The following is a 215612-nucleotide window of genomic DNA, read 5'->3' as shown; positions in this document are numbered from 1 at the left end:
AAGAAAAGCGAAAGCGCCCATGTAGCTCTGCCGGGCATAAGACGTGGAAACATATTTTTATATTTCTATTAATTGGTTATACGTTCCGATTTAAGCATGGTAGACCAGAAAGATCCAAATACTTTCGGACTTATTGAAAAGTCGTTATACTAAATTGGCAGAAGAGGTGAAAAATAATGAGACTAACCATGTATACAGACTTCTCATTACGTGTATTGATTTATTTGGGAACTAAGGAATCGGGCAAATTAACGACTATACAAGAAATTTCCGACGCATACAATATATCGAAAAATCATTTAACAAAAGTTACATTTGAGCTGGGAAAAGCTGGTTTTATTCATACAGTAAGAGGGAGAGGCGGGGGCATTCGTCTGGCAGACCTTCCTCAAAATATCAACGTTGGGGCAGTCGTAAGACAAATGGAAGACGATTTTCATTTGGTTGAATGCTTTGATGCTGAGCGTAACAGCTGTCCGATTTCTCCAATTTGTGGTCTGCACGGTGTATTGGGGAAAGCACTTCATGCATACTTGACTGTTTTGGATGAATATACGCTCGAAGACTTGTTATTCAACAGAGAAGGACTTCGTGAAATTTTGCGAACGTAAAAAACGGCTCAAATTTTTGAGCCGTTTTTTATATTTATAATTCAAGGGATTGTGGTTCTTGCCCTTTTTTATTCATCAAACGGACGCGGTCAGGTTTGATCGCCAAAATGATCAGGTTTGGATCATCGGGGCCTTCAAACCAACCTTCTAAATGCTCGTTCCATACTTTGTCGATCAACTCGCGGTCATCATTTAAAGACATCGTACCTTCAATCTCTAAAAATGTATCGCCGACCCCTTCACCATCATAGCCTAAAAGAATATGGGCGTTCGGGTTAGCTTCCAGCTCATCAACTTTTTGTGTATTTTTGCCGGTAGCGGTGTAAAGTGTAAAGTCATCATTGAAAAAAGTCATATAGCGCGAATGGGGTTTATTTCCTTTGATTGTTGCCAATGTCCCCACATAACTTTCCTCTAAAATTTTCAAGGCCGCTTTTTTTACATCTTCCTGATTCATCCATACCACTCCTTTTATGTTTGTACTTATCTATTCCTTTTTAACTTCGAATTAAACATAAAAGGCCTGCTGAAGCAGCAGGCCATTAAATACGTTCCACTTCTTTTGGGGTTCGGTTAAAGGCACTTGGCAATACCATCCCTACAAGAATAATAATAATTCCACCAATTTGAAGAAAACTCAAAGTTTCATTTAAAATAATAACGGATGCTAAAATAGCTACCGGCAATTCCATTGCACTTAAAATGGAAGCAAGCCCCGAGCCGACATGCGGCACAGCGACCGAGAAAAAGTAGATAGGCATGATGATGCCAAAGACGCCCAGCAGTAATCCGAAAATCCATAGGCCTTCACTGAACAATTGCCCATTCCAGACAATCTCGGGCGTTTGGAAAAAGCCAACTACAATTGCTGCAAACAGCGATACGTAAAACAAGCGGGCAGAAGTATCCATGCCTTCGATTTGCTTGCCATTGACGAACATAAACGCAGAAAAACAAAAAGCTGCGCCAATTCCCCAAGCCCATCCTTGCCATGGGATGCCGCTCAAGTCGGTTCCAATAATGCCCGCGGCAAACAAGGTTCCGGCAAATAACAAGATCAAAGATACTACTTCTGTACGTTTCAGCCATCTGCGGTTGACGATGCAATCGAGGAACATGCCAATCCATGTAAATTGAAAGAGCAGCACTACCGCGAGCGAAGCGGGCAAGTAGTTCAGCGAATGGGCGTATACCATGCCGGTAACAGCTGTTGAAGTACCAGACAGCACTAAAATTTTCCATCCTTTAATACGTGGCATTTTACGTTGTGTAATAAAAAATAAAAGAGCCGCTAATGCAAACCCTATAAAGTATTGGGCAGTTACTGCTTCAGCAGCAGTAAATCCATTTTTCATGGCCACTTTGATAATGGTTGAGAGAACTCCATAAGAGCTCGCTGCTATGACAACCATAAGCGGATAAATTAAGTTTTTCATCTTCTTTCACTCCTGTTCAAACGAGAATCATAGCACAAAAAAACCGCGGAGCATAGCCTCTGCGGTCTTTTTTGAAAGCATTCATTTTTACGAAAATTCGCGCTGATTACTCTGGGAATTTTTCTTCGCTTGAAGAATTGCTCTTCGTTGCTCGTTTGTTTCCTTCTTCTTTTTTCTCTTGCTTTAAATCTTCCATTGGAATGGCATCGACCGTCATTTCCTCTTCGTGCATTTCGGAAAGACTTTTTTTATCTGTTTTAAACTGTTCTGGATTATCCATAGAAGCGCCGTCTCTTGTTTGACGGTCTTCCTGACTGAATGGTTTTTTGTCTGACATGTAAAGCACCTCTTTCGTTTTGTCTTACTTCTTATATTCCTTTAATGAATTATTTGAAACATGACTTCACACCTTGCAAAAAAACATCCTTAAATCCATAAGAAATATAAGCAATATGATAAAATGGAACTAGCAATTGAGAGGAGCTTCAACATGACTACAGAATCAGCAATAACAGTAGGCGGATTGAGTTTTGAATGGAATTTGGCTGAAGGCCGTTTTTTGTTTGAGGGACAAGAATCTGTTCTTTTTTGGACGGCATCCGCAATGAAAATGTTTTTTGATTCCCTGGAAGAGATTTCTGGAAAAGACGCAGCGAACATGGTGTTGGAATCCACAGGATATCGGCAAGGGCTGGTAGTAGGAGAATACTTTCAAAGCATGAAAGGGATATCTATCGAAGATGCCGCTCAATCAATTACTAACACGTATGCATCTGCCGGGTGGGGCTTAGCAGAAATAAAAGAACTTAATACAGAAACACGTACATTGGAAGTGCATCTGAAAAACAGCTGGGAACATATAATCAATGTGGCTCAGAAAAAAGAGCAAGGGGGCAGCTTTTTGCCTGCTCATTATGCTGGATTTTTTTCATCTTTGTTCCAGCAAAACATGTGGTACAAGGTTGTCCATCATCAATTGGACGGCCATCCGGAGAGTATTATTCAGTATTTCCCTTCAGACGAAACCATTGAAAAAAACATTCACCAATTATCACGTTTAAAAGAAGCGGAAAAAATAAATGAACTCGAACGCTTAGTGGATGAAAAAACGAGAGAATTAAATGAAATGATCAAAGAAATTTCCTCTCCGCTTATTCCGGTTTTGGAAGATATCGTTGTCGTGCCTTTACTGGGGACTTATGATGAAGCCCGGGCAGAAGAGTTGTTAGTGAAAACACTGCAAAATCTGCCCAAGCACAAAGCCAAGTATTTGATTTTGGATTTGACCGGTTTAAACCACAATTTTACTCAGCATGCAGCAATGCTGATAGAAAAGTTAGGGTCAGCCGCATCATTAATCGGAACACAAACGATATTGGTGGGCATCTCAGCAAAAATGAGCCTGACGATTACAGACTCAGGCATCAACTTATCAAAATTTCAATGTTTCCAAACGCTGCAGCACGGCATTCATTATGCCTTAGCTCAAAATGGACGATGCATCGTATAAGTTGAAAAAGAGCGTATTGGATCTGATCCAATACGCTCTTTGTTGTTTATTTACTTAGCAGATTTGACGATTTCAATAATGACTTGTGTTGCTTTTTCCATGTTCTCGGCTGAAATGAACTCGTATTTTCCGTGGTAGTTTTCTCCACCCGTGAAAATATTCGGAGTTGGAAGCCCCATATAGGATAACTGGGATCCGTCTGTTCCGCCGCGAACTGGAACAATGTTGGGTTTAATGCCGAGTGCAGTCATCGCATGTTCAGCATTGTCGACAATCTCCATAACAGGCTCAATTTTCTCACGCATATTGTAATACTGATCTTCGATTTCCAAATGGATGGCTTCTTCACCATATTGCTGCTGCAGTTTTTTAGCAACTGACTGCATATGCTGCTTTTTGGCCTCGAACTTATCTTTATCGAAATCACGGATAATATACGTCAATTCCGCGGTTTCCACATTGCCGGTAAAATTGTTCAAATGGATAAACCCTTCGTATCCTTCGGTCAATTCAGGCACTTCGCTTTTCGGCATTTCCTGCTGAAATTGAATGGCTACTGTTTGGGCATTGACCATTTTGTCTTTTGCTGAACCAGGATGAACGCTTTTTCCTTGGACCACTAGTTTGCCACTGGCGGCATTAAAGCTTTCATACTGCAATTCGCCAAGAGGGCCACCATCCATTGTGTAAGCATATTTTGCACCAAAACGTTCTACATCAAACTTGTGTGGGCCACGGCCAATTTCTTCATCCGGCGTAAATGCGACACGAATTTCTCCGTGCTCAATTTCCGGGTGGGTATGTAAATAGTCCATTGCCGTCATGATTTCAGCGATACCGGCTTTATTATCAGCGCCAAGAAGAGTTGTGCCGTCTGTTGTAATCAATGTATGCCCAACATAGTTTTGAAGGGCAGGAAAGTCGGCAACCGTCATCACAACACTCTCGTTCAACGGAATGTCCTGTCCGTCATAATCATTGATGCGTTGTGGATTAACATTTTTTCCGGTAAAGTCGGTGGCTGTATCTACATGTGCCAGGAAGCCAATCACTGGAATGTCCCGCTCTGTGTTGGCTGGCAGCGTGCCAAACAGATAACCAGCGCTATCCATTCCAACATCGGTTAGGCCAATGGAATTCATCTCCTGTTCCAACTCACGGAGCAAATCAAACTGGGTATCCGTAGAAGGCGTAGTGGTGCTGTTAAAATCAGATTGTGTATCGATTTTTGCGTAACGGACAAGCCGTTCAATTAAGTTCTCCAACATGTATAATCCCCCTCGAATAAGTTCTGTATAAATTGAACAATGGGTTCAACCTATATAGGAATAGTTTAGCATGAAGTGGGAAAGGGATGAAAATTCTGGATAAAAAAACGATGCCCCTGTGAGGAGCATCGTTTTTTTAATTTTGTAGTTTTGCTTTCACAGCATCGGCGTGAACCGCTTTAATTTGTTCTAAAAGAGCCGTCTCCGTAAGCAGGCGATAGCCGGTATTGGCCAACGCTTTTGCACCTTTAATGAGGGCGCTGTTTCCATGTTCCGATTTAGCAGCTTCACGGAACTCAGCCGTATGGGCAATCAAGCTCTCAGGTCCAATTTTAATATAACCATGTGCAGTAGGAACTTCATAACTGATATTGCCAGCGTCTGTAGAGCCAAGGCCAGAGATGCGGGAGTCGGCCACAGCCTCGCCTTGTGCTTCGAGCTCGCTTCGGACAATTGTGTCGAGAGCCGGAGTCAGGACCAAGTCACGAACTTCATTTTGGAAACGCTCGATTTTCACGGTAGCACCCGTTGCCAAAGCAGCGCCTTCGGCAATGGCACGGATTTTGCGCGCGGTATCGGATGTTTTCTTCCAGGAATCGCCGCGGATGTAAAAGCGGGCAGCCGCATATTCGGGAATAATGTTCGGTGCATCCCCTCCGTGTGTAATGATGCCATGGACACGTGCATCTGATGGCAGTTGTTGCCGCAGTGCATTAATGCTGTTAAACAGCTGCAAAACGGCATCGAGTGCATTGATGCCTTCTTCAGGAGATCCTGCCGCATGGGCAGGCTTGCCATAAAAGTGGAATTCCAATGGATCGACTGCCAGGGAAGGACCGGTGACAGCCGAATTTCCGGAAGGGTGCAGCATTAAAGCAGCATCAATGCCTTCGAGCAGGCCATGTTTCACGAAACTGCCTTTGGCACTGCCATTTGGACCGCCTTCTTCTGCAGGTGTTCCAAGCACCACAACGCGGCCGCCGGTAGTTTCCAGTGTTTCAGATAAGGCAATAGCGGCCGCAACACTGGTTGTTCCAATGATATTGTGGCCGCAGGCATGGCCGATACCCGGAAGTGCGTCGTACTCAGCCAGGTAGGCAATCGTCGGTCCAGGAAGAGAGCTTTTCTTGCTGGCGAAAAAGGCAGTATCGTGGCCTGCAACTGCTTTCTCAACGGAAAACCCTGCATCCTCAAGCAAACGAATCAGTAGCGAACTGGCATAAACCTCTTCGTTGCCAATTTCAGGTTTGGCATGGATTGCCTGGCTTGTGTCAATGTAAATGCTGCCTCGGGAATCGATTGACTGGCTAAGAGTTTGTGCTGCTTCCTTGGTAAGGGTCATTGGAATTCCTCCTGTAAAGGTTAGATTGAATGCATGATGGATTGACTATAATTGAGGCTGTACGAAAAGCCATGTTTGGTTCAATCGGAAATGCTTATTCGTAATCGACCAATTCCTCAACTGTTACAACAGTTGGAATCTGAGCGCCTTCTGTGTGTTCGATAATGAAGTCAGCAGTGTCTTCCTGCTGATAAATTTCGACGATTTTCTGGTATGCTTCGTTGTCCGCTTCTTCAGCACTTGCAGCAATCAAGTTGATGTACGGTTTAGCTGTGTCGCTTTCGCGGGCAATCGGATCTTCAGTCGGGTTTAAGCCAGCATCTACTGCAACGCCGTTGTTGATGACGGAACCGGCAACATCCGGCATAGCGCGTGGCGTGTGGCCAGAAACCATTGGCATAATTTCAATGTTTTTCGGGTTATCGATAATGTCTTCGGCAGTTCCTGTAAGCCCGGCATCCTCAGATAAGGTGATCAATCCTGCTTCATCGAGCAGCAGGAGGGCACGGCCCATGTTGGTTGCTTCGTTTGGCATTGCGATTTGCGAACCTTCAGGAATTTCATCGATTGATTCGTATTTGTCGGAGTACAAGCCCATTGGCGCAATGACAGTTGAGCCGATTGGCACGATATCGATATTGTGTTCTTCCACAAACTCATCAAAGTACGAAATGGTTTGGAAAGCATTCAAGTCAAGTTCTCCTTCAGCAAGTGCCAAGTTTGGTGCTACGTAGTCGGAAAAAGTTTGAATTTCCAAATCAATTCCTTCAGCTTCTGCTTTATCGGCAATGTAATCCCAGATGGTGGTGTCGGAACCGCTGATGCCAAGCGTAACGGTAGTGTTGCCTTCAGAACTGCTATCGTCTCCGCAAGCCCCAAGGGTTAGTGCTGCAAGTGAAAGTAATGCTGTAGCTGTAATTTTTTTCATGATTAATTCCTCCAATTTCTCTCTAATGTTTTTATTCGTTCTAAACTTTTATATCCGTCAGAGCTACACGGGCGCTTGCGCTTTTCTTTGTCTAGACTCCAGCTGCCAGATTCTCGGGTCATAAGCCACTCTGGCTGTGCGGCAACGAACGCCGCTTCGCCAGATCGTCTTATGCCTGTCGAATCTAAACGGCAGCTTCCGCTTTTCTTGTCAACTGCGTCGCACACTTCTTGACAATACATTTCCGAGTGTTTGGACGCCTTGCACGAGAACAACAAGAATCGCTACTGTAATGAACATGACAAGCGTGTCGAATCGCTGGTAGCCATAAGTGATGGCCAAATCGCCAAGGCCGCCGCCTCCGATGGCACCTGCCATCGCCGATGCACCAATCAGGCCAACTACCGCGATGGTTAATGCGAGAACCAGAGAGCTTAGAGCTTCTGGAATGAGAAAGCGGAAAATGATTTGCATCGGTGTGGCGCCCATTGCTTGAGCCGCTTCGATAACGCCTTTGTCGACTTCCAATAAGGAGTTTTCAATCAACCGGGCAATATAAGGGCCAGCGTAGAAGACCAATGGCACAATGGCAGCAGCTGTTCCGATGGACGTGCCGACGATCAGGCGGGTCAAAGGAATAATGGCCACCATCAAAATGATAAACGGAACGGAACGGAAAATATTGATGACAATGTTGAGCACTTTGGAAATCGGTTCGTTTTCCAATAAATGGCCTTTGCGTGTAACCACTAGCAAGATGCCGAGTGGAAAGCCAATCAATAACGAAAAGCCGAAGGATGCGCCGGTCATGTAAATGGTTTCCCATAAAGCTTCTAAGATTTGTTCGTAATTAACTGACATAGTTATTGACCTCCTCTATTTGAATATCACTGTCCCGAATAGAGGATAAGGCTCGCCGGATTTCACTTGGCTCTCCGGAAAATTCAACAATCAGATTGCCGTAAGGAATGCCCTGCAACTCTGTAACATTGCCGAACAGCACGTTCAAATCAACTTTGAAATCCCGCGAGACACGCGACATGAACGGTTTGCCGACCGAATTTCCAGTAAACTGGAGGCGATAAATCGCATTGTCGCTTTTGGCGTTCTGAATTTGCAAGAGCAGTGATTCCGGAAGCTCATCATTCATGACCGAGCGGACAAAACGTTTTGTCGTAGGTTGTTGCGGGTTCGAGAAAATATCGAAAACGCTGCCTTGCTCAATGACTTTTCCTGTTTCAAGCACAGCTACCTTATCGCAAATTTCCCGGATAACGCCCATCTCATGTGTAATGAGCAAAATGGTGATGTTGTATTCATTGTTGATTTTGCGCAGCAGATCCAAAATTGATTTAGTCGTTTGCGGATCGAGTGCCGAGGTCGCTTCGTCGCATAGCAGGACGGAAGGGTTGGTAGCCAGCGCACGGGCAATGCCGATTCGCTGTTTTTGTCCACCGGATAGCTGATCCGGGTACTTTTGTGCCTGATCCCCCAGACCGACAAAGTCGAGCAGGTCTTTTACTTGTTTTTCGATCTCCGCTTTTGGTGTTTTCGCCAACAAAAGCGGCATCGCAACATTATGGTAAACCGTTTTTGAATTCAGCAGATTAAAATGCTGAAAAATCATGCCGATGTCTTTTCGGATGGTGCGGATTTCCTTGCTGGATAGGGTGGATATGTCTTTTCCCAGAATCATTACACGTCCTGTGGTAGGGCGTTCGAGCAGGTTGACCGTGCGGATCAATGAACTTTTTCCGGCTCCACTAAAGCCGATAACTCCGTATATTTCTCCGGTTTCGACGGTCAGGTCAATGCCATTCAAGGCATGGATTTCCTGTTTGCCTGATTGGTAGGTCTTGGCGACGCCTTCGAATTGAATCATGGTGATGGTGCCTCCTTAGGTTGGAATGAATTGTATCAAATCGACGGTGTCTCAAATGCTGATTGAGATAATAGACAAAAAAGAGCCCTCTTTTTTCTCATCCATAAGAAAAAAGAGGGCTCCAGTTGAAACCATCTAATTCTCATCTTCCAAATGCCTTAAATGGCATTTGCAGGAGTTGGCACAGTTTTTGCGGTTAAACAAATCTGCTGCCGAAACGTCTCAGGGCCTGTCCCTCGGTTTCTCTTGATAAGAAAGTGATGTATGCTATTCGATTCGTGAGTCTTACTTTATGGTGAAATAACAAAAAAGTCAAGAAAAACTTTGAGATTTATTTCACAATCTTTAAAATGTGAGAAAAACCACTGTGAAATCTACTTTAAGATGATGTACTAGATTTCTTGCGCAAAACTGAAGATACTTTACTTTCAGTACCATCTTTTATTCGGATAATGTTTTCATTATGCTTCCATACGGCCATAGCAAATAAAGCCGAAGCAGTCAGCAAGGGCCAAGCTCCAGATGCCGGAATAAAAGCAATGACAAAATAAACGGCATAAAGAACAAATACGCCAATTACCAAGTAGTCTGTTGCAAGCGAAACGCCGATCAACAGAATCAGTCCAAGCAACCCAAGCTTCCAATCGAGGGCGAGCATAACGCCAATGACTGAAGCGGTTCCTTTCCCGCCGTCAAAGTTCATGTAAAAGGGAAAGTTGTGCCCGAAAACTACCCCGGCACCTGCCACAAACAACAAAGCCCAAGTCATTTCAGCTGAGAAGTTTCCTGTTTCCAATAATAAGCGGAGACCTGCAACTGCAGCAAATCCTTTAAAAATATCAATAAATGCAACAAGCAATCCATATTTCCAGCCCAATACGATTGCAGCATTGGAAGCACCGGAATTTTTCACACCTTCTTTTTTTACGTTAACTCCTGACAAAGCCTGTGCAGCAAGGGATCCGTGAAAACAACCAATGATATAGCCTGCAACGAATAATAGCAAAATCCAAACCAGCATACCGATTCCTCCTCTATACTAAATGTTAACGTTTGAGTGAAAGGAAGGTTTCAAAATTTTTTGACTAATACGCTTGACAAAAAGCGCTGAAGTTTTTATACTTCTCAACAAGATGAAAAACCAAATCAAATACTCTTATCAAGAGTGGCGGAGGGATAGGCCCTGTGATGCCCGGCAACCGACAGACATTTTGTCTGGAAAGGTGCTAATTCCTACAGAACTGATCGACAGGTTCTGACAGATAAGAGGAGGAAACTCCGTAATTTACGGCCCTCTTCTTAACCGAAGGGGGCTTTTTGCTGTCCCTTTCTGCATGAATAGTATCCACAAAAAATAGGGGGAATGGAAAATGACCAACTTAAAACCAGAAACATTATTGCTTCACGGCGGACAACAGCCGGATCCTACGACAGGATCAAGAGGGGTTCCCATCTACAAAACTACTTCTTACGTTTTTAAGGACACTCAGCATGCACAGGATCTTTTTGGACTGAAGGATACCGGCAATATTTATTCGCGTATTATGAATCCGACGGTCGATGTCTTTGAACAGCGGGTAGCGTTATTAGAAGGCGGAACAGCAGCTGTTGCCTTGTCTTCCGGAATGGCGGCCATTGCTTTTTCCATTATGAATATAGCAGAAGCTGGAGACGAAATTGTGGCAGACAGCAACCTGTATGGCGGAACATACAATTTATTGGCGAACACGTTGCCGCGTTATGGCATTACGACAAAATTTGTGGATGCGACAAATCCCGAAAACTTCAAAGCGGCGATTACAGATAAAACCAAAGTTCTATTCGGTGAAATTATTGGCAACCCGAGCTTGAATGTCTTTGATGTAGAAAAAGTAGCAGCCATTGCTCATGAAAATGGAATTCCACTATTGATCGATAATACCTTCGCGTCGCCATATGGCAGCAATCCCATTGAATACGGGGCAGATGTCGTCATTCATTCCGCTACAAAATGGATTGGCGGGCATGGCACGACAATTGGCGGAGTGGCTGTAGACGCGGGAACGTTCAATTGGGACAATCCTCGCTTTCCGAATTACACACAGCCGGACGAAACATACCACGGATTGCGGTATGGCATCGATGTACCGGAAGCGGCTTTTGCGACAAAGTTACGTGTTCAACTGCTTCGGGATTTTGGGCCATCCCTCAGTCCGGAAAGTGCCCATGCTTTGTTGCAAGGGTTGGAAACCTTGCACCTGCGCATTCCAAAACACAATAGCAATGCCCAACTTGTCGCCGATTATTTGAAACAACACCCGCAAATCGAGTGGGTGAATTTCCTTGGTTTTGAAGATCATCCTTCTCATCAACTGGCGAAGAAATACTTGAAAAACGACGGTTATGGATCAATTGTCAATTTTGGAATTAAAGGCGGGCGTGAAGCGGGCCGGAAAGTGATTGACAGCGTCCATCTGTGGTCTCATGTAGCCAATGTAGGGGATGCTAAATCACTGATCATTCATCCGGCTTCGACTACGCATCAACAATTGAACAACGAGGAACTACAAGCATCCGGCGTAACAGAGGAGCTAATTCGCTTGTCTGTCGGGTTGGAGAATGCAGAAGACTTGATCGCTGATTTGGAGCAAGCGATTCAGGCAGCCGTATTGGAAAATGCATAAGGAGGGATTTTCATGAAAACAGTCTCCATCGGCTCGTTAACCCTGGATTCAACGGAGGTTTTAAACGATGTAGAACTTGCATATGAACGTCTCGGAGACCGGGAATCTCCGGTTGTCCTAGTCTGCCATGCATTGACAGGCGACCAATATGCAATTGGCACAGAGGGCAATCCAGGGTGGTGGGCTGGGTTGATTGGACCAGGCAAGCCGGTGGATACGACTATTTTTCAAGTGATTACCTTTAATGTTCTTGGAGGATGCCACGGATCAACGGGTCCTTTATCGACAGATCCGGCAACGGGAAATCCCTACCATGCTGCGTTTCCAACCCTGACCATACGTGACATGGTACGCGCTGAATACTGTGCACTTAAAAAGCTTGGCATCAACCATCTCGCCGGTGTGATTGGCGGTTCGTTAGGTGGAATGAAGACCTTGGAATGGGGAAGATCTTACCCTGAATTCATCGATGCGATTTTTCCTTTAGCCGTAACCCCCTATTACAGTGATTACGGTGTTGCTTTTAATCACATCGGCATACTAGCAATAGAAAGTGACAGTGAATTTAATGGTGGAAAGTATAAAGATTCTGCTCGTTTAAAAGGTTTTGAAGTGGCACGAATGGCAGGCATGGTTACTTATCGGAGCGGCAATATGTTTAATCAGCGATTTGGACGAACCCATGACGGCAACGAATTCGATGTTCAATCTTACTTGAATTATCAAGGGAAGAAACTGGCGGGCCGATTTGATGCCAATAGTTATGTGCTGCTGTTGAAAGCAATGAATACACATGACATCCAAGATGCTGTTCTGGATATTCCAGTGTTTTCATTATCATTTACTCATGATTTGCTTTATCCAAGTGAACTAATGATTCCATGGCTTGAAAAACAAAAAGTGGCAAGCTGGGAAATTGTTGAAACGGAATTTGGCCATGATGGGTTTCTTGTAGAGTTTGAAAAATGGGGCGGGTTTATAAAGAACAAGTTAAAAAGCCTTCTAGTGCCTGAACTTACGCGCTGAGAGAGATTTACAAAAAAGCATCTGAACGGGAAGGTTCCCCGTCAGATGCTTTTTGTAGTCAATCTTCATCCTTAATATCCACATCGTCTGGGATGGGCATGGCACGCCATTCTTCAAGCGCTTGTTTTGCTTCTTCCAACTGTTGGAAATGCATACCGAACTGAGAGGTATTGATCATGTACTGTTCTCCATCATGGACTGCTCGAATACGGCCTTCCAATACGTAGCGTTGAACTTGCTCTTCAGGCATGGACAAAAAGGCGGCAGTTTCCTGGACTGTCATATACATAGGATCCCCTCCTCTTTTCTTTTATTATAATAGAAGGGGGGAGCTATCTCAATTTATTAACGGCATGGAAGAGTATGCAGAAAGGCAGAGGTGTTGATTTTGAATTACATAGCTTATTTATGGGTGTTGCTGGCTGCCGTCTTATGGGGGACGACCGGAACAGCCCAGTCTTTTTTCGTTGGTACAGCGCATCCGTTGTCGATTGGCGCATTTCGCTTAGCGATAGGTGGTTTTTCTTTAATGATCTTCGTGCTGGTAGCGAGAACGTTATCGATCCGTTCGATTCCATGGCCCGCCGCCATTTTTTCTGCCATCAGTATGGCCTTGTTTCAACCATTATTTTTTTCCTCGGTCCAGTTAACGGGAATTGCGATCGGCACGGTTGTCACGATCGGCAGTGCACCTGTACTAACGGGAATAATCGAATGGCTTGCCTTTAAGAAAAGGCCTGACAGAATTTGGGCAATCGCCACCCTGCTGGCATTGGCAGGATGTGTTTTGCTGTTTGCCAATAAAGGGCAGCAGCTGGTGGATCCATTGGGAATCGCCATGGCTCTTGGTGCAGGGTTGGCTTTTGCAATCTATGCCCTTGCCAGTAAAAATGTATTGAAGGTAATGGAGCCAGTTTCTGCTGTTGCGGTTATTTTTTCACTGAGCGCCTGCTGTCTGCTGCCATTTTTATTGTTCTTTGATTTGTCTTACGCAACAGTGTCAGGAAACGTATGGCTGCTCGTCTATTTAGGGATTGGAGCGACAAGTCTGTCCTATATTTTGTTTTCTTTTGGATTAAAACAGATTCCATCTTCTTCCGCCGTAACCTTATCGTTAGCTGAACCACTGACGGCGGCAGTCTTAGGGGTTCTGGTCGTAGGAGAAGTGTTGAGCGTTCCTTCTTGGGTTGGAGTGATGCTGCTCCTATGCGGAATTGTCGTGTTGACTATGGGCAGGAAAGGGCAGTTGTCTTCTTGAAGAGTTGGATTTGCCAGGGCAACTCACTAGTTGAGCCGTTTTTTGGTTTCGAGAGTTTATTTTAAGTAAAGAATGGGGATAGTAGATAAGATCTAAAAAACTATATAAGGAGTTGAGCGTATGAATGATGTAGGGAATTCTTTCAGAGGAGTCGGCAATACGATTATTGATTACATTCCAAACGTATTGGGAGCACTGCTATTATTACTTATTGCATGGGTTGTAGCAACGATTGTACGGGCGATTTTCACGAAAGGATTAAAAAAAGCAGGCGTTGATAAAGCAATGGTCAGAGGGCACATGGCAAAAACAAAAGAAGATGCAGACAGCAAATTGGATTCTATAGGGAAAATTCTTTATTACCTGATCTTCATTTTATTTATTCCAAGTGTTTTGCAAACGCTGAATATGGACAACGTGGCACAGCCGATTTCAAACATGATGGATAAGCTATTGGCATTCCTGCCAAATCTTCTCATGGCCATCATAATTATCGTCATTGGCTACTTTGTAGCGAAGTTTGTGAAAAACTTAGTGTTTAGCCTTTTATCAGCGATCAATATTGATAAATGGTTTAACAAAGTTACCAGCAAGACCGGTGCAACATCGACTGGGACTGCCCGTATGGATGCAAGCGACAAATCGACGCTGGCGAACGTTCTGGCCAATGTAGTCTTCGTCATCGTTCTGATTCCGATCTTGACGATTGCACTCGAGACATTGAATATCCGCTCTATTTCTGAGCCGATTGTCAATATGCTCAACCAAGTGCTGAACATGATTCCGAATATTTTTGTGGCAATTATTTTGATACTAGTCGGTGTCTTGATTGCTAAATTTGTTGGAGATCTATTGATCAGCTTATTGAACGGGACAGGCATCAACCGTTTCTCGACGTACTTGAATCCGGATAAATCAAAAACGCCAAGCTTTGATATTGCAAACATCATTGGCAAGGTAGTACAAACCATTATTATCATCTTCTTTACAGTAGAAGCAATGAACGTTTTACAGCTTGATGTATTAAATGGCATTGGTTCAGCCATCATTGCTTACATGCCGCTTCTAATCAGTTCACTGATCATTTTAGGCCTTGGATTAATTGGCGGCAGTTTGCTTGGAAACTACATCAAGCAGTCTTCTGGCAACCGTTTCCTTGGATCTGTCGTAAAATACGTTATCATCATTATTGCTGTATTTATGACTTTGGATCAGTTGAATTTTGCCACTAATATTGTGAACTTGGCATTCCTGTTCATTATTGCCGGACTCGCTGTGGCATTTGCCATTTCCTTCGGTATGGGCGGCCGCGAATTTGCGAAGCGCCAGCTTGAGAAGTTGGAAAAGAAAATGGAAAAAGAAAACGATAAACCGAATCTATAAACGCATAATTCTATTCCTCTTGAGCTGTCATTTGCTCAAGAGGATTTTTTGTTGTTGATCGTTCATGCATGTTTATCCGAAGAAGATGAGAGTTGGAAATTAATTCAACTAATTTTATGCGAATAAAAAATTTCTTAAAATACTAATGCTGATAATTTTTTTAGTTTAGTTTATCTTTAGGTTTAAAAATAGGCGTTTTTTTTAATAAAATTTAATTTGAAAGAAAATTAAATTATATAGTTATAGTTATTTAAATAATTTAAAAATTCAGTTGACTTGTTTTTATGCAAGCGGTTACAATCAAGACAGTTATCAATAGCAGGATAAAAGAGGGGAGGTTTTGCGTAAATCTGAGCGATCGCTCAGTTGGAAAGGGATAAGAACCTAGTGGAAATGGGGGATTCGATGAAAGCATACAAAAAAGAAGTGCAGTTTACCATTTGGATGACAGCCGCCTTTATTTTAGTAGGAAATGTAGGGTTAATTTTCTCAATTTTTCCGGTAGATGGTATGTTTTTTGGTTTTCCAATCATGTATATTGTACCAATCCTAATGGGCTGGTTCGGAGTATTCTTTTTAACGATTGTGGCAGGGAAAATTGGAAACCGGATCGACGATGAAATTGACAGCGAAAACGAAGCGCTCGGAGTTTCCGAAGAAGCAAAGGATGTGTAGCTAATGGAAGCGCAAAACTGGCAATTATCAAACCCAATTCTTGGGCTAGCAGTAGTAGCCGCAACGTTTGTCTTGTTTTACGTCGTTGGGTTCCTGTCCAATCGGAAAAGTGCCTCAGCTAAGGATCTTTACATAGGCGGCGGAAATGTTGGAGCTTTCACCAATGGGCTGGCGATGGCCGCAACGTATATGAGTTTGGCGACATTCCTGGGCATCACGGCGCTGATTCTTCAGCTGCAAGTACCGTTCATCATGCTATGGATCCAGCTGATTTTAGCAATCCCGTTGATCACCATTATTTACGGCACAAGCCTGCGCCGGATGGGAGCTTTCTCTCCTACTCATTTTATCCGTGACCGGTACGGTGTGACCGCCTCCATTATTGCTGCTCTCTTTATGATTTTAGTATCCATTATGTATGCTTTGGGACAAATGATTGGAATTGCCATCACTTTTGAAACTTTACTTGGCATTCCCTATTTAACTGGACTTTTTGTTTTCGGAATTATCATTGTCGGCTATATCACAATCGGAGGAATGGCGGGAGCGACCAACAATGCTGCAATCCAAATGGTCATTATCGCTTTAATGTTCATTCTTCCGTTGGGTGCCATCATGAAAGCAGTCGGAGCGACCGGATGGTATTTTCCACCGTTGTTTTATTCGGACATGGTTCCGGCTATGTTAGAATCTTTGCCGACGTTCTTCGACTATCAATTCTCGCCGAAATGGTATTTCTCCATTATTCCGGCTTTGACAATCGGAGCTTTAGGGCTTCCGCATTTGGCGATGCGTGTCTATACAGCATCTAACTTGAAAAGTGCGCGTTCTGCGATGGTTTGGTTTGCGTTCATTCTTGGGTTGGTGTTCTCAGCAACTTATGCCATGGGATTTGTTGGTGTTTATGCAACAGCTACCCAAGGACTGGTCATTTCAGAGGGAGATGCTGATAAACTGACGATTATCTTGAACCTGGTCTATAACCCGGAATGGGTCACTGCGCTTGTTATCGCGGGTGCGATTTCAGCAGGCCTTTCAACCTTGAGCGGCAATTTGCTGGCAATCGGTGCCTTGATTTCCCAAGATATCATTGCTACGTTAAAGCCGAATATTCCTGAACGCCTGAGTTTGCGAATTGGCTTTATTGCCATTTTTGCGGGCGGATTGGTCAGTATCCTATTGGCCATCGAACCGCCCGCGTTCCTAGTCGTTAGTATTCTTTGGGCATTCGGATTAGCAGGGGTCACGAACGCGCCGCTGATTATAGTCGGTGTATGGTGGAAAGAAGCCAATAAATATGGTGCCATCGCTGCTTCTGTTGTTGGGGGTGCGATTTACATTATCGTCTCGCCATTTGTTTTCCCAAGCATCGTTTTGACGGGACATGGAGTAACAGATGGAATGGGCTTATCAGGCGCAATGCTGGCTGTGCCGATTAGTTTCATTCTTTTAATTGTTGTTTCCTATATCACAAACCGTATGCCAGGCCTTCAAAACAAGCTGACTAGGCAATCGGATATTGAGCTGATTGAACGTATCCATGGTTGGAAAGATATTCAGTCATATCGGTATAACAGTACAATAGGGGCTGCAGTCACAGTAGTGGTTTCGGCTGCTGTTGCGATATGGGCATTGATGCCTTGGGGGATGTAAGGAATGAAAGAAGGGGTGAGTAAAATGGTCGGAAAAATGGTTGCTTTAAATGATTCGTCTTTTCGATCATTTTTAGAATTGCCGAAAACCCAGTTTGTAAGCAATGTGCTGTTGTTCTTTGTTGGATTAGGCTATGGCGCGATTTCAATCGCGTCAAATGCCTCATACATAAGAAGTTTTGATTCTGCAATGCTGCAAAACTTCATCGTTCCAGTAATTTTCCTCCTTTTCGGACTGTTAATGGCGGTTATCACAAAAGTAGGTTTGGCATTGTTGCTTTGGGCAGGTTCAAAAGGGCTTGGTGGAAAGGGGCGGTTGGGTGACATCAATCGAACGGTTCCGGTTGCCCTGCTGCCAGGATTGTTGGGCGCGCCCTACTTGGCGAATGCGGGGAATGGCCATCTACTGGTTTACGTGCTGCTGGCAGTTGGCCTTATATGGATGTACTTGGTTTGTGCTAAAATTATCAAAACAACTCAAAACTTTTCGACTCATAAAGCTTATTTGGGGGCTCTAGCAGCATTCGTTTTTTTAGCAAGCGTCTACTACTTGATCATTCCGCCAGCGTAAAGAAAAATAGATTGGAGGCTTATGCTATGGAATTCGAAGATTTAATTGCTCCGGAGCAGTATAATATCACTTCTGAATTAGAGGAATACAAAGAAGAAAGCGATCGTTTAGCAATTCGGTGGCTGGATAGTGCAGGCAACCGGGAAGATCTCTCTTACAAAGAACTTGTTGGAAAAATGAACCAATACGCGCAGGCTTTAGTGAAGCTGGGCATAACAAAAGGGGATCGTATGCTCATCATATTGCCTCGGATCCCAGAAGCATACATTACATATTTGGCTTGCTTGCGCGCTGGAATTGTGGCAATCCCCTGCTCAGAAATGCTTCGGAAAAAAGATTTGATTTACCGAATGCACCATTCTAGCGCTAAAGGAGTGGTTGCGCATTATAAAACCACCGCGGAAACCAACTCAATCGATGAAGAAGTAGTTGCGTTGAACAATAAATTGATTGTTGGTGGAACAGAAGAAGGCTGGCAATCTTTCGAAGAATTGGCAGAAAAAGAATCATCGAATTTTGAAGCTGTACCGACCCATCGTGAAGATACGGCTTTCTTGTCTTATACGTCTGGCACTACCGGCAATCCGAAAGGGGTTGTGCACGTTCATGGCTGGGGTTATGCGCATGTGAGAACAGCCGCAACAAAGTGGCTGGGTGTCCAAAGCGGTGACGTGGTATGGGCAACAGCTGCTCCTGGCTGGCAAAAATGGATTTGGAGTCCGTTTCTTTCGACCATTACACTTGGAGCCACGGCTTTTGTTTACAACGGACCTTTTGATGCTTTGAAATATTTGGATTTATTAAAAGACGAACAAATCAATGTCCTTTGCTGCACGCCGACAGAATATCGAATCATGGCAAAAGTGGAAAATCTCAACTCTTACAAACTGCCAGCGTTAAGGTCAGCAGTATCTGCCGGAGAACCTTTAAATCGGCAGGTGATTGAAGCATTCCAGCAAGCATTTGATATTAACGTTCGCGACGGCTATGGCCAAACAGAAAACACCTTGCTTGTTGGAACGCTTCAAGAGATGGAAGTGAAGCCAGGATCGATGGGCAAACCGACACCTGGCAATCCGGTTGATATCATCAATGATGAAGGACAACCGACAGCAGTTGGAGAAGTTGGGGATATTGCCGTTCACCGCGATTGTCCGGCACTGTTTCGGGAATATTACCGGGATTCGGAACGGACCAAAGCGGCTTTCCGTGGCGATTGGTATTTAACGGGAGACCAAGCAAAACGCGATGAAGACGGCTATTTTTGGTTTGAAGGACGCAGCGATGACATCATCATCAGTTCGGGGTATACGATAGGGCCTTTTGAAGTTGAGGATGCGCTGATGAAACATGCAGCCATCCAGGAATGCGCAGTTGTAGCCGCTCCTGATGAAATTCGCGGCAATATTGTCAAAGCGTATGTGGTGCTTCGTAATCCAGATGATTACCCGGATCCAGAAGTGTTGGTCAAACAGCTGCAGGATCACGTTAAGGAGATTACTGCACCGTATAAGTATCCAAGGGTCATCGAATTTTTGGACGAACTGCCAAAGACGGCTTCAGGCAAAATCCGCCGCGTGGAACTGCGAAAACTGAATGTCTAACGGGAAAAGCCTGACAGCAAACACTGTCAGGCTTTTCTATGGATTTATTTAGGTGGTGAGATGAGTCGGTGCTGAAAGGCATAAATGACTGCCTGTGTCCGGTCGTGAACCTCCAGTTTTGACAGGATGTTGCTGACATGGGTCTTGACTGTTTTCAAGGCGATGAATAATTGATCGGCAATTTCCTGATTGGTCAATCCAGCAGCCAACAACAGGAGAATTTCCATTTCCCGTTCGGTCAATTCATCGTGAAGGACACGCTCGTGGCGCATCTGTTTCATCATTTTGGTCATGACCTCCGGCTCAAGAACCGGCGTGCCATTCATGGTTTGACGAATGGATTCCGCAATCCGTGAAGCTTTTGATGTTTTCAATATGTAACTGACGGCTCCCGCTTGAAGAGCCGGATAGACTTTGTCATCGTCCAGGAAGCTGGTGACAATCATGATTTTTGCTTGCGGCCATTGGTCGATGATGGCTTTTGTGGCCTCCGCTCCATTCATGACCGGCATGACCATATCCATCAAAATCAAGTCAGGCCGCAGCTCTAATGCCATTTCAACAGCTTCCTGGCCATTAGCTGCTTCTCCGGCAACTTCCATATCCTTTTGGGACTGCAAATAGGCGGAGACGCCAATGCGCACCATCTCGTGGTCATCCACTAACAAGATTCGAATCATGGGTTTTCTTCCTTTCAATCGGGACTTTTACTTCCACAATCGTTCCTTCAGAAGGGACTGATACAATTTTGCTGGTCGCACCGATTTCGATGGCGCGTTCTTCAATATGTTTCAGACCGTAGGAGGTCGACTTGGATTGTTCGCTTTCAAATCCAACGCCATTGTCCTGAATACGCAGGATGGCAAAATTATCGCGTTCGACAAACAGGATATGGACTTCGGTCGCTTTGGAATGGCGCAGCGTATTGGATAAGGTTTCTTGTGCAATGCGGAACAGATGGTCTTCCGCCCCTTTTTGCAACGAGACTTCCTCCAATTTATGCTCAATCGTAAAATAGACTTTTTCCTTCAGTTCACTGACCAGTTCAAACAATCCTTGTCGAAGGCTCTTGTCATGCAGAGCTGCGGGGCGCAAATGCAGCAGCAGCGCCCGCATTTCCAGCTGTGCCTGTTGGACCATTTTCTCAGTCTGTAACAATCCGGGCTGCACATCCTCATGTTCGGTCATCGAAGACAGCAGCATCGAAGCGGCGAACAGCTGCTGGGAGACAGAGTCATGAAGCTCTCTGGCCAAACGCTGCCGTTCCATAATCAGCCGTTCCTGGATGATTTGATCCTGCGTTTCTGCCCGCTCATTGGCAATGCGGGTCAAGCTTTTGCGCTGCGTTTCCAACAGCTTTTGCAGTTTGAGAATGGAATTTGATAAATTGCCCGGCAAGGTTTTCATTTGGGCAGCTTGTACAACTGTCTTGTCTTCATTGCGCAGAAGAGCCTGAAAGATTTTTTCGATTTCCTGCACTTTGGAGCGAGAGAGGGATTCGGTCCACCAGGAGATGCCGACGGACAGTGCGAGCATCAGAACAAGCAGCCAAATGCCCAAAGGCAATCCGCCAATAAAATCATCCCATAAAACAGACCAGCTGTTAACGGCCGGCAAACCAAGCAGTGCAAAAAGAATGCTGAAGATGATCAATGCAAAAAGAGAAATGAAAAACAGGCTGCGCGGCAAGATCTGTCTCATCTGCGAATCACCTCGACATCTCCCATCCATGTAGTTACAGAAACGACGAGTTCGACTTTGCTGCCTTCATCTGTCGGGTAGCCATCTTCCACGTGGATCGTGCCACTCAAAATGCGCTGGTTGTCTCCATTGAAAAACCGGGCTTCTCCCAGCAGCGTCGAATAGTAGACACGCACAGGAACCTCATACGGGACCACCACTTGAACTTTTCCAAAACCTTGACGAATGGAAATGAGCGAAGTCTTTTTTGGCAAAACCGTATGGGTCGTATCTACGAGAATATCTCCGATAAATCCTTGTACATGAATGTCTTTCCACTCGTAAGACTCGATGGGAGTGCTTTGTGCGGCCATGACTTTGTTTTGAATCAATCCCCTATCTGTCGAGCCGTATAAAGGCGCTGTCTGCAGCCATTCTTCGCCTTTCCATAAACGAATCAACAGATAAATGGCCAGGCCGAAAACCATCAATCTTAGACTCCACATGGATAAAATGGAAACACCGATAAGAAACGTGCCTATCCAAAAATAAGAGCGACGGTACTTTACTTTATTTCTCAGAGCATAGTAAATCGTTCCGATACCAAGAAGGATCAAAAACACGCTGCCGTTTCCTAAAAAGGCAGCTTCCACGAATATGAGTAATAAAGCGCTGAGCAGGAAAAACGCCTGTCTGTTTGTTGAAAAATGCTGCATGGCTTTTGCCTCCTTCTTTGTATCAGAAAAAATGAGAAGAAGAAAACTTCCTCTCATTTCAGTTTAAACAATTTCCTTTTGGTTTGCGCTATTTTTTTCTAATGTTTCCAATCGGCGTTCCATTGCTGAGCGCTCATGGCGTTCTTCGACTTTCGCACCAAGTGTGGTGATATAAGAAGCCATGTCATCGAATGAGCCAATGCGTTCCGCAACAAGTTCCGGGCTCAATACTTTATCCATCTGGTGATGGGCACGCGTTGCATTTTCCTTGCCCATCAATTGGAGCTGCTTTACTTTCATGTCTTTCACTTTGTGCTTCATTTCTTCGTAGCGGTGTTCCAGTCCAGTCAGTTCAGCAATGTTTTCATCTAAGTTATTCTGCAGCATGGCAACGCGTGCTGCATAAGCTTGAACTTCCATAGAAGCAAAGTCAGCCAGGTCGCGTTCACCCGAAGTTTCTGCCAGTTCCAATTGCGCCTGGCGCTTGTCGAACATGGCGGATGCTTCCGCTAATTCTTTTTCCAGCTTACCATTTAGCTGGGCTTGGCGCTCTACCCATTTTCCGGTAGCTGTTGTCTGATTTTCAGCTTCTGTAATGTAGCGGTTTAGCAAAGCGAGTGGATTTTTTTCCTCTTTCTTTGCGACGACGGCATCCAAATCGGTTGCGACGGCAAATTTGAAACGGTCCCATAAAGTAGTCATTGTTGTTTCCTCCTTATTTGTTTAGTTTGTTCCATTGTTGTTCAAAATTTGTAAATGGATCACTTTCCTTTACAGCTGTGACCGATACGCTTTGGCCGTTCCATTGGCGGTAAATCATCCACAAAGCAACAAGAGCAGCGACGCCAATCAAAGCCGGTACGTTCGAGATAGCTGAGATGACACCGACGATGGCGACAAATGCCCACCATACTTTGGCCAAGGTCGAGGTGCTTCTTAAGTAGTAATGTACCCCTGCGTATACGATTAGCAAGGATACGGCCAATCCAATGATGGGTCCCAGATTGGAAAGGGCGATGATTCCGGCAATGATGCCGAGTGTAACCAACCAAAATTTGTTCATCTTGTTTTCCTCCTCTCAATTTCTAACCTAATCATACTAAGCAGTCGCATTTTCCAATACGGTCTCTGACTGCATCTTTCACTAGGTCCTGAGGCGTAGAAGCATCTACAGCCATCCAAGTAAGAACTAAAGATTCTCAGGAGTTCCGTTGCAGGAGATCGGCAGCTGGAATGCTATAATATTTTTTACCACATTGAAAATAAGAAATCTTTCATATATGGTCCATCTTAAAGAAGAAAGAGGCGTTTTTTTATGAAAATAGTTGCAGGCATCGGCAGCGCATTATTTATTTATACCGCGCTTATTGCGTATCTTGGATGGGCAGTGTACGCCTGGATAAACAGTTTTTCAGACATTATCCATCCATGGTTCTTTACGGCTTTTTGGTTAATTATCGCTTATAGCTATGTTATCGGTCGCATTGGCCATAAATGGCTTGGCTTTACGATTCTCGGGTCGTACTGGTTTGCTTTTTTGCAGTATGCAATTTTGTTGATTCCCGTGGCAAATATCATGGTGCTGGTTGTAGATTTTCAGGATGACCTGTTCCTGATTGGTTGTGCGGCGGCCGCTATTTTGTTGGTGCTGTTTCTTGTGGGCACTTATTTGGCTTACAGCCCGGTGGTCCGCACGTTGGAAGTGACCGTCGATGCGGAAGAGGCAGAGCCGCTTCATATGGTCATCGGTTCGGATTTTCACTTAGGTGTTTTATCAGGCAAAAGCCATTTAAAGCGTTTTGTGGAAAAGACCAATGCACTGGATCCGGATATTGTTTTTCTAGCGGGAGATCTAGTTGATGATGATCCGATTTGGTATGCACGCTATGGCATGGGCGAGGTTATGGAGCAGCTGAAGCCTAACTTAGGCGTATACGGCGTTTTAGGCAATCATGAATATTACGGAAAGAAAATTTCCTTGCTGGTTCGGGTGATGGAAAAATCAGGTGTAAAGATTTTAAGAGATGAAACTATTCTGGTGGGAAATCGTTTTTATTTGTCAGGACGCGAAGACCGGACCAATGGCAACCGGCAATCGCTTCTGGATTTAAAGCCGGAAAAAGGCAGGTTGCCTTGGATTGTGATGGACCACACGCCATCTGATTTAAAAACGCCTGCAGAATTGGGCGCGGACTTTCATATGTCTGGCCATACTCATAAAGGGCAGATGTGGCCTAATCATTTATTGACCAAACGAATATTTGAGTTGGATTACGGCTATCGGTTGATCAAGAAAACACATTTTGTTGTGTCTTCAGGTTTTGGTTTTTGGGGACCGCCGCTGCGCATTGGAAGCCGTTCTGAATTATGGTCAGTAACTATGAATTTCCGGCCGACTTCTTAAAAAGGAGAGTTTACATGGAAGATTGGATTGTTTCGGTGATGTCGGAGTATGGCTATTTCGGCATATTCCTGCTCATCATGCTGGAAAATGTATTTCCGCCGATTCCTTCAGAAGTCATTTTGACGGTTGGCGGATTTATGACGACAACGACCACAATGACCATACCGGGAGTGATCTTGGCATCTACCGCCGGTTCAGTTGTTGGAGCGGTGATTTTGTACGGAGTCGGCTTGCAGCTGGATGTTGAACGCTTGGAGAAAATTATTGATAAATACGGCAGCTGGCTGCGGGTAAAAAAGGCGGATATTCATAAAGCGGATGCCTGGTTTGACCGCTTTGGTGTTTGGACGGTATTTTTTGGCCGGTTGATTCCTTTGGTACGCAGCTTGATTTCTATTCCTGCGGGCATGTCGAACATGAAGTTTTGGTTGTTCATTAGCTTTACCACGCTCGGCACGCTGCTGTGGAATACCGTATTAGTGTTTGTCGGTGAAGCGGTGGGGGATAATAGAGAGCAGATCATGCACCAATTGGCGCTTTACTCAAATGTTGTTTATGGCTTAATTGCTTTAGGGGCAATAGCGGCAGTCTGGTATTACGTGAAAAAAATAAGAGTGCGCAACTAACAGGAAACTGCTGGCAATTGCCGGCAGTTTTTTAAGTTGTTATAATTATGGAATAATAAAGGATGGAGGATTTTTATGAAGCCGATTGTATTTATTACACAAAAACTGCCGGATCAGGCAGTCGCTGGACTGCAAGAACAATACGAAGTCCGGATGTGGCCGGAAGAAAATACTCCCGCACCGCGTGAAAAATTGCTGGAAGAAGCAAAAGAAGCGCATGCACTTTGGACCATGTTATCCGATCAGATTGATAGTGAAGTATTTGAAGCTGCACCCAATTTGAAAATTGTCACGAATCTTGCGGTGGGCCACAACAATGTCGATTTGGAAGCAGCCCGTAAACATCACGTAATGGTAACCAATACGCCTGACGTCTTGACTGAATCCACGGCAGACTTGACCTTTGCTTTATTGTTGGCGACAGCTCGCCGAATCATTGAAGCGGAGAAAACGGTCCGTTCGGGAGAATGGAAATCTTGGACGCCGATGGGCATGACCGGGCAAAATGTCGGAGGTGCGACACTCGGTATCATCGGCATGGGTCGAATCGGGGAAGCAGTAGCTCGCCGTGCGCAAGGGTTTGGCATGGATGTGCTGTATCACAACCGCACCCGGAGAAGCTTGGAAGATGTACGCTATGCTGGATTCGAGGAATTATTGAAGATTTCGGATTATGTGGTGATCTTGACACCGTTGACGCCGGAAACCAAAGGGATGATCGGAGCCGACGAATTGGCATTGATGAAAGAAACGGCTTGCCTGATCAATGTGGCAAGGGGCGGCATTGTAGACGAGAGTGCTTTATATGAAGCATTGAAAGACAAAAAAATCTGGGGAGCCGGCTTGGATGTTTTTGAACAAGAACCGGTTCCGCTTGACCATCCGCTGCTGACGCTGTCGAATGTGACGGTGTTGCCGCATATTGGCAGTGCGACAATCCAAACACGCTTAGAGATGATGGCATTGAATGCTGAAGCAATTCAAGCTTGTTTAGAGAACAAGTCGGTTAAAAATCGAGTTTGCTGAGAAAAACAGGAAGGCAGCTGCGCAAGCAGCTGTCTTTTGTGAAAGCAAAAGTTGTAGTTTGCCGTTATTTATTGTAAAATGATTGAGGTTTTTGCTGCCTTTTCTGGTGCAGAAACAAATAGAGAATTAGGAGGTATGATTCATGCAAAATCATACACACAATGTTTTACTTTACTACCTATACACACCAATCGAAGATCCAGAAGTTTTTGCAGCTGACCATTTGGCAGCATGCAAAGAGCTTGAACTGAAAGGACGCATCCTTGTTTCCGAAGAAGGCATCAATGGAACGTGTTCTGGAACCATCGAACAGACAGAAGCTTATATGGAATTGGTGAAAAACGACCCGCGCTTCTCAGACATCGTTTTCAAAATCGACGCTGCAGAAGGCCATGCGTTCAAAAAGATGCACGTCCGCGCAAAAAAAGAAATCGTTCACCTTGGGCTGGAAGAAGACATCAATCCGAATGAATTGACAGGCACTTACCTGGAGCCGGTAGAATTCTATAAACAAATGCAGGAACAGGACACCATCGTCTTGGATGCACGCAACGATTATGAATACGACCTTGGCCATTTCCGCAATTCGGTTCGTCCAGATATCGAAAACTTCCGCGACTTGCCGGAATGGATCCGTGACAATAAAGAACAATTTGAAGGCAAGAAAATTTTGACGTATTGCACAGGCGGCATCCGCTGTGAAAAATTCTCGGGCTGGCTGAAAAAAGAAGGCTTCGAGGACGTTGCCCAATTACACGGCGGCATTGTAAGCTACGGTAAAGACCCTGAAGTAAAAGGCGATTTATGGGACGGCCAACTGTACGTATTTGATGAGCGTATTGCTGTGCCAGTGAACCAATTGGAACACACCGTCGTCGGCAAAGACCACTTTACAGGTGAACCTTGCGAACGCTACGTGAACTGCGCAAACCCTGAATGCAATGCGAAAATTTTGGCTACTGAAGAAAACGAGCACAAATACATGCGTTCATGTTCAGATGAATGCCGTGAACACCCCCGCAACCGCTATGCTTTTGAGCACGGCCTAACCGGAGAACAAGTCCAGGCGCGTTTGGATGCGTTGAAAGAAACAACTGGAGTTCAATAAATGAAAAAAAGCTGCCGATAAATTCGGCAGCTTTTTTTGCGTTCACTTATTTTTCGACTTCTTCCTGGCAGTCAAAACACACCAGTTCCCCGTCTACATAAACTCCGTCAAGAAAACCATCCCGGCAATAGACGTCTTTTCCGCAATTGCTGCACGGTCCGATGAGTTCAGGCATCTTGTAACCCGTCAGCGTAGACATGCATTGCGTCTTTCAAGTATTTAGCCAAACCTTGGCCATGCTGATCGATATTAGCAGCGAAACGACTGTCTGATGCATATAAGTCGCCGAGTCCGCGGAACATCTTCGGCGAACAGTCATAGAACCGATTCAACAGAGTATAGTAAGCTTTCATCTCTTGTTGGACGGCGGCTGTCTGTGGAGGCAAATGCATCAAACTGGCGACTGTGTTGTAAATACGGTCTCCCTCGCGGTTGATTTCATCCAAATCTTCTTCTTCTTTTTCCGGTTTGGCCGGCTCGCTGATAGCTGCAGCCGGTTCTTCAGCTACAGCAGTTTCTACAGGAGCTACGGCAACCGCAACAGCTGAATCGTCGCCGAAAATATGCGCAGCCTGCGAAACTTCTGCCTGGCCAAGCATCGCTGAACTGCTGTCGGTCTTATGGTATCTCTCAATCAAATCTTCAGATTTGCTGCTAGTAAACGCAGAAAAGCGCTCTGCATCGGTCACGCTCTGTAAGCCCCGAAGTTCCCGCTGCGTGTTTTCTGCATTCTGTATCAGGTTTTCAATACGTTGTTTTTTCTGTTCCAACAACTCGACATGTTGAGACAACGCATACTCTTGATCAAAGCCATCGGCCACAAGTTCCTGTATCTTTTTTAACGAAAAGTCCAATTCTTTCAGGAATAAAATCTGCTGGAGCAACTTTAAATCTTTGCCATTGTAATAGCGGTAACGATTGGTTCCGATATTTGACGGTTTCAATAAACCGATGCTGTCGTAATGATGGAGAGTCCGTACACTGACGCCCGCTATTTTTGCTACTTCTTGTACTTTGTACAATCTAATCACCTCTCTCTTTAAAATACACTATAACGCACCGTCAGTGTCAATAGTTTATGGAAAAAGACGCTAAAATGTATTGTTTTTGTCTTATATCCGTAAGAGTGTAGGATTCTGTCATCGCTTTAGCAACTTAGGCTTGCTTAAACACAGGTTAGCTTAGTAAAGATCTTATAGCCGATGGATCTACAAATGACAATAGTGTATAAGATTTTTTATTAATAAATAAAACGGAACATTCAGAAAACAAATAGGATTTTCCGGTTCAACTATGGAATAATAGGGATAAAAGCATTAAAAATTTGGCGGAAGAAAGGGGCGGAAACCATGAAGCTGACCAACTTTGTAAATGGACAATGGCAATTAAATGAACAAGCAGAGTTCAAACCGGTTTTGAATCCTGCAAACGGAGAAGAATTGGCGCAGGTTCAGATGTCCACCGAAAAGGAAGTTGATCAGGCCGTAGAAGCGGCACAAAAAGCACAAAAAAATTGGGCAAAAGTACCAGCACCAAAGCGTGCAGACTATTTATATGAAGTTGGGCGCTTGATGAAAGAGCGAAAAGAACATTTGGCTCAAGTACTGACGAAAGAAATGGGGAAGGTCATCGAAGAAGGACGCGGTGAAGTTCAGGAAGGCATCGATATGGCTTACTACATGGCGGGGGAAGGAAGGCGTTTATTCGGTGAAACGACACCATCGGAACTGGCGGACAAGTTTGCCATGAGCGTCCGTTCGCCAATCGGTGTGGTGGGACTGATTACGCCTTGGAACTTCCCGGTAGCCATTGCGACGTGGAAGTCGTTTCCGGCCATCGTGGCAGGCAACACCTTTATTTGGAAACCTGCAACTGAAACACCAATGATGGCTTATGAAATGGCAAAAATATTTAAAGAAGCGGGTCTTCCAGATGGCGTAGCCAATATTGTTTTCGGCGCTGGTTCTCGAGTGGGAACGGCTTTGATTGAGCATCCAGGTGTCCGGGTCATTTCGTTTACCGGCTCCACTGAAACAGGCCGCAAAGTTGCAGAGGCAGGCGGCCGCAACTTGAAAAAAGTGTCACTTGAAATGGGCGGCAAAAATGCTGTAATTGTTATGGAAGATGCTGATTTGGATTTGGCTGTTGAAGGAATTCTTTGGAGTGCTTTTGGAACTGCTGGCCAGCGCTGTACTGCCTGCAGCCGGATAATTGCGCATGCCGATATTAAGCAGGAGCTGCAAAAACGCCTGCTGGTAAAGATGGAAGCATTAACCGTTGGAGACGGAATGGATGAGTCAATTAAAGTAGGCCCGGTCATCAACCGGAAAGCTCTTAACAAAATTCATTCATATATCGAAATTGGCCAACAGGAGGGTGCTAAGCTTCTGGTTGGCGGCGAAATTCTAACAGGGGGCATCTATGATTTAGGGAACTACTACGCTCCGACATTGTTTACGGATGTATTGCCGGATATGCGCATTGCACAGGAAGAAATTTTTGGACCGGTCGTATCCATTATTGAAGCAACAAGTTTTGAAAACGCAATTGAGATAAACAATGGTGTGATGTATGGTTTGTCCAGTTCGATTTATACAGCTGACATCAATCGGGCATTCAAAGCTCAGCGTGATTTGGATACTGGAATCGTTTATATAAATGCTGGGACGACCGGCGCTGAAATTCATTTGCCATTCGGTGGAACAAAAGGCACGGGCAATGGGCATCGTGATTCGGGCGTCGCGGCACTGGATGTCTTTACAGAATGGAAAAGCGTTTACGTCGACTTCAGCGGGAAGCTGCAGCGTGCTCAAATCGATACTGCAACTTAATGGCGAAAGGGGATGCAGAAGATGAAAATCGTCGTATTAGGAGCTGGATTGATGGGCAAGCAAGCGGCCCGCGACCTGGTTGGAAATGAAGACGTTGAGCAGGTCTTTTTAGCGGACCGGAATATCATTTCAACTCAGCTATTTAAGGAGCAGCTCGGCAGCAACAAGCTGGAAGTGCTGGAGCTGGATGCCAGCAATGATGCTACATTGGCAGCTGTCATTTCAAAAGGAAACATTGTCATCAACGCCCTGTTCTATACGTTCAACGAAAAAGTAGCGGCTATTGCGCTTGAGTGTGGTGTCCATACCGTGGATTTAGGTGGACATATTGGGGGAGCGACGGGAGCGGTGCTGGACATGCATGAACGAGCGCAGCAAAAAGGTGTGACACTGATACCTGACTTGGGGGTGGCACCGGGGATGATTAATATCCTGGCAGGGTATGGTGCCAGCAAACTCGACCAAGTTTCAGCTATTCGCTTATTTGTCGGAGGCATTCCCGTTCATCCTGAACCTCCCTTAGAGTACAACCATGTTTTTTCACTGGAAGGTGTATTTGATCATTATACCGATACATCACACGTGATTCGCGACGGCAAGCTGCTGGAAGTTGAGTCTCTATCCGAAATCGAACATGTGCAATTTGACGGTTTTGGTGAGCTGGAGGCTTTTCACACTGCGGGTGGAACATCGACTTTGACAGATACTTTCAGCGATGTAAATTCATTAGAGTACAAAACCTTGCGCTACAAAGGACATGCCGAAAAGTTTAAACTGCTGGTAGATCTAGGCTTTACGGATCGGACAAAGACAGTCGAAGTGGATGGGCAAACAGTCAAGCTCCGCTCTGTTCTGAAAGCGGTGCTCGAACCGATAACAGCATTGAGAGACAAACAAGATGCCGTCGTTTTACGGGTGCTGGTATCGGGTGTAAAAGCAGGAGAGGACGTTGGTTACGAATACAATATGGTAACCGTTAAAGATCCCGCAACCGGTGTCACTGCGATGGCACGTGCAACGGCGTATACCATTTCCGTTGTGGCGCAGATGATCGGCCAAGGAATCATCGACAAGCGCGGAGTTTATCCTCCGGAAATGATCGTTCCTGGAGACGAGTACATTACAGAGATGGCCAAACGCGGTGTTGATATTACAGAAACCATCCACCGGTCTGCTTTGCAAAACTAGAGCACTGTCTATCTAAAGCAAAAAGGATGGCTCCAACAGGAACCATCCTTTTTGCTGTTAAATCAATTCTTCCACTTTTTTCGGAACGAGCATTTTCAATCTGCGCGGTTCAATTTCGATATCCAAGGGAGTTTTCAAGTAAATTTCACCATCAGTATCGACATCCAGCTCTTCATCTGTTTGAATGGTGATGGATCGGCCTTGATAATGCGTAATGTGGTCCAGTTCTTCTGTTGCGACCTCGGGCTGGGAAAGCGAAAACCATTCACGCAATGCAGCGATTGAAGACGTTTGAATGATAAATAAATCTAACAGGCCGTCTGTGGGATCTATGGTTGCCAGCGGGAAGTTATGAGTACCGATTGACTTGCCGTTCATCACAAGCACCAATACCCCTTCTTCGGAATAGCTAATGCCATCGATTTTCAAATAGACCGGGAATGGAGTCGCCTGCCGCATGGATTGAAGCGCGCTCATAAAGTAACTGAGTTTCCCATATCGATCTTTTAGATGCGGATCGATATTCGACGAGGCATCGGTAATTAAGCCGATTCCCGCAAAGTTAAGAAACGAGCCGCCGTTAATTCTTCCCGTATCGATTTCTTTGATTTCTCCATTGACGAGTTCGGAAGATGCCAAATCCAAGTCCAATGGAATATTCAATGTGCGTGCAAAATCGTTGCAGGTACCACTTGGAATAATCGCGATTGGAGGAGCGTCAGGCAAACTGGATAGGGCACGCACTGCAGAATGGACAGTGCCATCGCCTCCCGCAATAAACAAAATATCCGCATATGCAGCAGCGGTCTGACAGACATTCTCAAATTCTTCGGGTGAAGCGGTTTGAATCAGTTCGAGTGATTTAGATGCTTCAGCCAAATGTGGTACAGCATTCTTTAACACAGCGTCTATCGTAGACGCTCCTGCATTGCCGTTATACAATAATACGGAACGATTAAATTTAGGCATTTGTATGGCCTCCTGTACTTCTATTTATTTCTATAATTCCACTTTTAATGATTTTACAAACAATCAGGTTCAGTAAAATCAACTGGACTATTAAAAATGAGGTGTCGACATGACAATAAAACTGTATTATCAGGATTCTGAGATTTCGGAAGCATCTGTGCAAGTAACAAGCAGTGAAACAGATGACAAGGGATTCTATGCGATTTTAGACCAAACCTGTTTTTATCCTGAAGGAGGCGGACAGCCTGCAGATACGGGAGAAATTGGGCCTGCCAAGGTAATGGACGTGCAGACAGTAGATGGCGAGATTCGCCATTACACCAACATCGAGCTGCCGCAAGAAAGCTTTTTTGCCCAAGTGGATTGGCAAAAAAGATGGGATCACATGCAGCAGCATGCGGGTCAGCATCTATTGAGTGCTTTATTGGAAGATATGTATGGATTTAAGACCCAAAGTTTTCATCTGGGACATGAACGGGTATCCATCGATTTGGATTTGGATATGGCCACAAAAGAACAGCTGAAAGATGTGGAAAAGACAGCCAATCAGCTGATCAGCCAACGCTTGCCTATTTCGACTCGCTGGGTTGCTGATACGGAAGTTGAATTTCTTAAACTGAGAAAACCACCGGCAGTCAAAGGCAATATTCGCTTAGTGGAAATCGAAGGCATCGATGTGAATGCCTGTGGAGGCACTCACCCAAAGAATACAGCAGATATCGGCATATTGAAAATCATTTCTACAGAAAAAGCAAAAGGCGGCTTGCGGGTTTATTTTTTATGCGGCACACGGGCGATAGAATACTTTAACTTTTTAATGGAAACAACCGATAACTTGGTGGCCCAATTAAATGCGCCAGTGGCAGAATTGCCGAGAGCTGCTAAAGACTTGTTGGCTGAAAAAGCCACAGCGGATAAAACGATTAAACAGCTCCAGGAACAAGTGTTAACTTTTGAAGCAGAAACGATCCTTCCCGCAAATGGCACCATAGAACGAGTTTACGAAGGAAGACCAATCAAAGAGCTGCAGCAGCTTGCCCGGCTGGTGATTGGTCAACATACCGCGGCGACACTGCTATTCATTAATGTGTCAAAAGGAGACATACGGCTTGTGTGCGCAAAAGGAGAGCAGGCAAGCGGCGATATGCGGGAGGTGCTGAAAGGGCTGCTGGCATTGACTGAAGGCAAAGGTGGAGGAAATGCACAGTTTGCTCAAGGAGGCGGAAAAACAGATAAAGCTCCAGAAACATTCCAAAGTGTTTTTCGGGAAGCTTTAAAAAGTTTTCAGTGATGGTGAAACTTTTCGGGTGATTCTCTGTCTAATGGGAAAAGAGATATCTGAAAGGGCGTGAAGCTCCGTGAAGAAGAAAAAAATTTGGGCTTTTGCTGCAGTCGCAGCTATATTGATGGGTCTCGCGTTTGTCTTTTTTAACGATAAAGTATCGGTAAGCGCTTCATCTGTTGCGTTAGCCGATCAGGGCTGGAAAGCCAACTTTTCTTCGTCCCTCAAGCAGGATGCCATCGATCAGGGCGATGTCTACATTACAAATGCACAAGGTGAGCAGGTAGAGGTTGAAATGATTCTCCATGAGAATGGGAAAACCTTGGAAATTCCTGAGATCACTAACGGCCAATACCAATTGCATATCAAAAGAGCAGCATTAAAAAACAACTTTATGAAAAGTTTGATGAATACAGAAATTTCTTTTGTCGTGCAGGAACAATTGGAACAGCTTTCGGATGCAGAAGAACTGCGAAATTATTTTGCACAGTTAATGGAAATGCGGCAGAATAATCAGCAATCCGGCGGCACTATTAGTGAAAACAGCGAAGAAACAGCCGAATCGTCCGACTCTGCATCAGGTGGCAGTGAAGGAGCTGGAGGCGATCATTCGACCACCAATAACCAAGTTGAGGGAGTGGATGAAGCCGATATGGTGAAGACCGACGGCTCGTATATCTATTCAATCAGTGAATCACGAGTGGTAATTACAGATGTCCAAAACCCCGAAGAAATGACTGTTGCGGCTGAATTGCCTTTTACGCAGGAAACCTATCCTCAGCAACTGTTCCTATCGGGAGATACACTGATTATCATAGGAAGCCGATTTTCCACTATGCCAATGGATGAGATGCCGCGCAGCCAACAGTCGTATTTGGGTCTGACTTCTGTTTATTTATACGACGTCAGCAATCCACAATCGCCTCAGCTGGTTCGTGAGTTTGGCGCGGAAGGAAATTTAAGTGGTGCCAGACTGACCGACAATGTTCTTTACTTTGTGACCAATGTTTATCCGGATTATTGGATGCTGGAAGAACAGGACGAGCCTGAACTTCGCCCACACTACTACGATTCAAAAGATGGCGGAGAAATTCAGCCCCTGCCTTATGACAATATCGCGATATTACCTGGAACTATGGAAGGCAATTACAGCATCATCACTACGATTGACTTGAATGCTCCTGAAATGAGTGAGATCTCGACTGAAGGGTTTTTGGGCGGCAGTGAGCAGCTTTACATGAATGAAGAAAATCTTTATTTGACAGCCTCCGCCTATGTTCCATTCAGCGATGAAGAAATAAGCAATAGTGACATCATCAGTTGGATGCCGCAGCAGGCCAACACGGAAGTATTTAAGTTCGGTTTAAACGGTACTGCAGTTGAGTTTTTGGCTTCTGCACAACTAACGGGTTCTTTGCTCAATCAGTTTTCGATGGATGAACACAACGGCTATTTTCGGGCAGCGACAACAGAAGGGGTTTCCTGGGATGTGGCTTCTCCTACAAAAAATCACTTGTTTATTTTGGATAGCCAAATGAATCAGGTAGGATCGGTGGAAGACTTGGCGCCTGGAGAGCGAATTTATTCTGCTCGTTTTATCGAAGATAAGGCCTATATGGTGACATTTAAAGAAACCGATCCGCTTTTCGTCATCGATGTTTCGACACCTTCTTCACCACAAGTGCTCGGAGAATTGAAAATTCCTGGTTTTTCAAATTATTTGCATCCGCTGGACGAGGATCATTTGGTCGGTTTTGGATACGACACCAAATTGGAGCCAGTAAAGGATGGGGAACCGCGCGTCGTGACAGGCGGCATGAAAATTTCCTTGTTTGATGTCAGTGACTTTGCCGCTCCAGTAGAAAAAGACACAGAAATTATTGGAGGACCGGGAACGTACTCAACTCTTCAATACGACCATAAAGCACTGTTTACACATCCGGAAAAAAATCTGTTTGGTTTTCCAGCAGCAATTTACGAAGAAGGTGCAGATGATTATTTGGAATTTCATGGTGAAGGGGCGCTGATTTATACCATTACACCTGGAGGGATTTCCCAAGCCGCAAACTTAATTGAACAAACCGACAGTCAATACGAAGATTGGAACACCGCCACTCAGCGAGTTCTTTATGTTGGGGAGGAATTGTATACAGTAGCGAATGGCGAAATCAAAAGCTATAGCTTGGATACTTTCGAGCCAATTGGGAATGTAGTATTTGATTAGCATCAGGAAGAGGCCTAAGGAACGGGTCTCTTCTTTTTTTATGTTTTTAATTAGCAAAAAAAGGGAAGTTGAAGAGTGTTCTGAAAACTAAAAACTGGAGGGATATCGATGAAAGCAGTAACGTTTCAAGGAACGAAAAATATGCAAGTGAAAAATGTCAAAGATCCTGTGCTTCAGAAAAAAGACGACATCATCGTAAAAATAACCTCAACCGCTATATGCGGAACGGATTTGCATATTTATCAAGGTGCATTGCCGACAACGAAAGACACGGTCATTGGGCACGAGCCAATGGGCATTGTAGAAGAAGTCGGACCAGATGTGACCAAAGTGAAAAAAGGGGATCGCATCGTCCTTCCTTTTAACGTTAGCTGCGGCAAGTGCTTTTATTGCAGTAATGAGATGGAAAGCCAATGCGACAATTCAAACGATAACCCCCATTTTGATACGGGTGGATATTTTGGTTTAACCGAACGCTATGGTGATTATTCAGGCGGACAAGCCGAATATTTGCGCGTGCCTTACGGAAACTTCATGCCTCTTAAAATTCCGGAGTCTTCGGAGCTGGAAGATGAATCGCTGCTGTTCTTGTCTGATGTTCTGCCAACTGCATGGTGGAGCGTGGAGAATGCGGGAGTGAAAAAAGGGGATACAGTAGTAGTTCTTGGCTGTGGACCGATTGGTTTAATGACCCAAAAATTCGCCTGGATGCAAGGTGCAAGCCGTGTTATTGCAGTGGATGAAATTCCTTACAGAATGGAACTTGCTAAAAAAATCAACAATGTCGAAATTGTTGATTTCAGCAAACACGACAATACAGGTGCATTGATTCATGAAATCACGCAAGGTGGAGCACGCGTCGTAATTGATTGTGTAGGAATGGACGGCAAGAAATCTCCTGCTGAAGCAGCCCAGCAAAAGCTGATGCTACAAGGTGGAACGCTGAGTGCCATTAACATTGCTAAAGATGCGGTCAGCAAGTTTGGAACCATTCAAATGACCGGGGTTTATGGAATGACGTACAACCAATTCCCTCTTGGCAACCTATTCGAGCGAAACGTGACGATGAAGATGGGGCAGGCACCGGTTATTCACTTGATGCCAATGTTATATGAAAAAATTGAAAACGGAGAATTCGATCCGCGGGAAATTATTTCACATATTGTGCCGTTGGAAAATGCCAGCGATGCCTATCAGATTTTTAACGATCACCAAGATAACTGTACGAAGGTCGTATTAAAGCCTTAAGTACTCATAAAGAACCTATTAAACGCCCCGCGAAGTCGGGGCGTTTAATTTTTTGTCCATGTGAGTTATGATAAGTACTGAAACTGACTGCGAGAGGGGAAAAACATGTGGCACAGGTAGGAGAGACCAGGCGCGAACTGGCATTGGATTGTTTCTTGCTGGCGGGCAGAATCATGATGGAAAGCGGAGCCGAGACTTATCGTGTAGAAGATACGATGATCCGTATGGCGGTTTCACAAAACATGGTAAACTCTCATTGTTTCGTAACACCGACAGGCATCATGTTTTCTCCTAGTGAAGAATTGGCTACACGATTTGTTCGGGTCAATAACCGGAGTACCGACTTGGAGCGGGTGGCGCTTATCAATTCCGTTTCACGAAAATTGGTGGCTGGTGAATATACATTGCAACAAGCTTATGACGAAATGCTGATAATCGACCAAACCAATTATCGATTCAATATATGGCTGCAGATTTTAGCAGCTTCAGTAGCGAGTGGTTGCTTTTTAATTCTTTTGGGCGGCAGTTGGATTGATCTTCCGTTCGCGTTTGTGTTTGGCGGAATCGGTTTTATCATTGTGGAAACCATACTTGCAGAAACACGTGTTAAGATATTTGCTGAATTTATCGGCGCTTTAGCTGTAGGAATACTGGCATCACTCGCTGTCTATAGCGGGTTTGCAAAAAATCTGGATACGCTGATCATCGGTTCCATCATGCCGCTGGTTCCGGGATTGCTGATTACCAATGCTGTACGTGACTTGATGGCTGGCTACTTTGTATCCGGGTTATCTAAAGGTGCAGAAGCTTTTTTGACAGCATTTGCTATTGGTGCCGGCATCGCAGTAGTTTTATCATTTTAAGGAGGAGTTCAGATGAACTGGCCATTGGAAGCATTTCTTAGTTTTTTGGCTGCTGGCGCATTCGGCGTCATTTTCAATACGCCGCGCAGAACCTTAGTCAGTTGTGGCCTGGTCGGTATGAGTGGCTGGCTCATTTACCGCACATTCTTCCTTATCTTCGATGATTCGGTGCAGGCTTCTTTTGCTGGGGCATTTGCTGTTTCGATCGTGGCGCATTTATTGGCCAAGAAATTCCGCATGCCGATGATCATTTTCAGCATCGCCGGAATTATTCCATTGGTGCCGGGAAGCAAGGCGTACAATGCAATGCGAAACATTGTTGAAAATAATTACTTGGAAGCTATCGCTTTTGCTTCCGAAGCATTGATGATTTCCGGAGCTGTGGCAATGGGATTGGTCTTTGCGGAAGTGCTGATGCAGCTGTTCTTTAAGCGGCAGGCAAAAAGAATACAAAGAAAAATGGGCCTGACACAAGAGTAGTTCTTGTTTGTCAGACCCATTTTTATATTTTGTGAGCGAGCAACTGCAGAAAGACCGCTTCGCCGGTCTGTCTTATGCCCGTCAAATCTATACGGGTGCTTGCGCTTTTCTTGTTGTCCAGTTTCAGTGCCCAGCTCTTTGGGTCATAAGCCAACCCAGCATCGTGGCAAAGAGCGCCACACTACTGGTCTGTCTTATGCCCGTCAGAGCTACACGGGCACTTCTACTTTTCTGTATTGTCCAGCTCCAGCACCCAGATTCTAGGGTCATAAGCCAGCCCGACTGTGCGGCAAAGAGCGCCGCTTCGCCGGTCTGGCTTATGCCCGTCAAATCTACACGGGTGCTTGCGCTTTTCTGTTTACCCCAGCCATTTTTCTAGGTCTTCTGCTGTCATTGGGTGGCCGATGATGTAGCCTTGCAGGCTGTCACAGCCCATGGCGCGCAAAAGCTCGAATTGTTCGTTGGTTTCAACACCTTCAGCTGTTACTTGAAGGTCAAGTGATTTGCCAAATTGAATCATGCCGTTGATCAATTTTTGAATTTTTTCTTGTTTGGTGATGGATTGGATAATCGTCTGATCGATTTTTAATGCAGATATTGGCAGCATTAGCATGTAACGGAACGAAGCGTAGCCCGTCCCAAAGTCATCCAATGCAAAGCTGATGCCTTCTTGGTGAAGGAGCTTCATCTGCGTCATAATAGAACGTTCGGCCTCGGCTTCAAGAGCAAATTTCTCTGTGATTTCAATCATCAAAGAGCTGGCTTTGCAATTGTTGATTTTTAGTTGCTCAAGGAGCAGTTTGCCCATATCTTTGTCTCTGAATTCACGAATCGATGAGTTGATGCTGATCTGCAAGTCGATGTCTTTAGATTGCCAATCGCTCAATTGCTTAGTGGCCGTTTCGATGACAAAGCTGCCGATTTCATTGATTAAGCCATTTTCTTCTGCAATCGGAATCAATTCGTCAGGCGTAACAATACCGATTTCTGAATCGGTCCAGCGTACGAGTGCTTCTACGCGTTCGACTTTTCCATTGTTCAAGTTAACCTGCGGTTGGTATAAAAGCTGCAGGTTTTTGCGGTCCAATGCGTAGATCAATCTTTTTTCGATTAAGGCTTTGCGGTTTAATCGCTCGTGGTCATCGGATGTCAGTGCGGAAATGGCACTGCCTCCGCGATCCTTCACTTTTTTGATGGTCGCATAAGAAGCTTTGATCAAATGCATGAAGCTCTGCTGGTCTTCAGGGTATTTTGTAATCGCCCCGCTGATCGTCATAGGTACAGCTGTCCCCTGCAGGTAGATGGGATGCTGCTTAAGGTAATGAAGAAACCCTTCAATAAACCAATTGCTGAGGGGTGTCACTAATGCAAATTCATGCAGGCCAGCGCGTGTAATAATGGAATCTGAAAAGTACATCCGCAGGCGCTTCGTAAATTCGATAAGCAATTCATTTTCAGTGTCGGTATCTGACACGTCACGCAAAGTATAAAAACGATCAATGTCGAGGAAGATGAAGGAGAAGTGGCGTCCCTCTTCTATATATTCATTGACCACTTGCTCAAGCCGATGCCGGTTTTCCAAACCCGTTACAGGATCGATAAATGCAATTTCCTCAAGATGCTGCTGGGCTTTTTTATTGGCTGTTATATCTTTTTCCAGGAAAATATAATACGTATCATCTTTGGACAGCTGCATCGGAATGGCAGTTAGGTCAACCCAGTAAATTTCGCCATCTTTTTTAACTTTTTTCGCTTCGCCGTTCCAGACATTGCCTTCTCTTAGCGTCGATAAAATGGAGTCAACAAATTGAACATCTGCCGCACCATCTCCGAACATGTGCCATACCGGCTTGCCTAAAATCCGCTTTGGTGTCCATTTGCTTAACTTCAAAAATAAGGGATTTGCATATGTAATCAAAAATTCCTGATCAAAATAAAGCAGCATAAAAGAGTCGTCCAAACCATTGCGCAAATGGTTTAATTCTTTAGGGGCGGATCCTTCCGCGTCTCCTTCATCCAACTCATAGATCGTCATAACAAACTGTTCGTTGTCTGAAGTGTAGGATTTGGCTACAACAGTAGTGTAAGCCTTTATTCCATCGCCCAATTCGATTTCCACATCTTCAAATTTAACCGGTTCCTCAGTATGTAATAATGTGTCCCATGAATGCTTGCTTAACGCTGCTTTTTCAGGATTCATATAAGGAGAAAGCTGTCCTTTGACCGCTTCGGATTCTATTTGGAAAACGCGCTCAGCATGCTGGTTGCACCAGGCAATCAAGCCGTTTTGGTCTAAAATGATGATGGGGAAAGGAATATGGTTGAAAACGAGGGTATCAGCTAGTTTTCCTTGCAATTCGCTCATTCGTTGACTCTCCTTAACCGTAGTGTACTTTCATTATAGAGAAGAAAAGGTATATCGTCATCCTTTTCAAAATAATCTCTACACGAAAGTCACTGATTTTTCACTATCCTTTCATTGACAATCGTGAGAGAATAGGCATAAATCATATGAAAATAGAGGTAAAAAAATGTTATATAAATTTTTTATTGGTTTATTCCTGATTCTAATTTTACCTTTATCGGTTCAAGCGCATACAACATTGTTGTCATCAAACCCAGCGGAAGGGGAAAACCTAACCCAAGCTTTGGAACAAGTAGAGTTGGTTTTTGGCACAAGAATTGAAGAGGGCAGTTCAATGACGCTTGTTGGCGAAAGCGGATCGGTTGAATTTGACCGCGTTACTGTAGAGGAAGATCTAATGGCAGCTGAGCTTAATGAACCTCTGCAGAGTGGCAGTTACCGGATTCTGTGGAAGATCATTGGAGAGGACGGCCATCCGATTGAAGGTGAAATTGCCTTTACTGTCTCAATGAAAACCAAAGAAGAAGCTACTTCTCCCGAGGAAGCTGAAGAGCCAGCAGAACAGTCAGTTGCAGCATCAGAGCAAGAAGCGGCATCAGCCGCAACTGAAGACGGCAGCAATGTTCTTGTCACAATATTGCTCGGGCTTGTTGTCGTTTTGGCAGTCTTCGGAATCTATAAAGTGGTGATGAAAAAGAAATGATATTTATCACTGCATTTGCCGATGTCTTGTTGTATATTGCCTTTTCTTATTTAGCGGGTTCGGTTATCCTGCAATTTGTGCCGGAAGACCGTAAACCGCAGGTCGCTACATCCAAAGTTCTGCTGCTGCTCAGCACGGCTGGAATTGTTTTGCTGTCATTTAGCCCCGTATATGAACTTGCGGTGTTTCTTCAAAGCACCCAAGGCTGGAGTGACTCTTACCTGAATGCCATTACTGGATTTCGCGTAGGCCAAGGATGGATGATCACATTGCTGTTCAGTGTTGTCCTGGCCATTGCCATCTATTTGGGTGGAAGCCGCTATATTCAGGCGCTTTATTTGTTCCTGTTAATCCTGACTGTCGGCTTCTACAGCCACGTTTCGACTCTTGACCTGTGGGCCGGATTTGTTCTCCATTCCATCCATGTTCTGTTTATGGCGATGTGGGCAGGTGTGCTTCTCCACGTGGCCTGGTTTACAAGAGAAGGAATGAATTGGCCGCGATTTGTGGCCTGGTTTACGCCGTTTGCGTTGTTCTGTGTAGCCGCTGTGATGGCCAGTGGCATTGTCATCATGTTCTTTTTTGTGGCACCGGCTGACTATGCCAATTCTTGGGCCTTGCCTTATGGGCAGTTGCTCCTGCTGAAGCACCTCAGCATTATTCCTGTACTCCTGGCAGCATTAATCAATGGTTTTCTCAACAAGAAAAAAGTATTCCAGCAAGCTTGGCTGAAAGTAGAAAGCATCCTGCTTTTGTTGGTTTTCGTGTTCACAGCATTTATGAGCAAGCAGGCACCTCCCCATGATGTTAACGATACGCTGCGGATTGAGGGCAGCGGGTGGCTGATTGAACAATTGGCTGGTCCATTATACATTCCGCTTACGGCAGGATTGGATTGGACATTAAATGGCTCGCTGTTGATGGGACTCAGTTTATTGTTGCTGGCCTTAGTGCTGGTAGGATTTTACCGTCAGCTAAATGCTTGGCTGACGTTGCTGTTTAGTATCGGATTTATTATCAGTTTCTACGTGGGGTTAATGATGAACCTGTCATTTTAACTTATTTCCAACCAATCTTTCGGGATTGGTTTTTCTGTTGAAAGGAGTGAAAGCATGGAACGTTTAAAAGGAATTTCCATGATATTGATTGGGGCCATGCTGTGGGGAGCCACAGGACCTTTAATGGAATGGACCATGGAGGTCTACAGGATTTCCGTATCATTTCTTTTGACCATCCGTTTGATTGTGGCTGGCCTTTTCCTGCTGCTGTTCCTAAAACTCAAAGGTGTACGCGTCACAGCCATATTCCGCAATAAAACATGGGTTCGTCCCTTGCTGATTTTCTCCATATTGGGAATGCTTGGCGTCCAGTACAGCTTTGTTGCGGCGATTGAAGCAAGCAATGCAGTGGTGGCAACCTTGATGCAATTTTTAGCTCCCGTCTATGTTATTCTCTTTGTTTCCATCACTCATAGAAAAATACCGCCAAGCTATCAAATTATCGGTATGGCTGGAACGCTGGCGGGCTTGTTTTTGCTGCTAACCAACGGCAGACCTGATCAGTTGATCATCAGCGGCCAAGCCTTTTTCTGGGGCATCTTGGTAGGCCTGGCTTTTACTTTTTATACACTGTACCCGGCGCGCTTGATGCAGGAATGGGGCGTGTTGCTCGTTGTCGGCTGGTCGATGCTTTTTGGCGGCATTTTTCTTGGACTGGTAAATCCAATTTTCTTATCAGAGGAATGGCCAGTCCTAACCCAACTGCCGGTCATCGGTGCAATTTTTTCCATCATCGTCATCGGAACAGCTGCTTTCGTCTTGTTCCTCAGCAGCATGCGTTACATCACCGCGGTTGAAACCAGTATCCTGTCATCAATGGAGCCGTTGACCGCGATGGTCATTTCCATGTTCTGGTTCGGGCAAGTGCTGTCTCCGGTTCAATTGGCCGGTGCTCTGGGGATGCTGGTTTTTGTCACTTGGCTGTCGCTAGCCGGCAGTCCCAAAAAGAACAAGGTAGAACTGGAGTAAGGACAGGGACATGGATGTTCTGCTCATTGTTCAAGCCAAAGAAAATAATGCATTTCATTTTTTAAACGATGTCTTCCAAAGAGGCGTCGTTTTCTGGTTTAAAATAGAAATTCCTATTCGATATCTGAAAATTATGGCATACTATTCAATACAAAGGTTCGAGTTTCGAAACGTTTAGGAGGCCTTCTCATGAAAACCGTATTTTCATACGCAAAACCATATAAATTTTATATGGCCATCGCGTTGATCTTAATGCTTCTGGAATTGACAGTGGAATTGCTTCAGCCGCTTGTCATCGCCAATATTATTGACCAAGGAATTGTAGAAAGAGATCAAGGTGTCATTATTCAATTAGGAATTTTGCTGATGGGGCTATCTGTTATCGCTTTTGCTTCAGGAATCATCAATTCGTATTTTGCTGCACATGCCTCGCAAAGTTTTTCGTTTGATCTTCGCCAAGCACTTTATGGGCGAATTCAATCTTTTTCATTGGCAATGTTCAATAAATTTCCAGCTTCTGGTTTAATTACGCGATTAACGAGTGACGTCACGATGGTTCAACAAGTACTCTATATGGGATTGCGGATCATGCTGCGTGCTCCTTTGCTCGTGGTGGGAAGTATGATTATGGCGTTTGTCGTCAATCCCAAATTAGCCTTTTATTTGATTATTGTCTTTCCTTTTTTGCTGATCTTTCTATACGTCATGGTTAAAAAAGGCGTCAGTTATTTTGGCTTTGTCCAAAAACGCCTGGATCGCGTCAACCGAATTGTCCAGGAAAATCTGCAGGCAGTGCGTCTAATCAAAGCATATCTCCGCGGGAAATATGAAGCGAACCGTTTTTCTGAAGTGGCAGGAGCATTGAAAATCGATACAGTAAAAGCCTTCAGAATCATGGAAATCATTTTGCCGATTTTATTGTTCGGCATGAATTTATCGTTGTTAGCCGTTTTGTGGTTTGGGGCATTTGAAATTCGAAGCGGGGGAGCCCAAATCGGTGAATTGGTTGCCATTGTCAATTATGCAATGCGCATGACGGGTGCTTTCACGATGTTCTCATTTATCATCATGATTTTCGCACGTGCCAAAGCTTCTTCTGAACGGATTGAAGAAGTTCTGTTAGCTGAAGATAGTCGTGAAAAGGACGAGATCGGTGAGGTTAAAGCCCTGCGGCGCGGGGAAGTCAAGTTTGATAATGTGTCGTTCACCTATCCGGAAAGTTCACAGCCGGTTCTGCAGAATGTTTCATTCCACTTGAAGGCCAATGAAAAACTGGCCATTATGGGAGCAACCGGCTCCGGGAAGTCTTCTTTGCTGCAGCTGCTGCCGCGATTTTACGATGCAACGGAAGGAACGGTATCGGTGCACGGCACAGATGTCACAGACTGGTCGCTGCGTGCGCTGCGCAAAACGATCGGCATTGTGCCGCAACAGTCGCTTCTTTTTACCGGAACGATTTCCAATAATTTGTCTTGGGGCAAAGACAAAGTCGTGCAGGAGGAATTGGCTGACGCAGCTGCCAAAGCGCAGATTCACGAAACAGTGGAACGTTTTCCGAAAGGCTACTTTACACGCGTCGGTCAAAAAGGCGTCAATTTATCCGGTGGCCAAAAACAACGTTTGTCCATCGCCCGTGCTTTGGTGCGCAAACCGTCCGTTTTAATTTTGGATGACAGCACAAGTGCGCTCGATGTCAAAACCGAAGCCGCTCTTTGGGAAGAGCTGGACCGGGAAGCAGCGACCATGCTCGTGGTGACTCAGAAAATACGGACGGCAATGAGAACCCACCGCATCCTGCTGCTGGAAGATGGCAGGATCTCCGCTTACGGAACTCACGAAGAGCTGATGAAGAGTTCGGAGCTGTATCGCCAAATTGCGATGTCCCAACAAGAAGAGGAGGTTGATGAATATGTTTAATGCCATTCGCCGCCCTTTCGGACATGAGCCAATTTTAACGAAAGAAGATTTGAAAAAAAAGAAAGAGAAAAAGTCTGAGCGCGCTGAAAACTGGAAATCCACTCTTCTGAAAGTTTGGAAGCTGGTCGATGAACAGCGCTTCTTGCTAATTATTGTGTTGGCGCTTGTATTTGTCAGTTCGGCTTTAGCGCTGCTTGGTCCTTATTTAATCGGCTACATCATTGATGAATACATTGTTCCCCAGAGTTTCGATGGGATGGGAATCGTCGTATTATGGTTGATTGTCGTGTACATTGGCCATTCCGTCTCCTTGTATTTGCAGAACTTTTGGATGGTGGGCATTGCTCAGCAAGTGATTTTTCGCTTGCGGACGCGTCTTTTCTCACATCTTCAACGATTGCCGGTCAGCTTTTTTGACAAGCGGCAGCACGGGGAATTAATGAGCCGGATGACCAATGATATTGAAAATGTTTCGGCCACCTTGAATACGTCATTTATCCAAGTGTTTTCCAGTATTTTGACCTTGACCGGTACGGCCATTGTCATGCTAACCTTGAGTCCATTATTGACATTATTGACCTTAATCATCATTCCACTCATGTACATTTCGATCCAGTGGATTACGAAACGTACAGGTCGGCTTTATAAAGAACAGCAAAAAGCGATTGGCGAGCTGAATGGCATGATCGAAGAAACGATTTCAGGCCAGAAAATCGTTAAGGCCTTTTCACAGGAACCCCGCGTCATGGAAGAATTTCGTGAAAAAAGCGAGCGGCTCCGCCATGCCGGATTTTGGGCTTGGACTTATGCCGGGTTTATTCCAAAAGTGATGAACTTCCTTAACAACGGGAGTTTTGCGATTGTAGCCGGTGTTGGAGGAATCCTGGCACTCAATGGTTCTGTGTCAATCGGCGTTATTGTGATCTTCACGGAGTACTCGCGCCAGTTTACCCGTCCATTAAATGATTTGGCCAATCAGTTTAATACTGTTTTGTCTGCAATAGCTGGAGCGGAGCGGGTTTTCTCGATTATGGACGAAACAGAAGAAAAAGACGACTTGGTCTTGAATGAGGACAAGCAATTGGAAGGCGAAGTGGTTTTCGATCAGGTTTCTTTTAAATACGAAGGAGCAGAGGAAGATTGGACCATTCGCAACGTCAGTTTTTCTGTTGGCATTGGCCAAACCACAGCACTTGTTGGGGCAACTGGTGCAGGGAAAACGACGATCATGCAATTATTGGCGCGTTTTTATGACGCCAATGAAGGTGAGATCCGTCTGGATGGCACGCCGATTGCTGCAATGCCCCGGGAAACTTTGCGCAAACAAATTGCCTTTGTGCTGCAGGACCCATTTCTGTTTGAAGCAACGGTCAGCGACAACATCCGCTACGGCAAATTGGACGCTACTGATGAAGAAGTGGTGAAAGCGGCAAAAGGTGCAAATGCCCACGACTTTATCGAAAAGCTGCCAGATGGCTACGACACAATTCTGACGGGCGACGGATCCATGATCAGCCAAGGCCAAAAGCAATTGCTGTCCATCGCTCGTGCGTTGATTGCTGATCCGGTTATTTTGTTGTTGGACGAGGCAACGAGCAGCATCGATACGGTCACCGAACTGAAGATACAAGAGGCATTGGAACGGCTCATGGCGGGCCGCACCAGCTTTGTCATCGCCCACCGGTTGAATACGGTGCGAAAAGCCGATTTGGTCTTGGTTATGGAGATGGGGAAATTGGTCGAATCGGGAACGCAGCAGCAGCTGTTAAACGCAAATGGCATTTATGCCAATATGCTGGAAGATGCGAAGCTGTAAAACCGTTCATCATATCGCAACACTAAAAGTCTGTTCCGGAAATGCGGAGCAGGCTTTTGGTGTTGGATGTATTTTTGCCCAATACCGAATTTGCCTGCGCTATGATAGGATAAAACACAGAGAAACATTGAGCAATAAATGTCGAGAGGAGGTTGCCAGATGGATTTATCATTATCAATTGTTTCATTTCCAGTAGATAACCAAACAGCCAGTGATATGGAGCAGCTGCTGACGGACTTGCCAGTTGAGCAAAGAACAGTCCTTCATCCATCCCTTTGGAGAGCAGCCGATGCAAGAGGCTTTGCTGTGATTGCTTATACAGGTAAAGAAGAGTTGATCGGTTTTGCTGCAGCTGCAGATATGGTGGGGCTGCATCATTACGAATGGTCGTTATTTGTTCACCCGGATTACCGGCGTCTATCACTTGGATCAGCATTAGCAGATGGTGTATCCCATGCCTTAAGCCAACGCCAGGCAGAAAGCGAATTGGCGGCTTTTGTCAATGATGCCGAAGTAGCTGCGTTTATGGAGAGCATTGGATACTTGCCAGATTTCAACGAAATTCTACTTTCTGCAGAGCCGTTGCCAGACGCCAATTTGTTTGAAGAGGCAACGGTTGTTCCATATGCAGGACAAGCGAAAGAACTGGCGGAATTGTTGACCGCAGCTTTTGATGACACGGTGTTGGCAATTATGGAACACAATATGGTGGACCCGGATAGGGAGATTTGGCTGCTTCAGAAAGATCAACAGCTGCTTGCTACCGCAACGCTTGTGGTCGAGGGAAATGCTTTATGGGTGACCGCATTTGCGGTCCATCCTGAGCAGCAAGGCCAAGGATATGGCAAACAATTTTTGAAATGGTGCCGGAACTTGGCGTTTCAGCGCGAACTGCAAGAAGTTTTGCTGGATGTAGAAACGAACAACGAAGCATTGCATGTTTATGAGAAATCAGGCTTTAGCAGAATCCAAACTATTTTCTATTGGAAACGTCATTTGCAATAAAAAAGCCATTCGCATAGGCGAATCGCTCTTGGCAATGAAATTAGTTGCCGTTTTGTTGATATTCTTTTTCTGTCCCGTCAGGAAATCTGATTTCGATTTCAAGTTCAGTAAATCCGTCTTCAACACCAAAAGCTTCGATGACTTGCGCAATGACATCTGCATCAGGTGTTTCAGCTGTCAGCTCAAGTTGGCTAAAACCGGGTTCGATTTCATCCATAGCAGCATTTCCGGATACGTCCGTGTCTGTCATTTTGTTTTTGTATTCAGCTTCAATTTGGTCGCGATCTTCTTCGTAGCTAATTTCAATCATGTCGTCCATATCGGGAAAGTCGACATTAAAGTCGAAATCCGTAAAACCGAATGTTTCTCCAAATTCAGAAGATGTGGTGTCTGTGTTTCCTGTTTCGGCGGGTTGTTCCTGGTTATCATTGTTTACCGGTTGAGTCACTTGTTCATCGTCGCCACAGGCGCCTAAAATTAAAGCTGAAGAAAAAAGCAAAGAAGCTAGTGCATTTTTTTTGTTGAAAATCATCTGATTCCATCCTTCCAAATAGCTTATACTTACATTAAGAATGTACTCGAATTCTTAAGATTAATCAATTTTTTACAGGATAGGCAACAACTGAGAACAGCAGAGCCAAAGCCGAGTTCGAACGGAGCAATTTTGATGAATAATTACGAAAATGGGCAAAATGTCGCTGCCGCATCTGAGAAAAACATCCGCACGGATTTCAAAGAAAGCATGACTTATGGAGACTACCTGCATTTGGATAAGTTACTGACAGCGCAGGACGGTGTCAGCGGTCATCATGATGAAACCTTGTTCATCATCATCCACCAAGTTTCGGAACTATGGATGAAGCTGATTTTGCACGAATTGAGGGCAGCCATCGACAATATTCATAAAGACGATCTGCAGCCGGCGTTCAAGCAATTGGCACGAGTGTCGCGCATTCAATCCCAGATTATCCAAGGGTGGGACGTGTTGTCAACATTGACACCTGCAGAATATATGGAGTTTCGCGATGATTTGGGCAATTCCAGCGGTTTCCAATCCTATCAGTACCGCATGATTGAGTTTGCCCTTGGCTACAAAACCCAGCATGTGCTGAAAATCTATGAAAAAGATGCACCGCTTCATGCGGAGCTTGAACAGGCGTTTAATGCTCCAGGACTTTATGATGCTGCGATTCAAAAGCTGGCGAGAAGCGGGTTCGCGATCGACGATGAAGTTCTGCAGCGCGATGTCAGTATGGTGTATGAATCCAACGAAAGCGTTCGTGCTGCTTGGAAAACAGTTTACCGTGATGTGGATACATATTGGGAACTATATCAGCTGGCAGAAAAATTGGTGGACATTGAAGACTGGCTCCAGCAATGGCGATTCCGCCATATGAAGACAGTGGAACGTGTGATAGGCTTTAAGCAGGGAACTGGTGGCTCATCCGGCGTTAATTATTTGAAAAAAGTACTGGATCAATATTTTTTCCCAGAGCTTTGGGAAATACGGACAGACATTTAGGAGGGGTTTTGTGAAGATTTATGCGCATAGAGGCTGTTCAGGCACCTATCCAGAAAATACATTAGCGGCCTTTCGTGCTGCGGCTGAATTGCCGATTACGGGCGTCGAAATTGATGTGCATTTAACGAAAGACGGGGAAATTGTCGTCATTCACGACGAAAAAGTAAACCGAACGACAAATGGCAAAGGCTATGTAAAAGACATGACCTTAAAAGAATTGAAAGAATTGGATTGTGGTTCTTGGCGTTCTGAGGAATGGAGCAGGGAAGAGATTCCGACCTTGGACGAAATATTCGATATCTTTGAAGAAACCAACCATAGGTTGAATATCGAGCTGAAGACCGATGTTTTCCCTTATGACGGCTTGGCGGATAAGGTAGTTGATTTGGCCGCAAAACGCGGATTCACCGATCGTGTGCTAATTTCTTCTTTTAATCACGAAGATATCCAGTCTGTTGTGCAAGGAAAGCAAGTGGAGAGCGCCATTCTGACATTTGAAGTGTTGGTGGATGTTTACGATTATGCACGTGTCATTGGAACAAAACGCATCCATGTATCACTGCCATCAGCTTTTAGAAGAATGACCACCGATGCTCTGCGAAAAGGGGCGATCGTCTATGTCTATACAGTCAATGACATAGCTTACGCCGAAGAATTGCAAAAAATTGGGGTCCACGGAATCTTTACGGATCATCCCGAAAAGATGCTGGCACATTTTGAAGAAAAGATATCTTACTGAGTCGAATTGATGCAAGCCCCATCTCCAAATTTTATTTGAATAAAGTTAGAAAGCTCGTCGTTTGTATCCAAAATGTAAAAAAATATAGAAAAGCCGAATTGGGATTCCCCAATTCGGCTTTTCGTATTACCATTTTGCATAATGCTCCTCGATAGAACCAAGGAGCCGTGTGATTTTCAGCTTTTTGCCATTGCCGTAGCGAACATAGCCATCATAATAGCCAAAAAGCTGGTGAACTTCCGATTTGACAAAGCGCACATCTGCTTTCGATACACGCTCGAAAAAAGGCGAGAAGGTCAGTTGGACATCATCGGAGAATTTGCTGTGGACCAGCCACGGTTTTTTGAAGTCTTCCCGATCATAATCAAACAAGACATCTTCATGGATTTTGGTCATTTTGCCATTCACAAAAAATGCGTTTTCTGTCATTCCAGTGCCGTCTGTCCACTTTCCGCCTAAATTCAAACCAATCACTTTTCCCAGAGAGCGCTGCGAGGCCATTCCCCAATTCCATAGCGATTCTCTTGGCCAAATGCCTCGTCCATAATCCAATACCGCAAAACTATCCAGTTTTTCAAATTCAAAACGTTGGCTGCCAATTTTGACCATGCCAGTTACCGGAAGTGAACTATGCTTTCCGGTAAATTGGAAGGTTTGACGATTCCAAGGAATGACCACGTTCAAGGATTCGTAATCCTCGGGGTGAGAAATAACCAGAATTGCTTCAAGATCTTCACCGTCAAATTCTTTGACGCTGACGGTTAAGTGTGTGGCGTCCTGACTGTAAACCGACTCGATGGTCATGGAATCGCTGCGGAAATGACAGGGATCCAATGCATTTTCGGACAGTTTTACATGCCGTGTATACGGAACCACAATTGTTTTCTCATAAAAACGCTGCGTTTCATAATTGAGGAAATAAACAAAACAAACAGTTGCGTAATCCAAATGCGAAATGGTTGCTGAAAACAAAATTTCGTCTCCAAACACACACCAGTAATTCCATTTTTTCTTGCGCATAAAATTGCCGCTTAAGTTGCTTTCCACCAATGGCTGTTTTGCATACCCAATAGCTTTTGGATTTAATTGGCCTCTTGCATCACAAAGTTTTACAAATTCAGTAAGTTCTCGTTCCACATGTTGCATTAAATCCACCTCACCATCATTCTTCTACTCTTATTGTAGCAGAACAAAAGCGGAATATCCGGTTAGCACCGATGTGTTCAAACAAAAAATCTGAAAATTGAACAGCTTTATCCTCCATTAGTTGCAGAAGAACTCTACAAAGCTTCTCGTCTCCACTGGAAAGCGAGTGTGCCTTCTCCAGCATGGACAGCAAGCGATGAACTCAAGTCACCTACTAAAATTTCAGCCTCGGGCATTTCTTTTAGGACTTCCTGTTTTAAACCTTCAGCTTCTTTCGTTACATGGCCATGCATGATTTGAAATCTTCGGACGCCATGCTCTTCGTAATCTTTTTTGGCATGATTAATCAAATACTGAATTGCTTTTTTGTGTGACCGTACTTTATCGGTTGGTTTCAACTCACCTTCAGGGGTTAACTGAACGATCGGTTTAATCTGCAGCAGGCTGCCTAAGTAATACTGGGCACCGCTCATTCGGCCGCCTTTGTACAACTGGGACAGGTTGCCAATTAAAATATAGTTTCGGAAATTCGCAGTTTCCTTTTCGAGCCGCTGCGCAATTTCTTCTGCTTTTATTCCTTGTTCCTGAAGTTTTAAGCCACGCTCAACCAAGCCCGATAGGCCGTATGAAAGTGCTAATGAATCAACAGCGTAAACCTTGAATTCGCTCATTTCAGCACCGGCAGTGGAGGAGGCGATGGTTCCGCTGAGTTTTGCAGAAGCATGGACAGCAATTGCACAGTCGTATTCTTCTTTTAGTTTGTCGTAGAGTTCCGAAAATTTACCGGCTGATGGCTGGGACGTTTTTGGGAAGTCAGCAGAATCTTTGATGCGCTGGTAAAGTTCATCATTCGTTAAATCCACCCCGTCATCAATAAACTCCTCAGTACCAAAATGAATATTCAATGGAACAATGTAAACGTCTGGATGCGCTTTAAATTCTTCAGTGACAAACCCCGTTGTATCCATAACCCATGCAATCGGTTTCTTCATACAAAAACTCCCCTTTTTTTAGAATTATTAGATTATAAAAACTATAACATGGATAATATTTCAGCGATAGTAATAGCTGAATAAACTGGTATTTCTACACAGAAGTTGAGCGGAACCGGCTATTGAACGATTCTTCGATATCTCCTTTGTGCTTAATTACAATAATAATTATAGCTACAATCAACGGCCAAGTAATTGGCCAAACCTGCAAAATAATGGACATCGCGATAAATCCTGCAAAGCTTGCGAGCATGGATAAAGTCGCACTTTTGAACCACGGGAAAAAGGCGAAGAACAAAATAAACATGGCCAAAAATAAATCGGGCGTTAGACAAAACGTAACACCGACAAAAGCTGCAATGCCTTTGCCGCCACAGTATTTGAGCCAGAAAGGAAACAAATGCCCCAAAATGACGGCTAAGCCTGCTACAGCGATTTGCCAAATCGAAAAATGAAACACAAAGCCGAGCCAAACCACAAGTGCGCCCTTTCCTGCATCACCCAGAAAAGTCAGCAGAAAGGCTAATTTCCCAAGTGCCGCGCCGGCGTTTCTGGCCCCTAAATTGCCGCTGCGCTGCTGCCGCAAATCGACGCCTTTCCATTTGCCAATCCACCAGGCTGTCAAAAAGTTTCCGATGACATACGAAAGCAACCAATAAAAGATCATTAGGAATCCCTCCTATTTTGAAATGAGAATAGAGTATAAAGGCCTTCCCGTTATTCAGGGAAGGCCTTTATACATATAATTAGTTTAATTTTGAGGCTTCAAAAAGGTAATCGCTGATAACGCGAAGCCCTTTATCGAAGTTCTCCAAATGGAAATGTTCATTCGGTGCGTGGAAATTTTCAGATGCAAGTCCGAAGCCCATTAAGACAACAGGCAATCCGAGAATTTCATCAAATGCGGCAACAATCGGAATCGATCCCCCCATTCGTGTAAATGCGGTTGGCACGCCGTATATTTTTTCATAAGAACGGCCAGCTGCCTGAATGGCAGGGTGATCATACGGCGTCAGGAACGGTTTTCCTTTATCAAACTCAGTAATCTCAACAGCAACACCAGTTGGCTTGTGTGATTCCACATGGGCTTTTAGTTTTGCAACGATGTCGTCAGGATCCTGGTTTGGCACCAGGCGACAAGTGATTTTAGTGCTAGCTTCTGCAGGCAGTACGGTCTTGATGCCTTCACCTGAAAAGCCTCCCGTGATGCCGTTCACTTCCAGTGTTGGGCGGATCCACGTACGTTCAACGAAAGAATAACCTTTTTCGCCAAAGTCTTCTGAGATGCCGATTTCTTTTTTCTCATGCTCCAGATCAAACTCAAGTGCTGCAAATTCTTCGCGTTCTTTTTCGGAAACATCAAGAACGTCGTCGTAAAAACCTTCTACTTGAATCAGGCCTTCCTGGTCACGGAACGACTGCAGGATTTCCACGATGGCGTGCAGCGGGTTTTGAACAGCACCGCCGTATAGCCCAGAGTGCAAATCGCCTTTTGGTCCTTTGACATCAATTTGGATACCGGCAAGTCCGCGCAAGCCGTAGCAGACCGCTGGACGGCCTGGTCCTTGCATGCCGGTATCGGAGATGACGATAACATCGGCCTTCAGCAATTCTTGATTTTCTTCGACATACTTCGGAAGGTTTGGACTGCCGATCTCTTCTTCGCCTTCAATAATTAATTTGATGTTAACCGGCAATTCGCCATCTAATTTTAATAAGGCTTCGATCGCTTTAATGTGCATGAAAACTTGGCCTTTGTCATCGCTTGCGCCACGGGCATAAAGTTTATTGTCGCGCACCTGTGGTTCAAAAGGAGCGGATTCCCAAAGGTGAAGGGGATCTACCGGCTGAACATCGTAATGGCCGTATACGAGCACAGTTGGTTTGCCCTCTGCATGGAGCCAGTCGGCATAAACAACTGGGTGTCCTTCGGTTTCGTCGATTTGGGCGTTTTCCAAACCGGCACTTTCCAATGCGTTAATCAGCCACTCTGCTCCTTTTTGCATATCTGCTTTATGTTCAGACAAAGAGCTGACGGAGGGAATGCGCAAAAATGATTTTAGTTCTTCCAGGTGAGATTCCCGGTTGTCTTTAAAGTGTTGGTCTATGGCTTGAGCATTCATCAAGATCCCTCGATTCGTTAGATTAGCGTATGAAAAAATTATAACATATCAAGTTTTGGTTTTCGACAAGTGGAAATTGGCTATGGTATAGTGTTCAATACGGAAAGAGTTCGTAAAATTAGGTGTTTATAATACTGGAGGAAATAAACTTGTTCATAGCATTAGGTATCTTTTTAATGATGTCGTTCTTCTTATCGGGAAGCGAAACGGCATTAACCGCAGTAAATAGGATGAAGGTCCAACTTCGCGCAGAGCAGGGTGATGTTAAATCGCAAAAACTGCAAAAGCTAATTGCGAAGCCGGACCGAATGATTACGACCATCTTGATCGGGAACAACATTGCCAACATCATGTTGCCAACTTTAGTGACGACCATTGCCATCACGAGAGGCTGGGAAGTCGGACTTGCGACAGCTATTTTAACAGTGGTTCTAATTATTTTTGGCGAAGTGCTGCCAAAAACAATTGCAGCTACATTTTCGGATAAAGTGGCATATATCGTACTGCCTGTTATTAGTTTTTTAGTCGTTATTTTAAAACCGTTAACTTGGTTGCTGGCACAATTTACAAATATTTTCATTCGCATCATTTCAAAAGGATCTGTGAAAGAAGCAAGTATGACAAAAGAAGAGTTGCGCACAATGGTCGATATTGCTTCTACTGAAGGAACGTTTGAGGAAGATGAATCAGACCGCATCAAAGGGGTGCTGGATTTCCCTCATAAAGACGTTTCAGATGTCATGTCTACCCATCGAACAGACACGGTTGGCATCGCCATTGACTCCACATATGAAGAAGTGCGCGACTTGATTTTGGATTCTTCCTATACACGTTATCCGGTATACGAGGAGAGCATGGACAACGTCGTTGGCTTATTTTATTCGAAAAAGCTGATTGAATGGTCCATGAACCCGAATTTAACGCTGGAAGAACTGATGGACGACAATCCACTGTTTGTGGTGCAATCGGTCAGCGTGGAAAAAGTCTTTAAATTGATGATGGCAAAGAAAAAACACATGGCTGTAATTTTGGATGAATACGGCGGAACACTCGGTATTGTTACGCATGAAGACATTATCGAGGAAATGATTGGCCAGGATATCGAAGATGAAACAGATGAAGAAGACGATGAACTGGTTTTTGAAATGACAGATACTGTGCTGTCATGCCACGGCCGTCTCGAAATTGAGGATGTTAACGACATGTTCAAAGTGGAAGTGCCGAACGACCATGACACAATCGCCGGTTTTGTGATGCAGCAACTGGGGCATGTGCCGGACGAAGGCGAACAGTTTACGTATGAAAATCTTCAAGTTGAAGTCAACGAAATGGACCGTAACCGCATTGTTCGCTTAACAATTACGAAAATCGATACTCAAGAAGAAGTGTTAGCATAGAAAATCCGCTGTCTTTGGACAGCGGATTTTTTCCTTTTATTACACCTTTGTAAGGAGAATGAAAGCAGAAGCGATAGAGTGAAAGGCTAACTTCCGTCAATATAAGGTTAAGAGAAAGCGAAAGCTGGACAAGCAGAACGGACGGGGGCACGATCATGGAAACGTTATACACAGAGTACAATCGGTATATTTATCATTTATGCTTAAAACTGACACGCAATAAAGCAGAAGCGGAAGATTTGATGCAGGAAGTGTGGCTGAAAGTTGTACGTTACGAATCTTCTATTGCGGAAGTGGATCATGTAAAAGCATGGCTGACAACTATCTGCATGAATACGTTCCGTGATCGTTACCGCAAAAATGTACGGCGCAGCAAACATATGATTCAACAGCCAGAAGGCTTAGATGTCTCGTTGCTGGATTTGATTCCTTCTGATTCAGCGGGTGCCGCTGAACTGTTGGAGAAACAGGACGTATCTGTAATGATTCGCCACAAGATTTCAGAGCTGGATTCGATTTACCGCACCACCATCCTTTACTTTTATGTTCACCAATACTCATTGATTGAAATTGCAGATGCGATGAAAGTATCAATCGGTACAGTGAAATCCCGTTTGTTCCGTGGAAAACAGCGTTTAAAAGACATGCTGATGGAAGATGCACGTACGCGTGAATATGTGGTAGCGACTTAAAACAACCGAGTTTTCGGTTGTTTTTTTATGGAAAATATTATAAGGAATTTTTTCTCTAACTGGTTATAATAAACAGGAGGGGGAAAGTTCATGAAAAAGAGAAAGTTTCAGGAATGGAGCAGAAGAAAGCGGATTGTCATGGGCACCGTTGGTATTCTGGCATTCCTATATATCGTAGTAATAGCGTGGCAAACGTTCAAGCCTTTGCCTGAAGGTGTTTCAAGCGAGGGAGACCTCCATGCGGTTGAGCAAATTGAGATGATTTATGATTTGTCTTATGCGCAAGATAAAGAAGGCACGGAAACCGAGAGCGAGCTGCGGATATTCAATGAAATTTACGACATGATTGATGAGGCAGAAGAATTTGTCGTCATCGACTTGTTTCTTTTTGATAATTACAACGATCAGGACATGGATTTTCCAGCAGTAGCGGAAACTTTGACCGATCATTTATTGGATAAGAAAGAAGAAAATCCGAATTTCCCTATCTATTTTATTACCGATCCATTGAATTATGGTTATGGATCTTATGAAAGTCAGTTTTTAGGTACATTGGAAGATGAAGGGGTAGAAGTCATCACTACAGACTTGGACAAGCTTCGTGATTCAACGCCGCTGTATTCAGGATTTTACCGCGTCATCTTTCAGTGGTTTGATGCTGGAGGCAGAGGCTGGGTGCCAAATGGAATGTCAAGCGACGCCCCTGATTTAACGGTATCTTCCTACTTGAAGATGATGAACATCAAAGCCAATCACCGAAAAGCAGTTATTACTGAAAAAGAAGCCATCATCAGTTCTGCAAATCCCCACAATGCCAGTGGCCTGCACGGCAATATGGCGTTTAAAGTCAGCGGCCCTGTGCTAAATGATATTTTGGAAGCAGAAGAGGCCGTCTCTTTATTTTCAGGTGGACCGGAATTGCCTAGAATCGAGGCGGCCGAACAACAGGGAGAGTATCAGGCGCAATATTTAACGGAGCGAAAAGTGCTGGATGCTTTGCTATCGGATATTGAGAAAACGGCAGAAGGCGATTCGATTCAATTGGCCATGTTCTATATCGCGGAAACCAGTGTCGTTAATGCATTAACAGATGCTGCCAACCGTGGCGTTAACGTTCGGCTGATTCTGGATGCCAATGAGAATGCATTTGGCAATGAAAAAACGGGTTTGCCTAACCGTCCAGTAGTCCACGAAATGCTATCAGAATCAGAAGACCATCTGGAGGTCCGCTGGTATAATGCTGTGGTCGGACAGTTCCACACAAAATCCATCATGATCCAAACTTCGGATGAAACGATCATTTCGGGGGGATCCACCAACTATACGGAGCGTGCGTTTAACGATTACAACCTGGAAAGCAATATCCGGATTGTGGCAACGAACGACAGCGAACTGACTGGAGATATGGAAACTTATTTCGACCGTCTGTGGGATAATGAAGATGCCCTTTACACACTGGAGACAGAAGAATATCAAGATGATTTTACGTTTTGGCAGCGCGGAATTTACGGCTTCCAAAAACTGTTCAAACTGACGACTTATTAAAAAATGCCTCTTCTGGAAAACCAGAAGAGGCATTTTTTATATGTTATTGCACCGTTTTGCCGGCTGAAATCCATTCTTCAACGTCCCAGACTTTAGTGGCCAGGCCTTCGTAAAATTCAGGTTCGTGGCTTACGAGAACGATGGTGCCTTTGTAAGCTTGCATCGCGCGTTTCAATTCAGCTTTTGCATCGATGTCCAAGTGATTGGTTGGCTCATCGAAAATCAGCCAGTTGCTTTCTTCCATCATCAATTTGCATAGGCGGACTTTGGCTTGTTCGCCACCGCTTAGCTGCGTCATGGGACGGGAGATGTGCTCGTTCTTTAACCCTGTCCGGGCGAGTGCACCACGGACCTGGCCTTGGTCCATGCTTGGATAAGCAGCCCAAATTTCATCGAGTGGTGTGTGGGTCGGTGCTTTGACTTCCTGTTCAAAATAGCTTGGCGTCAAATACTCACCGCGCAGAACATCTCCATCAAGCGGTTTGATTTTGCCGAGCATTGTTTTCAGTAAGGTCGATTTCCCGACGCCGTTCATGCCGACAAGTGCAATTTTTTCGCCGCGTTCAATCATGAACGTTAGCGGCGGCAACAGCGGTTTTTCGTAGCCGATGGAAAGAGCTTCGGCTTCCACCACGTAACGGCTTGGGCTGCGTGTTTCTTTAAAAGCAAATTGCGGTTTTGCAGCAACTTCCGGCTTGTCGATGCGATCCATGCGATCCAGCTGTTTCTGTCGGGACTTGGCGCGGCCGGTTGTAGAAGCACGTGCTTTGTTTTTTGCAATGAAGGTCTCAGTTTTCTTGATCATGTCTTCCTGTCTTTCATAGGCATCCAAATGCTGTTGCTTGCTCAATTCGGCAAGTTCGATGAATTTTTCGTATGTCGCTGTGTAGCGCGTCAAACGTGAAAATTCCAAGTGGAAAATGACACTGGTGACACTGCTCATGAATTCCGTATCATGCGAAATCAATAAGAACGCATGCGGATAGTTTTTCAAATAATTGACGAGCCACTGAATGTGCTCTTCGTCAAGATAGTTGGTCGGCTCATCCAGCAGCAAAACTTTCGGTTTTTCAAGCAATAGCTTGGCAAGCAACAGCTTCGTACGTTGTCCGCCGGATAAAGCTTCTACATTGCGGTCAAGGCCGATTGCATCAAGGCCCAGGCCGCGAGCGATTTCTTCGACTTTACCATCCAGGGTGTAAAAATCTCCAGCATCCAAAGCGTCCTGTGCTTCCGCCATCTGCTCAAGCAGCTCTTCAAGGCGTTCAGGGTCTGCATCGCCCATTTGCATGGCAATATCGTTCAACTCCGCTTCTTTCTGATATAGAGGCAGGAATGCATCTTGAAGTGTTTCGCGGATCGTGCGGCCAGGCTGCAGTTGTGTATGCTGATCCAGGTAACCGTAATGCGTCCGTGGCTGCCATTCAACGCGCCCATCATCGTGGATGATCTTGCCCGTTAAAATATTCATCATTGTCGATTTCCCGACGCCATTAGCTCCAACCAATCCAACATGTTCACCTTCGACTAATCGGAACGATACATCGTTAAAAAGGGTCCGGTCACCGAATGTGTGGCTTAATTTTTCTACTGTTAATAAACTCATTTAATAAATTCCTCCAATATCATAAAAAAAATCGCGGTTACAGATCCGCGAGTTTTTGGTTTAATTCCGCAAGTTGTAGTTCCATTTTTTCCAAACGCAATTCTGCTTTCTCCACCATGCCGGCGTGTCCAGTCGTTTCGAGCTTTTCGATATCACCTTGGTGGCGAACATAATCCATCTTAAGCTCAGCAATTGCGTATTCCAATTCCTGTCTGTTCACAAAATCACCCTTATTTTTCTACCATTGTAACACAAAATCATAAAAGTTGAATCTTTTACGATTTTCCTTCACTATATAAAACCTGTATAATTCCAAAAAAGAACATAAGGAAGTGACAAGCCATTGATACTTTATTATTCGACTTAATGCTCATTATTTTTCTGGGAGTGCTCTCTCAATGGATCGCATGGCGTCTTCGGCTTCCTGCAATCGTCCTGATGTCCATTGCCGGACTGCTGGTTGGTCCGATTTTCGGCATCATTGATCCCGCTGAAAGTTTTGGTGAGTTGTTCAACCCATTTATTTCATTGGCAGTCGCCATTATCCTTTTTGAAGGCAGCTTGAATTTGAACTTTAAAGAAATTCGTACTTTTGGCAAACCGATTTTGCGAATTGTGACGCTTGGTGCGTTTATCGCCTGGATAGTCGGATCTTTGGCAGCCCATTACATCGCAGGGCTATCGTGGGCAGTGGCATTTGTCATCGGGGGGCTCTTTATCGTGACCGGGCCAACCGTGATCTTGCCGCTGCTTCGGCAAGCAAAGTTAAAAACACGTCCAGCCGCGATTTTGAAATGGGAAGGCATTGTAGTGGATCCATTTGGTGCGCTGCTTGCTTTGTTTGCATTCCAGTTTGTGCTGTTTGCCATCGGTGATGAAACAGCTTCAGCGTTTGGCTTGTTTTTCCTGGCGTCTTTATTTGCAGTGGCGCTTGGTGCCGGGGCTGGCGGTTTGATGGGAATGATGTTTGAAAAAGGGCAAGTGCCCGAATTTCTAAAAGCACCAATGGTTTTTGGGGTGGTCCTGCTGACTTTTGTAGTGTCGGATATGGTCATGCACGAAACCGGCCTGCTGGCAGTCACAGCCATGGGGATGATCATGGCCAATATGAACATCGCCTCAATCAACGACATGCGGCATTTCAAAGAAAATATTTCAGTTCTTTTGATCTCCGGTATTTTTGTGATGCTGACCGCTTCTTTAAGCCTCGACGTATTAATTGAAATCTTCAATTGGCAAATCATTTCATTTGTCTTGGCAACGCTGTTTATTGTCCGGCCGCTATCAATTTGGCTGTCGACAATCGGCACCGACCTGACAAATCAGGAAAAAACGCTGGTTGGCTGGATTGCGCCGCGCGGCATTGTGGCACTGACAGTCTCTGGTTATTTCTCCGGAGTGCTGCTCGATGCCGGCTTTCCTGACGCGGAACTGCTGACGGCTCTAACTTTTGCGCTGGTCTTTTCTACGGTTGTTGCCCACGGCTTCACGATTGGCTGGCTGGGCAGGAAGCTGGGCCTTGCGACTGCAGAAGAGCCGGGCATTATTATTGTGGGAGCCAGCCGGTTTGCAACCAAGCTGGGTGAAGTATTGGCCGACCTTAATAAAAATGTGATGATTGTCGATCCTTCCTGGGGCAGTTTGCAAGGGGCACGCCAAGTAGGTTTAACGACTTACGCTGGAGAAATTTTGTCTGAACATACCGATTATGAGGTAGAAATGACGGCATACGAAACGATGATTGTTGCGACTGAAACGGATTCTTATAACGCATTAGTCGTCAATAATTTTGTTCCGGAAATGGGACGTTCGAATCTTTACCAGACAGCGATCCACGATGGTGACCCAGCAGATTTCCATTCTTCGTTAAGCGGCCGCACCTTGTTCGGCGATAAATGGAATATCCATGAGCTGGAGATGAAAGCAGAACAAGGCTACACAATGCGCAAAACACAATTGACAGAGCAGTTTAGCTATGAAGATTTTCTGGAAAAATGGACGGATGACACCATTCCGCTCTTTGTTCAACGGCCACAAGGCAAGATTGAATTCTTCGCTGACAGCAATAAACTCGAACCGAAGCCGGGAGACTCGATTGTCAGCTTCACGTCACCCGTCCGCCAGTCGGATCGAGCTCAAGAACGCCTGGAAAACAACCGCGTCAAAATCGCTACTCAGACTAAAGAATGAAATCTTCTGCCTCTAAGCTATTTCGGTGCGTATTATGAAACAGGGTTTGTTATGATGAAACCAAACGCATTGTCTGCAATGATGCGGATTTGCACATAATTAACCAACTGATATTCCACGCATTTTGAGGAGGACATAGGATTATGAAGATTTTATTAGTAGACGGAACGATTCTGGGGCGCAAGACTGGTGCCATACTGGAACAGGTACAAACGTATATCCAGGAATTCGCTCCCGATATGGAACTAACGATGTTAAAGCTGGCCGATTATGACCATCAGTTTGTTGATGGCCGTCCGCTCGGCGAATACAATGACAGCATGCAAGAAATCGTTCGCCGCTTTGAAGAAGCAGACGGCTACATCATTGCATCGCCAATCTTCCAAGGATCGATTCCGGGTGTCTTGAAAAATACATTTGATATGCTGCACCCGCGCACGATGCGCTACAAGCCGGTATCGATCGTAGCAAACGGCGGCACGTATCAGCATCATTTAGTCATCGAAAACCAGCTCAAGCCGATTCTCGATTACTTCCGCTGCCTGGTGACGCCAAATTATGTCTACACACACACCAGCCATTTCGACGACACCAACACCATCGTCAACGAAGACGTCCACAACCGCCTCCGCGAACTGGCGCGTGTTTTCGTGCAGTACGCTGAGATGAGTACGCATTTGTCGAAAGAAACGCTGGATAATCCATAATTGATTGAGAAACCTCCCTTTATGGGAGGTTTTTTTTGGTTTATGATCCGTTGTGGTTAAAATATGTTCCGCTAGCCTGGAAATACGATCCGTTGCAGCGCATTTACGATCCATTGAGTCATAAATATGATTCCATTGCCTATTTGGTTTTATTCCGCAAGTCCATTTCTGGAATCAAATATCTGAGGCTTCTATGAGTGCCAATGGTTTTGAAACCGCAGCGCTTTAAGATTTTCACAGCGTTAGATCGTGATTCCATCTCCGTAAATCTTCGGAATTCCTGATTGGATATCGTGCTTCCTACCAACAGACGATAATCCTGCAATGCCAATAAATGGGCATCCTGTTGCTTGTTGCTGCAATTCAGGCAACGCCAAAAATCGCGGGAATAAACCATTTTTGAAAAAGAACAGACAGAACAAAAAACACCAGTTTGTAAAGGATAGTTTGCAGGTTCGTGCTGATAGGGCGTGGGAGGACATTGATGAGACAGTAGAAGATCACATAGTTGAGGAACATCAAATGAAGGATAAGTACTGTACTGTTCAATCAGTTGATCTAATACAAATGGTAATCCGGAGAGGTGGATAACTCGTCGTTCTACAGCTTTGAGTTTAAGGATGCTGGAGGGATTGGTAAATACAACGATGCCAATAACAGGTATTTTATAATTTGTCAGTTGCCGAATCTTTTTTTCATGGCGGTACAGCTGATCGTCCGGATTTCTCATGCCTATGGATTCAGCGTGCAATGTACGGGTAAATTGACGGGTCGTTCCGTCCAGTTCAATGACGCCGCCGATATTTTTAATTTCAATGATGGCAATAAATTTGGAGAAGACGCAGATGGCATCCATTTGATGAGAGTGAGTGACATAATCAGGAATCACGTTGAAAATTTCATTGTTCGTATAGTCAAGCCACATTCGGTCAAACCAAACTTCTCCTGCATACCCAGCAGTCCAAGTCCGGACTTTTTCTTTAATATCCGAATAGGCTGGATGATAGGAAGGGGTACGGGCAAGCAGTGCTTCCAGGTAGATGAGAATACTGGGACGTCGGCGTTCAATCAATTGCAAAAACATCATTCCTTTCGAGAGAGTTGAAATTAATATAGCCTTGTCGGTGAATGAAATCAAGAATATTTTAATTTGAATTTGGAGAAGATGATTTTATGATCCATTGGGAATGAAATACGTTCCATTAGCTCTGAAATACGATCCATAGGTGCGCAAATGCATTCCATTGAGCAACAAATACGATTCTGACGCATCTTTTTCTTTTAAAATCAGAAAATGTTACAATAACCACATCAGAAATGAGGGTGAATCCGAATGAAATCAATCGTTTTAGCAGAAAAGCCATCCGTGGCGCGTGATATTGCGCGCGTTCTTGGATGCGAACAAAAAGGCAACGGGTATTTAGAAGGCAAGCAGTATATCGTCACGTGGGCGCTTGGCCACTTGGTGACGCATGCGCAGCCGGAGCAGTACGACAACGACTTCAAGGAATGGAAAATGGATACGCTGCCGATCATTCCAAAGCCGTTCAAGCTCGTGCCAATCAAGCAATCAATGAAACAATTTAATGCCGTCAAGTCGCTGTTGCAGCGCGGCGATGTCAACGAAGTGATCATCGCGACAGACGCCGGGCGCGAAGGCGAACTGGTGGCGCGCTGGATCCTGGAAAAAACGAATACGCGCAAGCCAGTGAAGCGGCTGTGGATCTCTTCCGTTACTGACAAAGCCATCAAAGACGGCTTCCATAACCTGAAGGACGGCCGCGCGTATGAGAACCTCTACGCAGCAGCTGTCGCACGTGCGGAAGCGGATTGGGTTGTCGGCATCAATGCGACTCGTGCGCTAACCGTCAAATACAATGCGCAATTGTCGACGGGCCGCGTGCAGACGCCGACACTGGCAATGATTGCCGAACGCGAACAACAAATCCGCAATTTCCAGCCGAAGCCGTACTACGGCATGCAGGCAATTACAGACAAAGCTGCTTTCACTTGGACAGACGGCAATTCGACGCAATCCTTCGACAAGGAAAAAGTCGACAACCTTTTTACCAAACTCCAAAATACGCATGAAGGTACGGTAACGGACATCAAAATTACGCCGAAACGGCAGCCGGCACCGCCTTTATTCGACTTGACCGAACTGCAAAAAGAAGCCTACAAGCGTTATAGCTGGTCGGCGAAAGAAACGCTCAACACACTGCAGAACTTGTACGAACGCTATAAAATTGTGACGTATCCGCGTACCGATTCGAAGCATTTGACGAGCGACATGCGCGATACCTTGAAAGACCGCGTCAAAGCTGTCCAGATGGGACCTTACCGCAGCCTGGCCGCGATGATTCTGAAAAATCCCGTGGCACCGCAAAAAGGCGTGATCGATGACGCCAAAGTTTCCGATCACCACGCCATCATTCCGACGGAAGAAACGCCGCCGCTGCACGACTTGTCTGACAAAGAAATCAAATTGTACGATATGATCGTCAGGCGGTTTCTTGCGGTATTTTATCCGCAGTATGAATACGACCAGACGACTGTCAAATTGACAGCCGGCGGGGAAACATTCCAGGCAAAAGGCAATACAATCCGCAACGAAGGCTGGAAACGGATTTACAAAGATGACGACGACGACAACGATACGACGCTGGCGCCGTTTGAAAATGGGCAAAAGTTAACGATCAAAGGCATCGCGCTGACGGATGGCAAAACCAAGCCGCCTGCTTTTTTCAACGAAGGAACGCTGCTGGGTGCCATGGAAAATCCGGCGCAGTTCATGAGCGGCGAATCCAAAGAACTGATCCAGACACTCGGTGAGACGGGCGGGCTCGGAACTGTTGCGACCCGTGCGGACGTTATCGACAAATTGTTCAATACGTTCCTGATAGAGAAAAAAGGCAAGGACTTGACGATTACCTCAAAAGGCCGCCAGCTGCTGGAGCTTGTTCCAGAAGACTTGAAGTCGCCGAAGCTGACAGCTGACTGGGAACAGCAATTAACCAAAATTGCCAAAGGTCAATTGAAAAAAGAAGAATTCATAAAAGAAATGATCGCCTTCGCCGAAAAATCGGTGTCGGACATCAAAAAGAGTGACAAGAAATTCAAGCATGATAACATTACTGGCAAAATGTGCCCGGATTGCGGCAAACCGCTTCTTGAAGTCAACGGCAAACGCGGCAAGATGAACGTCTGTCAGGACCGCGACTGCGGTTACAAAAAGCAGGTGGCGATGCAGACCAACGCACGCTGTCCGAACTGCCACAAAAAGCTGGAGATGCAAGGCGAGGGAGACGGCAAGATTTTCGTCTGCAAATGCGGACATCGTGAAAAGCTGTCGGCCTTTGAAAAACGCAAAAAATCCGGCCAGTCAAAAGCTAACAAAAAAGACGTCAATAAATACTTGAATCAGCAAGACGAAGCGCCGCAAAATACCGCAATGGCTGATGCACTGAAAAAGTTATTGGGCCAAAGCGAATAGGGTGGTATGCTGTGGGGAAAGAACTTCGAAGCAAGGAGAATTCGCCATGGCTAAGAAAATTGCAAAGACCAATGCAGCACGCATGCTCGACAAAGAGAACGTTCCTTATGAACTGCTCCATTACAGCACAGAAGACGGCAAAGTGGATGGCGTTTCCGTTGCAGCGAAAATTGGATTTTCTGCCGAACTTGTCTACAAAACACTAGTGGCAATCGGTGCGTCGAAGCAAGCTTATGTTTTCGTCATTCCGGTGGCAGAAGAGTTGGATCTAAAAAAAGCAGCGAAAGCGGCAGGCGAAAAGAAAATCGAAATGGCGCCGGTCAAGGATATTTTATCATTGACCGGATACATCCGAGGAGGCTGTTCGCCTGTCGGAATGAAAAAACCGTTTCCGACTTTTGTTTCGGCTGAAGCGGAGCAATTGCCTGAACTGATTGTTTCTGCCGGCAAAATCGGCATGCAGCTGAAACTGGCTCCAGATAAGCTGGCCGCTGTAACAAATGGCCAATTTGCTGAATTGACGGCACCGAGTCAATAAGGCTTCCATCCATTCACATTGAATGGATGGATTTTTCATATCACAATAGAAGAAAGAAGGATTTGGATGAAGCGTTCGTTGTTTTATCGCTGGTTATTTTTTATTGTCGGATTGGTTGTGCTGGCTCTCGGGTTTACGATGACTATCAAAGGGAGCAAACTCGGCATTGGTCCATGGGATGTGCTGCATGTCGGACTGTATTTGAACTTCGGTTTGACGATCGGTACTTGGTCTGTCATTGCCGGGTTTGCGCTGATTGCGATCACTGCTATCTTCACCCGTAAAGTACCACAGGTCGGCACCTTTTTGAATATGCTGCTGGTCGGCATCTTTATAGATATTTTTAATTTCCTTATACCAGATATTCAAACGCTGGTTGGACAAATCTTGATTTTATCGGCTGGTATTGTGGTTTCGGGCTATGGCGTAGGGCTTTATGTGTCGCCCAAAATTGGCGCGGGGCCGCGGGATAGCCTGATGATGCTGCTCGTCAACAAAACAGGGCTCAGCATCAGTGTCGTCCGCGCAAGCATCGAAGTGGGCGTGGCTTTGCTCGGCTGGCTGCTCGGAGGACCTGTTGGCGTCGGAACCATCGCTGTTGCTTTGTTGACTGGCAGAATTGTGCAAGTTTCCTTGCCGCAATTTGAAAACTTGCTGGTGACGCTGATCGGCAAAAAAGAAGAAGTTCCACCGATTCTCAAAATTTAATAGCTCAGCTTCAATTGGAAATTGTTTTTCTATTATCTAGTTGAAGCGATCGCTTAAAGCCTGAAGTGTGTGGATTCACAACTCAATCGCTTATAGTTGAAACCTCGATTCTGATATGATATAAATAAAGCCGAGTAACTCTATTGGTTTTATTGAATATGAATGAAAAGGGGATTTTTTATGGGACGAGAGTTCGTAGAAATATTTGATGAATGGGTTCATACGTATGACGATTCAGTCAGTGGAAAAGACGCGGAATACAGAGATGTATTCGTAAAATATGATGAGATTCTTCAGGCAGTGGCCGATGAAGCAATTGAACCGGTTGTGGAGTTTGGTGTGGGAACCGGCAATTTGACCGAAAAACTTTTGGCTAGAGACCTTGAAGTGGTTGGCGTTGAGCCAAATGAAGCCATGCGGAAAGTAACGGCAGAAAAGATAGCGGACTTGACGCTCGTTGACGGTGATTTTTTGGAATTTCAAGCGGACATCCAACCGAAAAGCTTTGTCAGCTCATACGCATTCCATCACTTGACGGACGCGGAAAAAGCACAAGCTTTCCAAATATACGCAGAGCAATTGCCGGCAGGCGGCAAAGTGGTTTTTGCAGATACTTTATTTGCTTCAGAAAGTGCTAAAAAGGAAATCATTGCATTTGAGCAAACAAGAGGTCATGCTAATCTAGTAGAGGACTTGAATCGTGAATATTACACAACGGTTCCTGTCATGGAAAAGCTGGCCATGGATGCAGGATTTGCGATAGAATTGTCGAAGATGAACAATTACGTATTTCTGATCAACGCAACTAAAAAATGAGGAGCGATTTGGATGAAAAAAATGAATGTTGAAAGCTTTAACTTGGATCACACAAAAGTAGTGGCACCGTATGTGCGTTTAGCAGGGGAAAAAACCGGAGCTAAAGGCGATACGATCCGCAAATACGATATTCGTTTCAAGCAGCCCAACAAAGAACATATGGATATGCCAGGGCTTCATTCGCTTGAGCACATGATGGCCGAGCATAGCCGCAACCACTCAGAGGACATTGTCGACATTGGACCGATGGGCTGTCAAACAGGCTTCTACTTGTCTGTCATCAACCACGACGATTATGAGGACGTTCTTCGCATTTTGGAAAACACATTGGAAGACGTCATCGAAGCAGACGAAGTACCAGCTTGCAACGAAGTACAATGTGGTTGGGCTGCTAGCCATAGCCTAGAAGGCGCAAAAGAATTAGCGCGTGAAATGCTGGCGAAAAAAGACCAATGGCGCCAAGTCTTCGCAGATGAAGCGATCTAAGGAGAATATCGATGAAGTATGCTACTGAAATTCAGCAGTTGATCGGCAATACGCCGCTGTTGGAATTAACGCACAGCGAAATTCCAAACGGCTGCCGTATTTTTGCCAAGCTTGAGTATTTTAATCCGGGCGGCAGCGTTAAAGACCGTTTAGGCGTTTCACTGATAGAAGATGCAGAACAGCGCGGGTTGCTCCAACCGGGCGGGACGATGATTGAGCCGACAGCCGGCAATACCGGCATCGGGCTTGCCATCGCCGCAATCGGCAAAGGCTACCACGTGAAATTTGTCGTGCCAGAAAAATTCAGCCAGGAAAAACAAGGGTTGATGCGTGCACTGGGAGCGGAAGTTATCAATACGCCGACCGAAAAAGGCATCAAAGGCGCCATTGCCAAAGCCAAAGAAATGGTGGAAGCAGAAGGGGCATTTTCTCCTTCTCAATTTTCCAATCCCGCTAATCCGGAGACTTACGTCCGCACATTGGGGCCGGAAGTTTGGGAAGCGCTGGAAGGCAATATTGATGTCTTTATTGCAGGAGCCGGATCTGGCGGCACTTTCATGGGCACCTCACGTTACTTAAAATCCCGTAATGAAGCCATTAAAACAGTCATCGTGGAACCGGAAGGATCAATTTTAAACGGTGGGCCATCAGGGCCGCATTTGACAGAAGGCATCGGCATGGAGTTTTTGCCAGATTATATGGAAGAACGTTATTTTGAAGCCATTCATACCATTCTGGATAAAGAAGCATTTATGGCGGTTCGCGAGTTGGCAAAAAACGAAGGTTTATTAGTCGGAAGTTCTTCTGGCGCGGCTTTTGTGGCGGCTCTGCGGGAAGCACAAGTTGCAAAACCGGGCAGCCATATCGTCACTGTATTCGCTGATTCCAGCGAACGTTATATGAGCCAAAATATTTATGGCAGAAGTTTTGAGGAGGATCAGCAATGAAACCGAAAACAAGATTAATCCACGGCGGCATCGTTGGAGATGAAGCAACAGGCGCCGTATCCACACCAATTTATCAGGTCAGTACGTACAAGCAGGAAGCGGTCGGCAAGTTTAAAGGCTATGAATATTCACGGACGGGCAATCCAACCCGCCACGCACTCGAGGAATTGATTGCGGATGTAGAATTCGGCCATGCCGGCTTTGCATTTGGATCAGGAATGGCTGCCATTTCATCAGTGATGATGATGTTTTCAGCGGGAGACCATGTGGTTCTGACAGATGATGTCTACGGAGGAACTTACCGTGTGATCAACAAAGTGTTGAACCGTTTTGGTTTGGAATTCACATTTGTCGATACTGGGAATTTAGCGGAAGTGGAAGCGGCAGTCAAAGAAAACACGAAAGCCATTTTCATTGAAACGCCAACTAACCCACTATTGAAAGTAACGGATATCGAAGCAGTCGCAGCCTTTGCGAAATCGAAAGGCTTGCTGACAATTGTCGATAACACGTTTATGACACCTTATTTGCAGAACCCGATTGCGTTGGGTGCTGATATTGTGCTGCACAGTGCGACAAAATACATCGGCGGACACAGTGATGTTGTCGCTGGACTGGTCGTTGTGAATTCAGCAGAATTAGCCGAACAAGTCCATTTTGTTCAAAATTCAATCGGTGCTATTTTGGGGCCGCAAGATTCATGGCTATTGATTCGCGGGCTGAAAACTTTAGGGTTGCGCATGGAAGAAGCCAACTCCAATGCACAGAAAATTGCTGAGTTTCTGGAAGCGCATCAAGCGGTTGGCAAGGTGATTTATCCGGGACTAGCAAGCCATCCGGGACGTGAATTAATGCGGAAGCAGGCAACTGGCTTTGGCGGCATGATTTCATTTGATGTAGGCAGCAAGGAAAAAGCTGGCGAACTATTGGCCAAGCTGAAATACTTCACGTTAGCTGAGAGCTTGGGTGCTGTTGAAAGTCTGATTTCCGTGCCGGCACAAATGACACACGCCTCGATTCCAATCGAACGCCGCGGCGAGCTTGGCATTGTCGAAGGGCTTGTCCGGATATCTGTCGGAATCGAAGATGTTGAAGATTTGATCGAAGATCTGGAAAATGCGTTAAAATAAGTGACTAACCGCCTATTCTAGGCGGTTTTTTCTTTTTCTCCATTCCTTTCCCAAACCTTTTTGACTATGAGTCAGCCGGAAATATACCGCTTACCGCCTGTAATTTCGTGACTCGAAATATATCTTCTTCCCTATTCTTCAGACTATTCAGTCATGGTAAGATTTCCAAAGAAACAATATTCTGACAGTTCGGAAGGGGATGCAATATGAAGAACAGCAAATGGGTGTCGATTTTATCGGCTAGTGCGTTAACTTTGTCTTTACTCGCACCAGCAGCAGCAGCGGCACCAATCGAGGCAACGCCAACAGCGAATGACTGGAACAGTGAACGATACGGGGATCGGATCGATATCGATCAAAGCTTAAATGATTTGACGCAAGATCCAAACTTCCAAAAAGAAGCGGATAAAAAGATTAAAGCGCAAGCTGATGAAGTGGCTAACGGAACGACTGATGCACAAGCCGACGATCCATTTACATACGATGGCGGCACTAAAATGTTCTTGGACCGCAATTTAGCTTTTAAAGAATTTACACTGCGCAGTGTCGGAGAGAATGTCGAAATCTGGGTAGCCAAAGACTTGGCATATGGGCCGGATAATCCGAAACCAGCTGATGTGGTGACACAGGCGCAAGTAGACAAATTAAAGGCTGAATTCGATAGCAATATTTATCCAGTTGCGACGGATTTCTTTGGAACACCAGACGTATTGGATGGCACCGGTTCGCCGCTTCCTGAAATGGTCGGCCTTCCTGAAGGCTATTACGAAGGATCCGATAAAGTTATCATGCTAGTCGATAATGTGCAGGATGAAGGTTGGAACAACCCAAGCTATCCGTTCTTTGTAGCTGGCTTTTTCTGGCAGACACTTGAAAATTACACAGACCGCAACATCATCACAATTGATACAAATACATGGGAAACACGTCTTGAAGACACGTTTTTTGCCACGACAATCCATGAATTGCAGCATTTGATCCAAGCCGATAACGACGGTTCTGAAGAAACCTGGTTGAATGAAGGGATGTCCACATTCTCTGAATACCTGGGTGGTTATGGCCATGGTGAAGGATCCATCAACTTCTATTTGGATCATCCGGAAAACTCTCTTGTCAACTGGGATGAGCATGGAACTGCAGCAACGGGACCTGAAACAATTGCGGACTATGGCCAGGTCTACTTGTTCACTTTGTATATGTATGACAAGTTTGGACAGGAATTTATCCGTGAGCTAGCGACAGATGGCGACACTCAAGGGATGGCGAGCGTCAACAAAGTGTTGCAGGACTACGGAACCAATAAAACGTTCACGGAAGTTTATCAAAACTTCATGACGGCTTTGACTCTGGATAACTCAAAAGTCAGCAGCGATTACAATATCGACAGCATCGACCTGCGCAGCCTGCCAGTTGGCACTGCCGGCGAAGTAAGAGGCAAAACAGTAGACTTTGAAAAGGCGAAGACTTTTGAAAAAGAAGGCGTTCCAGCATGGGGTGGAGACTTTAAAGAGTTTAACTTTGGAAAAGATGTTCGCGGTTTGGAATTTGACGGCGTTGATTTCCTTCCACTGCAATGGGAGACTGCTGCAAATCCATTGGATGCTTCTGAACAAGTATTGCACGCAAACAACGGAGACGAAGCAGACCAGGCATTAATCTTTGGAGCAACGGTTCCAACGGATAACCCAGTGCTTGCGTTTGACCATTATTACGATATCGAAGAAGGCTGGGATTATGCTGTAGTTCAGGTTTCTACTGACAATGGCGAAACATGGACTTCTCTCGAAAATGAAAACACGCGCAATGATGTTGTTGAAGAAGGTCACCCAACAATCAAAGAAAACGTACCAGGTTTCACAGGCCATAAACTGGATTGGACTACTGAAACATTCGATCTTTCAGCGTATGCTGGGCAGGATGTATTGGTATCATTCCGGAACTTGACCGACTGGGGCTATAACGATACAGGATGGTTCATCAAGAACGTTCAATTGGGTGATTTCTCAGCCGCTGGAACATCAACGGATGGTTTCCAGTCATTGGGCCAATTGAAAGGCGACTATGTCAACTTCACCACAACCTTTATCCAAACGATGAAAAATGGCAAGGAACGGGTCTTCCACGTGGATCCATATAATGTAACGGAAAAACAGGCCTTGGACCTTAAGCAAGTTCTTCGTGAGGGCAATGTTAAGATGATCACTTCTTATGCTGCAGAAGAAGGACAAAAAGAAGCGAAAGAATTTACGTACGAAGTGATTTACAAGAAAGACAAGCCGAGCAAAGAAAAAGGCAATAACAAAGGCAAAGGCAAAGGTAAAAAATAAACCAAAAGCGGACCTCGGTCCGCTTTTTCTTTTGGAAAAAATGGCTGTATGTTAAGATGATTAGAGAATTTCGTTTTGAAAGGAAGAGGACATTGTCAAAAAAACTAGATGCATTTTTAGATGAGAACTTAACAGAACTAAAAGAACAAGGTCTTTACAATGAAATTGATCCAGTTGAAGGACCAAATGGCCCAATCATTAAAGTTCGCGGCAAAGAGTTGATTAATTTATCTTCAAACAACTACTTGGGTCTAGCAACCAATGAAGATTTAAAGCAAGTGGCAAAAGATGCCATCGATAAATATGGAGTTGGTGCAGGTGCGGTCCGGACAATCAACGGTACGCTTGATTTGCACGTGAAGTTGGAAGAAAAATTGGCGGAGTTTAAAGGCACAGAAGCAGCGATTTCATACCAATCCGGATTCAACTGTAACATGGCGGCCATTTCAGCTGTCATGGACAAGAACGATGCGATTTTATCCGATCAATTAAACCACGCATCCATCATTGATGGCTGCCGCTTATCAAAAGCGAAAATTATCGCCTTTAAACATTCCGATATGGAAGACTTGCGCCTGAAAGCAAAAGAAGCGACAGAATCAGGCCTTTACAAGAAAGTCATGGTCATCACAGACGGTGTCTTTTCGATGGATGGCGATATTGCCAAGCTTCCAGAAATCGTAGAAATTGCCAAAGAGTTCGACTTGATTACGTATGTGGATGATGCACACGGATCAGGTGTTACTGGAAAAGGGAAAGGCACCGTGAAGCATTTCGGCCTTGAAAAAGAGATCGACATGCAAATGGGAACTTTGTCTAAAGCAGTCGGTGTTGTCGGCGGTTATGTAGCCGGCAAGAAAAATCTTATCGATTGGCTGAAAGTTCGTTCGCGTCCTTTCTTATTCTCAACAGCGGTAACTCCGGGAGATGTTGCAGCCATCACAGCAGCGGTTCAAATGATCATCGATTCTACAGAACTCCACGATAAGCTGTGGGACAACGGCGATTACTTGAAAAAAGGCTTGGATGCATTAGGCTTCGATATCGGCCATTCAGAAACGCCAATCACGCCTTGCATCATCGGCGACGAAAAGCTGACGCAGGAATTTTCGAAGCGCTTGTTCGAAGAAGGCGTCTATGCCAAATCAATCGTCTTCCCAACTGTTCCAAAAGGCACTGGACGCGTCCGCAACATGCCAACAGCTGCCCACACGAAAGAAATGCTCGATGAAGCCATTGCGACGTACGAAAAAGTCGGCAAAGAATTAGGCGTCATCAATTAATAGACAAAAAACACGCCAGGCGCATATGCCCGGCGTGTTTTTATTTCCAAATATAACCTATACATGCCGATTTGGGCAATATACTTTCCAAACAAGGAAGAATACTTTCCAAACTCCGTCAAATACTGTCCAAAACGACAGGAATACTTTCCACAGCCATTCCTTGCGCTTCAAAGTAAATCGCAGCGAACATTTTCGCCGTCACCAGCATCGCGGTTTCATTAAAATCGAAGTTTTCATGATGATGTGGATAAACGTCACCACTGTTTTCCATTTTCGCGCCGACAAAAAAGTAAGCACCGGGTTTTGCCTGTGTAAAATAAGTGAAATCCTCAACCGGCATGACCGGATCGATCTCCACAACATCTTCTTCACCCAGCAAGCCGCGTCCTGCACTGCGGATCAGATTTGCTTCAGCCGGATGGTTCCAGAGCGCATCATAGCCATTTTCAATAAATACTTCAGCCGTGGCGCCCATCGCGATGGCGACATTCTCCACAATCGTCCGCAGGCGCTGGCTGGCAAGTTTGCGAAGTTCGGGATCAAACACGCGGATCGTGCCTTCAAGGACAGCCTTTCCGGGAATAACGTTGTCGGCGTCGCCCGCATGGAACTTGCCGATTGAGACGACCAATTCTTTTAACGGATCGGCATTGCGGCTGACAATCGATTGCAGCGCGATCATGATATGGGAGGCGGCCAAAATCGGATCGACGCCGTTATGCGGCTCTGCGCCGTGAGCTCCGGAGCCGTGAACGACAATTTTAACGGTATCTTCGGAAGCTTGCAAAAAACCATCACGCAAATAAATGCGGCCGCTGTCCAATTTGCTTTGCAGATGCGCACCGTACACAGCATCGACACCATCCAGGCAACCGTCCTCAATCATGGCACGCGCACCGCCGGGAGACACTTCTTCCCCGAATTGATGGATGAGCACAACAGTGCCTGGCAATTCGTCCTGAATAGCCATCATGGCTTTCGCAAAGCCCAGCAACGCAGCAGTATGGCCATCATGTCCACAAGCGTGCATAACACCAGCAACAGTGGATTTATAAGGGACATCTTTTTGATCATGAATTGGCAGAGCATCAAAATCCGCACGGAACGCGATTGTCTTGCCGGGCTTGCCGCCGCGGATCGTCCCGACGATACCGCGTCCGCCAACTCCTCGTCGAACGTCCACGCCCATTTCTTCCAGTCGATCTGCAATAAATGCCGGAGTGGCCACTTCTTGATGCGATAGCTCGGGATGTCTATGCAAATGCCTTCTTGTGTTCACCATTTCCTCGTATAGCGATTCAATGTGCTGGGTTATTGTCATCTCTTAAAACTCCTTTGGCTATAAAATATAATATCAATCAGTCCCAAATTTCACTATAGTAGAAGTATACAGGAAGTTAAATCCATTGGAGGCTGTCAAATGAAAATCACAAAAGCGTCATTGCATGCAGTCAGGTTCCCTCTTAAAGAGCCATTCATTATATCTTATGCAACTTACCCGGATATGCCGGCATTAATTGTTGTGCTGGAAACGGATTCGGGCTTAATCGGCTACGGGGAAGCGGTACCGGATGAACATGTGACAGGAGAATATTTTGCATCAGCATTTGAAATACTGAAGGAATTGTTCTTGCCCGCCGTGATTGGAATGAGTCCCTTTGACATTGAAGCCATCCATTCAAACATGCAGGGCTTGATGTCAGGCAACTCAGCTGCTAAAGCCGCTGTGGATATCGCTTGCTACGACTTGATGGGCAAAGCGGTGGGCCAGCCAGTCTACAATTTAATTGGAGGGCAGGCAACAGCGGACTTGGATTATCCACGGGTTCTCAGCATCGAAGCGCCTGAAATTATGGCAGCGAAAGCAAAAAGTGCTGTAGAACTGGGCTATGCTTCCTTAAAGCTGAAAGTAGGGAAAGGGCAAGCGCAGGAAGATGTGGACCGGATTTTAGCGGTTCGCAAAGCAGTTGGCAGAGACATGCCGATACGTGTGGATGTCAATCAAGGATGGAAAACGCCGGGCATTGCCGTAGCTGCGATCAAACAGCTGGAAGGGGCTAATATTGCCTGGATTGAACAGCCAATTCGCATGGGAGATATCCGTGGACTGGCGGAGGTCCGTGCAAAAACAGCTGTTCCCATAATGGCTGATGAAAGCATCCAATCGATGGACGACTTGCTGGAAATCATCCGGCTGCAGGCGGCCGATGTTATTAACATTAAGCTAATGAAATGCGCCGGTATTTTCCACGCCACACAAATGGCCAAAGCTGCTGAGGCAGCAGGCATTCAGTGCCAAGTCGGCTCCATGGTGGAATCATCCATCGGTTCAGCTGCAGGCTACCACGTAGCGATGTCACGCATCAATATCGAAAGCACAGAATTAACCGGTCCGCTGCTTTTCAGCGAAGAAATTGGTGACTTAAACTATCAACATCCTTATGTATTGTTGTCTGGCAAACCGGGCCTTGGTGTAGAAGTGGATCAAGCGCAACTGGAAAAGTTGACCGTTCAACAGTGGAGCAGTCAACTATAATAATAAAAAACTCGCAGACCCCATGGGCCGCGAGTTTTTTATATGATATCTGTTTCCTGAATCAAATTCAAGAAACGTTGTGTTCGTTCTTCTTTCGGGTGATTGAAAATGTCTTCCGGTTTGCCGCGTTCGATAATGCGTCCTTCGTCCATAAACAGCACTTCGTCTGCCACGCCTTTGGCAAAACGCATTTCATGGGTCACCACAACCATCGTCATGCCTTCGGCAGCCAAGTCTTTCATAACCTGCAGCACTTCGCCAACCAACTCAGGATCGAGCGCAGACGTCGGTTCATCGAACAGCATAACTTTCGGTTCCAGTGCCAGCGCACGGGCAATGCCAACGCGCTGCTGCTGGCCGCCGCTCAGCTGAAATGGGTACTCATTGATTTTTTCGCCGAGTCCGACTTTCGTCAGCAACTGCTCAGCTTTTTTTCTGGCCAGCTTTTTATCTTGTTTTTGGACTGTGATGGGACCTTCCATGACGTTTTCAAGCGCCGTCATGTGAGGAAACAAGTTGTAATGTTGAAAAACCATTGCCGACTGTTTACGAAAAGCCATAATCTGTTTTTTCGACAACGATTTAGAAAAGTCGACCGTTTGTTCATCAATCGTCACGGATCCGGAAGTTGGTGTTTCCAGTGTATTGAGGCAGCGCAAGAATGTCGTCTTGCCAGAACCGGAGGGTCCGATCACGACAATAGCCTGACCTTTTTGGACGTCTGCATCAATGCCTTTCAACACTTCAAGATCTCCGAACTTCTTATGCAAATTTTTGATTGAAATCATATTGGACTCCTTACTGCAATCAGTGAACTGCTTTTATTATCTGGAAACATAGCGGTCAAAACGATTTTCGAGTCTTCCTTGCACGAGTGACAAGGCAAAGCAGATGATCCAGTAAAGCAAGGCCGCTTGTCCGTATAACAGCAGGAACTCATAGTTGGTCGCGGCGATTTGCTGGGCGACTCTAAACATCTCCGTCACTAGGATAAGAGAAGCGAGTGATGTATCTTTGATCAAGCTAATAAATGTATTCGAAAGAGGGGGCAAGGAAACACGCGATGCCTGGGGCAAAATAACGCGCCGCAGCGATTGCGTGTAAGACATTCCGATTGTATCTGCAGCTTCCCATTGTCCTTTTGGAATCGACAGAATGGCTGCTCGAATTACCTCAGAAGCATAGGCACCGACATTTAGTGAAAAGCCGATAACTGCCGCCGGAAATGGATCGATTGTAATGCCGAGCGTCGGTAATCCATAAAATAGGATGAACAATTGAACCAGTAACGGTGTGCCCCGGATAATAGAAACGTAAATCCGAGCAATGATTTGGAAAATTTTCACGGTTGAAATTCGCGCCAAAGCTGTTAGGACTGCTAAGATCAACCCAAAAATAAAGGAAATGATCGAAAGAGGCAACGTAAATTGAATCGTTGCCTCGATTAATGGAAGAAATGAGGATTGCGCAATATCCACAAGCCGTTCCATTCTGACCGGATCCGAAAAAATGCTATTCAAGTACATTTTCACCAAACCATTTATCTGAAATTTCATCGTATGTGCCGTCTTCAATCATGTCAGCCAAAGCTTGGTTGACTTCATCTACGATTGCACCGCTGTCTTGTCTGAACAACAATCCGCTTTGTGCAGCATCTTCAGACTCATCAACAACTTTTACTTGCGCATCCGGACGCTGATTCAAGAAATCCAAAACGGTTAAATTATCGTTTACTGTTGCATCAACGCGTCCAGAATTTAATAATTCAATGGCCTGGTTAAATCCTTCAACGCCTTCAAGTTCTGCACCAAATGATGTTGCTGTTTCAGCGTAGTTGCTTGTCAAAGATTGTGCAGATAGTTTGCCTTCCAAGTCGTCAAAGCTTTGAATTTCAGTGTCGTCTTCTGCAACTACTAATACGGCAGTAGAAGTGATGTATGGATCTGAAAACTCATAGCTTTCTTCGCGCTCCGGGTTGATCCCAACCTGGTTGGCTACCATATCAAAACGGGAAGCATCCAAACCTGCAAACATTGCGTCCCATTGTGTTTCAAGAAATTCAGCTTCCACGCCCAAGCGATCTGCTACTTCACGTGCGATTTCAACATCAAACCCAGTTAGTTCACCGGTCTCATCGTGGAACGTGAAAGGAGGGTAAGTTCCTTCTGTACCAATCACCAATGTTCCTTCTTCTTGAACTTTAGCAAGTAGATCGTCTGCCGCTTCGCCGTTTTCCGCTGCATCATCCGTCGTTGGATCTTCTTCAGTGGATCCGCCGCCGCAAGCCGCCAATACCAACATTGCCATCAATAATAAAAATGCCAAACTAAATTTCTTCATAAAAATTTCTCCTCTATTCTTTTATAATTTGAGTTCCGTGATTCCGTGATGAATGTTTATAATCCTTTAAGTTCCTTCCATCCATAATGAATGCAAAAAGTAAAACCAGTTTGACCAACTGGAATAGTAGGTTTAAGAATAAAAAAAGGAATGTTTATATTCAAACTAACAGAATCCTGAAGCTGATTTATTATAGCATGCCTTTACAGCAGTCTCAAATGAAGTGAACGCAAAAAAAAATCCACTTTATTGACGGGTCTTCAAAACGTCATTCCGCCGGCACTTAAAGCTTTTGGAGATATGGACTGCCAAGCTTTAGTGTTCTTAATCCCAAAAAAATGTTTGTGTTTTTAAAGAGAACATCTTATAATAACTTAATAATAAAGCTTAAAATAACAAGGTTTATAAGGAATATTTTGTGTTTTTAAGCAGGACAATCGTTTTATCGAAAAGGAGTGTTGAAAATGGAGCGAATTATGATTACAGGTGCTTTGGGACAAATCGGGTCGGAGCTTGTCGGAAAAATGCGCAGCATTTATGGACATGACAATGTACTGGCGACAGATATCCGCCAGACTGCCGATCAATCAGGTCCTTTTGAAATTTTGGATGTCACAGATGCACAGAGAATGCACGATTTGGCAAAGTATTTTGGAGCGGATACAATGGTCCATATGGCAGCTTTATTGTCTGCGACTGCTGAAGAAAAACCGCTGCTTGCCTGGAACCTGAATATGGGCGGCCTTGTAAATGCGCTCGAAGCATCTCGTGAGCTTGGCATGCAATTTTTCACACCCAGTTCCATTGGCGCATTCGGTCCATCAACACCTAAAAACAATACACCGCAAGATACGCTGCAGCGTCCAACTACGATGTACGGTGTCAACAAAGTTGCCGGTGAATTATTGTGTGATTATTACCATACAAGGTTTGGCGTCGATACACGCGGCGTCCGTTTTCCAGGGTTAGTTTCAAACGTGGCACAGCCTGGCGGCGGGACAACTGATTACGCAGTGGATATCTATTACAAAGCAATCGAGCAAGGCAGTTACACGTCCTACATTGCTGAAGGCACCTATATGGACATGATGTATATGCCAGATGCACTGCAAGCCATCGTCGACTTGATGGAAGCAGATCCTGCCAAATTGATTCATCGAAATGCATTTAATGTAACGGCGATGAGCTTTGAACCGGAGCAGATCGCGGCATCGATCCGCAAGTACATTCCTGATTTCAAGCTGTCTTATGCAGTTGATCCAATCCGCCAGGAAATTGCAGACAGCTGGCCGGATAGTATTGATGCATCTGCGGCCAAATCCGAATGGGGCTTTAAAGCTTCTTACGATTTGGATGCGATGACTTTCGATATGCTGGAAAAACTAAAAAAAAAGCTTCAGCTCGTTTAAGTGAATCTCGTTGAATTGATGAAAATTATAAAAACGCCATCCGCAGCATGCGGATGGCGTTTTTAGGTTTGATTAGAATAACAAATGCGCGACACCGACGATAATCGGCAAAGCGATTACTGTACGAAGCAGGAAGATGATGATCAGGTCAAAGATGTTGACGGGTATCTTAGAGCCGAGCAACAATCCACCGACTTCAGACATGTAAATTAATTGCGTTACTGACATAGTAGCGACAACAAAACGCGTCATCTCGGACTCAATGCTTGCTCCCAAAATAGCAGGCAAGAACATATCAGCGAATCCAACAACCATTAATTGCGCGGCTTCAGCTGCTTCTGGAACACCAAGCAATCTCAAATACGGTTCGAATGGCAATCCGAGTACTGTAAATACGGACGTGTACTCAGCCAAGATTAAAGCAACTGTACCGAACGCCATAACGACGGGTGCAACACCGATCCACATATCCAGCACATTTTTAAAGCCGTCTTTAAAAAACTTGCTGACGGAGCGGTTATCTTCTGCCTTCGTTAACGCATTTTCGATGCCGTGAGAAGCGACACTGTAACCTTCTGGAACATCTTCTGTCTGAGATTCCTGTGGAGAACCATCCATGAAAGTGGTTGGTTTTTTTGACAGGGGATAAATGCGCGGCATGATGAGCGCAAGAATAATACCTGCAAGGATTACAGTTCCATAGTAAGGCAAGAAGTAGTTGCCAAGACCGATTTCCTGAATGACAACAATAGCGAAAGTAATCGAAACTACTGAGAAAGTGGTTCCAATGATAGCTGCTTCACGCTGTGTGTATTTGTTTGCTTCGTATTGTTTGCTTGTCAATAAAACGCCAATTGTGCCATCTCCAACCCATGATGCCAAAGCGTCGATCGACGAGCGGCCAGGTAAACGGAAAAGCGGACGCATGATTTTCACCATCATCGTACCAAAAAATTCCAATAAACCGAAATTCATCAAAAGTGGAAGGAAAAGTCCGGCAAACAAGAAGATAGTAAAAAGGAAAGACAGCAAGCCATCTCCTGCAAGCAGAAGGCCACCCGTGTTTTCGTTCCAAACGGGTTCAGGTCCAACTTGGAACAGGACCATAACTGCAAAAACTGCGCCAAGAATCCGAACGATCGTCCAGAAAAGATTGACGTTGAAAAGCTTGTCGATAAACGAAACATCTTCTGTTTCATTAACTTTTTTCGTAATAAAGAGCAATGAACCCAAAGCGGCTACAATCAAGATGCCCATCATAATCCACGGTACGATGGATTCAATGGATCCAGCCATGAAGTTGGCAAGAACTGCTATGGTTACCATCCAGCCATCTTCAGTTGGAATTGGCACCAGGAAAAGCAGGATTCCGAGTAAAGAAGGAATCAGAAACAGTAGCCAGGTTGAAGCAGAAAACTTTTTCACAAATAACTCCCCCTTTTTCTAAGTGCATAAATACGCATGTTAATGACTGTTTATGTATTCGTTTCTTTATGAAAACGCTTTACAGCCAATGTTTATATTATCTGAAAACGTTCATAAAAAATACCCCCAACTGAGAAAAAGTTGAGGGATCGCTCATTTAAAAGGATTTTTCGAAATCTTCATCCCATCGATAATTATAAAATCGTTCTTTTGTCAGCCAGTTTTCTGTCTCGGGATCGCCTTGCTCGAGCTTGTGTTCCATTTCTTCAAGCATCCAGGCAGTTTGAGAGATGTGGGCTTTCATGGAATTCATTTTTTGATCGCGGACTTCACGGATATCGTAGACGACATCAGGTTGTCCGAGCACTTCCATAGTATTGTTCGCAAAAGCAACGCAATGCAGTGTTGGGCGATCTTTCATTCGGCGAACCGCACGGACAACCGCTCTGGCAGTTGCTTCATGGTCCGGATGGACAGCAAAGTCTGGATAGAAAGTGATGATTTTCGAAGGATTCAGCTCTTCAATTAAATCAGTCATCAATCCGACCATTTTCTCGTCGTCTTCAAATTCAATGGTTTTATCACGCAGCCCCATCATCCGAAGATCGGTCAGTCCCATTGCATCTGCAGAAGCCTGAAGCTCTTTTTTGCGGATGACCGGAAGTGATTCTCTCGTCGCAAACGGAGGATTGCCCAAGTTACGGCCCATTTCGCCGAGTGTCAAGCAGGCGTATGTAACCGGAGTGCCTTGGTTGATATGTGTCGTAATCGTTCCTGAAACTCCGAACGCTTCATCATCCGGGTGTGGGAAGACGACCAGCACATGGCGTTCTTCTGAAATTGTCATTGTGAGTGCCTCCCTTAATAACTGAACGGTGTTTCGCTGATTTGCAGCGCTACCGCCAATTTTCCAGAGCCATCGTGTCCTGCCAAAAGCAAGCGGCCCTGATCATCCAATTCGTAATGGGTTATGCCTTGCGCATAGACCCAGCCATGCGGCAATTTCAGTCCAACGCGATGCGGGCTGTCGCCGACTACTTTACCAAGTTCATAATTAATGACAACGTTGCGGATAAATGCACCGGCGTTGAAAAAGCCTTCGTTAAAATGCGTCGCATACGAGCCGTTTGTCGTTTCCAAATGAAGGTAGACATCTCTGCCTGCGAATGCATCCAACTCAACCTGCAGTTTTTTTACTTCAACTAGTTCCATGATGTGCCTCCTATACAATCGGTATTCTAACAGTATAGGGAATTACGGCAGATAATGCGATTAGGATGCTTAACGGGCAAGTATTATGCTGGAATTTCTTCCGACCGCCCCTCAAAAGCTGTTAAGCGCACCTCATGTTGCAATAACCGCACCTCACAGGCCCAAAACCGCACCATATTCGCCAATGGCCGCACCTCACGACACAAAAACCGCACCTCAATCCGACAGCAATAAAATCTGGTCGCAAAAAAACTGTCGCTGAAAGTCATTTTCATGACTTTCAGCGACAGCCTGTTCGAATCCATTTTATAATTCAGTTACTTCAACTTCGGATTTTGTAAATTTCGATGCAGCACCGTGCATAACGGGGCCGACATATTCATTCAGCTTCCAGCCGTGCTGGATGGCTGTTGCGACAAAAACTTTGGCATTCAAGACTGCGTCTTTGACCGATTGGCCATTTGCCAAGTTGGCCGTGATTGCTGCTGCGAATGTGCAGCCAGCACCGTGGTTGTAAGTAGTGTCTGTTTTTTCAGATGTCAGCAGATAATGTGTTTTGCCATCAAACAGTAAATCGGCCGCTTTTTCATGTTTTAACTGCTTGCCGCCTTTGATGACTACATACTCAGCGCCGTGCGCGTAGATTTTTTCAGCTGCTCTTTGCATATCTTCCACAGTCTGCAAAGTACCTTGTCCTGATAATTGACCTGCTTCTACCAAGTTTGGTGTCACAACTTTGGCGTTTGGCAATAAATACTGGATCATGGCATCCACGTTTTCAGGGAATAGGACTTCGTCTTCACCTTTGCACGCCATAACCGGATCAATGACAACATCTTTGATGCCAGATTCGGCAATGGCTTTGCCGGCCATTTCGATAATATCGACAGTTGGCAGCATGCCCGTTTTCAACGCATCAACACCGGTAGAAAACGCTGTGGTTAATTGAGCATCCAGCGTATCGAGTGCGATGGGGTGAATTCCATGGCTCCAGCCATTTTCAGGATCCATAGTGACAATAACGGTCAATGCATTCATGCCGTATGTGCCGTGTTCCTGGAATGTTTTAAGGTCTGCCTGTATGCCTGCTCCGCCGGAAGTGTCAGAACCAGCGATTGTTAAGGTTTTTTTGAGTGTCATTCGAATATCTCCTTTAAGTGGATTATGTCATTGCCCCCATTTTAACAAAAATTCGAGCATTTACAACGGATTGCGCTTATTTGGCGCAAGCAGCAAAACAGTTGTGGCAATGCAGATTAGCAGGAAGATGGTGGTGAAAATGCCCATCAATAGAAAGCCGCTTTTAAAAAGACCAATCGCAATAAGTAATGTTAGAATGGAAACAACTGCTACAAGTAGGCCAAGACAGCCCAATGCGGCGCGCTTTGCGCCTTCTGGTGCACTTGTGCCTTTAGTTTTTGAAACACTGGTGATTTTTTCTCGCCAATCGGCCATCCTGATCGCTCCTTTAAGCAATCGTACCATGAAGCCAGGATGAATAGAACATAGGAAAGTAGGGGTTTTCTTGGCGAAAGATCCAAAATTGACAGAAATCGAACGTTTATTGGCAGAAATGAAAGAGCAAGGGAATACGAAAGAATCCGGCTTTTGGAAAAGCACGAAATTGATGATGAGTGTATGGCGCAATTCGTTTCTGGTGCTAATCGCGGTTTTATTGCTATTAGCCGTGGCTTTGCCGCTCGGTGCATTTTGGATGATCCAAGGCAGCACCTTTACTGAAAGCAAAGGCGCTTTTTTAGAACGTGTGCAGGACTTGAATGAATTGTCGACAGCGGAAGCTTTTTCAAAAGTCATTATTGAACGCGAAGACAATGCGGTATTTGGCCAGGAAATCGGGCTTGATCTGCCGGGCACGAGACGGCAATTGCTTGTCGTGATTCCTGGATCGGTCCGCGCTGGCATCGATTTTTCCAAAGTGGGCGAGGACGACATCGTTCTTGATGAAGAAGCCCAAACAGCCACATTAACCTTGCCGCCAGCAGAATTTCTTGGAGGCCCGGAGCTTTTTATGGACCAAGTAGAAGTGTATTCATATGAAGGGCTATTCCGCAGTGGGGCTGACATTTCTGAAGCTTACGAACTGGCAGAAGAGGCGAAAAACCTGATGCTCGAAGAAACGGAGGGCCAAGGTGTGCTGCAAACTGCAGAAGACAATGCGGCTCGTTCGGTTCAAGAAATGTTCAATTTGGTAGACTATGATGTAACGGTAGAGTTTGAGGAGTGAGAGGTATGAAAAAACAAATTTTTCACAATGACTGGCAGGATGTTGTGGGTGCAGAGTTCGAGAAGCCATATTATTTAGAACTGCGTGAGTTTTTGAAAGAAGAGTATGCAGCAAAAACCATTTACCCTGCCATGGAAAACATTTGGTCGGCTTTTGAACATACCGCGTATCAAGATGTCAAAGTGGTAATTCTGGGACAGGATCCTTACCACGGACCGAACCAAGCACATGGCTTAAGCTTTTCGGTCCAATCGGGAGTGCCGCATCCACCGAGCCTGCGTAATATGCTCAAAGAATTGAAGGAAGACATTGGCTGCGGGAAACCACAGGACGGCACCTTGACGAAATGGACTGACCAAGGCGTGCTGATGATGAACACCGTCCTCACGGTAAGAGCCGGTGAAGCGAATTCACATCGCAATAAAGGATGGGAAACGTTTACGGATCAAGTGATCAGTAAATTGTCTGAGCGTGAAGAGCCGGTTATTTTTGTGTTGTGGGGAAAACCTGCCCAAACGAAAAAACGGCTCATCGACCTCGATAAGCACGACGTTCTCGAAGCACCGCATCCGAGCCCGCTGAGCGCGAGCCGTGGATTTTTTGGCAGCCGTCCGTATTCAAAAGTGAACAGTCTGTTACAAAGCCGCGGCCAAGCGCCGATCGATTTCTGTTTAGACTGACCTGTGATAGAATGCCGTGGTAAACTGGAGTTAATTCGAAACGGAGAGGGGGCTGTACCATGGCCATCGATACAATGCGTATTTTAACTGAAATCGACAAGCACACAATGCGTGCCCGAACCAGCGATCCTGCAAAAGTGCGTGACTCTGTTGCGGCGATCCGCGCGTTATGTGATTTGCTGCTGGAGGATGATCAACCGATGATCGAGAAGCAAGCACCGCGTGCTATGCCGCTTGCTTCCCCTCAGCCGCAGGCGGTTTCTGCCGTCAACAAGCTGAAAGAAGAAGACGCAAACGGCGATTCGCTGTTTGAATTTTAAATGGAAAGAGGAAGTTGAATATGAAGTTTTTCTTGATTGCCGGAGCGGTTAACGCTCTTCTGTCTGTCGCATTTGGCGCGTTTGGTGCCCATTTGCTGGAAGGGCGCGTTGCGGACAAGTATTTGGAAACATGGCAAACTGCTGTGCAATATCAAATGTTTCATGCGGTTGGCTTAATGGTCATTGCCATCCTAATGAGCTCTTCTCTTCTTGGTTCTCTTAGCTCATTGAACTGGGCAGGCTACTTAATGCTTGCTGGAATTGTCATTTTTTCAGGAAGCCTCTATGTCTTAAGCTTAACTGGAATCAGCATTCTCGGTGCCATCACGCCAATCGGCGGCGTTGCTTTTATCGCCGCTTGGGTAATGGTTATCATTGCTGCAGTAAAAGCATTGTAATAGTGGAAGAGGGCAATTCGCTTGTGCGGATTGCCCTCTTTTTGGGTTGTGGAAAGTAAACTGGCTGATTTGGAAAGTAATTCCCTTTGTTTGGAAAGTATTTTTGCAGAAATAGAAAGTAATTTACTTGAGACAGAAAGTATATCCAAATAACTGGTAAATACCAACTGGAAATCAGCGCCAATTTTGCAGGGAGGTGCGGTTTGAGACGTTTGAGGTGCGGAAATGGGTCTGCGAGGTGCGCTTTCATTCGTTTGGGGTGCGGAAATCATCTCACGAGGTGCGGTCTCATACAAATCAAACAAAAAAGCCGCCCAAAAAGGCGGCTTTCAGCATGCATTGATTAAACGTCTAAAAATTTAACGGTTCTTTCGGCATCTAGTCTTGTACCGACATAGAATGAACCGAATTCGGCGTAGCGCGCGCTGACTTCGTCAAAGCGCATTTCATAGATTAGTTTTTTGAACTGGAGAACGTCGTCTGCGAACAAGGTCACGCCCCATTCGTAGTCGTCAAAGCCGACAGATCCAGAAATAATCTGTTTAACTTTGCCAGCATAGCTGCGGCCAATTTTGCCGTGGGACAGCATCAATTCTTTACGCGTGTCCATCGGCAGCATGTACCAGTTGTCATCGCCGTCGCGGCGTTTGTCCATCGGGTAGAAGCAGATGTACTGCGAACGCTGAAGCTCTGGATACAGGCGCGCACGAATATGCGGGTTTTGGTAAGGATCTTCATCGGATTTTCCAGCCAAATAGTTGGACAGCTCAACAACGGAAACGTATGAATACGTTGGAACTGTATAAGCGATCAATGTCAGTTTGTTGTATTCCGTTTCAAGCTCATTTAATTCATCCATTGTTTCGCGCAACATCATCAGCATCAAGTCGGCTTTTTGGCCAACAATTGAATACAAAGCGTGTGCGCCGGTTTTATTTTCATCGGCTTGGTTTACTTTTTCCATAAATGCCTGGAATTCGTCGATCGCGAATTGGCGTTCTTCGTCCTCAAGCATTTTCCATGATACCCAGTCCATTGACCGGAAATCGTGCAGGACGTACCAGCCGTCTAATGTAATCGCTGCTTCATTCATTGCTCAAACACTCCTTTTAATGTAAATCTCTCACCAACCAGTTTATCACAACGTCTCTTTGACTGCCTTGTTAACTAATGGCTGTCACCAATTTGACATGACGCACTCGGGTTTTCAGCGGGTCCCGAAAAGGGTAAACTGAAGACAAGGAATTGCAGGAAGAGGAGACATGGCCATGCCGTTATTTTTTGAAGAAACATCCTGGCGCTTCTGGGATCAGTCCTTGAGCGCCAAAAACCGTTCTGCGCTGGAGTCGTTTGCAGCGGACGATACACTTTGTGAATTGGTGGGATCGGGAAAAAGCGCCCCTACCGTCCGTACGTGGGTGCATGATGATACCGTGGTCCTTGGAATTCAAGATCACCGGCTGCCGCATATTGAGGAAGGCATGGATACACTGAAAGCGCATGGTTTTACACCGATTGTCCGGAACTCAGGCGGACTGGCGGTGGTGCTGGACGCCGGCGTCTTGAACATTTCGCTCGTGCTGTCGGAAAAGGACAACGCGATCGACATATCAGCTGGCTATGAACTAATGCTCGATTTGGTTCAGGAACTGTTTCCAGAAGCTGATATTGAGGCTTATGAAATTACCGGCTCGTATTGCCCGGGATCCTATGACCTGAGCATTGGTGGCCGTAAATTCGCGGGTATCTCACAGCGGAGAATCCGCCGCGGCATTGCGGTGCAAGTGTATTTGTGCATCGAAGGCAGCGGCTCAGAGCGCGCAAAAGTTATCCGCGAATTCTATGAGACTGGATTGCAAGGCGAAGAAACAAAGTTTGCCTACCCGGAAATAAAACCCGAAACAATGGCTTCGCTCAGTGAGCTGCTGGGCAGACAGATTACAGTTCAGGAAGTGGTGCTGGATCTCCATGCTTTGATGGGAGCGCCGGGACCGATGCCGCTGCAGCCAAGTGAGACGGAATTGTATGGATTTTATTTGGAGCGGGTCGTCGAACGGAACCGCAAAATGCTGGAACGCCCTCTTGAATAGAAGAGAGGCGCTAGTGTAGAATAGCTGGTACATGAAAAATCTGGAGGTGCGCGAGTGAGCTACGCAACGCAAAAGTTAGCTGAGGAAAAAGTTTTCAAAGATCCGGTTCACCGGTATATCCATGTGCGCGACCAAGTGATTTGGGATCTGATCAACTCGCGGGAAGTTCAGCGTTTGCGCCGAATCAAGCAATTGGGCACCTCGTATTTAGTTTTCCACGGCGCGGAACACAGCCGTTTTAACCACTCGCTTGGCGTTTATGAAATCGTCCGAAGAATTTCGGATGATATTTTTCATGGCCGTCCGGAATGGGATGAAAGCGAACGCCTCGTTGTTTTGTGCGCTGCGCTCCTCCACGATCTGGGCCACGGACCGTTTTCGCATTCATTTGAAAAAGTTTTTGCTGTTGACCACGAGGAGTTTACGCGGGAAATTTTGTTGGGAGATACCGAAGTCAATGAAATCCTGTTGAAGGTATCGAAAGACTTTCCAAAGAAAGTGGCGGAAGTTATTGCCAAAACCTATTCAAATAAACAAGTCGTGTCGCTGATTTCCAGCCAGATCGATGCAGATCGCATGGATTATCTTCAGCGTGATGCTTATTATACTGGTGTTTCTTACGGCCATTTTGACATGGAACGGATTCTTCGGGTTATGCGTCCGCTGGATGATCAGGTAGTTATTAAGTCGAGCGGCATGCACGCCGTCGAAGATTACATCATGAGCCGCTACCAAATGTACTGGCAAGTGTATTTCCACCCGGTTGCCCGCAGCGCAGAAGTGATTTTGCGGAAAATTCTGCAGCGTGCAAAAGAATTGAGCGAGAGCGGCTATAAATTTTCTCAGCCGCCGACCCACTTTCTGGCGTTTTTTGACCGCAGCTTTACGTTAAAAGAATATTTGGCGCTGGATGAAGGCGTATTGATGACGTATTTCCAATTGTGGATGAACGAACGCGATCCGATTTTGTCAGATCTTTGTGACCGTTTCGTTAACCGCAGATTGTTTCAATATGTCGATTTTGATCCCGGCAAGGACTATAAAAAATTAGGTGAACTTGCTAAACTGTTCCATTCTGCCGGCATCGATCCGGAGTATTATTTGATTGATGACTCGACATCCGATCTGCCCTACGATTTTTACCGTCCGGGCGAGGAAGAAGAGCGGCTGCCGATCCATTTGCTGATGCCAAACGGCGACATCAAGGAATTGTCCCGTTTGTCCCAGATTGTCGACGCCATTTCCGGCAAACGCAGAACTGATTATAAATTGTACTTTCCAGCGGAACTGTTGATCGATGGCAAGAAAAAAGCCATCAAGCAGCAGATTTTGGAAATGCTTCGAGAAGGAGGGCTCTAGTTGCTCCAGGAACACGCAAAAATTGTGGACTTTATTGCCACAGCGGAAGGTGTCACCGGCCGCAAGAAATTGCAGAAAATGATTTACATCATGAAAAAAATGGACATGCCGTTTCAGGAAAAGTACGAGTTCCATATTTACGGGCCGTATTCAGAAGAACTGACTGCTCGTGTACATGAATTATGCGATATGGGGTTCTTGTCCGAGGCATTAGAAGACAAAGGCTCTTACGTTCAATATAGATATAGCGTCACGGAAGAAGGCCAGGAGTTCCGTAAAGTATTGGGGAAATCGGTTTTGAATAACCCGCTGACGGCAGAAAAACTGAATGCCAAAAGCGGTCGTTTTTTGGAATTGACCGCAACGCTACTGTATTTTGATAATTTAAATCGTCAGGAACAAATCGATAAACTGCATGTTGTCAAAGGAAAGCTGAACTTTACGGCTGAGGAAATCGATGAAGCTTTTGCTTTTATAGAGGAGCTTCGTTCGTAAATAGAGGGGAAACGAAAAAACTCCCGCTACGGGAGTTTTGAATGCTTTCTTACTGATCTGAAAACAATTTGCCTTTTGTGCCGTAATCGGTTTTCTTCATGTCTTCGATAAAGACGGTGACGTTTTCGATAGGTGCGCCCGTTGTTTCAGAAACAGCTTCGGATACCTTCTCGACAAGTGCGCGTTTTTGATCTTCTGTGCGGCCTTCGAGCATTTTTACAGTTACGTATGGCATAATGGGTACAGCTCCTTTTCTTGAGAATACTATCATCATAGCAGAACGGAGGAATCAGACAATGGCGAACGAAGAAAAACCAAAACAAAAAGTAGGCTTTACCATTATAAAAAACGATCCGACAGCCGGCCATAAAGGCTATGGCATCGGTTCTTTATCCTTGGAAAACGTCTCACCGCTGTTTATTGACGTGCAGGAGCAGGAAGCGTTTATTGACATCGGCGCGATGCACGCCCGCAGTGAAGTAGAGCGCGGCATTAAGTTTACAACAAACCGTGAAGATTCTGCCGGCGGCAAAGATTACTGGCTTGTGTGGATCACCATCGACTTCAATCCGGAAGGCCCGTACTACGCAGGCGTTGCATCGTGTGAAATGGTCGTCAACCGGGAAAAGCGGCGCGGCTATAAAATTCTAGCCGATCACGTCAACCGTATGGACAAATCGATGAAGCGCAAAATTCTTGTTGACCACATGGATGAACCGTCAAAACGGGTGCTGGCCGAATACTTGGAAACCCATAATCCGGAAATGTGGCAACGCAGTGCCGAACAGCTTCACCATGACCTTGGCCGCAAGTAAACAACTTTTCTAGAGTCAATAAAGTACGTACATGAAAAAACGAAATATCTACTAAAAATGCAGTTTTTTGAACAGAATGTGACATTTCAATTTGCTTCCATTGGATGGTTGAAGTTGTCTATAAAAGGCAGTACACTAGAGCTACAGCTTTTCAATAGAAAGCTAGGACACCTGATAGCGAGCAAGTGCCGTGAGCCATTGCGATAAAACCCAAGCCCAATGCCTCATGTCTCTTTCTCCGCACCATCAGGCTTTAAAAAGGTTTTCTGTGAAGGGAAAAAATTCCCTGTACAGAAAACCTTTTTATTTGGAGTGTAGCGGCACTGTAGGCGGGTAAAGAAGAAGAGGAAAAAAATATTGCACTTTTATGGAAAACACTTATACTTTTTTAAGTGGATTCGATTCAGATTGAAAAGGAGTTTGATTATAGATGGCAGGATTTTGGTATACAGAAAAGCAAACAGAGAATTTCGGAATTACAATGAAAATAAACAAAACGCTTCATACAGAACAAACGGATTTTCAATATTTGGAAATGGCGGAAACGGCTGAATGGGGCAACATGCTGTTTTTGGACGGCATGGTCATGACTTCTGAAAAAGACGAGTTCGTCTATCATGAAATGGTGGCGCACGTACCATTGTTCACGCACCCGAACCCAGAGAATGTTTTGGTCGTTGGCGGCGGAGACGGCGGCGTCATCCGTGAAATTCTGAAACACCCATCTGTCAAAAAAGCGACGCTTGTCGACATTGACGGCAAAGTAATCGAGTACTCGAAAAAATTCTTGCCAAGCATCGCATCAGGCTTGGAAGATTCACGCGTAGAAGTAATCGTTGGAGACGGCTTTATGCACATTGCGGAATCTGACAACGAATTTGACGTCATCATGGTGGATTCAACTGAACCGGTCGGACCGGCAGTCAATTTGTTCTCAAAAGGCTTCTACGCAGGCATTTCGAAAGCCTTGAAAGAAGATGGCATTTTTGTGGCGCAATCAGACAACCCATGGTTCACTCCGGACTTGATCAAACAAGTCCAAAGCGATGTCCGTGAGATTTTCCCGATCACGAAGCTATACCTCGCGAACATCCCGACTTACCCGAGCGGTTTGTGGTCGTTCACGATCGGTTCGAAAAAATACAACCCACTGGAAGTGCCGGCTGAGCGTTTCCATGAAATCGATACGAAGTACTATACACCTGAGCTGCATAACGCTGCTTTCGTCTTGCCGAAATTCGTGAAAGATTTAACAGGCGAATAAGCGATGAGATTTGACGAGACATACTCAGGAAAAGTATTCATCAAAAGCCATCCGAATTACGAAGAATCAAAAGCCGTTCTTTACGGCATGCCGATGGATTGGACAGTCAGCTACCGTCCCGGATCCCGTTTTGGCCCGAACAAAATCCGTGAAGTGTCGATCGGATTGGAAGAATACAGCCCGTATCTTGACCGCGAGCTGGGCGACGTTAAGTTTTTTGATGCAGGCGATATTCCGTTGCCGTTCGGCAATCCGGAAAAAAGCCTGATAGAAATCGAAACTTACGTCCACACGCTTTTGGCAGACAATAAAATCCCAATGGGCATGGGCGGTGAGCATTTGGTGTCATTGCCGGTCATGAAAGCAGTCGCCAGCAAATACGACGATTTGGCCATCATCCATTTTGATGCACATACGGACCTTCGTGAAAACTACGAAGGCGAGGAATATTCCCATTCGACGCCGATCCGCAAAATTGCGGACCACATCGGACCGAAAAATGTCTATTCATTCGGCATCCGCTCAGGCATGAAAGAAGAATTTGAGTGGGCAAAAGAGCAAGGCATGCACATTTCAAAGTTTGAAGTGCTTGAGCCGTTGAAAGAAATACTGCCAACATTGGAAGGCCGCAATGTCTACGTAACCATTGATATGGACGTGTTGGACCCGGCGCATGCACCAGGCACGGGCACAGTCGACGCAGGCGGCATCACATCCCGCGAACTGCTCGCTTCGATTCACGCAATCGCAGCTTCAGGCGTCAACGTGGTCGGCTTCGACCTTGTCGAGCTTGCACCCGTCTACGACCATTCCGACCAAACCGCCAACACAGCCAGCAAGCTGATGCGCGAAATGATTTTGGGTTGGATAAAATAGGAGAAAGATGAAGAATCTATATTGGAAAGGACTCCCGCAAGAAGCCAGGAAACTTTCTGTCTTGCCAGCAAGTCGTGACGTCAACGGCTAAGGTTTTGATCTGAACTACTTCTGGCTTGGCGGCTATCTAAATTTCTCAATGTAGTTATGCAGCTCCATAGGGGTCTCCACTGGTTTGCTTCATATCATACTGATTAGTTTACCGCTATGTTAGCTGCAATTCTTTTAGAAGAAATAGTGGAGGGCGGCGACTCCTGGGGGATCAGTACGAGCTGAAGACCCTGGACTGAGCATAGCGAAGGAAGCGGCTGAGGCCGTACCCCCCGGAAAGCGTCCGCCTGGAGCGATTTCTTCATACCTTCTCTTCTTAAATGGCTTAAAACATGAAAATTCTTAATTATATCGAATAGTTTATCCGTTAAAACCGGTCTGAAAATCTTCAGATCGGTTTTTGCATTTCATAGAGATTGCTCTGAATAGATTCTTCCGATTAAAAGCAGTAAGATGGAATGGACGAACTAGTGGAAGAGGTGTTGACAATAGAATTGTATAAATGGACTGGCCACCGCGATCAGGCTGTAATGCTGATGGCAAACTTGGCAAATGCACGATTGATTTACCTGGTAAATGACGATGAAGCTGTGCTGCTTTATGAAGCGGAAGGCGGCCCCGGCATTCAGGGAGCGGAAGCCTATGAAGTGCTGAATGCTGTAGGCGATATCAATGACGGCTACTATGCCGTGTTCAACAACATTCCGGTAACAGAAGAAGGCCGTGAATTGTTTGAATCGCGCTTCCAAAACCGTGCAGGAATGGTTGAAAAAGAACCTGGCTTTGCGGCAATCCGCGTTCTGCGTCCGAAAGACTCGGATACATACGCCATCTTGACAATCTGGAAAGATGAGCAATCGTTTAAAGATTGGCAGGAATCGCAGGCTTACGGCCATGCACACGCCAAGCGCGGCACCGCAGAAGGCATCGATAAGCGCCCGAACATTTTTCCGCGGCCTTCTTTTGTCACAACCTATACAAGATAAACGAATTCTCCTTATAAAAAGAGCAAATTTTTTAGATCACATGGATTTGGCCGCGGCCAAAACGTGTGGTCTTTTGTTTATTCTGCAGTTCCTGCGAATCCTTCATTGAAAAAAACCGGCCAGTCAAGCTATAATATAAAGGTTATCAATGGACGGGGAGGCGGAGAGCCATGCACAAGACAGTGACGATCAAACTGACAACGACAATCCGCCAGCCGGATATGGAAGAGCAAGTGATGGTGCTGGAATCTCACGGAACGTTGACGGAAAAAAACAAGCTGCGCTATCTGCAATACGCAGAACAGCAGGACGATCTTGAAATCCGGACGACGGTCAAACTTCAAGAAGATGAAGCGGTGATTATGAGAAGCGGCGGCCTGCAGATGCGGCTCCCTTTTTTATTACATAAAGAACAAACCGGCAATCTGACCAATGAACAAGGGTCATTCATGCTGACGACCAAAGCGCACGAGCTGTCGGTCAGCGATACGCGCTTTATGGTCCGTTATGATCTGGCACTCGGCTTGGATCATGTCGGCGAATACGAAATGGAAATACAGTTTATGGAGGCTAAAGGATGAACGCAGTAGAAAAAGTGCAACACGCAATCAAAACAGCATTTGCAGAAGCAATCGAAAAAGCAGAATTGACGACCGAACCGGTTGAAGTCCAACTGGAGTCCCCAAGAGACAAGACGAATGGCGACTATGCCACGAACGTTGCGATGCAATTGACGCGTCTGGCGAAAAAGCCGCCACGTGCAATAGCCGAAGCAATTGTCGAAAACCTGGATAAAGAGGCCGCGAACATCCAGACAGTTGAAATCGCTGGACCTGGATTTATCAATATTACGATTAAAAAAGATTATTTGCTGGATGTGATCACAACCGTGCTGGAGCAGAACACCGAATACGGCCGTTCAACAGCGGGCGGCGGCGAACGCGTCCAAGTGGAATTTGTCTCAGCCAACCCGACAGGCGATCTGCATTTGGGCCATGCCCGTGGATCTTCTGTCGGCGATTCGCTGTGCAATGTGCTGGACCTGGCAGGATACGAAGTGTCACGCGAATATTACATCAACGATGCCGGCAATCAAATCAACAACTTGGCATTGTCGATCGAAGCCCGTTATTTTGAAGCGCTTGGCAAAGGCGATAGCATGCCGGAAGATGGCTACCGCGGACAAGACATCAAAGATATTGCAAATGACCTAGTCAAAGAACATGGCGACAAATTCGTCAGCTTGACTCACGAAGAACGTTTTGAAACATTCCGCCAGCACGGTTTGAAAGTCGAATTGGCCAAACTGCAGCAGGACCTTGCAGATTTCCGTGTGGAATTTGACGTTTGGTACCCGGAATCGTCCCTATACAAAAACGGCAAAATTGACGATGCCTTGGCTAAACTGCGTGCAAATGGCCATGTTTTTGAAGAAGAAGGCGCAACATGGTTTCGCTCCACAACGTTTGGAGACGACAAAGACCGTGTACTGATCAAAAATGATGGCACGTACACTTACTTAATGCCCGATATCGCTTATCACGAAGATAAGTTGCAGCGCGGATTCGGCAAGCTGATCAATGTGTGGGGAGCTGATCACCATGGCTATATTCCGCGCATGAAAGCAGCGATCCAAGCACTTGGCTATGATTGCGAGACGCTGGAAGTCAGCATCATTCAAATGGTGCAATTGTACAAAGACGGCGAAAAAATGAAGATGAGCAAACGGACCGGCAAAGCGGTAACGATGCGCGAGCTGGTTGAATTGGTTGGCTTGGATGCGGTGCGTTACTTCTTCGCAATGCGTTCTGGCGATTCCCATATGGACTTCGATTTGGATTTGGCTGTTTCGCAGTCCAATGAAAATCCAGTCTACTATTCGCAATACGCCCACGCGCGCATTTCGTCCATTTTGCGCCAGGCGGAAGAACAAGGCTTGACTGCTTCGCAGGATCATTTGGCTTTATTGACATCTGAGAAAGAAATTGATGTATTGAAGAAAATTGGGGATTTCCCTCAGGTGATTGCCGATGCAGCCAAGCAGCGTGCACCTCACCGCATCACGACGTATATTCATGAACTGGCTTCTCATTTCCATAGTTTCTATAACGCCAATAAAGTATTGGACGCATCCAATGTAGAACTGACAAGTGCGCGCCTTGCTTTAATTACAGCCGTGAAAACGACCTTGGCCAATTCACTGAAAACTGTGGGTGTGGCAGCTCCAGAAAAAATGTAAGAGACAGACTGCCAATTACGTGTATAATGAAGACAACAAATCGAATATACGAACAATTCATAAAGGTGCTTATGTCTAAGAACATGAGTTAAAAGGGAAGCCGGTTCAACTCCGGCGCGGTCCCGCCACTGTATGTGAGAGGAATCTGCAAAATGCCACTGAAGCAATGCTTCGGGAAGGTGCAGAAACCAACGACCACAAGCCAGGAGACCTGCCTTTATGAAAACACACCCAAACGCCTGCGAGGAAAGGCTGGATGCGCATGTTTTTTTTATGTCGTCCTTTCCATCCTCCGCAGAATGCTGCGGGGGATTTTTTGTTTAAAGAAGTGCCTTATCTTAGCGGCTAACTTAAAAGCTAAAAACATCAAGGGGGATTTATTCATGAAGAAGATTTGGAAATTTGGTGCAACCGCAGGATTGGCTGCGGTTTTGATGGCCGGCTGCAGTGAAACGGCAACGCCTGAAGAAGAACAGGACGTGGAGACACCAGCAGAGCCGCCAACAGAAGTGGCAGAAGTTGAATACCCAGTGACTTTGACAGATGCTGTCGGGGATGAAATCGTCATCGAAGAAGAGCCGCAAGCCATCGTGTCGATGGTGCCCTCAAATACAGAAATTGCTTATGAATTAGGACTTGGCGACAAAATGGTTGGCGTTTCTGATTTTGACAACTACCCGGAAGAAGCTGCAGAAGTAGAGAAAATCGGCGGCCAGGAATTCAATGTGGAAAAAATCATCAGCCTTCAGCCGGATCTCGTGCTGGCACATGAATCGGGACTGGGTGTCGGAGATGCTGGCTTGCAGCAATTACGTGATGCCGGTGTCGAAGTATTTGTTGTCAACAACGCAGTCAGCTTTGAAGAAGTATACGATTCCATCACTGTAATCGCGCAAGCGACAGGCACGATGGAAGAGGCAGAAAGCATTGTTTCAGAAATGGAAGTGCAAGTGGCCGAAATCGAAGAAATAGCCAGTACAATTGAAGAGCCCAAAACGGTCTTTTTAGAAGTCGGCAGCCAGCCTGATATTTTTACGACAGGAAGCGGAACATTCATGGATGAAATGCTGACGCTCATCAACGCTGAAAATGTTGCCGGTGATTTGGAAGGCTGGGTCAGCATGGACCCAGAGGCTATTGTTGCTGCTAATCCCGATGTCATCGTAACAACAGAAGGCGCTTATGTAGAAGGCGCAGTTGATTTGATCAAATCAAGAAGCGGCTTTGCCGAAGTAACAGCTGTTCAAGAAGATGCGGTCTACAACCTGGATTCGGATATGCTCACCCGTTCAGGCCCACGTTTATCGGAAGGCCTGCTGGAAATGGCGCAAGCCGTTTATCCTGATGTGTTCAATGAATAAAAACGTTCTGGCATACTGCGTCTCGCTGCTGATACTAGCAGGGGCCGTGTTGCTTGGGGTAACGGTTGGAACGGTGTCGATATCACCGGTCGTGCTGTGGAATCCCTCATCGGATGAGGCAGCTGCCAATATTTTATGGAATATCCGTATGCCCCGCGTCGTCTTAGCCGGGCTTGTCGGTGCGGCATTGGCCATTGCCGGTGCTGCGTTCCAAGGGCTTTTGAAAAATCCATTGGCCGATCCTTACACCCTGGGAGTGTCTTCCGGTGCCTCCGTCGGCGCTGTGATGACGCTCTTTTTTGGTATCAGCATTCCATTTTTGGGACCCTTTACTTTGCCGGTCATGAGCATGATCGGTGCTTTGCTGACGATGTTTGCAGTGATGAGCTTTGCAAAGATGGTAGATCGTTCGATGAAAATGGAAACGGTCATATTGACCGGGATTATTTTCAGTTCGTTTCTTGGGTCCATCATTTCCTTGATGATTGCATTAACCGGGGAAGAACTGCGCCAAATCATTGGGTGGCTGTTGGGCAGCGTGTCGATGCGCGGCTGGCCCTATGTTCGGATGGCACTGCCATTCGTATTAATCGGTTCGTTCGTATTGTGGCTGAAGAGACGTGAGTTGAATGCCATGCTTTTCGGGGAAGAGCGGGCACAGCATTTGGGTGTGGATGTCAAAAAGAGCAAAATGGCCATCTTGATTGGTGGTTCGGTGTTGACCGGAGCAGCTGTTTCGGTTTCCGGCACCATCGGATTTGTTGGTTTGGTAGTTCCACATATGACCCGCTTGCTTTGGGGATCTGACCATCGGCATGTTTTGCCGCTGTCGTTCATTAATGGAGCGGCTTTGTTAATCGTTTGCGACTTGGTGTCACGGACGATTATTTCACCAACTGAATTGCCGATAGGCGTCATTACTGCATTTATCGGGGCGCCGGTATTTGCCTTCATCTTTTTCCGACAACGCAAAGGAGGAGCATGAGCATGCTTGAAATAACTGGATTGACAGGCGGGTATGACGATAAAAATATCGTTAAAGACGTGTCATTTACCGTCAATAAAGGCTCGATTCTCGGTATTTTGGGACCAAATGGCAGCGGCAAATCCACGTTGATGAAACTGATCAGCGGCGTATTGCCGGCAACGAGTGGAGAAGTTCGGATCGATGGCAAATCAATCGTAGATTTCCCTGCCAAAGAGTTGGCGAGAAAAATGGCGGTATTGCCCCAATTGCATGCACATGCCTTTGCCCATACCGTCCGGGAAACAGTGTCACTCGGCAGGTATCCGCATCAAGGCGGCTGGTTTTCTTCCTGGTCGGAAGAAGATGAGCAGGCTGTTGTGCAAGCGATGCGTTTGATGGATATCAGCCATTACGAAAAAACGCAAATTGATCGGATGTCGGGCGGTGAACAGCAGCGTGTTTTTGTGGCGCAAGCATTGGCACAGGATGCAGGCATACTGCTATTGGATGAGCCAACCAATCACCTGGACATTAACCACCAGAAAGAGTTGCTCGATACTATTAAAAAGCAGGCCATTGAAAAAGATTTGACGATTGTCTCTATTTTTCACGACATCAATCTGGCATCTATGTACTGTGACCAGTTGCTGCTGCTGGACGAGGGAAGTGTGGTCCGCATTGGTGAACCACATGAAGTGGTACGGGAGCAGGATATCGAGACCGTTTACAACACGCGAGTCAGCAATCACCCACACCCTGAACTGCCAAAACCACAGATTACCTTATTGCCGGGAGTTGAACGTGAATCAGCAAACGTTTGCATACGTGCCGAAAATTTTCAAGTTTCTGAGGAAATGGTGCTTTATCAAAGTCCCATTCCGTTAAAAACCGTGTCATCTGCTGTTGTGAATGCGGGTTCCGGATGGTTCCGCAATTTTATGAACCGGCACGTGGACGCTTTTTACAATGTTAACGATAGCGTTCAAGAAATGTCTGAGTTTATTGAACAAAGTGGTTTGAAGGCGACCGACACGGTGGGAATGATGACCGCGGTCCAGACCCAGGACGCCATCGTCAAAGAATACGAAGGTCCTTTCGGGTCCGTTGTTATTGCTGTAACCGCAGGTGTCGGCAACGGTGTGGATGTTTCAAAAGCAGTTGAACGTACGCTTCGCGTGGGCACCATCAACACTTGGATTTTAGTCAATGGTATTTTGTCGGAAGAAGCTTTTATTCAAGCGATGATCACCGCGACCGAAGCCAAAACAAAAGCGCTTCAGCAGGAGCAAGTCAAAGATCCATTGACCGGGACGATTGCAACAGGAACGTCCACCGACAGTTGTTTGGTGGCAGCTACGCAGCAGGGCGAACCTCTGCCGTACGCGGGTCCAATTACTGAGCTTGGGAAATTGGTTGGTGTAGGCGTATTCGAGTGTACGGTCGAAGCGCTCAAACTGTATCAAACGGCGAAAGCAAGCAGCCTATGATTTCGCATTTTACAGCCATCGCTCTAGGTTTAGTCATCGACCGAATTGTTGGGGATCCGCCGAATTGGCCGCATCCGGTTCGCTGGATCGGACATGCAATTCGCAAGCTAACCAGCCGCTGGAACCAAGGACCCATTGCTTTTCAAAATGGGTTCCTGTTGCTTGGAACCATAGCAATTTCGGTGTTTTTAATGGTTTACTCGATTGTTGCGTTTGCCTATGCTGTAAATGTTTTTGCAGGAATCGCCGTAGAAGCCTTGCTGATTGCTTCCGGGCTTGCCCAAAAAAGCTTGAAAGATGCTGCGTTGGATGTGTACAAGCCGCTTACAAATAAAAACATGGCATTGGCACGTGAAAAACTGTCGTGGATTGTTGGCAGAGATACAAATGGATTGGATGAAGGCGAAGTCACGCGGGGGGTCGTGGAAACGGTTTCGGAAAACACCAGTGACGGTGTAACTGCGCCATTGTTTTGGGCTTTCCTGCTTGGTGCACCGGGGTTGTGGCTGTATAAAGCGGTCAATACACTCGATTCCATGGTTGGCTATCGGAATGAAGAATTTGAGAAATTCGGCTTTGCATCTGCAAAAGCAGACGACGTGCTAAATTTTATACCGAGCCGCTTGACCGGATGTTTGATTTTGGCCATGACCCAAAACAAACGGTCACTCACCATGCGTCAGCGTTTTGTGGAGTGGCTGCGGGATGCACCCAAGCATCCGAGCCCCAATAGCGGCTGGCTGGAAGCAGCGACTGCCGTGCAATTAGGGGTAGAGCTCGGCGGATTAAATCGCTATAAGGGAGTCGAGTCGCATCGTGCGCGCATGGGGACACCGGTTTATCCGCTGGAAGCCGAACACATTACCGAGGCAATCAGACATATGCAGACGGTCACCATCGGCTTTTTTATTTTATTTGCGATAGGAGGAATTTTGTGTGGAATTGCCTAATCATGGAGCCAATCCACTGCGCCTTTACAAACAGGCCGGTATCAATCCACCTGAACAAATCTTGGATTTTAGTGAAAACGTCCATCCGTTCGGAGCTCCTGAATTTCTCGCGGAACGCTGGCCGCAGCTGCTGGAGTTGGTAGGGTCTTATCCAGATCCGGACGGCGAGCCTTTTCGAACAGCAGCAGCTGCGTTTCATCAGGTTGGAGCCAGTCAAGTCGCCGCAGCAAATGGTGCCGCTGAAGTATTTACTTGGCTCGCCAAAAGATACCGGTGCAAGAAAGTCGTACTGGTGGAACCGGCGTTTTCGGAATACCGCCAAACCTTGGAAGCGGAACATATTGAGATCGGTATGATTCAGCTGGAACCCGAAAACCATTGGCAATTGATGGTTCAAGATGTTCGAGCAACGGTCCCTGGCTGTGCGGCGCTGTACATATGCAACCCGCATAACCCTACAGGAGTTTTGCTGAATCTTGATACGCTACTAGAAATAGCGCGAATTTGTCAGGAACATGATTGTGAACTCATAATCGACGAAGCGTTTATCGATTTTGTTGGAGAAACGGCCTCCTTTATGCCATTTTTAGCGGAATTTTCAACTGTTATTGTTGTTCGTTCGATGACCAAAATGTATGCCATTCCTGGGCTGCGTCTTGGGTATGTCGTTGCCAAAGCCGAAACAATTAAGCAATTGAAAGATGGATCTGCACACTGGAACGTCAATTCCTTATCCGCTGCGATCGGCGCAGACCTTTTTAAAGAATCAGCTTACCGCAACAAGATCATCAAAGCCGCCTCGGAAGAGCGATTGATCATGCAGCAGTTTTTCGCAGCACACCATTGCCGGACAAGCAATTCTGCCGTTAATTTCCTGTCGTTTCAACTTCCGGATCCACACCAATCCGCCAAGTTTTTCACAGATTTTCTGACAAAAGGAATCGTCTTGCGCCATACCGAATCGTTTCTGGGAATGGACGGCAAATGGTTCCGTATTGGTATGAAGTCTGCAAAAAGCATGGAAAAACTTCGGGAGGCGATCACCGAATGGCTCGAGGCCAACTAGTTTTTATTAGCGGTGGTGTCCGCAGCGGCAAGAGTGCCTATGCCGAATCGATTGTATGTGCTTCTGGCAGCGGCCGGAAAGTGTATGTGGCGAGTGGCCAGGCACATGATGAAGAAATGAAAGAGCGGATCGAACGCCACCGGCAAGATCGGCAGGAAGGTGGCTGGCATACAATAGAGCAAGCTTATCGTATGGACAGTGTTTTGGGAGAGCTGCAGCCGAACGATTTGGTCCTGTGGGATTGCGTGACAACCTGGCTCGCTAATGAACTTTATGAAGGTTGGGAAAAAGGCAGCGTGTGCGCTGAACTGCCAGGCTGCATGGAAGCAAAATGGAGCAGCCTGAAAAAAACCATTCTTGATATGCTGGATACGGTCGATGTCTTGACGGTCGTCTCGAACGAAGTGCTGGACGACTTCGTGCGCGACGAACTTTACCAACGCTGGCTCGGGCGCATCCATATTTGGCTCGTGCAGCAAGCCGACCAGGCCATCGAGATGGAAAACGGTCTGGCATTCAGAAGGAAGTGAAAAAATGCGTGGAATAATGATTCAAGGAACTGCTTCAGATGTTGGGAAAAGCATGATTTGCACAGCTTTTTGCCGCATTTTTTCCGATCAAGGACTAAAAGTGGCGCCTTTCAAATCCCAGAACATGTCGAACAATTCTTATGTAACCGTATGGGGTGAAGAAATTGGCCGCGCGCAAGGTGTTCAGGCAGAAGCTGCCCGGACCTTGGCAACTGTGAACATGAACCCGATTTTGTTAAAGCCTGAAAGTGATAGGAAGTCGCAAGTGGTCTTGTTCGGCAAAAAGCAGGAAACAATGGATGGAATGGATTACCGTGCGCAGTTTTACGAAAAAGGACTGACTGCCATTGATCAGGCACTGGCAAACTTGGCTCAAGACTTTACTCATGTCGTTATCGAAGGAGCCGGCAGCCCAGCCGAAGTCAATTTGAACGACCGGGAGCTGGTCAATATGGCAGTTGCCAAGCGTGCAGATGTGCCGGTCATTCTCGTCGCTGACATTGAACGGGGCGGTGTGTTCGCGTCGATTGTAGGGACGCTCGCCTTGATGCCGGAGCCGGACCGGGTAAAGGGCCTGATTATCAATAAATTCCGCGGTGACGTCCGTCTTTTTGAAGACGGCATTCATTTTCTGGAATCTTATACCGGGATCCCTGTGCTCGGCGTCATTCCCTATATGGCAAGCCATGAAATCGAACAGGAAGATTCGCTTGGCGTTCAGGCAGTACAGCGGGTATCTGGAGTTGAAAATGCGATTGAACTCGTTATTTGCCGTCATCCTTATATTTCAAACTTCACAGATGTTGAACCATTCGTGAACGAGCGGGACGTTACCGTACGTTGGGCAGAAACAGTCGAAGACATTGGGTATCCGGATATTCTTTTGCTGCCGGGAACAAAAAGCACCATTGCAGACCTACGTTATTGGAAAGAGCAGGGTCTTGAAAATAAACTTCAGACCTTGCAGAAAGACACATGGATCGTCGGACTATGCGGCGGTTATCAAATGTTTGCTGAAACTTTATCGGATCCAGATGGCCATGACGGCACCAAAACCGAAACTGAAACTGGATTTGCTTTAGTGCCAGATATGCACGTTCATTTTGAAAAACAGAAAGTTGTCCAACGAACGACTGGTATAGCCAAGTTTCCAAATGTGGACGTGCGGGTGGCAGGGTATGAAATCCATCACGGCGTCGTCACAGAATCCGGTTATCCACTCATAGAAAACGCAGATTTTACAGAAGGCTATTTCCATCAGGGGCTCCTAGGCACGCATTTGCACGGGCTTTTCCGTGATCCTCATTGCCGTACTGCATTTCTGGCACCAATCCGGAAGCGAAAGAACTTGCCTGAGCCATTGCCTGAAACCGTAACGGATCCTTTTGACCGCTGGGCCAAGCATGTGAAAGAGCATTTGGACTGGCAAAAAGTCAATCAGTTCATGGGGGCGGACCAATGAACCGGCAGTGGAGAACCGGATGTTTATTGGCGCTTCAATTTTTCTCAGTGATTCCAGTAAAAAAACAATTGCCGATGGAAAAATCCCATATTACCGCCATGTATAGCATGTTGCCGGTACTGGGTCTGGTGTTCGGCAGTGTGCTGGCAGCATCGGTATGGCTGTTGCGGGAAACAACTGACGTTAGTTCGCTGTTGATCAGCTTTGTAGTTGTAGCGCTTGGCATAATGCTAAGCGGCGGTTTGCATCTTGACGGACTCGCTGATACGGCAGATGCTTATTTTTCTTACCAGGATCGGGAAAAGCGTTTAGACATTATGGGCGATCCGCGAATTGGCGCTTTCGGAACCATGGTTTTGGTGCTGGCGATTGTAGGGAAAATTAGTGTTGTCGCTGAATCGATAGACACGGTTTCGCTATTTTTAGTAGCAGCGATTCCGATACTATCGAGAATCGGCTTATTGGCTTTGTTCAGTTCTACGTCTCCTGCAAAGCCAAGTGGGTTGGCCGCATTTTTTCAGCAACGGTCAGACCAGCGGACACTGCGGCTAACTGCGATGGTCTTTATGGGCATCCTTTTGGCTGGAGTGGTTTGGGCTGCCAGCATTTGGCTGGCATGCGTGTTGCTGGTTCTGCTGCTCGCTTCACTTGTGCTGTACCGTGCTTGGTGTTTGAAGAATTTTGGCGGCGTGACAGGTGATTTGTTTGGGGCTTATGTGGAAGGAGTGGAGATTTTATTATGGATGAGTCTTTTGTTCTTCGTTTAATTCGCCATGCGCCCACAAGGGGAAATGAGCAAAAACGTTACGTTGGCTGGACCGACGAAGCGATTCTGCCGTTTGATGCAGTGCCCAATTTGCAGTTGGAAACTGTCATGGGAAGTGATTTGAAACGTTGCCGGCAAACGGCGGCTGTATTGTTCCCAAACGCGATTTACCGGGCTAACCGTGAGTTGCGGGAATGCCATTTTGGCCAATGGGAAATGAAAACCTATGAAGAGCTGAAAGGCATTGAGTTGTATCGAAGTTGGATAGACGATCCTTGGCACATCAAACCGCCTGGAGGTGAAAGCCTCGCGAATATGGCGGAGCGTGTCGAACGCGGCATTCGAAAACTCCCAAGCGATCGGGAAGTTACACTGGTTCTCCACGGCGGACCGATTCGCTATTTAATTGCGGAGGCAATGGGCGAAAGGTTTCAAGATCAAACTGCGCTGCACGGTGGCTGCCACATATTAACATGGACGAGCCGTCAAGCGTTTGAGGAGCGGGCATTATGCACATCGTTTTCGGTGGAGCCTTTAACGGCAAACGGCAATATGTGAAAAATCAATTGAAAGACCAAGAAGTCGACTGGAATGAAGGCCGGCTGCCTGATCAGAAAGCTGCAGAAAGAGTTGTCGTCATCGCAGGGTTGGAGCATTGGGTGAAACGGCAGCTTGAACAAGGTTTTTCAGAATTCCAATTGATGGAACAAGTAAAAAGCATTCTAAGCGAGAAACAGGCACAGCAAACTTGGATTTTAACAGATTTGAATCGCGGCATCGTGCCCATCGAACGCATCGAGCGTGAAATGCGCGATGTTCTCGGCCGGCTGTATCAATTCCTATTCGCAGAAGCCGAAAGCATTACACGAATTTGGTACGGCATTCCGCAAAAGATCAAGTGAAAGTGGAATACATACAACTAACAAACATTTATTGGGAGGATATCTACGATTAAATGAGTGAAGAAAACAAAGCTTGCTATAGTATGTAACGATATTAGCGCCGGCGCGTCCACGGGCGAGGCGAAGTAAGGAGACAGGTGCTTTCCCTGGCTTCTTGCGGAAGCCATGCCCAAAGCGGCCGAAGTGGTTTAAAACATGATGATTTTAAATTCAACTTTTAAAATTGGTTTATGCAAACTTTGAGAGACAGCAAATTTCCTATTAGCCAAAACACGAAAAAGGGGCGGACCAAAATGAAGATTTACACAAAAACCGGAGACAAAGGCCAGACAAGTTTGATCGGAGCGCGCACGGACAAAGATGCACCACGCGTCGAAGCCTATGGCACCATTGACGAAGTGAATTCATTTATCGGCAAGGCAATGACCGAATTGGCGCCAGACAAGTACGCTGATTTGCTGGAAGATTTAGAAGCCATCCAAAATGAATTATTCGACTGCGGCGGCGATTTGGCTGATGTCCGCAAAGAACCCAACTACAAAATGACAGAAGGACCTGTCGAAGTATTGGAACAGCGCATTGATCAATTGATGGAAGAACCGCCATTGCTCGAACGGTTTATTTTGCCAGGTGGATCTCCGGCCGCTGCGACCTTGCACATCGCGCGTACTATTACACGCCGGGCTGAACGCCAAACGGTGACTTTGATGAGATCCGGAGAAGATTTCCCGTTGGTCGTCCAGCGCTATTTGAACCGTCTGTCTGATTATTTGTTCGCTGCATCACGCGTCGTCAACTCGCGTGCAGGTGTGCCAGACAACGAATATGTGCGCAGCGCCAAAGTGTTCAAAAACGGCGGCCGCAGCAAAAAGTCGGTGGAATAAGATGACAACCCAAAAACTGGCGCTCGCGGCATTGTTCATCAGCTTGTCCGCCATCGGGGGCATGATCAAAATTCCGCTTGGCATCGCATCCATCGCACTCGATTCGATGCCGGCACTGGTTGCCGTGCTATTTTTTTCAGCGCCAATTGCCGGAACCATTGCGGCATTCGGCCATTTGATTTCGGCATTGTTCGGAGGCATGCCGCTCGGTCCGTTTCATCTCATCATCGCCGTCGAGATGTGGGCAGTGGTATGGCTGTTTGCGAAACTGCATCAAGCCGGGACATACTGGCTGAAATGGCCGGCGTTCATTATCGGCAATGGAGTGATTGCAGCCGTGCCGTTTTATTTTCTGTTGTCGCCGGCATTTTTCTATGCCTCGGTTCCAGGTTTAGTGATTGCGGCTTCGATTAATGCTGGAGCAGCAGCTCTCTTAATGCCCTATGTACTGAAAGTCCGCGGAGGGTCATTGCATGCGTCATGAATTATTGATAGACGGCATGGTCATTACTTCAGATAATTCAGCGGCTATCGGTGAAAAAAAGCAGGATGCGGTGTACGCTCCTGATACGGTAACGGCTAAGTTTGCGGCACGGGTCGCAGTGCTCGAACAATGGGCAGCAGGCAGCGAACCGCAGGCAGTGCTGCTCCATAATTTCAGCGGAGCCGAGCAGTGGAATGTTTACAAAACGGGTATTGCCGATCTTTTCGCTGAAGCAGAGACAACGCTGCCGCCGATTTCTGGGAGTACGGAAACCAATATGCCGACGCTGCAATCGGGCATCGCAGTAACGATAATCGGCAAGCAACAGCGGACGCTTGCACCGGCTGAATCTCTATGCTGGTTTGCTTACGGCGTACCGCTTGTCGGAGAAGAAGTGCTGGCCAAGGCGGACCAAATGGCCGATCTCGGACTCATTAAGAAAGCCTATGACTCAGCCTTAGTCGAACGCATATGGCCGGTTGGATCAAAAGGAATTGCGCAGGAAATGTCCTTATTGATGGACAAGAACGTTGAAGTTTCTGTGGCTCTTGACGTGACTTGCTCGGGTGGTCCGGCAACTTGTGTTCTGCTCGGGGTAAAGCCTGCAAACAGGGAGCGTGCACAACAGTTTTTTGAACAAAATCTTTTTTCAATGGAATTTGACTAAAAGAAGAACATCATCCATTCGTTGGCTGATGTTTTTTTTGTCAAAAAAAATCAAACCCTTGTTCCAGAAGCTTCTTTCAGCAATTGCTCAAACATTCAGCCCTTCCAGCTACAGGATAGGCACGTTTATTTTTGAATACTCATGAAATATAGGTTGACTGAATGCTCATTCATATTTTAAACTAGAACATAGTATCGACAAGCTGTTGCTGTTCACGTAAACTTTGGGTAAGTAATTTTCTAGAATCTACACACATAAGGGGGATATCGCGATGGAGCCATTGCTGATTGCAAACTGGGTTTTATTCATAGCTGTAACCGCTTACGCCATTTATCTCTTCCTCTATTTATTGAAGTCGAGATACGATTTCATCCAGCTCGGCAAAAAAGTCGAGTTTGAAGAAAATTTCAATGAGCGTCTGCGTAAGGTCATGGTCAATGTTTTTGGACAAAAGAAATTAATGAAAGACAAGAAGAGCGGTACCATTCACGTGATGTTCTTCTACGGCTTCCTGCTGGTTCAGGCAAGCGCCATTGATTTTATTATCAAAGGCTTATCGCCAGACTCACATTTGCCGCTTGGTCCGCTTTATCCAGCCTTTACATTCTTCCAGGAAATCGTGACATTGACGATTTTGGTTGCCGTGATTTGGGCATTTTATAGACGCTATATTGAAAAGCTTGTCCGTTTGAAGCGTGGTTGGAAAGCAGGGCTTGTCCTTATTTTCATCGGCGGATTGATGGTGACAGTGCTAGTCGGAAACGGCATGAACATGATCTGGCACGGACATGAGGGTACTTGGACAGAGCCGGTTGCTTCACTTGTTGCAGGTGCTTTTGCCTGGATGCCTGAAGCTGCAGTCGTGACGATTTTCTACGTCATGTGGTGGGCGCATCTGTTGTTCCTTCTAACATTCCTGGTTTACGTTCCACAGTCCAAGCACGCTCATTTGATCTTTGGACCAGTCAACACTTGGTTCCACAGAGTTGATCACGTTGGCCGCCTGAAGCCGATCAACTTTGAAGAAATGGAAGACGAAGAAGATCCGGATGCTGTTCCATCATTTGGCGTCGGGAAAATCACCGATTTCACTCAAGGGCAGATGATCGATTTTTATGCTTGTGTAGAATGCGGACGCTGCACCAATATGTGTCCGGCTACCGGAACAGGGAAAATGCTGTCACCGATGGATCTGATTACAAAACTTCGTGACAACTTGACCAATACGGGTGCGGTCATGACACAGAAAAAACCGTGGGTGCCGGCAATGGCATTCAACAATACGCAAGGAAACCAATTGGCAATGGCTGCCGGTGCTGAAGGAATCAGCATCGACGAATTGTACAGCCCAAGCTTAATCGGAGACGTCATCACAGAAGAAGAAATTTGGGCATGTACAACGTGCCGGAACTGTGAAGACCAATGCCCGGTTATGAACGAACACGTAGACAAAATCATCGACCTTCGCCGTTACTTGGTAATGACTGAAGGGAAGATGGACAAAGATGCTCAGCGCGCGATGACCAACATCGAAAAGCAGGGCAATCCATGGGGCCTTAACCGTAAAGAAAAAGAAAGCTGGAGAGATGCACGTCCGGATATCTCTATTCCAACAGTAAAAGAAATGAACAAAGCAGGAGAAGAGTTCGAGTTTCTTTTCTGGGTAGGTTCAATGGGTTCATTCGACAGCCGATCACAGAAAATTGCTTTGTCGTTTGCGCGCCTGATGAATGAAGCTGGTGTGAAATTCGCCATTCTCGGCAATAAAGAAAAGAACTCGGGAGACACGCCGCGCCGACTCGGAAATGAATTCCTATTCCAGGAGCTGGCAACAGGCAACATCAAAGAGTTCGAAAAAGCGGAAATCAAGAAAATTGTAACGATTGATCCGCACGCTTACAACATCTTTAAAAACGAATACCCGGATTTCGGGTTTGAAGCGGAAGTTTACCACCATACAGAAATGCTGTTCGAATTGGTACAAGAGGGCCGATTGAAACCGCAGTTCCCGGTAAACGAACGAATCACATTCCACGATTCCTGCTACCTTGGCCGCTATAACGATGTTTACGACGCACCGCGCGAAATATTGAAAGCGATCGAAGGGGTGGAATTGGTTGAAATGGTCCGGAACCGACAGGACGGCATGTGTTGTGGAGCCGGTGGCGGATTGATGTGGATGGAAGAAGATGCAGGCCATCGCGTCAACGTTGCCCGTACCGAACAGGCACTCGAAGTCAATCCGACGATGATTTCATCCGGCTGTCCGTACTGCTTGACGATGTTGTCAGATGGAACGAAAGCCAAAGAAGTTGAAGAGCAAGTTGGAACTTACGATGTAGCTGAACTATTGGAAATGGCCGTTCTAGGCAATGAAACACCAATGCCAGAAGAAGTGGTCCAATAAAGCTCTAACAATAAATAATTGCTTAGTAACAGAAAATTGAGTAGAATAATAGCATAAGAAGAAAAAAGAAAGGGAGTAAAGTGCTCCCTTTTCTTTTGCATTAAAACCGAGCGAGCGTTCAGTCAATTTTTTCAGTAGAGCAAGAAACACACAAAACTTACTAATTATATTTTTTTCGAAGTAATTGAAACCGTTTACAAAAGAGCGAAGGGGAGAGATATTATCATGGCAAAAACAGTCATCATTGATGGAGCACGTACAGCATTCGGAAAATTTGGAGGAAGTTTGAGCACCTTGACGGCAAGTGAACTGGGAGCGGAAGCGATCAAAGCAGCAATGAACCGCGCAGCAATCCAACCGCAAGATGTGCAGGAAGTGATTATGGGCAACGTTCTTCAGGCAGGGCAAGGGCAAATTCCTTCCCGCCAAGCAGCGTCAAAAGCGGGCATTCCGTATAGCGTCAAATCCGAAACCATCAATAAAGTCTGTGCATCCGGCATGCGCAGCGTTACTTTAGCAGACCAGATCATCCGCTTAGGGGATGAAGAAGTGATTATAGCAGGCGGCATGGAATCCATGTCTAACGCGCCTTACTACTTGCCAAAAGCACGTTGGGGATTGCGCATGGGAGATGCTCAAGTCGTGGACGGCATGGTGTATGACGGATTGTCCTGTTCGTTTCATCCAGACAAGGTTCATATGGGGACTTACGGAAACTCGACAGCTGAAGATTTTAACCTGACGCGCGAAGTGCAGGATGAGTGGTCGGCCCGTTCACATGAACGTGCTATCCAAGCAAAAGATTTGTTCGCAGAAGAAATCGTCGCGATCGACATTCCCCAGCGCAAAGGAGATCCAATTACAGTTGATGTGGACGAAGCGCCGCGTGCAAACTCCACAATCGAAGCACTGGCGAAACTCAAGCCGGCTTTCGGCAAAGACGGCACAATTACCGCCGGCAACGCACCGGGCATCAATGATGGGGCTGCGGCACTTGTATTGATGAGCGAAGAGCGCGCGCAAAGCGAAGGGAAAAATGTGCTAGCTCATATCCTGTCTCATACAGAAGTGGCCATCGAGCCACATCGATTCCCGGAAACGCCTGGGATCGTCATCAATGCGCTATTGAAAAAAACCGGCAAATCGTTGGATGACATCGACTTGTTTGAAATCAACGAAGCGTTTGCAGCAGTCGCACTCGCAAGCTCGAAAATCGCCAACTTAGACCCTGAAAAAGTCAATGTCAACGGCGGCTCTGTGGCACTTGGACACCCAATCGGGGCGAGCGGCGCACGCATCATCCTAACATTGGCCTACGAATTAAAACGCCGCGGCGGCGGCATTGGCATCGCAGCCATTTGCTCAGGCGGGGGACAAGGCGACGCCATCATGATTGAAGTTCCTAAGGAGGCAAAATAGGCATGTCGATTCAAACGGTAATGGTCATTGGCGCCGGACAAATGGGTTCCGGCATCGCACAAGTTTGTGCACAGGCAGGATTGAATGTGAAATTAAATGATATGAAACAAGAAGCGTATGAACGCGGAATTGAGACCATCACCAAAAACCTATCGCGCAATGTCGAAAAAGGACGTATGACAGAAGAAGAAAAGACAGCGGTTCTTGGCCGCATCACGCCATCGCTTGATTTAAAAGATGCACACGACGTGGACATCGTCATCGAAGCGGCTGTTGAAAACATGGCGATTAAACACAGCATCTTCAAAACCTTGGACGAAGTGGCACCAAAGCATACCATTCTGGCAACCAATACTTCTTCTTTGCCAATCACAGAAATTGCGGCAGTCACAAACCGTCCGGAACAGGTAATCGGGATGCACTTTATGAATCCGGTACCCGTCATGAAGCTGGTAGAGATTATTCGCGGCTTGGCAACGTCGGATGACGTATATAAAAAAGTGGAAGAAATGACTTTGCAGCTGTCGAAAACACCGGTAGAAGTAAACGACTTTCCAGGATTTGTGGCAAACCGCATCCTGATGCCAATGATCAACGAAGCGATTTTCACACTCCAAGAAGGTGTCGCCACTAAAGAAGCAATTGACGCCATCATGAAACTTGGCATGAACCATCCAATGGGCCCACTCGAATTGGCTGACTTTATCGGCCTCGATACGTGCCTGTACATCATGGAAGTGCTGCACGAAGGATTTGGCGACAGTAAATACCGCCCAAGCCCGTTGTTGCGCCAATACGTGAAAGCTGGATGGCTCGGCAAAAAAACCGGACGCGGTTTCTACGAATACACATAATATTAGGGGGAAACCGCAATGGATTTGCACTTTACAGATGAACAACTTATGATGCGCAACATGGTGCGAGACTTCGCAAAAGAAGAAATTACACCCTTTATTGAAAATATGGAAAACGGTGAATTTCCAACAGCCATCATCAAGAAAATGGGTGAACTTGGATTGATGGGAATTACCGCACCTGAAAAATACGGCGGTTCGGAAATGGATTTTACTTCGTATATTACGGCGATCCACGAGCTATCGAAAGCCAGCGGAGTTGTGGGAGTAATCTTGTCCGTCCACACATCTGTCGGCACCAACCCGATCCTCAATTTTGGGTCCCAGCAGCAAATTGAGAAATACGTACCCAAATTGGCTAGTGGCGAATATTTGGGAGCATTCTGTTTAACGGAACCCGCAGCCGGTTCTGACGCAGCCAGCCTAAAAACAAAAGCAATTCTGGATGGCGATGACTATGTGCTGAACGGTTCAAAAGTCTTTATCACCAACGGTGGGGAAGCGGATACTTATATCGTGTTTGCTTCAACAAAACCGTCTGCAGGCTCCCGTGGGATTTCGGCTTTTATTGTTGAAAAAGACACGCCGGGCTTGATCATCGGCAAAAATGAAAAGAAAATGGGCCTCTACGGTTCGAAAACGGTTCAATTAACGTTCGAAAACATGCGGGTACCTGCTGAAAACCTGTTAGGAACAGAAAATAAAGGATTTAGCATCGCAATGGCGAATTTGAATGTGGGACGGATCGGCATCGCGGCACAAGCGCTTGGCATCGCTGAAGCGGCGTACGAATACGCAGTGGCATATGCCAAAGAGCGTGAGCAATTCGGCAAACCGATCGCGCAGCAGCAAGGCATCGGCTTTAAGCTGGCGGATATGGCGACGCAAGTGGAAGCGGCAAAACTCTTGGTCTATAACGCGGCGGACCTGTATTCAAAAGGCAAAGACTGCAACAAGCAAGCATCGATGGCCAAGCTTTTCGCATCAAAAGCGGCAATGGACGTCACCATCGAAGCCATTCAAGTATTCGGTGGCTATGGCTATACAAAAGACTATCCGGTTGAGCGCCTATTCCGTGACGCGAAAGTGACCGAAATTTACGAAGGCACCAGTGAAATTCAACGAATTGTTATCAGTAAACAACTAATCAAGTAATTGGAGGAATAGAAAATGAATTTTCAACTGTCTGAAGAACACGAAATGATCCGTAAAATGGTAAGAGATTTCGCCAATAAAGAAGTGGCGCCAACAGCGGAAGAGCGCGACGAAGAAGAGCGTTTTGACCGTGAAATTTTCGACAAGATGGCGGAACTGGGCCTTACCGGCATACCATGGCCAGAAGAATACGGCGGCATCGGCTCGGATTATTTGGCGTATTGCATCGCAGTGGAAGAATTGTCACGCGTCTGCGCATCAACGGGCGTTACCTTGTCGGCTCATACGTCACTTGCCGGATGGCCGGTTTATACATTCGGTACAGAAGAGCAAAAGCAAAAATACCTTCGCCCAATGGCTGAGGGCACAAAAATTGGTGCTTATGGATTGACCGAACCCTCTGCAGGATCGGATGCTGGCTCAATGCGCACTTCGGCAAAAGAAGACGGCGATCATTATATCCTGAATGGCTCGAAAATTTTCATCACCAACGGCGGCATTGCGGACATCTATGTGGTATTCGCGGTAACAGATCCGGAATCCAAACATAAAGGCACAACCGCTTTCATTATTGAAAAAGACTTTGAAGGCTTCTCAGTCGGTAAAAAAGAGCGCAAGCTGGGCATTCGTTCAAGCCCGACAACTGAAATTATTTTCGACAACTGCCGCGTGCCGAAAGAAAACGTCCTGGGTGAACTTGGCCAAGGGTTCAAAATCGCTATGCAGACGCTTGACGGCGGACGCAACGGCATTGCGGCACAAGCTGTCGGCATTGCACAAGGAGCGCTTGACGCATCGATTGACTACGCGAAAGAGCGTGAGCAATTCGGCAAGCCAATCATGGCCAACCAAGGGATTTCATTCAAATTGGCGGACATGGCGACTTCGATCGAAGCATCCCGTTTGTTGACGTACCAAGCGGCTTGGCTCGAATCAAACAAATTATCTTACAGCAAGGAGTCGGCAATGGCGAAATTGATGGCCGGCGATACAGCGATGAAAGTAACCGTTGAAGCGGTTCAGGTCTTTGGCGGCTATGGCTATACGAAAGATTATCCGGTCGAACGCTTTATGCGCGATGCGAAAATTACGCAAATTTATGAAGGCACACAGGAAGTTCAACGTCTTGTTATTTCCCGGATGGTGACGAAATAAGCGGAGGGTTGCCTTATGAACAAAAAGCGTGAAATTGAGTCTTCCGTAAAAGACGAAAGCCTGATCGAAAAGCGCCGCGAACAAATGATTCGCGGTGCGGTCACGCTTTTTAAAGAAAAAGGCTTTCATCGGACGACGACGCGGGAAATTGCCAAAGCAGCCGGTTTCAGCATTGGTACCTTGTACGAATACATTCGGACCAAAGAAGACGTGCTGTATCTTGTCTGTGATTCCATCTACGACGAAGTGCACACGCGCTTAGATCGGCTGGACATCGAGCAAGGTTCCATTAGTGTTTTGGCGATGGCAATCGAACATTATTACACCTTGATCGACGATATGCAGGATGAGTTCGTGGTCATGTACCAGGAATCCAAATCATTGCCGAAAGATGCTCTTGGCTACGTGCTGGACAAAGAACTTGAAATGGTCGCGATCTTCGAAAGGCTCTTAATGCAATGCGTCGATAATAACGAAATCAAGATGTCACCGAAAGAAGTGGCTATGGCTTCCCACCATATTTTTGTGCAGGGGCAGATGTGGGCATTCAGACGGTGGGCATTGACCGATTACACCATTCAGGAATTTATCGACATGCAAACCAAATTTCTTTTGCAGGGGATGGCAGGAGAAAATATTTCAATACAGGGGGCTTAATCATTATGGCTACAATTCAAGAAACGAAAACCTATCAGCCGAAAAATCATATCCGCTTTGTTACAGCTTCCAGTTTATTTGACGGCCATGACGCGTCCATCAACATCATGCGCCGGATTCTGCAGTCGAGCGGCGCCGAAGTGATTCACTTGGGCCATAACCGTTCGGTTGAAGAAGTGGTCAATGCCGCAATCCAGGAAGATGTCCAAGGCATCTGTATTTCGTCTTATCAGGGCGGCCATATGGAATACTTTAAATATATGCATGATTTATTGCAGGAAAAAGGCGCAACGCATATCCGCATTTACGGCGGAGGCGGAGGCGTTATTTTGCCGCGGGAAATCAAAGAGCTGGAAGCATACGGCATTGCCGGCATTTTTTCGCCGGAAGATGGCCGTAAAAAAGGATTGCAGGGAATGATTACGGAAATCGTCGAGGAATGTGATTTCTCAACGGTGAAAAGGGATCAGCCGATCGCAAACTTATCTACTGATGAACCGGTAGTGCTGGCAAACGTTATCACAGCAGCGGAAGAAGCCCACACACGGGATACCGATACCGATGAGTTGTTGAGAGCGGTACGGGAACAGTCGAAAAACACACCAATTCTGGGCATCACCGGAACAGGTGGAGCGGGAAAAAGCTCATTGACCGACGAATTGATTCGCCGCTTCTTGTCTGAACTGCCGGACAAGAAAATTGCGATTTTGTCGATCGACCCGACCAAACAGAAGACAGGCGGGGCGCTACTAGGCGACCGGATCCGGATGAACGCCATCTTCAACAAACGCGTCTTTATGAGAAGCTTGGCAACACGCGGTTCGCGTTCGGAACTGTCGGGTGCAATTGGGGACGTATTGGATGTCGTCAAGGCAGCCGACTTTGATTTGATTGTGGTCGAAACGAGCGGGATTGGCCAAGGGGATGCGGAAATTGCCAACTTCTCGGACATTTCTATGTACGTCATGACCAGCGAATTTGGTGCGCCATCGCAATTGGAGAAAATCGACATGATCGATTACGCCGATTTGATTGTCATCAATAAATTCGAACGCAGCGGCTCGCAGGATGCACTCCGCCAAGTGCAGAAGCAGTACCAGCGCAGCCATTTGCTGTGGGAAAAAGACTTGGACGATATGCCGGTCTACGGCACCATCGCCAGCCAATTCAACGATAAAGGGACCAACTCCCTGTTTGCGGCATTGGTCGCGACGGTCAATGAAAAATGCGGAACCGACTGGGAGACGGATTACGATAAATTTGTCAAAACCCAAAAAGAGAACTTGATCATTCCTAATGATCGCCGTTATTATTTGCGTGAGCTGACGGATACGATCCGCGGCTACCATGCCAAAGCGAAAGAACAATCCGCCTTTGCACGCCGCTTGTTCCAATTGGAAGGCGCCATCGAAGCAGTAAAAGAAAAAGCGCCGGATGATGCATTGGTCGCGTCACTTGAATCATTGGCTGATGGTGTCCGCGATGAACTGACGACAGAATCCAAACGCATTTTAGCGAATTGGAACGCCTTGAAAGAAATGTACGCCGGAGACGAATTCGTCACGTCAGTGCGCGACAAGGAAATCCGCACAATCCTGCGGACAGAAAGCCTGTCAGGCATTAAAGTGCCACGTGTCGTATTGCCGAAATTCGTCGATTACGGTGAAATTTTATCATGGGTTTATGCCGAGAACGTTCCGGGTTCATTCCCTTATACAGCTGGGGTATTCCCGTTCAAACGTGCCGGAGAAGATCCAAAACGCCAATTTGCCGGCGAAGGAACGCCTGAACGCACCAACCGCCGCTTCCATTATTTATCGAAGGACGATGATGCCAAACGCTTGTCCACTGCATTTGACTCGGTAACACTGTACGGAGAAGATCCGGACCACCGTCCAGACATTTACGGGAAAGTCGGGGAGTCGGGCGTCTCGATCTGTACATTGGATGATATGAAGAAACTTTACGAAGGCTTTGATTTGTGTGCGCCGTCGACTTCGGTTTCGATGACCATCAATGGACCGGCGCCAATCATTCTGGCGATGTTCATGAACACGGCCATTGATCAGCAGGTCAAATTAAATGAAGAAAAACTGGGGCGCACATTGACGGTCGAGGAATTTACAGAAGTTCGTGAAGGTACGCTGCAGGTCGTTCGGGGCACGGTGCAAGCGGACATCCTGAAAGAAGACCAGGGCCAGAACACATGCATCTTCTCGACGGAATTTGCGCTGCGCATGATGGGCGATATCCAGCAATACTTTATCGACCACAAAGTGCGCAACTATTACTCGGTATCCATTTCGGGCTATCACATTGCTGAAGCGGGCGCGAACCCGATCTCCCAATTGGCGTTCACGCTGTCTAACGGTTTCACATACGTTGAATATTATTTGAGCCGCGGCATGAACATCGATGACTTTGCGCCAAACCTGTCGTTCTTCTTCTCGAACGGCCTGGATCCGGAATATACCGTGATTGGTCGTGTGGCACGCCGCATTTGGGCAGTCGTTATGCGCGACAAATACGGCGCCAACGAACGCAGCCAAAAGCTGAAATACCATGTTCAAACTTCCGGGCGCAGCTTGCATGCGCAGGAAATCGACTTTAACGATATCCGCACCACGCTGCAAGCCTTGATGGCGCTGCAGGACAACTGCAACTCGCTGCACACCAATGCGTACGACGAAGCCATCACAACGCCGACCGAAGAATCGGTTCGCCGCGCAATGGCGATTCAAATGATCATCACTAAAGAGCACGGTTTGTCGAAAAACGAGAACCCGCTGCAAGGCGCATTCATTATCGAAGAAATGACGCAATTGGTGGAAGAAGCGGTTCTGACGGAATTCGACCGCATCAACGACCGTGGAGGCGTCCTGGGCGCGATGGAAACACAATACCAGCGCGGCAAAATCCAGGAAGAATCCATGCACTACGAAATGAAAAAACACACAGGCGAATTGCCGATCATCGGAGTCAACACCTACTTGAACCCAAATCCGCAATCGGACGATGACATCAACGCGATGGAAATCGCCCGCGCCACAGTGGAAGAAAAAGAAACGCAAATCAACAACTTGCGGGCCTTCCAGGAACGCAACGATTCAGCCGAAGCACTCGAGCGCCTCAAACAGGCAGCCAAGACCGGCGGCAACATCTTCGAAGAGTTGATGGAAACCGTAAAAGTCGCAAGCCTCGGCCAAATCACTACCGCTTTGTATGAAGTCGGCGGGCAGTATCGCCGGAATATGTAGTGGGAAAAGCGGAAGCAGCCGTTTTGCTCCGAAAGGCGTAAGAGGGTTTGGCGAAGCGGCGTTCTTTGCCGCACAGCCAAAGCAGCTTACGACCGAGGAGCAGGCTGGTGGAGCTGGACAAGGAAAAGCGGATCCGCCCGTGAAAGCCCCGACAGGCTTAAGGCGACTTGGCGAAGCGGCGTGTTTTCAGCCGCATAGCCGAGTTGACTTAAGACCCCGAGGGGCTGGGCGGAGGAGCTGGGCAAGGAAAAGCAGATCCGCCCATGAAAGCTGATTTTGGCAAGGAATAGCTGAATAAAACATGCTAAAAGACGCGAAATCCGTTGAAAGATGGATTTTGCGTCTTTTTTTGAGAAGAAGGGAAGAGTTGATTGCCATATTGACGGAGTTTTTCATTATTTTGAAAAGCGGTATGCACGTTCAGCAGGAAATATGCACGTTCAGAAAAAAATATGCACGCTCAACAGAAAATATGCACGTTCAGAAGAAAATACGCACATTCAGCGAGACAAACGCGAATTTAATTAAATTACTTCCAATAATATATTTTCTTAAGAAAAATTTTCCCATCAGTCACAAAACAGTCTCTACAAAGCACATTCAAAGATATGCCAAGTCGATATCCCGCTGCTTTTTCTGTATACTAGAAGAATAGGCACCACAGAAACCAAGAAGGATGGATCCCATGCGTAAAGCTGTCCACTACATAATCATCATAATCTGTGTCATACTGATTTTCTTCCTGTACAATAAAGCTTTGGGATCGATTCCGTTTATGATTCTGGCGCTCTATTTGTTTTATTTCGGATGGAAACAAATAGATCCGAGAAAAAAGAAAACACGGTAGCGGAGACTAGGTTGTTTGTATATAATGAATTAAGTTAAGAAAGAAGAAGGGACGTGCACGGAATGAGAATTCGTGAATTATCTAAAGAAGAACTTATAGAAGAGTCGTTTGTTGACTTGACATATGCAATGTTGGAAGAAACGCATGAAACAAAAACATATGCTGAACTGGTTGCAGAAATCGAAAAGTTGCTGAACTTGTCTAAAGAGGATATGAAGGACCGTTTGGTTCAATTCTATACAGACTTGAATATTGATGGCCGCTTTTTGATTTTAGGCGAAAACCGCTGGGGTCTTCGCGAGTGGTATCCGGTTGAACAAATTGAAGAAGAATCCGCACCGACGGTTAAAGCACGCAAGAAGAAAGCCAAAGTGGCGGACGATGAAGGCTTTGACGATTTGGATGAGTTGGCATTGGAAGACGAGTTGGAGTTTGAAGACTTCGGTGAAGACGATGATGACGAAGATGACGATGACGATCCAGTAATTAAAGCACCGGTTGAAGTGGAAGTTCTTGATTTTGACGCAGACGATGACGACGAAGAAGACGTTGATGTATTGGTCGAAGACTTGGATGGCAACATTATCGACGATGAAGATGACGACGATGAGGACGAAGATGAAGATGATTTGAAGTAAACTGAACATTTTTTCACCTTGACTTATGAGGCCAGACTGGATAAGATTTTACTGGGCTCCTTAAAATAGGAGAGATGATTCGTACAGTTTACGCGCTCCCCCTGCATACGCAGCAGGTGGAGCGCTTTTTATTTTTACCATTCGAGGAGGAACAGGCATGACGAAGTATATTTTTGTAACCGGTGGTGTTGTATCATCACTCGGAAAAGGGATTGTAGCGGCATCATTGGGCCGTTTATTGAAAAACAGAGGGTTGAATGTAACGATTCAAAAATTCGATCCATACATCAATATTGACCCGGGAACCATGAGTCCATACCAGCACGGTGAAGTTTTTGTGACGGATGATGGCGCAGAAACGGATTTGGATCTTGGCCACTATGAGCGTTTCATCGATATCAACTTAAACAAATACTCAAACGTAACAACAGGGAAAGTTTACTCGACCGTTATCCAAAAAGAACGCCGCGGCGATTATTTGGGTGGAACGGTTCAAGTTATTCCACATATCACCAACGAAATCAAAGACCGTTTGCTGCGTGCTGCCAAAACAGCAAAAGCAGACGTAGTCATTACAGAAATCGGCGGAACCGTCGGCGATATCGAATCATTGCCATTCCTCGAAGCCATCCGCCAAATGCGTTCAGATCTTGGGCGCGACGAAGTGATGTACGTTCACTGTACCTTGATTCCATATCTTGGGGCAGCAAAAGAAATGAAAACTAAACCGACGCAGCATAGTGTGAAAGAGCTTCGCAGCCTTGGCATTCAACCGAATCTGATCGTTGTGCGTACTGAACACCCAGTGCCGCAAGACATGAAGGATAAAATTGCGTTGTTCTGCGACATCAAGCCGGAAGAAGTAATCGAATCACGCGATGTTGACGTGATTTATGAAATGCCGATTCGCCTTAAAGAGCAGCATATGGATCAGATTGTCCTTGATCATTTTGGCATCGAAGCACCAGAAGCAGACATGACAGAGTGGACTGAACTGGTTGAAAAAGTAAAATCACTTAAAGACAGCGTGCGCATTGGACTAGTAGGGAAGTATGTAGAATTGCAAGATGCCTACATTTCTGTCGTAGAATCGTTGAAACATGCAGGTTTTGCATTCGATTCTGAGATCGAAGTGGAATGGATCAACGCAGAACACATCAACGCAGACAATGTAGCCGAAAAGTTGAAAAACTGCGACGGCATTCTTGTTCCAGGTGGCTTCGGAGACCGTGGCGTTGAAGGAAAGATTGCTGCAACACAATTTGCGCGCGAAAACAATGTACCGTTCTTTGGCATTTGCCTAGGCATGCAATTGGCTTCTGTTGAATTTGCACGCAGCATCATGAACCTGGAAGGGGCACATTCTTCTGAATTAAACGCCAAAACGCCTTTCCCAGTCATCGATTTATTGCCTGAGCAAAAAGACATCGAAGATTTAGGTGGAACGCTTCGCCTTGGTTTGTACCCTGCGAAACTGACAAAAGGGTCAAAAGCGCACGAAGCTTATGGAGAAGAATTGGTGTACGAAAGACATCGCCATCGTTATGAGTTCAACAATGAATACCGCGAAGCATTCGAAAATGCCGGATTCCAATTCACTGGCACCAGCCCGGATGGCCGCCTGGTGGAAATTATTGAAGTGGCTGACCACCCGTGGTTCGTTGCTTGCCAATTCCACCCGGAGTTTATTTCACGTCCGAATCGTCCACAGCCACTATTCCGTGAGTTTGTGAAAGCATCGATTGCCAATAAATAAAGACATAGCAAAAGCCTTCCCTTTTTCGAAGGGAAGGCTTTTGCTATGGATCGGTTATCCAGCAATCATCTCATCAATGCTCAACTTAACCGCATGATAGATATACAGCGAAGCGATAGCGTACGGAACCAATATGGGGCCGCCATCGTCCTGCATCACGATGCCGCTCAAAGACAAAAAGGCATCAGCCAGCTCGCTTTCGTCCGACTGGGAGGAAACATGTGCGAACAGGATGCCAGCATCTGCCAACCTGCCAGCCAGTTCATCGCCTTCAGTAGTTGGTGCCAGGATCCAAACCCGATCCGTAGGGGTGACAATGCTGGCCGGTGACCACTCGGCAGCGGTCTTCAAGAGGTCTTCTCCGTGGAGCGCCGCCGCCACCACAGTTTTCATTTCACCGAAGGCAGCGATGAAAATGGTGCCTTCTGCAACGGCCGCTTGAGCTAACACGCCAGCAATGCTGTCGATGGCAGTTTGCTGCTGCGACAGACGGTCAAATAAGCGGTTCAATTGTATTGTTAATGGGTTCATGATTTTCACCTCGTAAAAAAAGTATAGCAGATAAAGGAGAGGCTCTTCTTGAAAACCATTTTGATTGTAGACGATCAACCAGGCATCCGGCTGTTATTAAAAGAAGTATTCAGCAAAGAAGGCTATGAAGCGATCGCTGCCGGAAGCGGAAAAGAAGCGCTGGAAAAAGTACAGGAATCTTGTCCGGATATGGTGTTGTTGGATATGAAAATTCCAGGGATGGACGGGATTGAAATCTTAAAGCGTTTAAAGAAAAGCCACCCAGACGTACAAGTCATCATGATGACTGCCTATGGCGAACTAGATCTTATTAAAGAATCGATGAATTGGGGAGCAGAGCGTTACTTTACGAAGCCGTTTGATGTCTTTGAAGTACGCGATGCAGTTAAGGAATTGTTAGAAGAGTAAACAGCGATGAGTAGCGTAAGTACAGGGTTTTTGATATAGTATAAAAGATATTCGCTTTATACATTACCGAGGAGGAATACTACATGCCATTAGTTTCAATGAAAGAAATGATGATAAAAGGAAAACAAGAAGGATATGCAATCGGCCAATTCAATTTAAACAACCTGGAGTTCACTCAAGGGATCCTGCAAGCAGCTCAAGAAGAAAACTCTCCAGTGATCTGCGGAGTTTCAGAAGGCGCAGCCCGTTACATGGGTGGATTCACGACAGTTGTGAATATTGTCAAGGGCTTGATGCATGACTACAAAATCACGGTTCCAGTGGCAATTCATTTGGACCATGGTTCAAGCTTCGAAAAATGTAAAGAGGCGATTGATGCTGGATTCACATCCGTTATGATCGACGCATCGCATCATCCGTTCGAAGAAAACATTGAAATCACTAAACAAGTTGTCGAATATGCACGCAAACATAATGTTTCTGTAGAAGCAGAATTAGGAACTGTTGGCGGACAAGAAGATGATATCATTGCAGATGGCGTCATCTACGCTGATCCACAGGAATGCAAGAAAATGGTCGATGAAACAGGAATCGATTGCCTGGCACCAGCACTTGGTTCAGTTCACGGTCCTTACAAAGGCGAACCAAACCTAGGCTTTGCAGAAATGGAAGAAATTTCACAGCTATGTGACGTGCCGCTTGTCTTGCACGGTGGAACAGGAATTCCATTGAAAGACATTCAGCGCTCTGTTGCTCTTGGTACATCAAAAATCAACGTTAACACTGAAAGCCAAATCACATCTGCTCAAGCAGTCCGTGACAAATTGAACAGTGATGCAGACGTATACGATCCACGCAAATACTTGGGACCAGCTCGCGATGCAGTTAAAAAGACTGTAATCGGTAAAATGCGTGAGTTTGGAAGTTCAGGAAAAGCATAATAACGCAATAAAAAAAGATGGGAGAGAAGTGTCCAACTGGTACCTTCTCTTTTTCCCGTCATACCGGAGGAGAAAAACTATGAAATTTTTCATTGATACAGCGAACTTTGACGAAATCAAAGAAGCACATGCTTGGGGAATTCTATCAGGTGTTACAACCAATCCATCATTGGTAGCAAAAGAGAAAAATGTTTCATTTCACGACCGCTTGAAAGAAATTGCTGCACTTGTAGACGGTTCAATTAGCGGAGAAGTTATCGCACTTGATGCAGAAGGCATGATCAAAGAAGGCCGCGAATTGGCTGACCTTGCTCCAAACATCACCGTGAAATTGCCAATGACGCCAGACGGCTTAAAAGCTTGTGCGGTCTTAGCTTCAGAAGGCAAAAAAGTTAATGTTACGTTGATCTTCAGCGCGAACCAGGCTTTGCTTGCAGCACGTGCAGGAGCGGCATACGTTTCGCCATTCCTTGGACGCCTTGATGACATCGGACATAACGGCATGGACTTGATTGCAACCATTGCTGAAATTTTTGAGATTCATGACATTTCTTCAGAAATTATCGCTGCTTCAATCCGCCACCCACAGCACGTTACGGATGCTGCTTTGAACGGCGCGCATATCGCGACAATGCCGATCAAAGTGATGCACCAAATGTTTAAACACCCCTTAACTGACCAAGGAATCGAAGCGTTTCTTGCTGACTGGGAAAAACGTTCTGTAGAAGACGGCGTAAAATAAAAACATTACCGTGCAGTATTTCCAATCTCAAAACGGGAAATTCTGTTCGCTAAAGTGGATGAACTGAAGTAAAAACCGGCAGCCAGCCTGGAAGCCAAACCAATGGAACTTTTTTAGGCCAAACAAGCTGCCGGAAAAGTGGAAAAAGGAGAAATTTAATGGATGTTTATAAAATAAAGGGCGGTAACCGCCTTTCCGGAACAATCAAAGTTAATGGCGCAAAAAACAGTGCGGTTGCTTTGATTCCTGCATCGATTTTGGCGAATTCGCCTGTATCGATTGAAGGATTACCGGGAATTTCCGACGTATGGACACTGAAAAGCATTTTGGAAGAAATCGGCGGGGAAGTATCGTTTGAAGATGGGACGATGAACATCGATCCATCCAAAATGATTGATATGCCTTTGCCAAATGGCAATGTGAAAAAATTGCGTGCTTCTTATTATATGATGGGCGCAATGCTCGGTCGCTTTAAGCATGCAGCAATCGGTTTGCCGGGTGGCTGTTTCTTAGGGCCACGCCCAATCGACCAGCACATCAAGGGCTTTGAAGCACTTGGTGCAAAAGTGACGAACGAACACGGTGCTATTTATTTACGTGCCGACGAACTCCGCGGCGCTAAAATTTACTTGGACGTTGTTAGTGTGGGCGCAACCATCAACATCATGTTGGCGGCTGTTCTTGCAAAAGGCCAAACGACCATTGAAAATGCCGCAAAAGAGCCGGAAATTATTGATGTCGCAACCTTGTTGACCAACATGGGCGCGAAAATTAAAGGAGCCGGAACAAACGTTATCCGAATTGATGGCGTAGAAGAATTACACGGCACCAACCACACGATCATCCCTGACCGAATTGAAGCCGGAACGTTCATGATTATGGCTGCAGCAGCAGGAGATGGCATCACCATCGATAACGTGATTCCTTTCCATATGGAAGCATTGACTGCCAAGTTGCGTGAGATGGGCGTTGATGTACAAGAAGGCGAAGAATCTATCTATATTCCCAAGTCAGAAAACTTGCATGCTATAGATGTAAAAACCTTGGTTTATCCGGGATTTGCGACAGATCTTCAGCAGCCATTCTCCGTGCTGATGACGCAGGCTCAAGGATCTTCTATGATCACTGATACAATCTATTCGGCGCGATTTAAGCATATTGATGAACTTCGCCGGATGAATGCAAGCGGCCGTGTTGAAGGAAGAGCGGCCATCATTACTGGCCCGACTCCATTAACTTCAGCAACGGTCGTTGCATCCGATCTGCGTGCTGGAGCAGCACTTGTTATTGCAGGTCTGTTGGCAGAAGGCGAAACTGAAATTCGTGAAATTTATCACATTGAACGCGGCTATTCGTCGATTATTGAAAAGCTGCAAGGCCTTGGCGCTGACATCCGGAGAGAGACAATTGACCCGGTAACAAGTGGGAAGTCTGACTTTAGCCAGGATGCAAACTGACGCACATTTAGCCTAAAAATATGTGCTACAATAATAGTGGCCTAGAGTCATATAGAACTGGAATACTAGTATGGAACAAAGTCTTGATGGCGGATAACTTCGCCAAAGACAATCATGCCATTTTGCTGATGCACAGGCGTCACAAGCCTGTTGGCAAAAGCTAAACCTTGTAATGAACGATTAACGATCCTACTTCATAAAATGAGTCCGGCTAATTGCCGGACTTCTTCTTTAAGATCTTCTCAATCATTCACTACTGATCCTCAAATCATATAAGTTGAATCGATAAACCCATTTTTCATAAATCGTTTTGGTCTCTTTGAGCAGAGCAAAGACGATTGTTTCTACGCTAGGTAAGCCTAAAAGATGTTAAGCGGTATGGAAAATTTAATGGGTTCAACTTATCTACAAAAAATAATACGAATAAGAGTGGTGTCCGATATATGGCAACGATTACAATCTCCGCATTGGAGAACATGACATTAAAAGAACTATACAATTTAGCGAAAGAATACAAGCTAACCAACTACAGCAAGCTGACAAAAAAAGAATTGATTTTTGCGATTTTGAAAACGCGTGCAGAACAGGAAGGCTTCTTCTTTATGGAAGGCGTTTTGGAAATTATCCAATCAGAAGGCTTCGGTTTCTTGCGTCCGATCAATTATTCGCCGAGTTCTCAGGATATTTACATCTCCGCTTCTCAAATCCGCCGTTTTGATTTGCGAAATGGTGATAAGGTTTCCGGCAAAGTGCGTCCGCCAAAAGAAAATGAACGCTATTTTGGTTTGCTTCAAGTAGAAGCGGTAAACGGTGAAGATCCAGAAGTGGCCAAAGAACGCGTCCACTTCCCAGGCCTCACGCCGCTTTATCCCGATCGCCACATTCGTTTGGAAACGACGCCGGCTCACTTGTCGACCCGCATCATGGACTTGGTTGCGCCTGTCGGATTTGGCCAACGCGGTTTGATTGTAGCACCGCCAAAAGCGGGTAAGACCATGCTGCTGAAAGAAATCGCCAATTCAATCACAACTAATCATCCAGAAGCGGAGTTAATTGTTTTACTGATTGACGAGCGTCCTGAAGAAGTAACGGATATTGAGCGATCGGTGGATGCCGATGTCGTCTCTTCAACTTTTGATGAAGTGCCTGAAAACCATGTCAAGGTTGCAGAACTTGTTCTTGAACGTGCGATGCGTCTCGTTGAGCACAAACGCGACGTGGTCATTTTGATGGATTCCATCACACGGTTGGCTCGAGCATATAATTTGGTTATTCCACCAAGCGGGCGTACACTATCAGGAGGGATTGACCCAGCAGCCTTTCATCGGCCAAAGCGCTTTTTTGGAGCAGCACGCAATATTGAAGAAGGCGGCAGCTTGACGATTTTGGCTACAGCTTTAGTGGAAACCGGATCACGGATGGATGAAGTGATTTACGAGGAATTTAAAGGAACGGGCAACATGGAATTGCATCTTGACCGCTCTTTGGCAGAACGCCGCATCTTCCCAGCACTGGATATTCGCCGTTCCGGAACGCGCAAAGAAGAGTTGTTGATCGAACCGAAGCAGCTCGAAAAGCTTTGGTCCATTCGAAAAACTTTCTCAGACTCGCATGATTTTGGTGAACGTTTCCTGAGAAAAATGAGCCAAACGGATACAAACGAAGAATTCTTTGAGCAATTGGCAACTGAAATGAAGACCCACCGAAGCAACAAGAAGATGATTTAATTGCTTGCAAATAGTGTGGGAATTTGATATGATTATGAAAGTGAATCAAAGCAAAGCTATTGCATATACGGTCTAATGAACCGTGTAAGGCAATAGTAAAAATAGATTAAACTCTGTTCCAGATGGTTCAGGGCGAGAGGAGAAAAAATTATGAAAACAGGTATTCATCCAGATTACAAACAAGCTACAGTAACTTGCTCATGTGGGAACTCTTTCACAACTGGTTCTGTAAAAGAAAACATCAGCGTTGAGCTTTGCTCTGAATGTCATCCATTCTACACTGGACGTCAGAAATTCGCTTCAGCAGATGGCCGCGTAGATCGTTTCAACAAAAAATACGGCCTCAAAGAAGAAATCAACGAGTAAAATAAAAATATACCTGCCTAGCGCGCAAACGCCTGGCGGGTATTTTTTTTCGTCTACTATCATAAAAAACACCTTACATATTCCAAAAAACAACAAGCAATTCCATTATTTTTGGTATGATAAAGAGAAACTTTATTTATAAAAGTGTAAGTTTTCTATAGTAATTAGCAGAGAGCATCATACACCATTAGCTTAGCTCGATACAAAACAACAAAGTGTTTGAAAGGGGTCTCACCTATGTACGTCATGAAACAAACAGGATGGGTTGAATTGATCTGTGGCAGCATGTTTTCCGGAAAATCAGAAGAGCTGATCCGCCGTGTCCGCCGTTCCCAGTTCGCCAAACAAAAGATTGCTGTTTTTAAACCGAAAATTGATGACCGTTACAGCAAAGAAGCGGTTGTTTCGCATAATGGAGCTACCGTCATTGCGCTGCCAATATCCCGCTCTAACGAAATGTGGGAGTATATTACTGATGAATTCGATGTCATCGCAATCGATGAAGCTCAATTTTTTGATGAAGACATTATCGAAAATGTCCAAAAACTGGCCAATCATGGGTTCCGGGTTATCGTGGCGGGGCTTGATCAGGATTTCAGAGGCCGCCCATTCGGACCGATGCCAGCACTGCTAGCCATTGCCGAGCAAGTAACCAAACTTCAAGCCGTCTGCACCGTCTGTGGTTCCCCGGCAAGCCGCACCCAGCGTCTAATTGATGGGAAACCAGCAGGCTCGGACGACCCGACAATTTTAGTAGGCGCATCAGAAGCTTACGAACCACGCTGCCGCCATCACCACGAAGTGCCGACTGGCGTTACTGTTAAGTGAATTCTCGTCTTCTAGATGGAATCTGTAAAAACATTTAGAAGCTTAACTTTTCTAGTAAATTAACCGAAAAATAGAAGAAAGAGTGAAAGGCCTCCGCCTTGAATGATTTCTTCATTACGAATAAAAACAAAAAAATAGAACTCGAGGTGACACCCATGTTTGATCGATTACAATCAGTAGAAGACAGGTATGACCGTTTAAACGAATTATTGAGCGACCCGGATATCGTCAGCGATACCAATAAGCTGCGCGAGTATTCCAAAGAACAATCCGACTTGCAGGATACGGTTGAAACCTATCGTGAATATAAAGATTTGACGGCCCAATTGGCAGAAGCGAAAGCCATGTTCGATGATAAAATGGATGCCGACATGCGCGAAATGGTCAAAGAAGAAGTTAACGAATTGGAAGGGCAAATTACCGTCGTTGAAGAGCGTCTTCACAAACTGTTGATTCCTAAAGATCCGAACGACGACAAAAACGTCATTATGGAGATCCGTGGAGCGGCTGGTGGAGATGAAGCGGCTTTGTTCGCCGGTGATCTTTATCGCATGTATACGCGGTTTGCCGAATCCAATGGCTGGAAAGTACAAGTGATGGATTCGAATCCGACTGGACTTGGCGGCTTTAAAGAAATTGTCTTCATGATTACCGGGAAAGGCGCTTATTCAAAAATGAAATACGAAAACGGCGCTCACCGGGTACAGCGGGTTCCAGAAACCGAATCCGGCGGCAGAATCCATACTTCGACAGCGACGGTAGCTTGTTTGCCGGAAGTCGAAGAAGTCGAAATTGAGATTCACGACAATGACATTCGAACAGATACGTACGCGTCTTCGGGTGCTGGTGGACAATCGGTTAACACGACAATGTCGGCCGTCCGTTTGACGCACATTCCAACGAACACGGTCGTAACGTGTCAGGATGAGAAATCACAGATCAAAAACAAAGCCAGCGCAATGAAAGTACTGCGTGCCCGTGTCTATGAGAAATTCCAGCAGGAAGCTCAAGCTGAATACGATGCAGTCCGCAAATCAGCAGTAGGAACAGGCGACCGTTCTGAACGAATCCGGACGTATAACTTCCCGCAAAATCGTGTAACAGATCATCGGATTGGTTTAACGATCCAAAAGCTGGACCAGATTTTGCAAGGAAAAATGGATGAAATCATCGATGCGTTGATTGTAGAAGAACAATCGGCCCGCATGGAAAGCCTGAACAATGACCAAGCTTAAGTATGTGTATGAGGCCCTCAAGAGGGCTTCTTCTTATTTAGAGGCAAACGGACGGGAAGAAGGGGCAGCCCGCATTCTTCTCCAGCATGAGTTGGGTCTTACGTATTCCGGTTTGATTGCAGCCATGCGTGACGAAATACCAGAACTGCAGGCTGAAAAGTTTTGGGCGAATGTTGAACAGCATGCCAAAGGAATTCCTGTCCAGCATTTGACCGGCAATGAGGAATTTTACGGAAGAAACTTTCTTGTGAATTCGGATGTTTTGATACCGAGGCCGGAAACAGAAGAGTTAATAGAAGAAACATTTGAACTGATCAATCGCTATATGAAGAAAAAAGAGCTGGCCATTGCCGATATTGGGACAGGCAGTGGGATTATCGCCATTACCATGAAATGTGAGTTGCCAGCTGCGCAAGTTACTGCAACGGATATTTCGCAGCCCGCCTTGGAAATGGCTGCAAAAAATGCGAAGCTTTTGAATGCCGAAGTCGATTTTCGCTTAGGTGACTTAACTGAACCAATTGGAGACCAGAAATGGGACGTTATTATATCCAATCCGCCGTATATTGCGCATGCCGAAGCGCCTGGACTATCAGACAGCGTCAGAGACTTTGAACCGCATAGTGCATTGTTTGCAGACAAGGAAGGCTTGGCTCTCTATGAGAAGATGGCCAAACAACTTCCACAGCTGCTCAATAAACCCGGAATTATCGGATTTGAAATAGGTTATCAACAGGGACCAGCAGTCGAAAAGATGTTGAAAGACGCTTTTCCGGACGCTTTGGTCTATAGTAAAAAAGATATCAACAAAAATGATCGAATGGTTTTTGCGCTAATAGAGTAGGTTGCGCACAGTTTACCCACAATTAAGTGATAGTTATCCACTCATTGTGGGTAAATCGGTGAAAACCCTCAAAAATAGGAGTTGTTCATGTGAAAACAGATGTTATTTCTGTGGATAAAAATGTGGATGAAGTAAAAAGTTATGCACAAGCTGTGGAAATCTTGCGTGCCGGTGATGTAGTTGCGTTTCCGACTGAAACGGTTTACGGATTAGGAGCAGATGCTACTAATTCCGAAGCGGTCAGTAAAATTTTTGATGCAAAAGGGCGGCCAACGGACAATCCGCTCATCGTTCATGTGGATTCTAAAGAAACAGCTTTGACTCATGTACAAGAAGTATCGGCGAAAGCGCTGCAGTGTATGGACGCGTTCTGGCCAGGAGCCCTGACATTAATTATGCAGGCGAAGCCAGGAACTTTTGCGAGCAATGTCACGGCAAACCTGGATACTGTCGGCATCCGTGTCCCTAATCATCCGGTAGCACTTAAGCTATTGCAGGAACTGCAGCTCCCTTTGGCTGCACCCAGTGCCAATACCAGCGGCAAGCCCAGCCCGACTTTAGCTGAGCATGTCTATCATGATATGGACGGTCGGATTCCGTTAATTTTAGATGGCGGTGCTACAAAAATTGGCATTGAATCTACGGTTCTTGACACAACTTGCGAGCCGCCGGTCATATTGCGTCCCGGAAAAATTTCGAAAGAAGAAATTGAACAAGTCATTGGAACGGTTCGATCAGCATCGCAAAACAAGACAAACGTGCCCAAGTCGCCAGGAATGAAATATCCGCATTATGCGCCTGCAGCTCCTTTGTATTTAATTGAAAATGAAAAGCGTTTGATTGAAAAAGCGATCGAATACGTTCAGAAAAAAGGGAAAAGAGTGGCTGTTATCAGCGATACCGAATATGCAACTGCTGACTATAATTTTCCGCTTTCTACAGAAAGCTTGTATGCCAGTTTACGAAAATGTGATGCCATCGATGCCGACCTGATTTTGGCTACGGTTGAAAGTGGTTCGCAGCAAAACGAAGCCCTGATGAACCGACTTGAAAAAGCGGCAGACCATAAATGGTTCAGCTGATTTAGTGAAGGAGGGACCCCTGTGAAAATTCTTTTTGTTTGTACAGGCAATACATGTCGAAGCCCGATGGCCGAAGCAATCTTGTCAGCCCGAAACCTGCCGGGCGTCGAAGCGCGATCTGCCGGTATATTTGCTGGAACTGCACCTCTTTCTAAAAACGCGCAAGCGGTATTGGACAAACAGAGAATCTCATTTGCACACACATCAAAGCCGATCGATACGCGAGATATGAAGTGGGCGGAGTTGATTTTAACAATGACTCATTCACATAAAATGGCACTTTTGCAAGCATACCCTGAAGCGGCAACAAAACTGTATACATTGCAAGAATTTGCTAACGGATCAACAGCAGATGTTAGTGATCCATATGGAGGGCCGTTAGAGCTTTATGAGCAGACATTTCAAGAGCTGCAGGTTTTGATTGATAAATTAATCATAAAAATGACATAAGTCAAAAAGACAGGCGAACCTCTCGAGGCTTAGTCTGTCTTTTTTACGTAAAAATGTTAGAATTGATTACAAGCGTAAAGAGTATTCGGCATAATTCGACAACCGCGCTTTTGCTGATCCATAAATTTGATTTTAAGAAAAGAGGCTAAATCATGAAAGTGGCAATTTCATCCGATCACGGCGGCAATAACCTGCGTAAAGAAATCGTTAACCTAATGAACGAAATTGGCATTGAATACCAGGATTTTGGTCCACATACAGACGATTCGGTCGATTATCCAGATTATGCAAAACCGGTTGCTGACCGCGTTGCAAGCGGTGAATTTGACCGCGGCATTTTAATATGCGGCACTGGTATCGGCATGTCTATCTCAGCCAATAAAGTCAAAGGCATCCGTTGTGCACTTGTGCACGATGTGTTTAGCGCAAAAGCGACACGAGAGCATAACGATTCCAATGTTTTGGCCATGGGTGAGCGTGTTATCGGGCCAGGACTTGCACGCGAAATCGCTCAAACTTGGCTGACGGAAGAATTTGAAGGCGGCAGACACGAAAAACGCATACAAAAAATCACAGACCTCGAAAAATAAGGAGGAGTCGGCATGCAAACATTGTGGCAATTGCAACTGGAAGAGGTTTTAAGCGAATTGGAGCAGCAGATCGAATTCAGGAAAGGCCAAGTGTTTGTAGTCGGCTGTTCAACATCAGAAGTGGCAGGAAAACGAATCGGCACAGGCGGCGGGCTTGATATTGCAGAAGGCTTATTTGAACCTTTGGAAAAATTTGCAGCTCGCCACCACATTTTTTTAGCTTTTCAAGGCTGTGAACATATTAATCGAGCATTGACGGTAGAGCGGCGTGCGGCTGAGAAATACGGCTGGGAGCCTGTATCGGTTGTCCCGGTTCCAAAAGCTGGAGGTTCGATGAGTGCTTATGCTTTCAGCAACATGGCCGATCCGGTTGTGGTGGAAGAAATCCAGGCGCATGCGGGGATTGATATCGGCCAAACGATGATTGGCATGCATTTGAAAAGAGTTGCCGTTCCGTTGCGAACATCTGTTAAACTAATAGGTGAAGCGATTGTGGCAGCTGCCACGACAAGGCCGAAATTGATCGGCGGCGAACGGGCGAGCTATAATCGTGAGCTTGTTCAATCACGGGAGGGATATACGGATGGAATTGATTAAGACGCAAGACCCAGCAGTATATGAAGCGATGAACGCAGAAAAGGACAGACAGGAAGCGAATATCGAATTGATCGCCTCTGAAAACTTTGTCTCACAAGCCGTTATGGATGCACAAGGATCGGTGTTGACCAACAAATACGCAGAAGGTTATCCAGGCAAACGCTATTACGGAGGCTGTGAATTTGTTGATGTTGTTGAAAATATTGCCCGTGACCGCCTGAAAGAAATTTTTGGTGCGGAGCATGCAAATGTTCAGCCGCATTCCGGATCACAAGCCAACATGGCTGTCTATACAGCAGTATTGCAAAAAGGCGATACTATTCTTGGGATGAACCTTAACCATGGCGGGCATTTGACGCATGGCAGCAAAGTGAACTTCAGCGGCATGCAATACAACTTTGTGGAATATGGGGTCACAGAAGAAGAGCAATTGATCGATTACGAAGCGGTTCGTCAAGCAGCTTTGGAACACAAACCAAAAATGATCGTTGCTGGGGCAAGTGCTTATTCGCGCCAATTGGATTTTGCTAAATTCCGTGAAATTGCTGATGAAGTCGGCGCATACCTAATGGTTGACATGGCTCATATTGCCGGTCTTGTGGCAACAGGTGCCCATGCCAATCCTGTCCCTCACGCCCATTTCGTGACATCGACTACGCATAAAACACTTCGCGGCCCACGCGGCGGATTGATTCTCTGCAATGAGGAATTTGCGAAAAAAATCGATAAAACCATCTTCCCAGGAATTCAAGGCGGTCCGCTTATGCACGTTATTGCAGCAAAAGCTGTTGCATTTGGCGAAGCACTGCAGCCAGAATTCAAAACGTATATTGAACAAGTCGTGAAAAACGCCCATGCGCTTGCCGAAGGCCTAATTGCTGAAGGCGTCAATATCGTTTCGGGCGGCACAGACAATCATTTACTGTTGCTCGACCTTCGCTCGTTGAACTTGACCGGGAAAGTCGCAGAACATGTATTGGACGAAGTCGGTATTACAACAAACAAAAATACCATTCCGTTTGATCCGGAAAGCCCATTCGTGACATCGGGTATCCGTTTAGGAACTGCAGCTGTAACATCTCGTGGCTTTAAAGAAGCGGAAATGAAGGAAATTGCTTCCATCATGGCTATGCTTTTGAAAAATCCCGAAGACGACTCAGTGAAAAGCGATGCTGCAGAACGCACAGCGAAACTAACAGCTGCGCATCCGTTATATAAATAAGTCCATACAGCTGCCGGGTAAAAATGCTTGGCAGCTGTATTTTTAGACTATATTTAAGCTAAACTGAAGCACTAGCACTGCAGCTCGAATAACTAAAGCGATGTAGAGAAACATGTTTCAACTCATTTGACTTATACATAGAACACATTGGAGGGACGCGTCGTATGCACACGCATGAACTAAAGAGAGATAAGAAAGCAATCATGGAGTGGCTGCGCCGTCTTGGTGTTGAATTCCATACATCGTTTTTGGTCATCAATTCGGAAATGGAAAAACAACCCATTGTTTACGCCAACAAAGCTTTTTACAAAATGATTGGTTACAGCGAAGCGGAAACACTTGGACGAAACGGCTGCTTTTTGCATGGTGAAAAAACAGCTGAAAAAGCAGCGAAAACCGTACGTGCTTGTGTAGATGCCGGAAAAAGCGGAATCGTTGAAATTGTTAACTACCGAAAAAACGGTACCCCTTTTTGGAATGAAATAACGATTCAACCTTTGGCATTTCCAGAGAAAAATTTAAAATTTACGTTGATGCTGCAACATGACATTACCGATCGCAAACGCGCAGAAGCGCTGATCAAGCTTCAGAAAGAAACCTATACGGGAATTGAAAAAGGCCATATGTTGAGCGTGTTGTTGCAGAACGTCTGCAACACCGCTGAATCGTTTTTTATTGACGGCGCAAAATGTACCGTTTTATTGGTCGACGAAGCATCGCGTTACAAAGTAGGGGCTGCGAATTCCATGCCTAAAGGCTTTCTTGATGCTGTTAATGGCAGCGAGGTTCAGGAAGATGCCGGCAGCTGTGGAGCAGCGTTTTATCAGCAAAAGCCGGTAGTGGTAGAGGATATCAGTACAAGTTATTTATGGCGAAATCATCAGCATTTGGTGGACGACTACAAACTGGTATCAAGCTGGTCCATTCCAATCATGAGTGTAGAAGGAACCGCTTTCGGCTCTTTCGGCATTTATTTTCCAGCAACATCAGTACCCCATGAAAAAGATTTGGCGTTTATGGAGGAAGTAACATCGATTGCTTCGTTGGCCATCAAGTATTCACAGCAACAGGAAGAAATTTTGCGGTTAGCCTATATAGACGAAAATACGGATCTGCCAAACAGAAATTATTTCAAAAATGAAATCGTGGAATTATTGGAAGAGAGAAAAGAGGGGTTCGTCGCTTTTCTTTCAACAGATGAGTATGTCAAAATGGTCGATCAATATGGCCATCAGGCGGGAGATACCATTTTGCATGAAATTGGCAAACGATTGATGATGTCCAAGAATTCTTCAAGTGGATTAATTGCCCGCTTTTCGGATTCTACATTGGCCATGTATAGTATGACGCCTTTTACGAGAATTCCGGAATATTTGGAGCATCTATTGCAAAGCTTGGTCGAACCGATTACGGTTGGAGATATGGAGTTGTTTCTCACTTTGAAAGTGGGTGTGGCAATTGTGACGCCGCATCAGCAGGATTCCGAAGAATTGATTCGCTGTGCGGACAGTGCGTTGTCACAGGCCAAGCTTCGGACAGGGGAAGCCATTTGTTATTTTGAAAGTGAATATGATGAGTTCATGATGAAAGATTTGCGTGTAGCCAATGAATTAACGGCCGCACTCCGGCGCAATGAAGTCGGCGTCTACCTGCAGCCGAAAGTTGACTTGGCAAGCGGTGACATCTTAAGTTTTGAAGCGTTGGCCAGATGGACATCACCGGAATTGGGCATTATTCCTCCGGATGTCTTTATCCCGGCAGCAGAAAAAAACGGCAAAATACGTTTCCTAGAGCAAAATGTTCTGGAGCTCGTATTGAAATGGCAGAAAAAAAGAGCGGATCAAGGCTTAAAACTTCGGCAAGTGGCCATCAATATCTCTGCAGATCATTTTTTCCATCATTCTTTTGTGCCGAATTTAATGGACATGACTGCAAAGTACGGCATTGATCCACAATGGATTCAGTTGGAAATTACCGAGCGAATCGGATTTGTGGATATCGAGACAGCCAATAAAGTATTCAAGCACTTGAAACATTCCGGTTTTACAACATCAATTGATGATTTTGGAACAGGCTACTCATCGCTTAGCTACTTGCAGAAACTGCCTGTAGAAGAATTAAAAATTGATCGTTCGTTTATATCGAATATGAGTGAGCCAGGAACCTTGGCCATCATTCGAACCATTATTCAGCTTGCCGAAAATTTGAACATGCAGGCAGTGGCTGAAGGCATTGAGGAAGAGGGGGATCGCCAGACATTGTTAGCGCTAGGCTGCAAAGTCGGGCAAGGCTACCTGTTTTACAAACCAATGCCATTGAACGAAGCATTTTTTTTGTAAGGGTAGTGAAAGCACAGCAACACTCTAGCAAAGAATGAAAAGAGAAATATTTCTTGAAGTTCTTTGCACTAAAACAAAGCCGGGGAAAATACTTCCCGGTTTTTTTCTTTGGAGAAATAAACTATAGGCGGAAATAACTGAATAGTACCAAAGCGGGTTCTGACAACTTGAAGCACTGATTTTCTGTTATACTATTTAAGATAATGTTTGAAAAGGAGAGATAGGCCATGGGAAAAGTATACGTTTTTGATCACCCGCTGATTCAGCACAAACTGACGTACATCCGTGATAAGTCTACAGGTACGAAAGAGTTCCGCGAGTTGGTCGATGAAATTGCAACATTGATGGCGTTTGAAATCACCCGCGACTTGCCTTTAGAGGAAATCGAAGTGGAGACGCCAGTTCAAATGGCGAAGTCAAAAGTTCTTGCCGGGAAAAAGTTGGGTGTTGTGCCAATTTTGCGCGCTGGCATCGGCATGGTTGATGGAATCTTAAAGCTGATTCCAGCCGCTAAAGTGGGACATATCGGTTTGTACCGTGATCCTGTAACACTGCAGCCGGTTGAGTACTATTTGAAATTGCCATCCGACGTTCAAGAACGCGACTTTATCGTTGTCGACCCGATGCTTGCTACAGGCGGATCAGCAATTGAAGCGGTCAACTCCATGAAAAAACGAGGGGCTACGAAAATTCGTTTTATGTGCATCATTGCTGCTCCTGAAGGGGTAGAAGCACTTCAAAAAGCACATCCCGACGTGGATATTTACATTGCGGCATTGGATGAGAAATTAAATGAAAAAGGATATATTGTTCCAGGTCTTGGAGATGCTGGAGACCGATTGTTCGGAACAAAATAAGAGAGCGAGGTATATCAGCTTGACGAAAAAATGGAAAGTAATGACGATATTTGGCACGCGTCCAGAAGCCATTAAAATGGCGCCGCTTGTTCTGGAGCTTCAGAAATATCCTGAAACCATCGAACCTTTGGTAACGGTAACGGCACAGCACCGCGAAATGCTGGACCAGGTGCTGGAAACGTTCAAAATCACGCCGGATTTCGATCTGAACATCATGAAAGATCGCCAAACATTGACGGATGTAACCATGCGGGCAATGCAAGGTCTTGATGTGATTATGAAAGAAGCGAAACCGGATATTGTGCTGGTACATGGCGATACAACAACGACGTTTGCTGCCAGCCTTGCCGCTTTTTACAATCAGGTTGCGGTAGGACATGTGGAAGCTGGATTGCGTACGCACAATAAATATTCGCCCTACCCTGAAGAAATGAACCGTCAGTTGACGGGAGTCATGGCAGATATTCATTTTTCACCAACTGAAAAATCAGCTCAAAACCTGCTCGATGAAAACAAAAAGGCAGAAACCATCTACATTACTGGGAATACGGCCATTGATGCGCTTCAGACAACAGTGCGTGAAACGTATACACATCCCATCTTGGAGAAAATCGGCACTGACCGCATGATCTTGTTGACAGCACATCGCCGTGAAAATCTGGGGCAACCCATGCGCAATATGTTCCGTGCCATCAAACGTCTGATTGAAGAACATGATGACATTCAAGTGGTATACCCGGTTCATATGAATCCGGCTGTGCGTGAAGTGGCAGATGAAGTATTGGGCCGTGATCCGCGAATTCATTTGATCGAACCACTGGAAGTGTTGGACTTCCATAACTTCGCAGCACGCTCGTTCTTTATTTTGACCGATTCAGGTGGAATTCAGGAAGAAGCGCCTTCACTCGGCAAGCCGGTTTTGGTGCTTCGCGATACGACAGAGCGTCCTGAAGGCATCGCTGCCGGAACCTTGAAGCTTGCGGGAACAGATGAAGAAACAATTTACGGGATGGCCAAGGAATTGCTGACAGATGAGGCAGCTTACAAGTCGATGTCTCAAGCATCCAATCCATACGGAGACGGCAAAGCATCTATCCGAATTGTCGAAGCGCTTCATGCTTATTTTTCTAAACTGTAAAATAAAAAATAGCCCATTGGACATTTTTCTCAAAGTTTGTCAACAATATGTCAGAGGAAAATCGCTTGTGAAGTTTTTCACTTCTACTAATTGACATGATTTTACCCCTAATGTATGCTTACAAAGGGTATGCATGAGAAGGTTTTCTTACATAGATTATGTGGTTTTGGAAGCCTGATGCGACTGCTCTTTTTGAGGGTTTAATGTCAAATCAACGAAGTTCGAGGGGGTTATCATGCGCCCAACAAAAAGCCCCTTACAAGCGATGGCAATTTACAGTGCCATCCTCTCACAACTTGTCGGGTCCGTTCTCATCGGGATATTTGCAGGCATGTGGCTCGATGAGAGGCTCGGAACCGCCCCGTTTTTCATGATCATCTGCCTATTCATAGGCATCACTGCCGGTGTTTGGGCAATGCTTCAGACTGTCCGCAAATTCGAATCAGGAGACAAGTAAAATGGATGGACTTAGGGAGATATATACCAGGCTGAAAAAGATGATCTTGTTCATCTTGGCGTTCTACGTTATTGGTTGGGGGTTTACCCCTTATCAAGAAGTGTTCGCGGGCCTCATAATCGGAACTTTGTTCGGCATTTACAACATGTGGATTTTGGTTCGACGGATGGAGAAATTCGACCGAGCGGTGGCTGAAGGCTCGAAAGTTCGTTCGCTTGGAACGGCATTACGGTTTGCATCAGGTGTTGCAGCTGTGGCGATTGCTATTTTATTCGCAGAGCACATTCACTTGGTCAGTACAGTAATTGGGTTGATGGTCCCTTACGCTCTATTGTTAACAGAGCGGATTGTGTATCACGTGAAACACCATTAACAATGTGGAAAGAGAGGTGAAACTATCGTGGATCATGGCGCTCCTATGCTCGAGGTGTTCGGGATCTGGTTTAACCTATCCAACGTTATGATGCTACTTGTAGCCGCTCTTATCGTCTTCCTTATTGCTTTTATCGCTACACGGAATTTGCAGCTCAAACCAACGGGCATGCAGAACTTCATGGAATGGATCATGGATTTCGTGAAAGGGATTATCAACAGCAATATGGATTGGAGAGATGGTGGCCGATTCCATGTTCTTGGAATCACTCTGATCATGTTCATTTTTGTTTCGAATATGTTAGGGCTTCCATTTGCAATAGTCGTCAACGGAGATCTTTGGTGGAAATCACCAACAGCTGATCCGACAGTAGCGATGACATTAGCCGCAATGGTACTCATCTTGAGCCATTATTATGGTATCAAGTTGAAGGGACTAAAAGAATATTCAGCGGGCTACATCAAGCCGATGCCATTCTTATTCCCGTTGAAAGTCATTGAGGAATTCGCAAATACGCTGACACTCGGTCTGCGTCTTTACGGTAACATCTATGCGGGGGAAATCTTGCTGACTTTGTTGGCAGGCCTCGCATCAGCAAGTATTTTTGGATTTGCAGCAGGCATCTTGCCAATGATGTTATGGCAAGGGTTCTCGATCTTTATCGGGGCAATCCAAGCGTTTATTTTCGTTATGTTGACAATGGTTTATTTATCGCATAAAGTTGCCGACGACCATTGAGTATAAACTGCTCATCGAGCAAACAAAAAAACAACTATCCTGAGGAGGACACATTACAATGACAGGTTCATTAGGTTTATTAGCAGCAGCAATCGCAGTAGGTTTAGCAGCACTAGGTGCAGGTATCGGTAACGGACTTATCGTTTCAAAAACAGTTGAAGGTATCGCACGCCAGCCAGAAGCTCGCGGCGTTCTACAAACAACAATGTTCATCGGTGTTGCATTGGTTGAGGCATTGCCAATCATCGCTGTAGTTATCGCGTTCATCGTTATGAACCAATAGTATTTTTATACAAAAAGTTAAATGGTGGGGATGCTTCGATATGGTTTTCGCCATTTAAACTTGTATGAACCCATTTTCATTTGAAAATTCATCTTACAACAGATAAAGATCTTACTATAGAAGAAATTGTATTTTAGGCTCTTGAAGGGAGTGAAACAATCGTGTTTTTTGATCACCTAGTACTCGGTGCAACCGGGGAGTTTTTGAACACTGGAGACATTCTCGCTACACTTGTTATCTTCATATTGCTAATGTTGCTTTTGAAGAAGTTCGCATGGGGCCCTTTGATGGGCGTAATGCAGCAGCGCGAAGATTTGATCAAGAGTGAAATCGAAACTGCTGAAAACAGCCGTCTGGAATCACATAAATTGCTTGAAGAGCAGCGCAGCCTTCTTAAAGATGCGCGTACGCAAGCACAAGAAATCGTCGAAAATGCTAAAAAGCAAGGCGAAGTTTCGCGTGAAGAAATCATTACAACAGCGCGTGCCGAGTCTGGCCGCATGAAAGATGCTGCGGTACAGGAAATTGCCAACGAAAGAGATAAAGCTATTTCAGCTGTTCGTGAAGAAGTTGTGGCGTTGTCATTGCTTGCTGCTACGAAAGTGCTTGAAAAAGAAATCTCTGAGGAAGACAACCGTCAGTTGATTAACGAAACGATTGCGAAGGCAGGCGAAGTTCAGTGAGTCAAGTTGCAGAACGCTACGCTCTAGCATTGTTCCAAGTCGCTCAAAAGCATGGAACGTCTTTGGAAGTCGAACAAGATCTTCGTGAAGTGAAAAAAGTCTTTAAAATGACTCCGGAACTTTACAACTTGATTGTTTCTCCAAAACTTTCAGCCGATAAGAGAACAAATCTAATCAATGAAGTATTCGTTGGGGCAAATCCGTTTGTCTTAAACACACTTCAATTGATGGCAGAACGCAAACGTATGGACGAAGTCGGCTCACTGGCTGACGAGTTTATTGCTTTATCCAACAATGCACAGGGAATCGAAGATGCAAAAGTTTATTCAACACGTCCTTTGACTGAAGAAGAACGCGTATCCATTTCTACTGTGTTTGCAAACAAAATTGGCAAACAATCGTTACGAATTGAAAACATTATCGATCCATCGTTAATCGGCGGATTGCGTCTTCAAATCGGAAACCGCATTTACGACAGCAGCGTGAGCACAAAGTTGGCACGACTGCAGCGTCAATTAATCGGTTAATTTATGAAATTATGAGAGGGTGACATACATGAGCATCAAAGCTGAAGAAATCAGCGGTCTGATCAAACAACAGATTGAAAATTATCAATCAGAGATGAAAGTTGACGACGTTGGTACAGTAATCACCATTGGTGATGGTATCGCGCGCGCTCATGGCCTCGACAACATCATGGCTGGAGAACTTGTAGAGTTCTCAAATGGTGTCCTTGGTATGGCGCAAAACTTGGAAGCCAACAATGTTGGTATCATTATCCTTGGCCCTTACACAGACATTAAAGAAGGCGATGAAGTACGTCGAACTGGCCGCATTATGGAAGTACCGGTAGGACATGAACTTATCGGACGCGTAGTAAATCCACTTGGACAGCCTGTTGACGGTCTTGGACCAATCAACACGACAAAATCACGTCCAATTGAAAGCCCTGCACAAGGGGTTATGGCCCGTAAATCGGTTCATGAACCACTTCAAACAGGTATCAAAGCGATTGATGCACTTGTGCCAATCGGCCGTGGACAGCGTGAATTGATCATCGGTGACCGCCAGACAGGTAAAACTTCTGTAGCAATCGATACGATCTTGAACCAATCTGACCAAGACATGATCTGTATCTATGTTGCAATCGGACAAAAAGAATCTACTGTTCGTAACGTAGTAGAAACTTTCCGTAAAAACGGAGCACTTGATTACACAATCGTTGTAACTGCTTCGGCTTCACAGCCAGCTCCATTGTTGTTCCTTGCTCCTTATGCAGGTATCACAATGGCTGAGGAATTCATGTTTGAAGGCAAGCACGTGTTGATCGTCTATGATGATTTAACAAAACAAGCATCTGCTTACCGCGAACTTTCACTATTGCTTCGTCGTCCACCAGGCCGTGAAGCTTATCCAGGGGATGTCTTCTACTTGCACTCACGGTTGCTTGAACGTGCTGCGAAGTTGAACGAAACTCTTGGAGCAGGATCAATCACAGCATTGCCGTTCGTTGAAACGCAGGCTGGCGATATCTCTGCATATATTCCAACAAACGTTATCTCGATCACGGATGGCCAGATCTTCCTTCAATCGGATCTATTCTTCTCCGGTGTACGCCCAGCGATCAACGCGGGTCTTTCTGTATCACGTGTTGGTGGTTCAGCTCAGATCAAAGCAATGAAAAAAGTTGCGGGTACATTGCGTCTTGACTTGGCTTCTTTCCGTGAACTTGAATCATTCTCTCAGTTCGGCTCAGATCTTGATGCTGCAACTGCTGCGAAAATCGAGCGTGGGAAACGTACGGTTGAAGTCTTGAAACAGGACTTGAACAACCCGATCAAAGTTGAAAAACAAGTTGTTATTTTCTATGCGTTGACTCGTGGATTCCTTGACGACATCGCTCTTAACGACATTTCTCGCTTTGAAGCTGAATTGACAAGCTGGTTGGATAATAACCACACAGAAATTTTGGATACTATTCGTACAACTCAAGGTTTACCTGCTGATGACGCATTTGGTGCAGCGATCAACGAATTCAAACGCACATTCGCAAAATCAGAGTAAAGAGAAACTGGATTCAGTAGGAGTTTTAATCCGCTGAATGCTAGTTGATCCAATCGGACTTTAACGGTCAGTCCATCTCCTGCATGTCAATGCGGGAGACATACTGTCCGTTAAAGCAAGGTAATACCGGGTTCGAATATGAAGAAAAAATAATAAGGTGGTGAAATACCAGTGGCATCTTTACGCGATATAAAAACACGAATTACGTCGACTAAGAAAACGAGCCAGATTACACGAGCCATGCAAATGGTTTCTGCATCTAAATTAAGCCGTGCGGAAGTGAATGCGAAAGCGTTCGTTCCCTACATGGACAAAATCCAGGATGTAGTAGCATCCATCGCAGCTGGGTCTTCGGACACCAGCAATCCGATGATGATTGCGCGCCCTGTGAAGAAAACCGCTTATTTAGTGATTACATCGGATCGTGGCCTTGTAGGTGGATATAACAGTAATATTCTTCGTACTGTCATGAGCAAAATCCGTGAACGACATACGTCCAATGACGACTTTGTTATCCTGAGTGTCGGCCGGAAAGGGAAGGAATTCTTTACAAAACAGGGAATGACCATTCTTGAAAGTGCAATTGCGCTTCCGGACCATCCGACGTTTTCGGATATCAAAGAAATAACGCGCAAAGCTGTTGGTATGTTCTCAGATGGTACGTATGACGAAGTTTATATGTATTACAATCACTTTGTTTCAGCTATTCAACAAGAAGTCACAGAGACAAAAGTCTTGCCGCTGACGGATATTCAACCGACAGGGTCTACTGCATCTTACGAGTTTGACCCTTCAGCAGAAGCGATTTTGGAAGTTCTTCTTCCACAATACGCAGAAAGCTTGATCTTTGGGGCCCTTCTTGACGGCAAAGCGAGTGAACATGCTGCATCTATGACAGCAATGAAGAGCGCGACCGACAATGCGTCTGATTTAATTGGCGGATTGACACTTCAGTACAACCGTGCCCGCCAAGCGGCAATCACTCAGGAAATCTCTGAGATTGTCGGCGGAGCAGCTGCGTTAGAATAAAAAATGGAAGTGCCCATGCAGATGGGCACTAAAGTTTGCTAATCTATAAATTTCAAACATCCCTGATAGGGAGTTTTAAAAAAGTAAGACAGGAGGGAACAGCATGAACACAGGACACGTTCTTCAAGTTATGGGACCGGTTGTAGATATCAAGTTCGCTAATGGCCAACTTCCAGCTATCTACAACGCCCTAACTGTAAATATTGATCGTCCCGGACAAGCTCAAGTCGTTTTGACGCTTGAAGTGGCTCTTCACCTTGGTGATGATTCAGTCCGTACAATCGCGATGGAATCCACTGATGGATTGCAGCGTGGGTCGGTTGTAACCGATTTGGGCAGCGCTATTACTGTTCCAGTTGGAGAAGCAACATTGGGCCGCGTATTCAACGTACTTGGTGAAATTATCGATTTAGGGGAAGAGATTCCTGCTACAGAGCGCCGTGATCCGATTCACCGCTTAGCACCTACATTCGAACATCTTTCCACAGAAGTTGAAATTCTTGAAACAGGTATCAAAGTTGTTGACTTGCTTGCCCCTTACATCAAAGGTGGTAAAATCGGTCTCTTCGGTGGTGCCGGTGTAGGTAAAACAGTTCTTATCCAAGAATTGATCAACAACATTGCTCAAGAGCACGGCGGTCTTTCAGTATTCGCCGGTGTTGGTGAGCGTACACGTGAAGGAAATGACTTATTCCACGAGATGAGCGATTCTGGCGTTATTAAGAAAACGGCGATGGTCTTCGGCCAAATGAACGAGCCGCCGGGCGCACGTATGCGTGTTGCTTTGTCTGCTTTGACAATGGCTGAATATTTCCGTGACGAACAAGGCGCGGATGTACTCCTGTTCATCGATAATATTTATCGTTACACGCAAGCAGGTTCTGAGGTATCGGCACTTCTTGGCCGTATGCCATCTGCCGTTGGTTACCAGCCAACACTTGCGACTGAAATGGGCCAATTGCAGGAACGTATTACAACAACAAGCACGGGTTCTGTAACGTCAATCCAGGCGATTTATGTGCCAGCCGATGACTATACGGATCCGGCTCCGGCTACAACGTTCGCTCACTTGGATGCAACAACTAACCTTGAACGTAAACTTTCTGAGATGGGTATCTACCCAGCGGTAGATCCTCTGGCTTCAACTTCACGTGCATTGTCACCTGAAATTGTTGGCCTGGAGCATTACAACATCTCACGTGAAGTTCAAGAAACGCTTCAGCGCTACAAGGAATTACAGGACATCATTGCAATCCTTGGTATGGACGAGTTAAGTGACGAAGACAAGCTGACGGTTAACCGTGCACGCCGTGTCCAAAACTTCCTTTCTCAGAACTTCCACGTTGCTGAACAGTTCACTGGCCAAAAAGGTTCTTATGTTCCTGTTCAAGAAACGATCAAAGGGTTCAGAGAAATTCTTGATGGAAAATATGACCACTTGCCAGAAGATGCTTTCCGTTTGGTCGGACGCATTGAAGATGTTATTGCAAAAGCAAAAGGCATGGGCGTAGAAGTCTAAAACCAGGGACCAGGAGGGAAAAAAATGAAGACCATTACAGTCAATATTGTCACTCCCGACGGCCCGGTATACGATTCAGAAGTATCTATGGTTATTGCAGTTACAGCAACAGGCGAAATGGGTGTTATGCCCGGCCACATTCCGACAGTCGCTCCTCTTGGAATCGGTGCAGTCCGATTGAAAAAAGAGAACTCGACAGAATTGGTTGCTGTAAACGGTGGATTTCTTGAAATCCGCCCTGAAAAAGTGACCATTCTTGCACAATCGGCTGAACGCGCAACAGACATCGATCTGGCACGTGCTCAGGAGTCCGCTAAACGTGCAGAATCACTTTTGCAGGCAAATAAAAATGAAATCGACTTTAAACGCGCAGAATTGGCGTTAAAGCGTGCGATGAATCGTATCAACGTTTATGAGGGTAACATTTAAAGAAAAGCGTAAGTACCCGTGTAGATTCGACGGGCATAAGATGCACTGGCGAAGCGGCGTTCTTTGCCGCACAGCTAGTGGAGCTTATGACCCTAGAATCTGGGCGCTGAAACTAATAATAACAAAAGTAAAAGCGGACAGAAGGGCAATTGACTTTTGTCCGCTTTTTCCATTTTGTGAAAGGATGGATCTTATGGAAACCATGATTGGACAAACAGCTTTGATTTCGATTTTCAGCCATATTTTCTTTAGTGGTGTTGCTTTTTACGCAATGCGTGCAGTAATGTTTGAAAAATGGATCCACAAGCACCATGTGCTGCAGGCGCAAATTCTTTACATTTTTTTGAGTATAGCAATCGGGACCATGGTATCTACTTTTTTCCTAAATATTTCATCTTGGTCAAGGCAATTGCCTTATTTATTTTAAGGTTGCCGTTTTGCCACGCCCTTGAAGCTAGCTCATAGCCGTGGCAAAACGGCAACGTTTGTATTTCCTGGGAAATAAAATTCTTTTCCATGTTTAAGCGATGTTTAGAGGGGAAAAGGTCTAGAAGGATAATTTTAAAATGTGACTTTTTTCACTCTGACGGACACAAAGACAATGTTTTTTACGAATATTATTCTGTCTGGCGAAGTTTTTAGCGCAAAATGAGAGTATAGTTGCTTGTTTTTTACTAAAAAACAGGTTAGTATGAGAAAGGTTTTGTTTCTAATAAATGACATTGAAATTTTAAACGTATATGGGATACATATAGATGACTATTAAACACATGGAGGGCATATCAGTGGATCAAATCATTGTAAAAGGCGGAAAGAAATTAACAGGTAAGGTGCGGGTTGAGGGTGCTAAAAATGCAGTTCTTCCAGTATTGGCAGGAGCGTTATTAGCTTCAAAAGGAAAAAGTGTCATAAAAGAAGTACCAAATTTGGCAGATGTCTATACGATTCAAGAAGTCTTGAAAAGCTTGAATGTTTCTGTAGATTATTTCCCTGAGAAAAACGAAATGGTAATCGATTCTTCAGCTACATTATCAAGCGAAGCACAATTCGAGTATGTGCGTAAGATGCGGGCTTCAATTTTGGTGATGGGTCCAGTTCTTGCGCGTAACGGATTTGCTCGTGTAGCATTGCCAGGTGGCTGTGCCATTGGTTCGCGTCCAATTGATCAGCACTTAAAAGGATTTGAAGCAATGGGTGCAAGCATTACTTTTGGAAACGGATTTGTTGAAGCAAGAACAGATGGCCGTTTACGTGGAGCGAAAATCTACTTGGATTTTCCGAGTGTTGGCGCAACTGAAAACATTATGATGGCTGCTGCATTGGCAGACGGCACAACACTTATTGAAAATGCTGCTAAAGAACCCGAAATCGTCGATGTAGCGAATTACATCAATGAAATGGGTGGACGTGTAGTTGGAGCAGGTACCGATACAATGCGTATTGAAGGCGTCGAAGAATTGCATGGTGCTGAGCATTACATTATCCCGGACCGTGTTGAAGCCGGAACGTTCATGGTAGCTGCTGCTATCACTGAAGGTGATGTCATCATCGAGAACGCTGTCCCAGAACATATGGCTGCCTTAATTTCCAAAATGGGTGAAATGGGTGTAGATATTCAGGAAACGGATCAAGGGCTACGTGTTCGCGCAAGCCGTCCGCTTCGTTCAATTGATATCAAAACAATGCCGCATCCGGGATTCCCTACAGACATGCAGTCCCAAATGATGTCGTTAATGTTGACTGCTACAGGTAGCGGCATTCTGACAGAGACCGTTTTTGAAAATCGTTTCATGCACGTGGAAGAATTCCGCCGGATGAACGCTTCAGTTAAAATCGAAGGCCGCTCAGTGATTATGGAAGGCCCATCCCTTCTTCAAGGCGCTGAAGTCGCAGCGACAGATTTGCGTGCAGCAGCGGCGTTGATTTTGGCAGGACTTGCTGCTGATGGCATCACACGTGTGAATGAACTGTATCATTTAGATCGTGGTTACGTTAACTTCCATTCGAAATTGGCTGCTTTGGGCGCTGATATTGAACGTGTTTCTGTTGAAGAAATAGAAGTGAAAGTTGAACAATTGGTCTAATTCATTTTTCGTGGGCTTGCAGTGCTGATTACCAGCTCTGCAAGCTTTTTTTGTAACTGCCTGATTTCAGGAATTTTTGTAAATGCGATCCGTACTATGATAAAATATTCAGTTAAGAGAGTATTTTTCAAAATACATAGGATGCCGTAGATACCTCACTCAGCAAGCTATATTTTGCTGAACAAGTAGGAGAATGGTTAAAAGGAGTGCGGGCTTGATGTTTTCTAAAGACATTGGAATTGATCTGGGAACAGCTAATGTATTGATATACGTTAAAGGCAAGGGAATCATCTTGAACGAACCTTCTGTAGTAGCCATGGATCTGAAAAGCAATGAAGTCTTAGCTGTCGGAAAAGAAGCACGCAAAATGATGGGCAGAACGCCAAAGCATATTGTGACAGTCCGTCCATTAAAAGATGGCGTGATCCACGACTTTGATGTTACCGAAGCGATGCTTAAGCATTTTATGCACATCTTGAAACTTAAAGGCTTTATGACCAAGCCGCGCATTCTAATATGTTGCCCGACCAACGTCACAAGCATTGAACAAAATGCAATCCGTGAAGTAGCAGAAAAAGCGGGGGGCAAAAAAGTCTATGTGGAAGTCGAGCCGAAAGTCGCTGCTATCGGAGCAGGACTTGATATTTATCAACCCAGTGCCAGCATGGTCATTGATATTGGTGGTGGCACGACGGATGTTGCTGTGCTATCGATGGGAGACATCGTCACCAGTGAAACCATTAAAATAGCGGGGGATCGGTTTGATCAGCAGATTATTCGCTACATCAAACAACATCATAAGCTGTTAATCGGTGAAAAAACCGCTGAAAAAATTAAACTGGAAATAGGGACAGCGTTAAAGCATACTGAAGAAAAAGAAATGGATATACGCGGACGAGATATATTGACCGGTTATCCCAAAACACTGACTATCACGTCACTGGAAATTGAAAAAGCTCTACGAGAGTCTGTTCAATTAATTGTCGAGGCCGCCCGTATGGTGTTGGAAAAAACACCGCCGGAATTGGCTTCAGATATTATTGAGAGCGGTGCGATTTTGACGGGTGGCGGTGCGTTGCTGTATGGATTGGATGGATTCCTGGCTGAGAAGTTGGAAATTCCAGTTTCTATCGCGGAAAATCCAATGGAATGTGTAGTAATGGGCACAGGCATAATGTTGGAAGCAAAAGAAAATATCTTTCGCCAGAAAAAACAGAGCCGATTAGCAGATGGAAAAAAAGGTGTGTTTTGATATAGTGGTGACAGGTTATAAAAATGCGTTTACGTAAGATTGTTAAATTTAGTAGATAGAAAGGTTGACGGAGTGAATGGCTGAGCTGAAAAAAAACTTTTCTCTTCGGAAAAAAGCGAAAACAGAAGAACCAGAAAAAACAGAGCCTAAAAAGACGTGGTGGGTTCAAATTCGCCTGTTTCCAATTTGGCTTCGTATTATTCTTGTCATCGCCTTGATTGTTTTAGCGGCAGTTCTAGGCGCGATGGTGGGCTTTGGGGTTATTGGAGACGGTAAACCTGCCGATGCTCTCAAATGGGAAACATGGCAGCATATACTTGATATTATGAGTGGAAATTAGAAGGAGTGGAATCAATTGTTGACAACAGAACAAATTCAAGCAATTTTACCGCATCGCTACCCATTTTTAATGGTTGATCGGATATTAGAAATTGAAGCAGGCAAAAAAGCAGTCGGTTTAAAAAATGTATCTGCAAATGAAGAATTTTTTAATGGACATTTCCCTGGTTATCCAGTGATGCCGGGTGTTTTAATTGTGGAAGCGTTAGCACAGGTAGGGGCAGCCGCTGTTCTTCAACTGGATGCTAATAAAGGCCGTTTGGCTTTCTTTACAGGCATCGACAACTGCCGCTTTAAACGACAAGTTGTGCCAGGCGATCAATTGCGCTTGGAGGTTGAATTGACAAAGCTTCGTGGTTCGATGGGCAAAGGCCATGCCATTGCAACTGTAGATGGAGAAATTGCATGTGAATGTGATATCCTGTTTGCTTTAGGACCAGTAGCGGAAGTTAAATAATTTTTATAGAAAAATGCTTGAAATCAACTGAGAATTTTCATTTTAGGAATGGAGGCTAGCTACATGTATAAATCATTGCCACCTGGCGTGAAAAGCAGTATCACAAAGTCTATATCTAAAGTTTTTGAAAAATATATGGCCCAGATTGAGTGGGAAGAGGATAAGTTTCAATTAGAAGAGTTCATGAATACCTGGAAAATTTATATAGAGAAAGAAGCAAAGTGGTATAAGCAAGTACCTATGGAAATTAAGGTCGCTCCGGAATTTCATGAAACTGTTGCCGAAAAAATCAATCAAACGATTGATAGAATATTAAATGAACCGCCTTCAGAAGAACAAGTTGCTCGCATCGAAATTCGCCAGGAGCTTTTACATACTTCCTATGATTATGCTTGCAGAGCAGAAGCAGATTTTATAGAAAATAAACTCAACTTGCTAAAATAAAAACATAAAACAAAAAAGCCATCAAAATGATGGCTTTTTTTTTATTTCCCCCCCAAAAAAATTTACTGATAGAAAGTTTTTTGGGGGGTTCGTATTTTATTTTTATGGCCTAGACTCGTCTTTACGTAAACCAGGACGGGTACGCATATCGGTTTCAAAACGTTCCAGCAGTTCTTGTCCTTCAAACCCATCTTCTAGCAGTTCTGAAAGCAGGGTTTCGGCATACTTGCGGCGTGCCCGCTTTAAAGTACCTTTCATCAGTATAGAAACATGGTCACCCATTGCTTTTACTGCATGGACAACTACTTCGAAAGGAGCCGGTTCATTGCCTGGATAGGAAATAACAACCTGCACTGCAATAACTTCTCCTGTTTGTTGGAAGGTTTCAAAAGTTTCCTGATGAGGTAGAGCAACCAGCATTTCAAGAATCCACGAGCGTTCATTATTCTCCTGATTGATGATGATGCCATCATGCACCGGATAATCGGTCACCTGGTCATCCTGTTCAACGCCCAACGATAGCATTTTAAATGTTTTCATGCGGGTACGCCTCCAATACTAACTTTATTTTAGTATAGCACACAGGCGATCCAAAAAAATTGTGCAATATATGCAGAGTTCTTCCAAAAAACACATTTGAATGTAACAGAAAGTGGACTAAGATACAGCAAATTCAATCGATCGTGACGAAAAAAAATTATCGCTTGTTTGAAAAAATGAAATTTAACAGCGGAAAAACCATCAAAAATAGTTTTCTCAGTTTTGCAAAGAATTCAAACTTCTTAGTATGCTCTATGTAAGCGAAAGGAGGTGAGAAAATGAACCAAGTTGGAATTGTAGGACGTTTAACAAAAGATCCAACCATGAGGGTCCTAACTGAAGGGCGAGTACATACATCCTTCGTTGTTGCGGTCTCGCGAAACTATAAAAACCAAAAAGGAGAAACGGAAACAGATTACGTTCTTTGCTCGACCTGGGGCAAACCTGCCCACAACGTCTCGAAATACTGTATCAAAGGATCCTTAGTCGCTGTCACTGGACGCCTGCAATCACGGTCCTATGACAAAGAAGACGGCACGCGCATCTATGTAACCGAAGTGCTTGGAGACCAGATTCGCTTCCTTGACAGAAGAAAGCCGCAAGAAGAAACCGTCCCACGGCAGGAGGAACCGCAGTCTGATGCAGACTTCGATTTCCAGCCGCCGGGGACGGAACAGGTCAACGTATAAAGAGTAAACAAAGGAGGCACTTAGCAATGCCAAAAGATGTACAGCTGCAACTGGAAGTGCATATGGAGCAATTGATTAAACTAACGGCTTTGCTCCATCAGCGACTGGCAGAGGCGGAGCGGGAACTAAGTGAACTGAAATCGATCTTCCGTTCCGCTCAAAAAGGGTGAACTTTCACGTCTAAAAGGGGAATCCGGCCAAGTGGGGACTTGGCCGGATTTATTTAAAATGAATTAAAGTGAATAAGTGAATAGTTCCTTCAAGTCGCTATCCGAAAGATCGGTCATCCATTGGCTGGACTGAATAAACTCTTCAGACATTGACTGTTTTTGAACCAGCAAGGAGTCAATTTTTTCCTCAATAGTCCCAATGGTCACAAATTTATGGACATGGACGAATTGCGTCTGTCCAATGCGGTAAGCACGGTCAGTCGCCTGATTTTCGACGGCAGGGTTCCACCATCTGTCGGCATGAAGAACATGTGTCGCAGCCGTTAAGTTAAGGCCAGTGCCACCCGCTTTTAAAGACAAGATGAAAATTGGGAACTTTCCAGCCTGGAAAGAAGCAACCAGGGAATCACGCTGCTGTTTTGGCATGCTGCCGGTCAAGAATGGCACTTCGTGGCCATACAATTCGTTAATTGCTTGTTGTAACAAATGCCCCATCCCAATGTATTGGGTAAAGATCAAACATTGTTCCCCGCGTTCCGCAATTTCCCCGGCTAAGGTCACAATGCGCTCCAGTTTTTGAGAGCGGGGCAGAATTTCAGCTGCGCTCGTATATGGCTCTTTTAAATACAGAGACGGATGATTGCACAGCTGTTTTAATTTGCTTAGCATTTTCAATACCAGCCCTTTTTTCTCAAAACCTGTGAGCGTCTCCATTTTCTGCACCGTATCCTGTACAAGTCCTTCATATAGTGCAGCTTGTTCAGGCGTGAGTGGGCAATATTCCAGCTGTTCCTGCTTTTCAGGCAGATTCAACTGCAAATCCGGGTCTTTCTTTGTCCGGCGTAGCAGGAATGGCTGAATTCGTTGCCGCAACTTCTCTTTATGATCTTCAGAGTTATCGCGCTCGATCGGAATCATGAAATTTTCCTGGAACTGCTTGATGCGGTACAAGTAGCCTTTGTTAATGAAGTCAAAAATTGACCACAATTCAGACAAGCGGTTTTCAATGGGTGTTCCGGTCAAGGCAATGTGGTGGTCGCCTTTGAACTTCCGAATGGTCCGCGATTGTTTTGTGTACATATTTTTGATGTTTTGTGCTTCATCCAAGGTAATGCTTGACCAGTGGAGGCTCTGCATTTCCTCTCCGTCAGAAGAAACGATGCCGTATGTTGATAAGACCACATCCGGTTTTTCGTCTGCTAAAAAGGCATTGAATTCTTCACCTTTTGGACGAATGCCGCCGTAGTGAGTAGCAACTTTCAAATCAGGTGCGAAACGCTCTAATTCTTTTTGCCAGTTGCCGAGTACGGAAGTCGGACACACAATCAGCGATGGCTGGTCCGGATTTTTCCCGTGGACATGCAGCAAATACGTAATCAGCTGAACGGTTTTTCCGAGCCCCATATCATCTGCCAAACAGAGGCCAAAGCCTTCTTCACGCATAAACACCAAATAATCAAAGCCGATTTTCTGATAAGGACGCAGCTCTGTCAATAAATTTTGAGGAAGCGGCGTTTCAGGCAAATCGCGTTTGTCCAATAGCTTATCAAGCAGCGTTTTCAGGGAGCGGTTCAAGTGGAATTCTACCAACGGATCGTCTTCGTCCGCTGTTTCTTCCAGCATAATTTCCGGTACATTTTGGAACAGCATATCTTTAATGGTCCAATCCGCATCTTCAGCTTCTTCGATCATCTTGCGCAATTGCATCAGTAAGTTTGAATCCACCCGCACCCATTCATTGCCGATGCGGATAAATTCTTTGTTTTCCGAAACAAGGCGCTGGAAGTCCTGCATGCTCAGCTCATGCCCATTAAGCGAAAACTGCCAGTCAAAGTTGACGATTTGATCAAGTCCAACAACAGACGCTTTCTTAATCGGTGAGTTCACATTGGCTTTGACACGAATTTTTGATTCCTGGACTGCTTTTAGCCAAGAAGGAATCGAAACTTCGATGCCGAATGCCTGCAAAATTTCAGCATCGTTGCGCAAGAACTCGAGAATCTCTGCATCGGTCCATTCCGTGTGATAAAGCCGGTCTTCGTCAAATCGTTCAACAGAAGGGCATAAGCTTAATAACAATGCTTGGCGGTGTTGAATATCTTCTGCAAATGCACGCCATTTCTCAGGTAGTGCCTTGTCGATGGGTTCGTCTGCACGGCGTTTGGAAGGGGACCAGTAGACACTGCCACGCTTCGAACGCATAACAACTTTAAAAGACCAGAACTCATCAGCATCCGGTTCGCTCAATTGAACAGCGACCACATAGTCTTCTGCATCCGGTAAACCTTCCCAGCCAGCTTGTTGGATAAAGCCTTGGATGTATGGAAGCTGAGCCACAGCCAATCCTTTTTGGCGCAACTGGTGGTGAATGGTATCGCTAAGGAAAGCGCGGATTTCTTCGTCGCCATATTGTTTGTCAATAATGATGTCTCCGTCTTCAACCGTCACATGATCCCATAAATCTGGATCGCTTAAGGAATCAGCGACTTTTCCGGCAAGTTTCAGCCAAGCTTCATCTTCAGCACGTTGTCCGGCAAACATCACATAATGGTGCGGTTCGCGCTGGAAAAGACGAACAAAATCAGCGGGTGTCAATACCAAATCTAAGCCATCTGTCTGTGCAGTCAAGCCGAAAAAGCTGTCTTTGTCGAGAAAATACAAATAAGGTTTCCAGATTTCCGGTGGAATCCGGTTGCCTGCTTCATTGGTCGCCTGAATACGGAAAAGTTCACCGCGGCTGATTGTTAAGTAATAAAGGCGGCTTCCTTCAGTTTGGAATTGATTCATATCAGATTTCCTTTCTCGATCTCTTCCTGGAGTGCACGCAGTCGTTTGTTCTGTGTGCGGATTTCATTGATGTACGCAGTCCAGAACTCCATTTGACCGCTTTTCTTGCAGGCAGCTTTCATTTTTTTCCAGACGCGTACGGCTTGTTTGTAACTTGGCCGATTGCGCTCCTCCAAATGAGCCAGCGCATACCGGTGGAACAATGGCAGTACATAATCTGGCGCCTTGCTTTGAACTTCTTTAAGTCCGCATTCTTCCGCGAAATACAGCGGAGAATTGTGAAGATGGTGGAGTTCTGCCCATTGTTTGTATAATTGCTTTTCAATCAGATAAGCAGAATAAGCGGGAAGGCCGTAATGGCCAAATTGCTTGAATAAATCTTCCCAGTCCAACTCGCTCAATTCGATTTGCGAAAATAAACGGCTGAGCGTCCGCACATATTGGTGCCGGTATTGCGTATATAATCCTTCAAACAGGAACGTTTTTACGTGTGGTTTGATTGCCAACAAAATACTAGCCAAAGCTTGTGGGTGTTCTTCGTTTTCTGCAAGAACCGCAAGTTCTACCCAGTCATGCGTTTCATTGGGCGAAATCTTCCGCACATCCAAATCTTTCTTCAATATAATAGAGAAAAAAGCTTTCAACCGTTCATCGGGATTTTTAAGTGCGGCAAGTTCTTCTTCACGCAGCCTGTTCGTAGTGAACAAATTTGTCCAAAACAATTGATAAAGCGAAAAACGCTGCGAAAACGAGGCATCTTTCACTTCCATAAATTCACGAATTAAGGTTTTCAGGTGTTCAAAAAAAGCATCTGCTTCAAATGTCCGGTGCTGAACACGCAGTTGGCCTAGCAAATCGCGCAATTCATGCAATTCGTCGTCAAACCACGTCTTAAAGAAGGAATGGTGGACTTCGTGTGTCCCGGAGATAAACGTTGACCATACTTCAGTAAGTGAAATGAAGTGGGCATACGTGCGGTAAAGAACCTTCCATTCGCGTTCCAAAGGGACATACGACAAAGCATTTTTCAAACGGCCATCGAACATTTGTTCAAAATAAAAATAGTTGCGGGTTGTATAATCTGGAATGGCTTCACGCCATACGCTGCGGATCAGTTTTGTCCATTGCTCAGGAGAACGCTTTTCGGACAATAAAGTCATTTGCTTGTTTTCAGGTTCACGCCAAGCAGCTACCCATTCTGAAAGTGAGCCGATCTTTTGGTACAGCGCAAAAATGACCGCCAGTCGATGGCGGCACATCGGTTCCTGTGGACAAGCGCAAATTGCTGTAAGCTTATCAAAGTTGAGAATAATCTTAACGGCATGTGCATCTTTGACAATTGCTTCAAGGAGCAGCCGTTCTTCATTGAACGACTGAATCTGTACGCCATCGTGGCGCACTAAAAAGACTGCTTTTCGAACCATTTCTTCATCCAACGCACGAGTCGGTAGAAGCGATTTGTCGATAGCAGCCATATAATTGTGAATCGTATCTTCGAATTTTTTCGCCAGGGATTGAACCGTAGCCATATGCATCGCCCCAAAATAAAACTTTCCTTCTATTATACGACTTTCTGACTGCTCCGTAAACGGGAAAGAATGAGTTGTCCCCTTAGGAGGCTTCAAGATCAGTTTGTTATTTTTAAAAATCCTTGTTTTATGTAAAATAAATGGTATTATAAAAGTATTAAATACCTAAGTAATATACGGATAGGAGAATGATAGTTGTTCAATTCATTTGTTTTGGAAATCCCCGATTTGCGATCTGTTTTGCATCCGAAGGACGTCGTGGCTTGGGAAGTAGTGTATGCAAAGGCCGATTTGGTGTTTGGTAAAATCAAATGGCAAATCTCATCAGATGGTGAGTGTTACAGTATCCATGACCCTCGACTTTTTCCGGAATACTTGGAACAGGTGCAGGTCGATTTCAAAATGAATCAAATCATTTTTCATAAGCGGCAATTGTCCGATGAAGAATTCCACAGTCTGGTAATTTACATAATAAAAAAAGTATCAATTTACATTAATCCAAACGAAATGCATTTTATGGTCACTAAACAGCGTCGCCGCCACCAGCATGTAAGAAGCAAAAAATAGAACCTATAGTTTTTCAGAGCCTGCCGGCAAATCACCGGTGGGCTTTTAGGATAGAGAAAAATATTTGCTTATATTTTCCCCGTCATAAAGAAACGCAAAGAAAGAACGAAAAGGTTGGCTTCAAATAGCATATCCTTTCCAAGGCCCTATCTGATTTTTAAACTAAATTTTATTCGACAAATTTGTGACTTTTATAATAAAAAATGTGACAAAATTAAGTTGTGAAACGTCTGTTATATAAGGAGGTTCTTATGCAATACTGTATTCGAAAAGAGGGTTTCGTGATATAATGTATGTAATCAGAATATTAGAAATATGGGAGGTGAGTCAGATGTTGCATGTGAAACTTATGAAGCCTTTTTATACAAAGAAAGAAGGGCATTTGGTGAAGTTTGTTTTTGCTTATCAATACTTTTCCATTATGAAAGACGATGAGCTGTTCCATTTTATTCCGGTGGAAGGCAAAGAAATTATCGTCAATCTCAATACGTTCCAAGTAGAAAACCTTTCGGAAGTCTTTGTATTCCAAAAAGGCAATCGATTTATCCGCTTACCTCTCTACCAATTGTTGCTCGTTTCGGATATTCACAGGCATCTTCAAGCAATCCTGCAAGAAGAAAGAGCCGAGTTGGTTGAAGTGAACGACCAGTCCAAAAAAGAAGCGGCCGATGCCATTTATTTTTTGGAGCAGGAAAATTACAGCCGAATGATCGATGAGGCATTAAGTGCAGGAGACCGAATGATGTTCGACGAGTTAATAGCCCAACAACGGCAATCAAAACAATTACATGGAGGTTTGTAAAGTGAAACTAGCAGCCTATGGATAAAGAACGTCTTTCCGGATCAATGGGGAGGCGTTTTTGAATACAATAAAGTCATATGAAAAGCTCTTTTCCGTTTGTATTGGAAAAGAGCTTTTATAATGCTGCGTAATTCATAAGCCACCTCTTACATCAAAGTATAAAAATGGATAAACAGCATAATTGCTGTAGAGCCCGCCATTCCGAGTGCAAGATCTTCCCATTCGAGTTCAAGTACTTTATCAAAATTCATTGTGATCCGCTCCTTTTCGATTGGGTTTGTCAGTGGAAGATCTTACAAGTAAGTTAACATGTTGGCTAACTTGTTTTTAGTATAAATAAATGATTAATGATAAACATCATACAAATTAACTAAAAATTCTAAAATATAAATAAAATGAATATATTTATATGTCTTCACATGAGCATAAATGGGCTGAATTGAACTATCCGTTAGGTATTGATACATTGGGTCGTAGAGTCCAAATGGATATTGAATACCTATATCAGGGTATAATAGGGAAAGTAGAAGAAATACAAAGGAGTAGATTACATTGAGAACGTTGCCGAAACGATTGAAAAAAGGAGATACAGTGGGTGTCATTGCGCCTTCTAGTTCACCGGATCAAGAAAACTTGAAAAAAGCCTTGCCGTTTCTAGAAAACCTCGGATTGACGATAAAGCTTGGAAAATCAATTGATGCATCCCGCGGCTACTTGGCAGGAACTGATGAACAACGGTTGGCCGACTTGCATGCCATGTTTGAAGATCCGGAAGTGTCTGGAATCATCTGTGCTGGGGGCGGGTTTGGCTCAGCGCGGTATGCAGACCGGATTGACTATGCCATGATCATGGAAAATCCGAAAGTGTTTTGGGGATATTCGGATATTACATTTTTGCATACAGCCATTGGAGAGTATGCAAAACTCGTGACTTTCCACGGACCGATGCTTGCGTCCGATGTCGCCAAACCGGAGTTTCATGAACGCAGCGGGCGCATGTTTGGCCAGTTGTTCGAACCTTTTGAACTGCATTACACAGAGGAAGTAGCACCACTCGTAACGCTGGTTGGTGGAATCGCGCAAGGTGAGTTGGTTGGCGGCAATTTGTCGCTGATTCGCAGCGCAATCGGAACGAAGTTTGACCTGGATGTCAAAGGCAAGATTTTATTGATCGAGGCTATTAACCAACAGCCTTATCAAGTGGACGAGATGCTCAATCAATTGCGCTTGGCCCGTAAATTTGATGAAGCAGCAGGCATTGTAATTGGAGATTTCAAAAATGCAGTTTCTCCAGTGGACACGCCTTCCCTGAAATTGGATCAAGTGTTTGACGATTATTTTAGTGAATTGAAAATTCCAGTTGTTAAAGGCTTTAAAATTGGCCATTGTGAACCGCATTTTTCCGTGCCGCTTGGTGCACTTGCGCGACTCGATGGGAATGCCAAAACCTTAACGATTCTTCCGGGCGTGGAATAAAAGTCCAGTAAGTGAAAAATGTCGAAGATGACAAGCTCCATCCAACATCTCGATTTACTAATGCAGATCATTAGGCCAAAAGAGGAGCTTTCCTTTCTTTATTTTCCAAAAGCTTGCTAGCAATAGCTTTAGGCGTACATCGTTTTGCAATACGACTTGTTAAAAGATGAAATTAGTGACGAATTGTGATACAATAATTAGATATTGCTTTACTAAAGAGAGGCGTGGTAATGATGGCATTCCAACCCCATGAAAAAGAAGTATCAGAATTCGTAGCAGCCCGCTACATTGGCGAATGGATTTCTTTCACTCGCAACGGCGTCGATGTCAACGGCACCATCTTTAAAATTATGGATAACTCAGTGATTGTTGAAATTTCACCAGAAGATGCAAAAGAAATTGGTGCAGCATCCAACATGACCGTAATCTCTCATAAGAAATATCGCATCATTGAAGCATAGTAAACTGACCCAAAAAGGTTGTTCACCAAGAACAGCCTTTTTTTATTTGGATAAAAACGGCACAGGAAGAAAGTTGCCATATAGAGCCATTTTTCTATCCATGTTCAAGTTTCCAATAAACAATTAACCGTACTCCTATGCCTTTTGGCTCAAACACTGCAAATATTGAAAAATGTACCAGCTAATACGTTCCAAAGAGGATGCTTTTTTGGTAAAGTAAAGTGAAGCAGAACGTCAATTGCCTTGAAAGGAACTATACGAATGATATCAGACTTCAGATTTTGGCATTTTTTCCCTCGACAAGGGCAACTTATACATAATATTCAACATACCGAAATGCGCAACGTCAACAAGCGCATAGCCTGCATTATTGCGATTGGCTTACTGGTTTTTGCAATAGGTGAAATTTGGGGCATGAATACCGATTCGCTGACACCACTTCTAGCGGCTGGAATGTGGGATGCTTATACACTTTCACGTTGGACCTCGCTTGCGGGAACACTCCTATGGGCAGGATTTTATTTAGCATTTCATCTTTATGGGGCTTCTTTTCTATTCAGTAAAATCCGTAAGATGCCATGGCGTGCTGCCATTCTTATGCAAGCTTATGTTACGGCATTACTGGTCATCGAAAAAGGCTTGATTTTACTATTGTTTGCCTTGACTGGTTTTACAATGTCGGTATCGATTTTTTCATTTGGTCCAATTGCAGCTACATTTTTGGACAATCATTTCCTGATTAGTTTTTTTAACCAGCTGACTTTATTTACATCTTTAATTATTGCAGTCCAGTATCGTTTTATCCGCAGCTTTACAAAAATCAATCCTAAACTCGTTTTGTTTGGCTTGATCATGCTTCATATTGTTGTCGCCTTGATAGTTGCAACATTTAGCCTGATTCCAGTGGACGATATGCTGAGCACCTTTATGGAAGGAGGGAATCTGTTTGAATAGATTCTATTTTATTGGCCTATCCATTGCCGTTATTGCCTTTTTAACGGCCAATTCCCTTTTAATGTTCGGCGAAAAAAGCATTCTATCCAAAAGTGTTTACGTTAGCGACTACGAACAGACATACACGAACGCTTACGAAACAAATCTGTTTAAAGAAGCATTGACGGCGCCACAGGGAACTGTGGAAATTTATGTACAAGAACACGAAGCGCTTCAGCAATGGCTGGTGAGTGAAGGCGACAGTGTGACAGCTGGATCTGAACTAGCTACTTTAAATGAGGCGGAAACTGAAGAGCAGCGTTCGATATGGGAAACGCAGAAAACTGCTTTAGAAGCGCAGCAGGCAGAGGTGAGGAGTTCATTGGCTACTCTTCAGCAGGCGAGAGCCGCACAAGGCGGTCCGGTGTCACAAGACGCGACCGATAATTCCGAAATCACCAACGATGAGGATGAGACCATTCAGTTTGATGTCAATGTTTCCGTTGGTGTAGCGGTTCCTCAAGACGGCTCCTACGCTGCCGGCATCGCTCAAGCCGAACAGCAATTGGCTTCTATCGATTCACAATTGGCTGTCCTCAATGCACAATTGACGCAAAATCTGTCGAATCCAGCAGTCATCAGTCCGGTAGATGGAACGGTATCCAAGATTAACCGGGATACCGAACCGTTAAGCATTGAAATTTATTCGAATGAAAAAGTTTTCGTCAGCTATGTGCTGGAAGACGAATGGCCGCTCGTAGAAGTAGCGGATGCTGTTAAAATTGAAGGTGAAGGCATTGAGGGAATAGCTACAGGAACGGTTCAGAGTATTTCCGAGATGCCGGCTGAAGAGTCCAAGTGGCTGGAAGCCTATCATCAATTGGATCCAAAAGAACAGAACAACCCGCTTGCGTACTACGAAGTCCGAATTGTGGCGGATACGCCAATCGACAATGCGATGCCGTTTGGCAGCAATGTTAACACTGCGATTACCACGGAATCGGCTGAAGACGCCGTGGCATTGCCAACGGCGTGGCTCTTCGATTATGACGGGGTTGAAGGAAAAACTCATACCTTGAACATTAACGGCCGCCCGGATACCTTGGGAGTCATCACCAATTTTGAAGAAGGCGCGAAAGCGGTCTTATCAGAAGGACCTGAATCTGGAACAGTCGTGATCAAGGAAGATAAGTTGGTAGAGTTCACATCTCCTCCAAACGTCTTCATGCCGTTCCCAGGCGATCAGCCTGATTTTGAGTACGCTAAAAACACAAATTGGCGCTCATATATAGAATATCTATTGGCACGTTAAACAAACCCCGAAAGCACTTGCTTTCGGGGTTTTTGTGTAGTGAAAATGATTTTTATGTAAATTAAATAATTCTTAAAAATCACTATGTATATTTTTGTAAAAAGTGTATGATGAGTCTAAAGATTTTTTGCGGAAGTCTAAATACCTATTTTGCGGAATGTCGAATAGCAAACTACCATGATAGGAGAGAGCGGTAAGGAGATGAAAATCCACTGCTGTCCGATTGTGAAAGCAGCTAATGAGCTTAATAACAGAGAAGGAGACCCAAAATGTTAAAAATTGACCGCTTTCCTATGCTGATCCTATCAATCAGCATCACTCTGTTTTATGGCTGGAGCTGGCTATTCGAAGAAAATAGTTGGTTAAACATACTGGGCGTTACGATACTTCAAATCATTTTCGGAACTTTTAGCTCTGTATGGTTATTTAATGCATACCGGAATGCAGCAGGCCGTAAGAAAGTTTTTTGGTTGCTGTTAAGCTTAGGCGTAATGGTTTATATCAGCTCAAACTGGATTTGGCTATACACGCAAACCATTGAAAAGTCTTTGGATCCCCACGGCTCGCTTTATATTTTATGGCCGATTTCACACGTGCTGTTCTTTTCGGCCTTAATCGTGAAGACTGTAGAAATACGCGCTAGTTATTCGGAAAAATCTTATGTTTTTAATGTGATTGTATACATGATTACTGCAGCAGCAGTCTGTATTCATTTCCTCATACAACCCGTCATGGGATTTGTAGAAGATTCCTGGTCGTCTGCGGCTGTAGTAATCGGCTATCCGCTTGCAGGGTTAAGCCTATTATTTGTGATTACGGTGCTGTATTATCTTCACCAACAAAGCGAAGAAAGAGATATACTGCTGCTGGTCATCCTTGGTTTTTTTATCCAAATCGTAGCGAATTCTTTATATGCTTACAATACAATCAATGAAATCTATCAGCCTGTAAGTTATATCAACTTATTATGGATTATTGCTTTGCTGTTTATTGGTTTTGCGGGACTGGCTTCTAAAAATCACGCAACCAAACCAATTGTGGCAATCCGCAATCCATTCGAAAAGCGGCAATTTTTATTTCCTTATTTAAGCATCCTCCTTTTGATCGCATTGGTCATCTACAGTTACCATTGGGATTTTAATGCACTGAGTTCAGGTTTGCTCATTGCATTTTTACTAGTACTCGGGCGCCAGTTTATTGTCATCAACAAAAACCACAACATCGTGGCAGAGTACAAGTATTTGGCATACCACGATCAATTGACCGGATTAAATAATCGGGTACGATTTATCGAAGATATCGAAGGGCTAGTTGCAAAACATGAGAACAGATTAGCCCTGCTGCTGATCGATTTAGACCGATTTAAACTGGTCAACGACACGATGGGCCATTATGTAGGAGATATTATTTTGCAAAGGACATCGGATCGGTTGCGCGAATCCCTGCCAGACGGTGCATTGGTTTACAGGATGGGGGGAGATGAGTTTGTTATTATTTTGCCCAAAGCTACGGAAAAGTTGTGCATCACAATTGCAGAAACAATTCTGGAGAATTTCAAAGAGCCGTTTGCCGTGTTTGAATACGAGATTAATTTGACGCCGAGTATAGGCGTCAGTATGTTTCCGGAAAATGGAATGACCAGTGAAGAACTGTTGAAAAGCGCGGATGCGGCGATGTACCTCTCGAAGGTCAACGGAAAAAACAATTTCAGTTTCTATAACACGGAACTGAACGATGCGATGATTCGCAAAATGACAATCGAAAATGAATTGAAAAGAGCGCTCGATAAAAAACAGCTATCCCTTGTTTACCAGCCGAAAGTCAATTTGAGATCCCGCCAAGTAATTGGCATGGAAGCTTTGCTTCGCTGGCATCACCCAGAACTGGGACAGGTGACTCCTACAGAATTTATTCCGATTGCAGAAGAAACCGGCCAAATTGTTTCGATAGGAGAATGGGTGTTGAAGGAAGCTTGCCGGCAAAATAAGATTTGGCAGAACAAAGGGCTCACACCATTATGCATGTCGGTAAATGTCTCTGTTTTGCAGTTTCGGCATGGCGAGTTTTTAAAAACTGTTAAAAATGCTTTAACAGAATCGGGCTTGGATGCTCAGTACCTGGAACTGGAAATCACAGAAAGCATTATGCAAAACATTAAAGAAAGCATCGATATTTTAAGTGAATTAAAAAAAATGGGCATAAAAACATCGATGGATGATTTTGGAACTGGATATTCCTCTTTAAACATTTTGGAAAGCCTGCCGATTGATACAATAAAAATCGATAAATCGTTTGTCGATAACATTAGCAATACGCAGCGCCAGTCAATGGTCAAAACCATTATTGACCTGGGCTTGAATTTAAACCTTAACGTAGTGGCGGAAGGAATTGAACACGAAGATCAAATAAACGCCTTGGTGGAAAGCAATTGTGTAATTGGACAAGGATACTTGTTCTCCAAACCGGTAAAGCCAGAAGAGTTTGAAGAAATTCTCGAAACAATGGCTTCTCAAGCCGAATCGGATACTGTGTTATTCTAAACCTACAAAACCCTGGAAGCTCTTGCTTTCAGGGTTTTCTGTGAAACGAAATAAGGGTTAAGTTACAGCAGGCAATCGGGTAAGATAGATGCAGAGCAAACAAACTGGTTTAAAGTATTGTCCACCTGTAAAAGTTTTGGCAGTTATCAAGAATGAATGGGGTGTATGTAATGGAAGAAACGGATTGGCGGTTTAAAATCGCTCATCGGGAAGCGAAAATCGGCGTCGGCTTTGCGCTGTTCAATTTTGTTTGGTGGTTTGGGTTTGCCTACGGCATGGGATCGCGGCCCGTCGAGGAGTACAGCTATGTCTTCGGCTTGCCGGATTGGTTTTTTTACAGCTGTGTTGTCGGCTTTTTGGTCATATCGGTTCTGGTCATCGTCATTGTCCACTTCTTTTTTACAGAAGTGCCGTTTGATGACGAGGAGGAAATGCCATGAATTATGCCGTATTGGTGCCAATGATCGCCTTTTTGCTGGTCATCTTTTTTATTGGCTATTGGGCAAGCCGCAAGCTGACGGCATCGTCCAACTTTATCAGCGATTATTTTCTGGGTGGCCGCGAGCTGGGCGGCTTTGTGCTCGCTATGACGATGGTTGCGACTTACGGCAGTGCGTCCAGTTTTCTTGGCGGTCCGGGTACTGCTTATACGATGGGGTTCGGCTGGGTGCTGTTGGCGATGGCCCAGGTGGTCACCGGTTATTTTGTGTTAATGATCCTTGGCAAAAAATACGCCATCATGGCACGCCGCTACAAAGCCATCACCATGATCGATTTTTTGAAATCACGGTATGACAGTTCAGCAGTGGTGCTGCTGTCGGCTTTCAGCATCATCATCTTCCTGTTTTCCGCGATGGCCGCACAGTGGATTGGCGGTGCACGGTTGGTCGAATCCCTGACAGGTTTATCGTACAATTCGGCCTTATTTTTATTTGCTGTCAGTGTGCTGGTTTATGTCACCATCGGGGGTTTTCGTGCGGTCGCTTTGACCGATGCAGTGCAAGGAGCCGTCATGCTGGTCGGGACACTGATTCTGTTGATTGCAGTTATTATCGCAGGCGGCGGTATTCCGAACATCGTCAATGACCTGCTCAATGAAAACCCGAATTTGGTTACGCCATACGGAGCAAACGGCGATTTAACCGCCGCTTACGTATCGTCGTTTTGGATTTTGGTGGGAGTCGGTGTTGTCGGCTTGCCGCAGATTGCTGTTCGCGCGATGTCTTATAAAAATTCACGTTCGATGCACCGAGCCTTAATTATTGGCACAATCGTTACCGGGTTTATTATGCTCAATATGCACTTGATCGGTGTCTTTGCGCGTCCTGTTCTGCCGGGAATCGAAATTGGCGACAAAGTTATCCCGCTCATTGCACTGGAAACCTTGCCGCCATGGGTAGCCGGTATTGTCCTGGCTGCTCCGATGGCTGCCATTATGTCGACGGTGGATTCGTTGTTGCTGCTCGTCAGCTCATCGATCGTCAAAGATGTCTATTTAAACTATGTAAAACCGGATGCCTCCATCAAAACCATCAAACGCATTTCTTTCGGCGTCACGGGCATGCTCGGCATCATCGTCTTTTTGCTGGCATTGAATCCGCCAGAACTGCTGATTTTCCTGAATTTATTTGCGTTCGGTGGTTTGGAGGCGGCTTTTATTTGGCCGATTGTTCTGGGGCTGTACTGGAAATGGGGCAATAAATACGGCGCAATTGCGTCAATGGCGACAGGGATTGTCAGCTATATCGCGTTGCATTTTTACAACTTGGAAAACGGCAACTTGTTCGGCGTCCATACTGTGACATTGCCAGTGCTGCTGTCGCTCGCCGCTTTTGTTGTGTTTAGTTTGCTTATTGGTCGGAAGGCCTATCAATACAATGTTAAGTAAAAAGCCGAACGTTTACAGAACTTGAAAACAGGCGTAAAATGAGTGCTTGTATTCAGATCAATGAAAGAAGGTCTCAGCAATTGACTCAGTGGAAAATTTACGGCATCCTGACGGCGGTAATGATTGTCTGGGGCTTTAACTTAGCCTCTGTAAAATATATGGTGGAATTTGTGGATCCTGTCACTTTGACGGCATTCCGGATTTTACTCGCGGGATTGTCGGTTATGGCAATTCTAGCAAGCTTCAAAATGCTGCGGTGGCCGGCCAAAAGCGACTGGAAATTTATCTTTCTCGGTTCGCTATTAAATGTCGTTGCGCACCATTACTTCTTGTCGAATGGCTTATCCCTTACAACCGGTTCAAATGCGGGCTTGATTCTTGGAACTGGCCCAATGCTGACAGCCGTTTTGGTGTCGCTCATTATGCGCAATTACCCATCGAAGCTGCAATGGCTCGGCGTTGTCGTCGGTTTTGCGGGAGTAGCTGCCACAGTGCTCGTAGGAAACGGTGCGGCAACAGGCTTGAACATTGGCGACGTTTTTGTCTTCATTTCCATCTTGGCACAGGTATTGAGCTATATTGTCATTGCCAAAGCCGCGCGCTCGTTGGATCCGCGCTTGCTGACAGGCTATATGTTTGTTTTAGGAGCCGTTGTGCTGTTCGTCATTTCGCTGATCCAGGAACCAGGTGGAATGGCTGCATTCGCCACTGTCCCAACCTCGTTCTGGATCGCTTTTGGGTTTTCGGCCATGCTTGGAACAGCCGTTGGGCATATGCTTTACAATTATTCCATTGGCCAAGCGGGACCAACCAAAGCCGCCATTTTCATGAACTTGAACACCTTGTTCTCCTTGGTGGGGGCAAGTGTGATACTAAATGAAAAGATCACTCCAGGACATATTTACGGACTCGTGCTAATTGTCATCGGCGTGTTGTTCGGTTCTGGAGCAGCAGAAGACCTTTTGAAAAAACGCAGAAAACGGCTCTCAAGTTGAGCCGTTTTTTGTTTGGATTTCGGCTTGGTCCAGCATGTCAGCGCTATTTTGAGCAGAGTCTTTTTATTTAACGGCAAGTTCACTATAATAGAAGGAAGTGAATAGCTTTGAACAACTAGAGGAGTGAATTGCCATGGCCACATTATGGGGGACGCCAGAGAAATTACAGGATTTATTGTGTGAACTCGTCGGGTGGAAAAGCCTGACTTTGACCGATGGGGAAGTGGAGTTTGCGTATAAGCTGAAAGACAAGCTGATGGAGCTCCCGTATTTCCAGGAACATCCGGATTATATTGGATTGGGTGAAGTAAATTGGGAACGCCAAAACGTAACGGCGCTCTACAAACATCCGGAAGCGGTCGACACCATTGTCCTGATCAGCCATTTCGACACTGTGCATACAGGGGAATATGGCGATTTGGAGCCTTTGGCATGCAGCCCCTATAAACTGGCGGAGGCTTTTAAACTGATCCGCGATGAACTGGATGCGGACACATTAAGTGACCTAGACTCGGGGGAATACCTTTTCGGACGCGGTACCATGGATATGAAAGCGGGACTTGCGCTCCACATGGCCTTGATTGAAAAAGCCTCAATTGAAGAGTGGCCGATCAACTTGCTGCTCATGACCGTGCCGGATGAGGAAGTCAATTCGGCTGGCATGCGCTACGGTGTATCCAAATTACTTGATTTGGAGCGCGAGCATGGCCTCGAATACACTTTGTTTTTAAACGGCGAACCGGTTTTTGCAATGAAGCCCGGCGACAAAGCCCATTACTTGTATACCGGATCTATCGGAAAAATCATGCCGTCCGCTTTATTTTACGGCAAGGAAACCCATGTTGGCGAACCGTTGTCAGGCATTACGTCAAGCTATATTTCAACCTACTTGACGCATCGCATGGAATGGAATCCGAATTTCAAAGAAGTCGTTTACGGTGAAACCACACCGTTGCCGGTAACTCTGACACAACGTGACTTGAAATTGGAATACTCAGCGCAAACGCCTTACCGCACGTCCGCCATGTACAACGTGTTTACAATGAAGCGCGACGCTGAAGAAGTGTTTCAGATTTTTGAAAACGTCGCAAAAGAAGCGGCAGCCCATTGCGAACGTGATTACCACGCGATGTGCGAACGCGAAAACATTCAGCCGGTTGGCCCGATTACGGTTATGCGCTACGAAAAGCTGATGGACTACGCACTCAATAAATTCGGCCACGACTACATTACCGATTTGCTGCGCGATACTTTGATGCATCCAGAATGGGACGTCCGGGAAAAATCCATGCACGTCACCGATATACTGCTCATTAACTGCCAAGAGCTGACGCCTGCGATGGTGCTGATGTACGCACCGCCGTACTATCCGCCTGTCAATTCATCCGAAAACGAGCTGGTCAAGCTATGCGTCCAGCAAGTCACAGCCAATGCAAAAGAAAAATTTGATCTCGACATCGAACAAGTTCATTACTTTAACGGGATTTCAGACTTGAGTTACGTCAATTACACCAGCCAAAGCGACGGGTGGATCACTTACGAAAACAATACACCTGTTTACGGCGATCCCTACAGCATACCGTTCCAGGCAATGAAGCAATTGAAAGCACCGGTCCTGAATGTCGGTCCTTACGGCAAAGATGCACACAAACGCACTGAGCGCTTGCACATCAAAAATACATTTGAAGAAATGCCGATCTTGCTGGAAGAAATGATCTTGTCGATTCCCGTGAAAAGCCGCCATTGAGGCGGCTTTTTTGGTTGGTAGCTTTTCGCGCGCGAAAAGCGCTATTAAGGGCTTGGCATACATAGTTTTTGAAAGGATTCAAATATCATATTTGAAAGGATTAAAGGGATCAAAAATAATATTTGGATATAAATGGTAATGTTAATTTTCTCCTGCTAAACTAATAACAAAAGGAGGAGTGTCATGATTATCAAATATCGAAAAGAACCAGCAAAGATCGTCGGGTACGAAGCTTTATTGAGAAGGCTGCCACCCATGCATCCAAAGCGTTCAGCTGTCAAAAGCAGTCTTCATACCGCGAAGGCAGGATTTGGAGGAGAAGAACGTTTGGACGAAGCGATGGAATTTTTTGATCCGCCATATGCGTATCGGATTATCCAAGATTTTTCATTGCCTGCACCGTTCAAAATCCAAGTAGATACGGTCATACTTACACAAAGCGGCCTGTATTTGCTAGAAGTCAAAAACATTAGCGGAAGACTGCAGTTCCGGCAAAATCCAAGTGCTTTGCATTCGGTACTCGCGGATGGAAAAATAAAAAGCTACAAAAGCCCGATTACCCAAATGAATGAAACCACCATAAGGATGCGGATGTTTTTAAAAACTCGCGGATGGCATTTACCTGTCACCAGCATAATTGTTATTGCCCATCCCTCGCAGATTGTGGAAGACGCACCTCACACGTCCCGCATTTTATCAGCAGCAGAAGTTAGTTTTTACTTCTCCGAGATAAAGGAAAGCCCCCTTCTTTCTATAGAAGAACTCCATCGCCTCGGACAAACATTCCTCAGCGCCCATCAAGACTATGATCCATTTCCCCTGGCACCCAAATTTCAAATCGACCGCTCGGAAATCGAGTCTGGTGTTTTTTGCCCACGCTGTCTGCTCGGAAAAATGGCCAAAACAAAAATAGCATGGGAATGTGAAACGTGCCGACTAATCAGTAGAAATGCGCATGTTCAAGCACTCAATGATTGGTTCATGCTAATCAAACCGACGATCACGACAGCCGAGTGCTGTGAGTTTATCGGACTTCAAAGTCTAGATGCCGCGAAACATTTTCTCGTTAAAAACGGTTGTCAACCAGTTGGCGGGAGGCGATATCGCCATTATGTTCGTGGGTTGCTTGAAAACACGTGAGTTTCCGGTAGAAATCGCGAACACCCGGGTACACTAAGCGAACACCCGGGTATAACTCACGACAACCATCTCCACAATTCCACTCACCTCGTGTACAATCAAACTATCAAATTGAATTTTTCATAAAAGGGGACTCTCACATGGACATCGAACAGAAAATTCTCGATTACTTTACCCATTTCCACACACATCCGGAAGTCAGTTGGAAAGAAGTCGAAACCACCAAAAAACTAGTAGAGATTATGACAGATCTCGGTATCAAACATCACACTTTTGCGGACGTTACCGGGTTGATTGCTGAAATTGGTGAAGGGACCGAAGTGATAGCGGTGCGGGCGGACATCGATGCGCTTTGGCAAGAAGTGGATGGTGTGTTGCAAGCCAATCATTCCTGTGGACATGATGCCAACATGGCGATGGTGCTTGGAGCGCTCGTGCATTTAAAAAATGTACCATTGACAAAACGAGTGCGTTTTATTTTTCAGCCGGCAGAAGAAGTCGGCAACGGCTCGCTGTCTATGATTGCGCGTGGAGCGCTCGAGGATGTGACGCATTTATATGGGGTGCATTTGCGGCCTATAGAGGAATTGCCGTTTGGCCAAGTAACGCCTGCGCTCTATCACGGATCCGGTATTTTCTTAAGAGGAAAAATTACGGGAGTGGATGCCCACGGAGCACGCCCGCATCAAGGGAAAAATGCCATTGATGTGATTGCCGCCATCCATCAATTCGTCAAATCAATATATTTCTCACCTTTCGAATCGTATTCAGCGAAACTGACGCATATCGAAACCGGTGGAGACAGCCTCAATATTATCCCGGGAACGGCAAAATTTTCAATGGATGTCCGTTCCCAGTCGAATGAACTAATGAAAGAGCTTCAGCAGAAAATTGCTGAAGGTTTACACGCCATTGCCAAGCTCCATGGCGTTGAAATCAGTTTCGAGTGGACCGATTATACGCCAGCGGCCGAAGTATCGGAAACTGCGATGCACATTGCAGATAGCGCCATTCGCCAGACGCTGGGAGATGCAGCAACTGCACCTCCTATTCATACACCAGGTGCGGACGACTTTCATTTTTATACCATCAAAAAACCCGAATTGCATGCGGCGATGATCGGCGTTGGGGCAGATTTGTCGCCGGGTCTGCATCACCCGGATATGGGCTTTAATCACAATGCACTTGAGATTGGCGCTCGAGTTTTAGCAAATATAATAAAACAAAGCTAAAAACAAAAAAATTTTGAAATAAATGATAGAAAGATATGAAAATGGGTATAGATAAAATAACAAAGAAAAAATTTGGATTGGCTAACTATAGAGAGGGGGAGAACAGATGAAAAAAATTATACTGACACTTGTAGCTTTTTTATTCTTTCTCCCTTTTACAACTGTCCAAGCCCATCACTTTCCAGACTTATCAAAATACCATTTTGCCTATTATTCAATCCACAATTTATCCAATGCGGGAATTTTGAATGGATACAGCAACGGCAAGTTTGGACCAGATGATAATGTTACCAGAGCTCAAGCAGCATTAATTTTAGCTAAAACATTGAAAATCGATACAGATACAGAGTTTAAACCGCAATTCACAGATGTCCCGATCGGTCATTACGCTTACAAAGAAATTGCTGCTTTGACCGAAAAAGGTGTGTTTGCAGATGTGAAGAAGTTCAATCCCGATAACCCGCTGCCAAGATCTCAAATGGCAAAAATTATTATAGAAGGCTTTGATATTGCGGTAGACGACAATCACGAAATCAGTTTCAAGGATGTTCCTTCGACGTATTGGGCACATTCGTATATTGTCACTATGGCTGAAGTAAATATTACCCGTGGAGTAACGACAGCTACTTTTCAACCGGAAACCTTAGTGACACGTGCTCAGCTTGCTGCTTTCATTGAACGCTCTAAACAGTTTGCCGACCGAGTAAAAACCAAAGCGGTGACTTATGACAGCTCGAACAATTCTTATTTGGGAGTAACTTCAGTAGCATATGACACTATCGCCTTAATCAATGAAAAAAGAAACACAGCTGGATTATCCAAATTGCAGGAAGATCCAATGTTATCTAAAATTGCCCAATTAAAAGCGGAAGACATGGCTCGGAATAATTACTTTGATCACACATCTCCCTCTTACGGATTGCCATGGGAAATGGCAATAGAACTGGGATATCCCACCAATCAGGTAGGAGAAAATTTGGCCAGTGGATACATTACAGCAAATGAAACAGTTCGTGCTTGGATGGAATCTCCTGGACATAAAGACAACCTTTTGTTAGAAACTTATACGGTGATAGGGGTCGGATATATGGAAGACTCCGATGGCTTTCCTTATTGGGTTCATATGTACGCTATAAGATAAAAGCGGAATGGACTTTTTAAATGCACTATTTCCCGGGAAATGTCTTAAAAAACTAACAATTCTTCAATAGTTTCAAAGCATGTTATCATTATTACGAGCCGATATCCGAGACCCTCTGTTACTAGAGGGTCTCCTTTTTATAGCCTATGGGTGAGAACGTTTTCAAAATCCAAAATAGGGTATAGTATACAGGTTTAATTAAAAAAGGGGAGGAATACGAATGGATGCTTTTTTAGATGGAATCACTTGGTTCGTCGATAACGTCAACACTCTGCTCTGGACATACATACTAATAGCACTTTTGATGGGCTTAGGCCTTTACTTTACAATTCGCACCAGATTCGTTCAAGTTCGCCTGTTCGGTGAAATGTTCCGGGTCATCACGGAAAAGAAAGATGGAGATAGCGGCGTTTCTGCTTTTCAGGCGTTCACGATCTCCACAGCATCACGCGTCGGAACAGGAAATATTACCGGTGTCGCTTTGGCAATCGCCATTGGCGGACCGGGTGCAGTCTTTTGGATGTGGATGGTTGCCGTTATCGGGATGGCTACTGCGTTTATCGAAAGCACATTGGCGCAAGTTTATAAAGTCCGTGACGGCGAACAATTCCGCGGGGGACCTGCTTACTACATGGAAAAAGCGCTAGGCAACCGCAAACTTGGTATTGTCTTCGCGATTCTGTTGACCTTGGCGTTCGGATTTATCTTCAACTCGGTCCAATCAAACACGATTGCCCAATCATTTGAGGATGTTTTCAATGTTCCGGATTGGTCTGTAGGAGTTGGACTAGTACTGTTGACAGCGGTCGTTATTTTCGGCGGCGTCAAGCGGATTGCTAGCGTTACACAAGTAGTGGTGCCAATCATGGCAACCATCTACATCTTTGTTGCATTGTTTATCGTCATTACGAATTTCACTGAAATTCCTGCAGTCTTCACATTGATTATCCAAAGCGCATTTGGTTTGGAAGAAGCAGTGGGCGGCGGTATCGGTGCGGCCATCATGCAGGGCGTACGCCGCGGCTTGTTCTCGAACGAAGCCGGTATGGGTTCTGTACCGAACGCCGCAGCATCTGCCAATGTTTCGCATCCAGCGAAACAAGGCCTTGTACAAAGTTTGGGTGTATTCTTTGACACCATCATTATTTGTTCGGCAACTGCCTTCATCATTATTTTGGCAGATTTGTATTCCAACGGAGAACAAGAAGGAATTCTGCTTACACAGGCTTCATTGAATGTGCACCTTGGAAGCTGGGCGCCTTACTTCCTGGCAATTGCCATCTTGTTCTTTGCGTTCAGTTCGATCATCGGGAATTATTATTATGGTGAAACAAACATCGAATTTATCAATGCCCACAGCGGCTGGCTGACAGCATATCGTTTTGGTGTATTGGCGATGGTCATGTTTGGTGCTTTGGCACAAGTGCAATTGGTCTGGAACATGGCCGATCTGTTCATGGGCTTCATGGCCGTACTCAACCTGGTTGTTATCGGTTTGCTTGGCAAAATTGCCTTCAAAGTGCTGGACGACTATACGGCTCAAAGAAAAGCCGGCAAAAACCCGGAGTTTTTCGCGAAAAATATTTCAGGCTTGAAAAACACAGAGTGCTGGGGTGAAAGCGAAAGCCGACACGAATAAGTAAAATCAAGAGACCTTTTTGCCAATGTGCAAAAAGGTCTTTTCATATTTTGCGGATCTGCTGAACGCAACAATGGAAAAGATGTTTTACAAAAAGATCATAAAACGTCTTTAAATGAAAATAGTAATAATAGTGTGTTTTTTTTGTAAATTATATGGCTGTACTATATTTAGTTTGGTAAAGTAAAAGAGCAATTAGAAACATAATCCTTAAGGAGGAAAGAACACATGACAAATGTCTTGCATAACAAAAAGTTTATCGCTTCGGCTATCGCTGTAACAATGGTAGCTTCAGCAGTTTCAACGGTATCGGCTGATACAAAGAAATTCGAGGATGTTGCCGATCGGTACGCCGCAGCGGTGAGTTTTTTAGTTGAAAATGGCATTACGAATGGAGTTTCTGAAACACATTACGGTACAGCTGATAATATTAAGCGGCAAGACGCGGCTGTAATGATTGCGCGTGCAATAGGATACAATTCAAGTCAGGATTTCAAAGACTCTGGGTTCACAGATGTTCCTGCCTCTGCTAAATGGGCAGTAGACGCTTTAGTTCAGGCTGGCATTGTACACGGAAAGACTGAAAAACGCTTTGGTTCAACAGATTTGTTGACACGAAATGAACTTGCCAAAATTTTAGCAAGTGCAGCAGAATATACAATAGATGATAAGGTCACGAAAACACAATTTACTGATGTAAATGCAAATTTTGCGAAATATGTATCTGCATTGTTGAAAAATGGAATTACAGTTGGTAAAACTGAAAAACAATTTGGTGCTGAGCAAAATCTTACTCGTGGAGAGATGGCTTTGTTCATTTTCCGTGCGAAAGACGATTTAAAGAATGAGTTGTTTTCTATGTCATTGATGCACACAAATGATACGCATGCACGTTTAGATTCAGCTCCTAAAAGAGTAACAGCAGTAAAAGACTTTCGTGAAGAAAATCCGGATGCTTTGTTGCTGGATGCTGGAGATGTCTTCTCGGGAACATTATACTTCAATGAATTTACAGGAGAGCCAGATCTTAAAATTATGAACTTGATGAAGTACGATGCAATGACTTTTGGTAACCATGAATTTGATTTGGGTTCTTCTGAAGAGGGACACTTGGCTTTAAAAGAATTTGTTGAAGCAGCAGAATTTCCATTTGTCTCTGCAAACGTTGATTTTTCAAAAGATCCAATTTTTGATGGTCTTTTCCAGAAGAAGATTCCAACTGAAACGGCTTCAGGGAATATATACTCTGGTATCGTAAAAGAAATTGATGGGGAAAAAGTGGGAATCTTTGGTTTAACAACTAAGGATACAGAAGCCATTTCAAGCCCTGGCGAAATCACCTTCTCAGATTATATTGAAGAAGCTGAACAAATGGTGGCTGAATTTGAACAGTTAGGAATCGATAAAGTTGTCGCTCTTACACACATCGGGTTTGATGACAATGCAGCAATAGATAACGATCAGGAATTGGCAAAAGCAGTTGAAGGAATTGATGTTATCGTTGGTGGGCATACCCATACGGAACTAAGCGATCCCGTTTTAGTAAACGAGTTTGATGCGCCGACGATTATTGTTCAAACTGGCCAATATGGCGACAACCTCGGAACTTTGAATGTAGAGTTTGATGAAAATGGGGAAGTCTATGCTTACGGCGGCGAACTAATTGAAGTTAGTGAGCAGGCTGAAGACGCAGAGGCATTGGAAATTTTAGAGCCATACATGACAAGAGTCAAAGAAATTGAAGAAGAAGAAACAACCGCTGTTGCAGCAGAAGCTCTGGTAAACCCGCGTACGGGCGATACAGGCAACACTACTGGAACCAGCGTACGGAAAAATGAGACGGCTTTAGGAAATATCATCACAGATGGCATGTTGGCGAAAGCAAGAGAGTATAGCCCAGAAACAGTCATGGCATTCCAAAATGGTGGAGGCATCCGTTCGGGTATTGATGCGGGACCAATTACAGTTGGAGAAATCATTGCTGTATTGCCGTTCGGCAACACCTTGGCCACTATGGATTTAACCGGAAGTGAAATCAAACAAGCATTTGAAATTAGTGTAGGGCAATATCCAAACGAAAATGGTGGATTCCTTCACGTGGCTGGCGCTAAAGTTGAGTTTGATGCTTCAAAAGCAACGGGATCAAGAGTTACTTCTATTGTATTTGTAGATGCTGAAGGCACTGAAACAGAATTGGTTGACAGTGAAACGTATAAAGTAGCAACAAACGCCTTTACCGCTAAAGGTGGAGACGGATACGATGTGCTGGCACAAGCATATGCAGAAGGCCGCGCAATTGATTTAGGCATATCAGATTGGATCAATTTCCAGGAAGAGTTAGAACGGATTGGTGCAATCACTCCTGAAACTGAAGGACGCATTGTAGAAATAAATACCCAGCCATAACCTCAGATTAACAAAAAAGCTTTGTCTTCTTTTAAAAAGAGGACAAAGTTTTTTTTATTTGCAAAAAACTTATGTTTACGAAATAGACAGGCGGGTATAAAGACATCTTTTTAAAATAACTGGCATAAGTTGATTTACAAAGCTTAAAATTTCAAAAAACTAAAGAAATATCCAGTTTTAACCTTATTTCTTGGAGACTAACTTATGAAGAAATTTTAATAAAATTCAAAACACTGACGTATAAGCAAAGATTAAAAATAGGTATTTGGACTGACTTTGTATAACGCTTTTAATTCGTAAATACCAAAAATAGGTTTATAGTTACATAGAATATCTCTAGTTTATGGTTTAAAGTATGGATTAAGAAATGAATATAGGGGGCAAATGAGTTTGAAAAAGTGGATAATTTTGTTATGTATAGCACTAATTGCATCGGTAATAGTTCCCATGAGTCATGTGAAAGCAAGTGTGAATTTTCAGGATGTCGGTGATAGCCACCGGGCAGCGAAAGAAATATCGTATTTAGTAAATAAGAAGATTATCAATGGGGTTTCAGACACTCGATTTGTTCCTGACAGAGAAGTGACAAGAGGAGAAGCCGCTGCCATGATCGGTAGAGCTTTAAATTTGAACGGCGCAAAGCGCAATACAACGTTTAAAGATGTGGGTCCTGGAAATATGGCTTCTGGATACATTGTTCAACTTGTGAACATGAAAGTTATTAATGGCTATGGAGATGGCACATTCCGCCCTGATGCCAAGCTAAATCGTGGAGAAATGGCCACATTAATCAACCGTGCTTTCGTGAAGGAACTTGGCGGTGCTACCTCTTCAAACGCAGCTAAAAATCTTATGGATAAAGGCATTGCACAAGGGATAAGTAGTGGGAACTTTGGAGCGAATGTAACAATTGTCCGTTCTGATTTTGCTGTATTCATGGCAAGAACGCTAAACACAGATTTCCGTATCAAAAGCGGAGATACTTCTATTTTTAAAACAACGCAGTATGTAAGCGTAGGTTCGACTGGGTTAAATGTTCGTTCAAAACCACAAATCATCAATTCACCTTCGAATGTTATTGGGAAAATTAGTCATGGTCAAGCAGTAAGTGTCGCAAGTTACACTGGAAATTGGGCATACATCAAGTCCAATAATTTAATCGGGTATGTTGATAAATCATATTTAAAATCTGCTAAACCGGCAGCGGTATTGCCATCTCCTCCACCAGCAGCTGGAAAAGACATTACAGTAGTTATTGATCCAGGCCATGGCGGGACAGATCCTGGAGCCGGCGGTTTTGGATTTTTAGAAAAAAATGTAGTCTTAAATATTAGCAATCACATGAAGTCTTACTTTTCAAAGACACCAATTCAAGTAAAAATGACGCGTACGGGTGATACTTACCCGAGCCTGACTCAACGTGCACAATTTGCCCAAAATAACGGGGGCGACGTGTTTGTTAGTATCCATGCGAATGCGTTTAACAATTCGGCAAATGGCCAAGAATCCTTTTATTATGGATCTACGTCTGCTGTGAACCCGAATGTTAATCAATCAAGAGCTTTGTCTCTCTATATGCAAGCTCGTATGCAAGAAGCTTGGCCACTGGCAAACCGTGGAGTAAAACAAGGGAACTTTGCCGTGCTTCGCCAAAACACAGTTCCTGCATCTCTTGTTGAAATAGGTTTTATTGACAGTGCAACTGATATTGAATTTATTAAATCAGAAGCTCACCGCAAAAATATGGGAAGAGCACTTTTCCTGGCAACGCTGGATTATTACTACCATTACCAAGGCCGTACAGATCTTGGTCAGTACTACAGTACAGCTGGTGCATCACCAAGTAAAAGACTTCACTAATTCCGATACATTTCCACATTGGATACTCCACCTAAATTATACTGGTGGAGTATTTTTTTAGTGAAGAAATACTTACCTGCATCTACCTGCATACAAAACTCAATAGAATAAATTTAAATACCCTTTAATTGTTATAATTAAACAAATAAAAGTAACTTGTTACGCAACTGTAATGTAAATGTAACAATATATGTTAGAATTGTCTGCTAAAATCAAAATTAGATTAAGATTACAAAATTTATGATTCAGTGCCTGATCAGCATCCTGGGTCCCCAAAAAATATAAGAGGTGACAATTTGAAAAATCGCATATTGCTAATAATGATGATGGTACTACTATTTTCAGTAATCAGTCCTTTCCTATCAACTGAAGCTAAAGCTACAGCACCAGACGACATTGCCAGTTATGCTCTAAAGTTTAAAGGCACACCTTATAAATTTGGCGGAACGACAACCGCGGGATTTGATTGTTCAGGATATATTCTTCATGTTTTCAAAAACTTTGGCATTTCATTGCCCCGTACATCGGCCGAGCAATTTGCAGTCGGTACAGCTGTTTCAAAAAACAATCTTCAAGAAGGTGATTTGGTATTTTTCGCCAACACTTACAAGCCAGGCATTTCCCATACGGGGATTTACTTGGGAGATGGCAACGTGATCTCTGCTGAAAGCAAAGGCGTAGCAATATCGAATATTAATACCAATCCTTACTGGGGTCCAAAATATGCAGGAGCTAAACGATTAAGTGGAGTTAAAAGTGTAGCTGCACCTATACAAGCTTCGTTGCCTCCTGTAACTAACGGCCAATTTAAAGATGTTGCGGCTAGCCATCCTGCATATGAAGCGATTAAAAGCTTAAATGTTTCTGGTGTCATCAATGGTTTTGAGAAACAGGATTTCCGTCCTAACGAATCCGTTACTCGTGGACAAGCAGCAGCAATGGTCAACCGTGTATTGAATTTAAAGCCATCAAGTGCAGTGAAGTTTAGTGACGTGTCAACCACTCACCGTTTTGCAAATGATATCGCAGCAATGAATCAATCCGGTATTATTTTAGGGTACACAAATGGAGCGTATGGTGTAGACGATACGCTTACGAAAACTCAATTAGCCGTTATACTTGAACGTGCTTTCAAAATGTCGGAAACAAGACAGGCTCAAGCAAAAACATCTTCTGTCAAATACCTGGATATTCCACCAAGTTTTTGGGCATATGAACATATCATTACATTAAAAGCGATTGATCAAACCACTGTATTCCAAACATCAAGATATTACGAAACTAAAAATGCCAACCGTTCTGAGTTTGCGGCAGCTTTGTATAGCTCGATGTTAGCGAAGTAATTTATATAAAATTGGACTTTCCGTATTCAGTATTGGAAAGTTCTTTTTTTATGCATTATATAGGTATTAAGTACTGAGTAAGAAGTCTAATTTTAAGTAACTGAAAATTAGTTTAGGCACAAGGAGCTTATTTTAAACTATTCCCATATTTACCTTCTTTAAAACATATTTTTACTATAAACTGTTTATAAAAGAGTATATTATTGGAAACAAATGAACTAATGGACGGATACAAGAAAGAAAATAAGCCTACACTGCTTATACTAATCAAACAGAATTTACAGGGGGCCCACATGAAAACAATTAACAAGTTCTTAGTTATCCTTTTATTAGTATCCGCATCTTTTGGCTTTGCCACAACAAGTGAAGCAACGGATATTGTTCCTGGCAGCGCATTGGAAAAAGAAATGAAAGAAATGGTGAAACGAGGAATACTTACGGGTTACACAGACGGTACATACAAGCCGACAGAAAGTGTGACACGCGAGCAGTTTGCGGCATTTATCAATCGCGCATTGAATTTGCCGGCAGGAATACACCCGTTTAAGGATGTACCAAAAAATTCAAGCCTTTCAAATGAAATTGGAGCTGTATACAGTTCGGGGTTGATGGTCGGTGTGACGGATAGCACGTTCCGCCCTGCAGCTAACATTACCCGTGAACAGATGGCTCAAACTTTAAAAAATGTTCTTGAGTATCAAGGGATGGACATAGTAGAACAGCGCGTTGAATTTTCGGATGCGAAAGATTTTGTGTCATCAGGAGGAATTCGCGCAGTATTTGCAGTTATGCATTATGATATTACTGCAGGCATTCCCAATGAAAATGGCGGATTAAACTATGCACCTAAAGACATCGCAAGCCGCGAACAGGCAGCAGCTTTCATTTACCGCTTTCTTCTCGCTCATGAAAAAGCGAGTGCACCACCGATTCTTCCAGACGTTCCAAGTGATGGATCCTTATATTACTTGGGATATGTAGAAAATGGCGTATTAGTAAAACAACAGTACGGCCACAAAGAATATTCATTGGCAGCTGAATCGTTTAAGAACGTACCAACTGCTCGAGCAATTTTTAAAGGGGATGAAATCATCCGTATTAAAAGTGGACTTGCGTTTGCAAATCGGGTTTCAGGCAGTGGCGTTAAAGAAGTAACAACTGTTTACTATGATTCTGGATTTGCCAAACAGGCGACTTATATTGAACACGGCAGAGAGCTCCGATACATTGATGCGAACGCAGAGTTTGTAAAAGTGCAAGTAGGAGGAACAATCGGATATGCCAAACACAGCGAAGTGGATTTTGTCCCTTCTGAGTTGATTGTAAACCGTGATTATTACTTGAAAAATCAATGGGGTACTTTGGAACACCATCAATACAATTATGTCAGCAAATCCCGCGCCAGCCATTCTATCGGTCCGGCACCATCTGAAATGGTGGCGGGAGTGAAATATTACAGCAAAGATGGCGTCCACTTTGCGAACGGAGCTGGGGTTACTCAATTCGTTCATTATCCATATTTCCAGTATCAGTCGGTGCGTACTAAAACCAACTATACCGCTGCGCAGCTGGATCAGTTTGTGATGAGTAAACTGAGAGAAGTTACGACCACTTCGGGGACATACAAAGATGCAGCTACTAAATCAAAACTAATTGGCAAAGGCAGATACTTTATCGAAATGCAGAACAAGTATAATGTCAATGCATTGTTTATGCTATCCGCTGCGATGCATGAAAGTGCTTATGGCATGAGCGGCAATGCACAAACGAAAAACAACTTGTTTGGAATCCGCGTTTTTGACGGATCTCCACATGAAGGCACTGTTTATTCACAGCCCGAAGGAAGTATTGATGCCTTCGCCCGTGAGTACATGAACCGCAATTACGCAAATCCGCTTGGTGGCTATGCAAATGGAGCAAGCCCAGGCAACAAGACGACAGGCTTTAATGTCAGCTACGCCTCTGATCCAACATGGGGAGCGAAAGTTGCGGGGCATATGTTCCGTGCGGATTTGGAATTAGGCAAAAAAGACATTGGCAAACATAAATTGGGCATCACCAATACAGCGTCTACGAATGTCAGAAATGCACCAAATGGCCCGACCATCTTGTATCAATTCAAACGTGCAGACCTCGGCGTCAATAACGCTTTTGGGTATCCGGTTGTTATTTTAGGCTCTCAGCAAGCAAGTGACGGCCATATCTGGTATCAGATCATTTCCGACTTGAATCCTGATGCAGATACAAACAACAGGGTAGGCTGGGTCCGCTCAGATTTAATTGATTTAATTAATTAATAGCTGCAAAAACAAGCAAAAGGCGCTTTGGATAATTCCAAAGCGCCTTTTGCTTGTTTAAACTTGTAGACAAAAGAATATTTATAAGACTCAAAGAATAAAATCTCATTTGTACAAAATCCTGCGCTCCAGACGGACGCTTTCCGCGGACGAAGCGCTGAGCCTCCTCGTCGCAAGCTCCTGCGGGGTCTCCTTCAAGTCGCTTCACTGCTCCAGCAGGAAAGACATTGGTCAAAGCTACTAGCGAGACCAATTCTTTGCGACGAAGCTAGCGCAGCGATGCAGGAGCACATGTATGCCCTTCGCCGTCTTGCGCTCCGGATTCTTGCGTGAAGTGATGAAAAAGATTGTCGGAACTAGTGTAACTTAGAAGTTGACGAGCAGGCTGCTCTCTTTAATTGTAGCCACACGCTCCAACCGGGCTGGCCGCGAAGACTCCTGTGGCCGAGCAAAAGCTAAAGACCCCGCGAAAAGTTTGAGAAAGTCACGGCTTGTTGAAAAATTCTCTTCTTTCCCAATCATAACTGTTTCAAAAATATCCTTTAACACCTAGTTCATAATACTCGTCACTTTTTCAATCAATTCGATGCCCTCGTCTTCTAAATAACTGAGTTTCGAGTCAATCATGTCATCAAAATAAGGATTTCGCTCCATTTCGAGTTCTTCCAGCAATATTTGTGTCTCTACCAAATCGAGCAAGGTCAGTTGAGGGTAATCATCTCCACTGAAGGTGCCATCAGGGCGTGCCTGGTACCAAAGGTCTCCATTTTCACGGATCCAACCGCCTTCTTCCTGGCCAAACTCTTCAATTCCGGTGGTCACTAACTCTGCGGCTTCCAAATACTCATCTTCCCCAGTATCGCCGTATGCCTGCAGCAAAATCTTTAATCCCCCCAACTCATGATTCAAAGAAGCGTGAGTCAAAGGTGTATTGTCGTCTTCATCAAAATAATCCACAATCAGCAAACCGCTGGCGGTTTCCAAGGTTTGTTCTTCTTCAATTTGGCTTAATAAATAATCAGCATACGTTTCAACTGCCATCTCGTCCTGGTCGATTTGGTCATCGTAAAGCTTGACCGTTTCATCCAAGTAAAAAGCGACATATTCGTTGTAACGCGTATCGACGTATGGAGCGGTAACTTCGTAAGCATTTTTCAGCCATGTGCTGGTGTATTCAGTCGGCCAACGGGAACCGTCAAACTCTGCTAAATAGTAAAGCAAATTGACGCGTGAATTTAAAATCATGGTTTCGTGGAACGCGGAAGGGTCTGTTTCATTCCAGCGCAATGCTTCGTCGTCTTCAAAACGGCCAATTGCACGACCGTACCCCATCTTGGTGCTTGGCTCAATAGAGAAAGGCAGCTTAGTGTAAGGGCCATCTGTGGTCAGCCAATTCAATTGAACGGTTTGATTGTGCAGGGAATGATCGATCCATTCTTCTTCAGATTCATCTGAAGAGAATAGGGGACGCTCGGACAACATGGCCCATGATTCGGCAAGATGCACGGGTCTCAGCCAAAATTCTTTGACAATGGAATCGCCTGAGAGTTCCAACTCACGCACTTCTGTGGAAAGTTCGCGCAGGTGGCTGCTTGTGCCATCTTCGTAAAAGGCATCCATTTCTTTGGAAATATACACATTGCTTTGAAGAAGCTCAAGGTTAGAGCCTTTTATGGTGCCAAATGGATTGACCGTTTCATCGACACCGAACACGTCATGGTAGTCGTGTTCGACGACGGACGGATTCCAGCTGGTAAATTCAGCATCTTCCATTCCATCTACTGTAATGGCAGTTGGAAAAAACAGCCAGCTGCTGTTTTCCAAGCGCTCAAAAAGAAACTTAGACCCATTTCCCAATGTTCGTTCGGTAATGTCAATAAAGCCAATTTCTGAACCGAATAACTCGATGTTTGCCCGGTGGCTCACATCCTGGGTGTTTTCCATCGTTCGTTCTGTTACTTCTATAGAAGAAACAGTAAATAATGCCGGCAATTCGATAGACACGGCCAATTCATCGCCCTGGTAAATTTCATTGTTCTCTTTGATGGAGATAAAAAGAATAAATAATAATAGCGCGGACAGCAAGAAGATGCCTGCTCCCCATATCACTTTCTTAAACACATCATCACCCTTTCTTTTTGCGTTTGATTAATCCCATAAAGCGCCGGAATCCGGCTGGGTGCATAAATCTGAGCAGTACGGCATAAACAACAACGCCAATAGGAACAAGGACTGCCAGCTGAAGGAGGGGTGGCCACTCAGTAGCGGAGAAGGCAATTTTGGCTCCCCAGACCGAGAGCCCCATCGCAGCAGCGGGAACAATGACGCGGACGGCCATCGATAAAAATCGTTTAAATTCCTGCATGCCCAGATCTTTGTAGACGACAATCATGGATAGCGTGAAATAATAAACCGAGACAATAGACGCGGCGAAAGCCAAAGCCAAATAGCCATAGTCATCTACCAGGAACCAGTTCAGCAAGAAGTTAAGGACGATGGTCGTGACGCTGATGCGAAAAACGATTGCGGTTTTTCCGCGGGCATACATCGATTTCGAAAGCATGAGCTGCATGCCCTGAAAAATAATGATTGGCAGATAAAACAGCAACGCCATATACGTATAATCGGCATCCTGTGCAGTAAAGGCGCCTCCTTCATAAATGAAAGAAATGATCGCATCTCCGACTACCAGCAATCCGACAGAAATCGGCACAAGCGTGACAAACGAAATCTCCATTCCCAAAAACAAGGTATCTTTGAATTTTGCTTTATCAGTTGCCTGCTCTGACATTAATGTAAAAATAATGGCTGCCAATGTAGCTGCATAAATAGCATTCGGAATGCTGATGATCAAGGAAGCGTTATTTAAATAGGAAACAGCCGCTTCGATCGTACCGGATGCAAAAGCTTTGTTGACAAATAAATTCACTTGCCCCACGACCGAATTCAGCAGGGAAGGGATGATGAGAATCACAAAGGCTTTACGGAAATCAGATTCCATTTTCAAGGTGGGCTGCCATTTGTAATTTGATTTGTGCAAATAATACAATTGGATAATCGCACCAACGATAGTGCCTGTCACAAATCCATAAGCCAACGCATAAATGCCCCAGATGTCACTGAACAACAAGGCAAAAAGCGCGGACATGAACGTGGCAAGCAATTTTGAAACGAGTGTTGGAACAAAAATGCGGCGCGATTGAAGATAAGATTCCAACAGCCCTGCCAGTGCAATAAATGTCATGAAGATAAAGAAGACTTCGGTCATTTGGATCGCAATCACTTCAGTTTCCGGCAGCATGTTGCCGTAGATGAGCGGCACCAGCCAGCTGGCCAGTGACCATCCGGCAAGCGATACGCCGATAAACAACAGCATTGTCCAGTTCAACAAGGCATTGGCATTGCCGTCACCGGAGTCCATATTGCTTTGCTTGCGTTTAATATAGAGCGGCAGGAAGACGTTATTAAATCCAGTGGCGATCATGGCTACCACTAGTGTAATAAAGGAAAAAGCCAGAAAATAGCCATCGGTTTCTGCTGAAGCCCCAAATTCCCGGGCGACAATGGATTCACGCAGCAGACCCGATAGTTTTAATAGCAGCGCCAGGCCAGTGGTCCAAATGGCCGCTTTTTTAAGACTGGACATGAATTCACTTCTTTCTCATCAAAAAGCGGCTGGCTCAACTCGTGAGCCAGCCACTTTTCTTTGGATACTCAACTTTTTGTCAGCGCGTCTTGGTAAATCTTTTCGTATTTTTCGGCAGCAGCAAAATGCGAATACTGCTCGATAATTTTTGTGCGGGCCGCTTTCGCCAGCTTTTCGCCTTCTTCAGGATTTGCCAGTAAACGAATCATGGCATCCGACAGCTGTTCCACATTTTTTTCTTCTACGAGAAGGCCGTCTTTATTGTGATCGACGATTTCCTTTAAGCCGCCTACTGCACAGGCAATCAATGGAATGCCCGATCCCATCGCCTCCAGTGCGGAAATGGAAGTGGCTTCTTCTACGCCGGCAGAGTAGATGGAAGGAACTAATGCTATATCACTCAATGCGTAATACTGGATCATGTCTTTATGGGCAACTGCTCCAAGCATGGTGACATTGTTTTCAATGCCAAGCTCTTTTGCTTTTGCTTTCATTTCGTCCATCATTTCACCAGTTCCGGCAAAAACCAGGCGGGCGTTCGGGTATTTTTCCAATACTGGCGGGAATGCCAAAATCGGATAAATAACCCCATTTTTCTTCGTTAACCTGCGGGGAATAAAGAAAATGAGCTCATCCTGTGAAATATCGTACTTTGTCCGGAATTCGGCTCGGCGCTCCAGTTCCGGTTTGAAATCTTCCACATCGATAAAGTTTTTGATCATCGAAGCTTCTACGCCCGCTTCGCGCTTAATATACTCTTTGATTCGGGTATCGACGGTAATGACAGCACGTGTTTTTTGGTACATGCTGTATTCCACATCCAATAATTTCTGTGCGTGCTTGCTGCCCTCAGCGACAGATCCTTTGGAGATGCCTTCAAACGTCAAATAGCCGTGAGTTGTCGTAACGGTTGGCAGTCCGACGTTAAGAGAAGCGCGTGTTGCGAAAACGTCCTGGCCGTTGACAATATCAAAAGATTTATATTTGTCGTCTTTCAAAATCTGTTCAAGAAATTCCTGGCGGCGATTCAAAGTCCAGACATAACCCGCTCCGAGTGAAGCTTTATTCAATAGGAAAGAAGGGCCTCTGGCAATAAAATCCCGGCGCCATTTTGGCACGTCGGAAAAAGATAAAGTTTCGACTGTATGCCCCAAGTTTTCGAGGCCGGTCTTTAAGGTTGTCATATGTGTCGATAATCCACCGAGGTGGGGGTAATCATAGGTGGTCGCCAATAATATTTTCATTTACGATTTCCTTCCTGTAACACTTATTTCACAAAATTTTCTTGCAGCAGCTCGATATTGCGCATCGCTTCAGCATGAAGCTTGGCTACGTTTGGTTCCATCACTTGTTGTGCCTGTGCTTTGTTGTCCAGTAGGTATAACGCATTGGAAAGCAGTTTGGTTTCATCTATTTCTCCCAGACGGAAAGAATAGTCCCACATGCCTGAACGTTTCAAAAAGCTTTCCACTTTTTTGTCGTAGCTGAACCCGAGATGCGGTACGTTAGACAAGGCAGAGAAGATCAAAGCGTGCAAGCGCAAGCCGACGGTCAGCTCTGCGTGGCGAATAAAATTCAAAAACTCATTCGGCGTAAAATCTGAACCCAATAAATAGGTTTTATCGGAATGCTTCATCTTCGCCATGACCTCTTTTGAGGCAGGGACATCGTATTTTCCTTCCATTGGAACGAAAACAGGAGTCACGCCGCGCTGTTCAATCAGTTGATCGAGCAAATGAGCCGTTTTTTCGATATAGTCCGGATGGCTGAACCACGGACGGATCGTGACCGCGACAATTTTCTCGTCTCCCGTTAAAGGCAGCGATTCATAAGCGCGATCTTCTTCGTCTGCTTTAAAAGCAAAAACGATATCTGCCGTCACCACTGTTTCGGGACGTGTCACACCCAGCTGTTTAAGGTAATCTTTTGAGTATTGATCGCGGACAGTGATGAAATCAGCCCGATTGGCGAACAGTTTCATCAAAATTTTGCCCCAGGTCGAGGTGACAGGACCGATGCCTTGTGAAAAGAACATCACTTTTGTGCCACAAATCTTCGCAAGCATGACGATCAACAGATAATATGGAAGGGGACCAAACAAAAACTTCGTTGGGTATGTATCCTGAAGCAAGCCGCCTCCGCCGGAAATCATCAAATCTGCATTGCGCAACGCTTTTATTTTTTCTTTGTTTTCACGTCTCCATGCCCGGTAAACGGACTTCACGCCATATTCTTTGGCGGTTTGATCAGGTGACAGAGAAAACACGGTAATCTCAGGGTCAGTTAATTCTGCTCGCAAGTTATCAATAATTGCTTTCAAGATGGCTTCATCGCCGGTATTTCCCAAGCCATAAAAACCGGATAGTACTATTTTCACACTTTTTCCTCCTCAAACTAAAGCTCGTAAGCCTTGTCCTTGCTAAATTCTATCACTTGTTAAACAGCCTATGCAACTACTGTTGAAATCTGCTATACTATTAAAATTGAAAGCTAGTGAATAGAGGGTTCTAATGATGAAAGAAAGCTATTTAGGGGTGAATGTTTCACCTTTGTCATATGAAGGCATAATAGATGATTTACGATTGCGCATCGCGAGTGGCGAGCAGTCTACGATAATTGCAGTCAATCCTGAAAAAGTCATTGCTGCTGAACGGGATCCGAAAGTAAAAGAACTGATCAACGCGTCTACGTACCAAATAGCCGATGGCATTGGCATTTTGCTTGCCGCAAAAATAAAAGGCGGCAAAATCACATCGCGTGTCACGGGCGTTGACATGATGGCCAAGCTACTGGAATTTGCCACACACGAAAAACATCCAGTTTATTTTTATGGTGCAAAAGAAGAAGTCGTCGCAAAAGCCATCAGCAACATCCGACAAACCAACCCCGGCATACTGGTAGCGGGGCATACCAATGGCTATGAAAAAAACGAAGAAGCGTTAATCGAACGCATAAATAACAGTGGTGCCAAAATCATTTTTGTGGCACTGGGCAGTCCCAAGCAGGAATTGTGGATTCAACGGAACATGGGACGCCTCAAAAACGTCCAAGTATTCCAAGGGGTAGGGGGCAGCTTTGATGTGTTTTCCGGAACTGTCAAACGGGCCCCGCTAGTTTTCCGTAAACTTGGAATTGAGTGGCTGTACCGATTGATGGCCAGCCCATCCCGCATCAAACGCCAACTAAACTTACCCATTTTTTTAATGAAAGTACTACGATCACGCTAAAGGAGCTAATATAAAAATGAAGAAGTCTATCTGTGTTGTCGGTCTGGGCTATATCGGTTTGCCGACAGCGGTTATGTTTGCCAATCATGGCCATCAAGTCCATGGTGTGGATATCAATGAAAAAACAGTTAACATGATCGGAAATAAAGAACTTCATATAGAAGAAAATGGATTACTCGAACGCTTGGAAATGGCCATCGACAACGGTGCTTTAACAGTCGACACCAAACCGGCAGAAGCAGATGTCTTCATTATTGCGGTTCCTTCGCCAATCAACGCGGATAAAACAGCGGAACTGGAATATGTTCGACAAGCAACGGCTTCAATTGTTCCATTTTTGAAAAAAGGAAATTTGGTCGTGCTTGAATCGACTGTGCCGCCAAAAACGGTAGAAAATATTATGATTCCTGAATTGATTCAGTCTGGCCTTGAAATTGGTACAGATTTATTCGTTTCCCACTCCCCGGAACGCGTAATACCGGGCAAAGTGTTTACGGAATTGGTGTCGAATGATCGCATTATCGGCGGAATCAATGAAGAGTCTGCTCGCGTTACATCCGAACTGTACAAGTCATTTGTCAAAGGCCAAATGCACGAAACCGACACGACTACTGCTGAACTGGTAAAAGTTATGGAAAATACGTATAGAGATGTCAACATCGCTTTCGCCAATGAACTGGCGATGATTGCACAAAACATCGGTGTCAACATTTGGGAAGCCATTAAATTAGCAAACTATCACCCGCGCGTGAATATCCATACACCAGGTCCTGGAGTCGGTGGACACTGCATCGCTGTGGACCCATGGTTCCTAGTTGAACTGGATCCTGAGAAATCAAAGATTATTCATTTGGCCCGCCAGACGAACGATGGCATGCCTTCGTATACCGCTCAATTGACAGCGGACATCCTAAAGGCAAAAGGAATCACCGATCCAAAAATCGCCATCTTCGGATTAGCGTTCAAAGGCAACATCGACGATATGCGCGAAAGCCCTTCAGTGGAAGTGGTGGAGCAGTTTGTCCATCGAAACTTGAACGTAACAGCGTATGACCCGCATATCAAAGTGAATAATATTGCCGAACAAACTCAAGATCCGGAACAAGCTCTTACTGATGCATCTGCGTTGATTATTTTGACCGACCATCAGGCATTCAAAGATTTGGATCCTGCAACGCTCACATCCATGAAAAACAAAGTGGTAGTGGACACGAAGAATTGTGTAGACCGCGCGAAATGGGAAGCTGCCGGTTTTGATGTATACGTGCTTGGCGATTCTAAAAACTAGGAGGCAAGCCTATGAAAAAAGTTAGGAAAGCGATTATTCCCGCTGCTGGATTAGGTACACGTTTTCTACCCGCAACAAAGGCAATGCCGAAAGAAATGCTGCCGATTCTGGACAAGCCGACCATCCAGTACATTGTCGAGGAAGCGGTAGCTTCTGGAATTGAAGACATTATCATCGTTACAGGAAAAGACAAGCGGGCAATCGAAGATCACTTTGACTCTGCCCATTTTCTGGAGTCCCGGCTCGCAGAATCCGAAAAATTCGAATTGCTCAATGCGGTTCAACTATCGAGTAAAGTAGATATCCATTATATTCGCCAAAAAGCGCCTCTTGGTCTTGGCCATGCTGTCTGGACAGCACGCAAGTTCATTGGAGATGAGCCTTTTGCCGTTTTGCTTGGTGATGATATTATTCAATCGGAAGTTCCCGGACTGCAGCAACTGATGGAACAGTACGACAAAACCCAGTCTTCCGTCATCGGGGTCATGGAAGTGCCGGAAGAAGAAACGTATCGGTATGGCATCATGGACCCGTCCTCTAAAGACGGCCGCCTCTACAAAGCCAAGAAATTTGTTGAAAAACCAAGAGCGGGTACGGCTCCTTCTAACTTGGCGATTATTGGCCGCTACGTATTCACGCCGGAAATTTTCGGTTTTTTGGACAATATGAAAGTCGGTGCCAATGGAGAAATCCAATTGACCGATGCGATTGAACAGTTGAATGCTGTGCAACATGTTTACGGCTATGCGTTCGAAGGAAAAAGGTACGATGTGGGGGAAAAACGTGGATTTGTCGAGACGACGTTGGACTTTGCTCTGGCACGCCCTGAACTTCGCGATGATTTGCTGAATTTCATGAAACAAAAACTGGAAGAATACAAGTAAAGTTCGAAAGGAAGGCCTGTCTTTGAAAATTTTGCTCGTCTCCAATATGTATCCTTCAAATGCTTTTCCCAGCTTCGGTGTCTTTGTAAAAAACACCGAAGCCATTTTAAAGAATGAGGGATTTGCAGTAGACAAAGCAGTTGTCCGAAAAACGACCAAAAAGTCGAAGAAATTATTCGCTTATATTTGGCATTATGTTACAGTTATCCGTAAGGGTTTATTTGGAAATTATGATGCAGTTTACGTGCACTATGCAGCTCACAATGCATTCCCGCTGCTACTGCTGAAAAAGCTGAAACCATCTGTTCGAATCGTGACCAACGTCCATGGCAGTGATGTAGTGCCGGAAGTAGCATCGCAAGAAAAGTTTCAACCTTACGTGAAAAGGCTGCTGCAACAATCCACTATGATTATCACTCCTTCAAATTACTACAAGCAGCTAGTCCTTGAAAAATACAAAGTGGCCACGCCCATTAGCATATTTCCTTCAGGCGGTGTGGATTCATCTGTCTTTTATCCCAACCCTCAATCGCGCGAACATCAATTGGCAGAGCTGGGCCTAGACTCAGAGTTGCGTTATTTTGGATATGTAGGGCGAATGGACGTAGGCAAAGGCTGGGATCACCTACTAAAAGGATTTTCAGCTTTTCTCGAACAGAACCCAACTGAAAAAAGCAAAACACGTTTAATCATGGTCGGTTCAGGAAAAGACGATGCCGCATTTTTTCAAATGAGGTCAGATCTTGGCTTGGATGACTATGTCCTGCATTTTCCCTTAATGAAACATCAAGATTTAGCGGCCATCTACAACATCATTGAACTTTTCATATTCCCGACCACCCGAAAAGGCGAAAGCCTTGGTTTGGTGGGACTTGAAGCAATGGCATGCGGCACGCCGATTTTGGCTAGCCGCATCGGCGGCATTTTGGACTATGTTCAAGATGGAGCCAACAGCTGGTTGTTTGAAGTCGGGGATTGGGAAGATTTGGTTAGGCAATTGGAGCTGTATAACCAATTCACAATGGAAGAAAAACAACAAATCGCTAAAGCAGCTTTTGAAACTGCACAAAATTATGATCAGCGAAAGATTCAGTCGAAGCTTTCAGCCATATTTCATGAACTTGAGCTAACTAAATGAAAGAGGATTTTACAATGGACTCTAAAAAAATTCTAATACTCTTTATAGCATTTATTGCTATTCAACCGATCATCGATGTTCTGACGACGGCTTCTATTTTTCTCGTGGACACCAGCTTAACGGTAGGCGTCTTGTTGCGGACCATGTATATGGTGCTCGCGCTGGTCTTTTTGCTGTGGTTTGCAAGAACCAGCAAAAACAGCCGTATTTTTGTGGCCTACTTAATTGGGCTTGCCGTACTGATAGGCATCAACATTATCAGCAACCTGCAGATCAAAGATCCCTATTACCTGTTTCAAGAGCTCAAGTTTTTCAATAAAGTGATTTACTTCCATATTGTGTTGTTTGGACTTTTGGCAGTCTATCGCCAGCTGAAAGATAAGGACTACAATATTGCCAGTCAAACAACAAAATACTTATGGATTTCGGGTATGTTTATCGGAATCATCTTTATCATTGCGCAGCTGACCGGAACCAGTTTGTCCAACTACTCACATACTAAAGTAGGTTTTACCGGCTGGTTTTATGCAGGCAATGAAATAGGTGCCATTATGGCGATTGTCTTGCCGATTATGGCTTTGTATGCAATTGAAAAAACCGATTCCTGGAAAAAATCATGGTCTTGGATTCCTTTTGTCCTGTTATCGATCGGTATGTTGGCATTGGGAACAAAAGTTGGGTATGGCGGGATCATCATTGTTCTGTTGTCTGTCTTTTTCGGAAGCCTGATTATGCTGCTGATGAAAAAGCGTTCCGCAACCATTAAAATCAATTTGTTGATTTCTACTTTCTTGACGGTTGTGTTGATTGCCATTACTCCAGTCACACCTGTCTTCGGCAATATGTTTGCCCACATTGATTCCCTTGGGATCAACTTTGGTGAGGCCGTTGAACGTCCAGGAGACGAAGAGCTGGTGGAAGGCGATGAAGGTTTTGAAGATCAAGAAGTAGTAGAAGAAGAAGATACCGGGATAACAGGTGCACAAGTACAAAACCTGGTATTTAGTTCACGCGAAACGTATGCGCAGTTTATGAAAGAAGATTTCCAAAACTCTCCGTTAATGCAGCAATTATTCGGGATGGGCTTTGCAGGGAATTACGAAATTCCTGAACCGGGCAAATCGCCAACCATGATTGAAATGGACTTTCACGATTGGTTCTATTCCTTTGGATGGATCACATTCATTTACATGATGGCGCCATTTGTTTGGTTTAGCGGTAAATTCTTGATCTACTTTGCAGTTAACATCAAGACCCATTTCACCTATTTCTATATTTTATACGGCGTTGCCTTCCTATTAGGAGTCGGAATCGCCTATACTGCAGGACACGTATTAACAGCACCGGCCGTTTCTATCTATGTAGCGGCGATCCTGGCCATGCTGACAGTCCATGAAGATCTGCTTAAATCGAAATAAACCCAATAATTTAGCCCCGAAAGAAAACGGATTTTCGTTTTCTTTCGGGGCTTTTTGTTTGGTGAAGGTAGAAACCACGTTGAAGTGCGTATCCGGTTGCAGCTAATCGGCAGTTTTTCTTAAATAGAAATGAGGTATAAAGACTAATGATATTTTTGAGCGATTTTGCTTTTTTACAGTTACCGGATAAAGTCGGTGAGTCATAAGGTACGAAAAATAAAATTTTGGAGGAATATAATAGCAATAAATCGATACTTTTTATAAAAAAACAGGAATGGAAATATAGAAAAATAAAATATAAGTGATAGTTTTCATAAAAGGAGTGATTTTTAGAAAAAAATACTTTTTTTATCAATATATATATAGGTAAAAAGATTTATTTAAAGTTTTTTAAATTCTGAAAACGGTATTAAACGTAATTCTTCTGAATTATTTTTGGCATTATTAGTAAAATCTTTGATATATTATTACATTAGTGGTTGATTTACCGTATTTCTTTGGTAAACTAAGTAAGAGTTTAGTTATCAGCTGAAACCTTTCATTAGACCTACAACAAGTAGAGTTAAAGTATCGTTCATTAGACATACTTAACCTACATATGGTGGGAATTGTCAGGTAGAAGAAGGTAGCTGAATTGAGTTATATGACTCAAAATATTTATAGCATCACCAACCCAAGGAGGAATTTCATTAATGGCTTACCAACCAAAGAATTACAAAAAATTCGTAGCAACTGCAGCGACAGCTACTTTAGTAGCAACAGCAATCGCTCCAGCAGCATTAGCAGACCAAGCTTCAACTTCTGCATTCACTGATGTAGGGGATCGTTACGAAGAAGCGGTTGAATACGTAGTATCAAATAACATTTCAAGCGGTCTTACTGCTACTCAATACGGTGTTGGCAATTCAATCACTCGTGGCGACGCAGCAATCATGATTGCTAAAGCTGCTGGGTTAATGAACGAAGAAGCTCCAAACTCAGGTTTCTCTGATGTTCCTGCTCGTGGTGCTGTTGCAGTTAACTCTCTTAAAGCTGCTGGTGTACTTAGCGGCGTTTCAGCTACTCAATTCGGATGGGATCAGTCAATCACTCGTGGCCAGGCAGCATACATGCTTGCACAAGCTTATGATTTAACTGGCGGCGACGCTTCTGATCTAGATTTCACTGACGTTGGCGAAGACCACCGTTTTGCGCAAGAAGTTGCAGCTTTAGTTGAAAACAACATCACTGCTGGCGAAACTGCTACTAAGTTCGGAATTGAATCTTCAATCAAACGTGGAGATTTCGCAATCTTCCTTTACAGATTGTCTCAATTGGATGATACTCCACCGGTAGTAACTCCACCAACTCCTGGAGATTTAGAAGTTGTTTCATTAATGGCGGTTAACCGTTCATCTACTTCTACTGACTCTATCGTTATTGATTTTGGAACTGAGCTTTCAGACGATTCACTTCCTTCAAGCAACGACTTTGAAGTACGAGTGAACGGAAGAGATGTAAATGTTCTTCCAAACATTGAAGTACAAGGAGACGACTTGATTTTAACGCTAAGTGGTAATGCTATCACTGACCAGGATGATGAAGTTCGCATTGACTACACGCCTGGTACTAATGTAGTAACAAGCGTTTCAGGTGACGAATTCACTGGCACTTTCGTAAACCGTTTAGTTGAATTAATGGCAGCGGTTGTTGAACCTGCTACTATGGTTGAAACTGAATTGCTTGCAGGTGCTGACGTTTTGGTTGAATGGGATCCTTCGGAATCAGAGACAGATGTTGCAGTTTCTCAATCCCTACAAGTATCTGTAAACGGTGGTAACTTCGTAACAGAAGAAACTTTCGATAACATCACTTCAGACAGCTACATTTATAGCGGTCGTGACGGACAAACTGTTGAATTCCGTGTATTAACATTTGGTGAAGATGGTCAAGTAGCTGTGTCTGGAAGATCTGAAGCTGTTACACTTGATGGTCAAGAACCAGAACTAGTAACCGGCTCAGTGAACCGTGATGAGTTAGTGCTTACATTTGACGAAAACTTTGATCTTGACACTACTGTAGTTGCTACTGATTTCAGTGTCGATACTGACTCTGGTCTTGTACTTGGATCAGAAGTAACAGTCGAAGGTAATGTTGTTACTGTAGAACTAGCTAGAGATATTTTGACTAGTGAAGAAGATCTTACAGTAAGCTACAATGGTAATGATCTTGCTGATGAAGCTGGCAACCTTGTTGATGTAGAAAATGAAGATATTGACAATGTAACACTTTCGAATGAAGAAGAGTTTGAAGCTGGAACTTCAGTAACGTTTGAAGATACTGTTTTCCAAGTATATAACTTAGAAAATCCTACTATCATCGATGATGCAGCAACAGTTCGTGTTACAAGCCCGGATGGCGATACTTCAACTTTAGCACGCGATCTTTATGATGGTACAAGCGGAACTGAAGGATTGTTATTTGATGTGACACAAGAAGAAGGCCTTTACACTTACACTGTTACAACTGGTCAAGGTGGAGGAACTCCTCAAGTATACACAGCTGTAATCGAATGGGATGGAATTGAAGCGGTTTACTCTGATAATGTAGGCGAAGATGGAGAATACTCTGTATTTGAACTTTACTTAACGGAAGAAGATGCTCTAGCTGAGGACAACTTAGACGAAATCCAAAATGTTTATTACTACGAGCGCACAAGTGGCGACTGGGTAGAAGCTGATGATGTTGTTGCATTCACTAATGAAAATGTAGGAATTGCAGAAGATCAAACTGGATCGTTTGAATTATTAATTGATTACGGTACTGGTACTTTCTACAACACTACAATTCAAATGCCTGCTGATTCATTGCCAGAAATTGAAGATGCAGAAGTAAATGAAGCTGGTACTGCGTTTACTGCAACATTCAGTGAAACAGTTGCTCCATTCGCTCTAGTTGATGGAGAAGAAAATCCATTCACTGTCAAAGTTGATGGAGAAGAAGTTGATGTATCTTCAGTAGCTAATGGTACTAATTCTGATGAGTTACTATTCACATTCAATAACGTAGACATTAAAACTGATGCGACTGTAACAGTAAGTTACGATGCTTCTACTACAGTTGGAGAAGATAACGTACTTGAAGACTTAAATGGCAACGAAGCGCTAAGCTTTGCAGACTTCGAAGTTGATAACAGTTCAGCTGCACCAGAATTGTTAACAGCTGCTACAGGTTCTACTAACACAATTGAACTTAAGTATGACGAAGCAATTCGGATTGCTAATGCAAGTGATTCAGTTGATGGTGATGACTTCCGTGTATTGGTTGCTGGAGCGCCAGTCGAAGTAACAGTATTTGATTTCGCTAATACTTTAACAACCGATACTGAAGGAAATGAAATTCTTACACCAGATACAATTAGATTGACTTTAGCTCGTGACATTCCAGTTAATGTACCAGTTTCAGTAACGTATAATGGAACTGACATCGAAGATTTCTCAGGAAACAAAATTCCTGCATTGACGAACCAAACTGTTCTAAACACGAACCAAACTATCGCCAATTAATAAAACTAAACGAAACGTTACCCGATAAGCCGAAAGGTGAAACGGGTGGAACATACAGCTCCTAGCAATAGGAGCTTTTGTTCTAACTATTTGATTGAATAGACCGGGGAAGTACCGGTCGTTGAGAACAGTTCATGGTCATCAGCCTAATCCTCCTGCGTCCGGTGCGGATCTAACAATCCAATGGGGTGAAGTCAGGTGAAGTCGTACTCATGAAGATGAGGCGGGGCTCTTTAAAAAATAACTATGGCTAGGATGACGAATCCATGTAGGCAGGGTAATGTAATCTGATATGTGAAATTAAGCTATTGGCTCATTTCAGTTCTGCTTGTCTGAAATGACAAGCTGCGTTGGGACTAATTCGAACTGTTAAACCCTTCGTTCTTACGCCTGGATAGTGGAAGCCTACGGTTATTAAACTAAGGGATCAATCGAATGGAACGTTTGAAGTCCTGCTTGAAGAGGTGTGTTAGCACCTGTGAGGCTTGTAGGATGGCAGCGGGTTTGTAGTAGTGTCGATCGCCGGCCGTTTGTACCTGATCAGTAATGATTGGGGAGGAGAAAACCGGCAGGAGCGAAGAAACCCAGTCAGTGTAAGTTATTCTACAAAAAGCTTATTTCCCCAGATGTAAGCTTGCTAAAAAATAGAAGCCAATCACACATATGAACTGCACCAAAATTGTTAGACACAACTAACAATGGAGGTGCAGTTTTTCTATGACGAAATTTACGGTTGAAACGAAGATTAAGGCTATTCGCGAATATTTAGCTGGTCATGAGTCGAAAAAAGAAATTGCCAGGCACTATGGCGTGAATCGGCAAGTGCTCCACCAATGGATTGACCTTTACCGGCACCACGGCGAAGACGGATTGCGGAAACGGTATACAAACTATACGGCCGAGTTTAAAATGGACGTACTTACCTTTATGAACGAGACTGGGGCGTCCCCTTACGAAGTCGCTGCCGTTTTCAATATTCCCACCAGAAGCACGGTGGTGAAATGGAAGGAAACGGTGGAGCGAAGTGGAATAGACGCCCTTATTCCAAAGAAAAAGGGGCGTCCATCCATGAACGAGAAACCGAAAAAACCCACACCATCCAAGCAGTCAACCGAATCACTCCAGGAAGAAGTGGAGCGACTGCGTATGGAGAATGCGTACCTAAAAAAGTTGAATGCCTTAGTGAAAGAAAATGAACGGTCACAACGCAACTCAAAGCCCAAGTAATCTATGAGCTAAGGCATGAATTTAAGGTCGTCGACCTCATCAAGGTAGCATCGATTCCGAGAAGCACCTACTATTACTGGATCAAACACCACAAGCATCCCGATAAATACAAAGAGATAAAAGAGACCATTTACGCGATCTTTCACGAGCACAAAGAACGTTATGGGCACCGGAATATCCACATCGAATTAGGAAAAAGAGGCATTCGGCTCGACCCCAAAACCGTTTTGAAGTTGATGAAAGCGATCGGTCTCACGTGTCGCGTGCGGATGAAGAAATACCGTTCTTACCGCGGCAATGTCGGAAAGACAGCTCCGAATGTGCTGGAACGGGACTTCGCGGCCGAAAAACCAAATCAAAAATGGGTGACCGATGTGACGGAGTTTGCCCTTTTTGGCCAGAAGCTCTACCTATCGCCTGTATTGGACCTGTTCAACAGAGAAATCATCGCCTACACGGTCCAAAGCCGGCCGACGTATGACCTGGTTTCTACGATGCTCGAACAGGCCTTTGAACGGCTGGATCCCGGAGTGGAACTTGTCCTCCGTTCCGATCAGGGCTGGCAGTATCAGATGAAGAAGTACCAGAAATCATTGGCCGACCGTAACATCACCCAAAGCATGTCCCGAAAGGGGAACTGCCTCGACAACGCCGTCATCGAGAACTTCTTTGGCATCCTCAAGACGGAGCTTCTGTACCTGCAGGAATTTGAAAGTGTCGAACACTTCCGCCAGGAGCTGGATGACTACATGGTCTATTACAACGAGAAACGAATGAAGACGAAATTAAAAAACATGAGTCCGATTGAATACCGGACTCATGTGCAACAAGCTGCTTAATTTTTTGTCCAACTTTTTTGGGTCAGTTCACATACGTGATTGGCTTCTATTTTTATTCTTGAATTAGTTATATAGTCAAATTATCTTATCCTATAAAGATTCTTTTTAGAATATACGAAAGGATTAAAATGGCATAAATAAATGATTATGGAACTCCATATACGTTGGAAAACGCTTGTGCGGTATGAGATGGAAATAGCGAAGTAACTGTAAATAATGTTTCGGCTTTCAATACTGTTTTGAGTAACCCTACTATTGAAGAGACTAATCCTTTTGACAGTACGTTAACAGTTGATACCCTTACTAATATTGATTTAAATAATGAAATCGTTAACTGCTAAACAGTGATCAAAAGTAACTACACATAATGCTAGCTTTATAAACAATCCAGCAGTTATTGGAACTACTAAAATTACAGATGTAGCTCATGCGACTTTTATAAACAACAGATCTCTCAAATCAGTTCTGATTACTGATACGAGTGGAACACGATTTGTAAATGATAGCGTTAACATGGGTATACTGACAATCAATACAACTACTTCTGTAAAGTTAGATGGCTCAAAAGCTATTTCTCAACTAGTTGTAGCGAAAGAAGTTACCATTACTCTAGAAGAATATAGTCGAATAAAAAATATATAATTTGACGTCCTAGTGCCTATTGAAGGTAACGGAACTGTAGAAACTACTACAAGTGATGCGGAAGTTACAACTGCTCGTAAAGTGGTTGTAACTTCTGTTTCAAAAGAAAGATTTACAGTTCCAGCAATAGCTGGCGTCTCATCCACAATTGCTGATAGTAAAGTTACGTTATCAGTGAACGCTGAAAGCCGAGAATTTGCTTCAATTACTCAAAATGATGGGAATATTGAGTTTGAAAATGCAGCGTCTTTTAACAAGGCACCAACAAAACATATACTTGCTTTGATCAAGACAAAGAAGTTATCAAGGTCGATATATTAGTTGGTGAAAGATCTTAAGTTACTGAATAAGCAGTTAAATTGGATCAATAGTCTAGTAATGAGTCATTAATCACTTGTGCAAATCAAATTAGTTTTAATAGAAATTTGTGAGACCGTGAAATGAAAACCTAGTGGAGAAAATATTGAACTGAATCAAAAATGGAAAAAAATTGAAAAAGAGATACTATTTGAAGTTTTTCTGTTTTCAGACACACACATACTGAATATATTTACTAGAAAAGGCAATTTTTTTATAAGTAGATTCATATTTAACGGTACTACAAAGATTATTGGGTATTCAAACAATTTGACCAGCAAAAATTCACGTAACTCCCAATTTCTTTTATATTTGAAATGTCGATTACCAAGTAAAAAAAGAGATGATGCATGCGCTTGAATTTTACCATGAATATTCCGAGTTTAGAAGATGTGAAAATAACGAAATTGGAACAGATGGAGGACTGCGTTGCCGGGAGAAGATTCAGCGCGTCTACGACTACAGGATCCAAATACTTGAAAGTCTGACCTCTCTTTTCAACAAGAATAGACGTTATGTCTACGAGGCGTATGGGAAGAAATTCATCGAACAGAACACGTTTGTGAAGCGCTACTAGTGATTTTCGAAGAAATAGAATCAGGCTGTCCATGTGCGCAGCGTCAAAGCGAAAACATTCAAGGAAGTGGCTAAGCAATATGGTGCTTCCGCTTCAACAATCGTTCGGCGTTTCGATAGAGTTGCGCTTCAGGAAGTTACCAAAATCACAAAATTTCTGCATATCATTGCCATCGACGAATACGAGGCGACACCCGCGAAGGAAAGTACCAGCTGAATATCGCCAATGGCGAAAGGGGAGAACAGATTGATATTATGCCCAATCGGAAAAAGAGACAATCAAACAGTATCTCCAGCAAAATGGCGCGTTGGTAGACATTGTCATCATGGACATGAGCTATTTCTTTAAAGTCGCGCTCAAAAAAGTACTCAGCAACCGGTAACCATCGCCTACTATTTTCACTTCTGCCGGTACATTTACTGAGTGATAGATGGTGTACACAGAAGTATACAGAAAAATTGGAATGACTATGATAGCAAAAAGGGCAAACGGATGCGCGATGTCTTCTACAAAAATAGAGAGAAGTTGACGGAGAAGGACCATTGTTACTTGAAGCATTATCTCGAAATGGACGATGAGCTCAAACGAGCTTATGAACTGAAGGGAACGTATTGTGTGTGGTTCGAGGCAAGTAAAAAAAGAAGTCCTGAGGAAATCCTCAAGACCAAAAGCGTTGCTGGAATTTTACCGGCTGATTGAACAAGCAGGCATTCCCGAACTTCCAAAAGCCATGGGCATCTTCTGAAACCGTCAGATGGAGCCCGAAGAAACAATAGTCAGAGAGTAAGTTAAAAAATAATAAACAAGTTATTCCCTTTTGTTAATATCTTTGCTATACTCGAGTAGGGAAATAAGCAAGAAGAACTACATTGATAGCACGCCGTATGCGATGAAAGTCGCTTGTACGGTGTAGGCTTGTTATAAAACTGAGAGATAGAGAATGTATAAGACAAGAATGGCGAACCCGAAGTGCCCGAAGTAAGTGGTGCGTTTAATGAAGAAACAAACACGTTAACATTAAATGGCTTGACTGTCACAGTTGGACAAGCAAATAACCAAAGACAATTAACAACTGCAACTTTCTTTACTACATCTAGTTATCAAACAACACCAATCACTATTGGGGGATCTGATAGCAATATATCTGTAGGTTTTATTAATGGAGAAATTAATTATGATTCCATGAACTTTACGACGCCATTAAATGGTTTGTATGCAACAGTAGTAGGAAACAATCAAATTCAATTCAGTTTAAATACTGATGGAGGAGCCTCATTCGCTCAAGACCATTTAATTGTCACTATAGAAGATGTCAACGATGAGTCTAAAACAGTAACGATTGATCTAAACATTAATACAGAGAATGCAGACAACATTGTAATAAATAATTAATTTTAGAACCTCACCTATTGGTGAGGTTCTTCTTATGGTGAAGTTGGAATATTAAGCGTCGTAACGATAAAAATCCTAGCAGTAACTCACACAATTCATACCCTATTGCAATAACGGCAAATGACTAAAGAATGTGGTCATATAATCCTTAATGGGTTAGGATTTTTCTTTTAGTCTCCATTTCGTTTCTACGAAACTTTCACCTATATATCATAATCCTGAATATAAACCTAAGAGTCTACTTCCATAAATAGTCTTCTATGTAATAGGCGTTCTTTCAGTTTATCTATCAGGATTATACGGCCTTGATTCTGACCTCAAATAAGGGTTCGAACGCATGTGGGCAAGCTTTTAAGTATGTCACACTCACTGCAGTGGTGATGTTTCAGTGTATTTGATGAAGTTTGACTGTTATAAACGCTAAATTAGTGAACGGTATGCAGTCTTAATACCTTTTAAAGTAAACTAAATAGGTAAGTAGAAAATACTGTTAGACTACGATTGGTTCAATCTTTTGATGGTTGAATATCCGGTAAGCCGGTATTTGGGAGAATTGTGTGGGAGCCTGGCACCCACACAATAATCTTTTGTAACTTTCTCCACTTTCTCCAGTCTAATCCAATAATAGGAGGTGGAAGAGGATGAAAAAACGCAGCATTCCATTTTTATTAGCAGGAATTCTTTTCATCACCACAGCTTGTAGCAGTGGTGACAACAATGAGAGCCTTGAAATTTCAGAAGATGTGGTGTTTGGCGAAGGCAGTTACGAAGAAATTATTTCCGCCAGCAATCAGTTGGGATTGGAGTTACTGGCTGAAATCGAACCTAATGAAGAAGGCAATATCTTTATTTCCCCAATGAGTTTGTAAATGTCGTTGTCAATAGCTTACAATGGCGCGGATGGAGAAACAAAAAGTGAAATGGCGGATGTTTTGCAAAAAGAAGGCATTGAGGTTGAAGAGCTGAACAAAGCGAATGCATCAATGATGATGAGGCTTCACGGGAAATCGGAAGAAGTTCAGCTGAATGTGGGAAATTCGATCTGGCTTAACGATGAATATTCTTTTCAGAAAGACTTCGCGCAAGATACTCAAGATTATTTCAATGCGGAAATTCGCGAAATTGATGTCGCAGATGAAGAATCAATAGATGCCATCAACAATTGGGTATCCAATGCAACAAATGAAAAAATAGAAAGCATTGTTGAGGAACCTCTTGACCCAAAAACGGTTGCGATCCTCGTTAATGCTATTTATTTCAAAGGGAATTGGCAGTATCCCTTCGAAGAAGACGATACAGAAAGTGATATCTTCCAATTGCGGGACGGAACGGAAGAAGATGTACAACTAATGGCTCTTACTGAAAGCTTGCCTTATATGGAAACCGATCGTTTTCAAGCGATTTCATTGCCTTATGGCGAAGGTGGATTGAGTATGAACGTCTTTCTTCCTTCGGAAAGCTCATCCCTCGACGAATTCTCCACATCGTTGACCGCAGGAAAGTTAGAAGAGTGGAGCGGGGAATTCAGCAAAGAGGAAGTTTCGCTCAAGCTTCCCGCTTTCCAATTAGAATACGAAAGTGAGTTAAAGGAATCATTGAAGACACTTGGCATGGAATCCGCATTTGATGATCGGGCAAATTTATCTAAGCTGGTTCAAGAAAACGTTCGCTTGAAAATCAGTTCGGTTCTGCAAAAAACGTTTATCGATGTAAACGAGGAAGGAACAGAAGCTGCTGCTGCAACGTCCGTGACAACTGTGGAACCTTCCGGCATAGCTGAACCAATATCCATGAGGGTCAATCGTCCATTTTTCTTCACGATTACCGAAGAAAAGTCAGGCATTGTCCTGTTTATGGGATCCATTACGCATCCGCAAAGTGGTGATTGATGTGTGGGTGCCAGGCACCCACACAATTCCACACAATTCAAAACCCCAAAACCCCAAAACCCCAAAACCCCAAAACCCCAAAACCCTCACGAACCGTATAATCGGATCGTGAGGGTTTTGGGGTTTATCATGGGTTATCACCGATCTTCAAACAACCTGTCTAAAGAATATTGATCTCCGAAGAGCAGATCGTATTGAATCAGTTCATATTGGTTTTCAGTGGCTTCGACTTCGTCAGGTGTTAGCCTGAACAATTCACCATTCGCATCGAGTTTTACTTCGTTCGTGTAGCCGGGCATTTCGGCTTTGAAGTTTTCCAGAACGGAATGGTACAAAGGCTGTTCGATTCCTGCCAAATCAAATACGACGGGTGCCAGGAAGGACGGGCTGATGGTTCCAAGTTCCGGCACTTCCGTGTCAAAGTTATTCCAAATGGCCAACGGAGTGGACCGCATTTTCAGCTGATCGTCAAGACTCCAGTTAATATCTCCCGCACCGCGTGGCACGTACTCGGCTTGTTTGTAAAACTTATAGTCGTTGCCAAGACCAGGCAGGTGGTCCCCGAAGAACACAACGATGGTGGGTTCATCAGATGTTTCGTAATAATCGATTAAACTCTTGAACGCAGCATCTGCATCCGCGATTCCTTGCGTGTAGGACCGGAGCAATAAATTAAAGACCGGATCAACCCCAGCAGGCACGCCAGTTTCCACAGTAAAGTCGTCGTACTTATCGACATTGTAGCTGGTGTGGTTTTGCATCGTAATGGCGTAAACGAATGTCGGATCTTCATTCGCTTCCGTCTGCTCGATAATGGTATCCGTGACCTGTTGGTCAGAAACGTACGGTCCTTTGTAGACCGGATCGGTGAAACCGTCTATATCGATGAAGGTGTTGAAACCGAGATGTTTATAGACCTCTTCCCGGTTCCAGAACCATTTTGGATATGGGTGAACTGCAGTGGTTTGATACCCCCGGTCAGCCAAATAATTGGGCATTGCCGGAACTTCATTTTTAATATACTGCTGGTACGGAACAGAGCCGGGCGGCAAGAACATATTGCTAAAGCCGGTCAGTGCCTCGAATTCCACATTGCTCGTTCCGCCGCCAAAAGCAGGAGCCAGAATCTGGCCTTGCTGTTGAGATCTAACCGTCGGCATCGGGTCTTCGTTATACGATGTCCCTTCGACTAAGGTAGGATCCCAAAAAGATTCACTCATGATAAAAATGATGTTTGGATCTGTTTCCGGCGCAGAGTTGGACTGTGGTTCAACTTTATTCAATCCATCGACAATATCCAAAATGTTTTCTTCGTTGTAACCGCTGGGCGGCAGCACAATCGCACTTTGCATGTTCAATAAAAACGTCAGCAGAAAGCCGTTGGATTTGTAATTTTTGCCTTGGTCAAAGGTAATATTGGTAACTCCAGCATCTTTCAAAGTAGACTCAACATCAGGAATTGAGCGGTAAAACACGAAAATGCTCAAATAGGCTGCTCCTAAACCAATAAATAACAAGCGCGCCAGAGGAGTTAGCCGAATCCAACGCTTTGGCTTTTTGATGAACAAATAGGCCGAAAAACCAACAAGGACAGCGACAATCAAACCGAAAACAACGATCACCTGTGTCAAATTGATGGTTTCATACAAATTAGGCAGCAAATTCAGGACATTATTGTAAAGCAGTAAATCCCATGGGTACAAAAACTCCCCAAGAAAACTGAACTTGTAATAGCTAAAGACGGCAAGCAGAATAACCACTGCATTTGTTATAAAAAAACTAAGAAAATAGCGGTTGAAGATTCCCAAAAACACAATAAACAAGCTGAAAACAATCATGTAGTTAAAGAAAAAGGCCTCTTTATTTTCTCCGCGCCAAGCTGCTCGTTCTTCGTAACTGTCATTTAAGTATGTTTCAATTCCATTGATCAATAAAAAGAAGTAAAATATGGTCGCTATCATAACCAAGACTGGTTTGTAGCTCCATTTGAATCGCATAAAATCACCCCAAAAAAATGTCTAGCTATTCACTTTTATAAATTTTGGTAATAAGTGAACTGTTTTTAAGTATAGGGGAATTTTTCCAAGTAAGCAAATGAAATTGTGTGCGTGCCTGGCACCGACACAATTAGGCACATAGAATTTCACAGAAAAACTAAAGGACCTAAATAATTCGAAAATAACTAACAAATAAGCTAGCTTTAGAACCATGGACTTTTGGTTGATAAACTGGAAAAATGAAGTTGATTTAATTATTTGATAATTTAGATAAGGATTTCAGAAAAGGGAGGAAGAAGTATGAAAAAGATGCTAATTTTATTAGCAATTTTACTACTTGTAACGAGAAGTCTGGGCAGTTTCGACAGTGTAAAAGTACAGGCAGCTCCGGAACCGAAGATTGAGTTGGCGCAAGCGCTGCTCAAGCCGGAATCACCGAAAGAAAGTGTGCGGGTGATTATCGAGCTGCAGGAAGAGCCGACAATTGAAGCAGCGACTTCAAGGGGCGTTCTTTATAAAGAGCTGCCGGATGCGCAGAAACAGCAGATTGAAGCAGCTGCTGCGGCAAAGCAGGAAACCGTGCAAGAGTCGATTGAGGACGTAGCGCCAGCGATTGATTATCTCCAAACCTTCACAGCTGTTTTTAACGGTTTCTCGGCACAAGTAGAGGCAGGGCAAGTAGCGGAAATCGCCAAGCTGCCGAACGTGAAAGCCGTATACGAAGCGACCGAATACAAGCGCCCAGAAGTCAAACCAACCATGAAATATTCCAAAGAGCTCGTGCAGGCGCAGCAAGCTTGGCGTGATTATGGGTTTAAAGGAGAAGGAATGATTGTCGGCGTCATCGATACAGGCATTGATCCGAACCATCAGGACATGGTGTTGACCAACAACACCACGGCTTCTCTGACGCAAACCGAAGTAGAGTCTTTTGTTTCAAACAGTGAAATAGAAGAAGGCAAGTATTTTACGCAGAAAGTGCCATTCGGTTATAACTACATGGACGCCAATACGGAAATCCGCGACATTGCGCCTGGTGCCTCGATGCACGGTATGCACGTGGCGGGAACAATCGGTGCCAATGGCAATGAAGAAACCGGCGGCATTCAAGGCGTCGCACCGGAAGCGCAGCTGCTCGCATTGAAAGTTTTCGGCAATGATGCGTATTACGCATCGACGTTCGGAGATATTTACATCAAAGCAATCGATGATTCCATCAAATTAGGAGCGGACGTCATCAATATGTCGCTCGGTGCAACAGCAGGGTTTGTCGATACATCAAGCCCGGAACAGCAGGCTGTGGAACGGGCGACGAACAATGGCATCCTCGTTGCCATTTCGGCGGGCAATGAAGATTTGCGCGGCTCAGGTTACTTGTCGCCATTTGCGGAAAACCAGGATTACGGCTTAGTAGGCACACCGGGAACCGCCATTGATTCGCTGGGCGTGGCTTCTTTCGAAAACAGTGCCCTTACTACCGACAGTTTTTTGTATCAAATTGAGGGAGCGGAAGCCGAACGCGCGCTGTATTTGCTGGCAAACAGCGCAGAGCCGGAGAGTTTGCCTGCCGATTCTTACGCCGTAGTGGACGTGGGTTTGGGTCAGCCGGCAGATTTTGAAGGAAAAGAGGTGACCGGCAAATTCGCCTTGATCGCGCGGGGGACGATTCCGTTTACGGAAAAAGCGTTTGCCGCACAAGCAGCGGGTGCAGCGGGCGTGATTATTTACAACAACACAACCGGACCGATCAATATGGAATCCGATCCATCCATCACCATTCCGTTTATGTCGACGCTTCAAGCCAATGGATTGGCGATGAAAACGGCGCTTGCTGCAGGCAAGGCAGTGACCGTGTCGTTTGACGGAGCAAAACTGGAAACGCCCAATCCGAATGCCGGGAAGATGAGCGACTTTACGTCTTGGGGGCCAACCCCGAATTTGGACTTTAAGCCGGAAGTCACAGCACCCGGCGGCAATATTTTCTCCACCTTCAACAACAATGAATACGGCCTGATGAGTGGAACTTCAATGGCCGCGCCGCACGTGGCAGGCGGAGCAGCCCTCCTGTTCCAGCGCATCGAAGAGCTGGGCCTTGACGGGCGCGACCGGGTACAATTTGCGAAAAACCTGATGATGAATACCGCCAATCCGGTGGAGTTGGTCGCAGGCCAGTTTGTGTCTCCGCGCCGGCAAGGTTCCGGCTTGATGCAATTGCACGACGCGCTGTCGACAAATGTCATGCTGACAGAAGGGAACAGCGGCGACGCCAAAGTGGCGTTAAAGGAAATCCAGGACAATCGCATGACCATGACGCTGCAGGCCGAGAATTTTTCAGACAAAGCGGCTACTTATGCAGTAGCGGTCACCGTCCAAACCGATTATGTCACGAAGCTTCCGGAACGGAACATTGACGTAACTGATCCGAACCGTTCGGGCGCTAACGTGGTAACTGATCTGGTCAACGTCACAGCACCCCAAACAGTAACCGTACCGGCAAATGGCACGGCAGAAATCGAAGTGACAATCGACGCCTCAACCTTGCAAGGGCGGCCGGAATTTGCAGGATTCACCAACGGCTACTTCATTGATGGGTTTATTACATTGACCGATGGAAATGAAGGCGTAACCGGCAACACGCCGCTTGTTGTACCGTATTTCGGATTTAATGGCGGATGGGACGACGCCCCGGTGTTCGATGACGTAGCTTGGGATCCGGGAACATTTTTTGCATCCACCTTCCTGACCGATGAATACGGCATGATCCTCAATGGCGGCAGTCACCAGCAAGGCTATGCGCCTGAGCGTTTTGCCTTTTCACCAAATGGCGACGGCAGCCGAGAGTCTGTCATTCCAGCGTTCTCGCTCTTGCGCAACGCCAAAGGGCTGGAAGTCAATGTGCTCGATGCAGATGGCAAAAAACTGCGGACCTTGCAAACCGGGAGGGATCTCGTGAAAAATTATACCCAAAACTTTTCGTATTATTACGATGCGCTCAATGAATGGAACGGGGAAGTGCTGGGCAAAACGGTGGAAGATGGCAACTACCAGATTCAAATGCGCGCCGTCATTGATTACCCGGATGCTGAATGGCAATCGTTGACCTTGCCGATTTTGGTCGACACGGTGGCGCCAGCTGCGAAAGCCACATTGAATGCAGAAACAAAAACCGTGACGGTCGCCAGTTTTGCGGATAACGCAGGGGGCGGTGGAGCGGACCGTTGGGAAGTGTTCCTCAATGATGTCGAGCTGACGGAAAAACCCGACACCTTTGAAGACGAATCCTTGGCACCTGCCACTACCCAATACGTTGTGCCGGTAGCAATTAAAGCAGGCGATAAACTAAAAGCCGTGTTCCATGACACTGCCGGCAATAAAACCGAAGTGGCGCTTACGGGTGCAGTCGCCGATACTGAAAAACCAGCTGTATCCATTATCACTCCCGGACTGTTTGAAGTATTGAGCACCAAGCGAGTGGATGTCTTCGGCAGCGTCGAAGATCAGTCGCGCATTGTGTCGGTCACAGTCAACGGTGAAAAAGCCGATCGCTTTGACGGCTGGTTCTTCCAGCATTCCGTGACCTTTGAAGACGGCCGGAACGACATCTTCGCCAAAGCCATCGACGAGGCGGGCAACGAGCTCGAAGTGCGCAGCCAAGTGTTGATTGACACCCAGCCTGCCGAACTCGAACTGCTGGACGTACCCAAAACAACCAGCGAAGACAGCGTGGAAGTGAGTTTGAATGTTAGGGACAATATGGACGCCATCAAAGTGTACTTGACTGACAGCGAAGTCTTCAGCCAAAACATGACCGAGCCGTATGGCGAAGGCGAATTCGATAAAGACATTACCGTTGAAGTGCCAGTTTCCAGCCTTGGAGAAAATAGCTATACCTTGAAAGTAGTGGATGCAGCAGGGCTTATTACAGAAGAAAAGTTTGTCATCACAAAAGAATAGGAAGAATGGCAACAAGCCGGAGCCGGGAGAAATTTCTCCCGGCTTTTTGTTTGGGTGCCTGGCACCCAAACAATTCAAAAATAAAGTTTGACCACGAAAAAGCCTGTATCCGCATGCAATGCTTGTGAAAAATCATTTTTGAGTTGTTATCCCAAGACAAAAGTTAACTATCCGTTTTTTGGAACAATTGACGAACGGTCAGCTTGTTTCTACTATATAAATAAAAGTTAAAAGGAGTGTGGGAAATTGGGAAGAAACCGACGTATATGGAACCCGGAGGTATACGAACATGTGGTGATGAGGGGGAATAACAGACAAGCAATTTTTCTGAATGATTCGGATAGATCTGCCTTTTTCAGGGTGCTGACCTATGCGCATGAAAAACATTCGTTTACGATTTTAGCCTATTGCCTGATGACCAATCATTATCATTTATTGATCCGGTCTCCTGAAGTGCCATTGGGAAAGCTCATGGCACTCATCAACAAGCGTTACAGTGATTACTACAAGAAGAAATACAAGTACAGCGGTTTTTTTTACGAAAGCCGTTATTACGCAGACAAAGCGGTAACCCCCAAAAGCATCCTCGCGGTCAGCCGCTACATTCACAGGAATCCCCTCAACACGAGCCAACCCATGGCGGAAGCGATGAAAGATTATCCTCATAGCTCATTTCACCTGTACGCAGACTCCCTCAGTTCTCCATATGAATTCCTTAATGTGACGTACTTGACCACGATTTTGCCTAGACCTTACTCTAAATGCAGGATCGGGTATTTGGCGTATTGTGAAGAACCTGATCTCCCGGATATCGGGGAGATCGAGTAAGAATTGTTCGGGTGCCAGGCACGAAATGAGATAAAAACAACATTATTTACAAAAGTTTAATAGAATTAGCAGCTTTTCCCTGTATACTTATTACGTAACCTATACTATTCCTGAGGAGTGAAGATTTTGGCGAGAAATACGTTTATGAAGATGCTATTGAGCCTTGTTTTGGTTTTGTCTGCAGTGCTGCCATATATGGCAACGACGACAAATGCTGCAGAACCGCTGACAGTTGCAGAAGCAATTGCGAACAACGCGGGGGCTGCTACAGTGAAAGGCTATATTGTTGGAACGGCAACAAGTGGAACCAACTATGACCAGGAAGCACCTTTTACAGCTGCTACAAATCTGGGTCTTGCCGATTCTCCGGACGAGACAGATCCAACAAAAATCATTCCAGTTCAATTGCCGACAGGAACTGTACGTGCAGGTTTGAACTTGGTTGACAATCCGACCAACTTTAAAGCTGAAGTTACCATCACAGGGACTTTAGGTGCTTATTTTCAAGTTCCAGGATTGCGTTCAGCATCAGCTTTCACAATTGAATCCGAAGGCGAAGCACCGCCTGAAGCAACGGTCGTGGATTCACTGGCAGAAGCCCGCACAATGATGGGTGAACTGATCCAAGTCGAAGCAACCGTCACAACGGGAACAGGATTCTGGGGCGGCAACGCATTTTACGCACAAGATGACACAGCAGGAATTTATGTCTACACTTCAAACGCAGCAGTAGCACCGGGAGATATCGTCCGTTTGACAGGTACGGTTTCTGAGTACAGCGGTGAACTTCAATTGCAGCCAAACACGGTGGAAGTGGTCTCTTCAAACAACGAAGTGCCAGCAGTCCAGACCGTTGAGCCAAGAGGTGTCAATGAAGACACTCAAGGCGAGCGCGTGGCACTGCAGAACGTCACAATTACAGATTTACAAAGTGTGAACGATTTTGGGACGTTCGAGTTTTCGGCAGTAGCTGAAAACGGCGAAGCAATCACAATTCGCAACGATAACCGCAACGGAGTAACATTTGAGCAATTTACACAACAATATAAAGAAGGCGATTTGATCCATGTAAACGGAATCGCTTCAAAATACAATGATTCGTACCAGGTGAAAACACTTGGCTTTGACAGCTTTGAACTGGTCAACAAACCGGCAGTATACGCCGATACGTTCCCAGGTGTCGTTTCAGAAGGAGCTGAAATCACGTTAGCTTCCGGCTGGGAAAATGCCGCTATTTATTACACAGTTGACGGCTCAACACCAACTGCCGCCAGCACAAAATACACAGCACCAATCGTCTTGACAAAAGACACAGCGATCAAAGCAATCGCAATTTCTGACGAAACATCGGAAGTATTTACATTTGAATACACAGTCCTGAAAACAGCGGACTTGAAAATCCGTGACATTCAGGGCGATGACCATTACTCAGCGTACGAAGGCGTAGCCGTCAATGAAATCGTTGGTGTTGTCACGCATTTGTACAACTCAGCAAACTTTGTTATCCAGGACATTAACCCGGATAATGACTTGACGACTTCAGAAGCGTTAATCGTTAACAAAGCATCAAATGGCCTTCAAGTCGGTGACCTGGTAACGGTCAACGGAACGGTGGAAGAACATTTCCAAGAAGGCTATTCAGATATGAGAGACAATGACCTGCCAATCACACGCATTCGTGCTACGGACGCAGTGAAAACAGGTACAGCTCCACTTCCTGAACCAATTGTTATCGGAGAAGATGTCCAACCGCCATCAGAGATCATCGACAACGATGGCTTAACATCTTTTGATCCAAAAGAAGACGGCATCGATTTCTGGGAGTCGCTTGAATTGATGCGTTTAGCTGTACCCAACGCACAAGTTGTTGGCCCGCAAAACTATGGCGAAGTAGTCGTTGTAGCGAAAAACTCGCCGAACACAGAATTCCACAAGCAAGGCGGAATCCTGGTCTCGGAAAATGATTTCAACCCGGAACGCATCACGGTCGATTTCGACAATGAAGACTTTGTAGCCAAAGCAGGCGACTCGTTCAACGGCGATATTGTCGGCGTTATGGGCTTCGGCTTCGGGAACTACAAGCTATGGGCAGAAGAAACGGATTTGCCGCAACTGACAGACGGCGGAACACAGCCGGAACAAACATGGATTAAAAACAAAGAAGACGAATTGACGGTATCGGCTTATAACGTTGAGAATTTCTCGGCAGACCCAAGCCATACGTCTGATGCAAAAGCACAACGCATTGCAGAATCGTTCGTTGATGACCTGAACTCACCGGACATTATCGTGATGGTAGAAGTGCAAGACACGGACGGCCCAATCGCTTCAAACAACAGCGATGCAACAGGAAGCTATGAACGTTTGATCAAAGGCATCGAAGCAGCAGGCGGCCCGACGTATGCCTGGACTGACATTGCACCTGAATACAACCAAGACGGCGGACAGCCAGGCGGGAACATCCGCGTCGGCTATCTGTACAACCCTGAACGCGTCACCCTTTCAGAAGGAACAAAAGGTACAGCAACCGAGGACAACTCATGGATAGACGGCGAACTTGCCTTGAACCCAGGCCGCGTCCAGCCAATTGCTATGCCGAACACACGCAAACCAATCGCTGCACAATTTGAATTCCAAGGAGAGCAAGTTGTTGTCATCGGCGCTCACTTGAATTCTA

196 protein-coding genes and 3 riboswitches (1 of these 199 running past the window's edge) are annotated in these 215612 nt (G+C 44.9%); of the genes, 150 read left to right on the top strand and 46 right to left on the bottom strand.

Annotated elements, in window-relative coordinates; all coding sequences use genetic code 11:
* Positions 1–176 precede the first annotated feature (176 nt).
* Complete coding sequence (locus tag AC4EG4_RS05680; protein WP_490987165.1) at positions 177–611, top strand: RrF2 family transcriptional regulator; 435 nt, start codon at positions 177–179, stop codon at positions 609–611.
* Between the two features lie 34 nt (positions 612–645).
* On the opposite strand, the gene AC4EG4_RS05675 is transcribed toward AC4EG4_RS05680, so the two are convergent.
* From AC4EG4_RS05675 to AC4EG4_RS05665, 3 genes are all read right to left on the bottom strand, one after another.
* A complete protein-coding gene (locus AC4EG4_RS05675; protein ID WP_490987164.1) occupies positions 646–1068 on the bottom strand; it encodes a pyridoxamine 5'-phosphate oxidase family protein in 423 nt (140 codons plus the stop codon).
* A gap of 85 nt (positions 1069–1153) precedes the next feature.
* Positions 1154–2047, bottom strand: coding sequence for an EamA family transporter (locus AC4EG4_RS05670; RefSeq protein ID WP_490987163.1), 894 nt, complete (start codon positions 2045–2047; stop codon positions 1154–1156).
* Positions 2048–2153: 106 nt separating this feature from the next.
* Positions 2154–2384: a YczO family protein gene (locus AC4EG4_RS05665; protein ID WP_490977273.1), complete on the bottom strand. Its 231-nt coding sequence runs from the start codon at positions 2382–2384 to the stop codon at positions 2154–2156.
* Between the two features lie 153 nt (positions 2385–2537).
* Here AC4EG4_RS05665 and AC4EG4_RS05660 point away from each other — a divergent pair, with 153 nt between their 5' ends.
* Positions 2538–3557, top strand: a complete 1020-nt coding sequence (locus tag AC4EG4_RS05660) for an STAS domain-containing protein (RefSeq protein ID WP_490987162.1) — start codon at positions 2538–2540, stop codon at positions 3555–3557.
* Positions 3558–3607: 50 nt separating this feature from the next.
* Here AC4EG4_RS05660 and pepT read toward each other — a convergent pair whose 3' ends face one another.
* From pepT to AC4EG4_RS05630, 6 genes are all read right to left on the bottom strand, one after another.
* On the bottom strand, positions 3608–4825 hold the full coding sequence (gene pepT, locus AC4EG4_RS05655) for a peptidase T (protein WP_490987161.1): 1218 nt from the start codon (positions 4823–4825) through the stop codon (positions 3608–3610).
* Positions 4826–4961: 136 nt separating this feature from the next.
* The gene (locus tag AC4EG4_RS05650) at positions 4962–6167 is read right to left on the bottom strand and encodes a M20 family metallopeptidase (RefSeq protein WP_490987160.1); all 1206 of its coding nucleotides are present in this window, start codon (positions 6165–6167) and stop codon (positions 4962–4964) included.
* A gap of 94 nt (positions 6168–6261) precedes the next feature.
* Entirely contained in the window at positions 6262–7095 is an 834-nt protein-coding gene (locus AC4EG4_RS05645; protein ID WP_490987159.1) for a MetQ/NlpA family ABC transporter substrate-binding protein, read from the bottom strand.
* A 210-nt stretch (positions 7096–7305) separates the two neighbouring features.
* Positions 7306–7956 (bottom strand): methionine ABC transporter permease, encoded by a 651-nt coding sequence (locus AC4EG4_RS05640; RefSeq protein WP_490987158.1) that lies wholly within the window; start codon positions 7954–7956, stop codon positions 7306–7308.
* Positions 7946–8977 carry a methionine ABC transporter ATP-binding protein gene (locus tag AC4EG4_RS05635; protein ID WP_490987157.1) on the bottom strand — a complete coding sequence of 344 codons (1032 nt, stop codon included), beginning with the start codon at positions 8975–8977 and terminating at the stop codon, positions 7946–7948. Before AC4EG4_RS05635 ends, AC4EG4_RS05640 begins: the two co-directional genes overlap by 11 nt.
* Before the next feature lie 139 nt (positions 8978–9116).
* Positions 9117–9233, bottom strand: a riboswitch (SAM riboswitch).
* Between the two features lie 123 nt (positions 9234–9356).
* Positions 9357–9998: a glycerol-3-phosphate acyltransferase gene (locus AC4EG4_RS05630; protein ID WP_490977279.1), complete on the bottom strand. Its 642-nt coding sequence runs from the start codon at positions 9996–9998 to the stop codon at positions 9357–9359.
* Between the two features lie 132 nt (positions 9999–10130).
* Positions 10131–10246: riboswitch (SAM riboswitch) on the top strand.
* A gap of 101 nt (positions 10247–10347) precedes the next feature.
* Between AC4EG4_RS05630 and AC4EG4_RS05625 the strand changes: the two genes are divergently transcribed.
* Positions 10348–11640, top strand: coding sequence for an O-acetylhomoserine aminocarboxypropyltransferase/cysteine synthase family protein (locus AC4EG4_RS05625; protein WP_490977280.1), 1293 nt, complete (start codon positions 10348–10350; stop codon positions 11638–11640).
* 12 nt (positions 11641–11652) lie between these two features.
* The gene (gene metX / locus AC4EG4_RS05620) at positions 11653–12666 is read left to right on the top strand and encodes a homoserine O-acetyltransferase MetX (protein WP_490987156.1); all 1014 of its coding nucleotides are present in this window, start codon (positions 11653–11655) and stop codon (positions 12664–12666) included.
* Positions 12667–12724: 58 nt separating this feature from the next.
* Here metX and AC4EG4_RS05615 read toward each other — a convergent pair whose 3' ends face one another.
* Positions 12725–12955: a helix-turn-helix domain-containing protein gene (locus tag AC4EG4_RS05615; RefSeq protein ID WP_490987155.1), complete on the bottom strand. Its 231-nt coding sequence runs from the start codon at positions 12953–12955 to the stop codon at positions 12725–12727.
* A gap of 90 nt (positions 12956–13045) precedes the next feature.
* On the opposite strand from AC4EG4_RS05615, the gene AC4EG4_RS05610 reads away from it, so the two are divergent.
* The 6 genes from AC4EG4_RS05610 (at position 13046) to mbcS (ending at position 19809) form a co-directional block, all read left to right on the top strand.
* Positions 13046–13924, top strand: coding sequence for a DMT family transporter (locus AC4EG4_RS05610; RefSeq protein WP_490987154.1), 879 nt, complete (start codon positions 13046–13048; stop codon positions 13922–13924).
* Between the two features lie 120 nt (positions 13925–14044).
* Positions 14045–15307: a mechanosensitive ion channel gene (locus AC4EG4_RS05605; RefSeq protein WP_490977284.1), complete on the top strand. Its 1263-nt coding sequence runs from the start codon at positions 14045–14047 to the stop codon at positions 15305–15307.
* 405 nt (positions 15308–15712) lie between these two features.
* Complete coding sequence (locus tag AC4EG4_RS05600; protein ID WP_490977285.1) at positions 15713–15982, top strand: hypothetical protein; 270 nt, start codon at positions 15713–15715, stop codon at positions 15980–15982.
* 3 nt (positions 15983–15985) lie between these two features.
* Positions 15986–17635: a solute symporter family protein gene (locus AC4EG4_RS05595; protein WP_490977286.1), complete on the top strand. Its 1650-nt coding sequence runs from the start codon at positions 15986–15988 to the stop codon at positions 17633–17635.
* 24 nt (positions 17636–17659) lie between these two features.
* On the top strand, positions 17660–18205 hold the full coding sequence (locus AC4EG4_RS05590; RefSeq protein WP_490987153.1) for a hypothetical protein: 546 nt from the start codon (positions 17660–17662) through the stop codon (positions 18203–18205).
* Between the two features lie 26 nt (positions 18206–18231).
* Entirely contained in the window at positions 18232–19809 is a 1578-nt protein-coding gene (mbcS, locus tag AC4EG4_RS05585) for an acyl-CoA synthetase MbcS (protein ID WP_490987152.1), read from the top strand.
* A gap of 44 nt (positions 19810–19853) precedes the next feature.
* Here the strand turns inward: mbcS and AC4EG4_RS05580 are convergent, their stop codons facing one another.
* The 5 genes from AC4EG4_RS05580 to AC4EG4_RS05560 form a co-directional block, all read right to left on the bottom strand.
* Positions 19854–20489 (bottom strand): response regulator, encoded by a 636-nt coding sequence (locus AC4EG4_RS05580; RefSeq protein ID WP_490987151.1) that lies wholly within the window; start codon positions 20487–20489, stop codon positions 19854–19856.
* Positions 20464–21510 (bottom strand): sensor histidine kinase, encoded by a 1047-nt coding sequence (locus tag AC4EG4_RS05575; RefSeq protein WP_490977290.1) that lies wholly within the window; start codon positions 21508–21510, stop codon positions 20464–20466. The genes AC4EG4_RS05580 and AC4EG4_RS05575 overlap by 26 nt, the downstream gene beginning before the upstream one ends.
* Complete coding sequence (gene liaF / locus AC4EG4_RS05570; protein WP_490987150.1) at positions 21507–22205, bottom strand: cell wall-active antibiotics response protein LiaF; 699 nt, start codon at positions 22203–22205, stop codon at positions 21507–21509. Before liaF ends, AC4EG4_RS05575 begins: the two co-directional genes overlap by 4 nt.
* A 63-nt stretch (positions 22206–22268) precedes the next feature.
* Positions 22269–22907, bottom strand: coding sequence for a PspA/IM30 family protein (locus tag AC4EG4_RS05565; protein WP_490987149.1), 639 nt, complete (start codon positions 22905–22907; stop codon positions 22269–22271).
* A 13-nt stretch (positions 22908–22920) separates the two neighbouring features.
* The gene (locus AC4EG4_RS05560) at positions 22921–23268 is read right to left on the bottom strand and encodes a lmo0954 family membrane protein (protein ID WP_490987148.1); all 348 of its coding nucleotides are present in this window, start codon (positions 23266–23268) and stop codon (positions 22921–22923) included.
* A 252-nt stretch (positions 23269–23520) separates the two neighbouring features.
* Here AC4EG4_RS05560 and AC4EG4_RS05555 point away from each other — a divergent pair, with 252 nt between their 5' ends.
* From AC4EG4_RS05555 to trhO, 4 genes are all read left to right on the top strand, one after another.
* On the top strand, positions 23521–24609 hold the full coding sequence (locus AC4EG4_RS05555; RefSeq protein WP_490987147.1) for a metallophosphoesterase: 1089 nt from the start codon (positions 23521–23523) through the stop codon (positions 24607–24609).
* A 14-nt stretch (positions 24610–24623) separates the two neighbouring features.
* The gene (locus AC4EG4_RS05550; protein ID WP_490987146.1) at positions 24624–25235 is read left to right on the top strand and encodes a DedA family protein; all 612 of its coding nucleotides are present in this window, start codon (positions 24624–24626) and stop codon (positions 25233–25235) included.
* Positions 25236–25310: 75 nt separating this feature from the next.
* A complete protein-coding gene (locus AC4EG4_RS05545; protein ID WP_490987145.1) occupies positions 25311–26261 on the top strand; it encodes a 2-hydroxyacid dehydrogenase in 951 nt (316 codons plus the stop codon).
* A gap of 142 nt (positions 26262–26403) precedes the next feature.
* Positions 26404–27369: an oxygen-dependent tRNA uridine(34) hydroxylase TrhO gene (gene trhO, locus AC4EG4_RS05540; RefSeq protein ID WP_490987144.1), complete on the top strand. Its 966-nt coding sequence runs from the start codon at positions 26404–26406 to the stop codon at positions 27367–27369.
* Between the two features lie 167 nt (positions 27370–27536).
* On the opposite strand, the gene AC4EG4_RS05535 is transcribed toward trhO, so the two are convergent.
* Entirely contained in the window at positions 27537–28400 is an 864-nt protein-coding gene (locus AC4EG4_RS05535; RefSeq protein WP_490987143.1) for a MerR family transcriptional regulator, read from the bottom strand.
* A 318-nt stretch (positions 28401–28718) separates the two neighbouring features.
* Between AC4EG4_RS05535 and AC4EG4_RS05530 the strand changes: the two genes are divergently transcribed.
* On the top strand, positions 28719–30200 hold the full coding sequence (locus tag AC4EG4_RS05530; RefSeq protein WP_490987142.1) for an aldehyde dehydrogenase family protein: 1482 nt from the start codon (positions 28719–28721) through the stop codon (positions 30198–30200).
* A 21-nt stretch (positions 30201–30221) separates the two neighbouring features.
* Complete coding sequence (locus AC4EG4_RS05525; protein WP_490987141.1) at positions 30222–31388, top strand: saccharopine dehydrogenase family protein; 1167 nt, start codon at positions 30222–30224, stop codon at positions 31386–31388.
* A gap of 57 nt (positions 31389–31445) precedes the next feature.
* On the opposite strand, the gene AC4EG4_RS05520 is transcribed toward AC4EG4_RS05525, so the two are convergent.
* Entirely contained in the window at positions 31446–32357 is a 912-nt protein-coding gene (locus tag AC4EG4_RS05520) for a diacylglycerol/lipid kinase family protein (RefSeq protein ID WP_490977301.1), read from the bottom strand.
* Between the two features lie 109 nt (positions 32358–32466).
* Here AC4EG4_RS05520 and AC4EG4_RS05515 point away from each other — a divergent pair, with 109 nt between their 5' ends.
* The 5 genes from AC4EG4_RS05515 (at position 32467) to AC4EG4_RS05495 (ending at position 38454) form a co-directional block, all read left to right on the top strand.
* Positions 32467–33648 (top strand): alanyl-tRNA editing protein, encoded by a 1182-nt coding sequence (locus tag AC4EG4_RS05515; protein WP_490987140.1) that lies wholly within the window; start codon positions 32467–32469, stop codon positions 33646–33648.
* A 67-nt stretch (positions 33649–33715) separates the two neighbouring features.
* Positions 33716–35863, top strand: a complete 2148-nt coding sequence (locus AC4EG4_RS05510; RefSeq protein ID WP_490987139.1) for a beta-propeller domain-containing protein — start codon at positions 33716–33718, stop codon at positions 35861–35863.
* A 108-nt stretch (positions 35864–35971) separates the two neighbouring features.
* Positions 35972–37111: a zinc-dependent alcohol dehydrogenase gene (locus tag AC4EG4_RS05505; RefSeq protein ID WP_490977304.1), complete on the top strand. Its 1140-nt coding sequence runs from the start codon at positions 35972–35974 to the stop codon at positions 37109–37111.
* Positions 37112–37218: 107 nt separating this feature from the next.
* Entirely contained in the window at positions 37219–37974 is a 756-nt protein-coding gene (locus AC4EG4_RS05500) for a threonine/serine exporter family protein (protein ID WP_490977305.1), read from the top strand.
* Positions 37975–37986: 12 nt separating this feature from the next.
* The gene (locus AC4EG4_RS05495) at positions 37987–38454 is read left to right on the top strand and encodes a threonine/serine exporter family protein (RefSeq protein ID WP_490977306.1); all 468 of its coding nucleotides are present in this window, start codon (positions 37987–37989) and stop codon (positions 38452–38454) included.
* A 358-nt stretch (positions 38455–38812) separates the two neighbouring features.
* On the opposite strand, the gene AC4EG4_RS05490 is transcribed toward AC4EG4_RS05495, so the two are convergent.
* On the bottom strand, positions 38813–40819 hold the full coding sequence (locus tag AC4EG4_RS05490; RefSeq protein ID WP_490977307.1) for an EAL domain-containing protein: 2007 nt from the start codon (positions 40817–40819) through the stop codon (positions 38813–38815).
* A 166-nt stretch (positions 40820–40985) separates the two neighbouring features.
* Here AC4EG4_RS05490 and AC4EG4_RS05485 point away from each other — a divergent pair, with 166 nt between their 5' ends.
* From AC4EG4_RS05485 to AC4EG4_RS05460, 6 genes are all read left to right on the top strand, one after another.
* Positions 40986–41522 (top strand): copper resistance CopC family protein, encoded by a 537-nt coding sequence (locus AC4EG4_RS05485; RefSeq protein ID WP_490987138.1) that lies wholly within the window; start codon positions 40986–40988, stop codon positions 41520–41522.
* Positions 41519–42580: a copper resistance D family protein gene (locus AC4EG4_RS05480; RefSeq protein ID WP_490987137.1), complete on the top strand. Its 1062-nt coding sequence runs from the start codon at positions 41519–41521 to the stop codon at positions 42578–42580. Before AC4EG4_RS05485 ends, AC4EG4_RS05480 begins: the two co-directional genes overlap by 4 nt.
* A 54-nt stretch (positions 42581–42634) precedes the next feature.
* Positions 42635–43549, top strand: a complete 915-nt coding sequence (locus AC4EG4_RS05475; protein WP_490977310.1) for a DMT family transporter — start codon at positions 42635–42637, stop codon at positions 43547–43549.
* A 189-nt stretch (positions 43550–43738) separates the two neighbouring features.
* Positions 43739–45466: an ABC transporter ATP-binding protein gene (locus AC4EG4_RS05470; RefSeq protein ID WP_490987136.1), complete on the top strand. Its 1728-nt coding sequence runs from the start codon at positions 43739–43741 to the stop codon at positions 45464–45466.
* Positions 45459–47282, top strand: coding sequence for an ABC transporter ATP-binding protein (locus tag AC4EG4_RS05465; protein ID WP_490987184.1), 1824 nt, complete (start codon positions 45459–45461; stop codon positions 47280–47282). Before AC4EG4_RS05470 ends, AC4EG4_RS05465 begins: the two co-directional genes overlap by 8 nt.
* A gap of 159 nt (positions 47283–47441) precedes the next feature.
* Complete coding sequence (locus AC4EG4_RS05460; protein WP_490977312.1) at positions 47442–48287, top strand: GNAT family N-acetyltransferase; 846 nt, start codon at positions 47442–47444, stop codon at positions 48285–48287.
* A 40-nt stretch (positions 48288–48327) separates the two neighbouring features.
* Here AC4EG4_RS05460 and AC4EG4_RS05455 read toward each other — a convergent pair whose 3' ends face one another.
* On the bottom strand, positions 48328–48819 hold the full coding sequence (locus AC4EG4_RS05455; RefSeq protein WP_490977313.1) for a YusW family protein: 492 nt from the start codon (positions 48817–48819) through the stop codon (positions 48328–48330).
* A gap of 135 nt (positions 48820–48954) precedes the next feature.
* Here AC4EG4_RS05455 and kynA point away from each other — a divergent pair, with 135 nt between their 5' ends.
* Entirely contained in the window at positions 48955–49809 is an 855-nt protein-coding gene (gene kynA, locus AC4EG4_RS05450; protein WP_490987135.1) for a tryptophan 2,3-dioxygenase, read from the top strand.
* 10 nt (positions 49810–49819) lie between these two features.
* A complete protein-coding gene (locus AC4EG4_RS05445) occupies positions 49820–50548 on the top strand; it encodes a glycerophosphodiester phosphodiesterase family protein (RefSeq protein WP_490977315.1) in 729 nt (242 codons plus the stop codon).
* A 126-nt stretch (positions 50549–50674) separates the two neighbouring features.
* Here the strand turns inward: AC4EG4_RS05445 and AC4EG4_RS05440 are convergent, their stop codons facing one another.
* The 4 genes from AC4EG4_RS05440 to AC4EG4_RS05425 form a co-directional block, all read right to left on the bottom strand.
* Positions 50675–51694 carry a DUF2804 domain-containing protein gene (locus AC4EG4_RS05440; RefSeq protein ID WP_490977316.1) on the bottom strand — a complete coding sequence of 340 codons (1020 nt, stop codon included), beginning with the start codon at positions 51692–51694 and terminating at the stop codon, positions 50675–50677.
* A 134-nt stretch (positions 51695–51828) separates the two neighbouring features.
* Positions 51829–52686 carry a DegV family protein gene (locus tag AC4EG4_RS05435; RefSeq protein WP_490977317.1) on the bottom strand — a complete coding sequence of 286 codons (858 nt, stop codon included), beginning with the start codon at positions 52684–52686 and terminating at the stop codon, positions 51829–51831.
* Between the two features lie 94 nt (positions 52687–52780).
* Positions 52781–53353 (bottom strand): glycerol-3-phosphate acyltransferase, encoded by a 573-nt coding sequence (locus tag AC4EG4_RS05430; RefSeq protein ID WP_490987134.1) that lies wholly within the window; start codon positions 53351–53353, stop codon positions 52781–52783.
* Between the two features lie 79 nt (positions 53354–53432).
* Positions 53433–54809 (bottom strand): dipeptidase, encoded by a 1377-nt coding sequence (locus AC4EG4_RS05425; RefSeq protein ID WP_490987133.1) that lies wholly within the window; start codon positions 54807–54809, stop codon positions 53433–53435.
* 149 nt (positions 54810–54958) lie between these two features.
* On the opposite strand from AC4EG4_RS05425, the gene AC4EG4_RS05420 reads away from it, so the two are divergent.
* The 3 genes from AC4EG4_RS05420 (at position 54959) to AC4EG4_RS05410 (ending at position 58443) form a co-directional block, all read left to right on the top strand.
* A complete protein-coding gene (locus tag AC4EG4_RS05420) occupies positions 54959–56206 on the top strand; it encodes a hemolysin family protein (RefSeq protein WP_490977320.1) in 1248 nt (415 codons plus the stop codon).
* Positions 56207–56361: 155 nt separating this feature from the next.
* Entirely contained in the window at positions 56362–56898 is a 537-nt protein-coding gene (locus AC4EG4_RS05415) for an RNA polymerase sigma factor (protein ID WP_490977321.1), read from the top strand.
* Positions 56899–56988: 90 nt separating this feature from the next.
* Positions 56989–58443 (top strand): phospholipase D-like domain-containing protein, encoded by a 1455-nt coding sequence (locus AC4EG4_RS05410; RefSeq protein ID WP_490987132.1) that lies wholly within the window; start codon positions 56989–56991, stop codon positions 58441–58443.
* Positions 58444–58486: 43 nt separating this feature from the next.
* Here the strand turns inward: AC4EG4_RS05410 and AC4EG4_RS05405 are convergent, their stop codons facing one another.
* Positions 58487–60049, bottom strand: coding sequence for an ABC-F family ATP-binding cassette domain-containing protein (locus tag AC4EG4_RS05405; protein ID WP_490977323.1), 1563 nt, complete (start codon positions 60047–60049; stop codon positions 58487–58489).
* Positions 60050–60086: 37 nt separating this feature from the next.
* Positions 60087–60269, bottom strand: coding sequence for an SE1832 family protein (locus AC4EG4_RS05400; RefSeq protein ID WP_490977324.1), 183 nt, complete (start codon positions 60267–60269; stop codon positions 60087–60089).
* A gap of 146 nt (positions 60270–60415) precedes the next feature.
* On the opposite strand from AC4EG4_RS05400, the gene AC4EG4_RS05395 reads away from it, so the two are divergent.
* Together AC4EG4_RS05395 and AC4EG4_RS05390 are read left to right on the top strand one after the other, a co-directional pair.
* On the top strand, positions 60416–62239 hold the full coding sequence (locus tag AC4EG4_RS05395; RefSeq protein WP_490987131.1) for a cation:proton antiporter: 1824 nt from the start codon (positions 60416–60418) through the stop codon (positions 62237–62239).
* 143 nt (positions 62240–62382) lie between these two features.
* Positions 62383–62946, top strand: a complete 564-nt coding sequence (locus AC4EG4_RS05390) for an NADPH-dependent FMN reductase (protein WP_490977326.1) — start codon at positions 62383–62385, stop codon at positions 62944–62946.
* Between the two features lie 139 nt (positions 62947–63085).
* On the opposite strand, the gene AC4EG4_RS05385 is transcribed toward AC4EG4_RS05390, so the two are convergent.
* On the bottom strand, positions 63086–64024 hold the full coding sequence (locus tag AC4EG4_RS05385; RefSeq protein ID WP_490987130.1) for a nuclease-related domain-containing protein: 939 nt from the start codon (positions 64022–64024) through the stop codon (positions 63086–63088).
* A 255-nt stretch (positions 64025–64279) separates the two neighbouring features.
* Between AC4EG4_RS05385 and AC4EG4_RS05380 the strand changes: the two genes are divergently transcribed.
* From AC4EG4_RS05380 to AC4EG4_RS05340, 9 genes are all read left to right on the top strand, one after another.
* Positions 64280–66439, top strand: a complete 2160-nt coding sequence (locus AC4EG4_RS05380; protein WP_490987129.1) for a DNA topoisomerase III — start codon at positions 64280–64282, stop codon at positions 66437–66439.
* 46 nt (positions 66440–66485) lie between these two features.
* On the top strand, positions 66486–66977 hold the full coding sequence (gene ybaK / locus AC4EG4_RS05375; protein WP_490977329.1) for a Cys-tRNA(Pro) deacylase: 492 nt from the start codon (positions 66486–66488) through the stop codon (positions 66975–66977).
* Between the two features lie 66 nt (positions 66978–67043).
* On the top strand, positions 67044–67685 hold the full coding sequence (locus tag AC4EG4_RS05370; RefSeq protein WP_490977330.1) for a YczE/YyaS/YitT family protein: 642 nt from the start codon (positions 67044–67046) through the stop codon (positions 67683–67685).
* A 180-nt stretch (positions 67686–67865) separates the two neighbouring features.
* Entirely contained in the window at positions 67866–68501 is a 636-nt protein-coding gene (locus tag AC4EG4_RS05365) for a class I SAM-dependent DNA methyltransferase (protein WP_490987128.1), read from the top strand.
* A 12-nt stretch (positions 68502–68513) separates the two neighbouring features.
* Positions 68514–68987: an S-ribosylhomocysteine lyase gene (locus tag AC4EG4_RS05360; RefSeq protein WP_490977332.1), complete on the top strand. Its 474-nt coding sequence runs from the start codon at positions 68514–68516 to the stop codon at positions 68985–68987.
* 11 nt (positions 68988–68998) lie between these two features.
* A complete protein-coding gene (locus AC4EG4_RS05355) occupies positions 68999–69934 on the top strand; it encodes a PLP-dependent cysteine synthase family protein (protein WP_490977333.1) in 936 nt (311 codons plus the stop codon).
* Positions 69931–71064 carry a bifunctional cystathionine gamma-lyase/homocysteine desulfhydrase gene (locus AC4EG4_RS05350; protein ID WP_490987127.1) on the top strand — a complete coding sequence of 378 codons (1134 nt, stop codon included), beginning with the start codon at positions 69931–69933 and terminating at the stop codon, positions 71062–71064. The genes AC4EG4_RS05355 and AC4EG4_RS05350 overlap by 4 nt, the downstream gene beginning before the upstream one ends.
* A 206-nt stretch (positions 71065–71270) precedes the next feature.
* Positions 71271–73391, top strand: coding sequence for a peptidase M6 (locus AC4EG4_RS05345; RefSeq protein ID WP_490987126.1), 2121 nt, complete (start codon positions 71271–71273; stop codon positions 73389–73391).
* Positions 73392–73483: 92 nt separating this feature from the next.
* Positions 73484–74674, top strand: coding sequence for a glycine C-acetyltransferase (locus AC4EG4_RS05340; RefSeq protein ID WP_490987125.1), 1191 nt, complete (start codon positions 73484–73486; stop codon positions 74672–74674).
* A 118-nt stretch (positions 74675–74792) separates the two neighbouring features.
* Here the strand turns inward: AC4EG4_RS05340 and AC4EG4_RS05335 are convergent, their stop codons facing one another.
* The gene (locus tag AC4EG4_RS05335) at positions 74793–75998 is read right to left on the bottom strand and encodes a M20 metallopeptidase family protein (RefSeq protein WP_490987124.1); all 1206 of its coding nucleotides are present in this window, start codon (positions 75996–75998) and stop codon (positions 74793–74795) included.
* 99 nt (positions 75999–76097) lie between these two features.
* On the opposite strand from AC4EG4_RS05335, the gene AC4EG4_RS05330 reads away from it, so the two are divergent.
* The gene (locus AC4EG4_RS05330) at positions 76098–77213 is read left to right on the top strand and encodes a mandelate racemase/muconate lactonizing enzyme family protein (RefSeq protein ID WP_490987123.1); all 1116 of its coding nucleotides are present in this window, start codon (positions 76098–76100) and stop codon (positions 77211–77213) included.
* 38 nt (positions 77214–77251) lie between these two features.
* On the opposite strand, the gene AC4EG4_RS05325 is transcribed toward AC4EG4_RS05330, so the two are convergent.
* Genes AC4EG4_RS05325 through AC4EG4_RS05315 form a run of 3 tightly spaced genes read right to left on the bottom strand, consistent with a single transcriptional unit; the run spans position 77252 to position 79553 of the window.
* Positions 77252–78001: an amino acid ABC transporter ATP-binding protein gene (locus tag AC4EG4_RS05325; RefSeq protein WP_490987122.1), complete on the bottom strand. Its 750-nt coding sequence runs from the start codon at positions 77999–78001 to the stop codon at positions 77252–77254.
* Between the two features lie 36 nt (positions 78002–78037).
* Positions 78038–78739, bottom strand: coding sequence for an amino acid ABC transporter permease (locus tag AC4EG4_RS05320; RefSeq protein WP_490977916.1), 702 nt, complete (start codon positions 78737–78739; stop codon positions 78038–78040).
* Entirely contained in the window at positions 78726–79553 is an 828-nt protein-coding gene (locus tag AC4EG4_RS05315) for an amino acid ABC transporter substrate-binding protein (protein ID WP_490977339.1), read from the bottom strand. Before AC4EG4_RS05315 ends, AC4EG4_RS05320 begins: the two co-directional genes overlap by 14 nt.
* A 464-nt stretch (positions 79554–80017) precedes the next feature.
* Here AC4EG4_RS05315 and AC4EG4_RS05310 point away from each other — a divergent pair, with 464 nt between their 5' ends.
* Positions 80018–80962, top strand: a complete 945-nt coding sequence (locus AC4EG4_RS05310; RefSeq protein WP_490987121.1) for an L-threonine 3-dehydrogenase — start codon at positions 80018–80020, stop codon at positions 80960–80962.
* A gap of 72 nt (positions 80963–81034) precedes the next feature.
* Here AC4EG4_RS05310 and AC4EG4_RS05305 read toward each other — a convergent pair whose 3' ends face one another.
* The 5 genes from AC4EG4_RS05305 to AC4EG4_RS05285 all read right to left on the bottom strand — a co-directional run bounded on the left by AC4EG4_RS05305 (position 81035) and on the right by AC4EG4_RS05285 (position 85054).
* On the bottom strand, positions 81035–82387 hold the full coding sequence (locus tag AC4EG4_RS05305; protein WP_490977341.1) for a YjiH family protein: 1353 nt from the start codon (positions 82385–82387) through the stop codon (positions 81035–81037).
* Between the two features lie 157 nt (positions 82388–82544).
* A complete protein-coding gene (bshB2, locus tag AC4EG4_RS05300) occupies positions 82545–83234 on the bottom strand; it encodes a bacillithiol biosynthesis deacetylase BshB2 (RefSeq protein ID WP_490987120.1) in 690 nt (229 codons plus the stop codon).
* A 14-nt stretch (positions 83235–83248) separates the two neighbouring features.
* A complete protein-coding gene (locus AC4EG4_RS05295) occupies positions 83249–83599 on the bottom strand; it encodes a YojF family protein (RefSeq protein ID WP_490977343.1) in 351 nt (116 codons plus the stop codon).
* A 306-nt stretch (positions 83600–83905) separates the two neighbouring features.
* Positions 83906–84739, bottom strand: a complete 834-nt coding sequence (gene pdxK / locus AC4EG4_RS05290; RefSeq protein ID WP_490977346.1) for a pyridoxine/pyridoxal/pyridoxamine kinase — start codon at positions 84737–84739, stop codon at positions 83906–83908.
* Between the two features lie 60 nt (positions 84740–84799).
* Positions 84800–85054: a hypothetical protein gene (locus AC4EG4_RS05285; RefSeq protein WP_490987119.1), complete on the bottom strand. Its 255-nt coding sequence runs from the start codon at positions 85052–85054 to the stop codon at positions 84800–84802.
* Between the two features lie 70 nt (positions 85055–85124).
* On the opposite strand from AC4EG4_RS05285, the gene AC4EG4_RS05280 reads away from it, so the two are divergent.
* The 4 genes from AC4EG4_RS05280 to AC4EG4_RS05265 are packed head-to-tail and all read left to right on the top strand — an operon-like array spanning position 85125 to position 87242.
* Positions 85125–85844, top strand: a complete 720-nt coding sequence (locus AC4EG4_RS05280) for a DUF4230 domain-containing protein (RefSeq protein WP_490977348.1) — start codon at positions 85125–85127, stop codon at positions 85842–85844.
* A gap of 5 nt (positions 85845–85849) precedes the next feature.
* A complete protein-coding gene (locus AC4EG4_RS05275) occupies positions 85850–86524 on the top strand; it encodes a uracil-DNA glycosylase (protein WP_490987118.1) in 675 nt (224 codons plus the stop codon).
* Positions 86525–86583: 59 nt separating this feature from the next.
* Positions 86584–86844: a YwdI family protein gene (locus AC4EG4_RS05270; RefSeq protein ID WP_490977350.1), complete on the top strand. Its 261-nt coding sequence runs from the start codon at positions 86584–86586 to the stop codon at positions 86842–86844.
* A gap of 20 nt (positions 86845–86864) precedes the next feature.
* Positions 86865–87242, top strand: coding sequence for a DUF423 domain-containing protein (locus AC4EG4_RS05265; protein ID WP_490977351.1), 378 nt, complete (start codon positions 86865–86867; stop codon positions 87240–87242).
* A gap of 343 nt (positions 87243–87585) precedes the next feature.
* On the opposite strand, the gene hemQ is transcribed toward AC4EG4_RS05265, so the two are convergent.
* Positions 87586–88335, bottom strand: coding sequence for a hydrogen peroxide-dependent heme synthase (gene hemQ, locus AC4EG4_RS05260; protein WP_490977352.1), 750 nt, complete (start codon positions 88333–88335; stop codon positions 87586–87588).
* A 175-nt stretch (positions 88336–88510) separates the two neighbouring features.
* On the opposite strand from hemQ, the gene lipL reads away from it, so the two are divergent.
* Genes lipL through AC4EG4_RS05245 form a run of 3 tightly spaced genes read left to right on the top strand, consistent with a single transcriptional unit; the run spans position 88511 to position 91186 of the window.
* Positions 88511–89332, top strand: a complete 822-nt coding sequence (lipL, locus tag AC4EG4_RS05255) for an octanoyl-[GcvH]:protein N-octanoyltransferase (protein ID WP_490987117.1) — start codon at positions 88511–88513, stop codon at positions 89330–89332.
* A 54-nt stretch (positions 89333–89386) separates the two neighbouring features.
* Positions 89387–90691 carry an HD domain-containing protein gene (locus AC4EG4_RS05250; RefSeq protein ID WP_490977354.1) on the top strand — a complete coding sequence of 435 codons (1305 nt, stop codon included), beginning with the start codon at positions 89387–89389 and terminating at the stop codon, positions 90689–90691.
* Complete coding sequence (locus tag AC4EG4_RS05245; RefSeq protein ID WP_490977355.1) at positions 90692–91186, top strand: YwgA family protein; 495 nt, start codon at positions 90692–90694, stop codon at positions 91184–91186.
* A 49-nt stretch (positions 91187–91235) separates the two neighbouring features.
* Here AC4EG4_RS05245 and thmT read toward each other — a convergent pair whose 3' ends face one another.
* A complete protein-coding gene (gene thmT / locus AC4EG4_RS05240; protein WP_038704761.1) occupies positions 91236–91421 on the bottom strand; it encodes a 2-hydroxymuconate tautomerase in 186 nt (61 codons plus the stop codon).
* A 61-nt stretch (positions 91422–91482) separates the two neighbouring features.
* On the opposite strand from thmT, the gene AC4EG4_RS05235 reads away from it, so the two are divergent.
* The 28 genes from AC4EG4_RS05235 to pyrG all read left to right on the top strand — a co-directional run bounded on the left by AC4EG4_RS05235 (position 91483) and on the right by pyrG (position 123088).
* Positions 91483–92001: a YwhD family protein gene (locus AC4EG4_RS05235; protein WP_490977356.1), complete on the top strand. Its 519-nt coding sequence runs from the start codon at positions 91483–91485 to the stop codon at positions 91999–92001.
* 430 nt (positions 92002–92431) lie between these two features.
* The gene (gene speE / locus AC4EG4_RS05230) at positions 92432–93265 is read left to right on the top strand and encodes a spermidine synthase (RefSeq protein WP_490977357.1); all 834 of its coding nucleotides are present in this window, start codon (positions 92432–92434) and stop codon (positions 93263–93265) included.
* Between the two features lie 3 nt (positions 93266–93268).
* Positions 93269–94141 carry an agmatinase gene (gene speB / locus AC4EG4_RS05225; RefSeq protein WP_394121377.1) on the top strand — a complete coding sequence of 291 codons (873 nt, stop codon included), beginning with the start codon at positions 93269–93271 and terminating at the stop codon, positions 94139–94141.
* 539 nt (positions 94142–94680) lie between these two features.
* Positions 94681–95178 carry an antibiotic biosynthesis monooxygenase family protein gene (locus AC4EG4_RS05220; RefSeq protein WP_490987183.1) on the top strand — a complete coding sequence of 166 codons (498 nt, stop codon included), beginning with the start codon at positions 94681–94683 and terminating at the stop codon, positions 95176–95178.
* A gap of 170 nt (positions 95179–95348) precedes the next feature.
* A complete protein-coding gene (locus AC4EG4_RS05215) occupies positions 95349–95759 on the top strand; it encodes a YwiB family protein (protein WP_490987116.1) in 411 nt (136 codons plus the stop codon).
* Positions 95756–97417 carry an arginine--tRNA ligase gene (gene argS / locus AC4EG4_RS05210; RefSeq protein WP_490987115.1) on the top strand — a complete coding sequence of 554 codons (1662 nt, stop codon included), beginning with the start codon at positions 95756–95758 and terminating at the stop codon, positions 97415–97417. Before AC4EG4_RS05215 ends, argS begins: the two co-directional genes overlap by 4 nt.
* 46 nt (positions 97418–97463) lie before the next feature.
* A riboswitch (cobalamin riboswitch) is annotated at positions 97464–97650 on the top strand.
* A 150-nt stretch (positions 97651–97800) separates the two neighbouring features.
* Positions 97801–98778 (top strand): ABC transporter substrate-binding protein, encoded by a 978-nt coding sequence (locus tag AC4EG4_RS05205; protein WP_490987114.1) that lies wholly within the window; start codon positions 97801–97803, stop codon positions 98776–98778.
* Positions 98771–99763 (top strand): FecCD family ABC transporter permease, encoded by a 993-nt coding sequence (locus AC4EG4_RS05200; protein WP_490977362.1) that lies wholly within the window; start codon positions 98771–98773, stop codon positions 99761–99763. The genes AC4EG4_RS05205 and AC4EG4_RS05200 overlap by 8 nt, the downstream gene beginning before the upstream one ends.
* Before the next feature lie 2 nt (positions 99764–99765).
* Positions 99766–101232 (top strand): adenosylcobinamide amidohydrolase, encoded by a 1467-nt coding sequence (locus AC4EG4_RS05195; RefSeq protein WP_490977363.1) that lies wholly within the window; start codon positions 99766–99768, stop codon positions 101230–101232.
* A complete protein-coding gene (cbiB, locus tag AC4EG4_RS05190; RefSeq protein WP_490987182.1) occupies positions 101229–102182 on the top strand; it encodes an adenosylcobinamide-phosphate synthase CbiB in 954 nt (317 codons plus the stop codon). The genes AC4EG4_RS05195 and cbiB overlap by 4 nt, the downstream gene beginning before the upstream one ends.
* On the top strand, positions 102169–103248 hold the full coding sequence (locus AC4EG4_RS05185; RefSeq protein ID WP_490987113.1) for a pyridoxal phosphate-dependent aminotransferase: 1080 nt from the start codon (positions 102169–102171) through the stop codon (positions 103246–103248). Before cbiB ends, AC4EG4_RS05185 begins: the two co-directional genes overlap by 14 nt.
* Positions 103230–103778 carry a bifunctional adenosylcobinamide kinase/adenosylcobinamide-phosphate guanylyltransferase gene (locus tag AC4EG4_RS05180; protein WP_490987112.1) on the top strand — a complete coding sequence of 183 codons (549 nt, stop codon included), beginning with the start codon at positions 103230–103232 and terminating at the stop codon, positions 103776–103778. The genes AC4EG4_RS05185 and AC4EG4_RS05180 overlap by 19 nt, the downstream gene beginning before the upstream one ends.
* A 4-nt stretch (positions 103779–103782) precedes the next feature.
* Positions 103783–105240 carry a cobyric acid synthase gene (locus tag AC4EG4_RS05175; protein WP_490987111.1) on the top strand — a complete coding sequence of 486 codons (1458 nt, stop codon included), beginning with the start codon at positions 103783–103785 and terminating at the stop codon, positions 105238–105240.
* Positions 105237–106007: an adenosylcobinamide-GDP ribazoletransferase gene (cobS, locus tag AC4EG4_RS05170; RefSeq protein ID WP_490987110.1), complete on the top strand. Its 771-nt coding sequence runs from the start codon at positions 105237–105239 to the stop codon at positions 106005–106007. The genes AC4EG4_RS05175 and cobS overlap by 4 nt, the downstream gene beginning before the upstream one ends.
* Positions 105980–106564 carry a histidine phosphatase family protein gene (locus AC4EG4_RS05165; RefSeq protein ID WP_490977368.1) on the top strand — a complete coding sequence of 195 codons (585 nt, stop codon included), beginning with the start codon at positions 105980–105982 and terminating at the stop codon, positions 106562–106564. The genes cobS and AC4EG4_RS05165 overlap by 28 nt, the downstream gene beginning before the upstream one ends.
* The gene (locus AC4EG4_RS05160) at positions 106516–106908 is read left to right on the top strand and encodes a bifunctional adenosylcobinamide kinase/adenosylcobinamide-phosphate guanylyltransferase (RefSeq protein ID WP_490987109.1); all 393 of its coding nucleotides are present in this window, start codon (positions 106516–106518) and stop codon (positions 106906–106908) included. The genes AC4EG4_RS05165 and AC4EG4_RS05160 overlap by 49 nt, the downstream gene beginning before the upstream one ends.
* 293 nt (positions 106909–107201) lie before the next feature.
* A complete protein-coding gene (locus AC4EG4_RS05155) occupies positions 107202–107792 on the top strand; it encodes a cob(I)yrinic acid a,c-diamide adenosyltransferase (protein ID WP_308786479.1) in 591 nt (196 codons plus the stop codon).
* A gap of 1 nt (position 107793) precedes the next feature.
* On the top strand, positions 107794–108276 hold the full coding sequence (locus AC4EG4_RS05150) for an ECF transporter S component (RefSeq protein WP_490987108.1): 483 nt from the start codon (positions 107794–107796) through the stop codon (positions 108274–108276).
* Positions 108266–108943, top strand: coding sequence for an alpha-ribazole-5-phosphate synthase (locus AC4EG4_RS05145; protein WP_490987107.1), 678 nt, complete (start codon positions 108266–108268; stop codon positions 108941–108943). The genes AC4EG4_RS05150 and AC4EG4_RS05145 overlap by 11 nt, the downstream gene beginning before the upstream one ends.
* Positions 108944–109214: 271 nt before the next feature.
* The gene (locus AC4EG4_RS05140) at positions 109215–111350 is read left to right on the top strand and encodes a (Fe-S)-binding protein (RefSeq protein ID WP_490977372.1); all 2136 of its coding nucleotides are present in this window, start codon (positions 109215–109217) and stop codon (positions 111348–111350) included.
* Between the two features lie 225 nt (positions 111351–111575).
* The gene (locus AC4EG4_RS05135) at positions 111576–112769 is read left to right on the top strand and encodes an acetyl-CoA C-acetyltransferase (protein WP_490987106.1); all 1194 of its coding nucleotides are present in this window, start codon (positions 111576–111578) and stop codon (positions 112767–112769) included.
* 2 nt (positions 112770–112771) lie between these two features.
* Complete coding sequence (locus tag AC4EG4_RS05130) at positions 112772–113623, top strand: 3-hydroxybutyryl-CoA dehydrogenase (RefSeq protein WP_490987105.1); 852 nt, start codon at positions 112772–112774, stop codon at positions 113621–113623.
* Positions 113624–113641: 18 nt separating this feature from the next.
* The gene (locus tag AC4EG4_RS05125) at positions 113642–114778 is read left to right on the top strand and encodes an acyl-CoA dehydrogenase (protein ID WP_490977375.1); all 1137 of its coding nucleotides are present in this window, start codon (positions 113642–113644) and stop codon (positions 114776–114778) included.
* A gap of 15 nt (positions 114779–114793) precedes the next feature.
* Positions 114794–115933 carry an acyl-CoA dehydrogenase gene (locus AC4EG4_RS05120; RefSeq protein ID WP_490977376.1) on the top strand — a complete coding sequence of 380 codons (1140 nt, stop codon included), beginning with the start codon at positions 114794–114796 and terminating at the stop codon, positions 115931–115933.
* A 15-nt stretch (positions 115934–115948) separates the two neighbouring features.
* The gene (locus AC4EG4_RS05115; protein WP_490987104.1) at positions 115949–116590 is read left to right on the top strand and encodes a TetR/AcrR family transcriptional regulator; all 642 of its coding nucleotides are present in this window, start codon (positions 115949–115951) and stop codon (positions 116588–116590) included.
* A 5-nt stretch (positions 116591–116595) separates the two neighbouring features.
* Positions 116596–119847 (top strand): fused isobutyryl-CoA mutase/GTPase IcmF, encoded by a 3252-nt coding sequence (gene icmF, locus AC4EG4_RS05110; RefSeq protein ID WP_490987103.1) that lies wholly within the window; start codon positions 116596–116598, stop codon positions 119845–119847.
* A 909-nt stretch (positions 119848–120756) separates the two neighbouring features.
* Entirely contained in the window at positions 120757–121332 is a 576-nt protein-coding gene (gene rpoE, locus AC4EG4_RS05105; protein WP_490987102.1) for a DNA-directed RNA polymerase subunit delta, read from the top strand.
* A 157-nt stretch (positions 121333–121489) separates the two neighbouring features.
* Positions 121490–123088, top strand: a complete 1599-nt coding sequence (gene pyrG, locus AC4EG4_RS05100; RefSeq protein WP_490987101.1) for a CTP synthase — start codon at positions 121490–121492, stop codon at positions 123086–123088.
* A gap of 54 nt (positions 123089–123142) precedes the next feature.
* On the opposite strand, the gene AC4EG4_RS05095 is transcribed toward pyrG, so the two are convergent.
* Positions 123143–123619, bottom strand: coding sequence for a DUF2529 family protein (locus tag AC4EG4_RS05095; protein ID WP_490987100.1), 477 nt, complete (start codon positions 123617–123619; stop codon positions 123143–123145).
* A 48-nt stretch (positions 123620–123667) separates the two neighbouring features.
* Between AC4EG4_RS05095 and AC4EG4_RS05090 the strand changes: the two genes are divergently transcribed.
* The 33 genes from AC4EG4_RS05090 to AC4EG4_RS04930 all read left to right on the top strand — a co-directional run bounded on the left by AC4EG4_RS05090 (position 123668) and on the right by AC4EG4_RS04930 (position 152593).
* Entirely contained in the window at positions 123668–124027 is a 360-nt protein-coding gene (locus tag AC4EG4_RS05090) for a response regulator (RefSeq protein ID WP_490977382.1), read from the top strand.
* A gap of 83 nt (positions 124028–124110) precedes the next feature.
* Positions 124111–124968, top strand: a complete 858-nt coding sequence (locus AC4EG4_RS05085; RefSeq protein WP_490977383.1) for a class II fructose-bisphosphate aldolase — start codon at positions 124111–124113, stop codon at positions 124966–124968.
* A gap of 79 nt (positions 124969–125047) precedes the next feature.
* Positions 125048–125710 carry a fructose-6-phosphate aldolase gene (gene fsa / locus AC4EG4_RS05080; RefSeq protein ID WP_490977384.1) on the top strand — a complete coding sequence of 221 codons (663 nt, stop codon included), beginning with the start codon at positions 125048–125050 and terminating at the stop codon, positions 125708–125710.
* 158 nt (positions 125711–125868) lie between these two features.
* A complete protein-coding gene (gene murA, locus AC4EG4_RS05075; protein WP_490977385.1) occupies positions 125869–127167 on the top strand; it encodes a UDP-N-acetylglucosamine 1-carboxyvinyltransferase in 1299 nt (432 codons plus the stop codon).
* Positions 127168–127610: 443 nt separating this feature from the next.
* A complete protein-coding gene (rho, locus tag AC4EG4_RS05070) occupies positions 127611–128894 on the top strand; it encodes a transcription termination factor Rho (RefSeq protein WP_490977386.1) in 1284 nt (427 codons plus the stop codon).
* Positions 128895–129044: 150 nt separating this feature from the next.
* Positions 129045–129260 carry a 50S ribosomal protein L31 gene (gene rpmE, locus AC4EG4_RS05065; protein WP_006829249.1) on the top strand — a complete coding sequence of 72 codons (216 nt, stop codon included), beginning with the start codon at positions 129045–129047 and terminating at the stop codon, positions 129258–129260.
* Between the two features lie 237 nt (positions 129261–129497).
* Positions 129498–130088, top strand: a complete 591-nt coding sequence (locus tag AC4EG4_RS05060) for a thymidine kinase (RefSeq protein WP_142827125.1) — start codon at positions 129498–129500, stop codon at positions 130086–130088.
* A 155-nt stretch (positions 130089–130243) separates the two neighbouring features.
* Positions 130244–131323, top strand: coding sequence for a peptide chain release factor 1 (gene prfA / locus AC4EG4_RS05055; RefSeq protein WP_490977387.1), 1080 nt, complete (start codon positions 130244–130246; stop codon positions 131321–131323).
* Positions 131310–132167, top strand: a complete 858-nt coding sequence (gene prmC / locus AC4EG4_RS05050; protein WP_490987099.1) for a peptide chain release factor N(5)-glutamine methyltransferase — start codon at positions 131310–131312, stop codon at positions 132165–132167. Before prfA ends, prmC begins: the two co-directional genes overlap by 14 nt.
* An 89-nt stretch (positions 132168–132256) precedes the next feature.
* Positions 132257–133249: an L-threonylcarbamoyladenylate synthase gene (locus tag AC4EG4_RS05045; RefSeq protein ID WP_490977389.1), complete on the top strand. Its 993-nt coding sequence runs from the start codon at positions 132257–132259 to the stop codon at positions 133247–133249.
* A gap of 21 nt (positions 133250–133270) precedes the next feature.
* A complete protein-coding gene (locus AC4EG4_RS05040; protein WP_490977390.1) occupies positions 133271–133699 on the top strand; it encodes a low molecular weight protein arginine phosphatase in 429 nt (142 codons plus the stop codon).
* Positions 133700–133851: 152 nt separating this feature from the next.
* A complete protein-coding gene (gene rpiB, locus AC4EG4_RS05035; RefSeq protein WP_490977391.1) occupies positions 133852–134289 on the top strand; it encodes a ribose 5-phosphate isomerase B in 438 nt (145 codons plus the stop codon).
* 12 nt (positions 134290–134301) lie between these two features.
* Positions 134302–134886, top strand: coding sequence for a TIGR01440 family protein (locus tag AC4EG4_RS05030; protein ID WP_490977392.1), 585 nt, complete (start codon positions 134302–134304; stop codon positions 134884–134886).
* Positions 134873–136108 (top strand): serine hydroxymethyltransferase, encoded by a 1236-nt coding sequence (gene glyA / locus AC4EG4_RS05025; RefSeq protein ID WP_490977393.1) that lies wholly within the window; start codon positions 134873–134875, stop codon positions 136106–136108. Before AC4EG4_RS05030 ends, glyA begins: the two co-directional genes overlap by 14 nt.
* A gap of 164 nt (positions 136109–136272) precedes the next feature.
* Complete coding sequence (locus AC4EG4_RS05020; protein WP_490977394.1) at positions 136273–138447, top strand: bifunctional diguanylate cyclase/phosphodiesterase; 2175 nt, start codon at positions 136273–136275, stop codon at positions 138445–138447.
* A gap of 227 nt (positions 138448–138674) precedes the next feature.
* Complete coding sequence (upp, locus tag AC4EG4_RS05015; protein ID WP_490977395.1) at positions 138675–139304, top strand: uracil phosphoribosyltransferase; 630 nt, start codon at positions 138675–138677, stop codon at positions 139302–139304.
* 19 nt (positions 139305–139323) lie between these two features.
* Entirely contained in the window at positions 139324–140442 is a 1119-nt protein-coding gene (gene wecB, locus AC4EG4_RS05010; RefSeq protein ID WP_490977919.1) for a non-hydrolyzing UDP-N-acetylglucosamine 2-epimerase, read from the top strand.
* Positions 140443–140677: 235 nt separating this feature from the next.
* Positions 140678–140899 carry an AtpZ/AtpI family protein gene (locus AC4EG4_RS05005; protein WP_490977396.1) on the top strand — a complete coding sequence of 74 codons (222 nt, stop codon included), beginning with the start codon at positions 140678–140680 and terminating at the stop codon, positions 140897–140899.
* 1 nt (position 140900) lies between these two features.
* Positions 140901–141272 carry an ATP synthase subunit I gene (locus AC4EG4_RS05000; protein ID WP_490977397.1) on the top strand — a complete coding sequence of 124 codons (372 nt, stop codon included), beginning with the start codon at positions 140901–140903 and terminating at the stop codon, positions 141270–141272.
* Positions 141273–141299: 27 nt separating this feature from the next.
* Positions 141300–142010, top strand: a complete 711-nt coding sequence (gene atpB / locus AC4EG4_RS04995) for a F0F1 ATP synthase subunit A (protein WP_490977398.1) — start codon at positions 141300–141302, stop codon at positions 142008–142010.
* 58 nt (positions 142011–142068) lie between these two features.
* Complete coding sequence (gene atpE, locus AC4EG4_RS04990; protein WP_006829234.1) at positions 142069–142293, top strand: F0F1 ATP synthase subunit C; 225 nt, start codon at positions 142069–142071, stop codon at positions 142291–142293.
* 161 nt (positions 142294–142454) lie between these two features.
* The gene (gene atpF, locus AC4EG4_RS04985; RefSeq protein WP_490977399.1) at positions 142455–142976 is read left to right on the top strand and encodes a F0F1 ATP synthase subunit B; all 522 of its coding nucleotides are present in this window, start codon (positions 142455–142457) and stop codon (positions 142974–142976) included.
* Positions 142973–143503: a F0F1 ATP synthase subunit delta gene (locus AC4EG4_RS04980; RefSeq protein ID WP_490977400.1), complete on the top strand. Its 531-nt coding sequence runs from the start codon at positions 142973–142975 to the stop codon at positions 143501–143503. The genes atpF and AC4EG4_RS04980 overlap by 4 nt, the downstream gene beginning before the upstream one ends.
* Before the next feature lie 28 nt (positions 143504–143531).
* On the top strand, positions 143532–145040 hold the full coding sequence (gene atpA / locus AC4EG4_RS04975) for a F0F1 ATP synthase subunit alpha (protein ID WP_490977401.1): 1509 nt from the start codon (positions 143532–143534) through the stop codon (positions 145038–145040).
* A 171-nt stretch (positions 145041–145211) separates the two neighbouring features.
* Positions 145212–146069, top strand: coding sequence for an ATP synthase F1 subunit gamma (atpG, locus tag AC4EG4_RS04970; RefSeq protein ID WP_490977402.1), 858 nt, complete (start codon positions 145212–145214; stop codon positions 146067–146069).
* Positions 146070–146172: 103 nt separating this feature from the next.
* On the top strand, positions 146173–147588 hold the full coding sequence (atpD, locus tag AC4EG4_RS04965; RefSeq protein WP_490977403.1) for a F0F1 ATP synthase subunit beta: 1416 nt from the start codon (positions 146173–146175) through the stop codon (positions 147586–147588).
* A 24-nt stretch (positions 147589–147612) separates the two neighbouring features.
* Positions 147613–148017, top strand: a complete 405-nt coding sequence (locus AC4EG4_RS04960) for a F0F1 ATP synthase subunit epsilon (protein ID WP_490977404.1) — start codon at positions 147613–147615, stop codon at positions 148015–148017.
* Between the two features lie 193 nt (positions 148018–148210).
* Complete coding sequence (locus AC4EG4_RS04955; protein ID WP_490977405.1) at positions 148211–148444, top strand: DUF1146 family protein; 234 nt, start codon at positions 148211–148213, stop codon at positions 148442–148444.
* Between the two features lie 358 nt (positions 148445–148802).
* Entirely contained in the window at positions 148803–150101 is a 1299-nt protein-coding gene (gene murA / locus AC4EG4_RS04950) for a UDP-N-acetylglucosamine 1-carboxyvinyltransferase (RefSeq protein WP_490977406.1), read from the top strand.
* Between the two features lie 217 nt (positions 150102–150318).
* Positions 150319–151353, top strand: coding sequence for a rod shape-determining protein (locus AC4EG4_RS04945; protein ID WP_490987098.1), 1035 nt, complete (start codon positions 150319–150321; stop codon positions 151351–151353).
* A gap of 76 nt (positions 151354–151429) precedes the next feature.
* Positions 151430–151693 carry a DNA-directed RNA polymerase subunit beta gene (locus AC4EG4_RS04940; protein ID WP_490977408.1) on the top strand — a complete coding sequence of 88 codons (264 nt, stop codon included), beginning with the start codon at positions 151430–151432 and terminating at the stop codon, positions 151691–151693.
* 15 nt (positions 151694–151708) lie between these two features.
* Positions 151709–152149, top strand: a complete 441-nt coding sequence (gene fabZ / locus AC4EG4_RS04935; RefSeq protein WP_490977409.1) for a 3-hydroxyacyl-ACP dehydratase FabZ — start codon at positions 151709–151711, stop codon at positions 152147–152149.
* A gap of 63 nt (positions 152150–152212) precedes the next feature.
* Complete coding sequence (locus tag AC4EG4_RS04930) at positions 152213–152593, top strand: hypothetical protein (RefSeq protein ID WP_490977410.1); 381 nt, start codon at positions 152213–152215, stop codon at positions 152591–152593.
* Positions 152594–152695: 102 nt separating this feature from the next.
* On the opposite strand, the gene AC4EG4_RS04925 is transcribed toward AC4EG4_RS04930, so the two are convergent.
* Positions 152696–153133: a YwpF family protein gene (locus tag AC4EG4_RS04925; RefSeq protein ID WP_490977411.1), complete on the bottom strand. Its 438-nt coding sequence runs from the start codon at positions 153131–153133 to the stop codon at positions 152696–152698.
* Between the two features lie 278 nt (positions 153134–153411).
* On the opposite strand from AC4EG4_RS04925, the gene AC4EG4_RS04920 reads away from it, so the two are divergent.
* Together AC4EG4_RS04920 and AC4EG4_RS04915 are read left to right on the top strand one after the other, a co-directional pair.
* Entirely contained in the window at positions 153412–153822 is a 411-nt protein-coding gene (locus AC4EG4_RS04920; protein WP_490987097.1) for a single-stranded DNA-binding protein, read from the top strand.
* A gap of 26 nt (positions 153823–153848) precedes the next feature.
* Positions 153849–153992 carry a hypothetical protein gene (locus AC4EG4_RS04915; RefSeq protein WP_308786513.1) on the top strand — a complete coding sequence of 48 codons (144 nt, stop codon included), beginning with the start codon at positions 153849–153851 and terminating at the stop codon, positions 153990–153992.
* A gap of 63 nt (positions 153993–154055) precedes the next feature.
* Here AC4EG4_RS04915 and AC4EG4_RS04910 read toward each other — a convergent pair whose 3' ends face one another.
* Together AC4EG4_RS04910 and AC4EG4_RS04905 are read right to left on the bottom strand one after the other, a co-directional pair.
* Complete coding sequence (locus AC4EG4_RS04910; protein ID WP_490987096.1) at positions 154056–156779, bottom strand: DEAD/DEAH box helicase; 2724 nt, start codon at positions 156777–156779, stop codon at positions 154056–154058.
* Positions 156776–158308 (bottom strand): hypothetical protein, encoded by a 1533-nt coding sequence (locus AC4EG4_RS04905; RefSeq protein WP_490987095.1) that lies wholly within the window; start codon positions 158306–158308, stop codon positions 156776–156778. The genes AC4EG4_RS04910 and AC4EG4_RS04905 overlap by 4 nt, the downstream gene beginning before the upstream one ends.
* A 195-nt stretch (positions 158309–158503) precedes the next feature.
* Here AC4EG4_RS04905 and AC4EG4_RS04900 point away from each other — a divergent pair, with 195 nt between their 5' ends.
* The 19 genes from AC4EG4_RS04900 to AC4EG4_RS04810 all read left to right on the top strand — a co-directional run bounded on the left by AC4EG4_RS04900 (position 158504) and on the right by AC4EG4_RS04810 (position 184087).
* Positions 158504–158875: a hypothetical protein gene (locus AC4EG4_RS04900; protein ID WP_490987094.1), complete on the top strand. Its 372-nt coding sequence runs from the start codon at positions 158504–158506 to the stop codon at positions 158873–158875.
* A 331-nt stretch (positions 158876–159206) separates the two neighbouring features.
* Positions 159207–159677 (top strand): transcriptional regulator, encoded by a 471-nt coding sequence (locus tag AC4EG4_RS04895; RefSeq protein WP_490977416.1) that lies wholly within the window; start codon positions 159207–159209, stop codon positions 159675–159677.
* Between the two features lie 552 nt (positions 159678–160229).
* Positions 160230–161153, top strand: coding sequence for a S66 peptidase family protein (locus AC4EG4_RS04890; RefSeq protein ID WP_490987093.1), 924 nt, complete (start codon positions 160230–160232; stop codon positions 161151–161153).
* A gap of 230 nt (positions 161154–161383) precedes the next feature.
* Positions 161384–161614 (top strand): DUF2187 family protein, encoded by a 231-nt coding sequence (locus AC4EG4_RS04885; protein ID WP_236015552.1) that lies wholly within the window; start codon positions 161384–161386, stop codon positions 161612–161614.
* A 261-nt stretch (positions 161615–161875) separates the two neighbouring features.
* Positions 161876–162568 (top strand): hypothetical protein, encoded by a 693-nt coding sequence (locus AC4EG4_RS04880; RefSeq protein WP_490987092.1) that lies wholly within the window; start codon positions 161876–161878, stop codon positions 162566–162568.
* The gene (locus tag AC4EG4_RS04875; protein ID WP_490987091.1) at positions 162561–163859 is read left to right on the top strand and encodes an HlyD family secretion protein; all 1299 of its coding nucleotides are present in this window, start codon (positions 162561–162563) and stop codon (positions 163857–163859) included. The genes AC4EG4_RS04880 and AC4EG4_RS04875 overlap by 8 nt, the downstream gene beginning before the upstream one ends.
* Before the next feature lie 269 nt (positions 163860–164128).
* On the top strand, positions 164129–166399 hold the full coding sequence (locus tag AC4EG4_RS04870) for a putative bifunctional diguanylate cyclase/phosphodiesterase (protein ID WP_490987090.1): 2271 nt from the start codon (positions 164129–164131) through the stop codon (positions 166397–166399).
* A 170-nt stretch (positions 166400–166569) separates the two neighbouring features.
* Positions 166570–166839 carry a YhdT family protein gene (locus AC4EG4_RS04865; RefSeq protein WP_490987089.1) on the top strand — a complete coding sequence of 90 codons (270 nt, stop codon included), beginning with the start codon at positions 166570–166572 and terminating at the stop codon, positions 166837–166839.
* Positions 166836–168287 (top strand): sodium/pantothenate symporter, encoded by a 1452-nt coding sequence (gene panF, locus AC4EG4_RS04860; RefSeq protein ID WP_490987088.1) that lies wholly within the window; start codon positions 166836–166838, stop codon positions 168285–168287. The genes AC4EG4_RS04865 and panF overlap by 4 nt, the downstream gene beginning before the upstream one ends.
* Positions 168288–168367: 80 nt before the next feature.
* The gene (locus AC4EG4_RS04855; RefSeq protein WP_490987087.1) at positions 168368–169282 is read left to right on the top strand and encodes a DMT family transporter; all 915 of its coding nucleotides are present in this window, start codon (positions 168368–168370) and stop codon (positions 169280–169282) included.
* A 133-nt stretch (positions 169283–169415) separates the two neighbouring features.
* Positions 169416–171029, top strand: coding sequence for a M20/M25/M40 family metallo-hydrolase (locus tag AC4EG4_RS04850; protein WP_490977424.1), 1614 nt, complete (start codon positions 169416–169418; stop codon positions 171027–171029).
* A gap of 183 nt (positions 171030–171212) precedes the next feature.
* The gene (locus tag AC4EG4_RS04845; protein WP_490987086.1) at positions 171213–172169 is read left to right on the top strand and encodes a nuclease-related domain-containing protein; all 957 of its coding nucleotides are present in this window, start codon (positions 171213–171215) and stop codon (positions 172167–172169) included.
* Positions 172170–172309: 140 nt separating this feature from the next.
* Entirely contained in the window at positions 172310–173401 is a 1092-nt protein-coding gene (locus AC4EG4_RS04840) for an amidohydrolase (protein ID WP_490987085.1), read from the top strand.
* 106 nt (positions 173402–173507) lie between these two features.
* Positions 173508–174542, top strand: coding sequence for a CAP and S-layer homology domain-containing protein (locus AC4EG4_RS04835; protein ID WP_490987084.1), 1035 nt, complete (start codon positions 173508–173510; stop codon positions 174540–174542).
* Positions 174543–174762: 220 nt separating this feature from the next.
* On the top strand, positions 174763–176181 hold the full coding sequence (locus AC4EG4_RS04830; protein WP_490987083.1) for an alanine/glycine:cation symporter family protein: 1419 nt from the start codon (positions 174763–174765) through the stop codon (positions 176179–176181).
* 228 nt (positions 176182–176409) lie between these two features.
* Complete coding sequence (locus AC4EG4_RS04825; RefSeq protein ID WP_490987082.1) at positions 176410–178587, top strand: 5'-nucleotidase C-terminal domain-containing protein; 2178 nt, start codon at positions 176410–176412, stop codon at positions 178585–178587.
* Positions 178588–178977: 390 nt separating this feature from the next.
* Positions 178978–180447 (top strand): N-acetylmuramoyl-L-alanine amidase, encoded by a 1470-nt coding sequence (locus AC4EG4_RS04820; RefSeq protein ID WP_490987081.1) that lies wholly within the window; start codon positions 178978–178980, stop codon positions 180445–180447.
* Positions 180448–180743: 296 nt separating this feature from the next.
* Positions 180744–181790 carry a C40 family peptidase gene (locus AC4EG4_RS04815; protein ID WP_490987080.1) on the top strand — a complete coding sequence of 349 codons (1047 nt, stop codon included), beginning with the start codon at positions 180744–180746 and terminating at the stop codon, positions 181788–181790.
* A 293-nt stretch (positions 181791–182083) separates the two neighbouring features.
* Complete coding sequence (locus AC4EG4_RS04810; RefSeq protein ID WP_490987079.1) at positions 182084–184087, top strand: S-layer homology domain-containing protein; 2004 nt, start codon at positions 182084–182086, stop codon at positions 184085–184087.
* Positions 184088–184636: 549 nt separating this feature from the next.
* Here the strand turns inward: AC4EG4_RS04810 and AC4EG4_RS04805 are convergent.
* The 4 genes from AC4EG4_RS04805 to csaB all read right to left on the bottom strand — a co-directional run bounded on the left by AC4EG4_RS04805 (position 184637) and on the right by csaB (position 190110).
* Positions 184637–186208 carry a hypothetical protein gene (locus AC4EG4_RS04805; protein ID WP_490987078.1) on the bottom strand — a complete coding sequence of 524 codons (1572 nt, stop codon included), beginning with the start codon at positions 186206–186208 and terminating at the stop codon, positions 184637–184639.
* A 4-nt stretch (positions 186209–186212) separates the two neighbouring features.
* Positions 186213–187733, bottom strand: a complete 1521-nt coding sequence (murJ, locus tag AC4EG4_RS04800; RefSeq protein WP_490987077.1) for a murein biosynthesis integral membrane protein MurJ — start codon at positions 187731–187733, stop codon at positions 186213–186215.
* A gap of 68 nt (positions 187734–187801) precedes the next feature.
* Positions 187802–188977 (bottom strand): glycosyltransferase family 4 protein, encoded by a 1176-nt coding sequence (locus AC4EG4_RS04795; RefSeq protein WP_490977435.1) that lies wholly within the window; start codon positions 188975–188977, stop codon positions 187802–187804.
* A 23-nt stretch (positions 188978–189000) separates the two neighbouring features.
* The gene (gene csaB / locus AC4EG4_RS04790; protein WP_490977436.1) at positions 189001–190110 is read right to left on the bottom strand and encodes a polysaccharide pyruvyl transferase CsaB; all 1110 of its coding nucleotides are present in this window, start codon (positions 190108–190110) and stop codon (positions 189001–189003) included.
* Positions 190111–190243: 133 nt separating this feature from the next.
* Between csaB and AC4EG4_RS04785 the strand changes: the two genes are divergently transcribed.
* From AC4EG4_RS04785 to AC4EG4_RS04725, 13 genes are all read left to right on the top strand, one after another.
* Entirely contained in the window at positions 190244–190960 is a 717-nt protein-coding gene (locus AC4EG4_RS04785; RefSeq protein ID WP_490987076.1) for a WecB/TagA/CpsF family glycosyltransferase, read from the top strand.
* A 16-nt stretch (positions 190961–190976) separates the two neighbouring features.
* A complete protein-coding gene (locus AC4EG4_RS04780; protein ID WP_490987075.1) occupies positions 190977–192248 on the top strand; it encodes a nucleotide sugar dehydrogenase in 1272 nt (423 codons plus the stop codon).
* 11 nt (positions 192249–192259) lie between these two features.
* Positions 192260–193132 carry a UTP--glucose-1-phosphate uridylyltransferase GalU gene (gene galU, locus AC4EG4_RS04775; RefSeq protein ID WP_490977439.1) on the top strand — a complete coding sequence of 291 codons (873 nt, stop codon included), beginning with the start codon at positions 192260–192262 and terminating at the stop codon, positions 193130–193132.
* 22 nt (positions 193133–193154) lie between these two features.
* A complete protein-coding gene (locus AC4EG4_RS04770) occupies positions 193155–194270 on the top strand; it encodes a glycosyltransferase family 4 protein (RefSeq protein WP_490987074.1) in 1116 nt (371 codons plus the stop codon).
* 14 nt (positions 194271–194284) lie between these two features.
* Positions 194285–195688, top strand: a complete 1404-nt coding sequence (locus tag AC4EG4_RS04765) for an O-antigen ligase family protein (RefSeq protein ID WP_490987073.1) — start codon at positions 194285–194287, stop codon at positions 195686–195688.
* A gap of 692 nt (positions 195689–196380) precedes the next feature.
* The gene (locus AC4EG4_RS04760) at positions 196381–199233 is read left to right on the top strand and encodes a SwmB domain-containing protein (RefSeq protein ID WP_490987072.1); all 2853 of its coding nucleotides are present in this window, start codon (positions 196381–196383) and stop codon (positions 199231–199233) included.
* Between the two features lie 717 nt (positions 199234–199950).
* Positions 199951–201299, top strand: a protein-coding gene (locus AC4EG4_RS04755; protein WP_490987071.1) for an IS3 family transposase whose coding sequence is annotated in 2 segments (ribosomal slippage) — positions 199951–200431 and positions 200431–201299 — 1350 coding nt in all. Because the reading frame shifts where the segments join, the coding sequence is not laid out codon by codon here.
* Positions 201300–201953: 654 nt separating this feature from the next.
* Entirely contained in the window at positions 201954–202262 is a 309-nt protein-coding gene (locus AC4EG4_RS04750) for a hypothetical protein (protein ID WP_490987070.1), read from the top strand.
* Between the two features lie 646 nt (positions 202263–202908).
* Positions 202909–203091 carry a hypothetical protein gene (locus AC4EG4_RS04745; protein WP_490987069.1) on the top strand — a complete coding sequence of 61 codons (183 nt, stop codon included), beginning with the start codon at positions 202909–202911 and terminating at the stop codon, positions 203089–203091.
* A gap of 207 nt (positions 203092–203298) precedes the next feature.
* Positions 203299–203574 carry a transposase gene (locus AC4EG4_RS04740; protein ID WP_490987068.1) on the top strand — a complete coding sequence of 92 codons (276 nt, stop codon included), beginning with the start codon at positions 203299–203301 and terminating at the stop codon, positions 203572–203574.
* A 270-nt stretch (positions 203575–203844) separates the two neighbouring features.
* The gene (locus AC4EG4_RS04735; RefSeq protein ID WP_490987067.1) at positions 203845–204267 is read left to right on the top strand and encodes a hypothetical protein; all 423 of its coding nucleotides are present in this window, start codon (positions 203845–203847) and stop codon (positions 204265–204267) included.
* A gap of 641 nt (positions 204268–204908) precedes the next feature.
* A complete protein-coding gene (locus tag AC4EG4_RS04730; RefSeq protein ID WP_490987066.1) occupies positions 204909–205136 on the top strand; it encodes a hypothetical protein in 228 nt (75 codons plus the stop codon).
* Positions 205137–206156 carry a serpin family protein gene (locus AC4EG4_RS04725; protein ID WP_490987065.1) on the top strand — a complete coding sequence of 340 codons (1020 nt, stop codon included), beginning with the start codon at positions 205137–205139 and terminating at the stop codon, positions 206154–206156. It abuts the gene before it with no gap.
* A 137-nt stretch (positions 206157–206293) separates the two neighbouring features.
* Here AC4EG4_RS04725 and AC4EG4_RS04720 read toward each other — a convergent pair whose 3' ends face one another.
* The gene (locus AC4EG4_RS04720) at positions 206294–208153 is read right to left on the bottom strand and encodes an LTA synthase family protein (RefSeq protein WP_490987064.1); all 1860 of its coding nucleotides are present in this window, start codon (positions 208151–208153) and stop codon (positions 206294–206296) included.
* A gap of 300 nt (positions 208154–208453) precedes the next feature.
* Here AC4EG4_RS04720 and AC4EG4_RS04715 point away from each other — a divergent pair, with 300 nt between their 5' ends.
* The 3 genes from AC4EG4_RS04715 to AC4EG4_RS04705 form a co-directional block, all read left to right on the top strand.
* Positions 208454–212107 carry a S8 family serine peptidase gene (locus tag AC4EG4_RS04715; protein ID WP_490987063.1) on the top strand — a complete coding sequence of 1218 codons (3654 nt, stop codon included), beginning with the start codon at positions 208454–208456 and terminating at the stop codon, positions 212105–212107.
* Positions 212108–212353: 246 nt separating this feature from the next.
* Positions 212354–212935: a transposase gene (locus AC4EG4_RS04710; RefSeq protein ID WP_490987062.1), complete on the top strand. Its 582-nt coding sequence runs from the start codon at positions 212354–212356 to the stop codon at positions 212933–212935.
* A 126-nt stretch (positions 212936–213061) separates the two neighbouring features.
* Positions 213062–215612 carry the 5' portion of a DUF8508 domain-containing protein gene (locus AC4EG4_RS04705; RefSeq protein ID WP_490987061.1) on the top strand. It continues 944 nt past the right edge of the window, so the window shows 2551 of its 3495 coding nt (coding positions 1–2551); it begins with the start codon at positions 213062–213064; its stop codon lies beyond the right edge, outside the window.

The sequence above is a fragment of the Planococcus sp. TJ-201 genome (assembly GCF_058268495.1).
This window is presented reverse-complemented; position numbering and strand designations above follow the sequence as displayed.

Bases quoted from the DNA above. Each gene is read 5' to 3' on its own strand.
- AC4EG4_RS05680 (WP_490987165.1), top strand. From the start codon at position 177: ATGAGACTAACCATGTATACAGACTTCTCATTACGTGTATTGATTTAT.
- AC4EG4_RS05675 (WP_490987164.1), bottom strand. From the start codon at position 1,068: ATGAATCAGGAAGATGTAAAAAAAGCGGCCTTGAAAATTTTAGAGGAA.
- AC4EG4_RS05670 (WP_490987163.1), bottom strand. From the start codon at position 2,047: ATGAAAAACTTAATTTATCCGCTTATGGTTGTCATAGCAGCGAGCTCT.
- AC4EG4_RS05665 (WP_490977273.1), bottom strand. From the start codon at position 2,384: ATGTCAGACAAAAAACCATTCAGTCAGGAAGACCGTCAAACAAGAGAC.
- AC4EG4_RS05660 (WP_490987162.1), top strand. From the start codon at position 2,538: ATGACTACAGAATCAGCAATAACAGTAGGCGGATTGAGTTTTGAATGG.
- pepT (WP_490987161.1), bottom strand. From the start codon at position 4,825: ATGTTGGAGAACTTAATTGAACGGCTTGTCCGTTACGCAAAAATCGAT.
- AC4EG4_RS05650 (WP_490987160.1), bottom strand. From the start codon at position 6,167: ATGACCCTTACCAAGGAAGCAGCACAAACTCTTAGCCAGTCAATCGAT.
- AC4EG4_RS05645 (WP_490987159.1), bottom strand. From the start codon at position 7,095: ATGAAAAAAATTACAGCTACAGCATTACTTTCACTTGCAGCACTAACC.
- AC4EG4_RS05640 (WP_490987158.1), bottom strand. From the start codon at position 7,956: ATGTCAGTTAATTACGAACAAATCTTAGAAGCTTTATGGGAAACCATT.
- AC4EG4_RS05635 (WP_490987157.1), bottom strand. From the start codon at position 8,977: ATGATTCAATTCGAAGGCGTCGCCAAGACCTACCAATCAGGCAAACAG.
- AC4EG4_RS05630 (WP_490977279.1), bottom strand. From the start codon at position 9,998: ATGCTGGTTTGGATTTTGCTATTATTCGTTGCAGGCTATATCATTGGT.
- AC4EG4_RS05625 (WP_490977280.1), top strand. From the start codon at position 10,348: ATGACCAACTTAAAACCAGAAACATTATTGCTTCACGGCGGACAACAG.
- metX (WP_490987156.1), top strand. From the start codon at position 11,653: ATGAAAACAGTCTCCATCGGCTCGTTAACCCTGGATTCAACGGAGGTT.
- AC4EG4_RS05615 (WP_490987155.1), bottom strand. From the start codon at position 12,955: ATGTATATGACAGTCCAGGAAACTGCCGCCTTTTTGTCCATGCCTGAA.
- AC4EG4_RS05605 (WP_490977284.1), top strand. From the start codon at position 14,045: ATGAATGATGTAGGGAATTCTTTCAGAGGAGTCGGCAATACGATTATT.
- AC4EG4_RS05600 (WP_490977285.1), top strand. From the start codon at position 15,713: ATGAAAGCATACAAAAAAGAAGTGCAGTTTACCATTTGGATGACAGCC.
- AC4EG4_RS05595 (WP_490977286.1), top strand. From the start codon at position 15,986: ATGGAAGCGCAAAACTGGCAATTATCAAACCCAATTCTTGGGCTAGCA.
- AC4EG4_RS05590 (WP_490987153.1), top strand. From the start codon at position 17,660: ATGGTCGGAAAAATGGTTGCTTTAAATGATTCGTCTTTTCGATCATTT.
- mbcS (WP_490987152.1), top strand. From the start codon at position 18,232: ATGGAATTCGAAGATTTAATTGCTCCGGAGCAGTATAATATCACTTCT.
- AC4EG4_RS05580 (WP_490987151.1), bottom strand. From the start codon at position 20,489: ATGATTCGAATCTTGTTAGTGGATGACCACGAGATGGTGCGCATTGGC.
- AC4EG4_RS05575 (WP_490977290.1), bottom strand. From the start codon at position 21,510: ATGAGACAGATCTTGCCGCGCAGCCTGTTTTTCATTTCTCTTTTTGCA.
- liaF (WP_490987150.1), bottom strand. From the start codon at position 22,205: ATGCAGCATTTTTCAACAAACAGACAGGCGTTTTTCCTGCTCAGCGCT.
- AC4EG4_RS05565 (WP_490987149.1), bottom strand. From the start codon at position 22,907: ATGACTACTTTATGGGACCGTTTCAAATTTGCCGTCGCAACCGATTTG.
- AC4EG4_RS05560 (WP_490987148.1), bottom strand. From the start codon at position 23,268: ATGAACAAATTTTGGTTGGTTACACTCGGCATCATTGCCGGAATCATC.
- AC4EG4_RS05555 (WP_490987147.1), top strand. From the start codon at position 23,521: ATGAAAATAGTTGCAGGCATCGGCAGCGCATTATTTATTTATACCGCG.
- AC4EG4_RS05550 (WP_490987146.1), top strand. From the start codon at position 24,624: ATGGAAGATTGGATTGTTTCGGTGATGTCGGAGTATGGCTATTTCGGC.
- AC4EG4_RS05545 (WP_490987145.1), top strand. From the start codon at position 25,311: ATGAAGCCGATTGTATTTATTACACAAAAACTGCCGGATCAGGCAGTC.
- trhO (WP_490987144.1), top strand. From the start codon at position 26,404: ATGCAAAATCATACACACAATGTTTTACTTTACTACCTATACACACCA.
- AC4EG4_RS05530 (WP_490987142.1), top strand. From the start codon at position 28,719: ATGAAGCTGACCAACTTTGTAAATGGACAATGGCAATTAAATGAACAA.
- AC4EG4_RS05525 (WP_490987141.1), top strand. From the start codon at position 30,222: ATGAAAATCGTCGTATTAGGAGCTGGATTGATGGGCAAGCAAGCGGCC.
- AC4EG4_RS05520 (WP_490977301.1), bottom strand. From the start codon at position 32,357: ATGCCTAAATTTAATCGTTCCGTATTATTGTATAACGGCAATGCAGGA.
- AC4EG4_RS05515 (WP_490987140.1), top strand. From the start codon at position 32,467: ATGACAATAAAACTGTATTATCAGGATTCTGAGATTTCGGAAGCATCT.
- AC4EG4_RS05505 (WP_490977304.1), top strand. From the start codon at position 35,972: ATGAAAGCAGTAACGTTTCAAGGAACGAAAAATATGCAAGTGAAAAAT.
- AC4EG4_RS05495 (WP_490977306.1), top strand. From the start codon at position 37,987: ATGAACTGGCCATTGGAAGCATTTCTTAGTTTTTTGGCTGCTGGCGCA.
- AC4EG4_RS05490 (WP_490977307.1), bottom strand. From the start codon at position 40,819: ATGAGCGAATTGCAAGGAAAACTAGCTGATACCCTCGTTTTCAACCAT.
- AC4EG4_RS05485 (WP_490987138.1), top strand. From the start codon at position 40,986: ATGTTATATAAATTTTTTATTGGTTTATTCCTGATTCTAATTTTACCT.
- AC4EG4_RS05480 (WP_490987137.1), top strand. From the start codon at position 41,519: ATGATATTTATCACTGCATTTGCCGATGTCTTGTTGTATATTGCCTTT.
- AC4EG4_RS05475 (WP_490977310.1), top strand. From the start codon at position 42,635: ATGGAACGTTTAAAAGGAATTTCCATGATATTGATTGGGGCCATGCTG.
- AC4EG4_RS05470 (WP_490987136.1), top strand. From the start codon at position 43,739: ATGAAAACCGTATTTTCATACGCAAAACCATATAAATTTTATATGGCC.
- AC4EG4_RS05465 (WP_490987184.1), top strand. From the start codon at position 45,459: ATGTTTAATGCCATTCGCCGCCCTTTCGGACATGAGCCAATTTTAACG.
- AC4EG4_RS05460 (WP_490977312.1), top strand. From the start codon at position 47,442: ATGGATTTATCATTATCAATTGTTTCATTTCCAGTAGATAACCAAACA.
- AC4EG4_RS05455 (WP_490977313.1), bottom strand. From the start codon at position 48,819: ATGATTTTCAACAAAAAAAATGCACTAGCTTCTTTGCTTTTTTCTTCA.
- kynA (WP_490987135.1), top strand. From the start codon at position 48,955: ATGAATAATTACGAAAATGGGCAAAATGTCGCTGCCGCATCTGAGAAA.
- AC4EG4_RS05440 (WP_490977316.1), bottom strand. From the start codon at position 51,694: ATGCAACATGTGGAACGAGAACTTACTGAATTTGTAAAACTTTGTGAT.
- AC4EG4_RS05435 (WP_490977317.1), bottom strand. From the start codon at position 52,686: ATGAAGAAACCGATTGCATGGGTTATGGATACAACGGGGTTTGTCACT.
- AC4EG4_RS05430 (WP_490987134.1), bottom strand. From the start codon at position 53,353: ATGATCTTTTATTGGTTGCTTTCGTATGTCATCGGAAACTTTTTGACA.
- AC4EG4_RS05425 (WP_490987133.1), bottom strand. From the start codon at position 54,809: ATGAATGCTCAAGCCATAGACCAACACTTTAAAGACAACCGGGAATCT.
- AC4EG4_RS05415 (WP_490977321.1), top strand. From the start codon at position 56,362: ATGGAAACGTTATACACAGAGTACAATCGGTATATTTATCATTTATGC.
- AC4EG4_RS05410 (WP_490987132.1), top strand. From the start codon at position 56,989: ATGAAAAAGAGAAAGTTTCAGGAATGGAGCAGAAGAAAGCGGATTGTC.
- AC4EG4_RS05405 (WP_490977323.1), bottom strand. From the start codon at position 60,049: ATGAGTTTATTAACAGTAGAAAAATTAAGCCACACATTCGGTGACCGG.
- AC4EG4_RS05395 (WP_490987131.1), top strand. From the start codon at position 60,416: ATGCTCATTATTTTTCTGGGAGTGCTCTCTCAATGGATCGCATGGCGT.
- AC4EG4_RS05390 (WP_490977326.1), top strand. From the start codon at position 62,383: ATGAAGATTTTATTAGTAGACGGAACGATTCTGGGGCGCAAGACTGGT.
- AC4EG4_RS05380 (WP_490987129.1), top strand. From the start codon at position 64,280: ATGAAATCAATCGTTTTAGCAGAAAAGCCATCCGTGGCGCGTGATATT.
- ybaK (WP_490977329.1), top strand. From the start codon at position 66,486: ATGGCTAAGAAAATTGCAAAGACCAATGCAGCACGCATGCTCGACAAA.
- AC4EG4_RS05370 (WP_490977330.1), top strand. From the start codon at position 67,044: ATGAAGCGTTCGTTGTTTTATCGCTGGTTATTTTTTATTGTCGGATTG.
- AC4EG4_RS05365 (WP_490987128.1), top strand. From the start codon at position 67,866: ATGGGACGAGAGTTCGTAGAAATATTTGATGAATGGGTTCATACGTAT.
- AC4EG4_RS05360 (WP_490977332.1), top strand. From the start codon at position 68,514: ATGAAAAAAATGAATGTTGAAAGCTTTAACTTGGATCACACAAAAGTA.
- AC4EG4_RS05355 (WP_490977333.1), top strand. From the start codon at position 68,999: ATGAAGTATGCTACTGAAATTCAGCAGTTGATCGGCAATACGCCGCTG.
- AC4EG4_RS05350 (WP_490987127.1), top strand. From the start codon at position 69,931: ATGAAACCGAAAACAAGATTAATCCACGGCGGCATCGTTGGAGATGAA.
- AC4EG4_RS05345 (WP_490987126.1), top strand. From the start codon at position 71,271: ATGAAGAACAGCAAATGGGTGTCGATTTTATCGGCTAGTGCGTTAACT.
- AC4EG4_RS05335 (WP_490987124.1), bottom strand. From the start codon at position 75,998: ATGACAATAACCCAGCACATTGAATCGCTATACGAGGAAATGGTGAAC.
- AC4EG4_RS05330 (WP_490987123.1), top strand. From the start codon at position 76,098: ATGAAAATCACAAAAGCGTCATTGCATGCAGTCAGGTTCCCTCTTAAA.
- AC4EG4_RS05325 (WP_490987122.1), bottom strand. From the start codon at position 78,001: ATGATTTCAATCAAAAATTTGCATAAGAAGTTCGGAGATCTTGAAGTG.
- AC4EG4_RS05320 (WP_490977916.1), bottom strand. From the start codon at position 78,739: ATGTACTTGAATAGCATTTTTTCGGATCCGGTCAGAATGGAACGGCTT.
- AC4EG4_RS05315 (WP_490977339.1), bottom strand. From the start codon at position 79,553: ATGAAGAAATTTAGTTTGGCATTTTTATTATTGATGGCAATGTTGGTA.
- AC4EG4_RS05310 (WP_490987121.1), top strand. From the start codon at position 80,018: ATGGAGCGAATTATGATTACAGGTGCTTTGGGACAAATCGGGTCGGAG.
- bshB2 (WP_490987120.1), bottom strand. From the start codon at position 83,234: ATGACAATTTCAGAAGAACGCCATGTGCTGGTCGTCTTCCCACACCCG.
- AC4EG4_RS05295 (WP_490977343.1), bottom strand. From the start codon at position 83,599: ATGGAACTAGTTGAAGTAAAAAAACTGCAGGTTGAGTTGGATGCATTC.
- pdxK (WP_490977346.1), bottom strand. From the start codon at position 84,739: ATGACACTCAAAAAAACCTTAACAATCGCTGGTTCTGACACTTCCGGC.
- AC4EG4_RS05285 (WP_490987119.1), bottom strand. From the start codon at position 85,054: ATGGCCGATTGGCGAGAAAAAATCACCAGTGTTTCAAAAACTAAAGGC.
- AC4EG4_RS05275 (WP_490987118.1), top strand. From the start codon at position 85,850: ATGAAAAAACAAATTTTTCACAATGACTGGCAGGATGTTGTGGGTGCA.
- AC4EG4_RS05270 (WP_490977350.1), top strand. From the start codon at position 86,584: ATGGCCATCGATACAATGCGTATTTTAACTGAAATCGACAAGCACACA.
- AC4EG4_RS05265 (WP_490977351.1), top strand. From the start codon at position 86,865: ATGAAGTTTTTCTTGATTGCCGGAGCGGTTAACGCTCTTCTGTCTGTC.
- hemQ (WP_490977352.1), bottom strand. From the start codon at position 88,335: ATGAATGAAGCAGCGATTACATTAGACGGCTGGTACGTCCTGCACGAT.
- lipL (WP_490987117.1), top strand. From the start codon at position 88,511: ATGCCGTTATTTTTTGAAGAAACATCCTGGCGCTTCTGGGATCAGTCC.
- thmT (WP_038704761.1), bottom strand. From the start codon at position 91,421: ATGCCATACGTAACTGTAAAAATGCTCGAAGGCCGCACAGAAGATCAA.
- AC4EG4_RS05235 (WP_490977356.1), top strand. From the start codon at position 91,483: ATGGCGAACGAAGAAAAACCAAAACAAAAAGTAGGCTTTACCATTATA.
- speE (WP_490977357.1), top strand. From the start codon at position 92,432: ATGGCAGGATTTTGGTATACAGAAAAGCAAACAGAGAATTTCGGAATT.
- speB (WP_394121377.1), top strand. From the start codon at position 93,269: ATGAGATTTGACGAGACATACTCAGGAAAAGTATTCATCAAAAGCCAT.
- AC4EG4_RS05215 (WP_490987116.1), top strand. From the start codon at position 95,349: ATGCACAAGACAGTGACGATCAAACTGACAACGACAATCCGCCAGCCG.
- argS (WP_490987115.1), top strand. From the start codon at position 95,756: ATGAACGCAGTAGAAAAAGTGCAACACGCAATCAAAACAGCATTTGCA.
- AC4EG4_RS05205 (WP_490987114.1), top strand. From the start codon at position 97,801: ATGAAGAAGATTTGGAAATTTGGTGCAACCGCAGGATTGGCTGCGGTT.
- AC4EG4_RS05200 (WP_490977362.1), top strand. From the start codon at position 98,771: ATGAATAAAAACGTTCTGGCATACTGCGTCTCGCTGCTGATACTAGCA.
- AC4EG4_RS05195 (WP_490977363.1), top strand. From the start codon at position 99,766: ATGCTTGAAATAACTGGATTGACAGGCGGGTATGACGATAAAAATATC.
- cbiB (WP_490987182.1), top strand. From the start codon at position 101,229: ATGATTTCGCATTTTACAGCCATCGCTCTAGGTTTAGTCATCGACCGA.
- AC4EG4_RS05180 (WP_490987112.1), top strand. From the start codon at position 103,230: ATGGCTCGAGGCCAACTAGTTTTTATTAGCGGTGGTGTCCGCAGCGGC.
- AC4EG4_RS05175 (WP_490987111.1), top strand. From the start codon at position 103,783: ATGCGTGGAATAATGATTCAAGGAACTGCTTCAGATGTTGGGAAAAGC.
- cobS (WP_490987110.1), top strand. From the start codon at position 105,237: ATGAACCGGCAGTGGAGAACCGGATGTTTATTGGCGCTTCAATTTTTC.
- AC4EG4_RS05165 (WP_490977368.1), top strand. From the start codon at position 105,980: ATGGATGAGTCTTTTGTTCTTCGTTTAATTCGCCATGCGCCCACAAGG.
- AC4EG4_RS05160 (WP_490987109.1), top strand. From the start codon at position 106,516: ATGCACATCGTTTTCGGTGGAGCCTTTAACGGCAAACGGCAATATGTG.
- AC4EG4_RS05155 (WP_308786479.1), top strand. From the start codon at position 107,202: ATGAAGATTTACACAAAAACCGGAGACAAAGGCCAGACAAGTTTGATC.
- AC4EG4_RS05150 (WP_490987108.1), top strand. From the start codon at position 107,794: ATGACAACCCAAAAACTGGCGCTCGCGGCATTGTTCATCAGCTTGTCC.
- AC4EG4_RS05145 (WP_490987107.1), top strand. From the start codon at position 108,266: ATGCGTCATGAATTATTGATAGACGGCATGGTCATTACTTCAGATAAT.
- AC4EG4_RS05140 (WP_490977372.1), top strand. From the start codon at position 109,215: ATGGAGCCATTGCTGATTGCAAACTGGGTTTTATTCATAGCTGTAACC.
- AC4EG4_RS05135 (WP_490987106.1), top strand. From the start codon at position 111,576: ATGGCAAAAACAGTCATCATTGATGGAGCACGTACAGCATTCGGAAAA.
- AC4EG4_RS05130 (WP_490987105.1), top strand. From the start codon at position 112,772: ATGTCGATTCAAACGGTAATGGTCATTGGCGCCGGACAAATGGGTTCC.
- AC4EG4_RS05125 (WP_490977375.1), top strand. From the start codon at position 113,642: ATGGATTTGCACTTTACAGATGAACAACTTATGATGCGCAACATGGTG.
- AC4EG4_RS05120 (WP_490977376.1), top strand. From the start codon at position 114,794: ATGAATTTTCAACTGTCTGAAGAACACGAAATGATCCGTAAAATGGTA.
- AC4EG4_RS05115 (WP_490987104.1), top strand. From the start codon at position 115,949: ATGAACAAAAAGCGTGAAATTGAGTCTTCCGTAAAAGACGAAAGCCTG.
- icmF (WP_490987103.1), top strand. From the start codon at position 116,596: ATGGCTACAATTCAAGAAACGAAAACCTATCAGCCGAAAAATCATATC.
- rpoE (WP_490987102.1), top strand. From the start codon at position 120,757: ATGAGAATTCGTGAATTATCTAAAGAAGAACTTATAGAAGAGTCGTTT.
- pyrG (WP_490987101.1), top strand. From the start codon at position 121,490: ATGACGAAGTATATTTTTGTAACCGGTGGTGTTGTATCATCACTCGGA.
- AC4EG4_RS05095 (WP_490987100.1), bottom strand. From the start codon at position 123,619: ATGAACCCATTAACAATACAATTGAACCGCTTATTTGACCGTCTGTCG.
- AC4EG4_RS05085 (WP_490977383.1), top strand. From the start codon at position 124,111: ATGCCATTAGTTTCAATGAAAGAAATGATGATAAAAGGAAAACAAGAA.
- fsa (WP_490977384.1), top strand. From the start codon at position 125,048: ATGAAATTTTTCATTGATACAGCGAACTTTGACGAAATCAAAGAAGCA.
- murA (WP_490977385.1), top strand. From the start codon at position 125,869: ATGGATGTTTATAAAATAAAGGGCGGTAACCGCCTTTCCGGAACAATC.
- rho (WP_490977386.1), top strand. From the start codon at position 127,611: ATGGCAACGATTACAATCTCCGCATTGGAGAACATGACATTAAAAGAA.
- rpmE (WP_006829249.1), top strand. From the start codon at position 129,045: ATGAAAACAGGTATTCATCCAGATTACAAACAAGCTACAGTAACTTGC.
- AC4EG4_RS05060 (WP_142827125.1), top strand. From the start codon at position 129,498: ATGTACGTCATGAAACAAACAGGATGGGTTGAATTGATCTGTGGCAGC.
- prfA (WP_490977387.1), top strand. From the start codon at position 130,244: ATGTTTGATCGATTACAATCAGTAGAAGACAGGTATGACCGTTTAAAC.
- prmC (WP_490987099.1), top strand. From the start codon at position 131,310: ATGACCAAGCTTAAGTATGTGTATGAGGCCCTCAAGAGGGCTTCTTCT.
- rpiB (WP_490977391.1), top strand. From the start codon at position 133,852: ATGAAAGTGGCAATTTCATCCGATCACGGCGGCAATAACCTGCGTAAA.
- AC4EG4_RS05030 (WP_490977392.1), top strand. From the start codon at position 134,302: ATGCAAACATTGTGGCAATTGCAACTGGAAGAGGTTTTAAGCGAATTG.
- glyA (WP_490977393.1), top strand. From the start codon at position 134,873: ATGGAATTGATTAAGACGCAAGACCCAGCAGTATATGAAGCGATGAAC.
- AC4EG4_RS05020 (WP_490977394.1), top strand. From the start codon at position 136,273: ATGCACACGCATGAACTAAAGAGAGATAAGAAAGCAATCATGGAGTGG.
- upp (WP_490977395.1), top strand. From the start codon at position 138,675: ATGGGAAAAGTATACGTTTTTGATCACCCGCTGATTCAGCACAAACTG.
- AC4EG4_RS05005 (WP_490977396.1), top strand. From the start codon at position 140,678: ATGCGCCCAACAAAAAGCCCCTTACAAGCGATGGCAATTTACAGTGCC.
- AC4EG4_RS05000 (WP_490977397.1), top strand. From the start codon at position 140,901: ATGGATGGACTTAGGGAGATATATACCAGGCTGAAAAAGATGATCTTG.
- atpE (WP_006829234.1), top strand. From the start codon at position 142,069: ATGACAGGTTCATTAGGTTTATTAGCAGCAGCAATCGCAGTAGGTTTA.
- atpA (WP_490977401.1), top strand. From the start codon at position 143,532: ATGAGCATCAAAGCTGAAGAAATCAGCGGTCTGATCAAACAACAGATT.
- atpD (WP_490977403.1), top strand. From the start codon at position 146,173: ATGAACACAGGACACGTTCTTCAAGTTATGGGACCGGTTGTAGATATC.
- AC4EG4_RS04960 (WP_490977404.1), top strand. From the start codon at position 147,613: ATGAAGACCATTACAGTCAATATTGTCACTCCCGACGGCCCGGTATAC.
- AC4EG4_RS04955 (WP_490977405.1), top strand. From the start codon at position 148,211: ATGGAAACCATGATTGGACAAACAGCTTTGATTTCGATTTTCAGCCAT.
- AC4EG4_RS04945 (WP_490987098.1), top strand. From the start codon at position 150,319: ATGTTTTCTAAAGACATTGGAATTGATCTGGGAACAGCTAATGTATTG.
- AC4EG4_RS04940 (WP_490977408.1), top strand. From the start codon at position 151,430: ATGGCTGAGCTGAAAAAAAACTTTTCTCTTCGGAAAAAAGCGAAAACA.
- AC4EG4_RS04930 (WP_490977410.1), top strand. From the start codon at position 152,213: ATGTATAAATCATTGCCACCTGGCGTGAAAAGCAGTATCACAAAGTCT.
- AC4EG4_RS04925 (WP_490977411.1), bottom strand. From the start codon at position 153,133: ATGAAAACATTTAAAATGCTATCGTTGGGCGTTGAACAGGATGACCAG.
- AC4EG4_RS04920 (WP_490987097.1), top strand. From the start codon at position 153,412: ATGAACCAAGTTGGAATTGTAGGACGTTTAACAAAAGATCCAACCATG.
- AC4EG4_RS04915 (WP_308786513.1), top strand. From the start codon at position 153,849: ATGCCAAAAGATGTACAGCTGCAACTGGAAGTGCATATGGAGCAATTG.
- AC4EG4_RS04910 (WP_490987096.1), bottom strand. From the start codon at position 156,779: ATGAATCAATTCCAAACTGAAGGAAGCCGCCTTTATTACTTAACAATC.
- AC4EG4_RS04905 (WP_490987095.1), bottom strand. From the start codon at position 158,308: ATGGCTACGGTTCAATCCCTGGCGAAAAAATTCGAAGATACGATTCAC.
- AC4EG4_RS04895 (WP_490977416.1), top strand. From the start codon at position 159,207: ATGTTGCATGTGAAACTTATGAAGCCTTTTTATACAAAGAAAGAAGGG.
- AC4EG4_RS04885 (WP_236015552.1), top strand. From the start codon at position 161,384: ATGATGGCATTCCAACCCCATGAAAAAGAAGTATCAGAATTCGTAGCA.
- AC4EG4_RS04880 (WP_490987092.1), top strand. From the start codon at position 161,876: ATGATATCAGACTTCAGATTTTGGCATTTTTTCCCTCGACAAGGGCAA.
- AC4EG4_RS04870 (WP_490987090.1), top strand. From the start codon at position 164,129: ATGTTAAAAATTGACCGCTTTCCTATGCTGATCCTATCAATCAGCATC.
- AC4EG4_RS04865 (WP_490987089.1), top strand. From the start codon at position 166,570: ATGGAAGAAACGGATTGGCGGTTTAAAATCGCTCATCGGGAAGCGAAA.
- panF (WP_490987088.1), top strand. From the start codon at position 166,836: ATGAATTATGCCGTATTGGTGCCAATGATCGCCTTTTTGCTGGTCATC.
- AC4EG4_RS04850 (WP_490977424.1), top strand. From the start codon at position 169,416: ATGGCCACATTATGGGGGACGCCAGAGAAATTACAGGATTTATTGTGT.
- AC4EG4_RS04845 (WP_490987086.1), top strand. From the start codon at position 171,213: ATGATTATCAAATATCGAAAAGAACCAGCAAAGATCGTCGGGTACGAA.
- AC4EG4_RS04840 (WP_490987085.1), top strand. From the start codon at position 172,310: ATGGACATCGAACAGAAAATTCTCGATTACTTTACCCATTTCCACACA.
- AC4EG4_RS04835 (WP_490987084.1), top strand. From the start codon at position 173,508: ATGAAAAAAATTATACTGACACTTGTAGCTTTTTTATTCTTTCTCCCT.
- AC4EG4_RS04830 (WP_490987083.1), top strand. From the start codon at position 174,763: ATGGATGCTTTTTTAGATGGAATCACTTGGTTCGTCGATAACGTCAAC.
- AC4EG4_RS04825 (WP_490987082.1), top strand. From the start codon at position 176,410: ATGACAAATGTCTTGCATAACAAAAAGTTTATCGCTTCGGCTATCGCT.
- AC4EG4_RS04810 (WP_490987079.1), top strand. From the start codon at position 182,084: ATGAAAACAATTAACAAGTTCTTAGTTATCCTTTTATTAGTATCCGCA.
- murJ (WP_490987077.1), bottom strand. From the start codon at position 187,733: ATGTCCAGTCTTAAAAAAGCGGCCATTTGGACCACTGGCCTGGCGCTG.
- AC4EG4_RS04795 (WP_490977435.1), bottom strand. From the start codon at position 188,977: ATGAAAATATTATTGGCGACCACCTATGATTACCCCCACCTCGGTGGA.
- AC4EG4_RS04785 (WP_490987076.1), top strand. From the start codon at position 190,244: ATGATGAAAGAAAGCTATTTAGGGGTGAATGTTTCACCTTTGTCATAT.
- AC4EG4_RS04780 (WP_490987075.1), top strand. From the start codon at position 190,977: ATGAAGAAGTCTATCTGTGTTGTCGGTCTGGGCTATATCGGTTTGCCG.
- galU (WP_490977439.1), top strand. From the start codon at position 192,260: ATGAAAAAAGTTAGGAAAGCGATTATTCCCGCTGCTGGATTAGGTACA.
- AC4EG4_RS04765 (WP_490987073.1), top strand. From the start codon at position 194,285: ATGGACTCTAAAAAAATTCTAATACTCTTTATAGCATTTATTGCTATT.
- AC4EG4_RS04760 (WP_490987072.1), top strand. From the start codon at position 196,381: ATGGCTTACCAACCAAAGAATTACAAAAAATTCGTAGCAACTGCAGCG.
- AC4EG4_RS04730 (WP_490987066.1), top strand. From the start codon at position 204,909: ATGAAAAAACGCAGCATTCCATTTTTATTAGCAGGAATTCTTTTCATC.
- AC4EG4_RS04725 (WP_490987065.1), top strand. From the start codon at position 205,137: ATGTCGTTGTCAATAGCTTACAATGGCGCGGATGGAGAAACAAAAAGT.
- AC4EG4_RS04720 (WP_490987064.1), bottom strand. From the start codon at position 208,153: ATGCGATTCAAATGGAGCTACAAACCAGTCTTGGTTATGATAGCGACC.
- AC4EG4_RS04715 (WP_490987063.1), top strand. From the start codon at position 208,454: ATGAAAAAGATGCTAATTTTATTAGCAATTTTACTACTTGTAACGAGA.